At 55.3% G+C, this 164,484-nt stretch carries 151 protein-coding genes and 4 tRNA genes (1 of these 155 running past the window's edge); 27 read left to right on the plus strand and 128 right to left on the minus strand.

Annotation, left to right across the window (positions count from 1 at the left end; genetic code table 11):
• On the minus strand, positions 1-927 hold the 5' portion of the coding sequence (coaBC, locus tag ACFSW5_RS12305; RefSeq protein WP_379273312.1) for a bifunctional phosphopantothenoylcysteine decarboxylase/phosphopantothenate--cysteine ligase CoaBC. 300 nt of this gene lie to the left of the window's left edge; the window shows 927 of its 1,227 coding nt (coding positions 1-927); it begins with the start codon at positions 925-927; the stop codon falls past the left edge of the window.
• Positions 928-1,162: 235 nt separating this feature from the next.
• Here coaBC and ACFSW5_RS12310 point away from each other — a divergent pair, with 235 nt between their 5' ends.
• On the plus strand, positions 1,163-2,074 hold the full coding sequence (locus ACFSW5_RS12310) for a J domain-containing protein (RefSeq protein ID WP_379273314.1): 912 nt from the start codon (positions 1,163-1,165) through the stop codon (positions 2,072-2,074).
• Between the two features lie 100 nt (positions 2,075-2,174).
• Here ACFSW5_RS12310 and ACFSW5_RS12315 read toward each other — a convergent pair whose 3' ends face one another.
• From ACFSW5_RS12315 to ACFSW5_RS12330, 4 genes are all read right to left on the minus strand, one after another.
• Positions 2,175-3,137 carry an ABC transporter substrate-binding protein gene (locus ACFSW5_RS12315; protein WP_379273316.1) on the minus strand — a complete coding sequence of 321 codons (963 nt, stop codon included), beginning with the start codon at positions 3,135-3,137 and terminating at the stop codon, positions 2,175-2,177.
• Between the two features lie 20 nt (positions 3,138-3,157).
• Positions 3,158-4,174, minus strand: coding sequence for a FecCD family ABC transporter permease (locus tag ACFSW5_RS12320; protein ID WP_379273319.1), 1,017 nt, complete (start codon positions 4,172-4,174; stop codon positions 3,158-3,160).
• Positions 4,174-5,178, minus strand: a complete 1,005-nt coding sequence (locus ACFSW5_RS12325; protein ID WP_379273321.1) for a FecCD family ABC transporter permease — start codon at positions 5,176-5,178, stop codon at positions 4,174-4,176. Before ACFSW5_RS12325 ends, ACFSW5_RS12320 begins: the two co-directional genes overlap by 1 nt.
• Positions 5,179-5,311: 133 nt before the next feature.
• Positions 5,312-6,931: a helix-turn-helix domain-containing protein gene (locus tag ACFSW5_RS12330; RefSeq protein WP_379273323.1), complete on the minus strand. Its 1,620-nt coding sequence runs from the start codon at positions 6,929-6,931 to the stop codon at positions 5,312-5,314.
• 267 nt (positions 6,932-7,198) lie between these two features.
• Here ACFSW5_RS12330 and trhO point away from each other — a divergent pair, with 267 nt between their 5' ends.
• Together trhO and ACFSW5_RS12340 are read left to right on the plus strand one after the other, a co-directional pair.
• A complete protein-coding gene (trhO, locus tag ACFSW5_RS12335; protein WP_379273325.1) occupies positions 7,199-8,098 on the plus strand; it encodes an oxygen-dependent tRNA uridine(34) hydroxylase TrhO in 900 nt (299 codons plus the stop codon).
• A 37-nt stretch (positions 8,099-8,135) separates the two neighbouring features.
• Complete coding sequence (locus ACFSW5_RS12340; protein WP_379273327.1) at positions 8,136-8,804, plus strand: helix-turn-helix transcriptional regulator; 669 nt, start codon at positions 8,136-8,138, stop codon at positions 8,802-8,804.
• Between the two features lie 71 nt (positions 8,805-8,875).
• Here ACFSW5_RS12340 and ACFSW5_RS12345 read toward each other — a convergent pair whose 3' ends face one another.
• The 15 genes from ACFSW5_RS12345 to ACFSW5_RS12415 all read right to left on the minus strand — a co-directional run bounded on the left by ACFSW5_RS12345 (position 8,876) and on the right by ACFSW5_RS12415 (position 25,126).
• Positions 8,876-9,601 carry a LutC/YkgG family protein gene (locus tag ACFSW5_RS12345; RefSeq protein ID WP_379273330.1) on the minus strand — a complete coding sequence of 242 codons (726 nt, stop codon included), beginning with the start codon at positions 9,599-9,601 and terminating at the stop codon, positions 8,876-8,878.
• Positions 9,594-11,111, minus strand: a complete 1,518-nt coding sequence (locus ACFSW5_RS12350; RefSeq protein WP_379273332.1) for a LutB/LldF family L-lactate oxidation iron-sulfur protein — start codon at positions 11,109-11,111, stop codon at positions 9,594-9,596. The genes ACFSW5_RS12345 and ACFSW5_RS12350 overlap by 8 nt, the downstream gene beginning before the upstream one ends.
• A complete protein-coding gene (locus ACFSW5_RS12355) occupies positions 11,108-11,836 on the minus strand; it encodes a (Fe-S)-binding protein (RefSeq protein ID WP_379273334.1) in 729 nt (242 codons plus the stop codon). The genes ACFSW5_RS12350 and ACFSW5_RS12355 overlap by 4 nt, the downstream gene beginning before the upstream one ends.
• A gap of 191 nt (positions 11,837-12,027) precedes the next feature.
• A complete protein-coding gene (locus ACFSW5_RS12360) occupies positions 12,028-12,789 on the minus strand; it encodes a DeoR/GlpR family DNA-binding transcription regulator (protein WP_379273336.1) in 762 nt (253 codons plus the stop codon).
• A gap of 64 nt (positions 12,790-12,853) precedes the next feature.
• On the minus strand, positions 12,854-14,323 hold the full coding sequence (locus ACFSW5_RS12365; protein ID WP_379273339.1) for a rhamnulokinase: 1,470 nt from the start codon (positions 14,321-14,323) through the stop codon (positions 12,854-12,856).
• The gene (gene rhaI, locus ACFSW5_RS12370; protein ID WP_379273341.1) at positions 14,320-15,540 is read right to left on the minus strand and encodes an L-rhamnose isomerase; all 1,221 of its coding nucleotides are present in this window, start codon (positions 15,538-15,540) and stop codon (positions 14,320-14,322) included. Before rhaI ends, ACFSW5_RS12365 begins: the two co-directional genes overlap by 4 nt.
• Positions 15,541-15,569: 29 nt before the next feature.
• On the minus strand, positions 15,570-15,944 hold the full coding sequence (locus ACFSW5_RS12375; RefSeq protein ID WP_379273343.1) for a sensory rhodopsin transducer: 375 nt from the start codon (positions 15,942-15,944) through the stop codon (positions 15,570-15,572).
• A gap of 20 nt (positions 15,945-15,964) precedes the next feature.
• A complete protein-coding gene (locus ACFSW5_RS12380) occupies positions 15,965-18,034 on the minus strand; it encodes a bifunctional aldolase/short-chain dehydrogenase (protein WP_379273345.1) in 2,070 nt (689 codons plus the stop codon).
• Positions 18,035-18,192: 158 nt separating this feature from the next.
• Complete coding sequence (locus ACFSW5_RS12385; protein ID WP_379273347.1) at positions 18,193-18,570, minus strand: DUF2500 domain-containing protein; 378 nt, start codon at positions 18,568-18,570, stop codon at positions 18,193-18,195.
• 185 nt (positions 18,571-18,755) lie between these two features.
• A complete protein-coding gene (locus tag ACFSW5_RS12390) occupies positions 18,756-19,415 on the minus strand; it encodes a FusB/FusC family EF-G-binding protein (protein WP_379273349.1) in 660 nt (219 codons plus the stop codon).
• Between the two features lie 346 nt (positions 19,416-19,761).
• Positions 19,762-19,965, minus strand: a complete 204-nt coding sequence (rpoZ, locus tag ACFSW5_RS12395) for a DNA-directed RNA polymerase subunit omega (RefSeq protein WP_379273351.1) — start codon at positions 19,963-19,965, stop codon at positions 19,762-19,764.
• A gap of 17 nt (positions 19,966-19,982) precedes the next feature.
• Positions 19,983-20,603 (minus strand): guanylate kinase, encoded by a 621-nt coding sequence (gmk, locus tag ACFSW5_RS12400; protein ID WP_379273353.1) that lies wholly within the window; start codon positions 20,601-20,603, stop codon positions 19,983-19,985.
• A 13-nt stretch (positions 20,604-20,616) separates the two neighbouring features.
• Complete coding sequence (gene remA / locus ACFSW5_RS12405; protein WP_005548256.1) at positions 20,617-20,877, minus strand: extracellular matrix/biofilm regulator RemA; 261 nt, start codon at positions 20,875-20,877, stop codon at positions 20,617-20,619.
• A gap of 383 nt (positions 20,878-21,260) precedes the next feature.
• Complete coding sequence (dapF, locus tag ACFSW5_RS12410) at positions 21,261-22,094, minus strand: diaminopimelate epimerase (protein ID WP_379273355.1); 834 nt, start codon at positions 22,092-22,094, stop codon at positions 21,261-21,263.
• Positions 22,095-22,339: 245 nt separating this feature from the next.
• Positions 22,340-25,126, minus strand: coding sequence for a calcium-translocating P-type ATPase, SERCA-type (locus tag ACFSW5_RS12415; protein ID WP_379273357.1), 2,787 nt, complete (start codon positions 25,124-25,126; stop codon positions 22,340-22,342).
• A 171-nt stretch (positions 25,127-25,297) separates the two neighbouring features.
• Here ACFSW5_RS12415 and ACFSW5_RS12420 point away from each other — a divergent pair, with 171 nt between their 5' ends.
• Complete coding sequence (locus ACFSW5_RS12420) at positions 25,298-27,058, plus strand: Rqc2 family fibronectin-binding protein (RefSeq protein WP_379273359.1); 1,761 nt, start codon at positions 25,298-25,300, stop codon at positions 27,056-27,058.
• A 29-nt stretch (positions 27,059-27,087) separates the two neighbouring features.
• A complete protein-coding gene (locus ACFSW5_RS12425) occupies positions 27,088-27,423 on the plus strand; it encodes a cupin domain-containing protein (protein ID WP_379273361.1) in 336 nt (111 codons plus the stop codon).
• Positions 27,424-27,551: 128 nt separating this feature from the next.
• Here ACFSW5_RS12425 and ACFSW5_RS12430 read toward each other — a convergent pair whose 3' ends face one another.
• From ACFSW5_RS12430 to ACFSW5_RS12470, 9 genes are all read right to left on the minus strand, one after another.
• Positions 27,552-28,394: a PHP domain-containing protein gene (locus ACFSW5_RS12430; protein ID WP_379273363.1), complete on the minus strand. Its 843-nt coding sequence runs from the start codon at positions 28,392-28,394 to the stop codon at positions 27,552-27,554.
• Positions 28,385-29,296, minus strand: coding sequence for a selenium metabolism-associated LysR family transcriptional regulator (locus tag ACFSW5_RS12435; protein ID WP_379273365.1), 912 nt, complete (start codon positions 29,294-29,296; stop codon positions 28,385-28,387). Before ACFSW5_RS12435 ends, ACFSW5_RS12430 begins: the two co-directional genes overlap by 10 nt.
• A 309-nt stretch (positions 29,297-29,605) precedes the next feature.
• Positions 29,606-30,040, minus strand: coding sequence for a hypothetical protein (locus ACFSW5_RS12440; protein WP_379273367.1), 435 nt, complete (start codon positions 30,038-30,040; stop codon positions 29,606-29,608).
• A gap of 188 nt (positions 30,041-30,228) precedes the next feature.
• Positions 30,229-30,492, minus strand: a complete 264-nt coding sequence (locus ACFSW5_RS12445; protein WP_379273369.1) for a YlbG family protein — start codon at positions 30,490-30,492, stop codon at positions 30,229-30,231.
• 27 nt (positions 30,493-30,519) lie between these two features.
• On the minus strand, positions 30,520-31,002 hold the full coding sequence (locus tag ACFSW5_RS12450) for a YlbF family regulator (protein ID WP_379273371.1): 483 nt from the start codon (positions 31,000-31,002) through the stop codon (positions 30,520-30,522).
• Between the two features lie 96 nt (positions 31,003-31,098).
• Positions 31,099-33,159, minus strand: coding sequence for a helicase-associated domain-containing protein (locus tag ACFSW5_RS12455; RefSeq protein ID WP_379273373.1), 2,061 nt, complete (start codon positions 33,157-33,159; stop codon positions 31,099-31,101).
• Positions 33,146-34,858, minus strand: a complete 1,713-nt coding sequence (locus tag ACFSW5_RS12460; protein WP_379273376.1) for a DNA repair helicase XPB — start codon at positions 34,856-34,858, stop codon at positions 33,146-33,148. The genes ACFSW5_RS12455 and ACFSW5_RS12460 overlap by 14 nt, the downstream gene beginning before the upstream one ends.
• Before the next feature lie 137 nt (positions 34,859-34,995).
• Positions 34,996-35,445: a CBS domain-containing protein gene (locus tag ACFSW5_RS12465; RefSeq protein ID WP_379273379.1), complete on the minus strand. Its 450-nt coding sequence runs from the start codon at positions 35,443-35,445 to the stop codon at positions 34,996-34,998.
• 228 nt (positions 35,446-35,673) lie between these two features.
• A complete protein-coding gene (locus ACFSW5_RS12470) occupies positions 35,674-36,864 on the minus strand; it encodes a M20 family metallopeptidase (RefSeq protein WP_379273381.1) in 1,191 nt (396 codons plus the stop codon).
• 290 nt (positions 36,865-37,154) lie between these two features.
• Between ACFSW5_RS12470 and ACFSW5_RS12475 the strand changes: the two genes are divergently transcribed.
• Positions 37,155-37,499 (plus strand): YugN family protein, encoded by a 345-nt coding sequence (locus tag ACFSW5_RS12475; protein WP_379273383.1) that lies wholly within the window; start codon positions 37,155-37,157, stop codon positions 37,497-37,499.
• A 15-nt stretch (positions 37,500-37,514) separates the two neighbouring features.
• A complete protein-coding gene (locus ACFSW5_RS12480; RefSeq protein ID WP_379273385.1) occupies positions 37,515-38,699 on the plus strand; it encodes an FtsW/RodA/SpoVE family cell cycle protein in 1,185 nt (394 codons plus the stop codon).
• Positions 38,700-38,751: 52 nt separating this feature from the next.
• On the opposite strand, the gene ACFSW5_RS12485 is transcribed toward ACFSW5_RS12480, so the two are convergent.
• Positions 38,752-39,132, minus strand: coding sequence for an Asp23/Gls24 family envelope stress response protein (locus ACFSW5_RS12485; protein ID WP_379273388.1), 381 nt, complete (start codon positions 39,130-39,132; stop codon positions 38,752-38,754).
• Between the two features lie 202 nt (positions 39,133-39,334).
• Here ACFSW5_RS12485 and cax point away from each other — a divergent pair, with 202 nt between their 5' ends.
• Positions 39,335-40,393 (plus strand): calcium/proton exchanger, encoded by a 1,059-nt coding sequence (cax, locus tag ACFSW5_RS12490; protein ID WP_379273390.1) that lies wholly within the window; start codon positions 39,335-39,337, stop codon positions 40,391-40,393.
• A 42-nt stretch (positions 40,394-40,435) separates the two neighbouring features.
• On the opposite strand, the gene ACFSW5_RS12495 is transcribed toward cax, so the two are convergent.
• Together ACFSW5_RS12495 and ACFSW5_RS12500 are read right to left on the minus strand one after the other, a co-directional pair.
• Positions 40,436-40,723, minus strand: coding sequence for a DUF1507 family protein (locus ACFSW5_RS12495; RefSeq protein WP_379273393.1), 288 nt, complete (start codon positions 40,721-40,723; stop codon positions 40,436-40,438).
• 161 nt (positions 40,724-40,884) lie between these two features.
• Positions 40,885-41,127, minus strand: coding sequence for an HPr family phosphocarrier protein (locus ACFSW5_RS12500; RefSeq protein ID WP_379273395.1), 243 nt, complete (start codon positions 41,125-41,127; stop codon positions 40,885-40,887).
• Between the two features lie 244 nt (positions 41,128-41,371).
• Between ACFSW5_RS12500 and ACFSW5_RS12505 the strand changes: the two genes are divergently transcribed.
• Positions 41,372-42,487, plus strand: a complete 1,116-nt coding sequence (locus ACFSW5_RS12505; RefSeq protein ID WP_379273397.1) for an aminopeptidase — start codon at positions 41,372-41,374, stop codon at positions 42,485-42,487.
• 61 nt (positions 42,488-42,548) lie between these two features.
• Here the strand turns inward: ACFSW5_RS12505 and ACFSW5_RS12510 are convergent, their stop codons facing one another.
• Together ACFSW5_RS12510 and ACFSW5_RS12515 are read right to left on the minus strand one after the other, a co-directional pair.
• Positions 42,549-43,241: a hypothetical protein gene (locus tag ACFSW5_RS12510; RefSeq protein WP_379273399.1), complete on the minus strand. Its 693-nt coding sequence runs from the start codon at positions 43,239-43,241 to the stop codon at positions 42,549-42,551.
• A gap of 142 nt (positions 43,242-43,383) precedes the next feature.
• A complete protein-coding gene (locus tag ACFSW5_RS12515) occupies positions 43,384-45,312 on the minus strand; it encodes a sensor domain-containing diguanylate cyclase (protein ID WP_379273401.1) in 1,929 nt (642 codons plus the stop codon).
• A 435-nt stretch (positions 45,313-45,747) separates the two neighbouring features.
• On the opposite strand from ACFSW5_RS12515, the gene rpsD reads away from it, so the two are divergent.
• Positions 45,748-46,350: a 30S ribosomal protein S4 gene (rpsD, locus tag ACFSW5_RS12520; protein ID WP_379273404.1), complete on the plus strand. Its 603-nt coding sequence runs from the start codon at positions 45,748-45,750 to the stop codon at positions 46,348-46,350.
• Positions 46,351-46,423: 73 nt separating this feature from the next.
• Here the strand turns inward: rpsD and ACFSW5_RS12525 are convergent, their stop codons facing one another.
• Complete coding sequence (locus tag ACFSW5_RS12525; protein ID WP_379273890.1) at positions 46,424-47,944, minus strand: flotillin family protein; 1,521 nt, start codon at positions 47,942-47,944, stop codon at positions 46,424-46,426.
• 33 nt (positions 47,945-47,977) lie between these two features.
• Entirely contained in the window at positions 47,978-48,508 is a 531-nt protein-coding gene (locus tag ACFSW5_RS12530) for a protease (RefSeq protein ID WP_379273406.1), read from the minus strand.
• A 201-nt stretch (positions 48,509-48,709) separates the two neighbouring features.
• On the opposite strand from ACFSW5_RS12530, the gene ACFSW5_RS12535 reads away from it, so the two are divergent.
• Positions 48,710-51,781 carry a transglycosylase domain-containing protein gene (locus ACFSW5_RS12535; RefSeq protein ID WP_379273408.1) on the plus strand — a complete coding sequence of 1,024 codons (3,072 nt, stop codon included), beginning with the start codon at positions 48,710-48,712 and terminating at the stop codon, positions 51,779-51,781.
• A gap of 101 nt (positions 51,782-51,882) precedes the next feature.
• On the opposite strand, the gene acsA is transcribed toward ACFSW5_RS12535, so the two are convergent.
• The gene (gene acsA, locus ACFSW5_RS12540) at positions 51,883-53,607 is read right to left on the minus strand and encodes an acetate--CoA ligase (RefSeq protein ID WP_379273410.1); all 1,725 of its coding nucleotides are present in this window, start codon (positions 53,605-53,607) and stop codon (positions 51,883-51,885) included.
• Between the two features lie 266 nt (positions 53,608-53,873).
• Here acsA and ACFSW5_RS12545 point away from each other — a divergent pair, with 266 nt between their 5' ends.
• The gene (locus ACFSW5_RS12545) at positions 53,874-54,509 is read left to right on the plus strand and encodes a GNAT family N-acetyltransferase (protein ID WP_379273412.1); all 636 of its coding nucleotides are present in this window, start codon (positions 53,874-53,876) and stop codon (positions 54,507-54,509) included.
• Positions 54,510-54,530: 21 nt separating this feature from the next.
• A complete protein-coding gene (locus ACFSW5_RS12550) occupies positions 54,531-55,742 on the plus strand; it encodes an acetoin utilization protein AcuC (protein WP_379273414.1) in 1,212 nt (403 codons plus the stop codon).
• 267 nt (positions 55,743-56,009) lie between these two features.
• On the opposite strand, the gene ACFSW5_RS12555 is transcribed toward ACFSW5_RS12550, so the two are convergent.
• From ACFSW5_RS12555 to ACFSW5_RS12600, 10 genes are all read right to left on the minus strand, one after another.
• A complete protein-coding gene (locus tag ACFSW5_RS12555; protein WP_379273417.1) occupies positions 56,010-56,708 on the minus strand; it encodes a 5'-methylthioadenosine/adenosylhomocysteine nucleosidase in 699 nt (232 codons plus the stop codon).
• Complete coding sequence (ccpA, locus tag ACFSW5_RS12560; RefSeq protein ID WP_379273419.1) at positions 56,708-57,718, minus strand: catabolite control protein A; 1,011 nt, start codon at positions 57,716-57,718, stop codon at positions 56,708-56,710. Before ccpA ends, ACFSW5_RS12555 begins: the two co-directional genes overlap by 1 nt.
• A 297-nt stretch (positions 57,719-58,015) precedes the next feature.
• The gene (locus ACFSW5_RS12565; protein WP_379273421.1) at positions 58,016-58,429 is read right to left on the minus strand and encodes a hypothetical protein; all 414 of its coding nucleotides are present in this window, start codon (positions 58,427-58,429) and stop codon (positions 58,016-58,018) included.
• Between the two features lie 124 nt (positions 58,430-58,553).
• Positions 58,554-59,078 carry a VanZ family protein gene (locus ACFSW5_RS12570; RefSeq protein WP_379273423.1) on the minus strand — a complete coding sequence of 175 codons (525 nt, stop codon included), beginning with the start codon at positions 59,076-59,078 and terminating at the stop codon, positions 58,554-58,556.
• A gap of 46 nt (positions 59,079-59,124) precedes the next feature.
• Positions 59,125-60,864 (minus strand): phosphoenolpyruvate--protein phosphotransferase, encoded by a 1,740-nt coding sequence (gene ptsP / locus ACFSW5_RS12575; protein WP_379273425.1) that lies wholly within the window; start codon positions 60,862-60,864, stop codon positions 59,125-59,127.
• The gene (locus ACFSW5_RS12580) at positions 60,861-62,750 is read right to left on the minus strand and encodes a glucose PTS transporter subunit IIA (RefSeq protein WP_379273427.1); all 1,890 of its coding nucleotides are present in this window, start codon (positions 62,748-62,750) and stop codon (positions 60,861-60,863) included. The genes ptsP and ACFSW5_RS12580 overlap by 4 nt, the downstream gene beginning before the upstream one ends.
• Before the next feature lie 281 nt (positions 62,751-63,031).
• Positions 63,032-64,327 carry a 3-phosphoshikimate 1-carboxyvinyltransferase gene (gene aroA, locus ACFSW5_RS12585; RefSeq protein WP_379273429.1) on the minus strand — a complete coding sequence of 432 codons (1,296 nt, stop codon included), beginning with the start codon at positions 64,325-64,327 and terminating at the stop codon, positions 63,032-63,034.
• Between the two features lie 36 nt (positions 64,328-64,363).
• Positions 64,364-64,738, minus strand: coding sequence for a fluoride efflux transporter FluC (locus tag ACFSW5_RS12590; protein ID WP_379273431.1), 375 nt, complete (start codon positions 64,736-64,738; stop codon positions 64,364-64,366).
• A complete protein-coding gene (gene crcB, locus ACFSW5_RS12595) occupies positions 64,735-65,127 on the minus strand; it encodes a fluoride efflux transporter CrcB (protein WP_379273434.1) in 393 nt (130 codons plus the stop codon). Before crcB ends, ACFSW5_RS12590 begins: the two co-directional genes overlap by 4 nt.
• Positions 65,124-65,645: a shikimate kinase gene (locus ACFSW5_RS12600; protein ID WP_379273436.1), complete on the minus strand. Its 522-nt coding sequence runs from the start codon at positions 65,643-65,645 to the stop codon at positions 65,124-65,126. The genes crcB and ACFSW5_RS12600 overlap by 4 nt, the downstream gene beginning before the upstream one ends.
• Positions 65,646-65,833: 188 nt before the next feature.
• Here ACFSW5_RS12600 and ACFSW5_RS12605 point away from each other — a divergent pair, with 188 nt between their 5' ends.
• Entirely contained in the window at positions 65,834-66,142 is a 309-nt protein-coding gene (locus ACFSW5_RS12605) for a hypothetical protein (RefSeq protein ID WP_379273438.1), read from the plus strand.
• Positions 66,143-66,236: 94 nt separating this feature from the next.
• Here the strand turns inward: ACFSW5_RS12605 and gndA are convergent, their stop codons facing one another.
• Together gndA and ACFSW5_RS12615 are read right to left on the minus strand one after the other, a co-directional pair.
• Entirely contained in the window at positions 66,237-67,646 is a 1,410-nt protein-coding gene (gene gndA / locus ACFSW5_RS12610; protein WP_379273440.1) for an NADP-dependent phosphogluconate dehydrogenase, read from the minus strand.
• Between the two features lie 327 nt (positions 67,647-67,973).
• The gene (locus tag ACFSW5_RS12615) at positions 67,974-68,570 is read right to left on the minus strand and encodes a hypothetical protein (RefSeq protein ID WP_379273442.1); all 597 of its coding nucleotides are present in this window, start codon (positions 68,568-68,570) and stop codon (positions 67,974-67,976) included.
• 330 nt (positions 68,571-68,900) lie between these two features.
• On the opposite strand from ACFSW5_RS12615, the gene ACFSW5_RS12620 reads away from it, so the two are divergent.
• Positions 68,901-69,557 (plus strand): DUF1054 domain-containing protein, encoded by a 657-nt coding sequence (locus tag ACFSW5_RS12620; RefSeq protein WP_379273892.1) that lies wholly within the window; start codon positions 68,901-68,903, stop codon positions 69,555-69,557.
• A gap of 77 nt (positions 69,558-69,634) precedes the next feature.
• Here ACFSW5_RS12620 and ACFSW5_RS12625 read toward each other — a convergent pair whose 3' ends face one another.
• On the minus strand, positions 69,635-70,819 hold the full coding sequence (locus ACFSW5_RS12625) for an MFS transporter (RefSeq protein WP_379273444.1): 1,185 nt from the start codon (positions 70,817-70,819) through the stop codon (positions 69,635-69,637).
• A 186-nt stretch (positions 70,820-71,005) separates the two neighbouring features.
• Here ACFSW5_RS12625 and ACFSW5_RS12630 point away from each other — a divergent pair, with 186 nt between their 5' ends.
• Positions 71,006-72,475, plus strand: coding sequence for an aminotransferase class I/II-fold pyridoxal phosphate-dependent enzyme (locus ACFSW5_RS12630; protein WP_379273446.1), 1,470 nt, complete (start codon positions 71,006-71,008; stop codon positions 72,473-72,475).
• Between the two features lie 104 nt (positions 72,476-72,579).
• On the opposite strand, the gene ACFSW5_RS12635 is transcribed toward ACFSW5_RS12630, so the two are convergent.
• The 4 genes from ACFSW5_RS12635 to ACFSW5_RS12650 all read right to left on the minus strand — a co-directional run bounded on the left by ACFSW5_RS12635 (position 72,580) and on the right by ACFSW5_RS12650 (position 74,429).
• Entirely contained in the window at positions 72,580-72,888 is a 309-nt protein-coding gene (locus tag ACFSW5_RS12635) for a DUF1292 domain-containing protein (RefSeq protein ID WP_379273448.1), read from the minus strand.
• A 149-nt stretch (positions 72,889-73,037) separates the two neighbouring features.
• Positions 73,038-73,604, minus strand: a complete 567-nt coding sequence (locus tag ACFSW5_RS12640) for a stalk domain-containing protein (protein WP_379273451.1) — start codon at positions 73,602-73,604, stop codon at positions 73,038-73,040.
• A 176-nt stretch (positions 73,605-73,780) separates the two neighbouring features.
• A complete protein-coding gene (locus tag ACFSW5_RS12645) occupies positions 73,781-73,987 on the minus strand; it encodes a hypothetical protein (protein ID WP_379273453.1) in 207 nt (68 codons plus the stop codon).
• A gap of 187 nt (positions 73,988-74,174) precedes the next feature.
• On the minus strand, positions 74,175-74,429 hold the full coding sequence (locus ACFSW5_RS12650) for a DUF3892 domain-containing protein (protein WP_379273455.1): 255 nt from the start codon (positions 74,427-74,429) through the stop codon (positions 74,175-74,177).
• 243 nt (positions 74,430-74,672) lie between these two features.
• Between ACFSW5_RS12650 and ACFSW5_RS12655 the strand changes: the two genes are divergently transcribed.
• Complete coding sequence (locus ACFSW5_RS12655; RefSeq protein ID WP_379273457.1) at positions 74,673-74,858, plus strand: DUF2524 domain-containing protein; 186 nt, start codon at positions 74,673-74,675, stop codon at positions 74,856-74,858.
• Between the two features lie 69 nt (positions 74,859-74,927).
• Here the strand turns inward: ACFSW5_RS12655 and ACFSW5_RS12660 are convergent, their stop codons facing one another.
• The 3 genes from ACFSW5_RS12660 to ACFSW5_RS12670 form a co-directional block, all read right to left on the minus strand.
• Positions 74,928-75,212 carry a phage holin family protein gene (locus tag ACFSW5_RS12660; protein WP_379273459.1) on the minus strand — a complete coding sequence of 95 codons (285 nt, stop codon included), beginning with the start codon at positions 75,210-75,212 and terminating at the stop codon, positions 74,928-74,930.
• A 191-nt stretch (positions 75,213-75,403) separates the two neighbouring features.
• Entirely contained in the window at positions 75,404-75,739 is a 336-nt protein-coding gene (locus tag ACFSW5_RS12665; RefSeq protein ID WP_379273461.1) for a YolD-like family protein, read from the minus strand.
• On the minus strand, positions 75,736-77,007 hold the full coding sequence (locus tag ACFSW5_RS12670) for a DNA polymerase IV (RefSeq protein WP_379273463.1): 1,272 nt from the start codon (positions 77,005-77,007) through the stop codon (positions 75,736-75,738). The genes ACFSW5_RS12665 and ACFSW5_RS12670 overlap by 4 nt, the downstream gene beginning before the upstream one ends.
• Before the next feature lie 301 nt (positions 77,008-77,308).
• Here ACFSW5_RS12670 and ACFSW5_RS12675 point away from each other — a divergent pair, with 301 nt between their 5' ends.
• A complete protein-coding gene (locus ACFSW5_RS12675; protein ID WP_379273466.1) occupies positions 77,309-77,527 on the plus strand; it encodes a DUF2905 domain-containing protein in 219 nt (72 codons plus the stop codon).
• Positions 77,528-77,587: 60 nt separating this feature from the next.
• On the opposite strand, the gene ACFSW5_RS12680 is transcribed toward ACFSW5_RS12675, so the two are convergent.
• Both ACFSW5_RS12680 and ACFSW5_RS12685 read right to left on the minus strand, forming a co-directional pair.
• On the minus strand, positions 77,588-78,886 hold the full coding sequence (locus ACFSW5_RS12680) for a YhgE/Pip domain-containing protein (RefSeq protein WP_379273468.1): 1,299 nt from the start codon (positions 78,884-78,886) through the stop codon (positions 77,588-77,590).
• A 20-nt stretch (positions 78,887-78,906) separates the two neighbouring features.
• Positions 78,907-79,365 carry a MarR family winged helix-turn-helix transcriptional regulator gene (locus ACFSW5_RS12685; RefSeq protein WP_379273470.1) on the minus strand — a complete coding sequence of 153 codons (459 nt, stop codon included), beginning with the start codon at positions 79,363-79,365 and terminating at the stop codon, positions 78,907-78,909.
• 295 nt (positions 79,366-79,660) lie between these two features.
• Here ACFSW5_RS12685 and ACFSW5_RS12690 point away from each other — a divergent pair, with 295 nt between their 5' ends.
• The 5 genes from ACFSW5_RS12690 (at position 79,661) to ACFSW5_RS12710 (ending at position 82,343) form a co-directional block, all read left to right on the plus strand.
• On the plus strand, positions 79,661-79,813 hold the full coding sequence (locus ACFSW5_RS12690; RefSeq protein WP_379273472.1) for a hypothetical protein: 153 nt from the start codon (positions 79,661-79,663) through the stop codon (positions 79,811-79,813).
• Between the two features lie 148 nt (positions 79,814-79,961).
• Entirely contained in the window at positions 79,962-81,008 is a 1,047-nt protein-coding gene (locus tag ACFSW5_RS12695) for a DUF2642 domain-containing protein (RefSeq protein WP_379273474.1), read from the plus strand.
• Positions 81,009-81,216: 208 nt separating this feature from the next.
• Positions 81,217-81,330, plus strand: coding sequence for a sporulation protein YjcZ (locus tag ACFSW5_RS12700; RefSeq protein ID WP_379273476.1), 114 nt, complete (start codon positions 81,217-81,219; stop codon positions 81,328-81,330).
• Positions 81,331-81,520: 190 nt separating this feature from the next.
• A complete protein-coding gene (locus ACFSW5_RS12705; protein WP_379273478.1) occupies positions 81,521-81,958 on the plus strand; it encodes an Hsp20/alpha crystallin family protein in 438 nt (145 codons plus the stop codon).
• A 115-nt stretch (positions 81,959-82,073) separates the two neighbouring features.
• Positions 82,074-82,343 (plus strand): hypothetical protein, encoded by a 270-nt coding sequence (locus tag ACFSW5_RS12710; RefSeq protein ID WP_379273480.1) that lies wholly within the window; start codon positions 82,074-82,076, stop codon positions 82,341-82,343.
• Positions 82,344-82,438: 95 nt separating this feature from the next.
• Here ACFSW5_RS12710 and ACFSW5_RS12715 read toward each other — a convergent pair whose 3' ends face one another.
• From ACFSW5_RS12715 to ACFSW5_RS12745, 7 genes are all read right to left on the minus strand, one after another.
• On the minus strand, positions 82,439-82,651 hold the full coding sequence (locus tag ACFSW5_RS12715) for a DUF2997 domain-containing protein (RefSeq protein ID WP_379273482.1): 213 nt from the start codon (positions 82,649-82,651) through the stop codon (positions 82,439-82,441).
• Between the two features lie 12 nt (positions 82,652-82,663).
• Positions 82,664-84,343 (minus strand): AAA family ATPase, encoded by a 1,680-nt coding sequence (locus ACFSW5_RS12720; RefSeq protein WP_379273484.1) that lies wholly within the window; start codon positions 84,341-84,343, stop codon positions 82,664-82,666.
• Positions 84,344-84,364: 21 nt separating this feature from the next.
• The gene (locus tag ACFSW5_RS12725; protein WP_379273486.1) at positions 84,365-85,084 is read right to left on the minus strand and encodes a ComEA family DNA-binding protein; all 720 of its coding nucleotides are present in this window, start codon (positions 85,082-85,084) and stop codon (positions 84,365-84,367) included.
• A 26-nt stretch (positions 85,085-85,110) separates the two neighbouring features.
• Positions 85,111-85,563 (minus strand): hypothetical protein, encoded by a 453-nt coding sequence (locus tag ACFSW5_RS12730; RefSeq protein ID WP_379273488.1) that lies wholly within the window; start codon positions 85,561-85,563, stop codon positions 85,111-85,113.
• Complete coding sequence (locus tag ACFSW5_RS12735; protein ID WP_379273490.1) at positions 85,560-86,192, minus strand: 4Fe-4S single cluster domain-containing protein; 633 nt, start codon at positions 86,190-86,192, stop codon at positions 85,560-85,562. The genes ACFSW5_RS12730 and ACFSW5_RS12735 overlap by 4 nt, the downstream gene beginning before the upstream one ends.
• Before the next feature lie 39 nt (positions 86,193-86,231).
• The gene (locus ACFSW5_RS12740; RefSeq protein WP_379273492.1) at positions 86,232-86,486 is read right to left on the minus strand and encodes a hypothetical protein; all 255 of its coding nucleotides are present in this window, start codon (positions 86,484-86,486) and stop codon (positions 86,232-86,234) included.
• Positions 86,487-87,593: 1,107 nt separating this feature from the next.
• Positions 87,594-87,666: transfer RNA gene (locus ACFSW5_RS12745), tRNA-Val, on the minus strand.
• 199 nt (positions 87,667-87,865) lie between these two features.
• Between ACFSW5_RS12745 and ACFSW5_RS12750 the strand changes: the two genes are divergently transcribed.
• Entirely contained in the window at positions 87,866-88,852 is a 987-nt protein-coding gene (locus ACFSW5_RS12750; RefSeq protein WP_379273494.1) for an S-layer homology domain-containing protein, read from the plus strand.
• Between the two features lie 195 nt (positions 88,853-89,047).
• On the opposite strand, the gene ACFSW5_RS12755 is transcribed toward ACFSW5_RS12750, so the two are convergent.
• From ACFSW5_RS12755 to ACFSW5_RS12875, 25 genes are all read right to left on the minus strand, one after another.
• Positions 89,048-89,743, minus strand: a complete 696-nt coding sequence (locus ACFSW5_RS12755) for a uracil-DNA glycosylase (RefSeq protein WP_379273497.1) — start codon at positions 89,741-89,743, stop codon at positions 89,048-89,050.
• 116 nt (positions 89,744-89,859) lie between these two features.
• Positions 89,860-91,719, minus strand: coding sequence for a rhamnogalacturonan lyase family protein (locus ACFSW5_RS12760; RefSeq protein WP_379273499.1), 1,860 nt, complete (start codon positions 91,717-91,719; stop codon positions 89,860-89,862).
• A 41-nt stretch (positions 91,720-91,760) separates the two neighbouring features.
• Entirely contained in the window at positions 91,761-93,263 is a 1,503-nt protein-coding gene (locus ACFSW5_RS12765) for a sulfatase family protein (RefSeq protein WP_379273501.1), read from the minus strand.
• Between the two features lie 44 nt (positions 93,264-93,307).
• Entirely contained in the window at positions 93,308-95,644 is a 2,337-nt protein-coding gene (locus tag ACFSW5_RS12770) for an AraC family transcriptional regulator (RefSeq protein ID WP_379273503.1), read from the minus strand.
• Between the two features lie 39 nt (positions 95,645-95,683).
• Positions 95,684-96,556, minus strand: coding sequence for a carbohydrate ABC transporter permease (locus ACFSW5_RS12775; RefSeq protein WP_379273506.1), 873 nt, complete (start codon positions 96,554-96,556; stop codon positions 95,684-95,686).
• Between the two features lie 50 nt (positions 96,557-96,606).
• Positions 96,607-97,569, minus strand: coding sequence for an ABC transporter permease (locus ACFSW5_RS12780; protein WP_379273508.1), 963 nt, complete (start codon positions 97,567-97,569; stop codon positions 96,607-96,609).
• A 31-nt stretch (positions 97,570-97,600) separates the two neighbouring features.
• Entirely contained in the window at positions 97,601-99,175 is a 1,575-nt protein-coding gene (locus ACFSW5_RS12785) for an extracellular solute-binding protein (RefSeq protein WP_379273513.1), read from the minus strand.
• Between the two features lie 303 nt (positions 99,176-99,478).
• A tRNA-Leu gene (locus ACFSW5_RS12790) sits at positions 99,479-99,564 on the minus strand.
• A gap of 15 nt (positions 99,565-99,579) precedes the next feature.
• Positions 99,580-99,656 (minus strand) — tRNA-Ile (locus ACFSW5_RS12795).
• Between the two features lie 31 nt (positions 99,657-99,687).
• Positions 99,688-99,764, minus strand: a tRNA-Met gene (locus ACFSW5_RS12800).
• Positions 99,765-100,008: 244 nt separating this feature from the next.
• Positions 100,009-100,173: a hypothetical protein gene (locus tag ACFSW5_RS12805; RefSeq protein ID WP_379273515.1), complete on the minus strand. Its 165-nt coding sequence runs from the start codon at positions 100,171-100,173 to the stop codon at positions 100,009-100,011.
• Positions 100,174-100,234: 61 nt separating this feature from the next.
• Positions 100,235-101,773, minus strand: a complete 1,539-nt coding sequence (locus ACFSW5_RS12810; protein WP_379273518.1) for an ABC transporter substrate-binding protein — start codon at positions 101,771-101,773, stop codon at positions 100,235-100,237.
• A gap of 8 nt (positions 101,774-101,781) precedes the next feature.
• Positions 101,782-102,675 (minus strand): ABC transporter ATP-binding protein, encoded by an 894-nt coding sequence (locus ACFSW5_RS12815; protein WP_379273520.1) that lies wholly within the window; start codon positions 102,673-102,675, stop codon positions 101,782-101,784.
• A gap of 3 nt (positions 102,676-102,678) precedes the next feature.
• Positions 102,679-105,567 (minus strand): ABC transporter permease, encoded by a 2,889-nt coding sequence (locus ACFSW5_RS12820; RefSeq protein ID WP_379273522.1) that lies wholly within the window; start codon positions 105,565-105,567, stop codon positions 102,679-102,681.
• Between the two features lie 3 nt (positions 105,568-105,570).
• Positions 105,571-106,626, minus strand: coding sequence for an efflux RND transporter periplasmic adaptor subunit (locus ACFSW5_RS12825; RefSeq protein ID WP_379273524.1), 1,056 nt, complete (start codon positions 106,624-106,626; stop codon positions 105,571-105,573).
• Positions 106,592-107,311, minus strand: coding sequence for an ABC transporter ATP-binding protein (locus ACFSW5_RS12830; protein ID WP_379273527.1), 720 nt, complete (start codon positions 107,309-107,311; stop codon positions 106,592-106,594). Before ACFSW5_RS12830 ends, ACFSW5_RS12825 begins: the two co-directional genes overlap by 35 nt.
• Positions 107,312-107,515: 204 nt before the next feature.
• Entirely contained in the window at positions 107,516-109,249 is a 1,734-nt protein-coding gene (locus ACFSW5_RS12835) for a methyl-accepting chemotaxis protein (RefSeq protein WP_379273530.1), read from the minus strand.
• Between the two features lie 245 nt (positions 109,250-109,494).
• The gene (gene pyrE, locus ACFSW5_RS12840; protein ID WP_379273532.1) at positions 109,495-110,142 is read right to left on the minus strand and encodes an orotate phosphoribosyltransferase; all 648 of its coding nucleotides are present in this window, start codon (positions 110,140-110,142) and stop codon (positions 109,495-109,497) included.
• Positions 110,135-110,866, minus strand: a complete 732-nt coding sequence (pyrF, locus tag ACFSW5_RS12845; protein ID WP_379273534.1) for an orotidine-5'-phosphate decarboxylase — start codon at positions 110,864-110,866, stop codon at positions 110,135-110,137. Before pyrF ends, pyrE begins: the two co-directional genes overlap by 8 nt.
• Before the next feature lie 126 nt (positions 110,867-110,992).
• The gene (gene carB / locus ACFSW5_RS12850; RefSeq protein WP_379273537.1) at positions 110,993-114,214 is read right to left on the minus strand and encodes a carbamoyl-phosphate synthase large subunit; all 3,222 of its coding nucleotides are present in this window, start codon (positions 114,212-114,214) and stop codon (positions 110,993-110,995) included.
• Positions 114,201-115,346 carry a carbamoyl phosphate synthase small subunit gene (locus ACFSW5_RS12855; protein WP_379273539.1) on the minus strand — a complete coding sequence of 382 codons (1,146 nt, stop codon included), beginning with the start codon at positions 115,344-115,346 and terminating at the stop codon, positions 114,201-114,203. The genes carB and ACFSW5_RS12855 overlap by 14 nt, the downstream gene beginning before the upstream one ends.
• A gap of 39 nt (positions 115,347-115,385) precedes the next feature.
• Entirely contained in the window at positions 115,386-116,669 is a 1,284-nt protein-coding gene (locus ACFSW5_RS12860; protein ID WP_379273541.1) for a dihydroorotase, read from the minus strand.
• A 51-nt stretch (positions 116,670-116,720) separates the two neighbouring features.
• Complete coding sequence (locus ACFSW5_RS12865; protein WP_379273543.1) at positions 116,721-117,623, minus strand: aspartate carbamoyltransferase catalytic subunit; 903 nt, start codon at positions 117,621-117,623, stop codon at positions 116,721-116,723.
• Positions 117,620-118,225 (minus strand): bifunctional pyr operon transcriptional regulator/uracil phosphoribosyltransferase PyrR, encoded by a 606-nt coding sequence (gene pyrR / locus ACFSW5_RS12870; protein ID WP_379273545.1) that lies wholly within the window; start codon positions 118,223-118,225, stop codon positions 117,620-117,622. The genes ACFSW5_RS12865 and pyrR overlap by 4 nt, the downstream gene beginning before the upstream one ends.
• A 380-nt stretch (positions 118,226-118,605) precedes the next feature.
• The gene (locus ACFSW5_RS12875; protein ID WP_379273547.1) at positions 118,606-119,571 is read right to left on the minus strand and encodes a S8 family peptidase; all 966 of its coding nucleotides are present in this window, start codon (positions 119,569-119,571) and stop codon (positions 118,606-118,608) included.
• Positions 119,572-120,064: 493 nt separating this feature from the next.
• Here ACFSW5_RS12875 and ACFSW5_RS12880 point away from each other — a divergent pair, with 493 nt between their 5' ends.
• Positions 120,065-120,178 (plus strand): putative holin-like toxin, encoded by a 114-nt coding sequence (locus ACFSW5_RS12880; protein ID WP_379273894.1) that lies wholly within the window; start codon positions 120,065-120,067, stop codon positions 120,176-120,178.
• Between the two features lie 161 nt (positions 120,179-120,339).
• On the opposite strand, the gene ACFSW5_RS12885 is transcribed toward ACFSW5_RS12880, so the two are convergent.
• The 3 genes from ACFSW5_RS12885 to lspA all read right to left on the minus strand — a co-directional run bounded on the left by ACFSW5_RS12885 (position 120,340) and on the right by lspA (position 123,172).
• Positions 120,340-121,575: an LL-diaminopimelate aminotransferase gene (locus tag ACFSW5_RS12885; RefSeq protein WP_379273550.1), complete on the minus strand. Its 1,236-nt coding sequence runs from the start codon at positions 121,573-121,575 to the stop codon at positions 120,340-120,342.
• A 153-nt stretch (positions 121,576-121,728) separates the two neighbouring features.
• Positions 121,729-122,676: an RluA family pseudouridine synthase gene (locus tag ACFSW5_RS12890; protein ID WP_379273552.1), complete on the minus strand. Its 948-nt coding sequence runs from the start codon at positions 122,674-122,676 to the stop codon at positions 121,729-121,731.
• Complete coding sequence (lspA, locus tag ACFSW5_RS12895) at positions 122,654-123,172, minus strand: signal peptidase II (RefSeq protein WP_379273896.1); 519 nt, start codon at positions 123,170-123,172, stop codon at positions 122,654-122,656. Before lspA ends, ACFSW5_RS12890 begins: the two co-directional genes overlap by 23 nt.
• A 190-nt stretch (positions 123,173-123,362) precedes the next feature.
• Between lspA and ACFSW5_RS12900 the strand changes: the two genes are divergently transcribed.
• Positions 123,363-124,103, plus strand: coding sequence for a TraR/DksA C4-type zinc finger protein (locus ACFSW5_RS12900; protein ID WP_379273554.1), 741 nt, complete (start codon positions 123,363-123,365; stop codon positions 124,101-124,103).
• A 30-nt stretch (positions 124,104-124,133) separates the two neighbouring features.
• On the opposite strand, the gene ACFSW5_RS12905 is transcribed toward ACFSW5_RS12900, so the two are convergent.
• The 34 genes from ACFSW5_RS12905 to ACFSW5_RS13070 all read right to left on the minus strand — a co-directional run bounded on the left by ACFSW5_RS12905 (position 124,134) and on the right by ACFSW5_RS13070 (position 163,923).
• The gene (locus ACFSW5_RS12905) at positions 124,134-124,460 is read right to left on the minus strand and encodes a DUF5665 domain-containing protein (RefSeq protein ID WP_379273556.1); all 327 of its coding nucleotides are present in this window, start codon (positions 124,458-124,460) and stop codon (positions 124,134-124,136) included.
• 196 nt (positions 124,461-124,656) lie between these two features.
• Positions 124,657-127,755: an isoleucine--tRNA ligase gene (ileS, locus tag ACFSW5_RS12910; protein ID WP_379273559.1), complete on the minus strand. Its 3,099-nt coding sequence runs from the start codon at positions 127,753-127,755 to the stop codon at positions 124,657-124,659.
• A gap of 477 nt (positions 127,756-128,232) precedes the next feature.
• Positions 128,233-130,353 carry an Ig-like domain-containing protein gene (locus ACFSW5_RS12915; RefSeq protein ID WP_379273561.1) on the minus strand — a complete coding sequence of 707 codons (2,121 nt, stop codon included), beginning with the start codon at positions 130,351-130,353 and terminating at the stop codon, positions 128,233-128,235.
• A gap of 489 nt (positions 130,354-130,842) precedes the next feature.
• On the minus strand, positions 130,843-131,337 hold the full coding sequence (locus ACFSW5_RS12920; RefSeq protein WP_379273564.1) for a DivIVA domain-containing protein: 495 nt from the start codon (positions 131,335-131,337) through the stop codon (positions 130,843-130,845).
• Between the two features lie 100 nt (positions 131,338-131,437).
• The gene (locus ACFSW5_RS12925) at positions 131,438-132,220 is read right to left on the minus strand and encodes a YlmH family RNA-binding protein (RefSeq protein WP_379273567.1); all 783 of its coding nucleotides are present in this window, start codon (positions 132,218-132,220) and stop codon (positions 131,438-131,440) included.
• Positions 132,221-132,270: 50 nt separating this feature from the next.
• Positions 132,271-132,537 carry a YggT family protein gene (locus ACFSW5_RS12930; RefSeq protein WP_379273568.1) on the minus strand — a complete coding sequence of 89 codons (267 nt, stop codon included), beginning with the start codon at positions 132,535-132,537 and terminating at the stop codon, positions 132,271-132,273.
• Between the two features lie 7 nt (positions 132,538-132,544).
• Positions 132,545-133,018 (minus strand): cell division protein SepF, encoded by a 474-nt coding sequence (locus tag ACFSW5_RS12935; RefSeq protein ID WP_379273569.1) that lies wholly within the window; start codon positions 133,016-133,018, stop codon positions 132,545-132,547.
• A gap of 3 nt (positions 133,019-133,021) precedes the next feature.
• Positions 133,022-133,735, minus strand: coding sequence for a YggS family pyridoxal phosphate-dependent enzyme (locus tag ACFSW5_RS12940; RefSeq protein ID WP_379273573.1), 714 nt, complete (start codon positions 133,733-133,735; stop codon positions 133,022-133,024).
• Between the two features lie 12 nt (positions 133,736-133,747).
• Positions 133,748-134,587 carry a peptidoglycan editing factor PgeF gene (gene pgeF / locus ACFSW5_RS12945; RefSeq protein WP_379273574.1) on the minus strand — a complete coding sequence of 280 codons (840 nt, stop codon included), beginning with the start codon at positions 134,585-134,587 and terminating at the stop codon, positions 133,748-133,750.
• Between the two features lie 36 nt (positions 134,588-134,623).
• On the minus strand, positions 134,624-134,905 hold the full coding sequence (locus ACFSW5_RS12950) for a PRC-barrel domain-containing protein (protein ID WP_379273576.1): 282 nt from the start codon (positions 134,903-134,905) through the stop codon (positions 134,624-134,626).
• A 196-nt stretch (positions 134,906-135,101) separates the two neighbouring features.
• Positions 135,102-135,884 (minus strand): RNA polymerase sporulation sigma factor SigG, encoded by a 783-nt coding sequence (sigG, locus tag ACFSW5_RS12955; protein ID WP_379273578.1) that lies wholly within the window; start codon positions 135,882-135,884, stop codon positions 135,102-135,104.
• 100 nt (positions 135,885-135,984) lie between these two features.
• Entirely contained in the window at positions 135,985-136,707 is a 723-nt protein-coding gene (sigE, locus tag ACFSW5_RS12960; RefSeq protein ID WP_379273898.1) for an RNA polymerase sporulation sigma factor SigE, read from the minus strand.
• Between the two features lie 37 nt (positions 136,708-136,744).
• The gene (gene spoIIGA / locus ACFSW5_RS12965; protein WP_379273580.1) at positions 136,745-137,671 is read right to left on the minus strand and encodes a sigma-E processing peptidase SpoIIGA; all 927 of its coding nucleotides are present in this window, start codon (positions 137,669-137,671) and stop codon (positions 136,745-136,747) included.
• A gap of 632 nt (positions 137,672-138,303) precedes the next feature.
• Positions 138,304-139,437, minus strand: coding sequence for a cell division protein FtsZ (gene ftsZ / locus ACFSW5_RS12970; protein ID WP_379273582.1), 1,134 nt, complete (start codon positions 139,435-139,437; stop codon positions 138,304-138,306).
• Between the two features lie 15 nt (positions 139,438-139,452).
• Positions 139,453-140,694 carry a cell division protein FtsA gene (gene ftsA, locus ACFSW5_RS12975; protein ID WP_379273584.1) on the minus strand — a complete coding sequence of 414 codons (1,242 nt, stop codon included), beginning with the start codon at positions 140,692-140,694 and terminating at the stop codon, positions 139,453-139,455.
• 161 nt (positions 140,695-140,855) lie between these two features.
• The gene (locus ACFSW5_RS12980; RefSeq protein ID WP_379273586.1) at positions 140,856-141,623 is read right to left on the minus strand and encodes a cell division protein FtsQ/DivIB; all 768 of its coding nucleotides are present in this window, start codon (positions 141,621-141,623) and stop codon (positions 140,856-140,858) included.
• A gap of 80 nt (positions 141,624-141,703) precedes the next feature.
• A complete protein-coding gene (murA, locus tag ACFSW5_RS12985) occupies positions 141,704-142,981 on the minus strand; it encodes a UDP-N-acetylglucosamine 1-carboxyvinyltransferase (protein ID WP_379273588.1) in 1,278 nt (425 codons plus the stop codon).
• A 15-nt stretch (positions 142,982-142,996) separates the two neighbouring features.
• Positions 142,997-143,902, minus strand: a complete 906-nt coding sequence (gene murB / locus ACFSW5_RS12990; protein ID WP_379273590.1) for a UDP-N-acetylmuramate dehydrogenase — start codon at positions 143,900-143,902, stop codon at positions 142,997-142,999.
• A gap of 428 nt (positions 143,903-144,330) precedes the next feature.
• On the minus strand, positions 144,331-145,428 hold the full coding sequence (gene spoVE, locus ACFSW5_RS12995; protein WP_379273593.1) for a stage V sporulation protein E: 1,098 nt from the start codon (positions 145,426-145,428) through the stop codon (positions 144,331-144,333).
• 49 nt (positions 145,429-145,477) lie between these two features.
• Complete coding sequence (gene murD / locus ACFSW5_RS13000) at positions 145,478-146,911, minus strand: UDP-N-acetylmuramoyl-L-alanine--D-glutamate ligase (RefSeq protein ID WP_379273596.1); 1,434 nt, start codon at positions 146,909-146,911, stop codon at positions 145,478-145,480.
• Between the two features lie 292 nt (positions 146,912-147,203).
• Positions 147,204-148,166, minus strand: a complete 963-nt coding sequence (mraY, locus tag ACFSW5_RS13005) for a phospho-N-acetylmuramoyl-pentapeptide-transferase (RefSeq protein ID WP_379273598.1) — start codon at positions 148,164-148,166, stop codon at positions 147,204-147,206.
• A gap of 6 nt (positions 148,167-148,172) precedes the next feature.
• Complete coding sequence (locus ACFSW5_RS13010; RefSeq protein ID WP_379273600.1) at positions 148,173-149,588, minus strand: UDP-N-acetylmuramoyl-tripeptide--D-alanyl-D-alanine ligase; 1,416 nt, start codon at positions 149,586-149,588, stop codon at positions 148,173-148,175.
• Complete coding sequence (locus ACFSW5_RS13015; RefSeq protein ID WP_379273603.1) at positions 149,585-151,072, minus strand: UDP-N-acetylmuramoyl-L-alanyl-D-glutamate--2,6-diaminopimelate ligase; 1,488 nt, start codon at positions 151,070-151,072, stop codon at positions 149,585-149,587. The genes ACFSW5_RS13010 and ACFSW5_RS13015 overlap by 4 nt, the downstream gene beginning before the upstream one ends.
• A 56-nt stretch (positions 151,073-151,128) precedes the next feature.
• Complete coding sequence (locus ACFSW5_RS13020; RefSeq protein WP_379273605.1) at positions 151,129-153,066, minus strand: stage V sporulation protein D; 1,938 nt, start codon at positions 153,064-153,066, stop codon at positions 151,129-151,131.
• A gap of 210 nt (positions 153,067-153,276) precedes the next feature.
• A complete protein-coding gene (locus ACFSW5_RS13025; protein ID WP_379273607.1) occupies positions 153,277-155,478 on the minus strand; it encodes a penicillin-binding transpeptidase domain-containing protein in 2,202 nt (733 codons plus the stop codon).
• Between the two features lie 5 nt (positions 155,479-155,483).
• The gene (gene ftsL / locus ACFSW5_RS13030) at positions 155,484-155,891 is read right to left on the minus strand and encodes a cell division protein FtsL (RefSeq protein WP_379273609.1); all 408 of its coding nucleotides are present in this window, start codon (positions 155,889-155,891) and stop codon (positions 155,484-155,486) included.
• A 54-nt stretch (positions 155,892-155,945) separates the two neighbouring features.
• Complete coding sequence (rsmH, locus tag ACFSW5_RS13035; protein ID WP_379273612.1) at positions 155,946-156,896, minus strand: 16S rRNA (cytosine(1402)-N(4))-methyltransferase RsmH; 951 nt, start codon at positions 156,894-156,896, stop codon at positions 155,946-155,948.
• 30 nt (positions 156,897-156,926) lie between these two features.
• Entirely contained in the window at positions 156,927-157,364 is a 438-nt protein-coding gene (mraZ, locus tag ACFSW5_RS13040; protein ID WP_379273615.1) for a division/cell wall cluster transcriptional repressor MraZ, read from the minus strand.
• Between the two features lie 136 nt (positions 157,365-157,500).
• A complete protein-coding gene (gene rocF / locus ACFSW5_RS13045) occupies positions 157,501-158,493 on the minus strand; it encodes an arginase (protein ID WP_379273617.1) in 993 nt (330 codons plus the stop codon).
• 122 nt (positions 158,494-158,615) lie between these two features.
• On the minus strand, positions 158,616-159,872 hold the full coding sequence (locus tag ACFSW5_RS13050; RefSeq protein ID WP_379273620.1) for an adenosylhomocysteinase: 1,257 nt from the start codon (positions 159,870-159,872) through the stop codon (positions 158,616-158,618).
• Between the two features lies 1 nt (position 159,873).
• Positions 159,874-161,523, minus strand: a complete 1,650-nt coding sequence (gene bshC / locus ACFSW5_RS13055; protein WP_379273623.1) for a bacillithiol biosynthesis cysteine-adding enzyme BshC — start codon at positions 161,521-161,523, stop codon at positions 159,874-159,876.
• A 263-nt stretch (positions 161,524-161,786) separates the two neighbouring features.
• The gene (locus ACFSW5_RS13060; RefSeq protein ID WP_379273900.1) at positions 161,787-162,179 is read right to left on the minus strand and encodes a DUF3397 domain-containing protein; all 393 of its coding nucleotides are present in this window, start codon (positions 162,177-162,179) and stop codon (positions 161,787-161,789) included.
• A 22-nt stretch (positions 162,180-162,201) separates the two neighbouring features.
• Positions 162,202-163,182 (minus strand): ketopantoate reductase family protein, encoded by a 981-nt coding sequence (locus tag ACFSW5_RS13065; RefSeq protein ID WP_379273625.1) that lies wholly within the window; start codon positions 163,180-163,182, stop codon positions 162,202-162,204.
• A 93-nt stretch (positions 163,183-163,275) separates the two neighbouring features.
• Positions 163,276-163,923 carry an RsfA family transcriptional regulator gene (locus ACFSW5_RS13070; RefSeq protein WP_379273627.1) on the minus strand — a complete coding sequence of 216 codons (648 nt, stop codon included), beginning with the start codon at positions 163,921-163,923 and terminating at the stop codon, positions 163,276-163,278.
• A gap of 303 nt (positions 163,924-164,226) precedes the next feature.
• Between ACFSW5_RS13070 and ACFSW5_RS13075 the strand changes: the two genes are divergently transcribed.
• The gene (locus ACFSW5_RS13075) at positions 164,227-164,463 is read left to right on the plus strand and encodes a DUF2626 family protein (RefSeq protein WP_379273629.1); all 237 of its coding nucleotides are present in this window, start codon (positions 164,227-164,229) and stop codon (positions 164,461-164,463) included.
• The last annotated feature ends 21 nt before the right edge of the window (positions 164,464-164,484 follow it).

Consider the following 164,484-nt stretch of genomic DNA (forward strand, 5'->3'; position numbering starts at 1 on the left):
CGTTTCCAAAATGTCGATGGTCCGTTCAAGCTCAAGAACAGGCTTCTCGCCCGATTTCTTGATCTTTTGCGAATGGGCATGAGCCGGACGGTAATCGGCGACGGCAGCCGCCTTGATGACGATATCCGCGCCGTCGAACCGCTCTGCGACGGCTTCGAGCATCTGCGCCGCGGACTCGACCTTGACCGTCCGCACGCCCGCAGGCGGCTCCGCCGACGTCCGCCCCATGACGAGCGTCACGTCGGCCCCCATCCGGTACGCGGCTTCCGCCAGCGCGAAGCCCATCTTGCCCGAGGAATCGTTCGTAATGTACCGCACCGGGTCGATCCTCTCGATCGTTCCGCCGGCCGTCACAAGCACACGCTTGCCGGCCAGCTTCCCTTGCCCGCGGAAGAACGTATCGACCGCCAGCACGATATCCTCCGGCTCCGCAAGCCGGCCTTTCGCAACGTAGCCGCACGCGAGCTTTCCCGTACCCGGCTCGACGAACATGGCGCCCCTTTCGGCAAGTATCTCCATATTCCGGACGACGGCCGGATGCTCGTACATATGAACGTTCATGGCCGGCGCGATCAATACCGGCGACGTCGCAGCCAGCAGCGTCGTGCTGAGCATGTCGTCCCCGAAGCCGCCCGCCATCTTCGCGATAAAATTCGCGGTTGCGGGTGCGATAACGATCAGATCGGCCTTGTCGGCAAGATGAATATGGGTCACAACCGACGGATCCCGCTCGTCAAGCGTATCGATATGTACGGGATTGCGGGACAACGTCTGAAGCGTGAGCGGCGTAATAAACTTCGTCGCCGACTCCGTCATCATGACGTGAACGTCCGCTCCGGCCTGAACGAGCTTGCTGCACAAGGCCGCTCCCTTATACGCGGCAATGCCGCCCGTAATCCCGAGTATGATCGTTTTCCCTGTTAACATTGTTTCCCCCCGCGGCAAACCTAAACGGCCGCTTGATTGCCGGACGATAGCTTCGCCTTAAGAAATAATGGTTGGTTGTCGTGGACTATTATCCTATCATACCATACGATTTGAGGATATATTAACCTTCTCCGGGAAGCGGCGCCCGGAGTGAAGCGGAGCATGGAAATTTGAACCCCGAGACGATATACTTACGTATAGACAATTATTCAACCATACGTATAGAGGTGACTCCATGGACGAGCTAAAAGAAGCGTACCGGACGCTAGGGCTTCCCGAGAACGCAACGCGGGACGAAGTAGAGAAGCGGTACGAGACGCTGCTTCGCAAAGCGCGGGCGAAAGAACGAAGCGGCGAACAGGACGACGGGTTCGCGGAAGTGACGAAAGCGTACCGTTGCATTCTCGATTTCGAGGACCGTCAGGCGGCCGAGCAATTTAACCAAGAAGCTTACGGCAAATACAAAAAGATGGCCGGCACGGCCGAAAAGCTTGACCATTTTTGGCGGTATTACAAATTTCACGTCTTCGGCGGCATTATTGTAATCGCTCTTATCGTATACGGGATTACGGCATATATGGACCATAAGGCCGAGCAGGAACGGCTGGCGAAGCTGCCTCCGGTCGACGTCTCGGTCATGCTGCTGGGCAATTATTTCACCGCCGATATGAGCGGCGAAACGGAACCGATCGAAGAGTCGCTTCTAACCGGCTTCCCGAATTGGAAACGCTTCGAAGTGCTTCTGAATTACATGCCGCTGGAAACGGCGAACGAGATGGACATCGCTTCCCAGCAAAAAGCGGTCGTGCTGCTCGCCACGGAAAAGCCGGACGTTTACGTCATGGACAAAGCGTCGTTCGAATGGCTTGTGCCGCAAGGCATTCTGACGAACCTCGACGATATGGCTGCCGGCGAATGGAAAACGCTTCTGGCGGACGGCGGCGGCTCCGCGCTCAAGCGTTCGACGACGGACGATCCGGCCGAGCATGTATACGCCATCGACGTTACCGGCACGAAGCTGGCGAACAGCTTGCCGATCGTCGGCAGAACGAAGCCCGTCGAGCTTGTTATCGGCATTCGCGTGGACTCCCCGCGGGCGGACAAGGCGATGCAATTCATTCAACAGTTTATGGAATCGGGCAAATGAAATAAGCTTCCGCTAAAGTCCTTCAAAGATGAGCGGAAGCGTCGGTAACCAGCAAAAACGCGGCATCCGTACGATTCTCGTACGAATGCCGCGTTTGTCGTTATTTCGAGAAAAGCTGCTCGGCGTCGTCCAGCGCCATCCGGTGGCCGATGGAGGAATAATCCAGCCATTTTTGCCCGTCGAGCACATACACTTGATTATTTTGAACGGCCTTCAAATTTTTCCATACCGGGTTCTTTTCCAGTTCTTCGAAATTCGTTTGAGCCTGGCTGCCCGTGCTAATGATGACGAAAATGGCATCGGCGTCGAAGTCGGGAAGCACCTCTTGCGAAATGACGGCATACGGCTCGTCTGCAATCTTCTCCACCCCGTCAGCCGGCTTCAGCTTCAAATCCTCATAAAGGATCGGACCGACCGGACGCTTCATTCCCATTACCCGCAGCTCTTTGGCGGTCATCCGGATGGCCATCACCTTGGCGTCCGCCCCCAGCTTCTCATGAATAAGCGAGCTCACCTCTTCCGCTTTTGCATCGTATTCGGCAATGTAAGCGTCCGCTTCTTTCTGGCGGCCGACTTGCTCCGCAAGACGTTTCAAATGGTCTCTCCAGGTGCCTTCGTCCATATTGATGCTGAACGTCGGCGCGATCTTCTCGAATTTCGCCTTATCGGTCCCCGAATTCGCTTCATCGATGTAAATGACGTCCGGATTCGACGCCAATACCGCTTCCATGTCCGGATCCGCGACCGGGCCGTATTTCGCTACGCCATCCAACCGATCCTTGACGTGGGGCAAAAAATCTTTTACGTCGCCGCCGATTACCGATCCGACCGGTTTGATGCCGAGAGCCAGCAAATTGTTCGTGATATGAATCGACATGGAGGCGATTTTCTTGCTGTCGCTAGGGTTAGCCGAATCGGCAGACTTTCCCTCCCCGGCGTCGCTTGAACCCGTTTCGGCTCCGTTCCCCGCGTTAGCCTCCGAATTCGAGGCTTGTCCGCATCCGGACATCAGCCCGAGCATCAATACCAGTAGACATATAAAGAACCGTTTCTTCAACTTCATTCATCCCCTGTAACGTTTCATTATGCTTTCCTGAATAGCAAATAAAGAAAATAAGGTCCGCCGACCATCGCGACAACGACCCCTGCCGGTATCGCGTTAGGCTGGAATAAGGAGCGGCCGACCGTGTCTGCCGCTGCTAATATAACGACGCCAACCAATCCGGCGACGGGCAAAAAGTGACGATGGCTCGGACCGGCCAATCTTCTCGCGATATGCGGTGCGGCCAGCCCGATAAACCCGATACCTCCCGCCATCGATACGCTGGCGCTGGCCAAAGCTACCGCCAATGCCGACAATAAAATACGGTTTCGCGTGACGCGGCTGCCCGTCCCGGCGGCCAGCTCATCGCCGAGCGCAAATAAATCAAGCGTTTTTTCCCGGCTGTAGATAAGCAGGATCAGCACGGCTACCCAAGGAAGCAGCGACCATACATGAACCCAATCCCTGCCCCATATGCTTCCGGCCAGCCAGCGGGCCGCAAAGGAATAAGTATCCTCGTCGAGCCGCAAGGACAGAAAAAGCGCAGCCGCCGAAACGCCGGCTTCGACAGCTATGCCGACCAATATTAGCCGGATCGGCATCAGGCCGCGGTAGCGGTCGTAGGCGAGGGCAAAAATGACGAGAGCTACCGCGCTCCCGCCCGCAAACGTAAATAGCGGAATGAGCAGCGCAGCAGGTCCTTCCATCGTCCGAAAAAAAGAGACAAAAACGATCAAGCCGAACGCCGCGCCCGCATTGAGCCCCAGAATGCCCGGATCGGCGAGCGAATTACGGGATACGCCTTGCAGGACGGCGCCCGCTACGCCAAGACCGGCCCCGGCCAAAGCGGAGACGAGAATGCGCGGAAGCCGATATTCGAATAAGATTAGCTTTTGCTCGTCCGTCCCGTATCCGGTTAGCGTATTCCAGACCTCAATCGGCGATAAGCGGATCGATCCTGTGTTTAAGCCTGCGGCAACAACGGCAAGCGCCAGAAGGAACAGGCAGATAGAGGCAATCAGCGCGTTTCGCCCCCGATGTTTCGCAAGCCTCTCCATTACAGCTCTCTCCTTTCTTGGCGGGCCAAATAAAGAAAAAAGGGCACGCCGACCATCGCGACCATGCCGCCGATCGCAAATTCGCGCGGAGGATGAACCATTCGCGAAGCGAAATCGGCCCAAACCAGCAGGAGGGCTCCAAGCAAGGCCGAAAAAGGAATGCTTAACCGATAATCGACACCGACCAGACGGCGGGCGATATGCGGCGCGACAAGGCCGACGAAGCCGATGGACCCGACGGCCGCGACCGAAGATCCGGCCAAAACGACGGCCGCGGCCATGCCGAACCATTTGACTTTCCCGATCTGTACGCCCAAACCCGCTGCCGTCTCGGCGCCAAGCGACATAAACGTAATGGAACGTCCCATTGCGGCGGACCATCCTGCGATTAGAAGCACGACGGGCGCAAGAAGCTTTAAATGCTCCCATCTCACGCCTGCCAGCCCGCCCGCATACCAAAACGCCAAATCCTGGATTAAATCGTAATAAATAGCCACGCCGCTGCTCAGCGCATGCAGGATGGAAGCGACAACCGCCCCCGCAACGGTGAGCTTTAGCGAAGTCAGACCTCCGGGCGTCGCCGATCCAAGCAAGGCGATAAAGCCCGCGCTAAGCGCCGCGCCGACAAAAGATACAATCATTAAAGGGCCGTAGGCGATCCCCGGCATCCACGCAAAGCAGCAGGCTACCACGAATGAAGCTCCGGCGTTGACGCCGAGTATGCCCGTGTCCGCCATCGGGTTGCGGGTTATGCCTTGCATAAGGGCGCCGGCGACCGCAAACGCTCCTCCCGTAAGGACGGCTCCAAGCACGCGGGGAAGCCTTAGTTCATGGACGATCTGATGCGCGGTATCGTTCGGATTATAATAGACGATAGCCGTCCATACCGTGTGCAGCGACAATTGCTTGGCCCCGTATGTAATGGCGATAAACATGGAAACGAGCAACGCTCCGATTGCCGCCGCGAACCATAAAAGGGTCTTGAAACTTTTATCCCGTTTCATGTTTATGGCTTCATCATCCCTCCTCGATAATATTGATAATCATTATCATTAAAGCTTATTATACCGCTCCCTTTATTCCCGTACATGACATTATTTAAGATTTAATCATGGACAATTCGTAGATCGTGAATCGTTACCCGAACTCGGACGCCGCAGAACCCCCGAGCAGCAATTGCCCCGCCTCTTCCAACTGCCGGTCGATCATGGAAGGCGCATATAGGATCCATTTCTTCCAATCGACCAGATACACGTTGCGGTTGCGCACGGCCGGATGCTCCATCCAAGCCGGGTTCGACCGGATCCACTGGCTGACACGCCTTCGGTCGTCGTCGGTCTCCGCGGCAACGAACAAATAATCCGCTTCGTACTCCCGAATCTCGTCCGGCTGAATGCCGGTCCACGTAAACCCTGTCCCTTCCGGAAATAAATCAAGCTTCTTGCGGATGTTATCCGGCGGCGCCATCTTAAGCGACCGGTAGAACACATGCCCGATGTTCCGGGCGCCGTACATGCGAATCCCTCGCTCCTGCACCGAGCATACGGCCACCGTTGCCCCTCCGAGCTTCATGTACAGCTTCCGTTTGAGCCGCTCGGCGTTCCTTTCGTGCCGCTCGATCCATTCCTTCCCGGCTTGTTCCCGGTGAACGAGACTTGCGATATCGCGAAGATGCGAATAAATATCTTTCGCCGCCCACGGGACGGAAATAATCGGCGCGATATCGTTTATATTCTCCTTCGCTTTCTGATGGACGTTGTCCTTGCACAAGATCAATTCGGGCCTCGCTTCCAAAAAAGCTTCGCGGCTTATTTCCCATAGCTCCGACCGGTGCTCGGGAAGCTTCAGAGCTTGCGCGTTCACTTGCAGGTACCGATGATATTGAGCCGCGCACAGATGGACGCCAAGCGTCAGCAAATGATCGGTTATCGGGTAGGAAAGCGAAACGATCCGCAAATCTTTTTTTTGCGCAAAAACGGTTGGGGAATAACCGCAAGTTTCTTTGAAACGCCGGCTAAAATAAAATTCGTCGCCATATCCGACGTCCGCGGCGATCTCGCGTATCGGCTTATCCGTCTGCAGCAGCATTTCCTTCGCTTTATTGATCCTCAGATGAGCGAGGAATGCAACCGGCGTTTTGCCCATCGTCCGTTTGAACAGCTGGGAATAATAAGAAGGATGCAGCTCCGCAATTTGCGCCAGCGTATCGACTCGAATATCTTCCCGATAATGGCTTTGCATATAATGAATCGTTTGCTTCAGGCGGTCCTCGATATCGTTCATCGCCAGCGGCGCCGCTTGCTGCAGCACTGTTCTTAACAAATCATGCAAGTATTGCCCTCTCTGGAAACGGCCTTGTACCGGCTCCACGGCGGACAGGAGATAAAAATAACGCTTAAACTGGCTCGGGCTCAACCGCAGCCTTCCCCGAAGCGGGAACCCGTCCTCCCGTTTATAGCAGCGGTCCGAATCCGACCGTTCCGTCAACCGGAACATCTCGAAGGACATCCAATAGATTTCCGGTTCGGCAAAATTCCGATTTTTCAACGCAAGACGGGTCCCCGGCACGACAAGATGCAGCGAGTCCCCCTCCGCCTTTCCTTCCAGCCCGTCCACCATCAGGTCCGCCGTTCCTCCAGCAATGTAAATAATCGCATGACGATCCAAAGGAAAGCTCCCGTCCGCCCATTCCGGCATTCCGGTCCCTGCTTCGATCCGTTCAAAGATGACGTCGTTTAAATACTGTTCCTTGTTCAAGTGGCTGCAGCCCTCTCTTTTCGCTCTTTTCGCTCTTTTCCGCTTGTCGCGCTAAAAATGATTTATTTATTGTAGTGAAAACATAATAAAGCCGCAACAGACGGCGCCGCGGCAATGTCGTTTTATGCACTTTATATACATTTATGTTGACAAAAATGATATAGTTCCATTATAATAAAACACATTATTCATGCCATTTTCATGTTAGCGGTAGAGAGGCTGCCTTTCTGCCGCTTCACTTTATTTTTGGGAAGGAAGTTTTATCAAATGAATCAACCGCAATACCGCGTTTTGCTTTTTTATAAATTCGTTACAATTCCCGATGCCGAAAGCTTCACCGCCGAGCATCTTGCCTATTGCAAAAACAACGGGCTGAAAGGCCGCATACTGATCGCAGACGAAGGCATCAACGGCACTTTGTCCGGAACGGTCGAGCAAACGGACCGCTACATGGCCGATATGCGCGCGAACCCGCTGTTCTCCGATATCGTGTTCAAAATCGACGAAACCGAAGGGCATGCGTTCAAAAAAATGTTCGTACGCTATAAGAAAGAGCTCGTCACCCTTCGCTACGAAAAGCCGCTGGACCCGAACCAGCTTAGCGGCAAGCGCCTTTCGCCGAAGGAGTGGCACGAATATTTGCAGCGCGACGACGTCATCGTCGTGGACGGCCGCAACGACTACGAATACGATCTCGGCCATTTCCGCGGCGCGATTCGGCCAACCGTCGAAACGTTCAAGGAGTTTCCGGAATGGGTGCGCGATAATTTGGCCGAATTCAAGAACAAGCCGGTATTGACCTATTGCACCGGCGGCATCCGCTGCGAGAAGCTGACCGGCGTCCTGCTTAACGAAGGCTTCACGGACGTCTACCAGCTCGAGGGGGGAATCGTCACCTACGGCAAGGACGAAGAGGTGAAAGGCCGGTTGTTCGACGGCAAATGCTACGTCTTCGACGAACGGATCTCCGTGCCGATCAACCGAACGGAAGAGCACGTTGTCGTCGGCAAATGCTATCATTGCGGCGAGCCTGCGGAACGCTACATCAACTGCAAGGACGATACGTGCCACAGACAGCATATCGTCTGCGACGATTGCGCCGAAGAGCATCGCGGCTACTGCTCTCCCGCATGCGAAGAGCACGAGCTTGCCAGAACGAGCGGCTAAATCTATAGAAGCAATGAAGGCAGGCGGTGATCGATAGATGAACGAACCGGCAGAATTATCTACCCGCGAAAAAATTATGCATATGCTTAAGACGCAAGGCGGACTTAGCGCCAAGGAAATAACCGAGCAGCTCGGCATTACGAGCATGGCCGTCCGCAGGCACATCGGGACGCTGGAGAAGGACCATCTGATCCAGTCCCGAACGGTGCGGCAGCCGATGGGGAGACCGACGGCGGTATACAGCCTCTCCCCGCAGGCGGACGCCTTTTTCCCGAAAAACTACGGAACGATTGCGCTCGATCTGCTGGGCGAGCTGGCCGAAGAGTCGGGCGGCGCCATGGTGGACAGGCTGTTCGAGCGGCGCATGAAGACGCTGCAAAGCAAGTACGAAAAGAAGCTGGCCCGCAAGCCGTTCGACGAGCAAGTCGCCCTGCTTGCCGACATTCAGAACGACAACGGCTACATGGTGGAGCTGGTGAACGACGGCGGCGAGCATGTGCTGACCGAATACAATTGCCCGATCGCCCAAGTCGCAAACCGGTATCCGCATGCTTGCACATGCGAGCAGAAGCTGTTCGAAACGCTGCTTGACGCCGACGTTCAGCGGACGGAATGCTTGACGGAGGGCGGCAGCAAATGCGTCTATCGCATCAAGCAGAAACGGCTATCCTCGTCCATGGCCAAGGACAGCACTCATTCTCAATGACTTATTCTTAATTCGCACAAAGGCGTGCCCGCCCCATTCATTTCGATGGGGCGGGCACGCCTTATTGTTTTTCAGCCTACAATAATCGCATAAACGATGCCCGGGCCGTGCACGCCGATCGTCAAATCGTTTTCGATATCGGACGACCGGCTCGGGCCGGAAATAAAATGAACGCCAGCGGGCAAGTTTGCCCTTCCTGCCCGGTCAAGTTCGATCAGCACCTCGCCAAGCCTCGTCTTAATTCGGTCCGAGGGAAGGACGATCATAAGAACCGTCGGCAGCAAGCTGACCGACCGCCCTTTGTCCTTGGACGACAATACGGTCACGGACCCCGTATAAGCGACGGCATGATCGGCCATCACGATGCCGAAATCCGCTTCCGCCGCGCGCGCCTTCCAATGCTCCTCGGGATCGCTGTTCCATACGGACATGACGGCGTCCGGAAGCGCTTCTTCCAGCCCAAGCGCCTCAAGCTCCGCCTCCTGCTGCCTGACGATGTACTTCGCGCCCATTTCCTCCGCTTTCCCGGCAATAAACGCCTTTGCTTCGTTCATGTCCGAGACTCTCGCGACATGGCCTCCGACGCTCGTAAAGTTATGGGAGAACCGTTCGATTCGCTCTTCCTCGGACCATTCGAACCCGCGCCAATAGTCGGGCGCGCCGCGGAACGGCTGCTCCGGCTTGCTCGCGAGGCGCGGACGCTTCAGCTTCGCCGCAATGCCGTCCATAAATTGCTGCTGTTTGGCCCGGGACTTCGCCTCCATCGCCTCCAGCCACTGTCGATGCTCGTCAACCATGCCGCTCGTCCCCCTTCTCCGTCCGGCTTCTCACGATCGCTTCCATCCGGGCTTTCATCGCCGGGTCCATCGGCTTCATTCCGCCGCGGATTTCTTGCTCCATCTGCGTCCATTGGTCCCGGAAAGACCGCTTCGGCAAGCTCGGGAATATCCGGTAGCTGTTCCAGCCTTTAAGCGGGCCGACCTTCAGCGGAATGCCGCCGTTCCGAACGACGAGCTTCTGCCCGATCTGTCCGGCCTTTACGGCGCTTTTGAACAGCTTCGAGCTGCCGGTCACCGCGGCGAAACCTTTCATGCCGACCGTCTCCAGCTTGTCGTTGTACCCGCTTTCCTGCTTTCTTCTGCGCAAGTAGACCAGCATGTCGTGCAGCGGGATTTTGACCGGGCACGCTTCGTAGCAAGCGCCGCACAAGCTGGAGGCGTTCGCGATATCGTCCCATTCGGCGACGTTGGACTTTAGCGCCGGCGTCAGCACCGCTCCGATCGGGCCGCTGTACGTGCCGCCGTAGGAGTGTCCGCCGATATGGCGGTACACCGGGCAGGCGTTCAAGCAGGCTCCGCAGCGGATGCAGTTCAGCAGCTCCTGGAATTCGGGGTCGCCGAGCTGCAGCGAACGGCCGTTGTCGACGATAATGATATGCATCTCTTCCGGGCCGTCCGCGTCCAGTCCGCGGCGCGGTCCGGTAATCGCCGACATGTACATCGTCAGCTTCTGTCCCGTTGCCGATCGCGGCAGGAGCGTAGCCATAACTTCCAAATCTTCAAAGGACGGGATGATGCGCTCCATCCCCATCAGCGTAATTTGCGTTTTCGGCACGGTGGTCACCATCCGGGCGTTGCCTTCGTTCTCGAACAATACCATCGAGCCCGTCTCCGCGATGGCGAAGTTGCAGCCGGTCATGCCGATATCCGCTTCGAGAAACTTCTCTCTCAGCTTCCGGCGGACGAAGCCGGCCAGCGCCGTCGTATCCGGCGGCAGCGTCTCGCCCGCTTCCTTCGACAGCAGCTCGGCGATCTGGTGACGGTTTTTGTGGATGGCCGGTATAACGATATGCGAAGGCGCTTCTCCAGCCAGCTGGATAATGTATTCGCCCAGATCGGTTTCCACCGCTTCGACGCCGATCCGCTCCAGCGCTTCGTTCAAATGAAGCTCCTCGGATACCATGGACTTCGATTTTACGACGCTTTTGGCGCTTTTGCGCCGCGCGATTTCCAGCGCGATCTCGACCGCTTCCGCCCCGGTATCGGCAAAATGGACATGAACGCCGTTCGCTCTCGCATTGTCCACAAACATATTCAAATAATAGTCCAAATGGGCGATCGTATGAAGACGGATTTGACGTCCTCTCTCCCGCCACTCCTCCCAATGGCCGTGCTCCTCGGAGGCGGTTTTTTTGCCGTTGCGCAGCCTTTCCGTCGTGAACCGGACCGCTTTGCGCAAAAAGTCGTTGTTGAGCGCAAGGCCGGCCCTTTCCTTGACGGTCGAACCCGAAGTCGTTGTTCCGCTCATGCGTGTTTCACCCCTTCGTACAGAAGCTCGGCCAGATGCATCACTTTGACCGGCTTGTTCCGGTAACGAAGATTGCCGCCGATGTTCATCAAGCACCCCATATCGAGGCCGACGAGCACCTCGGCTTCCGTCTCCAGCACATGGTCGGCCTTCTCGGTCACCATCGCGCCGGAAATATCGGACATCTTCACCGCAAACGTGCCGCCGAAGCCGCAGCAGTCCTCGGCATACGGCAGCGGCACCAATTCCAGCCCCCGCACGTGCTTCATCAGCTCCATCGGCTCGGCTTTGACGCCAAGCAGCCTGCTGCCGTGGCAGGAAGGATGGTACGTCACTTTATGCGGAAACGTCGCCCCCACGTCGGTAACGCCCAGCACCTGAACAAGAAACTGGGTAAATTCGTAGGCCTTGCTCTGCAGCTTCTCCGCTCTCTCCCTGTTCGCGGGATCGTTCTCGAACAGCTTCGGATAGTGATGGAGCATGCCCGTGCAGGAGCCCGAAGGGGAAATGACGAATTCGCTGTCCTCGAACGCGTCGAGAATCGTCATGGCCGACTTGCGCGCTTCGTCCCAATACCCGCTGTTGAAGGCCGGCTGGCCGCAGCAGGTCTGAACCGTCGGAAAATGGAGCTCCACGCCGTAGCGGGCGAGCAATTTGACCATCGCTTCGCCGACGCTTGGATAAATTGCGTCGCTGAGACAAGTAATAAATAATGACACTTTCATCAGGCGCACCTTCTTCTTCAAGTTGTACGGACCTTCTTGAAGCGTAAAGCGGCTTCGTCTTCCCTGTTCCGGTGACGATGCCGCTTCATAATCGCTTTGCCTTGCAAGCCGGAGCTTGAAAGGCGGAACTTGTCGGTAAGGCCCGCGATTATCGCAGTCAAGCGCGAAGCCGGAACCTGTTGAATATTCCGCTACACGGCCGTGACCGCAATATTCATTTCGGTCAAACGGCCGATCGTCCCGGGATCCACATGTTTATCCGTAATGATCGCGTCCACTTCCTGCAGCTCGGCCACATGGGTGAAATCCTGCGTGCCGAACTTGCTGGAATCCGCCAGCAATATCACTTGCCCGGCGATATCGATCATTTTTTGCTTGATTCTGCCTTGCAGCTCGTTCGATTCGCTGATTCCCCGTTCCAAATGAACCCCTTTGCACGACAGGAACAGCTTGTTGACATAATAAGCGTCAAGCGAACGTTCCGCGAGCGGACCGACGTAAGACATCGAACGCGACGACAGCAAGCCGCCGGTCGAAATGACTTCGATCTTCTCCTTGCCGCTCAGCTCGACGGCCACCTTAATGGAATTCGTCAGCACGGTCAGCGGGATATCGGGCAGATTGGCCGCCATATACCAGGCCGTAGAGCTGGCGTCAAGCGCAATCCGGTCTTTCGGCTGAATGAGCTTGATCGCCTCGGCCGCGATTCTTTTTTTCTCTTCCGCATGGGCGATTTCCCGCTCCGCGAATGGAGTTTCCGGCTGCTGCTGGTCTTTCACGCTGACCGCTCCGCCGTGGGAACGGCGCAGCCGGCCGGCCTGTTCGAGGCGGTCCAGGTCGCGCCGGATCGTCTCCTCCGTCACTTGGCACAGCTCGCTTAGCTCGGAAACCCGAATGCTGCCCCTCTCGTTGACCAGCTGTACTATTTTTTCATAACGTTCGGCAACCAGCATAGCCGTTTCACTCCTAATTGTTTTCTCTCTTGTATGCGACCGCCGGCCGCCGGCAAGGTCTCCGTTATTCCAGCCCCGCCAGCCGGCGGAACCGGCCGTACGCTTCTTCCCATGCCGGGCCGTCTTGCGGCTCGTAAACCGTAACCGGGAACGAATCGCGGATCACCCGGCGCGCTTCTCCTATGCTCGCAAGCTCGCCGCTTGCGATCCACTGCACCGCCAAGTTGCCGATCGCGCTTCCTTCGGTCGGACCGGCCCATACCGGCTTGCCGATGGCGTTTGCCGACCATTGGCACAGCAGCGCGTTTTGGATGCCGCCCCCGACCATGTGCAAGCCGCCGAAGCTTTGTCCCGACAGCTGTTCGGTCAACTCGAATACGTACCGGTATTTAAGCGCTAGACTTTCCAAAATGCAGCGGACCACGGCGCCCACGCCTTCCGGCGGCTGCTGGCCGGTACGGCGGCAATATTGCCGAATGCGGGACACCATATCCCCCGCATGAAGGAACAGGACGTCGTCCGGGTCGATCAGCGCCGCAAACGGCGGCGCGTCTTCCGCAAGCTTGACGAGCTGCGGGAAGGAATACTCCTGCCCGGCCCGGTCCAATTCCCGTTTCGCCTCCTGCAAAATCCAGAGGCCCATAATGTTTTTGAGCAGGCGGTACGTCTTGCCGACGCCGCCTTCGTTCGTAAAATTCAGCTTTTGGGCCAGCTCATTGATGACGGGCTTGTCGACCTCCGTCCCCATCAGCGACCAAGTGCCGCAGCTTAAATAAGCGAAGGATCGGTCAAGCGCCGGAACGGCGGCTACAGCCGAGCCCGTGTCATGCTCCGCGACCGCGACGACGGGAATGGACGGAACGCCCAGCTCCGTGCCGATCGAAGAGCGCAATTGCCCGGCCGGCGTTCCGGGATCGACGACGGTCCCGAACATCGACGCCGGCAAGCCGAGCTTGCCGAGCAGCTCCGCATCCCAACCGCCAAGCAGCGGGTTGTAGAGCTGGGTCGTCGTCGCATTGGAAAATTCGTTAAAAGCTTCGCCCGTTAAATAATAACGGAGAAGATCGGGAATCATCAAGAACTTATCCGCTTGCTCGAGAACGGGATTGCCCGCGCGCTTCATCGCCGTCAGCTGAAATATCGTGTTGAAGGTCAGAAATTGAATGCCGGTGCGGCCGAACAAGTATTCCGGCGTCAGCTCGGCCAGCACGCGTTCCATCTCGCCTTCCGTATGCCAATCCCGGTAATGGTACGGATTGCCGAGCAGCTCCCCGGTCCGGCCGAGGAGCCCGAAGTCGACGGCCCACGTATCGATGCCGAGGCTTGCGGGCGTTTCGCCCGCAAGCCTCGCTTTCAGCAAGCCTTGCTTCATTTCATGGAACAGTCTCAATAGATCCCAGTGCAAACGTTCGCCGATCTTGACCGGATCGTTCGGAAAACGGTGAATTTCCTCCACTTCCATCCGGTTGTCCTTAAGCCGGCCGAGAACGGCTCTGCCGCTGCTCGCTCCAAGATCGTACGCGAGAATCGTCACCAGCTGGCACCGCCCTTGCCTCTTGCCAGAATGTCGCGTCCGTAACTGCTTTCGAGATAAGCTTTCATCGGATCGGCCGGCAACCCTTGCTCTTCGCGGACGGCATGCAGCAGCGGCGTCACGTCGAACTCGAACGCCCGGCGGACCGCGTCTTCGGCGCCCAGCACGTCCCCGCGCTCCTGAGCGTCCTGCACCTCGGCGTGATTGATAAGCAGCGCTTTGGCATATTGCGTCTGCACGTTCAATACGGACCGGATCATGGCCGGAATTTTCGCCTCGATATTATGCGATTGGTCGATCATGTACGCGATATTGCCGACATGGCTGCGAATCGATGCGTCCGCATCGCCCGCCGCGTTCAAGATTTGATAGAAAATAAGGAACAGCTCGTAAGGATTGATCGTGCCGACGATCAGGTCGTCGTCCGCGTATTTGCGGTTGTTGAAATGGAAGCCGCCGAGGCGCTTCTCGTCGATCAAATACGCCACGATATGCTCGACGTTGATGCCTTGGGCATGATGCCCCGTGTCGACCAGCACTTCGGCTTGCGGGCCCAGCTTCAGCGCCATATTGTAAGCCATGCCCCAATCCGCGAGGTCGGTATGATAGAAAGCCGGCTCGAACGTTTTGTATTCGATCAGCATGCGCATGTCCGGATTAAGCGCTTTGTACATTTCGGCAAGCGCCTCGTACAGCCAAGCTTTCCGTTTCCGAATATCGCCTTGCCCCGGATAGTTGGTGCCGTCGGCGAACCAAAGGCTAAGATCGCGGGAGCCCGTTTCCTTGGCGATGTCCACGCATTCGAGCAAATGGTCGGTCGCTTTGCGGCGGACGGCCGCGTCGGCGTTCGTTACGCTGCCGAGCATATATTCGTCCTCTTGGAACAAGTTCGGATTGACGGCCCCGATCTTCAGGCCGAGATTCTCGGCATGCGCTCTCAGCTTCCCGTAATCGTCAACCTTATCCCAAGGAATATGAATCGCGACGGAAGGGGCGATGCCGGTATACTTGTGCACTTGCGCCGCGTCCTCGAACTTCTCGAACGGGTCGCGCGGCACGCCGACCTTTTGAAACGTTTTGAAGCGGGTTCCGGAATCGCCGTAGCCCCACGAAGGCGTTTCGATTTTTAGCGCTTTCAATTGTTGCTTCACTTGATCCAGGTTGATTCCTCTTGCCTGCTGCTGTTCCTCGAATAAAACGTAAGCGCGGTCCGTCATCGGCTTAAGTCATCCTCTCTCTTATGATTTTAACCTTTTACGGGAAAAGCCATCGTCGACATTAAAGCGTTTTCGGCTTGCGTCGAATCCAAGCGGCTGTACTGAACGATTACGGGCACATCGCTTTGCACGGCGATGGCGTACGGAACGCCGACCGGTATCGGCGCTCCGTCCTTCATCAGCGAGCTTGTGCGAATATGCTTCGTCCTTCTGCCGGGGATAACGACGAGAATGTCCTCCATCGGGTCGCGGTCTTCGAAGAAGATCGTAAATTTAAGCAGCGCCTCTTCCGAAGAAGCGTTCAGCACGCAGACCGATTCGTGGCTAAGCAGCGAGCCGGAGCTTGTTTCCGGAATGTAGCCGTCCGGAATAAACCAGTTTTTCTCTCCCCAAGCTTTATACATATTCGCCGTTCCTCCTCTTCTTAACGCGTGAAGGCAGCAGGCACGCCGCCGTCGATCGTCAGCATGCAGCCCGTCGTCTTCGCCGAGCGGGACGATGCGAAGAACGCCACGCCTTCCGCGATATCCTTCGGATAAATATTAACGAGCAGCGTCGTCCGTTTGCGGTAATATTCTTCCAGTTGATCCGGCTCGATGCCGTAAGCCGCGGCGCGTTCGTTGCGCCAGTTGCTGTTCCAGATCGCGGAGCCCTGCAGAATGGCGTCCGGCAAAATCGTGTTGACGCGAATGCCGTGTTCGCCGCCTTCGGCTGCGATGCAGCGGGCAAGATGCGCTTCCATCGCCTTCGCCGAGCTGTAGGCGGTAACGCTTTTGCCGGCGTATACCGAGTTTTTGGACCCGATGAACACCATGTTTCCGCCGATGCCCTGCTCGAGCATCATCTTGTAAGCTTCTCTCGCCACGAGGAAGTAGCCCGTGCCGAGCACGTTCATGTTCAGGTTCCATTCCTTCAGCGACGTCTCTTCGAACTTGCTCGAAGTGGCAAGCCCCGCGTTATTGACGATAATGTCGACGCCGCCGTATACAAGGGCCGCTTCGCGGTACGCTTCCTGCACCATCTCTTCGTTCGTTACGTCCATTTTAACGGCAACTGCTTTTGTCTCGCCATATTTGGCGTTAATTTCGTCGGCCACCTTCTGGGCTCCTTCAAAATTCAGGTCGGCCAGCACGACATGCGCCCCTTCCGAAACGAGACGGCGCGCCGTTTCGCTGCCGATGCCGCCGGCGCCGCCGGTAATAAGCGCCACTTGGCGGGAAAATTCCGCTTCCGCCGGAGCGAGCGACAATTTGTACAGCTCAAGCGGCCAATATTCGACGTTGTAGGATTCGTTTTCGCTGAGCGATACGAAATTGCCGAGCGCCGTCGCGCCGCGCATAACCGCAATGGCCCGGTGATAGAGCGCCCCGCTCACCTTCGAGTTCGACCAGCTTTTGCCCGTGTTGATCATGCCTACGCCCGGGATGAGAATAACGCGCGGAGCGGCTTCGAACATGACGTCGCCTTCGTTTTTGTTGCGCTCGAAATACGCTTTGTACTGCTCCTTGTAAGCCGCGATCGACTCCTTCAAAATCGCCTTCAGCCCTTCGGCGTCGTTTGCGTCTGGCTTCCAATTGACGAACAGCGGCACCACTTTCGTATGCACGAGATGGTCCGGGCAAGCGGCGCCGATCTGGGACAGCTCCGCGGAATCGCGGCCGCCGACGAATTGCAGCACGTCTTCGCCGTCGTCGAACGTCAAGATCATTTTTTTCTCGTCGCTTACCGCGCCGCGGATTGTCGGCATAACGGCCGCCGCAATCGCTTTCCGTTCTTCCGGTGCGAGAGCTTCGTATTTGGCGCCGCCGAATACTTTCGCTTCATTGACGCGCGCTTCGATAAAGCGTTCCGCTTCCGTAATGATCTCGATCGTTTTCGCGTAGCATGCCTCGCTTGTTTCTCCCCACGTCACGAGCCCGTGTTTTTCCATCAGTACAAGCTCGGCTTTCGGGTTGTTCAGAACGCCTTGCGCGATCATTTTGGACAACGTAAAGCCCGGGCGGATATAAGGCACCCAAACGAAGCGGTCGCCGAAAATTTCCTTCGCCAGCTCCTTGCCGTTGCCCGCGCAGCACAAGCTGATGATGGAATCCGGATGGGTGTGGTCGACATGCTTGAACGGCAGGAACGCATGGAGCAGCGTTTCGATGGAGGCGCGCGGATGCTTCGGATCGATCATGCAGTTGGCCAAATAAGCGACCATGTCCTCGTCCGTCATGGATTCGTTTTCAAAAAGCGGCCGAATGTCGTCCATGCGCAGTCCCGTAAAATTGCCCGCTTTCATCGTGGCCAGGTCGGAGCCGCTGCCTTTGACGTACATCACTTCGACATCGCGCCCGCGAAAATCTTTGACGATCGTCTTGCTGGAGGTGTTGCCCCCGCCCCAGTTGCAGACGCGGCGATCTGCGCCGATTATATTCGAACGGTAAACGAGCTCGTCAAGCCCGCCTTGCAGCTGCGATGCTTTCGAATGATCCCACAAGCTTTGTACCATGAATAATTCCTCCGTTTATGATTGTTTATTTTTGCTTATCTGTAGTTTATCAGATTTGTTTTCGTTTGAATATACGTCAAAACAAAAATAAACAAAAAACCGCAGAAAAAAATTTCTGCGGTTTGTTTGGTTTCTCTGATATCAGTGATCTTTGCGGATTATTGCGGAATTCCCCGGTCAAAATGCTTGAATCGCGTTCCTTGGAACGTAACGATGCCGTAATCGCCTTCGGCGATCATCCCGTAATCCGCGCCGCGGACCGGCAGCTCCTTGCGCGAGCCGTCATGAAATTCGAACGTAATAAAATAGCTCGTATTTGCGCTCGAATCGCCCGAACCGCCCCATACCTCGGTCCGTTTGGCGGCTACCTTGCAGCTTCTGGTCTCCGGTTCGGCAGCGTTGTTGGACGACCATGTTCTTAAGCCCCGCACAACGATAAACAAAAACGTTCCGGCTATTACGGCAGCGATCAAAAAGAAAAAAAACGTAAAAATAGGCGGCGGCCCAAAAGACGGCCCGAAGCCGTTCATCCCCATTGCTGTTCCTCCAATATTCCCATGTTTACCTTATTTTATCACAGCCGTCGAGCTTTGGAACAGCCGGCTGAGCGGGTTGTTTCCGCAAGGGCGGCGACTTTGGCGAAACTTCGAAACCGATGCGCCGGCTTCAAACGAAAAGCCCGCCGTAAAGGCGGGCTCTAATGTTTTGCGTTTTCGATATTTTAATGCGTCTTGACGGTAACCGCTTGTATAAACTTCTCCAATGCGGCGACATCCGTAATGTTTCGGTTACAAACCTCGCTGTCCATGCACATATAGTTGCCGATCGCCTTATAGTAGTCGGGCGAAGCGTCAGCCGGCTTCCATTTGGTAATTGCGGAGAACAACGCGACCTGCTCGTGCCGGTTGCACAAAAAGCAAACCCCTTTGTTGACCGGCGTAAAGTTCCCCTGAATCCCGACAAACTGGCCGTTCATATGGTAGACGAGAAACATTTTATTCAACGCGATATCGATCCAGCTTATATACGTGACGTAACGGTAATCGACGCCGGCTAGCTCGGGCGTTTTCAGTTTCTTCACTTTCGGAAACAGCTTGCCGAGCTGCTTGGCCGTCACCTGGGGAAACGGATCCAAGTACGGCTCCAACGATTGCAGATATTGCCGGAATTGTTCTTCCGTGCTTAACGACGTTACCGCGTCCAGCATTTCTCTCGGGAAAGCTCCGCCTTCCGGAAACGCTTCGCTCAGCTTCGTCTGAACGCCGCCTCTGACCGACTCGACGACCTTCGGATCGGATACGGTAGCGCACGTTTGCTGCAGCAGCTTAACCTGCTTTCGGATCAAATTGTACTGATGGTTTCTAATAAATGGTTTATTCATCGCTTTCCAGCCCCTTATTTTTATTTAAATAAAAGGTGCAAAGCCCACTATTAGAAACGATATGTTTTCTTGGGCGATGTTGACGCTAACGATCAGCTATCGGCCCATGCAAAGTATCGCCCCAATATCAGGCTTTGCATGAGCGGCTTCTCATTCCGGCAAACGTATTTGCCATATTTACCGACCTCCATTCTCTATAAAGTATAATGAATTCCGCGGACGGCTTCAATAAGCAGAATCCGAACGCATTGCTTCGGTTTTATAAGGAGTATCGCTGAAATTGCGCGCAAAAAAAGGCCGTCTCCAAAGCTCATCCCGGGATGGCTTGGAAACGGCCTTTCGTCAATTAGTCTTCGCGCTTATTATCGACTTGGATATAGTCGCCGTAAATTTCCTCAAGCGCCACGCCTACGAATTTATGCGATCTCGGATTGCGAAGATCCGATTTCGCGCCTTCGCGCAGCATCCGCGCACGGCGGGAAGCGGCAACGACAAGCGAATATTTGCTGTCGACTTTTTTAACCAGTTCGTCTATCGAAGGATATAACATATAAACCTACACCTCACTCAAGCTTTTTCGATCGTTGCGGCATTGAGATGGGACAATTCCTCCAGGAAACGGTCTTTGCGGCAATGCTCGGCGATAATGATGCTTTCGATGCGTTTGCACGTCAGATCGATCTCGTCGTTGACGACCGCATAATCGTAATGCTGGATCAAATTCATCTCTTCCACCGCTACGGACATGCGATGATTGATAATGTCCTGGGATTCGGTTCCCCGGCCCGTAATCCGTTGTTTCAGTTCATCAAGCGACGGAGGCAGCAAAAAGATGAATACCCCTTCGGGAAATTTCTCCTTCACCTTCAGGGCACCCTGCACTTCAATCTCCAGAATGATGTCCTTTCCTTCCGCGATGGTACGCTCTACGAACTCACGCGGCGTGCCGTAGTAGTTGCCTACGTACTCCGCATGCTCCAGCAGCGCGTCGCGGGCAATCATATCCTCGAACTGCTCTCTGGACTTGAAAAAGTAGTTGACGCCGTTCACTTCTCCTTGTCTCGGAGCGCGCGTCGTCGCCGAAACGGAATAGACAAGTTCCGGCAGCTTCTTGCGCAGAACGGAGCAAACCGTTCCTTTGCCGACTCCCGAAGGACCGGATAATACCAATAACAATCCCTTATTCATAATGCTCCTCGTACTATTCGTCGTTATCGTCGTCTTTCGTCGACAGACGGTGGGCAACCGTCTCCGGCTGCACTGCGGATAGAATGACATGATCGCTGTCGGTAATGATTACAGCGCGCGTCCGCCTTCCGTAAGTCGCATCGATAAGCATGTGCCGGTCTCTCGCTTCCTGAATAATTCGTTTGATCGGCGCCGATTCCGGGCTTACGATCGAAATAATGCGGTTGGCGGAAACGATGTTTCCAAATCCGATATTAATAAGTTTAATAGCCAAGTAAGGATCCCCCTCCGGTCTTCCTCGCGCAACTTTCCTAAGCAGAAACGTATGCCGCAGTCCGCATGCGGACGCCCTTTCCACGGTATACCGTCCAGTACCGTATCCGCGCACATCTTGCGGTTCGGATAAACATGATCTATTAGTATATGGGTGTTGCCGCTATGAAATATGGAATTGACTAGAGAGCCATTGTACTATTGTTGACGAAAAAGGCCTGGAGCATACGTTCCAGTCCGCCAATGCTGGAGTAAAGACCCTTGCTTCGAAGCGCCATTCGTCCATAGCCGGATAAATGACGCCCCTAATCATTTCCTTGCCTTATTCTATAGGATTTCGCCCGCATGAACAAGAGAAAATGCGAAATGAAGAGAAAAAATGGTTTACGACAATGTGCCGCTGTACACTTCCGCAGCAGGTCCCGTCATGTACACATGGTTGTCCGATTCATTCCATTCGATCAGCAGATCGCCGCCTTTCAGCGAAACGGTAGCGGTGCGGTCCGTCAACCCGTTAAGTACGGACGATACGACCGTCGCGCAAGCTCCCGTGCCGCAAGCCAAAGTCGGCCCCGCGCCGCGCTCCCAAACCCGCATGTCCGTATGGTTGCGGGACTTCACGGTTACGAACTCAACATTTATTTTACGAGGGAACAACGGATGGGTTTCAAGTTTCGGCCCCCATGTTTCCAGATCGAAATTGACGGCGTCGTCCACATAAATGACGCAATGGGGGTTGCCCATCGATACGGCCGTAAATTCAAACGTCTTGCCGTCCACTTCGATCGGATGCGAGACCACTTGCTCGGCGTCGATCGTCGTCGGCACCTGGAGCCCGTTCAGCACCGGCTCGCCCATGTCGACGCGCACCGTTTGCACCTTGCCGCCTTCCGTCTGCAGCTGCACTTCCTGCGCGCCTGCGCCAAGCGTCTCGATCGTAATCGTCGTGCGGTCCGTCAAGCCTTTATCGTAAACGTATTTGGCCACGCAGCGGATCGCATTGCCGCATTGCTCCGCTTCCGAACCGTCGGAGTTAATGATGCGCATCCGGAAATCCGCCACTTCGGAAGGAAGAATATAAACCAGGCCGTCGGCGCCGATGCCGAAAAACCGGTTGCACAATTGAACCGCAAGCTCCGCGGCATTGGCCGGAAGCTCCTTCTCTCCCGCTACCACGATAAAATCGTTTCCCAAACCATGCATCTTCGTAAAATTCATCTATCGGCACTCCTTTTTGTATAGCTATGCTGGATATAGCTCTCAATGTCCTTATAGCATAACGCAATAAGACAAGAAACGCTATTCATAATTTACATGAATGTTTGCAATGTTTCCCCGGTAACGACCGCGCCGCGGCCCCGAATTTCCAAGCCGCCGCAGACAAAAAACCGCCCGCTCCGGCCGCGCCCTCTTAGGGTTCACGGCTTGCGAGCGGGCGGTTCGCCCCGGGCTTCCGAGCCGCCTTAACGGACGGAAGGCTTGCCCACGGGCGTCAGCTTGTTCGATTTTTTGTTCGGCTTGTTCGTGCTCATGACGCTGCCGATGCCCATGACGAAAGTCGGAATGCCCGCGGCGACGAAGACGAGGCACCATTCCCGGAAGCCGATCGGAACCGTCTTGAATATCGGCTGCAGCGCCTCGATATACATGACGCCGATCATTAACACAAGCGAAGACAAGACGGCCAGCACGAGATACTTGTTCTGCAGCGGGTTGCGGTGGAAAATCGATCTCGAGCTTCTGCAATCGAATACGTGAATGAGCTGGGCCAGCACAAGCGTCGCGAACGCGACGGTCTGCGCCTTTACGAGCTGCTCCTGGCTGTCCGGCGCGGCCTGAAGGGTAATCCAGAACGCCGCTAATGTACAAATGCCGATCAGAATGCCCCGGCTTATAATTTTCCAGCCCAGCCTTCTGGCGAAAATGTTTTCCTTCGCGGGACGCGGCTTCTGCTGCATCAGGTCTTTCTCCGACTGGTCGACCCCGAGCGCCATGGCCGGCAAGCCGTCCGTTACAAGGTTGACCCACAAAATTTGAATCGGCACGAGCGGCAGCGGCAAGCCGGCCATCATCGCGAGGAACATGACGAGAATTTCGCCGACGTTGGACGCCAGCAAATACCGGATAAATTTGCGGATGTTTTCATAGATGCCCCTGCCTTCCTCGATGGCGGCTACGATGGAAGCAAAGTTGTCGTCGGCGAGCACGAGCGAGGACGCTTCCTTGGAGACGTCGGTGCCGGTAATGCCCATCGCGATGCCGATGTCGGCCGCCTTGATCGCGGGGGCGTCGTTGACGCCGTCCCCTGTCATCGCCACCACATGGCCGTTCCGCTGCAGCGCCTTGACGATTCTAAGCTTATGTTCGGGCGAAACCCTCGCATAGACGTAAATATTGTCGGCAAGCCGGTCCAGCTGCTCGTCGCTCATCGCTTCCAGCTCCCGCCCGTTCACCGCAATGCCGCCGCGCGGCATAATGCCGAGCTGGGCGGCGATCGCTTCGGCCGTGCGCTGATGGTCGCCCGTAATCATGACCGTCTTGATGCCTGCCCGGCGGCAAGTGGCGATCGCGTCGCGCACTTCTTTGCGCGGCGGGTCGATCATCCCGGTAAGCCCTACGAAGATAAGCTGGTTTTCCGCTTCGCTGTCGCTTTCGCAAGCCTCGTTCGGCTTTAGATCGCGATAGGCAAGCCCGAGCACCCTCAGCGAAGCCTCCGCCATGCTTTCGGCTGCTTCGGAGCATTTTTTCTTCAGCGTCGACGTGAACGGAACGACCTTTCCGTCCCATAGCACATACGTGCAAAGATCCATCAGAACGTCGGAAGCGCCTTTGGTGTAAACGATCCGTCCTCCCTGATGGGAGACGACGACCGACATGCGCTTCCGCTCGGAGTCGAACGGAAATTCCTTCTCCCGCTTGTACAGCCCTTCCAGCGATCCGGCGGACACGCCCAGCTTGGCCGACAGAACGACAAGCGCGCCTTCGGTCGGGTCGCCTTTCATTTCCCATTCTTCCTGCTGCTTCTCCTTGCCCCGCTTGCGCTTGCTCTCCGGCTGCTCGGCCTTCGACAGTACGGCGTTATTGCATAGTGCCGCAATCTGGAGCAAGCGGCGGAAGCTGCTGTCATGTCTCGTATCGACTTCCTCTCCGTTCTCGAAGGCGCTGCCGGCCGGCTCGTAGCCTTCTCCGCTAATCGATATCTCACGGCCGCCGAGCCACACTTTCGTCACCGTCATTTTGTTCTGCGTCAGCGTTCCCGTCTTGTCGGAGCAGATGACGGTCGCGCACCCCAACGTTTCGACGGACGGGAGCTTGCGGACGATCGCCTTCCGCTTGATCATCCGCTGGACGCCAAGCGCCAGCGCGATCGTCACGATCGCGGGCAACCCTTCGGGGATGGCGGCGACGGCCAGGCTGACGCCCGCGAGGAACATGCCGTAAGCCGGTTGGCCGTGCAGAATGCCCGCAACGACGACCAAGACGGTTAGCCCGATGGCCACCATGATCAAAATTTTGCCCAGCTGCTCAAGACGATGCTGCAGCGGCGTTTCCATCGCTTCCGTCTGCTCGATCAGACCCGCGATTTTGCCCATCTCGGTATTCATCCCCGTCCGGATGACGACCCCTCTTGCCGTGCCTCTCGTCAGCATCGTGCCCATAAACGCGATATTGCGCTGGTCGCCCAGCGGAAGATCCTCTTCCCGAATCACGTCCGCATGCTTGCCGACCGGAACCGATTCGCCGGTGAGCGCCGATTCTTCGGCGTAGCAGCTGTTGGCTTGTACGAGCCTTAGATCGGCCGGTATGCGATCGCCGCTTTCGACCAAGACGATGTCCCCCACGACGAGTTCCTTCGCCGGAATCGAAGTCAGCTTGCCCTCGCGAAGCACCTTGGCTGACGGCGCGGACAGCTCCTTTAATGCCCGGAGCGAGCTTTCGGCCCGGTATTCCTGAACAAACCCAAGCACGGCGTTAATGATAAGAATGGCCACGATCGTAATAGCATCCAAATATTCGCCCAGCAGGCCGGAGATGAGCGTCGCGCCGATCAGCACCAGCACCATGAAATCTTTGAACTGATTAAGAAACAGCACAATCGGCGAGACGCGTTTTCCTTCGGACAGCTCGTTCAGCCCGTCCCGCTGCAGCCGGATCTCCGCCTCCTTCTCGTTTAAGCCGTCTTCAAACGAACTGTTCAACATCTGCTGCAGCTCGCTTGTTCCTAGCTGATGCCACTTCAATCCATTCATTGCCCGATTCCCTCCCGTTATCGCTTTGCCGTCCGCGATGGACAAGCGGATGGATCCCATTGCCTAAATGTATTCGGACAACCCGGAAAATATCCCAGCCGGAGGGCTTAAGTTTTTGCTTCAACTATGGCATGATAGAAAGCAGATTACTATTGAAGGAGAACATACATAATGTCTTTAGACGGAATCGTAACCTACGGCATCGTCCGCGATCTGCAAAGATGCGTCGGAGCACGGATACATAAAATTCATCAGCCTGCCGAGCACGACCTTGTGTTCAGCATCCGCGGCAACGGAGTAAACGGCAAGCTGCTGCTGTCGGCCAATCCGACCTATCCCCGTCTTCATTGGACGGAGCAAACATACGTCAACCCGTTGGAAGCCCCGATGTTCTGCATGCTCATGCGCAAATATTGCGAAGGAGCCGTCATCGAGTCGGTCGAGCAGATCGGGCGGGAACGAATCGTGCATATCGCCGTTCGCCACCGCGACGAGCTTGGCGACATGACGACCAAAACGATTGTGGTCGAAATTATGGGCAGACACAGCAACATTATTTTGATGGACACGGATTCCGGAACGATACACGACGGCATCCACCATGTGACGCCTTCGATCAGCAGCTATCGGATCGTCATGCCCGGCAGCGCTTATACGCCTCCGCCCGAGCAGCATAAGGTCGACCCTTTTGAAGCCGACTCCAGGCCGTTAATGGAAACGGCGATGAAGGTCGCGGCCAAAGGCAAAGCAATGCCGCCGGAGCAGGCGCTGGTTGCCGCCTTCAGCGGCGTCAGCCCGCTTCTGGCCAAAGAGATCGCCTTCCGGGCGGGCGCGAGCGCTTCAGATCCGGCGGATACCGATTGGCCTTCGCTGTGGGAAAGCTTCGACGGCGTCATGTCAGCCTCCAAGCAAGGGCGGTTTGAGCCTACGGTCGTCACGCTGCCGAACGGCAAATCGTATTTTTCCGTGGTGCGGCTGACCCATCTGGAGCAGGACGCCGACGTTTCCTCCTATGGCTCCGTAAGCGAATGCCTGGAGGCCTACTTCGGCGATAAAGCGGTGCGCGACGCGGTGAAGCAGCGGGCCGGCGACCTGCTCCGGTTCGCGCAAAACGAAATCGCCAAAAACGAAAAGAAGCTGGATAAGCTGGAGGAATCGCTGCGCGAAGCGCAGGATTCGGACAGGTTCCGCGTGCTGGGCGAGCTGCTCACCGCCTATATGCATCAGATCAACCGGGGAGACAGCTCGGTTACGCTCGTCAACTTTTACGACGATAACCAGGCCGAAGTGACGATTGCGCTCGACCCGCAGCTTAGCCCGTCGGACAACGCCCAGCGCTATTTCCGCAAATACGCCAAGCAAAAAGGCAGCATCGCTTATATCCACGAACAGATGGAAAATGCCAAAGCGGAAATCGCTTATTTCGAAGCGGTGCAAGAGCAGCTCGAGCATGCGGCGCTGGCGGATCTCGAGGAAATTCGCGAAGAGCTCGTGGCGGAAGGATATTTGCGCGACCGCGGGAGAAAAGGACCGAAGCGCAAAAAGCAGGCCCGTCCTTCGCTAACCTGCTATACGTCGTCGGAAGGCGTGCAAATTTACGTCGGCAAAAACAATACGCAAAACGACTATTTGACGAACCGGCTTGCCTCCCCTTCCGACACTTGGCTCCATACGAAGGACATTCCGGGCTCGCACGTCGTCATCCGCGGCGGCGAATACGGCGATGCCACGCTCGAGGAAGCCGCCATGCTGGCTTCGTATTACAGCAAAGCTCGCGAATCGAGCCAGGTGCCCGTCGACTTCACGCTGGTGAGACATGTCCGCAAGCCTAGCGGCGCGAAGCCCGGTTTCGTCATTTACGACAATCAGAAGACGCTTTATATTACGCCGGACGAGCAGCGGATTAAAGCGATGCCGGTGAAAGTCGTGTAAATCCAATCCTGGAGAGGAAAACCATCATCATGGCCGCCAATCAAGAAAAAATCAACCTGTTCGAGGCTGCCGCTCGCATGACTCCTTATGCGAACGAAGCGATAGCCGAAGTGAATGATCATGTCATTCGAATGGCCGCAATCGACGGCGACTTCCATTGGCATAAACACGAGGAAGGCGACGAATGCTTTGTTGTCCTGGAGGGCGAGCTGCACATCGATTTCGAAGACCGCACCGTATCGTTGAAAGCAGGCGAGCTGTACACGGTGAAAGCGGGTGTCCTGCACCGTACCCGTTCCAACGGCAGAACGGTAAACCTATGCTTTGAAAAAGCGGACAACGACATCGAAGGCACGCGGTCGTAACGCAGAAATAAACGCATGCCGGTCAGAAGCGGCCCGGCACGTATACAAAAAGGCCAAGCGATTTGCGCAAATCGCTTGGCCTTTTTGCTATGTTTATAGACGAGTGCGGACCTGAAGTGCATCGCCGGTCAGCGCCGTTGCATAAGCCGGGCGGCGACCTCCGCGTCCGCCGTGACGCTGCCTAGAGCGGCCCTGTGGGCGGAACCGTGGAAGTCCGATCCCCCCGTTGCCAGAACGCCGGCCCGCGCCGCCATCTCCTCATAACGACGCCGGTCTTCGGGACCGTGGTCGGGATGATACGCCTCGATGCCGTCCATGCCGGCGCGGACAAGCTCCGATACAAGCTCGTCGTTGCCGTACAGGCCCGGATGCGCGATTACGCTAATCCCTCCCGCTTCCCGAATCCAATCCAGCGCCTCGAACGGCGAAATGCGGGGAAGCGCGGCGTATGCCGGCCGGCCCTCCCCCAGCCACTCGTCAAAAGCTTCCCGTATGCCGGCTGCGATCCCTTTGCGCACAAGCAGCTCCGCAAAATGCGGCCGTCCGACCGTCGATTGGCCGGCTTTGCGTTCGTCTCTGCTTTCGGCGGCGATCCGCTCGACCTCGAATAACTTTACGCCGATGCCAAGCTTATTCAGCTTGTCGACAATGATGGCGTTGCGGCGTTCCCGAACGCGGCGAAGCGATTCCAGCCGCTGGATCCACCGCTCGTCATCGCGGTCCGGACCATACGCCAGCATGTGAATGTCCTTCCCGTCCCATGAAGTGCTTATCTCCACCCCGGGCACGACCGCAACGCCCAGGCGGGCCCCCTCCTCGATCGCTTCGTCTACGCCGGCCATCGTGTCGTGATCGGTGATCGCGACGGCCGCAAGACCCGCTTCGTAAGCGAGCCGGACGTTGTCGGACGGCCCGGTTCGACCGTCGGAGGCCGTTGTATGCGTATGCAGATCGGCCTGTTTTACAGCCATTGCTCCAAATCCCTCTCTCTCAAAAACGACAAAAAGCTGACGGCCGATATCGGCAGCAAAGACGATTTTAAATAAATCGAATAGAAGTACCGCTTAAACACGATGTTGGAAAGCGGGATGACGCGAATCAAGCCTAACGCGACCTCGTGCTTGATCGAAGAGGACGAAATAACCGACAAACCGAAGCCCGCCTCCACCGCCGACTTCACCGCGCCCGTGCTGCCGAGCTCCATGACGATTTTCATCTGCGCAGGGTCGATGGACTGCAGCCGAAGCTGCTCTTCCATGACAAGCCGGGTTCCCGACCCTTGCTCGCGCAAGACGAACGGGTACTCCATTGCCTGCTCGAACGTAACGTCCGATTTGCCGGCAAGCGGATGGTTGGTCGGCGCGATCAGGACCAGCTCATCCTTCATGACCGGCTCGATGTGCATGTCAGGGTGGCTGACCGGCGCTTCGATCAATCCGAAGTTCAGCTGATGGTTTAATATTTCCTCGATAATTTGCGTCGTGTTCATCACTTTCATGCTGATCGCGATATGGGGATATTCCTGTCCGAACGGGCCAAGCAGACGCGGCAATATATACTCCCCGATCGTCAGACTCGAGCCGAGCTGCAGCTTCCCTTTCAATTGCTTCGTATAAGAAGCCATCGCTTGATCCGTGTCGCGGATTAGCTCAATGCTCTTCTGGGCGTAAGGCATCAGCGTCCGACCGGCTTCCGTCAGCTCGATCCGCTTCGTGGAGCGCAGCAGCAGCTTCGTGCCGAAATAATCTTCAAGCGACTGCACCTGCATCGTGACCGCGGGCTGCGTCATATGAAGCGCTTGCGCGGCGGCTGAGAAGCTGCCGCGTTCGGCTACGGTGTAAAATATATGCAACTGATGAAAATTGAGCGCCATGTTTAACCTGCCTATCGTAATATGATGCGATTATTATACTATAGTTTGCCGGTTTTGTTTAAGAACAATAACGTCCCGGGGACTGGGATGAGATAGAAGGGAATGGAAGGGAGAAAAAGTTCTTCGACGAAGGGCCATTGTAAAATTAGCGTACTCCGCCCAGAGCGAAATACGCTAATCGAAAGCGGAAACGTTCGTCTTGTCCAAGGTTAAAATAACGATCCGTTTCCGTTAAATGTAAAGTCTATATTATAGGGATCAAACATCCTCTAAAATCGTTATCGGACGGGATGCTTAACTGAACGATGTTCATCTTCTTCTGCTGTTCTTAACGAGCGTCATTCTTCGGGAATGCCTTAGCCAGGAATAATACGATTTGAGGTCTCTCAGCTCGATCGTCTCCGACATTCGGCCGAGAAACGTTACGACGATCATCTTCTGAAGCGGATTGCCGACGATGTCCGTCTCCGTCAACGAATTCGCAAATTCGGCCACAAACACCAGATCGTCGTCGATTAGATAAACGTCCTGCTCGTTCCGGTAATACGACTTTATTCTTCCTTGCTTCAAGCAGTCCCACAAAAATTCGGCGATGTCTCCGTATCCGGTTTTTTCGCTTTCCACGCGATCGGCCCACCGGCTTTTCGCATGGTTCGTAATAATGATATCGGCGACTTTCTTATCGGCTAGTTCCACATAAAACGATTCGTATGTACTCCACCTGTTCGTCGTCTTGTCCTTCATGCGGCCGACTCTCCTCCAAAAGAACTAGTCCAATCAACCTATTGATTTCCATTTTATCACGCCTCCATGATTTTTCAACAATAAATTAATGCAGCGGGAAATTTGGAATTAAAAGTAAAAATTGCGATTGACAAAAAAAGCCCGCCCCGGGTATTTTCCCGGAACGGGCAGTTTTGCCTGTTCATTCCTTATATGCTGTACGCGCGCGTTTTATCTTCGGTATCCTTGCTATATTCGGTTTTGATCTCGTTCCGGTAGGAACGCTCGATCTTGCGCACGTACGGAAGCTTGCCGATCAGACGAACGGTTTCCTCCGACCGATCCGCGTTCATATACATGACTACGTAATGCATTCTGCGGGACATGTAATGGACTGTGCCGTACTTCTCCAGCGACCTGGCCGCCTTTAAATCGCTTACCCATATAATGTATCCCGTGCGCTCCGGCAACATGCCGCTCCCCCCGTCCATGAATTGATCCTAACCGCAGCCTCCGCTTCCGCAGCTGCAAGAACCGCCGCTTCCGCAGCCTCCCAACGATTGTTCGTTCCCCGGCACCTTGATCGATTCCGATACCGACCCGGCGATCAGCAGAGCAACGTCGTGAAGCATCGTATCGACCGCAAGCTCCGCGGCTTTGAACTTGCTGACGCATTCGAACGCGTCAAGCTCCTTCTCGATCTCCTTCACTTCTTTTTTGGCCGAATGGAAATTCGGATGATAGCGGCCGAAACGCCGCGTTTCCTCAAACAGCTCTTTCGCTTTGGCGAAGCGCCGCTGCACCGCCTTGACCTCCTCGTCGTTCTCCACTCTTTGTTTCCAATATAAATATTCGGCAACCTCCGCCGATTGATTTATGGAATCACCAAGCTCGTAAGCGCACAGCAACAACGATGCCATATCGAGCGGTGCTGCAGTCTCCTCGTCCGGCCAAGCCGTGATTTGCCTTGCGGCAGTAGGCATCCTTTCGCCACCTTCTTTCTTGTTCGCTTACTTCTACACTATCACAACCGTCAGACAAAGCCAATACATTTCGCTTCGCGGCCTAACGGATTGCCCTTACGATTCCGGGACGAGAAGCTTCATTTCGTTCCACATGTCCGGCGTAAGACGGACGGATTGCACGGATTCTTCTTCCCGCAGCAACCCGACAACCGCCCAACCGTCCGGCGCCGTCTCCAGCTTCTCCGGCACAAATGCGCGGAGCCCCCGTTCCATGCGGATCTGAACGGGCGTTTGCCAAGCGACGGCGCGCTCGAGCATCTCTTTGCGGGTCGAGTCATGATAAGCCCGCAGCTGCTTGAGCCACATGAGCGGCACTTCCGCCGTTTCCGGAAGAAGCGGCGTCCGCTTCTCGCCGCGGGGAGCCCGGACCAGCTTATGTCCGGACAGCGGACCTGGATGCTCCAGCATCTCCGGGCCGCCCCGGGGATCGGACGGCAAGCGGAGCCGGGAACCGCGCGGTTCTGCTTGCTCCCCGCTTAATGAAACAACCGGAGCTCCGGCGCTTCCTCCGGCTTCTGACGACTGGTTCGCTGCGGACAATAAAGGCAGCCCCGCTTCCTTAAGCCGGGCCCGTAGAGGCTCAAGATCGTTTCCGCTTACGAGGAAATGGCGTCCGCCGACTCTTTCGCCCAGATAGGGCCGCAAGAGCGGATAAGCCTCAAGCTCGTCGGCCGTTTGCTCATCGGCGCAGCAGAGGACGGCAGCTTCCCTTAACTGGATCCGGCTTGCATGCCGGACCGTCTGCCGCAACCAATCGAGGAGTTCGGACGGAAGCGGTTTACGGCCGGAAATATAGCTCAGCAGCTCGGCAAGGTTCTCGCCGCTCCTCCCGCTCCCGACTGCGCGGCGAACCGATTCCGCAGTCATCCGGTACAGCGTGACGCTATCGTCCGAGACGAGCTCCGCTGCCGCTTCCAATTCCCACCGGACGGTAAACCGGCAGTCCGGATAAACGATAATGTCGCCGTTCGCCTGAACGAGACCTTGCTCCGGCGGCGGGACAAAGCCGTCCCCCGCCGCGCCGTCTTGCCCGTCTCCATCGGCCGAATGCATCGGCCTGCTCACCGGCCTCGTCCATCGAAACAGCTGCAGGCCGCCCGCTTCGCCAAGCTCGGCCCAGCCGCATTCGTTCATAAGCTGAAGCCACGCTTCCATTTTATCCGTTAGGCCTGCCGAATCGCTATCGCCGGACCAAGCACACGATCCGCCCATTCCGCATAGAATCCATCGGCGAATATCGTCTATCGCAAACCATTCCCCCGGCTGAAGACTGCCGATCAGCGCAGCGGTCAGAGCGGCTTCCGCCTTGTTTCCCAGCAGTACATCGCAGATCCACTCATACAACGACGCCTCCCTGACCTCCACGTGTAGCTCAAGCCAATCGGCCAGCCGACTCTCGTTCCATTCGAGCGCTTTCCCCGTCCGGCAAAGAAGGCCGAATTGCAGCCCCGCATGAAGCAGCAGCGCAACAGGCAGCGGATATTGCCGCCCTTCCGCGGACGGCTTTGCGCCTAAACCTTGCAGCGTACGTTCCGATAAATTCGTAACGCTCACAAGCTTCTGAATGTGCTTCTTGGGCAGCAGGCCTTTCCCGGTCAACCCGGTTCCGCTGCGCGCAAGCTCGGCGAAGGCAGACAGCAGCTGTCTTCCAAGCGGCCGACAAACCGGGCGAAGCAGCTCTAAATGCCCGTCGAACGGTATAGGCGACGGCTTTCCTTCCGGCGGCAGAAGCAGAAGGGCAAGCTGCGGGTAGCTGTCTTTGGGCGCAAAAACAAGCCGATCCCCCCACAGCTTGGCGACGGCAAGCAGCAATCCTGCCGATTGCAGCTCCCGTATGCCCGCCTTCGCTTCCAAGCCGGACAGCTTTCCTTCCGTCATCCCGGCTTTAAGCAGCCTATCTTCTTCGACGGCCGACAAGCCGCCGTGCCTTACAAGCAGCTTCAGCATCACGCGCCCGTACGGCGAAAGCCGCTCCGCCGCTTCTTTCAACGCTTCGGGCTCCGTCATCGCTTGCTGCCAGCTCAACCCTTGGCGTAAAGCGGACGCCCATACCGGACTTTCCAAAAATGCTTCGACCTCGTCGGGCCACAAGCCGGCAATTTCATCGGTATACATCGTCGTTTGAGCCTCCGTTCTCCTCTTTGGCCAACGCCAAAGCCGCCGCATGAAAAGTTTCGTAGCGGTATCCTTGCTCCACCATAAACATCTGCCGCTTCCGGGCGAATGCTTCTTCCTTCGTCCCTTCGGAGACGACCGTATAGAACCAGGCTTCGTTGGCTCCTTCCTTGGGACGCAGAAGCCTTCCGATCCGCTGCGCTTCCTCCTGCCGGGAGCCGTAGCTGCCCGATATTTGAATGGCAACGGCCGCGTCGGGCAAATCGACCGCGAAATTGGCCACTTTGGAAACGGCCAGCACCGGGACCTCTCCTTTTTTAAACCGATCGTAAAGCCGCTCGCGGTCGCGCTGCGGAAGCTCGCCCGTGATGAGCGGAATGTCGAGACGGCTCGCCAGTTCATGAAGCTGCTCCAAATATTGGCCGATAATTAACGTTTGCTTGCCTGCATGCCGCCGCAGCAATCGCTGCACAACGGCCAGCTTTTCCGGATTTTCCGCGGCCGCCCGCTGCTTGGCTTTCTCCGCCGCCTCGCGGTAATGCTGCAGCTCCCGGGAAGGCAGCGGCACCCGAATTTCCGCGCACGATACTCTCGCGATATAGCCCTGCGCTTCCGCGGTTTTCCATACAAGCTCGTACAGCTTGGGGCCGATAAGCGAAAACACGTCTTCCTCGCAGCCGTCCTCCCGGACAAGCGTTGCCGTAAGGCCCAGCCTGCGCGTCGCTTGCAGGTCGGCCGTCATCCGGAATACGGGCGCGGGCAGAAGGTGAACCTCGTCATAAATAATCAAACCCCAATCCCGTTCCGAAAACAGTTTCATATGGGGATAACCGCCGCCAGTCCGCGACGAGCGGTGCGTCATAATATGATAAGTCGCGATCGTAACGGGACGGACCTGCTTTAAAGCTCCCGTATATTCGCCGACGTGCTCCTCGTCAAGCGACGTCCTCTCCAGCAGCTCTTTTTTCCATTGCTTCACGGACGTGGCGTTTGAGGTCAATATCAAGGCAGCGCTGTTTGCCCTTGCAAGGGCGGCAATGCCTACAACGGTTTTGCCCGCGCCGCATGGCAGCACCACAACGCCGCTGCCTCCTTGCACCGAGCCTTCGCGGTAAAACGCTTCAACGGCAGCGGATTGGTAATCCCTTAGCGAGAAAGGTTGTCCGGAACGCGTCTCGTTCCGCAGCTGCACTTGAAGCGCTTCGCCGTCATGGTAGCCGGCAAGATCGATAACCGGATAACCGGACTTGGTCAGCTCCTGCTTCAGCCGGCCGCGATGAACCGGCGGAACGAGTCGCCGGTCAGAACCCAATTCCCGGCCCAGCAGCTCTTTTACGCCCGGCTTGTCCGCTATCTCTTGCAGCAATTCGCCTTGCAGCTCCAGCCCTTCCGGCCCGATTAGCAGCTTCAGCTTTCCGTAACGGCCGATCAGCCGCCGGACGGCGGTCTCGGCCGCCGACGGAAGACCGAACCTCGCATAATCGGCCAGCAGCCCGACGACCTGCTGCGCGGTCCAGCCGGCCGCCGCTGCGTTCCACAGCGTCAGTGGGGTCATCCGGTACGTATGCATCGTTCCCGGACGTTTCAACAATTCGGCGAAGACAACGAGCGTTTGCCGCACGGCATCCGCCTCCGGATGCTCCGTATCGAGCAGCAACGTCATATCGGACTGGACAATTAGCGGTTTATCCGCATACATGTGGACTCACTCCCGTAGCCATATATATGCAAGTATGCCCCGAGCGCCTTGTCCCATTACCCGAAAATATTTCTGGCTATCGCAAAGAAGCCTTGCCCCTCTTCCCGGGGCAAGGCTTCTTATGGCGATTCAAACCGTTAATGAGCGTATTGCGGTTCCCGGTGCTCATGCTCCGAAATGCCGCTCAGCGCATGTCCCGCTTCCGTCATCAGCACTTCGCGTACGGCCAAGTCGCCAAGCGTAACGATGCCGACAAGCTCGCCGTTGTCGACGATCGGAAGACGGCGAATTTGGCGCGCCGCCATTAATTCCACCGCTTCGTCCGCCGTCGCGTCGGAAGGAAGCGTCTCGATTTCGGTCGTCATGACGTGCTCCACAGAAGTGGAACCCGAATGCTTCTCCGCATACCCTCTGACGACAAGGTCGCGGTCGGTTACGACGCCGATAAGGCGTTTGCCGTCGACGATCGGAATAAAGCCGGTGTCGTGTTTTTTCATCAACACGGCAAGCTCGTAGATATTGTCCTGTAACGTGGCCGTGACGCAATCCTTGGTCATCACGTTTTTGATTATTTTTTTCTGATCCATAAGTGCGGAGCCTCCATTGCTGAATTGTTAGGCATCTCGTCAGGCAAGCGATAACGATTTCTCGTCCTTGTCAAAGGACACGTCGTTTCGGCGAGATCTATAAGGCGATAGGAAGATCAAGTTTACAATCCTTATATTTCAAGCCAAACGAAAGCTTGTCGACCTGCCTTTTTAGCTGTTCCCCGCCGGACCGTTTATTATTCTAGCCGAGCATCCGCTCCCCCGGGCTTACTTGCCGTTCGCCGCATAATGCTCGGCCATGCCGATCAGCAGATCGGCCGCTTTCTCCATCGCGCGCTCGTCGAAATCGAATTTCGGATGATGGTGGGCATAGGTCGCCCCAAGTTGATCGTTGCCCGCGCCTACGAACATAAAGCAGCCGGGCACCTTCTCCAAATAATACGAGAAGTCTTCCGCTACCATGATGGCATCGGAAGGAATAACGCCCTCTTGTCCGAATAGCGACGCCGCCACTTCAAAAAAGCGCGCCGCTTCACGCTCGTCGTTTACGACCGGCGGATACCCGATCCTCAGATCGAACGTATGCCGCGCCCCGTGCATTTCGCACGTATGCCGAATGATGCCGGCGATCCTCTCGTGAATCAGCTTTCTCGTTTGTTCGTCGAACGTTCGTACCGTTCCTTTCAGCTCGCATGTTTCCGCGATAACGTTGTTCGCCGTTCCGGCATGGAAGGATCCGACGGTTACGACGGCCGAATGAAGCGGATTTACGCTGCGGCTTACGATGGACTGCAGCGATTGAACAAGCTGGGCCCCGATCACGATCGTATCGACGGTCTCATGCGGCATGCCGCCGTGCCCGCCCCGTCCGGCAAGCTCTATCGTAAATTCGTCGGCCGCCGCCATGAATGGCCCGGCTTTGGACGAGACCAGCCCGTAAGGCAGCGGCGTCCACAGATGAACGCCGTATATCGCGTCCGCGCCTTCAAGCGCGCCGTCCTCTATCATGCCGACCGCGCCGCCCGGAGTGGTCTCTTCCGCCGGCTGGAACAGCAATCGGCGCTCTCCGGCCAATTGCCCCTTATGCTTCTGATAATAAGACGCAACGGCAAGCAGTGTCGCCGTATGCCCGTCATGGCCGCATGCGTGCATGACGCCCGGCACCGTCGACTTGTACTCGCAACTTTTTTCGTCTTGAATGGGCAGCGCGTCCATATCGGCCCGAAGCGCAACGACAGGGCCGGGCCGGTCGCCCTTGATGCTTGCGATCAGGCCGAATCCGCCTTCGACCTTCCGAACTTCGCAGCGGATGGCCTCGAGCCGTTCCGCGACGAATCGAGACGTTTCCGATTCTTGGTAGGACAGCTCCGGATGGCGGTGCAAATGTCTTCGCCACTTTACCATATCCGGATAAAGGCGCTTCAGTTCCTCGCGCCGTTCGCCGTTTGTTCCACTCATTCTATCCGCTCCTTCGCCTATATCTGTTGTCTCAATAGTTTACCAGAACCGGACGGCGTTACGAAAGCCGATTGTTGCGCGTTCGTCTTGCTCTGCCGCCATTCCGTCCGACCGGAGTAAGTCTTGCGCTTGCTGGGGAAAAATACTATCATGAAAAAAGAATGTACACCTAGCCTTATGACGCACCTGAACCGGCCGGCGCAGCCGCCGGATTACTTTACGAACCGTAACGGAAATAATGAAAAACCATTGTGGTAAGAAGTCTTCGCCATTATTAAAGGAGGGTCAACATGATTATTCAAAACAGCGGTCTTGAAGGCATGCAAAGCGATCTCGCCCATTTGGACGAGTCCGCGGAGAAGCTCGGATTTTTCCGCGGACAGTGGGAATATTACCGTGCTACATACGATTTGAAGCTCGAAGACGCGTCAACCGGAAACGACTATTATTTGCGGATGAATACGCGCGCAGTCGAAGGCCGTCTTGAATCGCCGCATGCCGTTCTGGCCATCGAGGCCGTATACCTTGGACGGGCTACGTTCCCGCACGGCCTGGAATACGAGTCTCCCGTGCCGCAAAACGTGCTGGATAAAGCCAATGACCGTCTTAAACAATTGAAGCAGATGTTGGAGTAGGTTCGATAGCGAAGGATGAATACGACACAGAACACAAGCCGCGGGAGACCTGATTTTTTGCTCCTGATCATGACGCTTCTGCTCGTTGGCTTCGGGCTCGTTATGGTGTTCAGCGCGAGCTCCAACATAGCAGTCGTGAACGAGAAGTTCAACAACGACGCGCTTTATTTCACGAAGCGGCAGGTGGTCTGGGCATTCATTGGCATAGTTTTTATGCTGTTTATGATGAATGTGCGGTATACATTCTATAAGAAAAGCTTTTTGCTGTTTTTTACGCCGGTCGTCATCATGCTGCTGATCGTCCCATTTACCGATCCGGTCAACGGCGCGCGAAGCTGGTTTCAGATCGGTTCGCTCGGCATTCAGCCGACGGAGCCGGCCAAGCTGGCCATCATTCTTTATATCGGTGCTCTAATTGCCAAGAAAGGCGAGAAATTCCGCGATTTCAAAAAAGGGCTTGTCCCGGTTATCGTGATCGTGGGCTTCGTATGCTTCCTGATTTTGCTGCAGCCGGACATCGGCTCTTGCTTCGTGCTCGCGGCCTGCGCTTCGGTCATGATTTTGGCGGGAGGAGCCAATTTGCGGCATATTACGGTCGCAGGAGGATTTATTCTCGCCCTGGTGATCGTCGGCGTTTCGATCTGGATGGCTGCGGACCCGGACGGCTGGGCTTACCGGATCGACCGGTTTACCGCTTATATGGACCCGCTGGACCCGGCCAACCAGCAAGAGTCGGCCTTTCACCTCGTTTCCTCTTTACAGGCGCTTGGTCACGGCGGCATTTTGGGAGCGGGATTCGGCGAGAGCGTACAGAAGCTGCATTATTTGCCTTATCCGTACAACGACTTTATCTTTTCGGTGATCGCGGAAGAGCTCGGCTTTATCGGCGCCGCTTTCTTCCTGTTGTTCTACCTGCTGTTCTTATGGCGGGCGCTCATCGTCGCGCTTCGCTGCCCCGATATTTACGGAACCGTCGTAGGGGTCGGCATTGTCGCTTTGTTTGCGATTCAGGCGTTCATTAACGTTGGCGGGGTGACGGGAACGATCCCGATTACCGGGGTTACGCTGCCTTTTATAAGCTACGGCGGTTCCTCGCTGCTCGTATGCTTAATGTGCATGGGCGTGCTGCTTAGCATCTCGAGGGAATACAACCGGACGGCCGAGAAGGAGAAGCGGCCTCATATGAAGGTTGTGAAATAAAACGGAAAAACGGTACCGAACGCTTGCGATGTCGGTACCGTTTTTTTATTTCTTATTTGAGCCTGGGACTTTCTTCCGGCGCTTCTTCCTCTTTGAAGGCAACGCCTTCGACTTTTACGTTCACTTCCACTACATTCAATCCCGTCATATTCTCAACCGCTTCGCGCACGTTCAACTGCAGCTGGCGGCACACTTCCTGAATCGGAATCCCGTAATGTACAATGATTCGAAGATCGATAGCCGCTTCCAATTGGCCGACTTCAACCGAGACCCCTTTCTGGACATTTCTCCCGCTAAGCCGTTTGGCAAGCCCTTCGGATATCCCGCCGGACATTGCGGCTATGCCCGGCGTCTCAAGAGCGGCAAGTCCTGCAATTGTCGAAACTACGTCGTCAGAAATTCGAATAATACCTGATTGAAGGTCCTCGGTCATCGTTCTCACTCCTCTTATTACCATCTTCATCTATTTTAACGGATGCGAACAACGGAAAGCAAGATGACCCCCGGGACGATTCCCATAAATTAAGGCTATAGGCTTAAAATCCAGGTCGCAGTTATTGTAAAGTTTACTTGTCGAACTTTTTCCTATATATTGTAATACGTATCGGGTAAATTTGACAAAGAGGTGTCAGTCAGTGAGAAAAAATTTGTTTTACGTGGGGCTCATTGTCATGTTCCTTCTGAGCGCCGTCGGCCATTACGCGCATTGGAACATGACGCTTCAGTTCGTATTGTCGGCGATTGCCGTTATCTTCGTCGCAGGCTTTCTCGGCAAAGCGACCGAAAGCGTTGCGCATTATGCGGGCGAGAGGGTCGGCGGCTTCCTGAACGCGACTTTCGGCAATGCGGCGGAGCTTATCATTGCTTTTTTCCTGATTAAAGAAGGCTTGTTTGAAACAGTAAAAGCGAGCATTACCGGCTCGATTATCGGAAATTTGCTGCTCGTGCTCGGGCTTAGCCTGTTCGCCGGCGGTTTGAAATTCAAGGAGCAAACGTTTAATGCCCGTCTTGGCGAGCATAACTCCACGCTTATGATCATGGCCGTTATCGCCTTGTTTGTTCCGGCAGTCTTCGTAGGAGCGGAGCATTTCACCGTAACCCAGGACCGGACGCTCAGCTTGATCGTAGCGGGCATTCTCATCGTTTCGTATTTGCTGTGGCTTGTTTTCTCCATGATTACGCATAAAGAAATGCTTGCGGACAAAGAGATGAAAGCCGATCACGACGAAGAACCGTTATGGTCCAAAGGCAAATCGATCGTCTTTCTGATTCTCGCGACGGTAATGGTCGCTTTCGTCAGCGAATGGCTCGTACATACGCTCGATACGTTCTCCGAGCAATTCGGCTTGTCCGAACTGTTCGTGGGCGCATTCGTCGTTGCGATTGTGGGTAATGCCGCAGAGCACAGCGCGGCGATCATGCTGGCCATGAAGAACAAAATCGGGGCTGCGGTCGAAATCGCGATCGGTTCCAGTCTTCAAATCGCGTTGTTCGTCGCGCCGGTGCTTATATTCGTCAGCGCTTTGATGGGAAATACGATGGACATCGTGTTCACCCCGATCGAGCTTACGGCAATCGGCGTTTCCGTCTTTATCGCATCTTCGGTCTCCCGCGACGGAAGAACGAACTGGTATGAAGGATTTCTTCTTTTGATGGTATACGTCATACTGGGAGTCGCTTTCTTCCTCGTATAACCGCGTTATTCAAACAAAAAAAGAGTAGTCTCCTGTAGGAGGCTACTCTTTTTGATTTAATGCTTCGTATAAGGTGGCAAGGTTGCGCTCAAGCTTGCTGATCATATCCTTGCCGCTCTTCTCGTCGATAAGACCGGCGCGAATCGCGAAATCCACTTCCCGCGAAAATCCGTAGATTTGAGTGTCAAGTACTTCTTCGTACAGCGGACATTGACGGGTGGTCAAATTTTGCATTTGCACCTCAATAAGCTTTTCTATTTTATTCGCGTCATCCGTTAGGAGTCTGAGCGCCTTGTCAAACATGTGTACCGCGATTTCCGGTGAAGACATCGATTTCCCCCCTATGTGCGCCTATCCGCCGTCTTCTATATCTTTATATTAGACGAAATGTTCGCAATACACAAGCAGAAACGAATCTTCGTCCCCGCCCATGTACAAAACGAAAAGCACCTCTTCTCGCGAAGGGTGCTTGGTTCTCGTCGCTTCCGCAATTACTCGGAAATAATCGTTACGTTCAAATTATGTTTGGCGAATACTTCGGCCATCGTTTTCTTCGCTTCTTCCGCATCCGGACCGTGCACGTGAAGCTCGTAGGAGTGACCTCCGACCAAAGTGGTGAACAGTCCTAAAATGCTTTTGACATCGATATATTTATTGTCGGCTTGCAAGACGATGGAAGAGCGAAATTGGCTTGCCGCTTGGGAAATTTCTACGATAGCTGCGTTGTTGGACATGGGAGATCCCTCCAGTTATTTTAGTAAAGCTTACCTTTGACACCATCATACCTTGAAATACCCTTTCCTTCAAGAGGCAAAACGCTTCAATTTCATAAACAAGAAATTTTCGGAATTTTTTTGAGTCATTTGATTGTTTTCTTTTGTTTGAATTATTTATCTTTTTCGCAACGATTCGTTTATTTGTCCGATTTAGCATATAATAATAGAGTCTATATCATTATATGTAAAGGGTGTGCAACACATGCTGGATCCTCGCTTGGAACGACTGGCAGAAGTATTGGTAACCTACTCCACACAAGTACAACCGGGAGAAAATGTTCTTATCGAAGCTTTCGGCATCGATAACCCGCTTGTCAAGGCGCTGGTGGATCAAGTACATAAGGCGGGCGGACGTCCGTTTGTCAATATACGCGACCATCAAGTCATCCGTCAATTGCTGATGAACGCCACCGAAGAACAGATCCGGACATGGGCTGAATTCGACGCGCATCAAATGGAGCAAATGCAAGCTTACATCGGCGTTCGCGGCGGACAAAACATTTACGAGCTGTCGGACGTGCCCGATGACAAAATGAAGCTTTACAACACGATTTACAATCATCATGTCCATTCCACCATCCGCGTCAAAAAAACGAAATGGGTCGTGCTCCGTTACCCGTCCCCTTCCATGGCGCAGCTTGCGTCTACAAGCACGGATGCGTTCGAGAAGTTCTATTTCGACGTGTGCACGATGGACTATGCGAGAATGGACCGGGCTATGGACGCGCTTGTCGAGCTGATGAACAAAACGGACAAAGTCCGTCTCGTAAGCCCGGGAACGGACTTGACGTTCTCGATTAAGGATATTCCGGCCGTGAAATGCTCCGGCAGACGTAACATTCCCGACGGCGAAGTCTACACGGCGCCCGTCCGCGACAGCGTAAACGGCACGATCAGCTACAATACGCCAAGCCCTTATAACGGTTTTGTTTTCGAAAATGTGAAGCTTCGCTTCGAGAACGGCAAAATCGTCGAGGCGACGGCGAACGACAACGAGCGAATCACGAACATATTCAACACCGACGAAGGCGCCCGTTACATCGGCGAATTCGCGATCGGCGTCAATCCGTTCGTCCAGCATCCGATGAAGGATATTTTGTTCGACGAAAAAATCGACGGATCGATCCATTTTACGCCGGGGCAATGTTACGACGAAGCCTATAACGGCAATTCTTCCGGCATTCATTGGGATATGGTGCTCATTCAACGGCCGGAATACGGCGGCGGCGAAATTTGGTTCGACGACCGGCTGATCCGCAAGGACGGACGATTCGTCATGCCGGAGCTGGAAGGGCTCAATCCGGAAAATTTGAAATGACAAACAACCCGATACGGCCAATCCGGCATGTATCGGGTTGTTTTTATTTTGATCGGGTCGGTTACGGCTCTGAATCGGCATTGCCGAAGGAGCTGAACGTAATGACGGTATCCCGCTTCTCCTCCGTTTCTCCGCCTTTTTTGGCATAGGCAAGGACCGACGTTTCATGCAGCTCGATCGGCAGCATGCGGCTGCGGTCCACGATAATTTCATAGTCGGTTTGCGCCGATAGCGTCGCGAGACGGCTTTCCAGCTCTTTCCTTGAACGCTCGAGCTCTTGCTCCCATTCCGCTTTGTACGGGACGTCATTGTCCGGCGTATTGAGCGCAAGCTGCTCGAATTCGTTCCGAATATAGCCCGACCACAGCTTTTTGGCGTCCTCTTCGGCGACCGCGACCTTCAGGCTTAGCCGGTTTCGGCCCGCCTGCTCCGGGCCGAAGCTGACCGTTTTGTTCACCTTTTGCAGCGAAAGCAGCATGTCGCTAGGACTGACGGACCGGACGCCTGCATTCGTTTGCGTCGCCAGCTCTTTATGGTCCACGATGACCCCTTTGATCGCTTTGGGGCTGTACGTCACCCCGTTCGACAGCGACGTGACCGACTGCCCTTCATATACGTATTGATCCGTGCCTTCAAGCCCGGAAATCGTCATCGACAGCCATTCGTCGGGGGTACGGGCCGCGCCGCACCCCGTTCCCATGGCGATTGACGCCAATATGACGCTTACGGCGGCCAATCTGGTCAACCGAGCCATTCCAATCCACCTCCTCATAACGGTTCAGCCATATCGTTCCCAGCGCCCGGCAGTCCTTATTCGGCTGCGGCACGCCATCGGGCCGGGGAAGAAACAAGAGATGAAACAACAAAAAAAGCGGCCTTCGCCGCCTAAGTCAAGCTTATCTCACGTAAATGCAGTCCTTGCCGTTATTTTTCGCTTCGTATAAAGCTATATCCGCCCGGTTGAACAACGATTCGACGCTTATTTTCTCGCTGTCGTGCGTCCACTCCGATACGCCGCAGGAAACCGTCACCTCCGGATCGGTCTCTTCTTTCACTTTCTTACGGATCCTCTCGGCGATTCGATAAGCCTGATCCCAGCGGATGCCGGGCAAATAAATGGCAAGCTCCTCGCCTCCCCATCTTGCGGCAATATCGTCTTGCCGGATGGAAGCTTTAACAATATCGCTCACTTGAACGAGAATGCGATCCCCGGTTAGATGGCCGAACGTATCGTTAATTTGCTTGAAATAATCGATATCGACCAGAACAAGCGAGCCTAACCGGTCTTTGCGCTGGCGCCTTTGAATTTGCTCGTTCAAATAATGGCGCGTATGGAGGCCGGTCAAATGATCCGTAATAACCATTCTTCGTACTTCGGCATGGAGAGAGGCGTTCGTGACGGCTAACGCAATGTGCGTGCAGATGACTTGCAATAGCTTGTAATTGTCGTAGGAGAAGTAGTTCGGGTTTTTGTGCATGATGAGTATCGCGCCGACAACTTCGTTCTCCACCAGGATCGGCGAAGCGATGAGCGACCTGGCTCCCGTATTTTCCATGAGCTTCGAGCTTACGACACGGGTTTGCCAGTAATCGGAGATAATAAGCGGCTCCTTCGTGCGGAACATAATGCCGCAAAAACCGTAATCGAACAAATACCGGTCGGTGTCCGCGCCCGGAATGTTGCTGCTCATCACCGTAAATTGCTTCGTATCGGGATCGAGCTGAAGCACGCTGCAATAATCCGCTTCGAAAATGCTTAGCATTTCCGCCGTTATAAATTGAAAAATCTGCTTCAGGCGCAGCGACTGGCTGAGCCGCTTGGCGAGCTCGTTAATTAATCGGAGCTCGTCGATCAGCGTATTCGACTGCTCGTACAGCTTCGCGTTCTCGAAAGCCGTACCCGCCAATTCCGCAAGCAGCGAAAAAGCCGACAGTACCGTTTCGTCCCAGTCCTCGGCTCTGAACGAAGCGCACAAAACGCCGTAAATCGCCTGCTTGCCGGTCATCGGCACCGCGATGTCCACCGAACCGTCGAGCTGCGTCTCGACGGCGTTCGTTCCTTCCAGGAACGCTTTGGCGACGAGGTCGTGAGAAGTATGCTTGAGCATTAAAGGCTTCACGCGCGCATCTTCATGCCTGTAATCCTGGGACAAATAAAGATGCGCCTTGGAGCCGGGATACAGCTTGTCCATGCTGGCCAGCAATTCCGAGAGCACGGCGGGCACCTCGAACTGATCGTACAGCCGCTTGGCGGCCTGAAATAACGCTTCGTTCCGTTCCGCTTCCTTAAACGCCCGCTTCTGGCCGGCGATCAGCCCGTTGATTTCACGGCGCTCCAATAATCTATAGTAACATTGCTTCCACGCCATCGCGCTCATCTCCATCGCGGACTCGTCCGGGAGCGCCGCGTCGTTCTCGGCCGCAAAGGCCAGTACGGCAAGAGGGGCGTCCGACCGTCCGGGGACGGGCGTCAAGTATGCGGCGCAGCTTTCCCATTCGCGGCGTACCGGCTCCACGGGCTGGCGGAAAGGCAGCCGGGCGGCGCAATCGCGGACGGATTCCAGCGAACGCGGATCCGCGGCAAGGGATCCTTCCGAGCAAACGAGCGCGCCGGACTCGTCGAAAAGCAAAACGCTGATTCGCCGAAAAAAGGATTCCGTTTCCTTTCGCCATTCGGCAAAGCTTTCCTGAAGCAGCGGCCGGATAACCGGCAAGTCCGCATCGGGCGCGGCTTCATCCCGGATTGAACCTAGCCCGGATTGTATCGAACGATCCTTATCGGCAGGGACAATCGGAATGCCGCCGCATTCTTCGTTCCTCGTCATATGCAACACCCAGCCCTTCCCATCTATATCCAGGAGCCAGCAACCGCTTCTTGCGCTTAAATCGTGATAATATTTGTATCATACTTTATTTTTGAGAAATTTGCACTATATGGCAGCGGTCATTATAGGTCTTAGGAACTCTTTCGAGGCGGGACCTCGGCAATACGGCGCCATCGTTCAGCCCGTCGCGGCAGCGCTCTAGCAAAAGCCTCTCCAGCAGGGCGTTCCTACTTGACATGAGGCCGCTATATCCTATATTATCAGTAGATGAATGCATGGGCAAACCGTTTTGTGTCACCCTCATGATATGCGCTCCGCCGAAGGCCAGCGGCTGAACTTGCCATTCGGAGCGGCACACCGCCGCTAGGACGCAATCAGCGAAACATAACCCCATTCTCAAAATAATTTACTTTGATGAAGGAGTTAATTCGACACATGGCACGTTATACAGGACCTAAATTCAAACTGAGCCGCCGCCTTGGCATTTCCTTGAGCGGTACCGGCAAAGAACTTGCAAAACGCCCGTTCCCTCCGGGTCAACACGGCCCTAACCAGCGCAGAAAGCTGAGCGGTTACGGCGTTCAATTGCAAGAGAAGCAAAAACTTCGCCTGATGTACGGTCTGAGCGAAAAGCAATTCCGCAACCTGTTCGACAAAGCGACGAAACTGAAAGGTATCGCCGGCGAAAACTTCATGATCCTGCTTGAAAGCCGCCTGGACAACCTCGTTTACCGCCTTGGCTTTGCCAACTCCCGTGCAGGCGCACGTCAGCTGGTTTCCCATGGCCACGTTACGGTAAACGGCAAAAAAGTCGATATCGCTTCCTACACGGTTTCGGTCGGCGACGTGATCGGTCTGCGCGAACGCAGCCGCGGCCTGAAATCGATCAAAGAAGCTCGCGAAGGTCTTCACCACCTTCCGAACTACCTGGAATTCAACGAAGCCGCTATGGAAGGCAAGTATGTCCGCCTGCCTGAGCGCGCCGAGCTGTCCCAAGATATCGACGAGAAGCAAATCGTCGAGTTCTACAGCCGCTAATCTCGAACAAAAAACCGATGGGCCCGCAAAGCCTATCGGTTTTTTGTTTGCCGTTCTTTGTATCCCGCTCGCGTTATTCGCTTGCGGCTTTGCCGGCCGAGGAGACCGCGACTTCGGCAGCCGCTCCTTGCTGCGCCGCCGGAGGCAATGCTTTCGAGGTCAGCCCCCGCACCAAAGCGTTGACGTCAAGCCCCGATACGCTTTTCAGCATTTCGGGAGCCGTCGCCATTAACGAGGTCACGTAATTGCTGACGCGTGCGGCGCCTTCGCCGCTGCCGGTATCCACGACCGTAAGCTTGTCGATTGAGCTTATCGGCTCCGCAACCTTGCCCGCGAGCTCCGGAAGCATCTTTACGATAATGTCGAGCACGGCCGCTTCGCCGAATTTCTCGAACGCTTGGGCCAGCTTCTCCTTCGCTTCGGCTTCCGCCAAGCCGCGCAGCCGGATGACCTCCGCTTCGGCCGTACCTTTCGCCTTCTCCGCTTCCGCGATGGCGAAGCCTTCAAGCTTCTTCTGCTCGGCGAGCGCTTTCGCCTCGGCTTCGATGCGGTATTGAAGGGCATCGGCTTCCCGCAGCCGCTTCTCCTTCTCCGCCTCCGCCGCCTGAATGACGGCATACCGGTCGGCATCTGCCTTTTTCTTCACTTCGGCGTCATATTGCTTCTCGCGGCGAAGTATTTCTTTCGCTTCCAGATCGATCTCCCGCTCCTTGCGCACGATTTCGACGCGCATCTGCTCCTCGACGACGCTTTGCTTCGCGCGGGCCTCCTGGATCGAATAAGCCTGATCGGCTTCCGCGCGCGCCATATCCTGCTCCTTTTTGAAAGAAGCGATCTTCATCTCTTTCTCCTTCGCCGCTTCGGCTATGTTCGTATCGCGCAGCAGCTCCGCCTTCTGTCCTTCCTCCTCGGCGCGGGCCTTCTGAATGCGCGAGTCGCGGATCGCTTCCGCTTCCGCAATGTCGGCGTCCCGCTTCACCGCCGCGATTCTCGGCTTGCCCAGCGCATCCAGATAGCCGTGCTTGTCGCGAAGATCCTTAATGGTGAAGGAAACGATCTGCAGCCCCATTTTCTTTAAATCCTTCGCCGCGACGCCTTGAACCTCCTGCGCGAACTTGTCGCGGTTCCGGTATACTTCTTCCACCGTCATCGTCCCGAGAATGGCCCGCAAATGCCCCTCCAGCACCTCTTGCGCCTCGCTCTTGAGCGCTTCGACCGGCTTGCCCATGAACTGCTCGGCTGCCGTCGCCACATCCTCGACGACGCCTCCGATTTTAATGATGGCAACCCCGTCCGCCATGACGGGAACGCCCTGTTCCGTGTAGACCTCGGGCGTCGATACGTCAAGCTTGTGGGAGAGCAGCGACAGAAATTCGGATTTTTGAAAAATCGGGAGGATGAAGGCGCCGCCCCCGCGGACGATCTTTATTTTTCTTCCCGTTTCGTCGACGGTAACATTTTTGCTGCCGAGAAACGAGCCGGTTACGATCATCGCTTCATCCGGGCTTACCGTTTTGTAGCGAGCCCAGAAGGCCAGCCCTAATACGACCAATACGCCGACTACGATTGCCGGAATAACGAGATAATTTTCCACCACGATCAAGCTCCTCTCTTCTGTTCGTTCGGCTTACAATTGTTCCATTTCCGATACATACAGCGTGCGGTCCCGCACTTCCACGACGACCACCCGGGAACCTCCCGGTATGGGGCGGCCGTCAAAGCTGCCGGCAATCTGGTTCGTAACTCCGGCTCCCGCCCGGACCAATACTTCCCCGTAGCCTTTGGCCGGTATCGGGGTAATGACCTCGGCAAGCGCTCCCGTGAAATCGTTGACGGAATAAGCCGTCGAATTTTCGCTGTTCCTCATCGGCCTCACATATAGAAAATAAACTCCTCCCCCCGCGACTAGTCCGACCAACAGCGCCAGCAAAGCCGCCGTTCCGCCGCTCAAGCCCGTATATTCCGTCAGCAGCAAGCCGGCTCCGCCGAATATCGTGATCGTCCCGACAATCGTCATCGGATCGAGCCACGGAAAGCCGTCCAGCGACAGAAAATCGAGCGCCCCGTCAAGCGCATTGCTGATTAAATCGCCCAAAATAACGGTAACGACCGCGAACAAAATGCCGCCGGCAAGACATCCCCAAAATAGCCCCTCCATTTCCTCCTCCTTTCTCCATAACCAAAAGATGTATGCGTTCTTGTAAATCAATACGCAATTCGACGGGAAATAGTTTCGCTCTGCAATAATCGAATTCGAATGGCGCCGACCATGGCAAAACCCGCTAAACCATCCTATGCCTGTTCCTGAACTTGATTTATTGCTATAATAGATCTGTTATTTAGAGGAGGAGTTATATATATGCAGGAAGATCGCAAGCCGGCCCCGCCCCGTTCGGGAAGCAAATGGCGAACGTTCGGAATTGTTACGCTCATTACTGCGAAATGGCTTGTCTATTTCGCCGTCTTCATCGGTTTGTTAGTCGGAGGGGCCGTCACCGGTTACGTGGCCGCTCTCGTAAAAGACGAGCCGGTGCGGGAGAGAGCGGTCATCGAACAGAAAATAAGCGAGAATTCCATCACCGGGTATTTATATTTCAACGACGGTTCTCTCATCGGGCAGCTTCGGACGGAAGAGGACAGGCTTCCCGTCCAATACGAGGACATTCCGCAAGTCGTTGTCGACGCGGTGCTTGCCACGGAGGACAACAACTTCTACGAGCATCCCGGCGTCGACATCAACGGTTTGGGGCGCGCGGTCAAGCAGAAGCTGCTGAACGAAGATGTCCAGACGGGCGGCAGTACGCTGACGCAGCAGCTTGCGAGACGCGTATTTCTTAGCCTCGACAAAACCGATTCCCGCAAGGTCAAGGAAATCTTTTTATCCTTGCGCATGGAGCGTTATTTGACGAAAAACGAAATATTGACCGCTTACTTGAACAAGGTGCCTTTCGGCAACGGGTCGACGGGCTACAACTTGTACGGCATCAAGGCGGCGGCCAAAGGCATATTCGGCATCGAGGACTTGGATCAACTGAATATCGCCCAGGCGGCTTATTTGGCCGGCTTGCCGCAGCGCCCTTCCGCCTACACGGCGTTTACGGGCAAAGGCGAATTCGACGAAGAAGGCTTCAAGCTCGCCGTCGAACGCCAAGGAACCGTGCTGTCGCGGATGCTGGAGACGGGACGCATTACGCAGGCCGAATACGACGAAGCCAAAGCTTTTGACCTGAAATCGACGCTGGCCAAGCCGGCGGAAAAAGCGTATAACACGTACCCGTACCTCATGCTGGAGGCCGAGCGCCAGGCGACGCAAGTGCTTGCGCTGCAGCGGGATAAGTCGCTTACGGCAGCCGATCTTAACAAAGAGGAAAACGCGGAGTTGATGGCGGAAGCCAAAGAAGAGCTGCTTCGCGGCGGCTATCATGTCTATACGACGATCGATCCGGTCATCTACAAAATTATGCGGGATACCGCGTCCAATCCGGACAACTTCTCCCCGGACAGCGAGGAGAAAGGAATGGAGCAGGCGGCGGCTGTGATGATCGACCATAAGACCGGCGCGATTCTCGGCATGATGGAAGGCCGTGACTTCTATGAGGAGCAGATGAACTTCGCGACCCAAATGACGAGACAGCCGGGTTCGGCCATGAAGGTGCTTGCCGCGTATTTGCCGGGGATCAATATGGGACTCGTTCAGCCCGCCAGCATCGTGGACGATGCGCCGATGGTGCTCAAGGACGGGGAGAAAGGGTTTCATATCCCGAAAAACTCGAACAACAATTACCGGGGTCTTGTAACGGCGCGCGAAGCGCTTAACCGTTCTCTCAACCTGCCGGCGCTTAAAATTTTCAACGAGAAGGTTACGATACCGACGGCGTGGAAATTTGTGCAGAGCCTTGGCATCACGACGCTGCAGCCCGAGGACAATTACGCGCAAACCGGCGTTATCGGCGGCCTCAGCAAAGGCGTGACGGTCGAGGAGCTGACCAATGCGTTCGGTTCGATTCCGAACAACGGCGTTTTCAACGATGCGTACATGATCGAGAAAATTACCGATTCGGAAGGAAACGTCGTATACCAGCATGAAGCGGCGCCAAAGCAGGTATTTACGCAGCAAACGGCATTTCTGATGACGGATATGCTGAAGACCGTTATTTCCAGCAGCGCGGGTACCGCCCACGCACTAACGTCCGAGTTCAAGCAATACGGCGACATTCCGATCGCGGGCAAAACCGGCACGACCCAAAGCTACGGCGACGTATGGTTTCTTGGTTTCACCCCGGACATTACGCTGGGGGTATGGTCCGGCTACGAGAAACAAATCTACTCGTTGTCGGAAGACGGCAAGAGAAGGGCACGCAAGCTATGGGCGACGATTATGAACGAAGCGACCGACAAACGGCCGGAGCTGTTCGCGACCAAAGATTTCGCGAAGCCCGACGGCATCGTGAAAGCAACCGTCTCCAGCTCGAGCGGCCTTCTTCCGAGCCAGTTGGCGAAGGAAGCCGGCATGCTTGTGACGGACTGGTTCAACAAAAAATTCGTGCCGACCAAAACGGACGAGTCGCTTGTCAAAATGTCCGTCATTGCGTATAACGGGGTGAATTACATTCCGAATCCGTCCACCCCTTCGGACATGTTGATGGAACAAATTTTCATCAAAAGAGAGAAGCCATTGGACGCGCTGATGGATGAAATCGCGGCCGCGCAAAGCAAGCTTCCTGCCAGCAGCCGCCGGAGCATGTCCTATTACTTGCCGCGCGACGCGGACAAATCCGCGCCGTCGAAGCAGGATCCCCGGAAAGACGACGGGAATGCCCCGTCGCCCCCGGCGAATGTCCAGCTTACCGATAGCGGAGATTCGGTCAGGCTGACGTTTAACGCCAGCGGTTCTGCCGACGTCGTCGGTTACCGGATTTACCAATCCGTAAACGGCGGATCGTTCCAAAAAGCCGGCAGTTCCATTCGGACTGGAGAAGCTTACGAGGCAACGCTGCCGATCTCCGGTTTGACAGCCTATCGCTTCTATGTTACGGCGGTTGATGTCGCGGGCAAAGAATCCTCGCCAAGCGCAACCGTATCGGCCGGCTTGTTCACGATTCCGTCCGCGCCGCCGGGCAGCGGCATCGAAAACGGCGGCAGCGGCGATTCGAGCGGCGGTAACGGCGAATCGGTGCCTTCCGCACCAACCGGCCTTAGCGTAACGGCTAACGGCGCGAATTATACGGTCAGCTGGAGCGCCAGCCCGGCTGCCGAGCAGGTGATCGAATACAATGTCTATTTCCGGGGACCGGATGGCGATTTCAGACTCATCGCTTCCGTCTCGGAGCCAAGCGTGAACATACAAGCGCCGCGCGGCGGAGACGTGTATGTCACCGCCAAAAGCCGTGCAGGCGAATCCTCGCCTTCCGCAAACGCGGCGCTTCAATAAAAAGTATGTGCCATAGCCTTATATCTATTAATACGGGAAACGGCATCGACCTTTTAACAGGACGATGCCGTTTTTTAATCTATTTTATGTTATAAACCCGATTAGTCCTCGATCGTCGACAGATCGCCCGTCGGAAGATTCAGCTCCCATGCCTTTAGGACGCGCCGCATAATTTTGCCGCTGCGAGTCTTCGGAAGCTTATCCTTAAACTCGATTTCGCGCGGCGCCGCGTGCGCGGACAATCCAACCTTGACGAAGCGGGCGATATCCTGCTTTAGCTCCTCCGAAGGCTCGTAGCCTTCGCGCAGCGCGATAAACGCCTTGATGATTTCCCCGCGCATCGGATCGGGCTTGCCGATGACGCCCGCTTCCGCGACAGCCGGATGCTCGACTAGCTTGCTCTCGACCTCGAATGGGCCGACCCGCTCGCCCGATGTGTTGATGACGTCGTCGATCCGGCCCTGGAACCAGAAGTAGCCGTCTTCGTCCATATAGGCGGAATCGCCCGACACGTACCAACCGTTCAATCGGAAATATTCCTCGTATTTGGCCGGATTGTTCCAAATTTTCCTCATCATCGAGGGCCATGGTGTCCGAACGGCAAGATTGCCCATCCGGTACGGCGGCACTTCGTTGCCGTTGTCATCGATAATTGCCGCACGCACGCCGGGAAGAGGCTTGCCCATAGAGCCCGGCTTAATTTCCATCGACGGATAGTTGCAGATCAGCTGACCGCCGGTTTCCGTCATCCACCAAGTATCGTGAATACGCTGATTGTATACTTTAAGCCCCCAGCGGACGACTTCGGGATTAAGAGGTTCTCCTACGCTGAGCACATGCCTTAAGCTGCTTAGATCGAACTGGCCGACGACATCGTCCCCCGCTCCCATCAGCATCCGAAAAGCCGTAGGCGCGCTGTACCATACCGTTACGCCGTATTTCTGAATCGTGCCGTACCAGTCGCTTGGGCTGAATCGACCGCCGCGGACGACGATCGTGACGCCGTTCAACCACGGCGCGAATATGCCGTAAGACGTCCCGGTTACCCAGCCCGGATCGGCGGTGCACCAGTAGATATCGTCCGGCTTCAGGTCGAGCACGACTTTACCGGTATAATAATGCTGGATCATCGCGTTTTGCACGTGATAGACGCCCTTGGGCTTGCCCGTCGAACCGGACGTATAATGCAAGATAAGCCCGTCCTCGCGGTCCAGCCATTCGACTTCCGCTTCATCCGAAGCTTGCGCCATTTCGGCCTTGAAATCGACGATTCCTTCTCCCGCTGCGACATCGTCGCCGTACACGATAATATGCTTCAGCTCCGGGAGCTCCTCCCGGCGAATCCGCTCCAGCAGCGCCGAAGTCGTCACGATGGCGACGGCACCGCTGTCCTGCAGTCTGTCTTTGACGGCAGTCTCCATAAACGCTTCGAACAAAGGTCCTACGACGGCACCGACCTTCAAAACGCCTAAAACGCTAAAGTAAAGCTCCGGCGTTCTCGGCATAAAGATAAATACGCGCTCTCCCTTGCCGATGCCCAGCTTCCTCAGCACGTTGGCAAACCGGTTCGACTGCGCGCGCATTTGCCCGTACGTATAAGATTCGTCTCTCGCGCTGTCGCTGTAATAAAGCGCAATCTTCTCCCCAAGCCCTTGCTCGACATGACGGTCTATGGCTTCATGCGCCACATTCACTTTCCCTGTCGAATGCCAGCTAAACGATTTCTCCACTTCGCTCCAATCAAACGATTGGACGGCTTCCTCATAGCTTCTCATGTTAGGATGCTCAGCTACAGCCGGAATCCGTTCTTGATGCAAGTTGATCATCATATCACTCTCCCATCAATTTCTGACAATTTCGACAACAGTATGCGCTTACAATCCGTTATTTTAAAACCGGCCAGGCAATGCAGCGGCATCGGATGCTCACGAGACGAATGAAATCGCTCGCTTCATTGCCATATAGCACATTATAACATACCTATGTTTGCGGGGGCTATGCTTTTCATCGGGCGCAATGTTTGTTATAACCTAAATAGAGATTGTTGCCGATAGCATAAAGACAGCATACGTGGGAAAGGGGACTATGGCCTTTGGAACACCGCAAAATGTACAAGAAGCTGTCGATTATGCTTCCGGACGGGCGAGAGCTTGTCGTCGAAGGCCCCGTGCCGCCGGAGAAGCTGAAGAAGCTTCGAATGCACGCCGATCTGGACGCTTTTCGCCGGCCGAAAGACCAACACGAAGCGTTAATTGAAATCGCTTCCTTGCCTGAAGGACGCATTATCGCGGCCCGTGATGCCGATCTGATCGTCGGGTATGTTACGTTCCATTATCCCGATGAGCTGGAGAGATGGTCGGAAGGCGGCATGGACGATTTAATCGAGCTTGGCGCCGTAGAAGTCGCGGATGACTACCGCTCCTTTGGCTTGGGCAAGCGAATGATCCAACTGGCGTTCGAGGACGGTCAGCTGGACAACGCGATCGTGTATACAACCGAATATTATTGGCATTGGGATCTGGAAGGAACGAAGCTTAGCGTCTGGGACTATCGAAAAATGATGGAGCAGCTTATGAAGTCCGTAGGCATGGTATGGTTTGCCACGGACGATCCGGAAATATGCTCTCATCCCGCCAATTGCCTGATGGTTCGTATAGGCAAGGATGTGCCGCTTTCGTCTGTGGAAGCGTTTGACCGCGTCCGGTTCCGCCAGCGGTTTATGTACTGATAGAGAGGAATTGAAAGCAATATGCGATTAAGCGACGCTCTTTTCATTCATCATCCGGCTTCGTCCCGCTATAAACTGGCTGCCGGCCATCCGTTTGATCCGATCCGGCTGACGCTGACAACCGATTTATTGCACAAAGCGGGGGCGCTCCGCGAAGATCAGCGGATCGCCCCCTCCCTTTCTTGCGATACGGAAGCGCTGCTTCGCCTTGTTCACCGGGACGACTTTATCGACGCGGTGAAACGGCTGAGCGAGGCTTCTCCCGATCGAAGCGCCGTCGCCGATGCCGGCAAATACGGGCTCGGCACCGAAGATACCCCGTATTTCGAAGGCATGCACGAAGCGGCTTCCGCCATCGTCTCCGGCTCCGTCGCAGCCGCCGAAGCGGTCATGGAAGGACGCGCCCTTCACGCCTGCCATATCGGCGGCGGCTTGCATCACGGTTTTCCGGACCGCGCGTCCGGATTTTGCGTATACAACGACACCGCCGTCGCGATTCAATATTTAAAGCAGCGCTACGGCGCGCGGGTGCTGTATATCGACACGGACGTCCATCACGGAGACGGCGTTCAATGGGTATTTTATGCCGATCCGGGCATATGCACGTATTCGATCCACGAAACCGGCAAATATTTGTTCCCCGGGACCGGCTTTGTGTATGAAAAAGGCGTCGACAGCGGGTACGGCGCTTGCTTCAACCTGCCTCTGGAGCCTTATACGGAGGACGACTCCTGGCTGGACAGCTTCCGGTCCACTGTCGGCAAAGTGGCGGCGGCGTTTAAACCGGATATCATCGTCAGTCAGCACGGCTGCGACGCTCACGCGTTTGACCCGCTTTCCCACCTGCATTGCAGCATGCGCATTTATCAGGAAATTCCCGTCATTATCCATCAATTGGCCCATCAATATGCCGAAGGCCGCTGGGTGGCGCTTGGAGGCGGAGGTTACGATATATGGCGCGTTGTGCCGCGCGCTTGGTCGCTTGTATGGCTCGCCATGACCGGCCATGACATCTCCCGGAAGCTCGAACAGGAAGCGGCATCCGTAGCCGGAGGAGCATCTCCGTCGCTCAAGCTTCCCGCAAGTTGGATCGAGCAATGGAAGGATTCAAGTCCCGCGGAGCTGCCTTCGTTATGGCTGGACGACTTGCGCGGCGTTCCGCCGATTCCGCGCCGCGATGAAATCGAGCGCAAAAACCGCGAAACGAGCAAAATCGCGGTTCAGGATCTGTAATCGATACTTCCCCCGAGCCCCTCCTGAGGAAGGGGATCCAAGGGGCTCCCCCCTGTGGACACCCCCAATCGGCGTCACTGCCGCACGGCCGTCTTCGACCATCTTTCGGTGCTCGAACCGATTTATCCTGACGGATAGTTGCTGACTGCCGCTCCCGCTTCTGCCATGCTCCGCTCGAGCTGTCCCCGCTTGTCCTGCGGACAAAACAAAGCTAGTATATACAAAAACCGCTCCGGAGACTTCTGCCTCCGGAGCGGCTGCGCTTCGTTAAATGTGCTGGATAATATCATCGATCATAGCATATGAATTGTTCGCCGCCTGAACGGTAAACTCCGCAAAATTGACATGCGCGGAGCCGTCCGCCTTGTCCGACATGGACCGAATGACGACATACGGCACCTGGTTCATGTCGCATACTTGCGCTACCGCTGCGCCTTCCATTTCGGCGCACGCGCCGCCCATCGACTCGTGCAGCGTCCGAACAAGCTCGCGGCTGGCGATGAACTGATCGCCGGACAACACCTTGCCGATGACCGTACGGCCGGCAAACAAGCGCCCGCCCGCCTCGGCGGCCAGCTTAACCAGACGCTCGTCCGCCATAAACTCGGAGCGCTCCTGATAAGGAATAACGCCCCGCTCGTAACCAAGCGGGGTTACGTCCATATCATGCTGCATGCAGCTGGACGAAACGACGATGTCGCCGATGTTCAGCTGCGGGTCAACCGCTCCGGCCACGCCCGTAAACAAGATGCAATCGACGCCCAGATGAACGAGCAGCTGCGTGCACACTGCCGCATTCACCTTGCCTACGCCGGATTTGCAGAAAATAACGGGCTTGCCGTGCAGCGTCCCTTCATAAAACGTAATGCCCGCTCCCGTGATCTCGCTTGTTACCGAGACATGCTTATGGAGCAGCTCGATTTCTTCAACCATGGCACCGATGATGCCGATTTTACGATAAGCCATTATTTCGAAACTCCTCTAACCGACTGGCGTTCCACAATTTCGTGCGGCAATACGACCGTCCCGTGGTCGACGTTTTCTTTTTTCATAAGTTTGGTCAACAAACGCATCGACACCGCTCCGATGTCATACATCGGCTGTGCGACGGCCGTAAGCTGCGGACGAACCATAGACGCCATGCGGCTGTTATCCACGCTAATAACGGATATATCTTCCGGAACATGCAGTCCCGAATCCTGAATGCAATGAATCGCCCCGATCGCCATTTCGTCCGTAGCGGCAAAGACGGCCGTCGGGCGATTGGCCAGCTCGATAAAATATTTCATCGCTTCGACGCCGGATTCGTAGCGATAGTTGCCGACCCGCACCAGCTCGTCCTCATAAGGAAGGCCGGCTTCTTCCAAAGCGCGCTTGTAGCCTTGGAACCGGGCGTAACCAAGCGCCGGATCCTGCAGCGTTCCGCTAATCATGGCGATGCGCTTGTGACCGCTCGCGATCAGCTTATTGACCGCATCGTACGCAGCCGACTCGTGATTGATGTCAACCGACGGGATTTGACCTTTTTCGTCCGTCGTTGCGCAAAGCACGATCGGCACGTTCGCCGTTTTGAACGCTTGCTCATGCTCTTCCGTTACAACGCCGCCCATAAACAGCAGCCCGTCCACCTGCTTTTCAAGCAAAGTGTTGATGACGCGAATTTCTTTCTCTTTTTTCTTGTCCGCGTTGCACAAAATGATGTTGTAATGGTACATATTCGCTATATCTTCAATGCCCCGCGCGACTTCCGCGAATATCGAGTTCGAGATATCGGGAATGACTACGCCGACCGTGGTCGTTTTTTTGCTTGCCAGGCCTCTCGCCACAGCATTGGGCCGATAGCCCAGCCTTTCAATCGCTTCATATACTTTCTTGCGTGTCGCCGGCTTTACGTTCGGATTGTTGTTGACAACCCGAGATACCGTAGCCATCGATACTCCTGCTTCCCTTGCTACATCATAAATGGTTACCGTCACGGATCTTCTCTCCATTATCCTCAAATTTTAATGTTTCGCACGCCGCATATTAAAGTAATCATACGACAAAATATTACTTTAATCAATGTTAGCGCAGGTTTGAGCTTAAAACGGCGTTAATTTATGTGCGCGTCAGAAAGCATCCGAACCGTCCGAGACCGACTTTACGCCGAAAGACGGCGGATTTTTGGCAGAAAAGCTTTCATAAGCCCGCATCTCGCGCTTGAAATATATGAATTCCGAACGTTTCGTCCATAAGGCGAGGGCTTCGAGCCGTTTCGGCCCGCGTCCACGCCGTTATGTAAGCAACGCTTTTCGGCTAAGCTGTTCAAGCCTTCTGCTAATTTCGTTAATCCAGGCTTCGTCGTTCAACGTTTGCGCCAGCAAATAAAGATCCAGCAGCATATTGACCCGCTCTTCCGCCAGACGTTTGACCTCGACATCCTCCGGCAGCTTCTTTCCCGCGCCAGCCTCTACTAACAAATCTGCCCATTCGTTGCATTCGTTAAACAATAAAATTTGCTTCGTGGGCTCAGCTCCCAATTGCGAGATTAGCCCGGTCAGATCCGGCTTCACTTCCGGAATGACTTCGCTTCTCGAACATTCGCTACAAGAAAAAACCGGTACATTATCTATTTCCACTTTGCCCGAATATATAACGGTACGCAGCTTCATAACCATCAGATTACCGCAGGAACAGGTTTTCCGCAAAATCGTCCTCTCCTTCTTGCAACGGCCTTTCGGGCCGTATCTTCGGCTCATTCGCATCATGAGTCGGGATAAATAATTCGACCTTTTTCGCGGAAACCCTTCTTGCTTCATCATGTAATTTTTACTATCGGCTGTTCGGCCGCCCTGTTGCTGCCAGCATGCCCAGCTTGCGCCATAACGCGGCGAACGGCGGAATCGCGGCAATTACGACCCAGACCGTCGCCCCGATCATGTCGTTGCGGATATCGTGCCAGTCCGACATGCGGCCGCCGACAAACGATTGATGGTATTCGTCCGTCACACCGTACAAGCCGCACAGCACAACGATCAGAAGCTTCATGCCAAGCTTGCTGGCTTTAGGTCCGATACCGAAATCAAATGCAGCGGCAAGAACGAAATAAGCGACGAAATGCCCCCAGTTGAAATCGCTCATCGCCGGAAACCATTTCTGAAAAAAAGGCAGGAGCGAGTTCATGTCGTCTCCCGACCGCGAGGACATGGCAAAAATAACGGCCATCCATATGACAGCCGGAGCCCATCTCAGCGCGAGACGCACGCGGGGCGCGCGTCCCGCCGCCGTATCGGTTTGATTCATATAATCCTCCTTCAGGCAGAAACGGCTTTTGAAAAGCGTCTCTTTACCGATCATGCCGTTTCGCTCCGAAAGACAAGCCCGTTTCGGATGCCAACTAAACTTATCTTTTCGGCAATTCGTCAATCTCGTCCTTGAATTCGGCCAATGCGGCGATCATTTCGGAAGCCGTACGGCAATCCAGCAGCTGCGGCACCAGCTTCCGGCTGCCATGCTGGCTCGTTCGCAGCAGCCTTTCCTTTACCTGCAGGATGGAATGGGAGGACATGCTGATTTCATCGACGTCCAGTCCAAGCCATATCGGCAATGCTTTCGGATCGCCGGCGAGCTCGCCGCAGACGCCGACCGTCGTGCCGTTTCTTTTGGCCGCTTCCACCGTCGTCTTCAGCATCCTTACAATCGACGGATGATACGGTTCGTATAAATGCGAGATGCTTTCGTTCATCCGGTCGACCGCCAGCGTAAACTGGACGAGATCGTTGGTGCCGATGCTGAAAAAATCGACCTCCTGCGCCAGCAAATCCGCGATCATGACCGCGGCGGGCACTTCGATCATGATGCCGATCTTGATCTGTTCGTCGAACGGAATGCCTTCCTCCTGGAGCTCCCGTTTCGCTTGCGCAAGAACCGCGTTCGCGGACCGCACCTCGTCGACGGACGACACGAGCGGATACATGATTTTGACTTTGCCGTAACGGCTGGCGCGAAGAATAGCCCGAAGCTGCGTCTTGAACAAATCGGTCCGCTCCAGCGAGATCCGGATCGCCCGATATCCGAGAAACGGATTGTCTTCCTCCGGCAGCTCGAAGTAATCGAGATGCTTGTCGCCCCCGATATCGAGCGTGCGAATCGTGAGAGGCTCGCCGTTCAGCTTCTCGGCTACGCTTTTGTATACCTCGAACTGCTCTTCTTCCTTCGGAAACCGGTTCCGGTCCATGTACAAAAACTCCGTGCGGAACAGCCCTACTCCCTGCGCCCCGCTTTCGAGCGCGATTTCCAGCTCCTTGAAGGAGCTGATGTTCGCCCGCAGGTTTAAAACTTTGCCGTCTGGCGTCTCCGGCTTCACGCCCGCGATGCGCGAAAGCTCTCCTTTCGCTTCCGCCTGCTTCCGCTGAAGATCGCTGTAAAATCGAATCGTCTCTTCGTCCGGATCGACGAACAGTTTCCCTTCGCCGCCGTCCATCACGACCATGTCGCCGGTCTGAATCGGAGTTTCCAGCTTACCTTCCACTCCGACGATTAGCGGAATCCCGAGCGCCCGGGCCATAATGGCCGAATGGGACGTCACGCTCCCGCCCAAAGTGACGATGCCGAGCACATGCTTCGGGTTCAAGTGTGCGGCCTGCGACGGAGACAATTCCCGGGCAATCAGAATGAAAGGCTGCGTATCCTGCGGAAGCGTAATTTCCGGCGCTCCGAGCAGATGCTTAAGAAGCCGGTTGCCGACGTCCTTGATGTCCATGGCCCGCCCTTTCATATAATCGTCGTCCAGCAGGTCGAACATCGTAACGAAATGATCGATCGCTTCCTTGACCGCGGCTTCGGCCCCTTTGTACTGGCGCTGAATGATCCCTTGGATTTCGTTCATGAACACCGGATCGTCCAGAATGGCCAGATGGGCATCGAAAATGTTCGATTCCTCCGCGCCCACAACCTCCTCCAGCTCCGCTTTGATCAACTGGATCTCCTGCTTTGAGGTCCGGATGCCTTCGTACACACGCTCGAATTCGCGGGCGAAGTCCGCCACGTCGATGCGTTGCTCCGGAAGCTCCCATTCCCAATTCGGAAGCACAAAACATTTGCCGATCGCAATTCCGGCAGACGCCCCTACAGCTTGTATCATGGTTTTACCCCTCCACCATTTCTCTCTTTAAGCACAACCGACATGACGGACGCCTGGCCTTTTTTGACCGTTTTAAACGGGGCGTAGCGCCAGGACTCGACATAATCCGACGAATTCGTAATGACCATCGGCGTGGCGACAGATTTGCTTTCTCTTCGCAGCTGCTGCAGATCGAAACGGATAAGAAGACTGCCCGGCTCCACCTGGTCGTCCTTCTCCACATACGTCTGAAAGCATCCTTTATCGCCGAGCTTAGACGAATCGATGCCGATATGCAGCAGCACGTCAAGCCCCTCGGCCGTACGAATGCCGATCGCATGTTTCGTCGGGTAAATATGGACGACGGTTCCTTTGACGGGCGAAACGAGCTCCCCTCTCTCGGGCACAAAAGCAACCCCTCCGCCGACCATCTCGCCGGCGAAAATCGGATCCGGCACGTCCGCAAGCGGAATCATGCGGCCCTGCACCGGGGAATGGAAGGACACCTGCTTCTGATCGCGCTGGATCGACTTGGCCATCGCTTCCCGGATCAATTCAGAATAGGTGCCGAAGACGACCTGAACATGGCCTCCCCCAAGGCGGATTACGCCGGCCGCCCCGAGGTTGCGGAGCGCGTTCGCATCGATCAGCTTGTCGTTCGCGACTCTAAGCCGCAGTCTCGTAATGCAAGCTTCCATATGAACGACGTTTTCTTTGCCGCCGATCGCCTGCAGCACGAGAGGAGCGCGGTACGGGATGTCTCCGGCCCAATCGTCGAGCTGGGAGCCTTCCTCCCGTCCCGGCGTCGGAATGCGGAACCGCTGAATCGCCCACCGGAACAAAAAGTAATACAGAAAAAACGTGACGATGCCGATCGGAATGACAAGCCAGCCGCGCGTCGCCAAATGTCCGTTCAATATAAAGTCTATGGCGCCTCCCGAAAACGAGAAGCCATATCGGACGCCAAGCTCGTACGTTACCCACATAATAAGGCCGGACAATAAAGCGTGTACGACATACAAATACGGCGCGACGAACAAAAACGCAAACTCGACCGGCTCCGTGACGCCGGTCAGGAAGGAGGACAACGCCGCCGTTATGAACGTCTTTCTTATTTTCGGCTTTAAATCTTCGCGGGCTTCTTGGATAATGGCAAGCGCGATCGCCGGCAAAGCGAACATCATGATCGGATACAAGCCGGCCATATAGCCGCCGGCCGTCGGATCGCCGGCAAAAAAACGCGGCAAATCGCCAAAGGCCATCGTGCCGTCGTCGAGGCGGTACCCGCCGATCTGGAACCAGAAAACGTGGCTGACCAGATGATGAAGACCGAATACGACCAAGATCCGCATGACGAATCCGAACAGGAAGACGCCGAAGCCTCCGCTGGAATCGACGACTTTGCCAAGCTCGACCAGAAGCCATTCGATTTGCGGCGCCAGCCGGATCATCGCCATGGATAACAGCAAAGCAACGGCGCTTACGAACAACGGAACGAAGCGCGGGCCGCCGAAAAATTGAATATATTCGGGGAGCCGCAAGTTTTTGAACCGCTCGTAGCCGAAGCCGGCGATCATGCCGATGACGGCGCCGATCAGCACGGTCGGTTCGATAAGCGGGTTGGCGGCTTCCGTAACTCCCGCATAAATAATCAGGCCGACCAGAGCCGAAATGCCGGACGCCAAAGCGTTGCCGGTAATGCCAAGCGCAATGCCTACCGCAAAGATGTACGGCAAATAAGCGAATATAGACTGGCTTGCCGCCGCCAAGTATACGGACATTTGCCCCAAGCCGAAATAATCCCAAGGAAACTGGCTCAGAAATGAAAATATCGCAGCGGCCGGCAATACAATCATCGGCAGCATGTAAGCCCTTCCGAGCTGCTGCAAGCTACCCATGAAATTCATTGCGCACCTCCGGTTCGTATGTAAAAAACTTCCGACTTAAGTCGCTATAATCTTGCAAACTCATATCTTCCAATCCAAATGGTAAGCGTTAGCCCCCGTTTTGTCAAAAACGAAAAGCGAGCCGCCTCCCGGCCGCCCGCTTCGTTGGTCATTCATATTCGATCCCGCAGCCGCAAGTCGGGATATAGGAATGCCGCTTAAGGAACGCTACCGCGCTCCTTAAGCCTCTTTTATTTTTGCAGCAGACTCGCGTATTTATGGCTGTAAGTTTCTTGCAGACGCTACTCCCGCACCCATTCGACTTTCGCGCCCAGCGCCTTCAAATGATCGAAGTAGTTCGGATAGGACTTGGCGACATGGTGCGCGTCCCGGATCCGGATCGGCGCTTTCGCCCGCAGCCCGACGACCGTTAAAGCCATAATGACGCGATGATCGTAATGGGCGTTAATTTCCACTCCGCCTTCGACGCCTTCCGGACGGCCGTGAACGATAATTTCGCTTTGGCGTTCTTCGACGTTTGCTCCCGCTTTGCGAAGCTCGGCCAAATAATCGGTAATCCGGTCGCATTCCTTGTAACGGAGATTTTCCACGTTGTAAAACCTCGACGTGCCTTCCGCAAATACGGCGGCGGCCACCATCGCCAGCACGGCGTCGGTCGCCTTGTCGCCGTCGAACTCAATGCCCTTCAGCTTGCCGTTGCCTTGAACGCGAACGATCCCGTCCCGGTGCGTCAGCGGCACGTCCATCATGCGCAGCACGTCAACCACCGCTTTTTCCCCTTGCTTGCTGTTCTCCTCCAGACGATGAACGGTCACGTCGGACTCGGTCACGGCTGCGGCTGCCAGAATGGCGGCGGAGCCGGGATAATCGCCCTGAACAACGTATTTCTTCGCTTCATAGCTTTGTCCGCCCGGAACGCGGTAGAACATCAGATCGTCGCTCGCTTCGATCTTGATGCCGGCTTGCGCGAGAACCTCCAGCGTTTGGCCGACGACGACTTTGGACTTCAAGTCATGCAGCACTTCGATTTCGCTGTCTTCCGCCAGCAGCGGCGTCAGGAACAGAAGCGCGCTCAAATATTGCGAGCTGACGTTGCCGGATACTTTAATTTTGCCTCCGCGCGGCTGTCCGCCTTTGATCGTGATCGGCAGCTTGCCTTCACGGTGGGTGACGGATACGCCAAGCTGTTCAAGCGCGTCGATCAAATCGTCGTGCGGCCGCTTGCCGAGCGAATCCGGGTAGCGGTTAATGAACGTCACATCCGGGCACAACGATGCAATCGCCATCAGAAAACGGAGCACGGCGCCGGCATTGCCGACGTCGAGCTGATCTACGGGGCGAGGGTTGCGCCCGAAGCCGGTGATGACGATTTTCTCGTCGTCCTCTTCCACAACGGCGCCAAGATCGCGGATGCAGCGGCGCATCGCATCGCTGTCCTCGCTGTGCGCGGGATAATAAATCGTGCTGGTGCCTTCCGCCAAAGCGGCAACCAGCAAATATCGGGTCGTATAGTTTTTGGAAGATAATGCTTGAATTTCGCCTCCGAGCTTCGGCGTTGGAGTAACGATTACGTCCATGCGATCCAGTCTCCTTCGTCTGTCTAATCTTTGTTATTAGAAATGATAAGCTCGCGCAAGCGAGTAGCCGGCCGCGGCAAGCGGCAGGCCGATTCCGTACGTGCATGCCATATAGTAGAAGGCAGCCCGATAGCGTCTCTGCTCAAGCATCGCGACCAGCTGCGCGTTCAAGGTCGAAAAGGTCGTGAACCCGCCCAGAAAGCCCGTTCCGGCCAGCGCATACCAAGCCGCATGACGCTCGTCTAACGCGGCTCCGGCGAGCAGCCCCAGCAGAAGCGATCCGAGGCAGTTGATGAACAAGGTGGCGTAATGGGCGGGCTTTCCGTATTTCGCAGCCAGAAGCCCTAACCCGTAGCGGGCGACGGAGCCTCCCGCTCCGCCGGCGACAACGGCGGCAAGCAGCGCGATCATACGTCGCGCTTCCTTTCCGCCCGCCGCTTGGTCATATGCATTCCGGCCGCGGCGAAGAGAATGCCGCCAGCCATGCTGAAGCCGGCATAGGTCGCCGCGGAGAAGATATGGCCTTCCCGCAGCATTTCCACCGTCTCGACGCTAAAAGCGGAAAACGTCGTGAATCCCCCCAGCACTCCCGTCCCGATTCCTTCCTTCCAGAAGGCGCCGATCGGCTTAACCGCCGCTTGACCGCTCAGCAATCCAAGCAGGAAGCTTCCGAGCATATTGCACAGCAGCGTAGCGTAAGGCCAACTGCCGGCCGAAGCCGGCCCGAAGGCGAAGCCGGTCCCGTATCGCGCCGCGGCGCCCAAAGCGCCCCCTATCGCAACAGCCATCGCCAGCTTCATAACCGCCGTTTCCAGCCTTCCATAATGGCGGCCGCTACTTCTTCGGCCGTCATGCTCGTCGTATCGATGATTGAGTGGGCGAAATCGTAAACCGATCTGCGCTGTTCGAGCAGCAGAGGAACGCGATTTTCCGCGTCGCCGGCCAGCAGCGGCCTTGCCGGATCCGCTTGCACGCGGGCGATAATGTGCGAAGCGTCGGCCTTCAGCGCCACAACGTAACCGCGTGCCAGCATCGCTTGGCGGTTACGCTCCGCCAGCGGCGCTCCGCCTCCCGTCGCAACGACGGCAGGCCCGGGAGCGTTCATGACCGATTCGATCACTTCGCTTTCGATCCGGCGAAAGCTCTCTTCGCCCGCTTCCGCGAAAATCGCGGCGATCGGACGGCCCTCTCTCTCCACGATTTCATCGTCCGTGTCGATCCGGAGCCAGCCGAGCTCATCGGCCAGCAGGCGGCTTACCGTCGATTTGCCCGTTCCCATAAAACCGACCAGCACGATTTTGTTCGTTCCCGTCTCCAAACTTATGCACCTGCTTTTCCTTTTCAAGCCTTTCCGCTTTAACGCTTTAAGCCCTTAAATTTGTTTTAGCCGTTTACAAACTATCATATCATGTTTTCTTTGTCTCCGGGTATAAAAAAGTTGCATCTGCCGTATGGATGATAAAAAGCAGTAACGTTATTCGAATGAGAATTAAGGAGTGATGCGCCGTGAACGGATCGGAACACGCCGGCTCCCACCCGAACGACAAACGGATCAGCGTTATTATGGATCCGAATCACCCGCTTTGCCGGGAGGATGTCGTCTGGATGCTGGAGTATATCAAAAAAAAGGTGGCCGACAAAGACCCCTCCTTGCTAGGTCTTGCACAGCCACGCTTGATTCAAAATTTTCATGCTTTCGCCGAAGCGGCGATGTCGCTCGTCCACAGGCGACATTGCTCCGAGCAGGAGGCCGACCGCATGCGCAGCTGGCTGCGGGAAGCGGCTTTCGGCCTTTGGCCGGAAAGCGGCAACTAAGCGCCGCGGACAAGCTTAGCCGGCAGACGTTCATGCATCGCTTCCGCCGAAGCTTGGCCCCCCGGGAGCGGCCGAATCGGATAACTGCAGCCGATTAGGACAGCCAGTTGTGATGGAACGTGCCTTCCTTGTCGACGCGCTTGAACGTATGGGCGCCGAAGTAGTCGCGCTGCGCCTGCAGCAGGTTGGCCGGCAGACGTTCCGTCCGGTAGCTGTCGTAATACGCAAGCGCGCTCGAGAACGCCGGCACCGGAACGCCGTTCGCTACGGCTGCAGCGACGACTTCGCGCCAAGCGCCTTGGTACGACTCCACAATATTTTTGAAGTAAGGATCCAGCAGAAGATTGCGCAAATTCGGATCGCGGTCGTAAGCGTCCTTAATGTTTTGCAGGAAGCCTGCGCGAATAATGCACCCGCCGCGGAAAATCATGGCGATGTCCCCGTAACGCAAATTCCAGCCGTATTCGTCCGACGCCGCGCGCATTTGCGCGAAGCCTTGCGCGTAGGAAGCAATTTTGCTGGCGAACAGCGCTTTGCGGACCGACTCAATGAACGCCGCCTTATCGCCCTGGAACGGCTTTCTCTCCGGACCGCTCAGCACTTTGCTTGCCGCGACGCGCTCTTCCTTCATCGCGGACAGGAACCGCGTAAATACGGATTCGGTAATGATGGAAAGCGGAACGCCGAGATCAAGCGAGCTTTGGCTTGTCCATTTGCCCGTGCCTTTCTGGCCGGCGGAATCGAGAATGACGTCGACCATCGGCTTGCCGGTTTCCGGATCGTATTTCGAGAAAATATCCGCCGTAATTTCGATCAGATAGCTGTCCAGCTCGCCCTTGTTCCACTCCGTAAAAATTTCGTGCAGCTCTTCGGTCGTGCAGCCCGCTACCGATTGCAGCAAATCGTAAGCTTCGCAAATCAGCTGCATGTCGCCGTATTCGATGCCGTTGTGCACCATCTTGACATAATGGCCCGCGCCGTCCGGACCGATGTACGTGCAGCAAGGATCGTCGCCGACTTTCGCGGCAATGGCGGTCAGAATCGGCTCGACCAGCTTGTAGGCGGATTCCTGGCCGCCAGGCATAATGGCAGGCCCCTTCAGCGCGCCTTCTTCGCCGCCCGATACGCCCGTGCCGATAAAGCGGAGTCCCTTCGCTTCCAGCTCTTTGCTGCGGCGCTGCGTGTCTGGGAAGTAAGCGTTGCCGCCGTCTATAATAATGTCCCCTTCCTCAAGGTGAGGAACGAGCGATTCGATCGTTGCGTCCGTGCCGGCGCCCGCTTGCACCATGATCAATATTTTGCGCGGCGTTTCGAGCGATTGTACGAATTCCTCCACGCTGTATGTAGGGAACAGGTTTTTGCCGGCCGCTTCCTTTATCAAATCGTCCGTCTTCTCCCGCGAACGGTTGTACACCGATACGGTGAAACCTCTGCTTTCAATATTAAGGGCCAAGTTTTTGCCCATGACTGCCAGGCCTACGACACCGATTTGCTGTTTTGCCATCTGGTCCTTCCACCTTTTTATTCAAATTTTTAGTCAAATCCCATTTTACTGTTTTTTCAAACAAATGAAAACATGCGAAAGACCGATTGTGCGCCGATTCCCTATCAATAATATTGACCCGTTCGCAAAGTTTGTCTTATATTGCGGCAACCGAAGCTGAAACGAATGAGTCGTCCCTGACATCCGGACGAGGCGTTTCGGCGAGAAAAGAGAAGCAAACAAGGAGCTGCCCGCGATCGTGAAACGCCCCCATGTCCTGCATCGATCAGGGGCGCTCTATCCCGGCAGCTCCTCTATTCCCGTCTCTATTCCATCCATCCGTTTACTTCACATCTCCAGCTGCAGCATCTCGGCGCGCAGCGCTACGAGCCTTTCCTTGGAAGCCGCAACCTCCTCCTGCAAGCCGTTCTGCAACGCCTCGTGCAATACGGACAGCTCGTAATCGAGCTCGTAACGGAGTACCGGCACGCGTTCCTCCGCCCGCTTCGACTGGTACGCCTTGATCATTTCCTCGATCGTAACGACCGGTTTCTTCTGGTAAACAATCCGATGTTCCATGCCGGACACCTCCACAAGTCTAATAATTTCGCCGAACATTATGTTCTCAATGACGATCTGGCGGTCCTTGATCCGTTTGACCACCGCATGTCCACGTGTGTCATTTATCAGCTTTTCGATCAGCTCCGACAGCTTTTCGTCCTTAATGATATAATCGCCCACGATTTTGTAACGATTTTTCATGCGCTGAAACCGGAGTTTGACCAGCTTGCGTCCCGTTCTTATCGAAATAAGAAACTGGTACTCCGTCTCGCTCCAATACAAGGAGTATCCTTCCTGAATAAGATCGCGGATGAGATTTTGGATTTGCCGGCGGTCAAATCGCAGCTCCAAATTGCAGTACTCGACTTCGTAGCTTTTGTTCACGGCAATCCCTCCCTTGCTTAATCGATTCGATTAGTTAGCTGAATGTTCTGACAATTCATTGCTTATTCCTATCTTATACTCCATCCTATGTAATGGCAACTTGGATTATTGACTAATTTTAACGCCCCAAGCGCTTATTGCGCATAAAAAAATAAAATCCGCGCCTGTCCCTCCATTTTCACCCGTTCTTCATAAACCGGCGTTTCCGGTATGCTATAATGAAGCCAGATTTTAGTCCGCAACGAGCGGCGGGACTATCATTTGCAGACTCCGCTCCAACCGGACAATTCCGCCCCAGGACAAACAAAGGAGTGACTTTAAGCGATGACGATGCACAATACGAGCGAAGCGCCTTCGACATTCGAAGGCTTCCGCAAGGCGGACTTCGAAACGTTTCATATCGAAGGGCTGGAAGGTAGAATGGAAGCCATCCAGAACCGGATTCAACCGAAATTCAAGCTGATCGGCGAAGAGCTGGCCGCCCGCCTTTCCCCTTCCGCCGGACGCGAAATGTTTCTCCATATTTCGAAACACGCGCGCCGAACCGTCAATCCGCCCAAGGATACGTGGCTCGCGATTTGCCATAACAAGCGGGGTTATAAGGCGCACCCGCATTTTCAGTTGGGTCTGTTCGACGACCATCTGTTTCTTTGGTTCGCCCTTATTTACGAGCTTCCGAACAAATCGGCCATTGCGTCCGCCTATTTAAACGACCTGGACAAGCTTGTGGACGCCGTGCCGCAAGATTACGTCCTGTCGGCGGATCATATGCAAAAAGCGGCCGTTCCGGTCGCCTCGATGGACAAGGCGCAATGGCGGGAGACGCTCGTTCGCTTCCGCGACGTCAAAAAAGCCGAGTTGCTGATCGGCAAACATATCGAAGCCGGCAACAAGCTGGTGCAGGACGGCCCCGCTTTGCTGCGGTACGCGGAGCTGACGTTCGAAAGTCTTATGCCGCTTTACCGCATGGCGATCTCGCAGATCTAGCCGACTGCCGCCCTTTCCGCGGCGAACGGCTAAAGGCCATGAATCGCGCCCCATCGGCTCGGTTCATGGCCTTTGTCTCATTCCGCTTGCAATACGGCGATTCGGCCGTCCAGCCGCTTGAATCTGACCAGCAGCAGCGTTGCGGCCAGGCATAGCAGTCCGCCGAGCAAATACGGCAGCCGCAGATCGACCGTAAACAGGAAAGTGCCGAGCAGCGGCCCCGCAATCCGTCCCAGACTGTCCATCGACGAGCTGAGCCCGGAGGCGATCCCTTGGCTGACGGTCGTTTTTTGCGTAATAAGCGACGAAACGCACGGTTTAATAAGCGAATTGCCGGCGCCGAACACGGCAAGGGACAGTACAGCCCACCACAGCGAGTTCGCCCAGAGCAGCAGCAGGAATCCGGCAGCCGACAGGATCAGGCCGAGCCCGATATATTTCGGCTCCTCGCCCTTCTTCACTTTACGCCGCACGAAGCCGCCTTGAATGAGCGCCCCGACCGCACCGCAAACGAAAAACAAAATGCCGACCTCGAGCGGCGTCACACCGAACCGCTCCATTCCGAAAAACTGCAGCGTCGCCTCCAAGCCCGCCAGCGTAAACGTAACGAAAAACGCAAGCACGTACAAATATTTGAGCGGACCCGAGAAAGCGGTCCACCGCGAAGGCCTACGTCCGCCCCGGCCGGCCCGGCGCCGTTCCGGAGCAAGCGATTCGTTCAGCTTCCACGCCGCCAGCGCAAGCGTAAGGAGGGCCAGCGCCGCTGCCGCAAAGAACGGAGCTTCGAGGGCGATTAAGCTGAGGAGCCCGCCAAAGCCGGGTCCTAACGTAAAGCCGAGCCCGATCGACATGCCGACGAGCGCCATCCCCTTCGTCCTTTTGTCGGGCGGCGTAATGTCCGCCACGTAGGCGACGATGACGGACGTCACCGCGCCGGAGAATAAGCCGCCAAGCACGCGCGAAGCGTACATCATAATCAGGCTGCCGTTCGACAGACCGAACAACAGGAAGCTGACGGCAAAACCGGCAACGCCGGTCAGAATGATCGGACGCCTGCCCGCCCGGTCCGACAAGCCGCCCCAGAACGGGGACAATACGAACGATATCGCGGAATAAATGGCCAGCATATAGCCCGTATGGCGTTCCGCTCCGGCGGGGTCGGCGCCGCTTATCATTTCCGGCATAACCGGAATAATAATCCCAAAGCCCAAAAAGGTGGTCGCAAGCACAGCCATGACGATAGCCAATCGTTGATCCTTCATTTTCCGTTTCAACCTCCTTCCGCTATCGTACCATATTCGTTCCGAAGTGCCATATTAACAATTGAACATTCGTCGAACTCGGCCCGTACCGCAAAATTGCTCCTTGCATTCCGAGACGGTTTTGCTATACTCATCCTAGTTTGTTTACAGCTCTCACATCAGTAGAAAAGGCAGGGATGAAAAGCGATGGATCACAACAAAACCCCGCTGTTCACCGCGCTCCGCAACCATGCGGCGCATAATCCGGTCCAGTTTCACATACCGGGACATAAAAAAGGTTTCGGCACCGATCCGGAATTTCGCGAATTTATCGGCGACAACGCGTTGTCGATCGACCTTATCAATATAGCTCCGCTGGACGACCTTCATCAGCCGACAGGCGTCATCGAAGAAGCCCAGAAGCTTGCCGCCGACGCTTTTGGCGCGGATTACACGTATTTTTCGGTACAAGGCACAAGCGGCGCGATCATGACGATGATTTTGTCCGTCTGCTCGCCCGGCGATAAAATTATCGTTCCGCGCAACGTCCATAAGTCGGTCATGTCGGCGATCATCTTCGCCGGCGCTCGTCCGGTCTTTATTTCGCCCGCGCGCGACGCCAATCTGGGCATCGACCACGGCATTACGACCCGCTCGGTCCGCAGGGCGCTGGAACGCCATCCGGACGCCAAAGCCGTGCTCGTCATCAATCCGACTTACTTCGGCATTTGCGCCAATTTGAAAGAAATCGTCGATCTCGTCCACTCGTACGACATTCCGGTGCTTGTCGACGAAGCCCACGGCGTGCTCATTCATTTTCACGAGAAGCTGCCGATGTCGGCGATGCAAGCCGGCGCGGATATGGCGGCGACCAGCGTCCACAAGCTGGGCGGCTCCATGACGCAAAGCTCCATTCTGAACGTGCGCAAAGGCTACGTCAACCCTTACCGCGTCCAAACGATTATAAGCATGCTGACGACGACTTCGACGTCGTACCTGCTGCTCGGCTCGCTCGATACGTCCCGCCGCAATCTGGCCATCAACGGGCACGAAATGGCGGAGCGCGCCATTAAGCTGGCGACCTACGCCCGGGAGCAAATCAACCAAATTCCCGGTCTTTACTGCTTTGGCGAAGAGCTGCTCGGGGACGAAGCCACCTACGATTACGACCCGACCAAAGTGACCGTCCATGTGCGCCATCTGGGCATTACCGGCTACGACGTGGAGAACTGGCTGCGCGAGCATCACAACGTCGAAATCGAGCTTAGCGACATGTACAATATTTTGTGCCTGATCACGGCCGGCGACAACGAAGAATCCGTCGAGAAGCTGCTGGCCGCCCTTCGCGACTTGTCCGAACGGTTCCACGAAGGCGCCGAGGCCCGGGAGCTGATCGTCAAAATCCCGGACATCCCGCAGCTGTCGCTGACGCCGCGCGACGCCTTCTACGCCGAGACGGAAACGATTCCGTTCAAGGAGTCGGCCGGCCGGATTATCGCGGAGTTCATTTACGTGTACCCGCCGGGCATCCCGATTTTGCTGCCGGGCGAGGTTATATCGCAGAAGAACATCGATTACATCGTCGACCATGTCGAAGTCGGACTCCCGGTGAAAGGTCCGGAAGACCGGAGCATCGAATTCGTAAAAGTAATCGTGGAAGAAACGGCCATTTCCTGACGGCAAACGATTGCCGGGAGCCTTTCGCCGCTGGCGGATCGAGGCTCCCGGCTTTTTTTCCGCAAAACAAAAAGAGGCCTGTCCGGCCTCTTTTTCATGTTTTCTTACGCTTGGTTGTTTTCGTTTTCGGTGCGGGCGATTTCTTCGTAGATGGCCGCTACGCGGTCCCATTCTTCATCGTCCTCGATGCCGACAAGGAACGCTTCCCCGTCTTCTTCCTCGATGCGGAAAATAACGCCGTCCGCTTCGATATCGTTGCGATCCAGCAATACGGCGTATACGTTGTCCTCGGACTCGAATGTATATACCATCACCATCTCGCGTTCTTCGCCTTCGTCGTTCGTTACGACGAAGACATGCTCCTCATGCTCATGGTCATGGTTGCAGTTTTCGTCATGGACGTGCTCGCTCATTTGTTTACCCCATTTCAGTAGTTGATGCATTTCTTCCGTATCGTACCATGACCGCCATCTCCGGTCAAACCATAAGGCGGCTTCACCGTCTCGCCCAAGGACAAAGGCGCCTCGAACTCCCGGTAGCCCGCGAGGAAGACGCCTTCACCTTAAGATTCCGACGAAATCAGCAATTCGGATACCGTTGTCCATTCATCGTCCGGATTGACCTTCAGAGAGAAACGGACCGCATATTTCCCGGCATAATCGAAGCTGTATTGCACATCTTCCGTTCTGTACCAGAAATTGTCCTTCGTAATTTCCTGCGTTTGCGACTGGATCGTCTTCTCTTTGCCCCGAGGATCGACGATCGAGATTTTGATGGCCGATATGCTGGTTTTCAAATTATCCACTTGCGCGAATACGCTAAAAGTATATTTATTCCCTTTGGACACCTTGCCGAAAATCGCGTTATCCTTGAATAACACAAGGTGCACATTAGGTTTTATAATGGTCGCCTTCTTGCCGGCATTGTTCCACGTGACTTGCGCGCCCAGGCTGTCTGCAACCTCCCGCAGCGGCAAATACGCTTTGCCGTCGATTACGACCCCGTCCTCTCCGGATTCGCTGCCGTTAATGTATACCCGCACGCTTTGCACCGCTTCGTCCGCAAATATAACCGTGCCCCCCGCGAGCATAAGCACTGACGCCCACATGACAACTTTCTTCCATTTCATTTTCCGCCATACCCTCCATCCGGCTATTTCTGGATGTTAGGTTATACTCGATTCCTGTCCGAAAGTTGCGGTCGCGGCAAAAATAAAGGCCCGCTCCCCGCCCGCCGCGGAAGAAAGCCTGTCAAAAGTTGTCTATTGCTGCGCTTGCCCGGGAAATGAAGACGTATCCCTTCCCTTTACGAATAGGTTCTCGTCAAAATGCAAGGAACCCCTTTGCCGATCGCTCCCGGCTCCTGCATGCGGTTGTAATAGCTCATTCCTCTTGCGCACGGCGTTTTGCAAACGGCGCATGTGTCCGAAAGCACCAGCTTATAATGATATTGCTTTCGCTCGCTTGCCGGCTTTTTCGTTTTTTTGGCGGCGCTGCTTTTTCCTTTGCTCATCGCGTTTCCCTGCCCCTCTGCTGCGTTCCTGATTGCATCGTATGCAGCAGAGAAGACAAATGCGCCCGGCTTAAAGCGTCAACCGCAACAATAATTGACGGCAGGCCTTAAACCTGTATAACGGCCGGCGGCTCGCCGCAGCGAGACGCCGGCCGTTTACGATTTAACAAAGGATCGTCGCCTCAAGCTAGAATGGAGGCAGATTGTCGAGGTTGTTCGTCGGATCCCCGTCTGCGTCGCCTCGGATGTACGTTTCGCCGTCGCGTCCTTTAAACGCGTTTACGCCGGCAATCCGTCCCGCCTGCACTTCCTGCAGCGCCGCCGTATAATCGAGCACCCGTCCCGAAGACGTCTGGAACGAAGTGATGTCGCCGTCGCCGTTTTTCTGCACGGCTACGAAACGTTCTCTGTTGTCGGCCATACCTGCGCCTGTCTGTTCCATTTCCATCGCTCCCCGCATTAGCGGGCTTAATGCCCGCATGTAATATCGGACCCTTTATAACATGGGCGGAAAAGCCCGTTTCTATGCAAGGTTGTCACGAAGCGGGGCTGCCCGCCGCAGTCGCCCGTTCCCGTCCGGTTCGTTCCGCCGCCCGCATAATGGCGCTCCGGATGCCCATACTACAGATGGCGCGTCGGAACTTTTTCAATCGCCAGCTTACAAGAATGGAGGCCATTATCGATCATGAATCTGGAAAGCAGCTACGATTGCTCCCAAGCGTCCGTTGACCTTCCGAAACTGCTGGAGCAGCTGGATGCGCTGCAGCGGGCGGGCGGAGCTTCTGCGGAAACGGAACAGCAAATCAACCATCTGCAAAATCAAATCCGGTTTATTCGAAATAAATGCAGCATTCCCGGCCAAGCGGAATAATTTCCGATTGGGCTTATACGCCTAAAGAGCGTTTCCGGGCCGTATTTTCCGCCTATAGGGGCAGGCGGGTCACTTCCCTTTTTTGCTTCTGCGCATGGCGACCGCTTCGTTCGTTTGCTTCACCAGCTGATTCCCGTATACCGCAAAAGCTCCGCACAAAATGCCTTGCAGCACGCTTTGCACGTTAAAGCCGAGGATCAGCGAAGCAAAAACGATCGCAACGGCCGTCACCGCGTAAATAATCGACCAATCGGGCACGCGCGGCGTTTGCTTTAACGCATAGCCGATGACCCAACAAGCGACGACAACAATCATAAGACTTGGATCAATGAGCTGTTCAACTTTCTCCAACATCAAACATCACTCCTTGTCCATCTCTTACCGTACCGGAAAGTATCGGCGAGAGCCCGCTTCGGTCATGCGCCCGGCGATGCTTCTCTTTTCGATGCCGGCCATCGTGCCGAATGAATACGGGGCTTATTTATATGGTATGCGTTCATCCGGTCGCCATACGAGTGCTTTGTCCAATTTTTTTTGGGGCGAAGCTACGCCTCCCCTTCCGGGGAGGCGGCTTCGATATCGCGAACGGCCAGCCATGCTCCGCCAAGCAGCAGGCGGCCGCGCAAGGCGTCCACCCGTTCCACGACGCCCTCCGCCAACCGCTCCTCGTACGGATCGTAAAGGCGAAGGCGGATCGGCTTGCGATGCTCCATCGATTCGGCCACGATATTCGAAATGCGTTCCCACTCGCTTTCGTCAAGCTCGATTCTCCGCCTGCGCCTCGACTCCCGTTCCCTTTCGTTAATGGCCGCCTTATGCTCGGGCAGCATCATCCGGCTCGATTCCCATAGGCCGTTGCCTTCAAGTTTTTTTCGCGTCATTTGTAATGGCCTCCTATCTTCGCCGAGCGGTCGAGCGCTTGGCCGGCCGCCGTCTTGGACACGGCTCTGATCAGAACGGAGTTCCCGTATTTGCGCTTCAAAGCGTCGACCGCCTTCTCCAGCGCCATCGACTTCTCCCGGTCCATATCGAACAGCGACAGCTGGTATTCGGCGTCGGACGTCAGCTGCGACAGGCTTACGCCGACTCTGCGGATCGGCAGGCCGTCCCAATGCCGTTCGAGCAGCTTGCAAGCCCAGCGGTAAACGTGGTTCGTTATGTTGGACGGATCGTCCATTTTCATCTGGCGGTTGAAGCCCGTCGGCCGGTCGTAATCGGCGCCCATGCAGCCCACCGTTACGACATGCCCCATAAACCCAAGCTCCCGGCAGCGCTGGCACACCAGCTCCGTCAACTCCAGCAGCACGACTTTAATCTCCTCCAGCTTCCCGTAATCGCGGGGCAGCGTCATCATATGGCCGACCGATTTCGGATCGACCCGATGGGTCCCCGGCGCGACCGGGCTGTCGTCGATGCCGCGGGCAATCCGCCAATACAGCTCCGCCTGAATGTCGGAGTTTTTCCCGAACTTCCGGCGCATCATCTGCTTCAGCTTCGCAAGCGGCGTCTCCGCCACGCTGCCGATCGTCGGCATGCCCATCGCGTGAAAATGCCGGGTCATCCGGCTGCCGGACATAAACATATGGCTGACCGGAAGCTTCCACAACGTCTCGGCCAGATTGTCCTTCGATAACATATAAAGGCCGCCGTCGCTTTTTTTGGCGTAGTTGTCGCATGCCATCTTGGCCAAAATTTTGTTCTCGCCGATGCCGAACCGCGCGTAGACGCCCGTCTCCTCCTGAATGCGGCGCTGAATGATCCGCGCCAGCTCCTCCGGACCGCCGTACAGATGAAGCGATCCGGTCACGTCCAGAAATTGCTCGTCGATGCTGTAGGGCTCCACCAGATCGGTATAGCTCAAATAAATGTCCGTAATCTGCATGGACACGTCGATATATTTTTGCATCCGCGGTTTGATCACGACGAGCTCGGGGCACTTGGCCAGCGCCTCGCCGAGCCTCTCGGCGGTCGTAATGCCGCGGGCTTTCGCTATGGGGCAGGCGGCCAGCACGATGCCGGACCGGCGTTCCGGGTCGCCCGCGACGACGACGGGTTTATCCCGATATTCGGGATGCTCCGCTTTCTCCACCGATGCATAAAACGATTGACAATCCGCGAGCATAATGACATTGGCGTTATTAGCCGGCATAGCCGCTCACCAGCTTCGCGGTCCAAACGGAATTCGCCGCGGCGGCGGCATAATCGATCCGCTTTATGAACATCACAGGGTCCCTCCGCAAGCTTCTTACGGCTCCGCGTCCTTCTCCAAGACGGGCCGTTTTGCAATATTCGAACAGAACTTATGTTCGCTATTATTATATGCCGAACAAGCGTTCTTATTCCACAGGATTTTTCTGCCTGCCGCTTTTTGGGCGGAGGCGAGGCTGCCGGACGGCGGAATCCGTTATAATGGTAATGACAGGAACAAAAAGCAAGGAAGGAGCCTGCACATGAATATCGCGAAATATTTGATTATCGCGGGGGCGGCGTTAACAGTTATCGGCGTGCTGTGGGCCGTTATCGGCAAATATATCCCGCTCGGGCGGCTGCCGGGAGATATTGCCGTCGAGAAGGGCAATGTGAAATTTTATTTTCCGATCGTCACCTGCATCGTCATCAGCGTCGTCCTATCCCTTATCGGCTACATCGTTAGGTGGTTTTCCAAATAAAACGGCAGCCTGCCCGGGCGAATGGCTCGCTTAGGCTGGCTGCCTCTTGACGTAACGTTGTTACGATTGAACGGGTGCGGCCGCGTTGCCGGCCTGCTGCGGTGCGGCCGTGCTGCCGACCGTGCTGCCGGCCGCTGGACGGCCGGGCCGTTCATCCTCCGCCAGCTCGATCCGGTACGTATGGAAGTAACGGATGGCGCAGACGGCGAAGAAAAAAACGAGGTAAGAAACAATAACGATAAGCGAAAGGCCAAGCCCCGCTTCCATATTGCCGTTGTAATACAAAAGCGAGCGCAGCCCGTCCACCAAATAGCGGGTAGGAATAAAGTTGCTCACGAACCGGTGGAAGTCCGGTAAGCTCGTAATCGCAAAGGCTCCGCCGCTTGTAAAGATGCCGAGAATGTTGATCGGGAACATGAGAAGCATCGCCCATCGGCCGAAAACAAGAGAAACCGTCTTGAACAGGAACAGCATCGTCCAGGACGAAAGCAGCGTAAATCCGAATATTTTCCATACGTTCGCGGAATGGGAGGCGCCAAATATTCCAAAGACGAAAATTTGCGCCAGCAACGCAATGCCGAAACCTAAAACGAGGCTTAAAACGAATTCGGCAAGCATAACGGCCGAATGCGTCAGCTTGACGCCCTTTTCCCGCATCCGTTCACTTATTTTGGACGTATAGCCTTGAATCATCTGCGTGCCCATCAGGCCGCCGATCGAGCAGATCATAACGAGTATAAACGGCGTCATCCCTTTGTTTACGTTAGACGGCAAGCCCAATGCGTTTGCGGTTGTTGCCGCAACCGGCTTCTCGAGCAGCGCTGCGGCTTCCGGAGAAAGCCGGGCTCCGCTTGCGGACAAGCTTCCCGTCATCTGCTCCACGATCGCGGCAGACAACGCATCCGCCGTCTGCTGCAGCACGCTTGTCGCGGCTGAAGTCGGAATTTGCCCTGCTCCTTCGTTGATCAAAATTTCAACATGAGCGGGCTCCGCATCCGACTGTCCGGACTGGAGCGCTTGTTGAACCTTTGCGATTGAGCCGGAGAAGTCCTCGGGGATGACGATGGCGCCATACGCCTTGTTCTCCTTCAAGTAATCGACAGCCTTCTGTTTGCTCGGCTTCTCCGTCCATTCGAACGATTGATCTCCGCTGCTTGTCGGCAATTGATCCATAAACGCCCGGCCTGCCGCGGATTGCGCAAAATGCTCGTCCTCATTGACGACGACAAGCGGAAAATCGGTCAGGCGCTGAGCCGCTCCGTTAAATACAGGCAAATAAACGCAAATCATGGACATCATAAGAAGCGCGATTGCCCAAACGGGAAACCACGCGATTTTCACTTTTAATAACCTCTTCATATGATCAAACTCCCAAATGCTTATGTTTCGTCGCGACGATCCGAAAATATAAATTTATTTTTCATCAGCCGCAATATCAAATATAAAATATCTTTGTCGTCGGCGCTCAATTGCTCGAATTGGCGCGCCAGCAGCGCGTCGTCCTCGGGAATCGGAATAAGCTCTTCGCCGGCTTCCGTCAGACGGATATAGTGGCTCCGCCGGTCCTCCGGATTCGACATCCGCTCGACCAATCCCCGCTTCTCGAGCGAATCCACCAAATAAGTGATGGAGGCGGCCTTCAAGTTTAGCTTGGCCGCGAGCTGGCTGGAGGAGCTATGCCGGTTCTCCTTGACGAACGCCAGGATGGAATATTGGTTCAGCGACAGCTCATGGCGTCTTAAATGGTCGCCGATCGATTTTAGTCTAGGGGCCGCCAATTGCTTCGAGATTTCCTTGAAAGACTGAATAAGTGTATCAACCGAAATTTGTTCGTCCATCGTTTCACCCGCTTAATAATATACTCTATGATAATTAAAAACTTCTAAGTTGTAAACCATTATTCGTTTAATAAATCATGGAAAAACCGCAATAAACTTAGATTGTTCTAATATTATATGAATTAAATTAACCGTTTTCATCGAGGTTTATTCCCCCGTCAACCTTCGATGCCCGGCAATTGTCCGCGAAGGTCAAATACAAATGGTCAAATGCACAGGGAACAAACACCCAAGCTATTCCGAAGCGCAGCGCATAAGGTAAAGGGTACTCCAAATACAAGGAGGTGCAGTGAAGATGTCCGGATACGGTTATGGTGGCGGTTATGGAAGCTTCGGATTTATATTGGTCCTTTTCATTCTGTTGGTAATCATTATATGTGGCTGCGGTTTTTTCGGCGGCCATAAAGGCGACTACGGCTATAAAGGCGATTACGGCAAAGGCTGCTAATAACTGAATCTCGCCATAATACCGCCTGTACTCTTCTCTCGAAATATAAACGACGGCAGACCCGGATTCCCCGGGTCTGTTTTTTTTGCGATAGGCTCCTCTTACAACTACCGGGCGCTTGCTGCATATGATGGGAGCAAACCTATTCATGCAGGGAGCTGATCATTTGTACCATCCAGATTATGACGAGCGCGGAGAAATTGGCCCCAAAAAACCGACAAGCCAAATGCAAGCGCAAGCCCAGCAGGCGCCGTCGAAAATAACGCCGTCGGCCGCTAGTCCAAAGTCATTCAGCCAGGCACAGGGAAGTCCGGCGCAAATTCTTCCTTCCAAACCGGCAACTCAAGCGCAAGCGGCCCAAACGCCGATCATCAACCTACAGACGAGCCCGAATTTGCAGGTAAGCCAAACGCAAGCAAGCCCGGGGCAAATTTTGCCGAGCTACACTGCCCCTAACCAGCAGGTAAGCCAGGCGCAGGCGGCCCCGGCCCAAATTTTGCCGAGCTACACCTCTCCCAACCAGCAGATGATCCAGGCGCAGGCGGCCCCGGCCCAGATTTTGCCGAGCTACACCTCTCCCAACCAGCAGATGATCCAAGCGCAGGCGGCTCCGGCTCAAATTTTGCCGAGCTACACCGGTCCCAACCAGCAGATGATCCAGGCGCAGGCGGCTCCGGCTCAAATTTTGCCGAGTTACACCGACTCCAACCAGCAGTTCAGTCAGGCATTGGAAAAAAGCGCGGCGCAAATTTTATCCGCTTTAGCCGGCCCCAATCAGCAAATTAGCCCGCTTCAGACCGTTCCGGCCCAACTTTTGCCCGTGCACGCAGGGCCGTACATCCAGGCGGCTCCGGCGGAAATATACCATGTCCAGGCAGCTCCGGTCCATGCCGGCCTGGGGCCGAATAAACCGTATAGCCCGGCCTTTACGGGCATGAAAGGGGAAGTAAGCCCCGCCTCGGCCGGTCCGACCCCGGTGCAGCTCGTATCGAACGTCGAACCTTATTTGGTGGACACGTTAAAAAGCCTGATCGGCTGCTGCGTTCTGGTGCAAACGACATGGGGCCCTCTCGAGGGCATCCTGATTGAAGTAAGGCCCGACCATATCGTGCTCGAGCTGCCTCTTCACAACGCTTATATACGAATCGCCGAAATCGTATGGGTCATGCCGAAGAAAGAGAAATGTTTCAAGTAACCGATTCGAAATCTTAGTTAGTCGTAAAAAGAAGCGCCCCCGCCTCTTTAACAGAGGCTTGGGGGCGCTTCTTCGTTTCGTCCGCACGTTTAGCCACCCGAAGTAGGCGGCTGGAAATGGTCATTTGTCTCTCCGGCACATACCCAAGCCACGGAGCTCGGCCATGCATATGGTATAGAGTACTCCACGACAAGGAGGTGCAATGAGAATGTCAGGTTTCGGTTATGGCGGACACGCATTTGGGTTCATTTTAGTCCTCTTCATCCTGCTGGTCATTATTGTATGTGGCTGCGGCTGGGGCGGCTACGGTAAAGGATACTGACAACCGGAACTCCATCTCTCCCTGTACCAGAATATACACCGCTATCGTACCTCCCCCAAAAAGGCCCGTTTAGGGCCTTTTTGGCGTTATTTGCACGCCGTGGCGCCGACGCATATAAACTCCGCGAATTAGAAAATATAACATTTGCGTAAAAAGCAGCCTACTCGACAACATGGAGGTAACGAGATCAATGAGCTTAATCCCGTACGAACCGTTCCGTCATTTCGAGAACATTCGAAAGGAAATCGACCGGCTCATGCCTAACGATTTCCATTCCTTTAACTTGCACCGCAATTGGGGAAGCTTGAACGTCGACGTGCACGAGACGGAAACCGAGGTCGTGGTCCACTGCGATATTCCGGGGCTCGAGAAGAAGGAAGACGTAAGCATCGACATCGACAACAACGTCCTTTCCATCAGCGGCACCATGAACAGATCCCATGAAGTAAAAGAAGAAAATATGCACCGCCAGGAAAGATACGTCGGACGCTTCCATCGCTCGATCAGCCTGCCCGCTCCGGTTACGACCGAAGGCGTCAAAGCTTCGTACAAAAACGGCGTGCTGGAAGTCCGCATGCCCAAAACGAGGCCCGGCGACAAAAAACGAATCGACATCGACTTCCACTGACCCGTCGTAAAGGGCCGGTCCGCAACAGGATCGGCCCTTTCCTATGGAGGCCGGTTTGCCACCCACACGTAATCTATGAATCCGAATAAAGTGATTAATAGAGGAGGTGGATAAGATGGCGAAATATTCCCGCAGCGGATCGTTTCATTTTCCTACTTCCGGGACGAAGCCGTTATTTGTAGTGCCGGTAGGAGTGAACGGAACGTTAGCCATTTCCAACAATAGCTGCAAACCTTTCGTATTGCTCTTGAACAATACGGTTACGATTACGGTAAGACCGTACGGTATAGCCCGAATCGGCAGCTTAAGCGGCGGCTTCCCTACGAAAGTCGCGATCAGAACGAAAGGACCAAGCCGAGGAGCTTACATCTTCCAGCAAAGCTGAGCCGAGTCGGCCGAAGCGATGACCGGTTACGTTTGGCCTCTACCGTCGGGAGCGCGTGTTGCCGGAAATGTGGATAGGCCTTCAACAAGGGTAATTTAATACGAACCGACATCGTTCTTCATGCTCTGCTGCGGCTGCACCTGAACGACCTCATAGAATTCTTCCGTGTATTCCGCCTCGACGGCTTCCGCATTCAGCAATTGTTCCAGCAGCGGGATAACGTCCGTGCATTTTTCTCCTTTTATTCCGAGCGTTTCCGCCATAACGCGACCGTCCGGAAAAATACGGATTTGAATTTTTTCAGACATCATGTTTACCTCCTAGAAATCGATGGTCCTTCCTCCACGTTTCAACCGAATGTCGTCGCCTTTATTATCGAACGACGGCGGGGCGTATGCCGACGCATCTCCCTGCCTGCCGACATAGTCTTCGAGATCCTCCCGCGGGGTCGCAGTAACCGCACGCACGTTGGCCCAATGACGGATGGCGCGAATTTGCTCCGCTTGAGTAACGGAGAGCGGAACCGTATTAGTAATCGCCTTTTCGAAATCCTCCAAACGGACAGGCCGATTTTCCGCGTACGCTTCAAAAAGAGCGTCAATAACCAGCTGTTCGATCTCAGCGCCTACAAAACCCTCGCATATTGAAGCCAAATGATCGAGCACGTCATCCGTCAGCTGGAACTCTCCGACAACTTCGTGGTCTTTCAACCGTTTGTTGCAATGAACCCTTAAGATCTCTTTCCTCTCCCGCTTGGTCGGCAAATCGACAAAGAAAATTTCGTCGAACCGCCCTTTACGCATCAATTCTGGCGGAAGACTGGAAATGTTGTTTGCCGTTGCGATAACGAAGACGGGGCTTGTCTTTTCTTGCATCCAAGTCAGAAACTGACCGAAGATACGTGAAGAAGTACCGCTATCCCCGTTGCTTCCGATACCGCTAAACCCTTTCTCGATCTCATCGATCCATAGAATGGAGGGGGAGATGGCTTCTGCAGTCTTGATCGCTTTGCGCATGTTTTCTTCGCTGCTGCCGACAATTCCGCTGAAAATTTTCCCCATGTCCAAACGCAGCAGAGGAAGCTGCCACATCGAACTGATCGATTTGCTGATCAAGCTTTTACCACAGCCGGGAACCCCTGTGATCAGTACCCCTTTCGGCGCTGGCAAGCCGTATTTCCGTGCGGAGTCTAGCCAAGATTTGTTGCGCTTCGTCAGCCACCGTTTTAAATTTTCAAGGCCGCCTACATCCTCCAAGCGCAGATCGCTCCGAACAAACTCGAGAATGCCCGTTTTCTTAATGATCTGCTCCTTCTCCTCGAGAATGACCTCGACATCTGCGATGTCTAGCTTCCCGTCCTCGACCATGGCCCGGGCAAAGGCGTTCTCCGCTTCCGACAACGTTAGACCCAACGCAGCTTTCGCGAGCCGTTCCTTTTCTTCGCCCGTCAGCAATATTTGAATTCTGCCGCTTTGCTCGTTTATGCTGATCATTTCATCGAGCACAGCCATAATTTCATCGAAAGTCGGCAGATCGAAATCAACGATCGTAATATCCTTCTGCAAATCCTCCGGAAGGATCATAAACGGGGAAGTGAAAATGACGTTAATCGGATAAGCGCTCTGTTTAATATGCGACAACATATCCCGCAGCTTGCGAATGACTTGAAAGTCGGGAAGCCGTCCTTGTCCGCCGAGGTACACGTGAAAATCTTGCAGTACGACGACGCAAGGCTTATCGTACTTTTCGATAAACTCCAGAGCTTTTAACGGTTGTTTATAATCTCCCTTCGACTGGCCGTTGCCGTCGAGAATGCCGGTCGTTATCCGCCAAATCAACACCTCGCGGGGCGTTTTGATCAACTCCGCATCCTGCGCAACGGAGCGGATCAACGACAAAACACGATCTTCTTCCCATGTCTGAATATATAAATAAGGGAACCGCGCCTTCAATAAGTTTGCAAGTAACGTCTTGGTTCTCCTTTGGTTACCGATTGCCATCGTGCAAGCTCCTTTTTCCCTTTAAAAGTCAATCTTTCTCCCGGACGAGGTCGTCTGCCGTTGAGGCGCCTGTTGAGAAAACGCGAGTTGCTCTCTCAGTTTCACGGCCGCCTGCTCCCTCAGTCCCATAACGGTCACGAACTCGTCAAATGACCGGAAGCCGCCGGTTTCCTGCCGTTTCAACACGATTTTTTTCGCCAAAATGATCCCGATTTGAGGAATCGCGGCAAGCTCCGTTTCGGAAGTCATATTGACATCGATCCGCTTGCCTGCGAACAAGCTGTCCGGAACGGGGGGATCGACCGTTGGTACTGTGCTCCGTTGTTCGAGCGGTTTTGTTAGTTTCGGCGGTTGGATAGGCTCGTTCAGGGCGGATTTGAATTTCCGTTCAGCCTCCTGTCTCAGCTTGGCAATCTTTTCTTTATCCAAAATACTCTCGTTTGCTTTGTATACATCCAATTGGATCAAGTAAGCAGGGCGGATTTTAAAGGCGTGCACCGCCGACAGTACCCATAATGCGACCGCAATGGCAGCGCCGATGCCCGCCCCGGCAGTGGCGAACACGGCAATGACCGCCGCTAAATAAACAATCCCCCAAATTCTCCACCGCTGATTTTTTACGACGGTTCCAATATAGAAAAAAGAAATGAAGCTGACGAACCCGAACGGCACCAACGTTAAGAGAACCCACCAGCTATTGATCAGCTCCCACGTTTTTCCTCTGTCTGTGTAGGTTTTCATTCTTCTTCCGCCTTTCCGTTTCCGCTTTATCCTTTTAGAACATATGTAACCTGTATGGAGTTATCCTCGAGGATTTCTTCCTTCTCCAACAGCAACCCTTGGTTTTTGGCTTTTTCCAGTAAATCGTTGTAGACCCTCTGCTGTAAATAGTGGTTATACGCGGATTCTACCTTGTCCACCCATTCCTCAAACGCGTTTCGATCAGCCGATTCGGGAACAACGAGAACATAACGGCCGTCATCATGGACTAGAAAAGTCGCCTCGTTACTATTTTCAAATAGGAGATGATCGGCGGATTCCGCTGTTCGGAGCGTGCAGCTCCATTCCTCAAGCGCTTGCTTCAACAACGCCTCATCCTTCATTCTTGTCGGGATCAACATATATGATTGCTCTTTGCTTTCCAAACGTTTGGAAATGCCTTCGGCGATTTCTTTCGTTAAGGCGATAGCAAGGGGAATCAATACGACTTCTACGCTCATGTCCTCGTCTCCTTACGTTCATATCCTAATTGCAACAATAGTTCCAAATCTGCCGGTTCCGCCATTCCGTTGGCGGTAATCGTTCCGTCGGGATGCAGTCGAATTTCAAGCTTGTTCGAGATCGACCCAAGCCGCTCCTGAAGATGAGAATATCGGGGCGTTAAAAACCGATATTGTTGGTTTTTGGATCCAATCCACGGCCGGCTAACGTCGTGCAGTTTTTTTATGTAAGGACCGTCAATTAGCAAATCCGTATATTTCAGCAACTGGTGCCAACCTGCATTGTCCGATCGCTGAAGCGTCTCGTAGGTGTACCCCGAAAACGTTACCACCGATAATTGCAGTTCTTTAACGCGCTTCGCGATCTTGCTTAACCCGCCGGCTTGGCTGAACGGCTCTCCTCCCAAAAAGGTGACGCCCTCCAACTCCGGAGCGGACCGCAGCGTCGCTTCAATATCACGAATAAGCCGGTCCGCCTCCCAAATTTCCCCCCCGTTCATATCCCATGTATGAGGGTTAAAACAACCATCGCACCGGATCGGACACCCCTGCACCCAGATGGCGTAACGCAAACCAGGCCCTTCGACTTCCGTTTTCCGTACGATTCTCGATATCCGGATCGATTGCATCCCATCACCTGTTTTCCGCAAGTTTTTATAGTGACGAATCTATGTCCATATCGCTTTTGCGGCGATCACAGACATGGCAGTCGCGGCCTCATCTCCGAAGAGTCGCTCATACATAATAACGACTCTTACAAAAATCCACCCGAACCCCCTGGCGACCATATTAAAAATAAATGACAACACCCCTAACCGCCAAAGAACGAACAATGCAACCAGAAAGAGAAAAAAACCGACACCTTTCGCCCCGAGTCTAGCCAAAATAAGTAATACGATAATCCCGCCGATGATATAAAACAAGCTTCTTCTGTCCCCTCAACTTTGGTAAAAAAAGACGGATTGTTACGATGTGATTTTATCATATAAACAATAGAAATTGTATAAATAGATCAAGAGGTCTTTCAATTTAAAAGCAAACAAAAGGATTGATGATAACTCATAATTCCAGAAAAAACGTGTTTTATTATGATCTAAGGAGAAGATTTACAATTCTGAGCGATTAGTTTAATAAGAAACTATACTCTTCCAGTTGATCTAATCAAGAGGTTGTGTAAACTCTCAAACCGAATCTATATTCCAATAAGAGAGGGTTATTGAGGAACTGCTCCCCGACCTATATCCATGCATGGTCCGGCGGCTATTTTTTTGGAATGCGCCCCTTCAAGTTATCTTTCTCGTCATAGATCAATATGCACAAATCCTTGAAACTCCCTTTTAATTCAAAATATCGCTTCAACGCTTCCTCTTTCGTCATTGGCTCGCCGATCCGCTCCGATTTATACGCGATGTAGTACTTGTACATATACAAGTACTGTACAAGGAAACCACCATTTCTGTAACTAATTGTAGAATTTAATACTTAACCTTGAGCGGCTTTATTCCTCCAGCGTTGCCCCTGAATGTCCCGGACGGCGAATGGCCTAAGGCGCAGTCTTGAATTTTAGGCTGCACTAACCTTCTTCTAAGGATTGCTTAAGGCAATTCCTTCATACTACATATCCGTACTCCTAATAAAACACGCGCTGGACCTGCATTCGATCGTGATGCAGGTCGCTTTTTTAAGCTTGATTTGCCTGCGGCATCGTCGAAAAGCCGTCCCGAGCCGGATTTAAGCCCTAAGATCAAGACAGGATAACGAAAAGGCAACACCGGTGCCAAATCCGGCAATCCCCAGGTTCGGCGTAACAAAAAAAAGAACACCCATAGGATGCTCTTGGAATAATCGTCAATGTTCAAATTGAAATAAAGTACAAAAGCTTTTGTACCCGTTCCGGAAACGGACTCGGGCGGTGATGACGGCCTGTACATAAACGAAGCTCCGGTCCTCGCAGAGGTGGGATAGAAATTTCTTTTGATCAAAAAGCAAAAACCCGCGTCGCACAAGGCTTCGCGGGTTTTCGCATCGTATGATCTGTAGTGGGCTCGAACCACTGACCCCCACCCTGTCAAGATGGTGCTCTCCCAGCTGAGCTAACAGATCGTATTTCGCGGTGACAAGATATAATATATCAAGAACGAGCCCACCTGTCAACACATTTTCTCAATAATTTTAACAAACTTATGCAAGTACCCCAATCGGCTCATAATAGATACGTACCGTGCAACTTTTCGTAACGGCGTTCCGTCATAAAGGACAACCGAAATCATCCATAACAATTTTTATCAAAGAGGTGAAAGCCATGAAAGCACGGCCTGTCATTATGGTCGTTATGTTCGGCCTGCTGCTCACGCTGCTGGGCCAATCCGTTTTCGCATTCAGCGATACGGCGGGTGATCCCAACGAAGACAAAATCAATGCCCTGCGGGATCAAGGCGTTCTAAAAGGCATGGAAGACGATTTGTTTCGTCCCGAAGGAAATTTGAGCTACGCGGAAGGCATTTCGCTTATTGTGAAAGGACTTGATCTGAACACCGACAATATGCGTTTTGTACGGAAACCGCAAGTTTCCGATTATTTCGCCAACCTGAAAGACGAGGCTTGGTATGCCGACGCTTTTATCGCCGCGCATTACAACGGCCTCGATATCCCGGGCGACGTCAAAGCCGATGCGGTTATGACCCGCGAGCAGTACGCGCACAATCTGCTCCAGGCGATGATCGCAAAAGGCGAGTTCGCGTTTATCGAAATGTACGTCATGCTGACGGACGAGAAGGACGTGGATCCAGCGTATATGGACAGCGTTCAGAAGCTGCTCGTTTCGAATGTCGTGAAGCTCGACGAATCCGGCAAATTCTATCCCAAGAATCCGATTACCCGCAGCGAGGCTGCAGGCTGGCTGTACGACGTGATGCAGCAGGTGAAATCGTTGACGCCTGTCGTCACCTTGCCGGAGGAGAATGCCATGCCGCTATCCGATATTGCGCTTCAAGTAACCAAAGTAAACGAAGAAATCAACAAAGTGACGGTTTCCGCCCAAGCTCCGCATCCGGGCTACGGCATCCGCATCTCGTCGATCTCCTTTGAAGGCGATCAGGCATGGATTCATGTCGAAGCGGTGCAGCCGGATCCGGACAAAATGTATCCGCAAGTCATTACCGAAGTTCATGCCGACGCTTATGTGTCCAGCGGCTTTAAACCGGAGCTCGCCAATTCCGGCGACACGGCTTCTCCCGGCTTCAGCGGCGGCGGGGACGACGCCGTACAATCCGGCGGCCTGACGCAATAAACCATCCGAGGCGACAAGACGAGGTTGCCCGCGCAAGTTTTTGCCCGCAAATCGTTAACGCTTGCCGCAAACGAAAGTCAAAAAAAGCTTTCTCCGATCCCAAGCCGGGAAACGGAGAAAGCTTTTTTATGGACTGCCAAACTTGCCGCCCGCCTTCGCGGATTCTTTCACTTTAACGTTGGCCGTCATCGGGCGTCAATCCTTGGTCAACGCGGCAAGAGGGCGAATCGTCCAATCGATCTCCGGCTTGCCGATCCGCCGCAGGATAGCGTTCGTACGGGAAAACGGCCTGCTTCCGAAAAATCCTCGATGCGCCGACAAAGGGCTCGGATGAGCCGACTCGATAATATAATGGCGCTCCCGGTTAATCCGCGACGCTTTATCCTGGGCATGCTTGCCCCATAATATAAAGACGACCGGCTCCTCCCTATCGTTTAACGCCGCGATAATCCGGTCCGTGAACCGTTCCCAGCCGATCCGCTGATGCGAGCCCGCCTGCCCGTCCTCTACCGTCAGCACCGTATTCAGCAGCAGTACGCCCTGCTTCGCCCAATCCGCCAAATAGCCGTGATCCGGGATCGGGCAGCCCAGGTCTTCGTTCAATTCCTTATAAATATTGCGGAGCGAAGGCGGCAGCTTGACGCCCGGCCGGACCGAGAAGCTGAGCCCGTGCGCCTGTCCCGGACCGTGATACGGATCCTGGCCTAGCAGCACGACGCGGGTCCGCTCATACGGCGTATATTGCAAAGCGCTGAAAATCCGCTCCCGCTCCGGGTACACGGTCCCTGCTTTATACCGGCCGTCGAGATATTCGAGCATCTCCTTGTAGTAGCTCTGCTCCATCTCGCTCTGCAAAATTTCAGTCCAATCGTTAAGCAACGTTTGCTGCATGATGCCGCACATCCTCTCGCCCAATCATTCCTGCTTATCCTCGTAAACAATAATAAATAATTGTACAGGAGAATATCGATTCGAACAACCGGACGAACGGGGTCAAGCCGTAACGGTTAGCGTTTTCCGGCCCTTCGGACATTCGGCTGCGGCGGCGTGTCCATGCCGTCGCCAAGATAGTAGTCGACGAGCGTCGACTGCATATATCCTTTGACAGCCAGCGTATTGCGGTAAGCCTGATTATGCGGCAGCGTGTATAGGCGCACATCGGACGGAATCGTCGTCGCATACAGCCTCAGCTCTTTAAAGTCGCTGCTCTCGAACAATATTTCCTCCCGCCAATCCCCCAGCAGATCGCCGTACAACACCGGAGCGTTGCGCGAGTTCACCCGGACGCCTTCGGCTTCAAACAGCCGGACGCTTTGCGAATTGGCATAATCCCACTTATCTACGGCACGAATATCAAGAAGCTCGCTAAGCGCGTCGCCGTCCCACCATATTTTAAAATTAATCGAGGGCTTAACGGCGCTTATTTCTTCGCCATCCGCGTTGTAAATCCCGCCGGCGGTCGACCACATTTCATACCCGCGGTATCTCGGGTCGATATCGGCAGCGGTGCCTCGCGATACGTCCTGCGGCACCTTTCCCGTCCGGATTATTTCGCCGGTGGCGGCATCGGCGTAAAACCATGGGAACTGGTTCACATTCCCGTTCTCGGCTTGTTGAATCGCATATTGCTCCAACCCCGGCCGGTCCGGGTCGATATCGGTAATATGGAACCGGTCGCCATGCACGGCGCCCGCAAAGCTGTATAACGCTTCCCCGTCGTCATCCAGCGTCCAAGCCCCGAATGCGACTTCATCTTTCCCGTCGGCGTCCACGTCCACAACGCGGATCTGATGAAACACTTCTCCGCTAGCCCCGAGATGCTTCCACCGCTGAATCAGCTCCCCGTTATTATAGTCGTACGCCAGCGTAACGTATTGGAAGATGCGGTCGTTATTGCGGTTTTTGAGCGCGGCGATCAGGCTTGGACGGACCCCGTCCAAGTAAGCGATGCCAAATTGGCCGCTCAACGGACCGTCTTCCGCATAGTCGTTTTCAATAACCGTACGGGCTTTTTCCGTTCCGCGCTTCCCGTCGACGACGGAGATGTACTGCGTAAGCGTGTCGGACGCGGGCACGGCTTTGCCGTCGGCAAACCGCACGCCTTCATACGTGCGCAATAGAACCTCCGCTTTGCCGTCGCTGTCCAGATCGAACACCGTAACGTTATCGTTATCTCTCCATCCGCCAAGGCCCGGAACGCCGAATTCGCTGACGGCTGCCGGCGGGGCGTTATAAACGTCGATCGGCGTGTTGCTGTATGGCCCCATGTCGATCCGCCACAAAAATCCTTTCTTCAAGCTGTACGCTTCAACGAAGCGGTTGCCGCTGTTCACGGGGATCCGGGTAACGACATATTCGTATTCGCCGTCGCCGTCCAGATCGCCCGGCCAGCCATGCTGCACGAAATAATCCGCGGGATTGGACGTGATGTCTTTTAGAGGAATACTGAAATAATTGCGCACAGGCGCATCGGCCTCGACTACGGCCTTATCGCTTACCTCTTTCAACTTCCCTTTATGATACGTTTTCACATAATAAGTATTTGTCCGGCTAAGATCCGGTTCCTTATCGGTAAAATTCGTCCCCTGCGTCAGCGGGGCATCGTTCAGCTTCGTCTCTTGCTTCCCCGTCTTCCGGTATACATCGAAGGTGACATCCGCTTGCTCCGTGCCAAGCAGGCGCCAGCTCAGAAACACGCCGCCTTCTTCCGTCTTCAAAGCGGCAAGCCCACGGCCGAGCGCTTCCACAATCCGCGGCTCTTGAGCGGCCCCGTTAGCTGCCGACGCTTGGCCGTTCCCGGCTGAAGCGGCGATAGGAATAATGAGCAGCGCGGCAAGCGCACCCGCCATCCATTTTTGCTTCGTCATCTCTCATCCCCCATAATTGTCGTTACGACAAGATTCGATTGCTACAATAACGGCTTTACTCCGTCCCTGCTGTAAAAGAACGGCCCTTTCGCCCAACTGCAGGCCAAATGCATCAGCAGCTCCGTCTTCAGCCTCTCCCGGATTTCGGCGTAAGCCGGCTGCCCGTACAGATTCGTCCATTCGTTCGGGTCTTCGGTCAGGTGATAAAGCTCTCCGCGAGCCTCTCCCACACGGGCCGCCGCCTCGCGGATCGTTCCTTCGATGTACAAGATGAGCTTCCATTCCTTCGTCCGCCACATATAAGCCGGTCCCGAATGCGGCGCGCTTCCGCCTTTGCCGTGAAACTCGCAGAAGCTTCCCCGCTTTACCGCCGGTCCCAGCAGGTCTGAGCCGGGAAGCATCGGGTTCTCCGGCAACCCCCCCGCTTTAGCAAGAGTGGGCACGAGATCCGCGAGTTCGGCGGGACGGTCGTCTATGGTGCCGCGTTTCTCCTTCGGGATTACGGATCCGGCCAATATAAGCGGCACTCTGACGCTGCTGTCGTACAAATTGTATTTCGTGAAACGATAACGCCGCTCCCCCAGCATCTCCCCGTGATCGGATACGAATACGATAAGCGCATAGTCCAGCCTCCCCAGCTTCTCCAGCTTATCCAGCGCCCGGCCGAAATAATGATCCAGCCAAGAGCAGTTCGCCCAATAGCGGAGGGTGGTCCTTTTCCGCTCCTCGGCGCTCATCCGCTCCCACACCTCCCTTTTTTCCCGGTAATGGGCCAAGCTCTGCTCATGGATCGCATCGGACGCGAACAGATGGGTATCCGGCTCGTCCAGCCACGGCGGCTGCGGAATATCCGGTATTTGCTCGAGCTTGTACAAATCTTCAAACGGCTTAGGCACGTTAAACCCCGCATGAGGCTTCAAAAAAGACAAATAGAAAAACAGCGGCCGTTCCGCGTCGGTGCCTTCGTCCAGAAACTTCAAAGCTTGCTCGGCGACCCAGCCGTCGCGGTGCTGCTCCATCGGGATTTGACTCGTCAGCCCTTTGTAGCCGTTCGCATTCTCCTCGCCGCCGCCGAAGCTTGCGGTTTCCCGGTAATAGGCGGCAAGCGCTTCCGGAGCGTCGTCCCCGATCATTACCGCGCCGTGCTCATAATGTCCGCTTTCCCGCGACAAACCGATCGCCCGAACCTCGAAGCCTCGGGTTGACGGCTGCTCTACGCCATCGCTGTGGTTCCAATGGGTTTTGCCGAAGCCGGCGGTCTGATAACCGGCTTGCCTCAGCAGCTCGGGAAGCGGCTCCGAAGGCAGGCGGCTCTCGTCGAAGAGCCCGCCGTAATTCGTCCGGACGCCAAGCTGCGACGGATAATAGCCGAACATCATGGAGCTGCGGCTCGGCGCGCACATCGGCGACTGGCAGGTCGCCTGGCTGAACGTAATTCCCTCCGCGCTTAATCGATCGATCGCTGGCGTATGAATAGATTCGTTGAACCGTCCGATGCAATCCCAGCGCTGCTGGTCCGTCATAAAAAAAATCAGGTTTGGCAAGGAAGAAGCCAATTCCCCTCATCCCCTTCTCTGTCAGTTACCGTTCATTTGGTTCCCAAGCCGAGCTCTTCCAGCCCTCTATGATGGACTATTTCTCTATAGCGGCTTGGCGTAATCCCCGTATGTTTCTTGAAAATGCGGTTGAAATAGCTCGGCTGGTACCCAACCCGTTCGGCAATGACCGTCATTTTACAATCGGTATGCTCCAGAAGCCGTTTCGCTTCGCCAAGCCGCACATCCGTTAAGTAATCGACGTAATTTTGGCCGAAATGCTGCTTGAACGCCCGGCTTAACGTATAAGAATGGACTCCGTGCTCATAGGCGAACTCCTCCAGCGACATCGCTGCGGCATAATGCCTGTCGGCATGCTCTTTCATGAGATGAAGCACCGACTGCAGCCGGTCTTCATCGCTGCCTGCCAGCTCCTTGATGCACGGCTTAATGATTCGTTCCCCGAACCATTCCGTCACCTCTTCCGCGCTTTGGAGCGCCAGCAGCTCGTCGAATACCCCGTAGCCGAACAGCCGCGACGGCTCCCTTTCCAACTGAATGAGCGTCTGCCTGATCCCGCCGAGCAGCTGCGGCAGCGCGTCGCGCAGCCGTATGCCGGACGCCTCCTCGCCCGAGCACTCCAGCATAAACCGCTTTAGCGAATCCATGGCCGCTTGTTCATTGCCGCCGCGCATGGAAGCGATAAGCTCCTGCTCGATCTCAAACGGATACCGGAGCGGATTTCCGGGCGCCAACGCCGGCTCGTTAGCGTCCAGCACTTGCCGGTGAAGCAGCGGCCATCCTTGCCTGATCGCATATCTTGTTTCACGAAGCAGCTGCGGGACGGACATCGCTTCCCGCGCCCAGCCGCTTACGGCTGCCGTAATCCGTATCCCGTACTTTGCGCTGGCCGCCTCGCACCAAGCCTGCCCCGCTTCCAGCAGCAACGATCTTGCGGAGCATTCCGCTTCCGCATCCCAAGGAACGTTAAGCAGAAGCGCCATGGACATATCGTGAAAGTTAAGAAGCTCGGAAGGATAAGGCAGCATGCCCGCCTGCCGTTTCAACAGCTCTGCCGCGGCGAAAGCCGTCATCTCGCCCTCCCCCTTCGCGTACGTTCCTGCCGGAAGCGGCTTCGGCCGGACCCGCGCGTACAAAATGATGAACCCGGAGTCCCGCTTCCTCCACCCGCTTTGCGCCAGCCGTTCGCGCAGTTCCGTCTCCGAAGATGAAACCAGATGGCCCTGAGCCAGCTGCAGCAGCAAGCTGGACCGGACGAGCGGCTGCTGCCTCTCCAGCTCCTTCAGCAGCTCGTCCCGCGCGCGGCTCATCCCCGTCCAGCTTCGCTCGATTCGCTCCAGCTCGTCGTCGCCCAGCCGCAAATCCCGCGCCCCGCGTTCTCCCGCCAGCATCGTCAGCAGTCGGCCAAGCGGCCGATACAGCCGCAATGAAGCAAACCAGGACAGCAGAAGCGCAAGAACCAAGCCAGCGGCATTTATGCCGACGATCACGCGGGACATGGATAAGAGCGGCGCCGTGATCTGCGTCAGCGGAACCGCCGAGACATAAGTCCAGTCATTGCCCAGCCTGCGGAACTGTCCGGTCATAACCGAATACGTTTCTCCCTTATATTCGAACCGGAAAGGGAGGGAAGCTCCGTCTCTGCCCGCTGCCTCTTGACGAAGCGCGTCATATAAGCCCTGCTGCTCTTCTGCGGGGGGCGATATCCATTCGCCCGTTTCGTCCAACAGCAGCGTATGGCCGCCGCCGGACGGCGTCAAAGTCTGCAGCAACATGTTCAGGCGCTGCGGATCGAGCCTCATCGTCAGCGCTCCGAACGGCCTGTCCCCGCCGTCTGTCAGCTGGGTTACAAGCATTGGAGATCCGTTATCCGAGGCTCTTGTCCAATAAATCGTCTGCATCGGATCCAGCAGCCCCTCGTATCGCGCCGCGCTAACCGGGTCGCTCAAATAATCGTAACGCGTCGCATCCATCGTAAGCGGCTTCGGCTGCCGTAGATACAGCTGCACGTCCCCAATCAGCGAATTGGAGTCTCGCACAATAAGAAGCGTGCGGTACAGCTCGTGCACCTGTTTATATTTGAAGACGAAATCCAGCTCCTTCAGCCTGCCGTCAAACGTCGGATTAAATGCCCACTGCGAGAAGGCCAGTTCGAGATCGTCCAGCTCTTTGTCCGCCGCCTCGGCCCGCTGCTCGATTTGCTTCGAATGGCTTTGCTGCAGCACCCGTTCCATACGTACGGTTACCCAGCCGTATAAAGCGCCTCCCGTGACGAGGCCGGGGACGCAGGCTATAAATAAAATAAGTATGAGGCTCCGCAGAAAATAATGCCCTTTCGGATGCCGGCCCGCCCAATATTTGATCCGCATCGCTTTGCTTCCTCCTTTCCGGAACGGATACATTCGGGATTAACCTTTAACCGAACCGACCAAAGCGCCTTTGGCGAAATGCTTTTGCAGGAAAGGATAAACGACCGCAATTGGCGCTATCGCCGTCACGATCGCGGCCATCTTCAGCATTTCGGTAGGCGGTGCCTCGATCTGCTCCCCCGGCGCGACGAGATCGACGTTGGAGGCGCTAAGCAGCATATTTTGCAGCAGCACCTGTATGGGCCATTTATCCGCTTCGTTCAAGTAAATCAGCGCCGAGAAGAACTGGTTCCAATATCCGACGGCGAAAAACAAGCCGAAAGCGGCAAGCGCCGGCAAACTGAGCGGAAGAACGATCGAGAACCAGGTGCGCAAAACCCCGCAGCCGTCGATCGAAGCCGATTCCACCAGCTCGGCCGGAAGGGAGTCGAAGAAGTTTTTCAACAGCAGCACCGTCCACCCGTTCGCAAGACTCGGCAGGATCAACGCCCATATGCTGTTGATCAGACCAAGCTCCCGCACCAGCAAGTAGTTCGGAATAATGCCCGGATTAAACAGAATCGTCAGTAAAATGAGCAGCATAATCGCTCTTCTGAACTGAAATTGCTTCTGCGACAAAGCAAAACTGAGAGATGCGGAAACGGCCAAGCTTAACAGCGTTCCGGCAACCGCGAGAAAAGCGCTGTTGCCAAGCGATCTCGGAAACGCGGGAGTAGACAGCAAATAACGGTATGCTTCCAGAGACCAGTTCTCCGGGAACAGGACGATACGCTTTCTTAAATATTCGCCGGGATCCGTGAACGAAACGACAACCACATAATAAACGGGAAAAATCATGACGATCGCAAGCAGCGCAAGAAACAGCGCGTTCAACGACTGTCCGAGCCGCTCCGGCCAATGATGGCTTCTCACAACGCAACATCCTTTCGCATATATGGCAAACCGGGTTTTATTGCCGTCCATTAGAAAACACCTTCCCCGCCCATCCGTTTCGCCAGCTTGTTGGCCAGAAGAACGAGCGCAAGCCCGACAACCGATTTGAATACGCCGACGGCGGTGCTGTAGCTGAATTCTCCCCTCTCGATCCCAACCCGGTAAACATAGGTATCGAATACTTCGGCCACTTCCGATACCGCTCCGTTATACATGAGAAAAATTTGCTCGAAGCCAACCTCCATAATGTCGCCAAGCCGCAGGATAAGGAGCACGATAATGACCGTCCGGATCGCGGGCAGCGTGATATGCCGAATCTGGCGCAGCCGGCCGGCGCCGTCGATCCTGGCCGCTTCGTACAGCTTCGGATCGATGCCGGCCATAGCCGCCAGAAATACGATCGTGCCCCAGCCGGCTTCCTTCCAGATCGCCTGCAGCGTCACCATCAGCCAGAAGCCGTCCGGATTCGTCAGAAAGTCGGCTTTGGACAGTCCCATCCGTACAAGCAGCTCGTTGACAAGCCCGTTTCCTTTCGCAAACAAAACTAACGTCAACCCTGCGATAATGACCCATGACAGGAAATGCGGCAAATAAATGACCGTCTGGATCACTCTCATAAACGCGGCGCTCCGCAGCTCGTTCAAGCAGATGGCGATCAGTATCGGAAACGGAAAAAACAACAGCAAATTCAAAAGGCTGATCGCAAGGGTGTTGCGGAACAACAACGAAAAATCCGGATTGGAGAACAAGGCGGCGAAATGCCGAAGCCCCACCCACTCGCTCCCCGCAATTCCCTGAAAGGGGGAATAATCCTGAAAAGCGATAATGATTCCCCACATCGGAACATACTTAAAGATAAGAAAGAAAACGATGCCCGGCAGAGCAAGCAGATACAACGCGCGGTCTCGCTTAAATCGGGAAAGCAGCCTCCCCGCTTTGCTCCTCCGGCCGCTGCCGCGCACTGCTTGGACCCCCAATGGATGTTCCGTCATGTTTATGGTCGGCAGCTCCTTTTCGCTATGCTCATTGACCGGTCCGTTTCTTGTAGGCTGCCGTCATTTCGCTCGTCATGGCTTTGAACCGCTCGTCTTCCTTAATCTCGTTCACGAAAGCGTCCCACGCTTCTATGGACTCGCGGCCGATAATGATTTTGGCCTTCAAATCTTGCATTTTTTTGTTCAAATCCGGCAATATCGCCTTTCCGGTCTCGGACTGCAGACCTGCGGCAATGTCCGGAACGCTTGTCTTATCGCGCTCCAATTCGACCTTCTCGAACAGCTCGCTTGCCGCAACTTCCTCTTCCGTTCCTTCCGCCTTTTCGACCGGCAAATGAATGACATTGACAATATGGTTGAAGTCCGAGGCATTGTCGGCTTTCCGTTTCTCTTCGTCTACCACTTTTTTGCCGTCTACGACCTTATAATGAATCCCTTCCAGACCGAACCGCTGAATGTTGAACACCTCTTCGTTCATCCAAGTGTCAATCAGCTTCAAGATTCGCTTCATCTTATCTTCCGGCACCGATTTCGGGATCGCGAGAATCCCGTTATAGCCGGATCCTTTCGGATTGTACCCGTTCAAATTCGTCAGCGGATAAAAATCGGTATACTTGAAGTTCGGGTCGACCTTCTTGAGCTCGTCGGCATAGATGTTGCGCATCGTGCCGGTCTTGTCGACGATTATGCCCGCCTGATTGCGCTTGAACAATTCGCGCGCCTGGTTCAGCTTGAGCGACAGCAAATCTTCCGGCATCATGCCGGCTTTATAAGCCTTGGACAAGTAAAGAAGCGATTCTCTCGTTTCCGGCAGCAACGCCGTATACACCAAGCTGTTGTGCGTTTCATCCCACTTCCAATGGCCGTTTACGCCGGTGAACGAGCTTTCGATCGCCCCAAGCACCGGTCCGATGTTTCCGCCCCAGCCCAGATCGTCCGGGCTAATATAAGCGGCGAGCGCCGTCGTGTCTTTTTTTCCGTTGCCGTCGGGATCCCGTTCCACGAAGGCCTGCATCGCCGCGAACAATTCGTCCGTCGTATCCGGCACTTCGAGTCCCAGCTTGTCCAACCAATCTTTGCGTATAATAAAAAACGATTCTCCGGTTACCGGTCTTGGCCGGGGAATGCCGTAATTGTTTCCGTCGGACGCTTTGGTCGTCTCCCAGGCGTTCGCGGGGATACCGTTCACTAATTTCGGGTAATCTTTAACGTATGGAGTTATATTCCAGAACGCGCCTTGCGACACCATCTTGGTAAAAGTGCTGTTGAAAGGGTCGTTGATCATGATCAAGTCGGGAATATCCCCGGAAGCAAGCGTCAAGTTAAGCTTGTCGGTATAAACATTGTTGGAAACCCACTGAATAGACATTTTGGAATGGGTCGCTTTTTCAATCGCGCGTTTAATGACGTTGTCGTCCGCAGCGGGAACGGCGCTGGGCGTTATCGTCATAATGCTTAACTCGAGCACATCGTCGGCTGCATCCTCCCCGATCTTGTTATTGTCGACGGCTGCCCCGTTGCCGCCGCAGGCCGTTAACAGCAGCAGCATAACCGCCAGCACGGCAGAGATCGATAAGTAAACCCGGTTTGTTGATTTGGTCATGGTTCCTCTCACGGCTCCTTTATATTAGTTGTCCCATTGGTTTTATCGGAATTATGAAAGCTAAATCCTGGCCAGGAAGCTTTTATTCACTATATGAAACGGCTTCATTTCCTGCAATTAGATTTTTTTGCAGCCTCTATGCGGCCAATGTTCAAATAAAAAAGCTCCGCGATTAGCCAATTGAGATTACCTTGGCCAATCGCAGAGCTCCGGTATGCCGGTCGCAGCGAAAAATAATGAAATTAGATAGAAAAAATCGCAAAGCCCGTAACGAAGGCTTTGCGATTTTTTCCACAATCCGTATGCCGGGAACGGGGGTCGAACCCGTACGGTTGTCACCAACCGCAGGATTTTAAGTCCTGTGCGTCTGCCTATTCCGCCACCCCGGCAGGTTGTGTGTTCAATGGTGGGCCCTGAGGGACTCGAACCCCCGACCAATCGGTTATGAGCCGACCGCTCTAACCAACTGAGCTAAGGGCCCTGACAATATGATTGTTCATTTCTCGTAAGGTTGGTTGCGGGGGCAGGATTTGAACCTGCGGCCTTCGGGTTATGAGCCCGACGAGCTACCGGGCTGCTCCACCCCGCGTTAATAACCGTCTGTCTGAAAACCTTCGATCGAAGTTCTTCAAGGACGATCGACCGCCTTTCAGCGGCAGTTTTATATCGCCAATCACAAAAACGAGTGTCGAAACTAAACTTTCTGATCAGGTCAGAAAAGATCAAACTCGAACGGCGACAAAATTAAATATACATGAACCTACCGTATAAAGTCAAGCATTTTTTTTAAATTATATAAGGAAGAATTGGCATCTTTTTATTTATGATTTCATTCAGGGAACATAACGGACGCCGTATTTTCCTTTGCGGGACCGGAACACTTCGATTTCCTTCGGGCAGTCGTAGCCGTAAATCCACCAGTCGTTTTCCATTCGGCGGACAAGGCAGCCCGCTTGAAACTTCGTATCGTAAAGCCGAACCCAATAAATCCATTTCATCGAATAATCCCTCCTTGTTTGAGGTTATATTTCCCCAAACAAGGAGGGATACATGCGTCATTTAACCGACCGGAACCGCCTCTGCGGTACCGCCGCCGTCGGCTGCCGGCTTCAATTCGCCTTCGGCCGGACTCGCAGGAGCGTTTTTGATTTCGGTCAATATTTTATTGCCTTCCGTTTCCCACTGCGCCAGCGCCTCTTCAACCGTCTTCGTCCCTTGCACGACTTCTTGGAACAGTTGGTACGCCGGCTGCTCCGCCTCGTAAAGCCGCGGGTATTCCCGCAATTGCTTCTCCGTATCGGTGGATTGCGGCGGAATCGGCTTCACCGAAGTGAACGCGTTGATATTGAAGGTTAAACCGTCGCGCGGCTTGATGAACTCTTTGCGGGCGGTCAATTGGTAATTGTTGCGCGACTTCAGCTCCGCCCACTCCCGGCTGTTCGTAAATTTGATGAAATCCCATGCATCGTCCGCGTTTGGCGCGTTAACGTTAATGCCCATCAGATCGCTTAAATACACATTGCCAACCCCTGGCATTTCTTGATGCGAAGGCATCGTGACGACGTCCCATTCAAACGGTTTGAAATCCTGAATTTTCGACGCGTTGTCCATCGTCGTTTTAATTTCGTTTGCATAGTAGTATTCGCCGATGGTCATCGCCGTCCGGCCAAGCAAGAACAGGTCGCCGCCAATCGGATTGGAATAGTAGCTGCCGTCGGCGTTTTGCTTGTTCATGCTTTCGTAGACAAGCGACATATCTTCCTGCGTCGGAACGACGTGATCCTTGTACAAGCCGGTCATCGTTTCCCATACCTTCTGCCAGCCCGGCTCGTTAACCGTCATGCGCTCCAGCTTGTCGTCCCATTTTTTCAAGCCTAGCGGGGCGCTGTACGTTTGCATGTCGTAATAACCGTCGGATCCCCAGCGATTGAACGTCATGCCGAATTGACGCTCCCCGCCTTCGCCCTTGCTGAGCAAACGGGCCAGTTCGAACACTTGGTCCCAAGTCATGTTGTCCGTAGGAAAATCGATGCCCGCTTCGGTAAACATCGTCTTATTGTAGTAGAGAGCCGAAGAATTGAACGTCGGCGTAAGCGCATAGAGGGCGTTGTCGCCCGAAGCCGCCTTGATCCCGTCGACCACGGTCGGAACGTAGTCGGAAATATCGAATTTATCCTGCGTAATAAGCGGATCAAGCTGCTTGAGCAAATTATCCTGCGTCAGGCGCTTCAAATAGTTGTAGTCGAAAATAACGACGTCAACCGGGTTGTCGCCGGTAAGCATTTTCGTCAGCTGCTCGTAAGTGTCGGGCTGCTTTTCGTTTTCCCCGTTCGGGTTATCGAACCGGCTGGCGCTGTAATCGACCGCAAATTGAAATTCGATATCGATATTCGGGTGCGTATATTCATAGGTGTTCGTATATTGCTCGCGCACCCAGGAATCGTTATTGGCTTCGCCGTATAACACCCCGATGCGAAGCACTCTATTTTCGGCCGACTGATCCCCGCCGCCGCTGCAAGCGGAAATAAGCCCCGTCAGCATCGTAACCGAAACGGCCGTTGCGGCCAGCTTGCCGATCCATTTCCATTTTCCAGTCATTCGCTACTTCACTCCCCCAATGTTTTCGGCCGCGTAATGACGATTCGCTCGCCGTCAAATTCCATCGTCGCCTTGTCTTTAATGTTCAGAGCGGTCAAATATTCCTTCGGTACCTGCAGGCGCCCTACGCGGTCCACGACGACGTAGGCTTCATGCACGGAAGATTGCAATCCTTTCGTTTCTTCTGAAGATGCCGCCTCACCCCCACCCGGAATAATATTCGGATTTCGCTTGATGAATTCCGTGCTGGTCAAGCCGTCGCGGATCGCAACGACGCGGTCCACTTTGCCCGCAAGCGACAAATCGTGAGTAACGATGACGATCGTGACGCCAAGCTCGCGGTTCAACCGCCGGAATATGCCCATGATCATATCCGACGTGGCCGTATCGACCGAGCCGGTCGGCTCGTCGGCAAGCAGCAGCTTCGGCCGGTTGGAGAGCGATATCGCGATGGCGACCCGCTGCTGTTCGCCGCCCGACAGCTGGTGGAGCTTGTTGTGCATCCGCTCCTTCAAGCCGACCCACTCAAGCAGCTGCTTGGCATAAGCGCGGTCCGTTTTGCCTGAAAGCATCATCGGCATCTCCACGTTTTCGAGCGCCGACAAATACGGAAGCAGATTGCGCGCGTTATTTTGCCAAATAAAACCGACCGTTTCGCGTTTGTACTGGACGAGCTGTTCTTCCGTGATTTTGAGCAAATCCCAAGGGCCGACCGTCACTTGCCCGGCGGAAGGGCGGTCCAGCCCGCCCAATATGTTCAGCAGCGTAGATTTGCCGCTTCCGCTGTTGCCGATAATGGCCATCAGCTCCCCGTCCTCCACCTTCAGGTTGAGGCCTTGAAGCGCAACGACTTCCAAATCGTCCGTTTTGTAAATTTTGACTAGTCCTTCGCATTCGATCATCGTCTATCGCTCCTCTCCCATTTTGACCGCTTGATGAACGCGCAGCCTGCGGATATGCAGGAAGAGCAGAATGGCTCCGATGACGATCATGAAGCCGACGACGCCGTAAAGCTGCAGCATATCCTGCGAATTAAACACGACCCGGAACGGCGGAACCGTATCGGTCACGTTCTCGGCAGTTTGCAGGAACGGAAGGAACAGCACGCTCGTCAGCTTGCCGATCCCGATGCCGAGACCGATGGACAATCCGGCCGTCAGCAATTGTTCGAGCAGCAGCATACCCGTCAGCTGTCCTCTCGAAAGCCCCATTGCGCGCAGAACGCCGAACTGAACAACGCGGCCGGACAGATTGAAGAACCAATAGAGCACGTATCCGACCAGCGTGACGATGACCGATACGAGGAAGCCAAGGCTTAAGATGCCGAATATGCCGCCCCTCGTCGGATGTTTCGCCTGCGTGAGCAGCTCGTTGCGCACGTCTTCCACGGACGCTACCGCAATGTTCTGCTCGGCCAGCTTCTCCAGTATCGGAGCGACCTTCGCGCCTTCCTCCATGCTGAGCCACACTTCGTAAGGCATGATAGGCAGCTGGTCGTAAATATAATCGAGATTCGCGATAATGAACGGCGACTGATCCGGATATTGGCTAGGCCAATAAGGCAATATGCCGACGATAACGAATTCCAGCCTTCCGTCCGGGAACCCGGCGGTAATCGCGTCGCCAAGCTTAAGCTGATACTTCTCGGCAACGCCCGTCGGAATGATCGCCGCGTTCTCGTAATACCCGAGATTGTTCAAATAATAGTTCGGATGGACCGGATACAAGTCCTCGCGGAACCAGCCGACGTCATCGAAGTCGACATTGTCGATGCCCATGACCGTCCCCTGGCCGATGGAGCGGCCGGAGACGACGATGCTCGCGTTCGTTTGCAGGACGCGGGCAGCCGCTTTCACGCCTTCCAGCTTGCGGAATATTTCGAACGGAGGCTCGTTGTATAAAATTTTTGTCGGCGTCGGAGGACCGCCGTTGCCTCCTCCGCCTCCTCCGCCTCCTCCGCCATTGCCGCCACCGCCGCTACCGCCGCCGTTGCCTCCCCCGCCTCCGTTATTGCCGGGGTTCGCGAATTCGGCCGTGCTTTCCCATACCGTCTGAATGATGACGTCGGTTCCGTACCGGTACAGCGTCCTCTCCTCGGAGTTCAAATCGATCGTCCGCGCCGCGGAAGCGTTGTACACGCCGAGTCCCAGCGTCAATATAAGCAAAATCATAAGCGGATAATAGCCTTTGGACGAACGGGAAAGCTGCGTAAGCGTCAAATAAAGCGGCACCGGGAGAAACTTGCGCCCGAGCAGATTAAACAGCTTGAGCAGCCAAGGAAACAGCCTTAAGCAAAACAAGCCGATGGCAAAAATGGACAACGCCGGCACGAAAAACAGAAACGGCTGAACGTTAAGCTGGTCGGTCGTCATGCCGGTCTGGAACGTAAGCATCTGGCGCTCGTTGAACAAATACCAGCCGTAGCCGGCAAGACCGAGCAACGCGACGTCGATGAACCATCTTTGCCAGACGGGTCCGCGGTCCGACCGCGCCAGCTCGCGTTTATAGCTGACGATGGAGGAGCGGGCGTACAGGACGGCCGGGATGACGGTCGCAAGAATCGCAAGCAGCACCGCAGCGCCTCCGGCAATGATCGCTTCCGTGCCGAAGCCTACCGGAATCGATTTCCGGTTGACGAAAGAGAGGAAGCCGTTGGCCGAACCGATGCTCTTCGCCATAAACCATCCGAGGAACGGGCCGGCCGCCAGCGCGACGGCTCCAAGCAGCAGCCCTTCCAGTAAATAAATCCATATAATTTGCCGGGTACCCGCGCCTCTGCTTCGCAATACCGCGATGTCGCTCCGCTGCTTGTCAAGCGCTTGACGTGCGTTCATGGCAATGAAATAGAACACCATCGCCAGCATCGGAGCGGCAAGCGTAAACAGCATCGTCTGCAGCTGCAGGCTTTGGGCCCGGAACTCGCTAAGCGTCGAAGCGAACGAAATTTCCACCTTCGTGTTTTGCAGCTTCTGGTAAAGCTCGACGTTTAGCCTCTCGAGCGTCCGGCCGAGCGGATTCAGCTCGCTCGTCTGGATGTCGGACAGATCGAACACGTAATACCACGAAGCGTTCTGGATCGGTACGTTGTCCTCGGTCATCAAGCCTTCGAAAGCGGCTTCGCTGATTTGAATCGAGTTCATAAGCGATTCCAGACCTTGGAACCAATACGGGTCCGTGTCGTTTGCCGGCTTGTAAACCCCGACGATTTTGACCTTTAACGTCAAGTTCAGCCCGCCGTAAACGGGATACTCGAAAACGTCTCCGACATGAATGTCGTTGCGGTACATCGCTTCTTCAAGCATGACCGCCTCCAGGACGCCGCCGCTCTCCCCGCTTTCGGAGAACCAAGCGCCTTGCGTCAGCTCCGTCTTCTCCTGCAGCCCCGACATCGTCGAAATCGTCAGCTGGCGGCTCCGGCTGGCGTCCACTTTGGTCGGATCTTCGGGTACGACGTCCGTGCCCCGAATGGAATAGCTTCGGACGTAAGTTTGGCTTGGGAAGCCGATAAGCTGCGGCACTTCATTCCCGATATAGCCGTCCACGTCATTCAGCTGTCCGGGGTCGGTCTTCGTCCCTCCCGGCGCTTGATAACGCATAAGGAGCGATCCGGCCGGGAGTCCTTCGCTTTTTTCCTTAAGCGATTCGGAAACGACGCGCTTAAGCGCTCCGTCCGCATACATCGGAATGCTGGTCGCAAACGCGACCGCCATAATAAGGCCCATGAGGGTGCTGACCGTAAGCCAGCGCGTATTCCACATTTTGCGGAATAAAAATCGAAACAGCGGAATACCCATCGGCTATCGACCTACCACTTTCTGCCCCGGCGTCAGCCCCTGCAATATTTCGATCTGCGTCGCCGTTTGCTGGCCTACCTCCACATCGACCTCCCGTTTGCCTTCTTCGTCCACCACTTGCACGTACGTTCGCGATCCGATCGTACGCAAGGCGGACGGAGGAATGACGATGGCGTTCTCCTTGCGGTTAATAATGATGCTGATCGACAGCGGCATGCCGCGCGTCAGCCCTTTGGGCATTTCGTTAAGCTCTACGTGCATGAAATCTTCCAAGCGTTCGAGGTCCTCTTCGTTGCCGTTCTCCGAATCCGATTCGGTCGCAAGCGGCAGCTGCTTCACCTTGCCTTCGACCGTTCCGATATTGTTGATGCTGACCGAGACGGGCATGCCGACCGCAACTTTGGACAACTGATCCTTCGTCAGCTTCGCGGCGGGAATCAGCACGCTTGTATCCGCAATCGTCGCAATCGCCTTATAAGCCGTAATCGCATCGCCTTTCTCCACCTTGACGTCCAGGATGGTGCCGGCGAACGGAGCCGTCAGCTTCGCTTTGGCGATCTCCTCCTGCAGATCGGCGATTCCTTGGCGCTTCTCCTCGAAGGCAATCGACAGCTCCTCGAATTCGATCGGATCCATCGTGTCTTTATTGCGCATCGTTTCCTTCATCGACAGCTCTTCCTTGCGGAAAGCAAGCTGTTCCGACTTGAGCTGCTTCTGCAATTCGTCCACGTCAAGCTCGCCGATGAGCTGGCCGGCGGCTACCTGGTCTCCGCTTTTGACGTACAAAGCTTTCAAGTTTTTATCTTCCAGCGTGAAATAAAGCGGCTCCTCCTTCGAGGAGAGCATCTTGCCGACGACTTGAATCTTCGTTTCCAGCGTTGCCGTCGTCACTTCGTATTCCGGCTTCTTCGAGATTTGCGGCGGCGCGATGGATGGAAGCACTTCCTCCTCTCCCTCGTCCGGGAGCAGCGAGCATGCGCTCGTAAACGCCAGCGAAGCGCCTAAAGCGACGGCCGCCGCTCCCTTAAATAAACTTCCCGTCCACCATTTCGTAAACATGATCGGCAACCTCCAAAATTGTAGGGTCATGAGTAGTCATACAAATCGTAACTTCTTCCGTCCGGATAATCGTTTGAAATACGGACATAATTTGCGCGGCCATGCCGGTATCCAGCTCCGCCGTCGGCTCGTCTGCAAGCAGCAGCTTCGGCCGGTGCGCGATCGCTTTGGCGATGGCCACGCGCTGCTGTTCGCCGCCCGACAACTCGAACGGCCTGTGGTGCATCCGTTTTTCCAGTCCAACCATCGCCAGGCAATGCTCCACTCTTTCCTTCCAGAGCGACTTCTTCACGCCGGCCATCCGCAGCGACAGCTCTACGTTTTCCTTCGCCGACAGCAAAGGCATTAACGCGAAAGCCTGGAAAATAAATCCGATGTCCTTGCGCCTTACGAGTGTCCGCTGGTGATCGTTCATGCTATGGAACGGGCGGCCGTCGAACCAAATCTCTCCTTTGCTGGGCATATCCAGACCGCCTAGACTGTTCAGCAGCGTTGTTTTGCCCGAGCCCGAACGCCCGCGCAGCATGACGAGCTGTTTCGGCCTCAATTCCATATTGATGCCCTTTAAGACGTGCAGCGGCGCGCCTCCGACCTGGAAGGTACGCTCCACGTTCGAAACCGTCAGCAGCTTGTCCTTGCGGCCGTCCGCCGCTTCATCCGCCGCGTTCGATTGCTGCAAGCTCATCTTGCGTTCCTCCCCCTTTTTCTCCTGCTTGCCTCTTTCCCCAACTCATAATTCTCATATACAATTTTTTAGACGCTGCATGCGGCGGAAATGTTACGTTGCATTTCAACTTTTTTCTAAAATATCCATAGTTCCAAAATCGGCTTCTTTCGATCTAGGCAAAAAAAGTCCCGCTTCATAAGCGGGACTTTCCGGACAAAATCGCTATACTTTAAACTTGCTGACTTCGTTTTTCAATTGGGCGACGATATCGTTCAAGTGCGATCCTTCTTCCGCGATATGCGCAGCGAGCTTCCGCTGCTCGTCGATCGAGGACGCAACCTGCTCCGTTAAATCCAGATTCGAAGCGGCGGCGGAAGCCGATTGCTCCATCGCCGCGCTTACTTCTTCGGAGCTTGCGGACATTTGTTCCGTAATCGCGGAGTTTTCTTGCAGTTGTTCCGTCATTTGGGACATGGACAGCATAATGGCGTCCAAGCTTCGCTTCAGCTCGGCGACGCGTTGTCCGCCCAGCTCGAACGCTTCCGTCGTCCGGTTCATCGAACCCGACGCTCCGCTGATTTCCATTCGGGTCTTGGAGACGAGCTCGCCGATTCCTTCCGCCGACTCGAGCGAACCTGCCGCCAATTTCCGGATTTCTTCCGCCACGACGGCAAAACCTCTCCCGAACTCGCCGGCTCTGGCCGCTTCTATCGATGCGTTCAACGACAAAATATTCGTCTGGCTTGCAAAGGACGTAATACTGTCCGCAATCAGCCCGATTTCTTTCGAACGGATTTCGAGCGAACCGATCGTGTTTGCCAGCTGTTCGATCTCCTGCTTGACGTTCTCCATCTGCTCCAGCAGCCTGCGGAGCGCTTCCAGGCTTTGATCGACCTGATCGGAGGTGGACATCGAATGATCCGCGATCGTCGATGTGTTGGCGGCGATCCGCCCGATGCCGATCGTCATCTCTTCGATCGCTTTGGCCGTTTCTTTCGCTACGCCGGCCTGGATTTTAGTCCCGTTGGTCATCTCGCCGGCGGTTGCGGCGACTTTCTCCGCTTCGGCGGCCGATTGCTGCGAAGCGGACGCAAGCTGGAGGGAAGAACGCTCAACCTCGCGAGCGCTAGCCGTAATGCCTCCGATCAGCCGGTTCATCGCCGCGATCATTTGGTCGACAGACCTCGCAATATCGCCAAGCTCGTTGCGTCTGTATTTTTTGTCAGGTTCAATCGTCAAATCGCCGGCCGCCACGCGGGACGTCTTGGATACAACCGAGGCTAGCGTACGAATAACGGACCTGAGCACAAAATAGGCGAGCAGAGCCATGACCACAACAATGACGATAGCGGCAACGAAAACGATGTTTCTCATCATCTCGATTTCGCCGGAAATCCGGTTCATCTCTTCCCTGGAGTAACCGTCGAGCAATTGGCCGATCGCATCCAGGTTCTCCCGGCTTTGGGCGAAGAGTCCGAGAATGGCCGGCTCCTCCTGCGCGGCTTGTCCATCGGCCGCAGCTTGCGCAGCCGCTTCCGTCCACTTGCCGAAGCTGTCGTTAAATTCGGCGACCAGCTCGCCTAACGGCTTGCCTTCCATCACGTCCGGGTCGCTTAAGCCGGACACGTCTTTTGTCTCCAATATCGCCTGCGCGTTGCCGAGCCGCTCCATCACTTCCTGGATGTTCCGGTTCATCGTTTCGAGCTCCAGCTTGGCCGCCGACGGATCCAAGCGGCCTTCGGCAATGTTCGAGAACGCCAGAATCGCTTGATACATATCCCGGTCCGCATTTAAAATAAATGAATTGGTCTGATAAGAGGTATCGTAAAGGCTTGATTTCAAGTCATTCGCATTATTTTGCATTTGCCCGACCATAGTAATGCTTGTGTACCCGTACATAACGATCGGGATTGTAACAATAACCCCTAGCCACCACTTGAGACTTACTTTGAACACTGCCCGTTCATCCCCCTCTTTAGATGTAAATCGCATAGACCCGTGTAATATATATCGGTTTTTCCGTATCGGCCTGAGAACGTTTTCGACAGTTTTTTTTAAAAATATTTGTGGTCGTCTCGAGAAAATCGTAACCGGGTTCGTCCCGGCCTTCACCGCCCGCAGATGGCATAAAAAAGCGCCTGCACGTCTTCGAAAAGACGATGCAGACGCTAACGATTGAAACGCGGGAAGGTCGGTCCGGCTTATTTGCCGTACGATTGCGGATCTTCGCGCCATCCTTGCAGGGCCGCTACATCTTGCGAAGCGACTTTGCCCAGCTTGACCGCCTCATCGATAAGCGCCGTGTAGTTGGACAACGTCGCCAATGGAATGCCGGCTTCCGCGAAAGCGGATGCCGCCTGTTCGAATTGGTAAGTGAAAATAGCCACTACCGCTTTTACTTCGGCGCCCGCTTCGCGTACCGCAAGAGCCGCCTTCAGCGAGCTTCCGCCCGTCGAGATGAGATCCTCGATCACGACGACCTTTTGTCCGGGCGCAATGCGTCCTTCAATCTGGTTTTGCTTGCCGTGCCCTTTCGCTTTATCGCGAATGTACGCCATCGGCAGATTGAGCTTCTGCGCAACCCATGCCGCGTGAGGAATGCCGGCCGTCGCGGTGCCGGCGATCACTTCGGCATCCGGGTAGTTTTCGCGAATGACCGCCGCGAAGCCTTCGGCAATAAGTTCGCGAATTTCCGGATACGCCATCGTCAGGCGATTGTCGCAATAAATCGGCGACTTCAGCCCCGAAGTCCAAGTAAACGGATCGTTCGGCCGAAGAGCTACCGCTTCGATTTCCAGCAATTTCGTCGCAATCAGACTGGGCAGTTCGTTCAAGGTTACGTTACTCATTCGTCGTAAGCTCCTTCAATATGGATTCCAGCGCTTCCCGCGGGGAAGGCGCAGCGGTTATCGGACGGCCGATAACCATATAATCGGTCCCTTGAGCCAGCGCTTCGCGTGGGGTCATAATGCGAGACTGGTCGCCCGCGGCCGCCCAGGTCGGGCGAATGCCCGGCGTTACGGTACAGAACGAATCGCCGCATGCCGCCTTGACCGCGCTCGCTTCCGCCGGGGAAGCGACTACGCCGTTAAGCCCCGCTTCTTTCGCAAGCTTGGCGTACCTGAGCACGGCATCCTCCACGGAGCCGGCGATGCCGATCTCGTCGTTCATGACGGCCGCACTTGTGCTGGTCAATTGCGTAACGGCGATGACGACCGGCCGCTTGCCTCCCGCCGGCACGGCGGCGTCGACGCCCTCGAGCGCCGCCCGCATCATCGCCGACCCTCCGGCAGCATGAACGTTGAACATGTCGACGCCAAGCTTCGTTACGCTGTTCGCGCCGCCTTTGACCGTGTTCGGAATATCGTGCATTTTCACGTCGAGAAACACTTTATATCCTTGTTTCTTCAGCTGTTCCACGAATGCGGGGCCCGCCGCGTAAAATAGCTGCATGCCTACTTTCATGTAACATGGAATGCCCTCCAGCTCGCGGAGCAATTTGCCGGCGGCTTCCTTGTCCGGATAATCGAGCGCCACCATAATCCGGCCGGCGGCCTGCTCTCGGTTCAACATGCTTATCCATGCCCCTTTCATGATAAACGGCCAATCGCCTTACCGCGGTCGACCGGCAAGAAGCCGGGCCGGACGCGGATTGCAGCGTTTGACCGTCATTTTTTCGAACGCATCCTCGATATCGGTTTATTTCGTTTGCAGTACCGGCATCGGACGGGACGAGAAGTTGATCGTCTCCAGCATGCGGAGCAGCGCGCGAACGGTGTCGAGCGAAGTCATGCATACGACGCCGTTTTCGACCGCTTCGCGGCGGATCCGGAAGCCGTCGCGCTCTGGCGTTTTGCCCTTGGTCAACGTGTTGACCACGAAATGAGCCTTGCCTTCGCGAATCAGGTCGAGAATGTTCGGCGAACCTTCGCTCAGCTTGTTCACATGCTCCACCTTCACGCCGGCCGCTTCAAGCGTTGCCGCCGTTCCGCCGGTTGCAATGATTTTATACCCAAGCTGGTAGAAGCCCTTCAGCAATTCGGTCGCTTCTTCTTTATCCTTGTCGGCTACCGTCGCGATAATCGCGCCTTGCTGCGGAATTTTCATGCCTGCGCCTACGAGGCCTTTGTACAACGCCTTCGCGTATTGCTCGTCGCGGCCCATGACTTCGCCCGTCGATTTCATCTCCGGCGTCAGCGTAGGGTCGACGCGGCGAAGCTTCGCGAACGAGAATACCGGCACTTTAACCGCAACGTAATCGGATTCTCTCCACAGCCCGTCGGTATAACCGAGATCCGCGAGCTTCGCGCCAAGAATCGCTTTCGTCGCCAGGTTGGCCATCGGAAGATCCGTAACTTTGCTCAGGAACGGCACCGTCCGGGACGAACGCGGGTTAACCTCGATCACGTAGACGTTGTCGTTGTGAATAACGAATTGAATGTTGACAAGTCCGACGACTTTCAGTTCTTTGGCGATTTTGACCGTAATGTCGACGATCTGTCCTTTAATGTGCTCGGACAGCGATTGCGGCGGGTAAACCGCGATCGAATCGCCGGAGTGAACGCCGGCGCGCTCGACATGCTCCATAATACCCGGAATCAGAACCGTTTCGCCGTCGCAGATCGCGTCGACCTCCGCCTCTTTGCCAAGCATGTAACGGTCGATCAAGACCGGATGCTCCGGATTGATTTTGACCGCTACTTCCATGTAGCTCAGCAGCTCCTGATCGGAGTACACGATTTCCATGGCGCGACCGCCGAGGACGTAAGAAGGACGGACCAGAACCGGATACCCGAGCTTCTGCGCGGTTTCTACCGCTTCGTCCACGCTCGTAACCGTGCTGCCTTGCGGCTGCGCGATGTTCAGCTTGCGAAGCAGCGCTTCGAACTTCTTGCGGTCTTCGGCGGCGTCGATGCTTTCCAGGCTGGAGCCGAGAATGCGTACGCCCGCTTTCGCCAGCGGAGCGGCCAGGTTGATCGCCGTTTGTCCGCCGAACTGCACGATAACGCCGATCGGTTTCTCCTGCTCGATGACGTTCATCACGTCTTCGAAGAACAGCGGCTCGAAGTAAAGCCGGTCGGACGTGCTGAAGTCGGTCGATACCGTCTCCGGATTGTTGTTAATAATAACGGCTTCGTAACCGGCCTTCTGAATCGCCCAGACCGCGTGAACGGTGGAGTAGTCGAACTCGATGCCTTGGCCGATGCGGATCGGGCCGGAACCGAGAACAAGCACCTTCTCCTTGTTTGTTTCGGTTACTTCATTTTCGATTTCATAAGTCGAATAGTAGTATGGCGTCGTCGCCTCGAATTCCGCGGCGCACGTGTCGACCATCTTGTAAACCGGCTTAATGCCGAGCTCCAGACGGAGCGCGCGGACGTCGTGCTCGTCCGTATATTTGCCGTTCGGGAAGCCTTCGCGGCGGATTTCCGCGATCGAACGGTCAGTGAATCCTTTGCGCTTGGCGGCGTACAGCATTTCCTTGGACAATGCCGGCTCGCGGCGCAGTTCGTCCTCGAACGCTACGATGCCTTGAATTTTATCGAGGAACCACCAATCGATCTTCGTCAAGTCTTGCAGCTCTTGCAGCGAATAACCGCGGCGGAAAGCTTCCGCGACGAGGAACAGCCGTTCGTCGTCCGGCTTCACGAGGCGGGCGCGGAGAGTCTCCTCGTCGATGGCCGCCGCGTCCTTCAGATGGAGACGGTGAACGCCGATCTCAAGGGAACGGACGGCTTTCATAATCGATTCCTCGAACGTACGGCCGATCGCCATCACTTCGCCGGTCGCTTTCATTTGCGTTCCCAGCTTCCGGTTGGCGCTGACGAATTTATCGAACGGCCAGCGCGGAATTTTCGAGACGATATAGTCGAGCGTCGGCTCGAAGCAAGCGTACGTTTGGCCCGTTACCGGGTTGACCAGCTCGTCCAGCGTGTAGCCTACCGCGATTTTGGCCGCCATCTTGGCGATCGGGTAGCCCGTTGCCTTGGAAGCAAGCGCCGAGGAACGGCTCACCCGCGGGTTTACCTCAATGACATAATATTGGTAGCTGAACGGGTCAAGCGCGTATTGCACGTTGCAGCCGCCTTCGATGTTCAGCGCGCGGATAATTTTAAGCGATGCCGAACGAAGCATTTGATACTCGCGGTCCGACAGCGTTTGGCTTGGCGCCACGACGATGCTGTCGCCGGTGTGAACGCCGACAGGGTCGATGTTTTCCATATTGCAGACGACGATGCAGTTGTCGTTCGCGTCGCGCATCACTTCGTATTCGACTTCCTTCATGCCGGCGATCGACTTCTCGATCAAGCATTGATTGATCGGGCTGTAACGGATGCCGGAAGCGACCGTTTCCATTAATTCTTCTTCGTTCGAGCAAATGCCGCCGCCCGTACCGCCAAGCGTATAGGCCGGACGAACGATGATCGGGTAGCCGATCTCGTTCGCGAACGTCACCGCTTCTTCGACGGTCGTAACGATTGTGCTTTCCGGTACCGGCTGATCCAGCTCCTTCATGAGAGCGCGGAACAGATCGCGGTCTTCCGCCTGCTCGATCGAGGAAAGCTGCGTGCCGAGCAGCTTGACGCCTTCGCGCTCAAGCACGCCCGCTTTGGCCAGTTCGACGGCCATGTTGAGGCCCGTCTGACCGCCTAGCGTAGGCAGCAGGCCGTCCGGACGCTCCTGGCGGATAATTTGGGTAACGAAGTCTAGCGTAATCGGCTCGATGTACACTTTGTCGGCCATGTTCGTATCCGTCATAATCGTTGCCGGATTGCTGTTGATCAGAACGACTTCGTAGCCTTCTTCCTTGAGCGCTTGGCAAGCCTGGGTTCCGGCGTAGTCGAATTCGGCCGCTTGCCCGATCACGATCGGACCGGAGCCAATGACGAGAATTTTTTTCAACTCTTTATTTTTGGGCATACTGAAGCTCTCCTTTCAACGTCTCCGCAAGCACCGCTTGGCGAGGTCTTTGTGGGTTCGATTTTTTATGTTCGCGGATCATATCCAGGAATTGATCGAACAGATAGCCGGAGTCGTACGGGCCAGGCGCCGCTTCCGGATGGTATTGGACCGTAAAGGCAGGGTAACGTTTATGCTTCAAACCTTCGATCGTCTTGTCGTTGTTGTTGATATGCGTAACGACCAGATCCGTTCCGTTGACCGAATCTTCGAGAACGGTATAGCCGTGGTTCTGCGAAGTGATGTAGCAGCGGCCGGTTTCGAGCTCCTTCACCGGGTGGTTGCCGCCGCGATGGCCGAATTTCAGCTTGGTCGTGTCGGCGCCGCAAGCCAAGGCAAACAGCTGGTGGCCAAGGCAAATGCCGAAGATCGGATATTCGCCGAGCAGCTCGGAAATCGTCTTGACGGCGTGCGGAACGTCTTTCGGGTCGCCGGGGCCGTTGGACAATTGAATGCCGTCCGGAGCAAGGCGGCGAATTTCGTCCGCGGTCGTGTCATGCGGGACGACGACGACGTCGCAGCCGCGCTTCGTCAGCTCGCGCAGGATGCCGCTTTTCGCGCCGAAATCCATCAGAACGATGCGCTCCCCTTCGCCCGGGCTGGAGAACAGCTGCTTCGTCGACGTGCGCGCAACCTGATCCCTCATCATCGGCGTCAGCGCCAGCCGTTCGCGAAGCTCTTCGATGCGCTCCTTCCCGGTGGTCAAGACGCCCTTCATCGTGCCGTAATGGCGCAGCTTCCGCGTCAGCATGCGGGTGTCGATATCGCTGATGCCCGGAATGCCGTATTCCTTCAGCAGACGGTCAAGCGTATATTGAGCGCGCCAGTTGCTTGGCACCGGCTCGTGCCGTCTCACGACAAAGCCGTGAATGAACGGGCGGATCGACTCGAAGTCGTCGCGAGCGATGCCGTAGTTGCCTACGAGCGGATAAGTCATCGTCACGATTTGACCGCAGTAGGAAGGGTCGGAGATAACCTCCTGGTAACCGGTAATGCCTGTATTAAATACGACCTCTCCGATTGTTTCGGCTTCCGCTCCAAACGAAAGACCCGTAAACAACGTGCCGTCTTCCAACAATAATCTTGCTTCCATCCGTATCACTCCTCAGGTGTTCGTTTGCGTTTTATACCGTTACTCGGACCAGACGACCTTCCCGTTCACGACGGTTGCCACGGGCCAACCTTGCAGCTTCCAGCCGCCGAACGGGGTGTTTTTGCTTTTCGAAGCGAAAGTTTCCGGAACGACCGTTCTTTCGCTGTCCAAATCGATGATCGTAATATCGGCCGGAGCGCCTTCTTCCAGCCGGCCTTCCGCGAGGCGGAATACTTTTGCCGGATCGGCTGTCATTCGGCGGAGCAAGAAGCCGAGCGTCCATTTGCCGGTCAACACGAATTTCGTGTACAAGAGCGGGAACGCCGTTTCAAACCCGACGATGCCAAACGGCGCAAGCTGCATTCCTTTTGCTTTCTCCTCGGCGCTGTGCGGGGCATGGTCGGTAACGATCATGTCGATCGTGCCGTCCTCAAGCCCTTCGATGACCGCCTGCACGTCGCGCGGCGTGCGGAGCGGAGGGTTCATTTTCCAGTTGGCGTCCATCCCCGGAATGTCTTCGTCGGACAATACGAGGTGATGCGGACATACTTCCGCGGTGACGTTGACGCCGATGCTTTTCGCCAGACGGATAAGGCGTACGGATTGCTCCGTGCTCACATGACATACATGGTAGTGAACGCCCGTCGCTTCGGCCAGCAGCACGTCGCGGCCGACATGGATCGCTTCGGACTCGTTCGGAATGCCCTTCAGCCCGTTTTTGCGGGCGAACTCGCCTTCCGAGACGAACAAGCCTTTGACAAGCGAGTCGTCTTCGCAATGCGCGATCACCGGCATATCCAGCGATTTCGCAAGCGCCATCGCGTCTTTCATCATTTGCGCGTTTTGCACGCCGACGCCGTCATCCGTGAATCCGATCGCGCCGGCCGCTTTCAGCGCGGCGAAATCCGTCAGCTCGCGGCCAAGCTCGTTTTTGGTGATCGCGGCGTACGGCAGCACTTTAACGACTCCGGCTTCCTTCGCCTTGTTAAGCACATATTGCACCGTTTCCGGGGTATCCGTCACCGGCCTCGTATTCGGCATGCAAGCGATCGTCGTAAAGCCGCCTTTCGCCGCCGATTTCGTTCCCGTTTCGATATCTTCCTTATATTCAAACCCCGGATCGCGCAAGTGGACATGCATATCGATAAAGCCGGCGGAAACGAGCTTTCCGGTCGCGTCGATCACTTCGGCCGAACCGGTATCCGGCGCCGCCGAGCCGTCGACGATTTCCGCGATTGTTGCCCCTTCCACCCGGATATGCTTGTTCTCCAATCGGCCAGAGGCTTCGTTCCATACGCTGCCGCCCATAATCCATAATGTCATTGTTCGTTCACCCTCCGGATATATTCAGTTATTGCGTCCGTTTCTCCGCCGTTAGCCTAACGCTCTTTCGATGACCGCCATTCGAATCGGCACGCCATTCTCCATCTGCTTGAAGATGCGGGATTGCGGATGCTCGACCAGCTCGCTGTCGATTTCGACGTTCCGGTTGACCGGCGCCGGGTGCATAATGATCGCGTGCGAGCCGATACGGCTTGCACGCTCGGCGGTCAGGCCGTAGCTTGCCCGGTATTCTTCCGCCGATTTAAGCTTTCCGCCCTCATGCCGTTCGAGCTGAACCCGCAGCATCATGACGACATCGGATTTCAGCGCTTCCTCCATCGTTACTTCCGGCACGTCCAACTCCGGCGCTCTCATGTTGGGCGGCGAGCAGAATCTGACGTTGGCTCCGAATTTGCGCAGCGCCCATGCATTGGAACGGGCCACGCGGCTGTGCATCACATCGCCGACGATCGTGACGGTCAAGCCTTGCAGGCTGCCGAAATGGTTCCTCATCGTGTACAGGTCAAGCAGCGCCTGCGTCGGATGCTCGTTGTTCCCGTCGCCCGCATTGATGAGGGGCACTTTGATTTTCTCGGCCAGCTCGGCCAGGACGCCGACCGGCTTCAGCCGGATGACACCGGCGTCGATGCCCATCGATTCGAGCGTGCGGACCGTATCGTATATCGATTCCCCTTTTTCGACGCTCGAAGCGGCCGCCGTAAAGTTCAACACTTGCGCGCCAAGCCGCTTTTCGGCCATCTCGAAGGAAAAGCGCGTCCGCGTGCTGTTTTCGAAAAACATATTCGCGATAAATTTGCCGCTCAGCGCCGCATGCACCTTGCTCGGGTGCTGCTCCCAATACGCCGCCCGGTTCAGAATCGATTCGATCTCGGCTTTGTCAAGCTCCTTCAATCCGAGCAAACTCCGCTCCTTCAGCTCCGTCATCGTTATCATCCGGTTTGCCCCCTCTGTTGAATGATCGTGACCTGATCGATCTTGTCGATCTCGGACAACGAAACTTGAATTTCTTCCTGCTTCGAAGTCGGAACGTTTTTCCCTACGAAATCCGGCCGGATCGGAAGCTCTCTATGCCCTCTGTCCACCAGCACCGCCAGCTGAATGCTGCGCGGCCGGCCGCTGTCCATCAAGGCGTCCATCGCCGCCCGAATCGTTCTTCCCGTATAAAGAACATCGTCAAACAAAATGACCCGCTTGTCGTGCACCGTAAAATCGGGATCGGCTTCAAGCTCGGCGGAGAGAATAAGGCCGGACCCGGCGTCTTCCGCTTTCACCCGGTCGTCCCGATAATGCGTAATGTCCAGGTCGCATACCGGCACCGGCTTGCCTTCAATGTCCCGAATCCGTTCCGCGATGCGTCTTGCCAAGTAAATGCCTCTGGTTCGAATGCCGACAAGCACGCAATTGTCAATCCCTTTGTTCCGTTCGACAATTTCATGCGCGATTCGAGTCAACGCGCGCCGGATTGCCGTTTCGTCCATCAGTACCAGACGCTGTTCTTCCACCGGTAAACCGCCTCCTTCTTCGAAGCATTCCATAATGTCCTTCGCTTTAACCGATTAGCGCTAAAGTAACTTTGGCACAAAAAAACTCCTTGCTCTATAAGCAAGGAGTGTGACGGTATACCGGTCTGGGGGCGCAGAAAGGAACCGCATGCGTCCGCCGCGGGACACACGCGTATTTCCGGCTGCTTAATGCCATCAGCCCGGTATTCAAGTTATTCACGCTACCTTGCCAGCCTCACGGGGCTGAGTTAAAGGTACTGCCATGTATCGTAGAAATTATGCCACGCATGAAGGCCGATGTCAAGCTGTATGAACGAAAAAGACGGGCTGTGCGCAAAACGCGCGCAAGCCCGTCCGAAATGTCGGCGGCATAACGCCGCAATCCGTTAATCGCTGATCCGTATGCCGCACGTTCATCCTACGCTCAATACTTCGGCGACAAACCGCTTGTCGAAGACTTGCTGCAGGTGATCCATGACCGTCAAATAAACGAGGCCGTTGCCTTCGAGCTTCGGCGAATTTCCAAGCGGCACCGTCCTTTTGATCAATTGCGCATAAAGCTCGGATACGGAAAGCTCCCTCTCGAAGCTTGCGGTCGCTATGGCTTTAATGAGCGCCATTGCGCCGGAGACGTGGGGCGTAGCCATCGAGGTGCCGCTGAGCGTTGCGTATTTGCCGTCCAAATAAGTCGACAAGATGTTGTCGCCGGGAGCGACCAAGTCGATCTCGTTGTTCGAATTGGAAAATTCCGAAGAACGCCTGTTGAGGTCCACCGCCCCGACACTGATGACTTCATTGTAAAATGCCGGATAGCCGAATTCATTCGTCGAATCGTTCCCGTCTCCTTCATTGCCCGCGGCGCATACGACGACAACGTTGCTCGCGACGGCCCGCTTAATCGCTTCATGCAGTTCCGGAACATCCTCCGGGCCGCCAAGCGACATCGAAATGATGTCCGCCTGCTGCTCGACGGCATAGTTGATTCCGTTAACGACCCAATCGTATTGGCCGGAACCGTCTTTATCCAAAACTTTAACGATGAGCAATTCAGCTTCGGGAGCTACGCCGACAACGCCGCTATCGTTTTCGATGGCGGCGATCGTACCGGCCACGTGAGTGCCGTGGCCGTTGTAGTCTTCGTAGAGGTCGGGATTGCCGTTGTCGTCGTCGGTAAAATTTCGGCCGCCGATAATTCTTCCTTGCAAATCCGGATGCGACGTATCGCAGCCCGTATCCAGAATGGCAACCTTTATGCCTTTGCCTTTTGTCTGGCTCCAGACTTTAGGGGCTTGAATCATCTCCACCCCTTTCGGAATTTCGTTGGCCTTCTCCGCCTGCTCGATCAACCGGAACGGAATGACGCTTACTTTTTTCTCCATCGGTATCCCTCCTCAAGATTTGGTAACATCTATTGGAGCCGGACTGGGATGCTATTAATAGTCTAACAATTCTGACAATAATAGAACAGCTACCTTTGGAGTGTTTTTTCAATATTCAAGTCGTCCCCCCGCCGTCAAAAGGCTGTAAAACTTACCAAAAAGCCGGAACAATGCGGCATCGCGGCCTGCCGGGATCTTCATGCCGGCAAGCTTCTCGCGAATAGTCGCGTACGTCTTAAGACCCGCCTTCCGCTCCCCGTTCCGAACCCGCAGCCGGCAATTGTCTCTTCACGACTAAAACCTGTCATCATTTGAACACGCATCATGTCAAAACGTTATGGATAAGTTCAAATTAACCGCGATTTCATCGGATTTTGCCATCGATTTAATAGGTCTCCCAACTATTCCCATTGCATGTTATAATCATGTTTAAGCACATGAAACGGCTGTATGGGCGCGGTCGGCTAACCTCTCGGAAAGGGGGGCGATGCTTGTGGAGATTAAGGAAGCTTTGACGTTGATGCTTAGTTTCGGCACGATGCTTATCGGATTGCTGGCACTAGTCGTATCCATCGTCACAGCGATTAATCAAAACAAAAAGAAATAGACCGCCCCTGCCAAGGTATCGGTCTATTTCCGTAAACTGATTCCGAAGCCGACCGCCTGATTAGCGGTAGACTGTGCTTGGGGGCCGGTTGCCGCCGACCCCCTTTAATTTAGTTATATTATACGCATGGCCGTTTATTCATGCAACTGAAAAACAATCATTTACAGCGACAAATTGCGGATGCGTTCTACCGCTTTCTCCGTATTTTCGCGGCTGCCGAAAGCCGTCAAGCGGAAATAGCCTTGGCCGCTTTGGCCGAAGCCGACGCCCGGCGTGCCCACGATATTCGCTTCGGACAGCAGCTTGTCGAAGAACGTCCACGAATCCATGTTATTTGGCGTCTTCAGCCAAATATAAGGCGCGTTTACGCCCCCGTATACTTCCAGGCCGATCGAAGCGAGACCTTCGCGAATGATTTTGGCGTTCGTCATGTAGTAGTCGACCAGCGCTTTGATCTGCTCCTTGCCCTCCGGCGAATAGATCGCCGCGGCGCCGCGCTGCGTCACATAAGATACGCCGTTGAACTTCGTCGTATGGCGGCGGTTCCACAGGTCGTTTACGAGAATCGTGTTGCCTTCCGGATCGTAGCCTTTCAGCTCGCGCGGAACGACCGTATAGGCGCAGCGGATGCCCGTAAAGCCGGCTGTCTTGGAGAAGCTGCGGAACTCGATCGCCACTTCCTTTGCGCCTTCGATTTCGTAAATGCTGTGCGGCACGTCTTTTTCCTGAATGAACGCTTCGTAAGCCGAATCGTACAAAATAATGGCGTTGTTCGCTTTCGCATAGTCAACCCATTTCTTCAGCTCTTCCTTGGACAAGGTCATGCCGGTCGGGTTGTTCGGGTAGCACAGGTAAATCAGATCGACCTTGCGGTCCGGCAGGCTAGGCGTAAAGTTGTTGCCCGCCGTGCATTCCAGGTAAACAATGTTGTCGTACCGGTTCGTCTCCTTGTTGAACTTGCCGGAGCGGCCGGCCATAACGTTCGTGTCCACGTAAACCGGGTATACCGGGTCTTGAACGGCAACGGTCGCGTCATTGCTGAAAATTTCCTGAATGTTGCCGACGTCGCATTTGGAACCGTCGCTTACGAACACTTCGTTCGCCTGAATGTCGATGCCGCGGGCTTTATAATCGTTCTCGATAATGGCTTGAACGAGAAAATCGTAGCCTTGCTCCGGACCGTAGCCGCGGAACGTGCCCGGAACGGCCATTTCGTCCACCGCGGCATGCATCGCTTTGATAACGGCTTCCGGCAGTCCGCGCGTTACGTCGCCGATGCCGAGGCTAATTATTTCGGCTTGCGGGTTGTCCTGCACGAATTTGGTGCGGCGCTTTGCGATTTCGGAAAACAAATAGCTGCCTTGCAGCTCCAAAAAGTTATGGTTGATTTGGGTCATTATATTCACCTGTCCTTAGAATTGATCTGCTCCATTGCCCGCAATGGTTGTACGTTTTAGCTCTAGAATAGCTTACTTCCGCATCCCGCATAATGACTTAATTAGAGAAAAGTTTGCACTTTTTCGCATACGGAAGCTTACCGCCTCCGAACGTTAACGCTGCCTGAGCGATTGCAGCACCTGCTCCATGTCGTCCGGTACCGGCGCTTCGAACTCCAGGTAATCCCCCGTACGCGGATGCTTGAATCCGATCACCGCCGCATGCAGCGCTTGGCCATTCAAAGCGACGGTTTTGCTTCTTCCGTAAACGGGATCGCCGGCCAGCGGGTACCCGATATATTTCATATGTACGCGGATTTGATGCGTCCGCCCCGTTTCCAGCTGCAGCTCCAGCAGCGTATAATCGCTGCCGATCCGCTCTTTGACGACAAAGTGGGTGACCGCGTGCTTGCTGTTCTTGTCCGTCACGGTAAACAGCTTCCGGTCATGCGGATCGCGACCGATCGGCGCGTCGACCGTTCCTTGGTCATGCGGCACATTGCCGTGCACGAGCGCGATATATTTGCGCGTCACCGAATGCTCCTTCAGCTGTTCGGCCAGCGAAACATGGGCCAGATCGTTTTTGGCGGCCATCAACAGCCCCGACGTATCTTTATCGATCCGGTGCACGATGCCGGGGCGAAGCTCTCCGTTAATGCCGGATAAGTCTTTGCAATGATACATCAGCGCATTGACAACCGTCCCCGACGAATGGCCGGGCGCCGGATGAACGACCATGCCTCTCGGCTTGTTGATGACGATGACGTCCGAATCTTCGTATACGACATCAAGCGGGATGTTCTCCGGCACGATTTCCGTCGCCTCGGGTTCGGGTATTTTAACCGCAATTTCGTCGCCTTCATTGAGCTTGTAGTTCGATTTGCACGTCCGGCCTCCTACAAGAACCGCTCCCGCCTTGATCCAATCCTGGACTTGCGTGCGGGATACGCCCTCGATGTCCAGATGCTCGGTTACGAACTTATCCAGCCGCTCGCCGGCATCGGCCTCCTCCGCCGTCCACTCGAGCCATTCTTCCGAATTAAGAGATGGTTTGTTGCTCATGCCCGTTGTTGTCCTTTTCCTCTCCGTTATTCAAGCTTTTTTTCTCTTCCTTCGCGGACAGCAGCGTATCGAGAATAATAAGCGCTACGCCGCAGCAAATCGCCGAATCGGCCACGTTGAAAATCGGGAACGTATAGCTGCCGAAGTTAAACTGGAAGAAATCGACGACCTCCCCGTAAAGGAGCCTGTCCAGAAAATTGCCCACCGCCCCGCCAAGCACGAATCCAAGCCCGGTAAACAGCACCGACCTGCGGTTATCGCGGATCGACTGCATATACCAGATGATGGCCGCCACAATAACGACGGTTATGACAATAAAAAACGCCCGCTGCTCCTGCAATATCCCAAACGCCGCGCCGCGGTTGCGATGGGACGTAATCAGGAAGAAGTTTCCGATTACGCTGATTTGCTCCCCGATTTCGAGTCTGGCGGCGATCAGTTTTTTCGTAACGAAATCGACAATAAACACAAACAATGCAATGCCATAATAAAACAAACGATTCACACTCGTCATCCCCTTCGGTTAGTCCGGCAATCCGTCAATATTGTAGCATAACGGCAATCCGCGCCGCCAGCGTCTATTCCGTGACACAATTCCCAGCGAAGTCCTTACAAGAAATGCGGCCCTCCGGCAAAAGCTAACCCATGAAGCCTTCCATCCCGAACTGTTGAAAGGAGTATCTCCCATGACGCTTAGTCCCAATCAGCTCCAAAAGCTGCGCCGGCAGCTGGAACAAGACAAGTCGGCCATCGAACGGCATCTGGACGAGAACGAGCATTTTGGGCTTGCCGATTCGATGCGCGATCAGACGGGCGAGCTGTCGCCGATCGACAATCATCCGGGCGATCTGGCGTCCGAAATGTACGAGCGCGGCAAAGATATCGCCCTGCTCGAGAACGAAGACCTTCATTTGTCCCGCATCGACGCCGCCCTTCGGGCCATGGAAGACGGCACGTACGGCACTTGCCGGCAATGCGGCAAGCCGATTCCTTACGAACGCCTTGAAGCGGTGCCGGATTCGCTTTATTGCGTCGAGCATTCGCCGCGCCGGGAACTGTCCGACAACCGCCCGGTAGAGGAAGAATTTCTTAATCCTCCCTTCGGCCGGTCAAGCATGGACGAGCAAAGCTCCTACAACGGCTTCGACGGCGAGGACGCCTGGCAAATCGTCGAGCAATGGGGCAACTCCGATTCTCCCGCTTATTCGGAAAACCGCGACGTCGACAGCTACGAATATGTCGGCATCGAAGGCGAAGAAAACGACGGCTTCGTAGAGCCGATCGAAAATTTTGTCGCCTCGGACATAACCGGCCGGCATGTCTATGTCGTCCGCGGCAAGCAATACGATCGTTATATGGAGTCGGGCGAAGGCGAGTTCGATCTCGTTCCCGAGTGGGCGGTCCCGGAGGAAGAAGAGAACCTCTGAACGGGAGGTTCTCTATGATTGCAATAAGCTCTAATAAGCTTTGCCTTCCAGCTGCGTCTGCACGATGCGGACGATATCCGCGATATAGTCGCCGATAATCGGAAGGTTCAGCGCCCCCAGCTTCTGCAGCATAAGGACGATCGTAGCGGAGAAGATCGTAATGCCTACGGCGATTCCGAACCCTCTGGCCAATCCGGAGACGATGCTGCGCCAGATCAGCTTCCAGGGATGGTTAAGCAGCTCTACGTACTCCGACATTTTCGACCGTTCCAAATCGATCGCGATTTTTTGGAGTCTGCTCTCCAGAGCCGAAAGCGAGCCGGCGAGCTCGTCCTGCTTCGATTTTGCGTTATCCATACTGTCGCCCCTTTATCGAAGGAAAACAAACCCGCCTTACCGAGGTTCGTTTTCGCGGGATTGCCGTTCCAGGCTCCGACATGACGATGCCCCGCGAACGGACAGAACAACCGGCCCGCCCGCGAGGCATCGAATGGCTTCCGTCCTTCTAACGGCTTCGATTCCAATCTACATATAATTGTCGGTTATATATAGATTACCCGCGAATCAGTATTCCTATTTCTTTCTCGCCGAGCTGAACGCGTTCCATGCCCGCTTCCGCGCCGAACGTTACGTCGTTCAGCAGCACGCTGTCGCGCAGTACCGTATCGAACGTTGTAAGCGCCGCTTGAAGCTCCGCATCGACGTCCAGAACGAGATCGATGCGCTTTTCGATCGGCAGGTCCAGCTTTTTGCGCGTATCCTGCACGGCCCGGACGACTTCGCGAACCCAGCCTTCCTGCTCCAGCTCCTTCGTAATTTCGGTATTGAGCGCAACCGTAATGCCGCTTGCCGAGGCCGAAGCGAAACCGGTTTTGGCCTGCTTCTCGACCAGAAGCTCTTCAAGCGGGATCATCAGCGCTTCGCCGTCCGGCGACGTAAAGGCAAGCTGCCCTTCCGCTACCGCCGCGCGGGTTTGTTCCGGCGCCAGCCCTTTCAGATAAGCCTGGATCGGCCCGACATTTTTGCCGTATTTTTTGCCCGCAAGCTTCAAGTTCAGCTTAAACGAGAAGTTGACGAACCCGCTGTCGCTCGTTTGGACCGTAATCGCTTTGACGTTGATTTCGTCCTTGATGATCGCCTCGTAGTCCGCAAGCTCGAAATCTTTACTGAGGGACACGATAAGCTCGGACAACGGCTGGCGCGTCTTGATCCCCGTTTCGTTCCGCACGTTGCGCGCCAGCTCGACGATCAGCTTGGCGCTGTTCATGTCGCGCTCGAGCGTTTCGTCGATGGCCGATTCGTCGGCAACCGGATAATCGGCCAGATGGACGCTTTCGCCGCCGCCCAGATTGACATATACGTCTTCGGCAACGAGCGGCGTGAACGGCGCGATGATTTTCGCCAGCGTCAGCAGCACCTGGCGGAGCGTCTGGTAAGCGGCCACTTTGTCTTCGGTCAGGCCGCTGCCCCAGAACCGGTCGCGCGAGCGGCGGATATACCAGTTGCTCAGCTCGTCGACGAACGTCTCGATCGCTTTCGCCGGATTGAGGAAATCGTTGCTGTCGAGCCCTTTGACCACCAGCTTGTTCAAGCTGTTCAGACGGGATACGATCCACCGGTCCAGCTTGTTATCGGAACGTTTCTCCTCGTGCTCCTCCGGCACAAAGCCGTCGATGGACGCGTAAAGCGCATAGAAAGCGTGCGTATTGACGATCGTATCGACCAGCTTGGACTTCGCTTCCGCTACGATGCCTCTCGAGAACCGTTTGCTGTTCCACGGCGCGCTGTCCGACAGAAGCGCCCAGCGGAACGCGTCCGTGCCGTATTCTTCGATAATTTCCCACGGATCGATGACGTTGCCTTTCGACTTGGACATTTTTTGCCCGTTTTCGTCCAGGACGTGACCGGTCGATATAACCGATTTATACGGCGCCTTGCCGTTATAGAGCGTGGATACCGCCAGCAGGCTGTAGAACCAGCCGCGCGTCTGGTCGATCCCTTCGCAGATGAAGTCGGCCGGATATTGGTCGGCGAAACGCTCCTCGTTCTCGAACGGATAATGATGCTGCGCAAACGGCATCGAACCGCTGTCGAACCAGACGTCGATCACTTCCGGCGTACGGGTCATAACGGCTCCTTCGGCAAACGGCGACTTCAGCTTGATCTCGTCGACATACGGCTTGTGCAGCTCGATATCCTCCGGCACGTCGCCGATCGCCCGCTCCCGAAGATCGGCGATGCTGCTTGGCGCGTACTCTTTGCCCGTCGCTTCGCAAATCCAGACGTTCAGCGGCGTTCCCCAATAACGGTTGCGGCTGATGTTCCAATCCACCAAATCCTCAAGGAATTTGCCGAACCGTCCTTCGCGGATATGGCCCGGATACCAGTCGATCGAATTGTTGTTGGCGATCAGCTGATCCTTCACCGCCGTCGTGGCGATAAACCAGCTTTCCGTCGCGTAATAGATTAGCGGCGTGTCGCAGCGCCAGCAGAACGGATAGCTGTGCTCGTAGCGCTCCTTCGAATAAAGCAGGCCGCGCTCGCTAAGCGCTTTGACGATGTCGATGTCCAGCTGCGGATCTTTGACGAAACGTCCCGCGAAATCGGTCACTTCGTCCGTATATTTGCCTTCGCCGTTGACGACGCTGACGAAGCTGATGCCGTTCTGACGGCATGTTTTGTAGTCGTCGTCGCCGTGTGCCGGCGCCATATGCACGATACCGGTACCGCTTGTGTCGCTGACAAAATCGCCCGGAACGACGATATGTCCTTTCTCCGGCTTCACATAACCGAACGGAGGCTCGTAGCGGCGTCCCGTCAGCTCCGACCCCTTCAGCTCGGACAACACTTCGTAGCCGTCCTTCAGCACGGATTCGGCCAAATTTTTCGCTACGATGTACACTTCCCCGTCCTTCGACGCACGGACATAATCCAGCTCCGGATGAACGGCAAGCGCCACGTTGGCCGGCAGCGTCCAAGGCGTCGTCGTCCAGGCAAGAACGTACTCGCCGCTGCCTTCGAGCTTGAACTTCGCCGTCGCGCTTAAATCCTTCACGTCTTTATAGCCTTGCGCCACCTCGTGCGAGCTGAGCGTCGTCTGGCAGCTCGGGCAATACGGGCTTACGCGGTGACCGCGGTACAACAGACCTTTGCGGTGAATCGTCGAAAGAATATGCCATACGCTTTCGATATAGGAATTGTGCATGGTGATGTACGGATGGTCCAGGTCGGTCCAGTAAGCGATCGCTTCCGTCAATTCGCGCCACTGCTTCTCGTATTCGAAGACGCTGTCCTTGCATTTGCGGATAAACGCCTCGACGCCGTAATTTTCGATTTCCTGTTTGCCGGAGATGCCGAGCTGCTTCTCGACGCCAAGCTCGACCGGCAAGCCGTGCGTATCCCAGCCCGCTTTCCTGACGACGCGGTAGCCGGACATCGTCTTGTAGCGCGGCACGAAGTCTTTGATTACCCGTCCGAGCACATGGCCGATATGCGGTTTGCCGTTAGCGGTAGGCGGCCCTTCGTAAAAAACGAAATTCGGCTTTCCGTTCCGGTTTTCGATCGATTTTTTGAACGTATCTTCTTTTTTCCATTTCTCAAGCACTCGCAGCTCGCGCGCTCTCGCCCGCTCCTTCACGTCTACACGTTGCATGGAAATGCCCTCCTTCTTCTACAAAAAAATAAAGCCCCGTCCCCTTAAAGGGACGAGGCTTGCTCGCGTTACCACCCTTGTTCCGCAACGTTAACTTCGCCTGAATTGGACCGCTTCCGTAAAGCGGCCGGCAACTAAGCTCCTGTTGCGGCACCTTCGCCAGCGAATGAAACTGCCATTCGCGTTCCCTGTAACGGGGGACAGCCGTCAATGCTTACTTGGCTCGGCATCGTGACGTAACCGCATAGGGGTTACGACTTTGCGCTGCCGTTCGGCATCGCTTCTCGGAGATGATATTCGGCTCGCTGTCGAACGCCGGCTTTCAGCTGGCCCGGCTCTCTGGGGAACGATTGGCGGAGCGTACTTGTTCTCGTCATCGAAGTTCATTGCATTAGAAATAGTTAATATTAGTTATAGCTTAAGCTTTTCGGATTGTCAAATGGAATTGTGCCTGCCGGACCCTCTCCAGAAAGACGTCTATTTCACCGTAACCCGAAAAGTAACCGTCTTGCCTTCAAAGGTTGCTTTGACGGTTGACGAGCCTTTGGCAACCGCCGTTATGATGCCGTCCTTAACGGTCGCTACGCTCGATTTGGAGGTCGTCCAAACGGCGCTGGACGTTACATCGACCGATTCGCCGGTCGTGTAGTTCGCTTGCAGCTTCACGGCAAACGTCGCGCCGGGACTCAGCTTCGCTGATTTTTCGGACAAAACGAGCGATTTCAGCTTCGGCGTGACAACGAGCTTCACCGTTACGGTTTTGTCTTGATAGGTGCCCGTTACTTGGCCGCTGCCGACGGCAAGCGCCTTAACGGTGGCGCCCTTTACCGTCGCCAGCGCCTCGGACGAAACAGTCCAGTTCATCTTGGAGCCAAGCGACACTTTACTGCCGTCCTTGTAATACCCCGTCACCTTGATCGACTTCGATCTGCCCGGATTCAATTCCAGCACAGCCGGTTCCACGACGAGCTTCACGATCTCCTGCTCGATCTTCACTTTGACCGTTGCTGTCTTGTTCAAGTAAGTGGCGGTAAGCGTTACGGTCGAAGCCTCGATTCCTTTAATCGTGTTATTTTTCAAGACAACGTTGTCCGAGTTCACCTTCCATTGCACCTTGCCGGTTACGTCTTCCTCCACGCCGTCCGCGTTAATGACCGTAACGGAAGGCAAAGCAACCTCTTGTCCCAAAATAACGCTCATGTCCTTCACTTCCGGAATAAGCTTGAGCGGCTTCATGTGCACCGTAACCGGCACTTGGACCTTCAGGTCGTCCACCTTCGCAGTAAGAACAGCTTCGCCTAACGCTTTGGCCGTCCAACTGCCGTTCTCCACGGCGACGATTTCTTCCTTGTCCGAGGACCAGGACGTAAGCTCCGTCATATCAACCTGTTGGCCGTCGAACGTCGTACCCGTAACTTTCGGAAGTTTCCCCTCATCGCCCATGAAGGCGTCAATTACGGCCGCGTCTACACTCAGATCCTCCACACTCGGATAGACCGTCACATCGACGCTGCGGCTGACGCCCTTGTAGCTTGCCGTAATTTTGGTCGTACCGACCGCTTTCGGGGTCACTTTGCCGCCGCTTACCGTTGCGACGACGACATTGGAGGATTTCCATTCCGCCGTTTCCGTCACCGTAATCGGCGCTGTGCCGGCGTTGCTCTGCACTTGCGCTTCGATCTGCAGCGGCTCGTCGTGCAGCAGGAGGTGAACCTCCGTACCCGGCGTCAGCTTCATCGCTTGATAAGCGGTACGGACGATGATATTGATCGACTTGCTGACGCCCATATATGCAACGGTAATTTTCGTCTGCCCGGCGGCGACGGCCGTTACTTTGCCTTTCTCCACCGCGGCAATCTTCGCATTCCCGCTAGTCCATGTCGCTTTATCCGTTACGTCAATCGTCTCACCGGTGTTGGCGATCACGGATGCCGTCAAAGAATATTCGTCTTCGCCAACCTCCATCTCAAGCAGATCGTCGGCTAGAACTGGAGCGATTGAGATCGATTGATACGGCGACGTTACTTTTAGCTTGATGGAATCCGACTTGCCCTTCAGCTTAGCCGAAATGGTCGCTGTTCCGGTTCCGACAAGCGTCACCGTCCCTTCGTCGACCGTAGCGACAGACGAGTTCGTTGTCGTCCAGACAGCGTCGGACGCGACGTCTTCTGCGCTTCCGTTCTTGCTGCCCGTTAATCCCAGCACGAGCGATTGCCCCAACTCGAGATCGATTGAAGCCGGCGCCTCCGAGCCGTCGTTCGTCAGTGTAACTTGATCGTATACGTAATCGGAGGCAGCTTTGATCGACACCGTGTATCCTTTGTAGGTTGCGCTGATCGTAGCCGTCCCCTTAGAAATGCCGGTCAATTGCCCTTTATCCACCTTTACGACCGACGAATTGGAAGATTTCCACGTGGCGTTCGCCGTGACGTCCTGCTGCGTCGAGGAGCCTGAAACGGAAGCGTATAGGGAGAGCTCCGTCTTGCCGTCTTCAACCCATACGATCAGCGACTTGGAACTGCTGTCATAATCCGCCTCGTCATATTTGAATTCGATACCGGAAACGCTGTCCTCCGCCGCATTCGCAATTGATGCCATCGTTGACGTCACCAGGACGAATGAAAGGGCAGCCGCCATCCATCTCTTCATTCCCTTGATCGACCAAATCGAATTGAAACTCGTTTTCACTGCATCCCTATCCTCTCTGTATATACTTTCCATTTCATTATTAACGGATGGAAAGATGCGGAAATGAAGAGCTTTATTTCTTTTTTAACAATCTTTTTAAGGAAGATCATGATTTTTATAATGCAAACAACCGGCGAAAAGAAACAAACCAATCCATGTACAACGCCCATGGATTGGTTTGTTTCGAGAGAACAACATTGTATAAGAGCCCTGAACATCTCCTTCTGGCGGCATTGGCAGGTCCGATGCCGATGCCGCCGTTTCCCCCGGGGCGGAATATTTCCGTACGGCATTATGGCCCCATATGCCCTGACGAGCTCTCTGCTGCTACGACACTGACCCCGCTCTTGTCCAGAAGGACAAAGCTAACGAACCAGCTCGCAATGATCCTTGTCCTGCTTATCGATGAAGCTGCTCGGCCGCGGCGACGCTTGACGCTTCGAGCGAGTCCCAGCCGTCTTGGGTAAGAAGCTCAAGCTGGGCTTCGACGAGCGTCCGGAACCGGGCGCGGTAAATCGACGCCTGCTTCTTGAGCTCTTCGACCTCCAGCGATACTTTGCGCGATTTGGCAAGCGAATCGTTAATGATGCGGTCGGCGTTTTTCTCCGCTTCTTTAATGATCAGCTGAGCTTCCTTCTTCGCATTGTTGCGTACTTCGTCCGCCGCTTCTTGAGCGACGATGATGGTCTTGCTCAGCGTATCCTCAATATTGGCGAAATGGTTGAGCTTCTCCTGCAAAGCCAAAATCTGATTCTGGAGCTCTTTGTTCTCGCGGATCAGGGACTCGTAATCTTTGATGACCTGGTCCAGAAATTCGTTAACCTCGTCCTCGTCATAACCGCGCAGCCGGCGTCCGAATTCTTTGTTATGTATGTCCAACGGCGTTAATGGCATGGAAGCCCCTCCTTATGGTATGATTCCCGGCAATGCTTGCCGCCTTGGAAACATTTATGATGGAATGGATTCGACAAGGGCCACCAAATTCCTGCAACGGCTAAATAAATTTCCCGATTCTGACGCGGATTCTCCCTTTCTTGGTCATGCCTTCCGTTTCCAAAACCCGAAACCGTCCCAGCCCTTTGATCGAGACGACGTCGCCGGCTTTAAGCGGCTCGGACGGATCGTCTTCCGTCTTCCAATTGACCCGGCAGCGTCCAGCGCGTATAGGCTCGACAATTTTCGTCCGGCTGATCCGGTATACGTCGCTTGCAATGCCGTCAAGACGCATCGATGCGACGGACAAGCTCATCTCCTCCAGCTTGGCCTGAGCCGGCTTCAGCCGTTCGATTGGCAGCAGATCGGTAAGCACTTGCGCCCGGTGCACTTGCCTAAGATGAACGTTCAAATAATCGGCGATTTCCTCCGCCACAACGATATGGCAGAAATCTTCATGCACATGGATGTCGCCGATCCGGTCGCGCTTCATCCCAAGCCCAAGCAGCGCTCCCAGATAGTCGCCGTGGTCCAGCTCCAGCCCCGAGCCGCCGGGAACATGCACCTGCAGCAGCGCAAGCCCTGCCGGCTCGTCGCTCAAGTCCCGGTAATCCGGAGCGATAACGGCGCGGCAACGCTCCGCGTCCGGATAACCGCCGTTCAACGCGATTTGCACGTCGGGCTCGCGATTAGCCAGCATTTCGAGTATTTTCGCTTGTCTTGGATCCAAAAAATCGGTCCGCCGCAGCTCATGCTGCCGTGCGGACCGCTCAATCCACTCCCATGCCCGGTCGACGAACGGCTTCTCGTCGGGATGGAAATGCTCGTATACATGATTTTTCATTTGTTACGCCTTCCCTTGATCAACTTATCGGCTTAGCCTGTCCATTTGCGCTACAAGCCCAAAAATCCGAGTACGGCGATTAAGCCAACGGCGATAAACCGCAAGGCGAACAACGCCACGATCGGAGAAATATCGATCATCCCGCCGATGGCAGGAATAAATCTGCGGAATATGCTCAAGTACGGCTCGACGATCTTGCCCAGAAAATTGCCGATGAAGCTTTCCCTTGCGTTCGGGAACCATGACATCAGCACATATACGATAATCAATATCGAATAAATATTTTCCAATCCGTAAATCAGCTCGTCAATTCTCAATCCAAGGTCACCTCATTCTATTGTAATCGTTCTCCTCTGCCAGCATTTCCGTGATGGTCCCTTGAATTTCAACCGTGTCCGGCGTGCATAAAAAAATGTTCGGCCCAAGCTTCGAAATCGCTCCGTTAAGCGCATAAACCGTGCCGCTCAAAAAATCGACGATGCGCATCGCGATATCGTGCCGAACGCGCTGCAGGTTGACGACAACCGGCTTGCGCGAGCGCAAATGATCGGCAATCTCCTGCGCTTCATCGTAAGAACGGGGCTCGCTCAGGACGAACCGGACATTTTTCTGCGAATGGATGCTGACGATGTTGCTACCCTTCGTATGTCTACGTGTTTCGAACGGCGTGGTTTCAACTTCTTCATCGTGATGATGCTGCGGCTGCTGATGATGATGTTGATCGACGCGCTCGCGCTCGACGACTTCCTCTTCCTCTTGCAATCCGATAAAATTCAAAAACCGGTTCATAACGCTCATTGTTCATTCCTCCTCTTTGCCTACCAGTATCGTGCCGAGCCTTACCCATGTCGCACCCTCTTCAATCGCCACTTCATAATCGTTCGACATGCCCATGGACAGCTCCGTCAGCGGATGTTCCAAGATCGCTTTGCCGTTCAGCTCGTCTCTTAATTGCCTTAAAGCCCGAAATACCGGTCTCGTCTGTTCCGGTTCCGCTTCGAACGGAGCCATTGTCATAAGGCCGACGGGCTTAATCCCCGGCAGCTTGTTCAACTCCTGCGCAAACGAAGCGGCTTCCTCCGGCCGAAGACCGTGTTTCGATTGTTCTCCCGATACGTTAACTTGGATGAAACAAGGAACGATAATGCCCAATGATTCGGCTTGCTTCTGAATCGCCTGCGCGAGCGACAGCCGGTCCAGCGAATGAATGTACGCAAACTTGCCCACCACGTCTTTCGCCTTCTTCGACTGCAGCGAACCGATAAAATGCCAGACGACGGGGGCTTCGCCCTCCGCGGCGGAGCTTGCGCTTAACGCTTCCCACTTGGGCTTGGCGTCCTGCCACCGGTTTTCGCCCAGATGGCGCAAGCCTGCCTGAACGGCTTGCTTCGTCGTTTGCAGCGAGACGTATTTCGTAACGGCGATCACGTTTACTTCTTCGCGCTTTCGGCCGCTGCGCTCGCACGCCGCCTGAATCCTTTTTTCGACCAAATCCACTCTATCTGCCAGTGACACTGTATATTAACCTCATTTCCGAAAGCCGATCCAGCTTGCCATCCGGCCCGTCTCCCCGCCTTCCGCACGGTGGGAGAAAAATAAATCCGTGTTGCAGCCGGTGCACCAATTGGACATTTCGATATGGATCGGCAAAATTCCTGCTTTTATCATAATCTGTCGGTTTATTTCTTTCAAGTTCGCCATCGCTTTGCCCGGGGCGGCCGGCTTCAGCGCCGTTTCCTCGTCGGCGTTGCATTCGCGAATAACGGGCAGCAAGCGGCTAATCACGTATTCGTCCACCTCGTAGCAGCAGTCTCCGATCGAAGGGCCGATCGCGGCGAGCAGCTTCTCCGGGCGGGTGCCGTATGCGGACGACATCGCCGAGACCGTTTCGGAAGCGATTTGAAGCGCCGTTCCTTTCCAACCGGCATGCGCAAGCGCAACGGCGCGATGCTCCGGATCATAGAAATAAAGCGGAACGCAATCGGCATAAAAGGATACGAGCAGCGTATCCGGCTCGTCCGTCATCAAGGCGTCCGTATTTTGCACGGCCGTCTCGCGCGAACGGTTACCCTTTCCTCTATCCGCCGCCTTGACCCGATAGACGGCGTTCCCGTGCACTTGCTCGCCGCAAGTGAAGGAGGCAAATGGCCAGCCAACCGCTTCGCACAGCAGCTCCCGGTTTCTTACGACGCTCGAAGCATCGTCGCCGACGTGCAGCCCCATGTTCAGCGAAGCCCGGGGAATGGCGCTGACGCCGCCTGCTCTCCCCGTAAAACCCGCGGTCAACCGCGGTTCCCGTTCCGCCCAAGACGACAACAAAAAAAGCGAAGGTCCCTTCGCGCTAGCCGACTGTTCAAAACATTCCATGTTCTGCATATCACCTCTGTTAAGCAGTTTACCCTGTTACGTCCGAACGTGCAAATCGTCCTCTTCGGATTTCAACTGCTTCGCGTCGTCCAGCCGGACGAGCACGACGTCCGCACCGATCTTGACGATGTTCCGCCACGGGATGACGACCTCCGTTCCGCCCCCTCCGAATACCCCTCTGAACCGGGCCGGCTGCGGCACGACGATGGAATCGATTCTCCCTTGGCGCAAATCAAGCTCCAGATCGGAAATATGCCCGAGCTTTTTCCCGTCTACGATATTGATGACGTCCTTCGTCTGAAAATCCGATATTTTCACGCGATCCTCACCACGCTTCCGGCGGAGTAGACTTTAACTGTCCTTTATAATCTATATGATGAAACGGCCCAAAATGAACATCAATTCACGGACATTCGGTTTCAAAAGGCGCTTTTTCGGCGAAATAAAAAACCGCCTTCGTCTCATCGAACAGGAGACGAGGGCGGCTTGCTTGCCGTTTTCGTTTAAAATCGCTTTACATCTTCACATGCTTTTGCATTTGCTGGATCGCCGACTTCTCCAGCCGGGAAACCTGCGCCTGCGAGATGCCGATCTCGTCGGCTACCTCCATTTGCGTTTTTCCTTCAAAGAAACGCATGGACAATATCATTTTTTCCCGGTCGTTCAGCTTGTGCATCGCTTCCCGCAGCGCGATTTCCTCAATCCAGGAAACGTCTTTGTTCTTGTCGTCGCTGATCTGGTCCATGACGAAGATCGGATCGCCGCCGTCGTGATAAATCGGTTCGAACAGAGACACCGGATCCTGAATCGCATCCAAGGCAAAAACGATATCTTCCTTCGGAACGTTCAGCTCTTCGGAAATTTCGAATATCGTCGGCTCGCGCGAGTTTTTGTTCGTCAAGCTGTCTCTGACCTGAAGCGCCTTGTAGGCGATGTCCCGCAGGCTGCGGGAGACGCGGATCGGGTTATTGTCCCGCAAATAGCGGCGGATTTCGCCGATGATCATCGGAACCGCGTAGGTAGAGAATTTTACGTTTTGGCTAAGGTCGAAATTATCGATCGCCTTCATAAGTCCAATGCAGCCGACCTGGAACAGATCGTCCACGAATTCTCCCCTGTTGTTGAATCGCTGAATGACGCTGAGCACCAGCCTCAAGTTGCCATTCACTAATTTCTCCCTTGCTGACCACTCATTCTTCGTTTGCAACGCCGTGAACAGTTCCCGCATTTCGGCATTGTTGAGAACAGGAAGTTTCGCGGTATCCACTCCAACGATTTCGACTTTGTTTCGGGTCAATGTGATTACCTCCCAAGGAGAAACATTAATGTACATTATCTCCTAGGGGTCCTATTTTATTCCTTGCGTCGACGCCATTCGACAGAGCTTGCGGCGCACGCTACACCATTTTGTTGAACTCCTTGCGGAGACGTTTAATGATCCGTTTTTCGAGGCGGGAAATGTACGATTGGGAAATGCCGAGCAAGTCGGCGACATCCTTTTGCGTTTTTTCCTCGCCGTCCGCAAGTCCGAAGCGAAGCTCCATGATGATCCTCTCCCGTTCGGACAGTTTGTCGAGCGCCTTGTGAAGCAGCTTCCGGTCGACCTGCTCCTCGATATTCCGGTAGATGGTGTCGTTCTCCGTTCCGAGCACGTCGGAAAGCAGCAGCTCGTTGCCGTCCCAATCGATATTCAGCGGCTCGTCGAACGATACCTCGGTGCGTGTCTTGCTGTTGCGCCTTAAATACATCAAAATTTCGTTTTCGATACAACGGGACGCATAGGTGGCGAGCTTGATCTTTTTGTCCGGATCGAACGTATTCACCGCTTTAATCAGACCGATTGCCCCGATCGAAACCAAATCCTCGATGTGGATGCCCGTGTTCTCGAATTTGCGGGCAATGTAGACGACCAGGCGCAAATTGCGCTCGATGAGCATCGCCCGGATCGCGCTGTCTCCGGAAGGCAGCTTCTCCAGCAAATATTCCTCTTCCTCCCGCGTGAGCGGAGGGGGGAGCGCCTCGCTGCCGCCGATATAATAAATTTCTTCGCTTTTTAATCCGAATAAAAATAAAACCCGATAATAATATAACTGCAGGATTAATTTCCACTTCACGACCATTTGGATTTCCCTCCCGAAATAGTTGTTGGCGTTCATGTTACCGGGCATCCTGCACAAGCGACGGGTGTATGATAGCTTGATAAGTCCCGTCTGCCGCAAGCTTTCCGCCGTCTAAGCCGACCAGCACCTTCCGGGATTCATACACTTGCCCTTCTCGTTCGACGCTGACCGCGTCAGGCCTTAAGGCGAGCATGAACTGCGTCCCGCGGTTTATGCCGCGGTATGGCACAAGCCGAAGACGTTCCCGCCATTTGAAATCCTCGCCGCCAAGATCCGCCACCAGCCGGTCGACTTCCGCCTTTCGAATGCCTTCCAGCCAGGACGAAGGCAATTCGCCGCTCCACAAGGCTGCTTCCATCACCATAACCGGAGAGCGGCTCAGCGGATCGTACAGCTGGTTGCCCGTATCGATAAGTCCCGTGCATGTACGCACGACTTCGCCGATCGTCACCGTCACTTCAGCCAGATGGGTCCTTGTGTCTGCCGCCTTGCGCTTATGCGTCCAAACGGCACGGAACAAATACAACCCGATCGCAAGCGCCGCAAACAAATATACGGCACCCATTCTCATTTCGATGCTTACGCTCCCGCCGCCGGCAAGCATCACCGTCCTCCATACGTCCGCCGAGCCTTGCATCAACAAATAGTGAATCCCGACAACGGCGCCAAGCGCCACAAAATTAACCGCGTAAAAAGCTATCACGTTCCGGATATAATGCTGAAGCGAGCCGAAGCCGAATGCGACCCACAATATGACGAGCGACAGCGCGATTTTTACGAGAAGCGTGTACAGAAACGACAACGGCGGAAACAACATCAGAACGACATAACAAGCTCCGATCGAAGCGGCGGTCAGCACCCGCCAAGGCTTAGCCCGCAAATGCCGGACCCACGCGGTCGTAAGAAGAATGCCCCCGTCGATCAGCAGCTCTTGCAAAAAAACGACGTCGATATAAACAGCCAAGGACTTTTCCCCTTCCTGCTTATGCGGGCTCAAAGGCAGCCTTTCAATCTGTAAAAGAAGATGAAATCAGTATATTAGAATCCTATTTCAATGTCTGTCTAATCATGACGCTGGCCATTATCTTTTTTTGTCGAGCTATATTGCCTACCTACCCTTCTGCATCGCTTCCCCCCACCCCCTCCGGAGGAGGGGCTCCAAGGGTATGCACCCTCTGGACACCCCAAGGGGCGTTCCTGCCACGCGGCCGTCTTCCGGCATCCGCCTCTCCCCCCACCCCCTCCAGAGGAGAGGTCTCCAAGGGTATGCACCCTCTGGACACCCCAAGGAGCGTTCCTGCCACGCGGCCGTCTTCCGGCATCCGCCTCTCCCACCACCCTCTCCAGAGGAGAGGGCTCCAAGGGTATGCACCCTCTGGACACCCCAAGGAGAGTTCCTGCCACGCGGCCGTCTTCGACAATCCTTGCTGCAAACCCGCGCATTGTCCTGACGGCCAAAGCTTTCATTTCTAGCTTCTTTCATTTGCACCACTCGTTGGCCAAAGCTCTCATCTATGGCTTGTGTATCATGTAGAAAAATAAAAAAGCTCTCCCGGGCAATGAATGCCTCGGGAAAGCTCTTGGACAAAAATAATGTTAACGGTCGTTGTTGCGAGGGCGGTTGCGAAGGAACGCCGGAATTTCCAACTGGTCGCTCGTCGGAGTCGAGCCAAACGGTTTAACGTTAGGCGCGCTGCCCGTTTGCGGGCTGTGGACCGCCGATGCCGATCTCGGCTCCGGCTGCTCCGGCTGGGCTCTGCGAACGCCTTGAGGCGGCTTGTTCTCGAAACCCGTCGCAATGACGGTTACTTTGATTTCTTCTTTTAGATCTTCATTGATGATAGCGCCAAAAATCATGTTCACTTCCGGATCGGAAGCCGAAATGACAATTTCCGCCGCTTCGTTGACTTCGTAAAGGGACAAGTTCGTGCCGCCCGTAATGTTCATAATGACGCCGCGCGCGCCGTCGATGGACGTCTCAAGCAGCGGGCTCATAATCGCCTTGCGGGCCGCTTCCGCCGCGCGGTTCTCGCCCGTCGCGACGCCGATGCCCATCAGAGCCGAGCCGCGTTCGGTCATGATCGTCTTGACGTCGGCGAAATCGAGGTTGATCAGACCAGGTACGGCAATCAGGTCGGAAATGCCTTGAACCGCTTGACGAAGCACGTTATCCGCTTCAAGGAACGCTTCCAGCATCGGCGTTTTCTTGTCGACGATCTCGAGCAGGCGGTCGTTCGGAATAACGATCAGCGTGTCGACCTTCTCTTTCAGCGCTTCGATACCCAGCTCCGCTTGCATGGACCGTTTGCGGCCTTCGAACGTAAACGGGCGCGTTACGACCCCTACCGTAAGCGCTCCGCATTCGCGGGCGATTTCGGCGATAACCGGAGCCGCGCCGGTACCCGTGCCGCCGCCCATGCCGGCCGTCACGAACACCATGTCCGCGCCTTTCAGCTGGTTCATGATCGCTTCGCGGGATTCCTCCGCCGCTTTTTTGCCCACCTCCGGATTCGCTCCTGCCCCAAGGCCGCGGGTAAGCTTGTCTCCGATTTGGAGCTTGTGCTCCGATTTGGCCAGATGAAGCGCTTGGGCGTCCGTATTGACGGTAATAAACTCAACGCCTTTCACGCCGTTCTCAATCATTCGATTAACAGCGTTGCTGCCGCCGCCGCCAACGCCGATTACTTTTATTTGAGCAAGTTGCTCCAGATCGAAATCGAACTCCAACATTTTCACTTCCCCCGATCAAATGAATTCGTTAAACATATTTTTTAAGCGCTCGAACATACCGGGCTTCGATGAAACGGTGGAACTCGCCTTTCGGTTTGCCGTTTTCTTCACAGTGCTTGTCCCACGCGCTCCCATAAACTTCGAGACGTATTGGATCATGCCTACGCCGCTGCTGAAAGCGGGATCCCTAACGCCGATATAGTCGGGAAGCGCAATGCGGACGGATGACTCCAGCTCCATCTGCCCGAGCTCCAGCGTGCCGGGCAGCGTAACCGCGCCTCCGGTAAGAACGTACCCGCCCACCTTGTCGCCGTATCCAAGACGGTAAACCTCCTGCTTCACAAGCTGGAAAATTTCCTGCATTCTCGGTTCGACGATGCTGGCCAGATCCACTTGAGAAAACTCCTTCTCAACGTTGCTGCCCATGCGCATCACTTTGAACTTGACGTCCTCCGCGGCATCGTTGATCAACGCGCAGCCGTACTTCAGCTTGATCTTCTCGGCCATCTCGCCTTGCGTGCGCAAGCCGTATGCGATATCGTTCGTTACATGCTCCCCGCCGATCGGCAACGTCGAGATGGCTGCAAGTCCCCCTTGATCGAAGATTGCGACCGTCGTCGATCCCGCGCCGATATCGGTCAGCACCGTGCCCGACGACTTCTCGTCCTTCGTAAGCGCCATGACGCCGGCTGCCAGGGACATCGGAATGACTCCCGCAATGCGCAGTCCGGCCTTCTCCACGCAGCGCATCAAATTATGTATGGACGTCTTCGCTCCGGTTACGATCGTAGCTTCCACTTCGAGCCTTACGCCGATCATGCCCCGCGGATCCGATATCCCTTCCAATCCGTCAACCAAATACTGCTTCGGTACCAGGTTGATGATTTCCCGCTCCGGAGGAAGGGCTACAACTTTAGCGGCTTGCAATACCCTTTCAATGTCTTCTTCGCCAATTTCACGGTCCTCGTTAGATACCGCCACGACGCCACGGTTAGTTTGCAGTGCAATATGGTTCCCCTGAATGCCTACATAAACCTCGGATATTTGAATGCCAACCATACGTTCAGCGTGTCCGACCGCATTGCGGATCGATTGTACGGTTTGATCAATATCAACAATAGCTCCCTTGCGAATACCTTCCGAGTCGGCAGATCCAACTCCAATAATATTAATGGCTCCGTTATTCAACTCGCCAATAATAGCACGAACTTTGGATGTACCGATGTCCAAACTTACGATGATGTCGTTACTGCTCAACCCGCGGCACCTCCGTTCCCCACTTCCGAGAATATACTTAGTTCTGAAAACACCATTTCTACTTATTCAACGCGCTTAAAATTTTCCCTCTTTTTTCAACAAAATTTTCATTATTCTTTTCTTTCATAATGCCATGAATAAAATTCTACCATTCTTTCTAACTATTGAGTAGACTCTTTTTCCGGCTGATCGTCGTTTTCGCCGGCAGAATCGCCGAACGGAACGTAAGTGTCTGCCAGGAGCATTGTAATTTTCCCCGGCTCCTGCGTTTCGATGACCGCATTGATCGCTTTAATCTTCTCTTTCAGCACAGAAACGGCCGTAACGACCTCGAATTTCGTACGGGTGTAAATTTTGATGCGGTCCGGATAAGCCTTCGACGGATATGGGATAATTTCGGACAGATCCGCCAGTTCCGCGGCCGGAATAACGCTTAACGTTTGCGTAAGCTGCGCCTTGACCGGATTGTCCGGCTCCCAGCCGGTTAATACCGGCTTGTCCGCCAGGCTTTCGCCTGCCGCGGCCTTTACGCTCGTGCCGTTCGACAAAATCGCGGTCATCCCTCCCTGATCCGACAATTCAAAGGCGACGACCTTGTATTCCTGTACCGCGATACGGATTTTCCCGGGAAAAGTTTTCGTCACGGTCACATTCGCGACCGTATCGAGCTTTCCGACCCTCTTCCCGATCGTTCGGCTTGTCGTTCCGAAAAAAGCGTCGCCGATCTTAATGCCGGCCGCTTTCTCGATTTCGGCGTCGGTAACGTACACGGGACCGGTTATATGAATCTCCGAAATTTTGCTGACGGGAGAGTTAAAGAACAAGACGGACAAAATAACCGCAAAAAGCAATATAAGTACAGCGATCAGGCGGCGGCTTCCTTTTTTCTTGTTGGCCGGTTCCCTTAAAACAGGCATCGGCGCGCTCATGGCTTGTCCCTTCTTTCCGTGAAAAACAACCGGTCCCCCATCCGTGGCGGGATCCGGAAGTCCTTTTCTTCTGATGCCGTTCAAAGCACCGTATTGTTCGGAATCGGCGCTTGTCTTGTAATGCGGGCGCCAAGAGACGAGAGCATCGATTCGATCCGGTCGTACCCGCGGTCAATGTGGTGAATCTGTTCGACAACCGTCCGGCCCTGCGCCGCCAATCCGGCGATCACGAGCGCGGCTCCCGCGCGCAAATCCGTCGCTTCCACGGTCGCGCCGTACAGACGGGGCACGCCTTTAATGAAAGCCGAGTTCAGATCGACCCGTATATCGGCGCCCATGCGGGTAAGTTCGTCGACATGCTTCAATCGCCCTTCGAATACCGTTTCCTTCAAAATGCTGACGCCGTCCGCCAATGCAAGCAGCACCATCACCTGCGACTGAAGATCGGTCGGGAACGCCGGATAAGGCGCCGTGACGAGCCGGTCGATCGCGCGCGGCCTGCTGGATTGGCTGACTTTCATTATATCATCGTCCACCGTTATTTGAACACCGGCCCGGCGAAGCACGTAGATGAGCGAAGTAAGATGGCCGGGGTTCACGTTTTGAAGCGTTACGTTCCCTCGGGTAGCCGCCGCGGCCACCATGATCGTTCCGGCGACAATGCGGTCCGGGATAACGGTATAGCGGCAAGGCTTCAGTTCCTTGACCCCATCGATCGTAATCGTATCCGTGCCCGCCCCGATGATTTTAGCCCCGGTCGTATTCAGAAAACGCTGCAAATCCTGAATTTCCGGCTCGCGGGCCGCGTTTGTGATCGTCGTTCGGCCCTCGGCCAGAACGGCGGCCATCATAATGTTTTCCGTTGCGCCGACGCTCGGAAAGCTGAGATGAACGTCTGCCCCTTTAAGCTTTTTGGCCCGGCATACGATCGCTCCCGCCGTCTCTTCAATTTCGGCGCCAAGCGCCTTCAGTCCTTCAAGATGAAGATCGATTTTTCGCTCTCCGATGGCGCAGCCGCCGGGCTGGTAAACTTTCGCTTCCCCAAACCTGGCCAGCAAAGGCCCCATTAGAAAAATCGACGATCTCATCTTATTCATTAACGTTTCGGGGACATGGGACGAGTCGGCCGTTTCCGTGCCGAGCACTACCGTTTCCCCGATATGCTCCGCGCGGCACCCTAATTCGCGTAAAATGTTCAGCATGACCTCGATATCAAGCAGCTTCGGTACATGATCGATTGTAACCGTGCCGTTCACGAGCACGCTTGCAGCCAATATCGGCAAAGCGGCATTTTTCGCTCCTTGGATAACAATGGTTCCTGAGAGAGGTTTCCCGCCTTCGATCACCAATTTGTCCAATGTATCACCTCCGAATTACCGCTCACCCACCACCAATACTTCAGGCACCAGCTTGACGCCGAAGCGCTCCTGGACCGTGCCTTGAATATGGGACATGAGAGCGAGAACATCTTCAGCTGTCGCTTGCCCGGTGTTTACAATGAAATTGGCATGCTGCACGGAAACTTCTGCGCCTCCGAAACGAACACCTTTTAAATCCGACGCTTCGATCAGCCTTGCGGCGTAATCTCCCGGCGGATTGCGGAACACGCTGCCGCAGGTAGCGGACTTCAGCGGCTGCGTCCGCAGCCTCCTGTCTTTGAGCGCGGCCATAGCAGCGGATATCTCCTTGCGATCCCCGTGCTCGAGCGCAAAGGTCGCCTCGACGACGATGCCTTTTCGCTCCTGAAGAACGGAGTGTCGATAGGAAAATTGCATATCCTCTCGTTCGTATCGAACCAATTCACCTGTTTCCAGCACAATCTCAGCTGATCTGAATATACGCGACACATCCGATCCGTGCGCGCCTGCGTTCATGTAGACCGCTCCGCCGACATTACCCGGAATTCCCCCCGCGAATTCAAGACCGGTAAGCCCATGCTTGCCGGCCATTACGGATAATTTGACGAACGAATACGATGCGCCCGCGTGAACGATCGTATCTTCGAAACGCGCATAATCGAGCCCTTCTCCCGGTTTGATGACGACGCCGCGAATGCCTTTGTCGCTGACCAGCATATTGGATCCGCGGCCCAAGCTGAACCACGGAACGCCATGCTTGTTCAGCAGCCGGATGGCCGACACGAGCTGTTCCTTGTTGTCGGGTATAAGCAGCAAATCGGCGGGACCGCCAATTTTCCACGTCGTATAGTTAGCAAGCGGTTCGTTCCGGAGCATCCGGCCGACGCCGGCAGCCTCCAGTTCCGCTATCCATTGTTCCATTATGTCGAACCTCCTTTTGCTTCTTGTCGCGAACCGTTGCGGATTCGCGCCTCTGCCCGCTTGGCGGCGTCTGCCGCGGCCGGCGGCAGCGGTGTCACGTCTGCAGCAACCGGTCATTCAGGGTGACGGCCACGATTATGGGATATATTATGCCTTGTGCCAATAGTGTGTGACAGAGGCCCAGATGACCCGCCGCGCCGCAATCGGCATTCGGAAAGGTTTTTTGAGAGACCTTATTCGACCGAGGCTTATCCCGCGCAACACCGCCATCTCCTAAATCCGCTTCATATACAAACGCAAAAATGGACGTCAGGCAGCCCTCCAACCGCGGGCTCCATGCCGGCCATCAATTCATTTGCCTGGTTATGGCATGTTTGCGCCCGACGCCCTCCCGGACATCAGGCGCGTTACGATCCGATAAAACGAGATCACCTTGCGTAACGCGATATATTAAGCAATATGCCAAGCGCCGTCAGCAGCAGCGTGAGCGACGAGCCTCCGTAGCTGATCAGAGGCAGCGTTATGCCCGTTACCGGCATCATGCCGATCACGACGCCGATGTTGATGAGCACTTGCACGCCGATAATGCCGGTAATGCCGGCCGCCAGCAAACTGCCGAACGTATCGGGCGCCGCAATCGCCGTCCGTATTCCCCGCCAGATCAGAATCAGGAATAACAGAATCAAAGCCGATCCGCCGATAAATCCGAGCTCTTCGGAAACGATCGAAAAGATGAAGTCGGTTTGCGGCTCCGGCAAATAGCTGTATTTCTGCCGGCTCATTCCGAGCCCCAGCCCGACGAGCCCGCCGGGCCCGATCGCATACAGCGATTGAATGATCTGATAGCCGGAACCGAGCGGGTCGGACCACGGATCGAGAAAGCCCGATATCCGCTGCAGCCGGTACGGGGCGGCCAAGATCAATCCCGCCAGGCCGATCAGGCCGATCAGGAACAGCCCGCCGAGATGGGCGATGCGGGCCCCGGCCGTATAAATAAGAATGATGGAAGCCCCGACCATGACGGCTCCCGAGCCGAGATCCGGCTGCAGCATAATAAGCCCGAAGGCGAGCAGAACGATGCCGAGAGGCGGCAGCAGGCCGCGCGTAAACAACGTAATCGTCTGCTGCTTCTCCGAAAGCCACTTGGACAAAAACAGCACCATGGCGAGCTTCATGAACTCCGAAGGCTGTATGCCGAAGGAGCTGATGCCGAGCCAGCTGCGGGCTCCGCCGCGGACGACGCCGATACCCGGAATAAGGACGATGACCAGCAGGACGAAACAGATCAGCAAAGCGAGGTTGGCCCATTTTTTCAAGACCGTATAGCTCATGTTCATCGTAAATACAAGCGCGCCCGCACCGAGCGCCGCGAACAGCAGCTGCCGCTTTACGAAATAATACTTGTCCCCATGCTCGTGGAACGCAAGCACCGCGCTTGCGCTGTATACCATAATAAGCCCGATCGCGAGCAGAAGCGCGATGGATGCCAGCATCCATATGTCCGGGGCGGACTTGCCTTTGGCCATTGCGAACACACCTCTTTGAACGAAAGCAAAGTAGGGACAAGCCCCCTACTTACAAGGTATGCACCGATTGCTTAAAAATGCTTCCCCGCTGCTCGTACGACTTAAACATATCCCAGCTGGCGCATGCCGGAGAAAGCAATACCGCGTCTCCCTGCTCGGCCAAATAAGCCGCCTGCCGTACCGCTTCGCGCAGCGTCGCTTCGGCGTCCTCCTCAGGGTCGACCAATACGACGTCGCGTAAACCTGCCAGCTCCGCCACATGGGCCAGCTTATCCCGCGTCTCGCCCAAAGCGACAAGCGCTTTGAGGCGGTCGCGGAATACCGGAAGCAGCTCCATATAATCGGAGCCGCGGTCGAGGCCGCCTGCGATCAGGACGATCGGAGCGGCTAGCGATCCGATGGACATCGTCGTAGCCGTCGGATTCGTGGCCTTGGAATCGTTATAGAATTGAACCCCGTAGGCTTCGCGCACGAATTCGAGACGATGCTCCACGCCGCGGAAGCCGCGCAGCGGTTCGATCATCCGCTCCGGCTTGGCGCCGGCCGCATAACAGGCCGCGATGGCCGCAAGCGCGTTGGCGGCGTTGTGTCGGCCCGGAATGCCCAGCTCCCGGACGGGAAGCATCTCGGTAAGAACGCCGTCCGGACTGCGGAGCACGATCATCCGCTCCGCCTCCGCAGCGGCGTCCTTCTCGCCGGCTTTCGGAAACGGCGGCTCGACGAATACGCCCGCGTTCAGCCGCTCGTACAGCGAGAACGGGAACAGCTTCGCTTCTAGCCCGTCCGCAAGCTTGCGGCATTCCGCGTCGTCCCAATTCAGCACGGCCGTATCCTCAGCCGTCTGATTGGCGAACAGCTTCGCTTTGGACGCGATGTAGTCGTCCATTCCGCCGTGGTAATCGAGATGCGTCTCGGCCAGATTCAGCAGCACGCCGACGCGCGGGCGGAACGAAGCCGTCCCTTTCAGCTGGAAGCTGCTGAGCTCGGCGACGATCCAATTTTCGGCGGTCGCTTCCCCTGCCGCATCGCATAACGGGCGGCCGATATTGCCGGCAACGATCGGCGCAAGTCCGGCTTGGGCCAATATTTCGCCGGTCCAGGTCGTTGTCGTCGTTTTGCCGTTGGAACCGGTAATTCCGATGATCGGAGCGGCTGACAAATGATAAGCGACCTCGACCTCCGTCACGATCTCGACGCCGTGGCGGACGGCTTGCTGAACCGGGTCCGCCGTGTACGGAATGCCCGGATTTTTGACGAGCAGCGCCGTATCGGGCGTCACAAGGTCTTCCGGATGGTAGCCGCACAGCACAGAAATGCCCAAAGCGATAAGCTCATCCGCTTCGGGACATTGTTCGCGCTCTTTTTTATCGTTAACGATGACGTTCGCGCCTAAGGCGTGAAATACTTTGGCAACGCTGACGCCGCTTTTGGCCAGGCCAAGCACGACGACGCGGGAATTCCGGTAAGAGGCCGGATGATTCATATTGGACAACCCCTTGTCTATTTCAATGTATGGGGCGGCATCGCTATCGATACCGCCGGTTAGTGACGGAATAAACGTTATTTTTCCAACAAACATGACGCTGTCCGTTGAAAAAATAACGTTCGGCCGTCACGCGGCCGCCCAAGCCGAAACCCGAATCGCCCTTATCGAAGGACAGACGGTTTCGGCAAGAGGTGCAAAGCAGTTTATAAGAGCTAACTTATTAAACTCTTGCTTATTCATAAACGGCTTCGTCGCCTGAAGGAAGGACGAAGCTTTATTGCGCGATCGGTTAGAGAAACCTTCCGAGCGCCAGTCCGACGACGGCAAACAACAGGCCCACCGACCAAAACGTCGTGACGACTTTCCACTCCGACCAGCCCGACAGCTCGAAATGATGGTGGATCGGGCTCATTTTGAAGATCCGCTTGCCGCGCAGCTTAAACGAGCCTACCTGCAGGATGACGGACAGCATCTCCAGCACGAACACGCCCCCTATAATAATGAGCAGCAGCTCCGTCTTCGTCAAAATCGCGACGGCCGCAAGCCCGCCGCCGATCCCGAGCGAACCCGCGTCGCCCATAAACACCTTGGCCGGGTGGGCGTTGTACACAAGGAACCCGAGCACCGCCCCGATCATCGCCGCCGAAAAAACCGCGGATTCGTTCGCCGATACGTGCAGGGCGACGATCGCAAACGCGCCGAACGCGACGGCGCTTGTTCCCGCAAGAAGACCGTCCACACCGTCGGTGAAATTCACCGCGTTGCTCGTCCCGAACATAATGATGATGACAAACAAATAATAAAACCATCCGAGATCGACGCCCCACGAAGTGCCGGGAACCGTAATTTCGGTGCTGTGATCCATGTTGTACAGCATGACGCATACGATAACGGAAAACAGCAGCTGCCCGAGCAGCTTCTGGCCGGCCGTCAGCCCAAGCGAGCGCTTGAATACGATTTTAATATAATCGTCGAGAAAGCCGACCAGCCCGAAGCCTAGCGATGCCGTCAGCAGCACCCAGAAATCGTCCGTCCTGCCGGAAAATTTCAGGAACGCGACCAGCATCGCAAGCATGATGATAATGCCGCCCATGGTGGGCGTTCCCTGTTTCTTCAGATGGCTTTGCGGCCCTTCCGTGCGGATTTGCTGCCCGAACTTCAGCCGCCTCAGAAGCGGGATGAACAGTGGTCCGAGCAATACCGCTAGCAAAAAGGAAGCTCCGATCGTAAAAAAGATGACCATCATGTCCATGTTTCGTTACCTCGCTTCCAATACCTGTACGATTTGTTCCATGCGCATGCCGCGCGAGCCTTTCACGAGCACCAGATCGTCCGGCGCAAGCTCGCTCTTCAGCCAGCCGGCAAGCTCGCCCTGATCGTCGAAATGCTTGACCCGCTCGCCGGCATCGGCCCCGAACGACTCTCTTGCCCCATCCGCGGTATGCCGGGACAACGGGCCGAACGCGACCAGCCTATCCGCTTTGGCGGGCGTCACGTACTCCCCGATTTCGCGGTGCAGCTTCGCTTCTTCGGGACCAAGCTCCAGCATGTCGCCGAGCACGATCCATTTGCGGCGGAAGCCCTGCAGCTGCGCCACCAGATCAATGGCCGCTCTTACGGCCGTCGGATTGGCGTTGTACGCGTCGTTCAGAATCATCGCGCCATTATATGCGGCGGTCGGCTCGATGCGCATTCCGGTCAGCGTCAGCCCCTTGGACAATCCTTCCGCCGTTTCTTCTTCGGTCAGCCCGAACGATCGGGCGACGGCGACGGCCGCAAGGGCGTTGCTGACGTTATGCTGGCCGGGAACCGGAATGACGATTTCCGACTCCGAGTCCCAGCTATCCGTACGCCGGACGCCGAACGCGGAAGACGTCGCGCCAATCGTCATGCGGGAAGGCGACCAGTCGTTCCGTTCGGACAAGCCGAACGTGCCCGTGCGGCTTCCCGGCGGCAAGCTTAACCGCGGGACGCCTTCCCTGAGCAGCGGCTCGTCGCCGTTGTACAGAAGCAAGCCGCCGTCCCGAAGCCCCGCGGCGATTTCCAGCTTCGCCTTCGCAATGCCTTCGCGCGAGCCCAGCTGCAGCAGATGGGCGTCGCCTATATTCGTAATGACGGCGATGTCGGGCCTTGCGATCTTCGTCAGCAGCTCGATTTCCCCGAAGCCGCTCATGCCCATCTCCAGCACGGCCGCGTCGACCGTCTCGTCCAATTGGAGCACCGTAAGCGGCAGCCCGATATGGTTGTTCAGATTGCCGGCCGTTTTATGAACGCGAAGCTTCTTGGACAACACGGCCGCGACCATATCCTTCGTCGTCGTCTTGCCGTTGGACCCGGTAATGCCGACCACCTTGACCGGCAGCTCCGCGCGGTACGCCGCAGCCAGCCGCTGCAGCGCCGCGAGCGTATCGTCCACGAATACGAGCGGCGCGCCGTCCAGATCCGCCGGCACCTCCTTGGACCGCTGCCAGAGCGAGGCCGCGGCGCCTTGGGCAATCGCTGCCCCCGCGTAATCGTGCCCGTCGAAACGCTCGCCGACGAGCGGGACGTAAAGCGATCCCTTCTCGAGCTGGCGTGTGTCCTTGCCTACACCGGCTATTTGGATGTCCGCATGCGCCGGGGAGCACTCTCCTCCGCACATGGCGGCGATTTGTTCTAATCGGCGTTTAATCAATGTAACAATCCCCTTATCGCTTCTTTGGCCACGAGCCTGTCGTCGAACGGATGCGTCACGGTTCCGATAATTTGATACGTTTCATGACCTTTTCCCGCAATCAATACTACATCCCCCGGGCTTGCCTTTTCAATCGCTTTTTCAATGGCGGAGCGGCGGTCGACGATCAGCTCGTAACGGTCCTCCGGCACGCCGTCTTGGGCGAGTCCGGCTTTAATGTCCTGCAAAATAAGCGCGGGATCTTCCGTCCGCGGATTATCGGACGTTACGAAGACGTAATCGGCATATTGCGCCGCGATCCGGCCCATAATCGGGCGTTTCTTCCGGTCGCGGTCCCCGCCGCAGCCGAATACGCAGAACAGCCGCTCGGGCGCAAGCTCCTTCACCGCCTTCAGCACGTTCTCCAAGCCGTCCGGCGTATGCGCGTAATCGACGATGACCGCAAACGGCTGCCCTTCGTTCACCGGCTCCACGCGGCCGGGCACGCCGGAAACCGCTTCGAGGCTCGCCTTGATGCGCTCCACCGGAATGCCCTCGATCAAAGCGGCGGTTATGGCGGCAAGCGCGTTGTACACGTTGAACTTGCCTACCATTTGCAGCGTCAGCTCGGCGTCGCCGCGGAACGACCGCAGCGTAAAGGACGTGCCGCGGGACGTAATCCGGATATGCTCGGCGCGAACGTCCGCACCGTTCTCGATGCCGTAGGTCAGCACCTCGGCGGCGGTTGCCTTGGCGAATTGCTCGCTGACGGGGTCGTCCGCGTTCAGCACCGCGTACGACCGTTCATCCGGGGAGGAAGCGTACTCGTTGCCGAGGCGGGAGAAGAACAGCTCCTTCGCCGCCGCGTATTTCTCCATCGTCTGATGGTAATCGAGATGATCCTGGGTCAAGTTCGTAAAGATGGCGGTCCGGAACCGGCAGCCTTTGACGCGGCCTTGCTCCAGCGCATGCGAGGACACTTCCATCGCGACCGCCTTCGTCCCCGCTTCCTTCATCTCGGCCAAATATTGCTGCAGGCCCAGCGCCTCCGGGGTCGTGCCGGACATCGGCAGCGTCTTGCCCGCATAACGGGCTTCGATCGTGCCGATGACGCCGGCCGGATAACCGTTATCGTTCATAATCCGTTCAATCAAATATGTAGTCGTCGTTTTGCCGTTTGTGCCGGTAACGCCGATCAGCTTCATATGACGGCTCGGATGGCCGTAGTAATGGTCCGCGATCACCGCCATGGCAAGGCGGCTGCTCGCGACGATCAGCTGCGGAACGTCAAGATCAAGCTTCCGCTCCGCGACGATGGCCGCCGCCCCGCGCTCCAGCGCCTGCGGCGCATAATCGTGGCCGTCGACCGTATGGCCCGGCAAGCAGATGAACAAATCACCCTCCTTGACCTTGCGCGAATCGACCTCCACGCCCGTGACGGACGTCTTATCGTCGCCGTACAGCTTTGCCGTAATGAGCAGCTTCGATAGTTCGCCTAATTGCATCGTAATTGTCTCCCTTCGTCCTTACGCGCCGCAATTCCCAACTATAACCATTATGGTCAATGGGAGTGCGTTGTATCATCGCCGGCACCCAAATAAATGCGGATGGTCGAACCTTTCGGAACGCGTTCCCCCGCGGCGGGTGCTTGCCGAATAACCGTACTTCCGGAGCCGGCAGATGTCAAGTTAAAATTCATGTTCATATCCTCATAAATGTCGGATACGGTTTTGCCGACGAGATTCGGAACCGTAACGTACGGAGCCTCGCCCAGCTTGTATTTCTTGTTGAGTTGGCCCGTCCGTTTCGGCACCTCTAATACTTCTAATGCATCGGCCATCATGCTCCGCACGATCGGAGCCGCCACGACGCCGCCGAATTGGATTCCTTGCGGATTGTCGACCGCCACGTAAATGACGACCTTCGGATCGTCGGCCGGCGCGAACCCGATGAACGACACGATATGCTCGTTCGCCGAATATTTGCCGTTAACGACTTTCTGGGCGGTACCGGTTTTGCCGCCGACCCGGTAGCCGTCGATGAAGGCGTTGCCGCCCGTGCCGTTCGCGACGACGCTCTCGAGCGCTTCCCGCACCTGCTTCGACGTCTCCTCCGAGATGACTTGCCGGACCGCTTGCGGCTGAACCGCCTGAACCGTCTCGCCGGTTGCGGAATTAATGAAAGCCTTGGCCACATGCGGCTTATACAAGGTGCCTCCGTTAATGGCCGCGGACACCGCCGTAATCTGCTGGATCGGCGTCACCGATACGCCTTGCCCGAACGCCGTCGTCGCCAGCTCGACCGGACCGACCTGGTTCAGCTTGAACAGAATCCCGTTCTCTTCGCCGTACAGGTCGATGCCGGTTTTTTTGCCGAAGCCGAAATTGTGAATGTATTCGAACAGCTTTTCCTTGCCCAGCCGCTGGCCCAGCGTGACGAAGCCGGGGTTGCACGAGTTTTCGACTACCTGGAGGAACGTCTGGCTGCCGTGACCGCCTTTCTTCCAGCAGCGCAGCCTGGCGCCGCCGACCTCGATCGCGCCGGGATCGTAAAACATTTCGTGCTTCAAATTCACCTTTTTTTCCTCAATGGCAGCCGCCAGCGTTATAATTTTGAACGTCGAACCGGGCTCGTACGTCATCCAGATGGGCAGGTTGCGGTTGTACGTCTCGCTAGGAAACGCCTGATAATTGCCCGGCTCGTACGTCGGCCTGCTGGCCATGCCGAGTATTTCTCCCGTATTCGGGTCCATCGCGATCGCAATCGCCCCGTCCGGCTTGAGCGCGGTCATCGCCTGATCCAGCTCCCTTTCCATCGAAGCCTGGATTTGCTTGTCGATCGTAAGCTGCAGCGTCAAGCCGTCCTTCGGCTCCGTATACGTATCGGACGAATTCGGCATCTGCTGCCCGCGCGCGTCCGACAGAAACGAAACGCTGCCGCGAACGGCTTTGAGCATGCTGTCGTATCGCTTCTCGACGCCGGTCAATCCGCCGTCCACGCCCGTAATGCCGATCACCTGCGCCGCCAAATTTCCGAATGGGTAAAAACGTTTGTTATCCTCCGCCACCACGATGCCGGGCAACGCCAAAGCGCGCACCTGCTCGGCCTTTTGCAGCGTCATTTTGCGGCCGCCGGGCTTCAGCTCGACGATCATCTGCTTCGTTGAGATTTGCTTCAAAAGCGTATCCTTGTCCATGCCCAGAATGACGGACAGCTTCTCCGCCGTCGCCTCGCGGTCCTTCACTTGGGCCGGAATCGCCCATACGGTCGGGGAACTTACGTTGTAAGCGAGCTTCACCCCGTTCCGGTCCTGAATTTCGCCGCGCTTGCCCATATAAGGAATGTTCCGCCGCCAGGAATCTTCCGCTCTCTCCGCGATTTCGCCGCCTTTCCACAGCTGGACATAAGCGAGGCGCACGATCAAGGAAATAAAAGCGACGATCGCAATGATTAATGCGATCAGCAGCCGCCGCCGCAACGTTACGCCCGATACTTTCATTCCGCTCCCCCTCCGTTTCTTTGCTGCAGACGAGCATACGCTCATTCCCAGACTATTCATCGCAAAAGGGGGATAGAACAAGCTATATAAGTTGAACCTGATAATCGACGGCCATTCCATTCCGAAAGGAATTCTCTTGCCGCTTCAGACATCTTGTTTTAAGCTTCTTTCTTTCAATGGCAAGACGCATTTGTTCAACTTAAAATTCCGTTATTCCGCAGGCTCCTCGCTCTGCGATGCTTCCGCGTCTTCCGATTCCGGCGGAGAAGCCGATTGCGAAGGAGGAGCCAACACGATTTTCAGTACGCGCTGGCCGTTTTTCTTCTCTTCCTTCTGGCTGACGACATACCCTTCGCCTTCCGTCTCCAGCAGCAATCCCATGACGGACGCCACTTCAACCGCGTCGCGCAAGGAAGCCCCGGTCAAATCCGGCACTTTCAGCGACTCCTGCTTCTCGGTAATGAGATAAACGCGCTGGCCCGCTTGCACGGCCGACCCTTCGGACGGAATTTGCTGAAGCACCTTCGTGCCTTGGCCGACGACCGTAAAGGTCAACCCCGATTGCGAAAGCTGCGCTTCCGCCTCCTGCAGCGCAAGGCCGTTTACATCGGGAACGGCAACGCCCGCTTCCTTCGGGTCTTCCGTGGCGTCCGCCGCCACCGAGCTTGGCGCAACGCCCATATGCTTCAAGCTTTTATATACGATTTCCTTAAAAGCCGGAGCGGCGACCGCGCCGCCGCCCGCATCCGGATCGTTCGGCTCGTCGACGACGATATAAACGACGATTTTCGGATCGTCTACCGGCGCATAACCGATAAAGGATACGACGAACTTGTCGTCCGAATAACCGCTGCCTACAACCTTCTGCGCCGTGCCCGTTTTACCGGCTACCCGGTAGCCTTCGATGTAGGCGTTGCGCCCCGTTCCGATCTCTTGGTCGGAGACGACCTGCTCCAAATATTCGCCGACCTTCTTCGACGTTTCTTCGGAGATGACCTGCCGAACGAGCTTCGGCTCGATTTGTTGCGTCGTTTTCGTAGCCGGATCGTAAATTTCCTTCACGATTTGCGGCTGCAGCAGCTTGCCGCCGTTAGCGACGGCCGCGACGGCCGCCACCTGCTGGATCGGCGTCACTTGCACCCGCCCTTGGCCGAACGCCGCCGTCGCGACTTCGGACGGATAATTAAAGCGGAAGTTGATCGTCCCGGCCGCTTCGTTCCCGAGGGCGATGCCCGTTTTGGCCCCAAAGCCGAAGCCGGTAATATAGTCGTACAGCTTCTGCGCTCCCAAGGCTTGGCCCAGTTTGACAAACGCAACGTTACTGGAGCGCTTCAGCCCTTCCAGATAGGAGATGTTGCCCCACCCGCCGCGTTTGATGTCCCGAATCTCGTAGCCGCCTACCCAGATGCTGCCCGACTGGTAGCTGTCGTTCGGATTGAACAGCCCTTCCTGCACCGCGGCGGCCAGCGTCACGATTTTAAAGGTAGAGCCCGGCTCGTACAGCGATTTGGTCGCATGGTTGTAAAAATTTTCATAATTATAATTCCAGTAATCGTTTGGATTATAGGTCGGCAAGTTCGCCATCGCCAAAATTTCCATCGTGTTCGGGTCGGCGGCGATCGCCGTTATGCTCTTAGGCTGGTACTTATCATAAACCTCCTTAATCGCTTCCTCCACGTAATCTTGAATGTCGCCGTCAATCGTCAGCTTTATGTTCTGGCCGTCCTTCGCCGGCGTATATTCCACCTCGCCTTCCGCAAGCTGCACCCGCTTGCCGTCCTTCAAATATTTCAGCTTCCCGTCCGTGCCGGACAGCTGCTCGTCGAAATAAGCCTCGACGCCCGTTATGGCTTCCCCTTCTTTGCTTATGTACCCGATCAGCTGCGAAGCCATAGTCCCTTTCGGATAATAGCGCTTCTGGTCGTTAATCAGCAGGATCCCGACGTTTTTGCTGTCTGTTTTCTTTTCCAGCTCGTCGCTTAAAGCCGTAATTTTGTCGGCCGTCTCCTTGTCGATTTTCCAGCCCTCGGGGCGGACTTCGCGCTGCGCGTAATATTCGCCTTTTTCGTTTTTGGCGGTTACAAGCGACATCAGCTCCGACTCCGGCTTGCCCAAAATATCGTGAAGCCCGGCTACGATCTCGTCTTCAATGCCAAGCCCCGCAATGACCTCCGGCTGAACGGCGACCGTATATGCGACCGAATCCATCGCCAGAACGTTGCCGTCGCGGTCGGTAATGGTGCCCCGCTTCGCGTCGATCGTTTCCGAAGCGGCCCAGCGGTCTTTGGCCATTTCCAGCCAGTCGTCGCCTTTTACGACCTGCACCCAAAAAATACGGCTGATGAGAACGGCAAAAAGGAGGGTCATCACCCCTCCAAACAGCAGCGTACGCAATCGAATTCTTCTGCTCATCCCGATCACCTTGTATTCATGGCGGATGTTGCCTCATCCTTGCCTGGATTCACCGTTATGTCGCCGTCCATCGTGCTGACCATGCCTTGCGCTTCGGCCATCTGCCGGATGCGTTCCGGATTGCTAAGCGTTTCGACTTGTTTCTCCAACTCTTTCAGCTCGATGCTGATGGAGTTGTATTCGTTTTTCATTTGTTTGATTTCGAGATTCATATGGTAAATTTGAGCATAGCGAAAAATAATGACGCCCGCTACGATGACGCACACCGCGATCGAGAGCATCCACAGCAGCTTCTCCCGCGTCGGTATCGGGTTTTTCTTGACCACAACCTTTCTCGTCTCGCGATAGGCGGGCTGCCGGTCGTTTTTCTTTTTGGGCTGCAGCGCCAAATTCCCGTTTGTCGTATAAGCCATGCCGTCCCCTCCTTCATTAACGTTTTAAAAACATTTCCGGTCGTAACAGCCCGTCTACAGCTTCTCCGCCACCCGGAGCTTGGCCGAACGCGAACGCGGGTTCATCTCCAGCTCTACTTCGCTCGGCACGATCGGCTTGCGGGTGACGAGCTTCAGCGTCCCTTCGTTGCCGCATACGCATAACGGAAAATCGGGCGGGCAGGTGCATTTTGCGACATGATCGGCAAACGTCTGCTTGCATATCCGGTCCTCCAGCGAATGGAACGTGATGACCGACACCCGTCCCCCGGGTGCGAGGCACCGGATCGCTTGCTCCAGCGCTTCCTCTTCTGCGCCAAGCTCGTCGTTGACCGCGATGCGCAGCGCCTGAAACGAACGCTTTGCCGGATGCGGGCCCGTCCTTCTCGCCGCGGCCGGAATGGCCGACTTGATCAGCTCGACCAGCTCTCCCGTCGTCGCGATCCGCGCTTTGGCTCTCGCTTGCCCGATAGCCCGGGCGATTTGTCTGGCGAATTTTTCTTCGCCGTAAACGGATAAGATGCGGGCAATTTCCCGCTCGTCCCATTCGTTGACGATTTCTTCGGCCGTCAATAAAGTGTCGCGGTCCATCCGCATATCAAGCGGAGCGTCGTGATTGTAGCTGAAGCCGCGTTCCGCTTCGTCGAGCTGCGGGCTCGAAACGCCCAAATCGAACAAAACGCCGTCGACCTGCGGCACGCCGTCCTTGACCGGAACGCCGGCCCCGCGCAGCTCCGCTTCCAAATAACGAAAGTTGCTTTTGATCAGCGTAACTTTATCCATATAGGGAGCAAGCCGCACACGCGCATTGTCCAGCGCCAAATCATCCTGGTCGAAAGCGATCAAACGCCCCCCGTCGCCGAGCTTGGACGCGATTCTTTCGCTATGGCCCGCTCCTCCAAGCGTACAATCGACGTAGATGCCGTCCGGCTTGACCGCCAGACCGTCCACCGCTTCCTCCAACAGCACTGTTATATGCTGAAACATGTAATAGCCCTCCCGTTCTTGATGCGCGTCCTAGAAGTTAAAATCGAAATCGACCAGCTTCTCGGCGATTTCGTTAAAGGTTTGCTCCGACTGCTCGTAGTAGCTGCTCCACGTCTCTTTGCTCCATATTTCGACGCGGCTCGATACGCCGAGCACCATGCAATCCTTATCCAGCTTGGCATATTCTCTCAAATGAGCCGGTATATTTACCCTTCCCTGTTTATCCAGCTCGCATTCGGTCGCGCCGGAGAAGAAGAATCGGGTAAACGCCCGCGCGTCCGACTTCATAAGCGGCAGCGTCTTCAGCTTCTGCTCAAGCACGGCCCATTCGTTCATGGGGTAAACGAACAAACAGTTGTCCAAACCTCTGGTGGCGATAAAAGAAGCTCCGAGTCCTTCGCGGAATTTGGACGGAATAATGAGGCGGCCTTTGTCGTCAATGCTATGTTGATATTCGCCCATAAACATCGGACCGCTCCACCTCTCCCCCCAAATTCACCACTTCGCTCCACTTTTCCCCACTTGACTAGAGTACTTCGCCACCTAAAATAAAAATCCTTCTTTATGAGAAGGATTTTTAGAAAATATTTCACGAGGTTAAAAATCATTTGAACAAAGAAACGATCAGCTTCGCCGCCAGCTTTGCCGTACGGCCGCCTCTTCCGTCCAGAAGCGGATTGACCTCTACCGCGTCCATCGACGTAATCCGGCCCGCGCGGCGCAGCACGCCGAAAGCGGCATACGCTTCGTGCGAAGTCAACCCCTCCGGCACCGGCGTTCCGGTACCCGGCGCCTCAAGAGGATCCACGCTGTCGATATCGAAGCTGAAATGAACGCCGTCCGCGCCGTTTCCGGCGATATGAAGCGCCTCCAGCATGACGCGCTCGATTCCCCTCTCCCGGATTTCCTTCATGGCGAACAACCGGATGCCCGCTTCCCGGATTAGTTCCTTCTCTCCCGGATCGATGTCCCGCGCCGCCACGATCGCCATCCGTTCCGGCCGCAGCGGCATGGCGCCGCGCCATACGTCCGCAAGCTTAAGCCGGCTCCGGTTCAAGCCTACGGCAAGCGGAATGCCGTGCATGTTCCCGGACGGACTGGTCAGCTCCGTGTTCAGATCGGCATGAGCATCGAACCAGATGACGCCCAGCTTGCGGTAATGCGAGGCCAATCCCGCCAGCGAGCCGATCGCAATGCTGTGATCGCCGCCGATTACAAGCGGAAACCTGCCCTGCTTTGCGGCTTCCGCCGTTTCCTTCGCCAGAAGCATATTGATCGCCAGAACCTCGGCTTCATGCTTCATTCCTTCCGGCCCGCCGTTCGCTCCGGAACGGAATGCGCAGCCCGCATCGCCCGGCTTTCCCCCGGAGTCTCCGCTTCGATCGACCGGAGCCGGAGCGCCGAAGACGGCCGATGATCGTTTGGAACGAACGGCACCGCCGTCCGCTTCGATAATCCGATGGCGGACGCGCCGGCCCGAAGCCCGCAGCCTATGCAGCAAATTTTCCGCCACGACGGCCTCGGGACCGTGCTCGCTACCGCTTACGCCTGCGCCAAGGCCAAAAGGCACCGACAACACTTCCACATCCCGCTCCATTGCTAGTGCCTCCTCATGAAGTACTGGAGTGGTAGTAAAGGAAAGTTGAATCAATCCCGCCGTTTCCAAAAAAAACTGCCGTCCCTTCAGGATATGCACCTGAAAGAACGGCAGTGCCGCTTCTATTTCCAGCTGTCCAGATATGCCTTCTGCTCTTCGGAAAGCTCGTCGATCGAGATGCCCAGCGACTCCAGCTTAAACCTCGCCACTTGCTCGTCCAGCTCGTACGGAACGTTCACGACCTCGCGGGACAGCTTGTCGTAGTTTTCGTTTACGTATTTCAGGCCAAGCGCCTGAAGGGCAAACGTCGTGTCCATAATTTCGGCCGGATGGCCGTCTGCGGCGGCCAGATTGACCAGCCGTCCTTCCGCCAGCAGATACAGGCTTCGACCGTCCTTCATCCGGTATTGCTCGATGTTGCGGCGAACGGTCCGCACCTCCGCCGCCATCGCCGCCAAGTCCGGCTTATTGACCTCGACGTCGAAATGGCCCGCGTTGGCCAGAAGGGCGCCGTCTTTCATCACGGCATAATGCTCGCCGCTTATGACGCTGCGGTTCCCGGTAGCCGTAACGAATATTTCCCCGATTTTGGCCGCTTCCAGCATCGGAAGGACCGCAAACCCGTCCATGTAGGCTTCCACGGCGCGGATCGGATCCACCTCCGTCACGACGACGCTCGCGCCAAGCCCCTTCGCGCGCATCGCGATCCCTTTGCCGACCCAGCCGTATCCGACGACGACGACCGTTTTGCCGGAAACGACCAGATTCGTCGTCCGGATGATGCCGTCCCATGCCGACTGTCCGGTGCCGTAGCGGTTATCGAACAAATATTTGCAATAAGCGTCGTTGACCGCCACCATCGGGAACTTCAGAATGCCTTCCTTCTGCAGCGCCTTCAGCCGAATAATGCCGGTCGTCGTTTCTTCCGCGCCGCCGCGAATATTAACCGCCAGCTCCGGATGCTCCCCGTGCAAAATCGACGCAAAATCGGAGCCGTCGTCGATGATCAAATCCGGTTTCGATTCCAGCGCCTTCAAGATGAGCCGCTTGAACTCGTCCATTCCCGGATTATGCTTCGCATAGACGGTAATGCCATCCTCCACGAGCGCCGCACACACATCGTCCTGCGTAGAAAGAGGGTTGCTGCCGGTAATGGTCACCTCCGCCCCTCCGGCCTGTATCACTTTGGCCAGATAAGCCGTTTTGGCTTCCAGGTGAAGGCATATCGATACTTTCAGCCCTTTGAACGGCTGTTCCCGCTCGAATTGCTCGCGGATCCGGTTCAATACCGGCATATGAGCGCTCGCCCAATCGATCTTCAAATGCCCTTCCGGCGCAAGCGACATATCCCGGACGACGCTGTTTTCAAGTGCGTTCATTCTAATCCTCCCGTGACAGATATACTAGATAATGGTTTCCGGAACAGTCGAACGGCAGTTCGAGCAGCTTCTCGATCAGTCCGAAGCCGAAACGGTTCAAATAGACGGTACAGTTCAGCACCCGCTCCTGGGGCTTGCCGTCCGGGCGCAGCGACGTATGAATCCGGTCCAGCTGACGGATGGAAGCCTCGTATTGCTTCGCGAATGCATCCTTCGTCCGCGCTTCCAGAAATTCGATCTGCTCCACGATTTTCTGCCGGTTCGTTTCGCCAAGCTTCGCAAGGCCCGGCTGCACCGAGGCCGCAAGGCCGACGATCGGCTCGTAAAGCTCGTTGAAAGCATTCTTAACGCTAGCAAACCGGTCTTCGATGGCCAGATTGTCCTGCTCCTTCAGCCAAGCTTCCTTACGCTCTTCAAACCGGAAGGATACGTCTTCGAACGAAAGGCCGTATTTGGCCATATGCTTGTCGACGGTGCCTTCCACCAGCGTATACGACATCCGCGGCAGTACGATCGGCATCTCCATGCCAAGCGTGCGGAAAGCATCGCCCGTCGTTCCCCAATAAGCGATCTCCCCCGGACCAAGCACGGTCGCCAGTACAGGCAGCACGTAGTCCTGCATAAGCGGCCGGGTCAGCACGTTGTTGCTGAACCGGTCCGGCTGTTCCGCCGCGAGTTGCTTCAGCTGCTCCGCGCTCCACGACGAAATGCCTTTCCGATCCTGGTACAAGCCGTCCTTCTTGTATAGCAGCGTCCGCTCATCGCTTTCGGGCTGAAACAGGAACAAGTTGGCGCTTCCCGCCACGACGTCGGCCTGGAGCGGATACCCGTACGACGTCATCCGTTCGGCCGCGGCAGCATAAGCCTGCTCCAGATCGTCGTTGCGCTCCAGAATGCGTCCGAACATCGGCGCCTCCAGCCGCCGCAGCGAACGGTCGTCCGCATCGATCAGCACGAGTCCTTGCTCGCTGAACAGCGATGCCAGCAAGTTCGCGAACTGATCCGACAGCGTGGCGGCCCCTTCCGACGCTTCCCGGAGCCGCTCCAGCAAGCCCTCCTTAAACTCGGAATGCGGCAGGGCTTGCTCCAGCTCTTCCAGCGCCTCCCGCCAGCTTTCTTCGCCGAGCGTCGTCCGGCTTACCGAGGTCCGCGGCCCTTCCGGGCGCTGAACCGAAATTTTGCGCAAGCTTTGCTCGCCGGTCATGATCCAGGCATGGTTCGCTTCGTCCCAATCGTGATCCTCCCCGGCGATCCAGAACACGGGAACGACGGTCGCGCCAAGCTTCCGCGAAGCGTGCCGGGCGGCTTGAATGATGGTCACCGCTTTATGGATGACCATCATCGGCCCCGTCCACAATCCGGCCTGCTGCCCGCCGACGACGACGGGAGCTCCTTCGGCGATCGCTTTAATCGCAACCATCGCATTCGAATGCGCACGGTGCGCTTCATTATAGGCCCGGAGTACTTCGGCTACGCTTGCGGCATCCGCCCTGGTCTCGGGATGTTCCCGTAGACGCTCCAGCCTCCTGCTCCAATCCTCTTCCCTCTCCGGATGGTAGCCGAACAAGGAATCCAGGTTGGAATCCGTCCGGCGAATATACGCTTCCGTCAAAGGCTGGGCGCTTGGCATTGTATATAATTCTGTTTTCATGGCGCAGCCTAAACCTCCAATTTGTATAAGACCGATTAGTCCTTTTTACTGCCATTCGGCAGCCGTTCGTTTTGATTGTACACAAAGGACGAGCCCGCCGTCAAAACTGAAACGAAAAAAGTTACAATTTTGAATTTAAACATACAACAAGCCGAAACGACTTTATCGCCCTTGTCAAAGGACGAACCGTTTCGGCTTGAAACCTGAGGCGATAAAAAAGAAGAACAGGAACCGGACGATCCGCATATAAGCCGGCGCAATAGTCAGGCTTGGAAAAAGATCGATTTGCCGACGGCCACCGCCATCAGAACAACATAAAGAACGCTCATCATAAAAAAACTCAAACGCCAGACGGCACGAATCACTTTCGCGGCGTCGACTTTTCCCCTTTTGCGGAATTGCGCGTTGCCGAGCAAGCCGCCCCCGATCAGCATCACCAGCATGATGCCGTAAAGGCCAAAGGACCCGTTAAACAGATGATTAAACAATACGGCCACGCAGCCGATCAAAAGCCCGGTCGTAATGTCCATTGCAAGCCGGAACGCTTTTTTGCGGTCATCCGAAAAAAAGGAATATCCGTAATAGATCAAAAGAAAGGGAATAACCGGTATGACCGCCAGATAGGCGTATAGAGATTTAATCCCCTCCCATAACATTTCCACGCTTGATTCGCCCCTTTTATAATCCGGTTCGTTCGTCTGAGCTGAATGGCGCAAGTCCAAGTACAAGCCCGGTTACCGCTTCATTAAGCGGAGCCCGCAAACCGTGCCGCTCGGCCAACCGGACGACTCCTCCGTTGATCCAGGCAATCTCGGTCTCGCGGCCCGCCCGAACGTCGCTAAGCATCGAGGATACGTTGGCCGAGGTCGCTTCGCAAACGCCCAGCACCTTCTCCCACCCGTTCTCTTGCTTGAATCCGGCCGCCGCCAGCACGTCCGACGTCTCGGCGCACAAGGCCCGCATCAGCCGCAATCGAATCGGATGCCGCGGCAGCTCGCCGTTCTGAACGTCGTAAATGGCGGTTAATGGATTAATAACGGCGTTAATAAGCAGCTTCTGAAAAACGCGATTGTCCATATCTTTCGACAACGCCGCACGAAATCCTGCCGAATTCAGCTTGTCAAGGAACATTTTCTGCCTATTTTCGGCGAGAGTCCCGTCTGACGGATGCGCTGCCGACTCACCGGCGGATCCGATCCATAGCTCTCCCGCCCCGGTATGACGGACCGTGCCCGGGCTTAACCGTCTCGCTCCGTCCGTCGTAACGCCCGCAAGCAAGCGGGCATGCGGCAGCTTCTCCGAAAGGCGCTCCATATGGCCGATGCCGTTCTGCATGCAGACAACGAGGGAGCCTGCGCCTTGCGTCAGGACGGCCAGCTTGTCCAAGAGCCGTCCGTTAATGTCCGGCTGCTTCACGGTGAGCAGCACGACGCTCCCGTCGTCGCGGCCGATGGCGGCGTTATCCGCCGTATCCAAACAGCATGCCCGCACGGCCGCCGATTGTCTTCGTTCTCCGGCTTCCAGCGTAATGCCGTTATCCCTCAATTGCCTCGCCTGCTCTTCCGTACGCGTCCATACCGTTACTTCTTGCCCCGCCAAGGCCAGCTTCGCCGCAAACAGCAAGCCGATCGCGCCGCCGCCCACAATGTCGATTCTCATCTTCTCTCTCCCCGTATCATCTTCTTCCCGCTCTATTATCGCACACCGCCAAAAGCAAAAGAAGCCCGCTGACGGCGGACCTCCCCTTCGTTTCTATTCAATTCGTTCCAAATTGCCGTTTGCGTCCATCTTGAAGCGCGGCTTCGCTTCTTCGTCCTGATTCAATACCGTAAGCCTGCGGGCCCGGTCCATAATTTGAATCAGCGTCTTATAGTCGTCATTTACGGCGCGGTAATCCGTCTGCACGTTATTGACTTCTTTGGACAATTTTTCGTTCTCGGACTGCAGCCGGTAAATCTCGTCTTCCTTCTCTTTCAGTTCCTTCTCATACGCTTTGATTTGCCGGTTCAGCTCCTGATAGGTTGTTTTCCATTGGCGCAAAAACCGGATCACCGTGTCGATCGACAACGTATCTTCCGTTATGGTTACATCCGATTTAAAAGACCTTTCGTCCGTTTCAAAAACAGATAAAGACGAAACATGCGGAACTGCAACCGTCTGTTTTTTTAAATAATTCCTTTTTTGCCGCTGTTGCTTGGCAATTTGAATCGCTTCTTCGTATCTTTTGCGGACGCAGCTGTTCCAGCGGAATCCGCATGCAGCCGAAGTCCTTCCGATTCTTTCTCCTACCTCCTCGAACGCAGCGAGCTGCGTGCTTCCTTCGCGAATATGGCGCAAAGTCACCTCGGCGAGAATCAAATCGTCATCGGGACTCCAAGCATCTTGTCTGACGGCTGTCATAGAGCCAAAACCTCCTAACGTTAAAAGGCGCTTATTTATCTCTATGCCCTTGGTAGAGTTCATAGAATCTATTGGATACTAAATTGTATATCCAATTTTCAATGCGCTCATACCTGTCGCGAGCGAATGGAGGATAGCGGCGGATTCGGGCGCGGCGATGCGCAATTTGTCGGACTTTCGCGAATAAAACGGATGCCTGGAAAAAAAACTAAACCTGCTTTGAAACAATCGGATTTACAGCAATTGGCGTAAGCGCTATAATGAATTTAGAAAAAAACGGCTCTACTGGAAAGGGGGATGTTCATGGCTCGCATGTACCGGGTGCTCGGTTTTATTTGCTTGCTCATCGCGCTGATGGCTTACGCCGGACATATGATCGAATTTTCGATCCTGTTTTTTGTCCAAGCCGCCGCGTTCGTTTTTCTCGGTTACTTAAAATTTACGGAAAGAACATATGTTATGATGTTCTGGGGATATATGATCGTTGCGTTTATCGGCTTCTCCTACTGGTCCGTCTTTGTTTACGACAATCCGTTCTAACCGGTAGCCGGCATTGATCTT

This window comes from Paenibacillus thailandensis (assembly GCF_042685365.1).
Lineage (GTDB): Bacteria > Bacillota > Bacilli > Paenibacillales > Paenibacillaceae > Paenibacillus_AP > Paenibacillus_AP thailandensis.

What these genes read in the sequence shown, in the direction of transcription:
- ACFSW5_RS12310 (WP_379273314.1), top strand. Translation starts at nt 1,163, where the DNA reads ATGGACGAGCTAAAAGAAGCGTACCGGACGCTAGGGCTTCCCGAGAAC.
- ACFSW5_RS12315 (WP_379273316.1), bottom strand. Translation starts at nt 3,137, where the DNA reads ATGAAGTTGAAGAAACGGTTCTTTATATGTCTACTGGTATTGATGCTC.
- ACFSW5_RS12320 (WP_379273319.1), bottom strand. Translation starts at nt 4,174, where the DNA reads ATGGAGAGGCTTGCGAAACATCGGGGGCGAAACGCGCTGATTGCCTCT.
- ACFSW5_RS12325 (WP_379273321.1), bottom strand. Translation starts at nt 5,178, where the DNA reads ATGAAACGGGATAAAAGTTTCAAGACCCTTTTATGGTTCGCGGCGGCA.
- trhO (WP_379273325.1), top strand. Translation starts at nt 7,199, where the DNA reads ATGAATCAACCGCAATACCGCGTTTTGCTTTTTTATAAATTCGTTACA.
- ACFSW5_RS12340 (WP_379273327.1), top strand. Translation starts at nt 8,136, where the DNA reads ATGAACGAACCGGCAGAATTATCTACCCGCGAAAAAATTATGCATATG.
- ACFSW5_RS12345 (WP_379273330.1), bottom strand. Translation starts at nt 9,601, where the DNA reads ATGGTTGACGAGCATCGACAGTGGCTGGAGGCGATGGAGGCGAAGTCC.
- ACFSW5_RS12350 (WP_379273332.1), bottom strand. Translation starts at nt 11,111, where the DNA reads ATGAGCGGAACAACGACTTCGGGTTCGACCGTCAAGGAAAGGGCCGGC.
- ACFSW5_RS12355 (WP_379273334.1), bottom strand. Translation starts at nt 11,836, where the DNA reads ATGAAAGTGTCATTATTTATTACTTGTCTCAGCGACGCAATTTATCCA.
- ACFSW5_RS12360 (WP_379273336.1), bottom strand. Translation starts at nt 12,789, where the DNA reads ATGCTGGTTGCCGAACGTTATGAAAAAATAGTACAGCTGGTCAACGAG.
- rhaI (WP_379273341.1), bottom strand. Translation starts at nt 15,540, where the DNA reads ATGACGGACCGCGCTTACGTTTTATTCGAGGAACAGCAGCAGGCAAGA.
- ACFSW5_RS12375 (WP_379273343.1), bottom strand. Translation starts at nt 15,944, where the DNA reads ATGTATAAAGCTTGGGGAGAGAAAAACTGGTTTATTCCGGACGGCTAC.
- ACFSW5_RS12380 (WP_379273345.1), bottom strand. Translation starts at nt 18,034, where the DNA reads ATGGTACAAAGCTTGTGGGATCATTCGAAAGCATCGCAGCTGCAAGGC.
- ACFSW5_RS12385 (WP_379273347.1), bottom strand. Translation starts at nt 18,570, where the DNA reads ATGGGGATGAACGGCTTCGGGCCGTCTTTTGGGCCGCCGCCTATTTTT.
- ACFSW5_RS12390 (WP_379273349.1), bottom strand. Translation starts at nt 19,415, where the DNA reads ATGAATAAACCATTTATTAGAAACCATCAGTACAATTTGATCCGAAAG.
- rpoZ (WP_379273351.1), bottom strand. Translation starts at nt 19,965, where the DNA reads ATGTTATATCCTTCGATAGACGAACTGGTTAAAAAAGTCGACAGCAAA.
- gmk (WP_379273353.1), bottom strand. Translation starts at nt 20,603, where the DNA reads ATGAATAAGGGATTGTTATTGGTATTATCCGGTCCTTCGGGAGTCGGC.
- dapF (WP_379273355.1), bottom strand. Translation starts at nt 22,094, where the DNA reads ATGAATTTTACGAAGATGCATGGTTTGGGAAACGATTTTATCGTGGTA.
- ACFSW5_RS12415 (WP_379273357.1), bottom strand. Translation starts at nt 25,126, where the DNA reads ATGAATGGATTGAAGTGGCATCAGCTAGGAACAAGCGAGCTGCAGCAG.
- ACFSW5_RS12420 (WP_379273359.1), top strand. Translation starts at nt 25,298, where the DNA reads ATGTCTTTAGACGGAATCGTAACCTACGGCATCGTCCGCGATCTGCAA.
- ACFSW5_RS12425 (WP_379273361.1), top strand. Translation starts at nt 27,088, where the DNA reads ATGGCCGCCAATCAAGAAAAAATCAACCTGTTCGAGGCTGCCGCTCGC.
- ACFSW5_RS12430 (WP_379273363.1), bottom strand. Translation starts at nt 28,394, where the DNA reads ATGGCTGTAAAACAGGCCGATCTGCATACGCATACAACGGCCTCCGAC.
- ACFSW5_RS12435 (WP_379273365.1), bottom strand. Translation starts at nt 29,296, where the DNA reads ATGGCGCTCAATTTTCATCAGTTGCATATATTTTACACCGTAGCCGAA.
- ACFSW5_RS12440 (WP_379273367.1), bottom strand. Translation starts at nt 30,040, where the DNA reads ATGAAGGACAAGACGACGAACAGGTGGAGTACATACGAATCGTTTTAT.
- ACFSW5_RS12445 (WP_379273369.1), bottom strand. Translation starts at nt 30,492, where the DNA reads ATGTTGCCGGAGCGCACGGGATACATTATATGGGTAAGCGATTTAAAG.
- ACFSW5_RS12450 (WP_379273371.1), bottom strand. Translation starts at nt 31,002, where the DNA reads ATGCCTACTGCCGCAAGGCAAATCACGGCTTGGCCGGACGAGGAGACT.
- ACFSW5_RS12455 (WP_379273373.1), bottom strand. Translation starts at nt 33,159, where the DNA reads ATGTATACCGATGAAATTGCCGGCTTGTGGCCCGACGAGGTCGAAGCA.
- ACFSW5_RS12460 (WP_379273376.1), bottom strand. Translation starts at nt 34,858, where the DNA reads ATGTATGCGGATAAACCGCTAATTGTCCAGTCCGATATGACGTTGCTG.
- ACFSW5_RS12465 (WP_379273379.1), bottom strand. Translation starts at nt 35,445, where the DNA reads ATGGATCAGAAAAAAATAATCAAAAACGTGATGACCAAGGATTGCGTC.
- ACFSW5_RS12470 (WP_379273381.1), bottom strand. Translation starts at nt 36,864, where the DNA reads ATGAGTGGAACAAACGGCGAACGGCGCGAGGAACTGAAGCGCCTTTAT.
- ACFSW5_RS12475 (WP_379273383.1), top strand. Translation starts at nt 37,155, where the DNA reads ATGATTATTCAAAACAGCGGTCTTGAAGGCATGCAAAGCGATCTCGCC.
- ACFSW5_RS12480 (WP_379273385.1), top strand. Translation starts at nt 37,515, where the DNA reads ATGAATACGACACAGAACACAAGCCGCGGGAGACCTGATTTTTTGCTC.
- ACFSW5_RS12485 (WP_379273388.1), bottom strand. Translation starts at nt 39,132, where the DNA reads ATGACCGAGGACCTTCAATCAGGTATTATTCGAATTTCTGACGACGTA.
- ACFSW5_RS12495 (WP_379273393.1), bottom strand. Translation starts at nt 40,723, where the DNA reads ATGTCTTCACCGGAAATCGCGGTACACATGTTTGACAAGGCGCTCAGA.
- ACFSW5_RS12500 (WP_379273395.1), bottom strand. Translation starts at nt 41,127, where the DNA reads ATGTCCAACAACGCAGCTATCGTAGAAATTTCCCAAGCGGCAAGCCAA.
- ACFSW5_RS12505 (WP_379273397.1), top strand. Translation starts at nt 41,372, where the DNA reads ATGCTGGATCCTCGCTTGGAACGACTGGCAGAAGTATTGGTAACCTAC.
- ACFSW5_RS12510 (WP_379273399.1), bottom strand. Translation starts at nt 43,241, where the DNA reads ATGGCTCGGTTGACCAGATTGGCCGCCGTAAGCGTCATATTGGCGTCA.
- ACFSW5_RS12515 (WP_379273401.1), bottom strand. Translation starts at nt 45,312, where the DNA reads ATGACGAGGAACGAAGAATGCGGCGGCATTCCGATTGTCCCTGCCGAT.
- rpsD (WP_379273404.1), top strand. Translation starts at nt 45,748, where the DNA reads ATGGCACGTTATACAGGACCTAAATTCAAACTGAGCCGCCGCCTTGGC.
- ACFSW5_RS12530 (WP_379273406.1), bottom strand. Translation starts at nt 48,508, where the DNA reads ATGGAGGGGCTATTTTGGGGATGTCTTGCCGGCGGCATTTTGTTCGCG.
- ACFSW5_RS12535 (WP_379273408.1), top strand. Translation starts at nt 48,710, where the DNA reads ATGCAGGAAGATCGCAAGCCGGCCCCGCCCCGTTCGGGAAGCAAATGG.
- acsA (WP_379273410.1), bottom strand. Translation starts at nt 53,607, where the DNA reads ATGATCAACTTGCATCAAGAACGGATTCCGGCTGTAGCTGAGCATCCT.
- ACFSW5_RS12550 (WP_379273414.1), top strand. Translation starts at nt 54,531, where the DNA reads ATGCGATTAAGCGACGCTCTTTTCATTCATCATCCGGCTTCGTCCCGC.
- ACFSW5_RS12555 (WP_379273417.1), bottom strand. Translation starts at nt 56,708, where the DNA reads ATGGCTTATCGTAAAATCGGCATCATCGGTGCCATGGTTGAAGAAATC.
- ACFSW5_RS12570 (WP_379273423.1), bottom strand. Translation starts at nt 59,078, where the DNA reads ATGATCGGTAAAGAGACGCTTTTCAAAAGCCGTTTCTGCCTGAAGGAG.
- ptsP (WP_379273425.1), bottom strand. Translation starts at nt 60,864, where the DNA reads ATGATACAAGCTGTAGGGGCGTCTGCCGGAATTGCGATCGGCAAATGT.
- ACFSW5_RS12580 (WP_379273427.1), bottom strand. Translation starts at nt 62,750, where the DNA reads ATGAATTTCATGGGTAGCTTGCAGCAGCTCGGAAGGGCTTACATGCTG.
- aroA (WP_379273429.1), bottom strand. Translation starts at nt 64,327, where the DNA reads ATGGACGTAATCGTTACTCCAACGCCGAAGCTCGGAGGCGAAATTCAA.
- ACFSW5_RS12590 (WP_379273431.1), bottom strand. Translation starts at nt 64,738, where the DNA reads ATGATCGCGCTGCTTGCCGCCGTTGTCGCCGGCGGAGCGGGAGGCTCC.
- crcB (WP_379273434.1), bottom strand. Translation starts at nt 65,127, where the DNA reads ATGAAGCTGGCGATGGCTGTTGCGATAGGGGGCGCTTTGGGCGCCGCG.
- gndA (WP_379273440.1), bottom strand. Translation starts at nt 67,646, where the DNA reads ATGGCAAAACAGCAAATCGGTGTCGTAGGCCTGGCAGTCATGGGCAAA.
- ACFSW5_RS12620 (WP_379273892.1), top strand. Translation starts at nt 68,901, where the DNA reads ATGCACAATACGAGCGAAGCGCCTTCGACATTCGAAGGCTTCCGCAAG.
- ACFSW5_RS12625 (WP_379273444.1), bottom strand. Translation starts at nt 70,819, where the DNA reads ATGAAGGATCAACGATTGGCTATCGTCATGGCTGTGCTTGCGACCACC.
- ACFSW5_RS12630 (WP_379273446.1), top strand. Translation starts at nt 71,006, where the DNA reads ATGGATCACAACAAAACCCCGCTGTTCACCGCGCTCCGCAACCATGCG.
- ACFSW5_RS12635 (WP_379273448.1), bottom strand. Translation starts at nt 72,888, where the DNA reads ATGAGCGAGCACGTCCATGACGAAAACTGCAACCATGACCATGAGCAT.
- ACFSW5_RS12640 (WP_379273451.1), bottom strand. Translation starts at nt 73,604, where the DNA reads ATGAAATGGAAGAAAGTTGTCATGTGGGCGTCAGTGCTTATGCTCGCG.
- ACFSW5_RS12645 (WP_379273453.1), bottom strand. Translation starts at nt 73,987, where the DNA reads ATGAGCAAAGGAAAAAGCAGCGCCGCCAAAAAAACGAAAAAGCCGGCA.
- ACFSW5_RS12650 (WP_379273455.1), bottom strand. Translation starts at nt 74,429, where the DNA reads ATGGAACAGACAGGCGCAGGTATGGCCGACAACAGAGAACGTTTCGTA.
- ACFSW5_RS12655 (WP_379273457.1), top strand. Translation starts at nt 74,673, where the DNA reads ATGAATCTGGAAAGCAGCTACGATTGCTCCCAAGCGTCCGTTGACCTT.
- ACFSW5_RS12660 (WP_379273459.1), bottom strand. Translation starts at nt 75,212, where the DNA reads ATGTTGGAGAAAGTTGAACAGCTCATTGATCCAAGTCTTATGATTGTT.
- ACFSW5_RS12665 (WP_379273461.1), bottom strand. Translation starts at nt 75,739, where the DNA reads ATGACGCGAAAAAAACTTGAAGGCAACGGCCTATGGGAATCGAGCCGG.
- ACFSW5_RS12670 (WP_379273463.1), bottom strand. Translation starts at nt 77,007, where the DNA reads ATGCCGGCTAATAACGCCAATGTCATTATGCTCGCGGATTGTCAATCG.
- ACFSW5_RS12675 (WP_379273466.1), top strand. Translation starts at nt 77,309, where the DNA reads ATGAATATCGCGAAATATTTGATTATCGCGGGGGCGGCGTTAACAGTT.
- ACFSW5_RS12680 (WP_379273468.1), bottom strand. Translation starts at nt 78,886, where the DNA reads ATGAAGAGGTTATTAAAAGTGAAAATCGCGTGGTTTCCCGTTTGGGCA.
- ACFSW5_RS12685 (WP_379273470.1), bottom strand. Translation starts at nt 79,365, where the DNA reads ATGGACGAACAAATTTCGGTTGATACACTTATTCAGTCTTTCAAGGAA.
- ACFSW5_RS12690 (WP_379273472.1), top strand. Translation starts at nt 79,661, where the DNA reads ATGTCCGGATACGGTTATGGTGGCGGTTATGGAAGCTTCGGATTTATA.
- ACFSW5_RS12695 (WP_379273474.1), top strand. Translation starts at nt 79,962, where the DNA reads ATGCAGGGAGCTGATCATTTGTACCATCCAGATTATGACGAGCGCGGA.
- ACFSW5_RS12700 (WP_379273476.1), top strand. Translation starts at nt 81,217, where the DNA reads ATGTCAGGTTTCGGTTATGGCGGACACGCATTTGGGTTCATTTTAGTC.
- ACFSW5_RS12705 (WP_379273478.1), top strand. Translation starts at nt 81,521, where the DNA reads ATGAGCTTAATCCCGTACGAACCGTTCCGTCATTTCGAGAACATTCGA.
- ACFSW5_RS12710 (WP_379273480.1), top strand. Translation starts at nt 82,074, where the DNA reads ATGGCGAAATATTCCCGCAGCGGATCGTTTCATTTTCCTACTTCCGGG.
- ACFSW5_RS12715 (WP_379273482.1), bottom strand. Translation starts at nt 82,651, where the DNA reads ATGTCTGAAAAAATTCAAATCCGTATTTTTCCGGACGGTCGCGTTATG.
- ACFSW5_RS12720 (WP_379273484.1), bottom strand. Translation starts at nt 84,343, where the DNA reads ATGGCAATCGGTAACCAAAGGAGAACCAAGACGTTACTTGCAAACTTA.
- ACFSW5_RS12725 (WP_379273486.1), bottom strand. Translation starts at nt 85,084, where the DNA reads ATGAAAACCTACACAGACAGAGGAAAAACGTGGGAGCTGATCAATAGC.
- ACFSW5_RS12730 (WP_379273488.1), bottom strand. Translation starts at nt 85,563, where the DNA reads ATGAGCGTAGAAGTCGTATTGATTCCCCTTGCTATCGCCTTAACGAAA.
- ACFSW5_RS12735 (WP_379273490.1), bottom strand. Translation starts at nt 86,192, where the DNA reads ATGCAATCGATCCGGATATCGAGAATCGTACGGAAAACGGAAGTCGAA.
- ACFSW5_RS12750 (WP_379273494.1), top strand. Translation starts at nt 87,866, where the DNA reads ATGAAAGCACGGCCTGTCATTATGGTCGTTATGTTCGGCCTGCTGCTC.
- ACFSW5_RS12755 (WP_379273497.1), bottom strand. Translation starts at nt 89,743, where the DNA reads ATGCAGCAAACGTTGCTTAACGATTGGACTGAAATTTTGCAGAGCGAG.
- ACFSW5_RS12760 (WP_379273499.1), bottom strand. Translation starts at nt 91,719, where the DNA reads ATGACGAAGCAAAAATGGATGGCGGGTGCGCTTGCCGCGCTGCTCATT.
- ACFSW5_RS12770 (WP_379273503.1), bottom strand. Translation starts at nt 95,644, where the DNA reads ATGCGGATCAAATATTGGGCGGGCCGGCATCCGAAAGGGCATTATTTT.
- ACFSW5_RS12780 (WP_379273508.1), bottom strand. Translation starts at nt 97,569, where the DNA reads ATGACGGAACATCCATTGGGGGTCCAAGCAGTGCGCGGCAGCGGCCGG.
- ACFSW5_RS12785 (WP_379273513.1), bottom strand. Translation starts at nt 99,175, where the DNA reads ATGACCAAATCAACAAACCGGGTTTACTTATCGATCTCTGCCGTGCTG.
- ACFSW5_RS12805 (WP_379273515.1), bottom strand. Translation starts at nt 100,173, where the DNA reads ATGAAATGGATTTATTGGGTTCGGCTTTACGATACGAAGTTTCAAGCG.
- ACFSW5_RS12810 (WP_379273518.1), bottom strand. Translation starts at nt 101,773, where the DNA reads ATGACTGGAAAATGGAAATGGATCGGCAAGCTGGCCGCAACGGCCGTT.
- ACFSW5_RS12815 (WP_379273520.1), bottom strand. Translation starts at nt 102,675, where the DNA reads ATGATCGAATGCGAAGGACTAGTCAAAATTTACAAAACGGACGATTTG.
- ACFSW5_RS12820 (WP_379273522.1), bottom strand. Translation starts at nt 105,567, where the DNA reads ATGGGTATTCCGCTGTTTCGATTTTTATTCCGCAAAATGTGGAATACG.
- ACFSW5_RS12825 (WP_379273524.1), bottom strand. Translation starts at nt 106,626, where the DNA reads ATGTTTACGAAATGGTGGACGGGAAGTTTATTTAAGGGAGCGGCGGCC.
- ACFSW5_RS12830 (WP_379273527.1), bottom strand. Translation starts at nt 107,311, where the DNA reads ATGAGCTTGCAGCAATCGAACGCGGCGGATGAAGCGGCGGACGGCCGC.
- pyrE (WP_379273532.1), bottom strand. Translation starts at nt 110,142, where the DNA reads ATGAGTAACGTAACCTTGAACGAACTGCCCAGTCTGATTGCGACGAAA.
- pyrF (WP_379273534.1), bottom strand. Translation starts at nt 110,866, where the DNA reads ATGTTGAACCGAGAGCAGGCCGCCGGCCGGATTATGGTGGCGCTCGAT.
- carB (WP_379273537.1), bottom strand. Translation starts at nt 114,214, where the DNA reads ATGCCCAAAAATAAAGAGTTGAAAAAAATTCTCGTCATTGGCTCCGGT.
- ACFSW5_RS12855 (WP_379273539.1), bottom strand. Translation starts at nt 115,346, where the DNA reads ATGGAAGCAAGATTATTGTTGGAAGACGGCACGTTGTTTACGGGTCTT.
- ACFSW5_RS12860 (WP_379273541.1), bottom strand. Translation starts at nt 116,669, where the DNA reads ATGACATTATGGATTATGGGCGGCAGCGTATGGAACGAAGCCTCTGGC.
- ACFSW5_RS12865 (WP_379273543.1), bottom strand. Translation starts at nt 117,623, where the DNA reads ATGATAACGATGACGGAGCTGAAGGAGCGGAGTTTGCTCGGATTGAAG.
- pyrR (WP_379273545.1), bottom strand. Translation starts at nt 118,225, where the DNA reads ATGGAATGCTTCGAAGAAGGAGGCGGTTTACCGGTGGAAGAACAGCGT.
- ACFSW5_RS12875 (WP_379273547.1), bottom strand. Translation starts at nt 119,571, where the DNA reads ATGGAGAAAAAAGTAAGCGTCATTCCGTTCCGGTTGATCGAGCAGGCG.
- ACFSW5_RS12885 (WP_379273550.1), bottom strand. Translation starts at nt 121,575, where the DNA reads ATGACCCAAATCAACCATAACTTTTTGGAGCTGCAAGGCAGCTATTTG.
- ACFSW5_RS12890 (WP_379273552.1), bottom strand. Translation starts at nt 122,676, where the DNA reads ATGAGCAACAAACCATCTCTTAATTCGGAAGAATGGCTCGAGTGGACG.
- ACFSW5_RS12900 (WP_379273554.1), top strand. Translation starts at nt 123,363, where the DNA reads ATGACGCTTAGTCCCAATCAGCTCCAAAAGCTGCGCCGGCAGCTGGAA.
- ACFSW5_RS12905 (WP_379273556.1), bottom strand. Translation starts at nt 124,460, where the DNA reads ATGGATAACGCAAAATCGAAGCAGGACGAGCTCGCCGGCTCGCTTTCG.
- ileS (WP_379273559.1), bottom strand. Translation starts at nt 127,755, where the DNA reads ATGCAACGTGTAGACGTGAAGGAGCGGGCGAGAGCGCGCGAGCTGCGA.
- ACFSW5_RS12915 (WP_379273561.1), bottom strand. Translation starts at nt 130,353, where the DNA reads ATGGCATCAATTGCGAATGCGGCGGAGGACAGCGTTTCCGGTATCGAA.
- ACFSW5_RS12920 (WP_379273564.1), bottom strand. Translation starts at nt 131,337, where the DNA reads ATGCCATTAACGCCGTTGGACATACATAACAAAGAATTCGGACGCCGG.
- ACFSW5_RS12925 (WP_379273567.1), bottom strand. Translation starts at nt 132,220, where the DNA reads ATGAAAAATCATGTATACGAGCATTTCCATCCCGACGAGAAGCCGTTC.
- ACFSW5_RS12935 (WP_379273569.1), bottom strand. Translation starts at nt 133,018, where the DNA reads ATGAGCGTTATGAACCGGTTTTTGAATTTTATCGGATTGCAAGAGGAA.
- pgeF (WP_379273574.1), bottom strand. Translation starts at nt 134,587, where the DNA reads ATGGAATGTTTTGAACAGTCGGCTAGCGCGAAGGGACCTTCGCTTTTT.
- sigE (WP_379273898.1), bottom strand. Translation starts at nt 136,707, where the DNA reads ATGGTCGTGAAGTGGAAATTAATCCTGCAGTTATATTATTATCGGGTT.
- ftsZ (WP_379273582.1), bottom strand. Translation starts at nt 139,437, where the DNA reads ATGTTGGAGTTCGATTTCGATCTGGAGCAACTTGCTCAAATAAAAGTA.
- ACFSW5_RS12980 (WP_379273586.1), bottom strand. Translation starts at nt 141,623, where the DNA reads ATGAGCGCGCCGATGCCTGTTTTAAGGGAACCGGCCAACAAGAAAAAA.
- murB (WP_379273590.1), bottom strand. Translation starts at nt 143,902, where the DNA reads ATGGAACAATGGATAGCGGAACTGGAGGCTGCCGGCGTCGGCCGGATG.
- spoVE (WP_379273593.1), bottom strand. Translation starts at nt 145,428, where the DNA reads ATGGCCAAAGGCAAGTCCGCCCCGGACATATGGATGCTGGCATCCATC.
- murD (WP_379273596.1), bottom strand. Translation starts at nt 146,911, where the DNA reads ATGAATCATCCGGCCTCTTACCGGAATTCCCGCGTCGTCGTGCTTGGC.
- mraY (WP_379273598.1), bottom strand. Translation starts at nt 148,166, where the DNA reads ATGGACATGATGGTCATCTTTTTTACGATCGGAGCTTCCTTTTTGCTA.
- ACFSW5_RS13015 (WP_379273603.1), bottom strand. Translation starts at nt 151,072, where the DNA reads ATGCAATTAGGCGAACTATCGAAGCTGCTCATTACGGCAAAGCTGTAC.
- ACFSW5_RS13020 (WP_379273605.1), bottom strand. Translation starts at nt 153,066, where the DNA reads ATGAAAGTATCGGGCGTAACGTTGCGGCGGCGGCTGCTGATCGCATTA.
- ACFSW5_RS13025 (WP_379273607.1), bottom strand. Translation starts at nt 155,478, where the DNA reads ATGAGCAGAAGAATTCGATTGCGTACGCTGCTGTTTGGAGGGGTGATG.
- ftsL (WP_379273609.1), bottom strand. Translation starts at nt 155,891, where the DNA reads ATGGCTTATACGACAAACGGGAATTTGGCGCTGCAGCCCAAAAAGAAA.
- rsmH (WP_379273612.1), bottom strand. Translation starts at nt 156,896, where the DNA reads ATGTTTCAGCATATAACAGTGCTGTTGGAGGAAGCGGTGGACGGTCTG.
- mraZ (WP_379273615.1), bottom strand. Translation starts at nt 157,364, where the DNA reads ATGTTTATGGGCGAATATCAACATAGCATTGACGACAAAGGCCGCCTC.
- rocF (WP_379273617.1), bottom strand. Translation starts at nt 158,493, where the DNA reads ATGGAGCGGGATGTGGAAGTGTTGTCGGTGCCTTTTGGCCTTGGCGCA.
- ACFSW5_RS13050 (WP_379273620.1), bottom strand. Translation starts at nt 159,872, where the DNA reads ATGAACGCACTTGAAAACAGCGTCGTCCGGGATATGTCGCTTGCGCCG.
- bshC (WP_379273623.1), bottom strand. Translation starts at nt 161,523, where the DNA reads ATGAAAACAGAATTATATACAATGCCAAGCGCCCAGCCTTTGACGGAA.
- ACFSW5_RS13060 (WP_379273900.1), bottom strand. Translation starts at nt 162,179, where the DNA reads ATGTTATGGGAGGGGATTAAATCTCTATACGCCTATCTGGCGGTCATA.
- ACFSW5_RS13065 (WP_379273625.1), bottom strand. Translation starts at nt 163,182, where the DNA reads ATGAGAATCGACATTGTGGGCGGCGGCGCGATCGGCTTGCTGTTTGCG.
- ACFSW5_RS13070 (WP_379273627.1), bottom strand. Translation starts at nt 163,923, where the DNA reads ATGACAGCCGTCAGACAAGATGCTTGGAGTCCCGATGACGATTTGATT.
- ACFSW5_RS13075 (WP_379273629.1), top strand. Translation starts at nt 164,227, where the DNA reads ATGGCTCGCATGTACCGGGTGCTCGGTTTTATTTGCTTGCTCATCGCG.